The sequence below is a fragment of the Staphylococcus sp. GDY8P196P genome, assembly GCF_017891705.1.
GTDB classification, from domain to species: Bacteria; Bacillota; Bacilli; order Staphylococcales; family Staphylococcaceae; genus Staphylococcus; species Staphylococcus ureilyticus.
The window spans coordinates 1-168,245 of sequence record NZ_JAESJS010000017.1 but is presented as its reverse complement, the minus strand read 5'-3'; the positions used below and the strand labels follow the sequence as shown (position 1 = coordinate 168,245).

At 31.6% G+C, this 168,245-nt stretch carries 138 protein-coding genes and 8 pseudogenes; 62 read left to right on the top strand and 84 right to left on the bottom strand.

What is annotated here, in order from left to right; all coding sequences use genetic code 11:
• Positions 1-78, bottom strand: a pseudogene (locus KA814_RS09950) (transglycosylase); the annotation flags it as partial.
• A gap of 441 nt (positions 79-519) precedes the next feature.
• Between KA814_RS09950 and KA814_RS09945 the strand changes: the two are divergent.
• Positions 520-1,188 carry an RluA family pseudouridine synthase gene (locus KA814_RS09945; protein ID WP_064209903.1) on the top strand — a complete coding sequence of 223 codons (669 nt, stop codon included), beginning with the start codon at positions 520-522 and terminating at the stop codon, positions 1,186-1,188.
• Between the two features lie 129 nt (positions 1,189-1,317).
• Here the strand turns inward: KA814_RS09945 and KA814_RS09940 are convergent, their stop codons facing one another.
• Both KA814_RS09940 and KA814_RS09935 read right to left on the bottom strand, forming a co-directional pair.
• The gene (locus KA814_RS09940; RefSeq protein ID WP_064209904.1) at positions 1,318-1,980 is read right to left on the bottom strand and encodes a transglycosylase family protein; all 663 of its coding nucleotides are present in this window, start codon (positions 1,978-1,980) and stop codon (positions 1,318-1,320) included.
• A 385-nt stretch (positions 1,981-2,365) separates the two neighbouring features.
• Positions 2,366-2,872: a YfiT family bacillithiol transferase gene (locus KA814_RS09935; protein ID WP_064209905.1), complete on the bottom strand. Its 507-nt coding sequence runs from the start codon at positions 2,870-2,872 to the stop codon at positions 2,366-2,368.
• Between the two features lie 297 nt (positions 2,873-3,169).
• Between KA814_RS09935 and KA814_RS09930 the strand changes: the two genes are divergently transcribed.
• Positions 3,170-4,696 carry an SLC13 family permease gene (locus KA814_RS09930; protein WP_064209906.1) on the top strand — a complete coding sequence of 509 codons (1,527 nt, stop codon included), beginning with the start codon at positions 3,170-3,172 and terminating at the stop codon, positions 4,694-4,696.
• A gap of 131 nt (positions 4,697-4,827) precedes the next feature.
• On the opposite strand, the gene fadH is transcribed toward KA814_RS09930, so the two are convergent.
• Positions 4,828-5,592 (bottom strand): 2,4-dienoyl-CoA reductase, encoded by a 765-nt coding sequence (gene fadH / locus KA814_RS09925; protein WP_064209907.1) that lies wholly within the window; start codon positions 5,590-5,592, stop codon positions 4,828-4,830.
• Positions 5,593-6,109: 517 nt separating this feature from the next.
• Here fadH and lqo point away from each other — a divergent pair.
• The 4 genes from lqo to KA814_RS09905 all read left to right on the top strand — a co-directional run bounded on the left by lqo (position 6,110) and on the right by KA814_RS09905 (position 9,121).
• Positions 6,110-7,600, top strand: coding sequence for an L-lactate dehydrogenase (quinone) (gene lqo, locus KA814_RS09920; protein WP_046206933.1), 1,491 nt, complete (start codon positions 6,110-6,112; stop codon positions 7,598-7,600).
• Positions 7,601-7,827: 227 nt separating this feature from the next.
• A complete protein-coding gene (locus tag KA814_RS09915; protein WP_064499651.1) occupies positions 7,828-7,929 on the top strand; it encodes an SE2200 family small protein in 102 nt (33 codons plus the stop codon).
• 325 nt (positions 7,930-8,254) lie between these two features.
• Positions 8,255-8,899 (top strand): DUF2975 domain-containing protein, encoded by a 645-nt coding sequence (locus KA814_RS09910; protein WP_064209908.1) that lies wholly within the window; start codon positions 8,255-8,257, stop codon positions 8,897-8,899.
• A gap of 12 nt (positions 8,900-8,911) precedes the next feature.
• Positions 8,912-9,121 carry a helix-turn-helix domain-containing protein gene (locus tag KA814_RS09905; protein ID WP_046206931.1) on the top strand — a complete coding sequence of 70 codons (210 nt, stop codon included), beginning with the start codon at positions 8,912-8,914 and terminating at the stop codon, positions 9,119-9,121.
• Positions 9,122-9,344: 223 nt separating this feature from the next.
• Here KA814_RS09905 and KA814_RS09900 read toward each other — a convergent pair whose 3' ends face one another.
• The 3 genes from KA814_RS09900 to melB form a co-directional block, all read right to left on the bottom strand.
• Complete coding sequence (locus KA814_RS09900; RefSeq protein ID WP_046206930.1) at positions 9,345-11,054, bottom strand: ABC-ATPase domain-containing protein; 1,710 nt, start codon at positions 11,052-11,054, stop codon at positions 9,345-9,347.
• Positions 11,055-11,236: 182 nt separating this feature from the next.
• Positions 11,237-14,215: a glycoside hydrolase family 2 TIM barrel-domain containing protein gene (locus tag KA814_RS09895; RefSeq protein ID WP_064209909.1), complete on the bottom strand. Its 2,979-nt coding sequence runs from the start codon at positions 14,213-14,215 to the stop codon at positions 11,237-11,239.
• Between the two features lie 13 nt (positions 14,216-14,228).
• Positions 14,229-15,620 carry a melibiose:sodium transporter MelB gene (gene melB / locus KA814_RS09890; RefSeq protein ID WP_064209910.1) on the bottom strand — a complete coding sequence of 464 codons (1,392 nt, stop codon included), beginning with the start codon at positions 15,618-15,620 and terminating at the stop codon, positions 14,229-14,231.
• A gap of 180 nt (positions 15,621-15,800) precedes the next feature.
• Here melB and KA814_RS09885 point away from each other — a divergent pair, with 180 nt between their 5' ends.
• Complete coding sequence (locus KA814_RS09885) at positions 15,801-16,631, top strand: AraC family transcriptional regulator (RefSeq protein WP_064209911.1); 831 nt, start codon at positions 15,801-15,803, stop codon at positions 16,629-16,631.
• Positions 16,632-16,840: 209 nt separating this feature from the next.
• On the opposite strand, the gene KA814_RS09880 is transcribed toward KA814_RS09885, so the two are convergent.
• The gene (locus KA814_RS09880) at positions 16,841-18,130 is read right to left on the bottom strand and encodes a YhgE/Pip domain-containing protein (RefSeq protein WP_064209912.1); all 1,290 of its coding nucleotides are present in this window, start codon (positions 18,128-18,130) and stop codon (positions 16,841-16,843) included.
• 160 nt (positions 18,131-18,290) lie between these two features.
• On the opposite strand from KA814_RS09880, the gene KA814_RS09875 reads away from it, so the two are divergent.
• The 3 genes from KA814_RS09875 (at position 18,291) to KA814_RS09865 (ending at position 22,052) form a co-directional block, all read left to right on the top strand.
• Positions 18,291-18,908 carry a TetR/AcrR family transcriptional regulator gene (locus KA814_RS09875; protein WP_064209913.1) on the top strand — a complete coding sequence of 206 codons (618 nt, stop codon included), beginning with the start codon at positions 18,291-18,293 and terminating at the stop codon, positions 18,906-18,908.
• Positions 18,909-19,306: 398 nt separating this feature from the next.
• Complete coding sequence (locus KA814_RS09870; protein WP_046206924.1) at positions 19,307-19,651, top strand: ArsR/SmtB family transcription factor; 345 nt, start codon at positions 19,307-19,309, stop codon at positions 19,649-19,651.
• Positions 19,644-22,052 carry a heavy metal translocating P-type ATPase gene (locus KA814_RS09865; RefSeq protein WP_064209914.1) on the top strand — a complete coding sequence of 803 codons (2,409 nt, stop codon included), beginning with the start codon at positions 19,644-19,646 and terminating at the stop codon, positions 22,050-22,052. Before KA814_RS09870 ends, KA814_RS09865 begins: the two co-directional genes overlap by 8 nt.
• Positions 22,053-22,251: 199 nt before the next feature.
• Here the strand turns inward: KA814_RS09865 and KA814_RS09860 are convergent, their stop codons facing one another.
• The 4 genes from KA814_RS09860 to KA814_RS09845 all read right to left on the bottom strand — a co-directional run bounded on the left by KA814_RS09860 (position 22,252) and on the right by KA814_RS09845 (position 27,454).
• The gene (locus tag KA814_RS09860; protein ID WP_064209915.1) at positions 22,252-23,523 is read right to left on the bottom strand and encodes an amidohydrolase family protein; all 1,272 of its coding nucleotides are present in this window, start codon (positions 23,521-23,523) and stop codon (positions 22,252-22,254) included.
• Positions 23,524-23,715: 192 nt separating this feature from the next.
• Entirely contained in the window at positions 23,716-24,915 is a 1,200-nt protein-coding gene (pbp4, locus tag KA814_RS09855) for a penicillin-binding protein PBP4 (RefSeq protein WP_040030581.1), read from the bottom strand.
• A 60-nt stretch (positions 24,916-24,975) separates the two neighbouring features.
• Positions 24,976-25,656, bottom strand: a complete 681-nt coding sequence (locus KA814_RS09850; protein ID WP_064209916.1) for a M15 family metallopeptidase — start codon at positions 25,654-25,656, stop codon at positions 24,976-24,978.
• Between the two features lie 301 nt (positions 25,657-25,957).
• Positions 25,958-27,454, bottom strand: coding sequence for a glycosyltransferase (locus KA814_RS09845; RefSeq protein ID WP_064209917.1), 1,497 nt, complete (start codon positions 27,452-27,454; stop codon positions 25,958-25,960).
• A gap of 290 nt (positions 27,455-27,744) precedes the next feature.
• On the opposite strand from KA814_RS09845, the gene panB reads away from it, so the two are divergent.
• Positions 27,745-28,557, top strand: a complete 813-nt coding sequence (gene panB / locus KA814_RS09840; protein WP_064209918.1) for a 3-methyl-2-oxobutanoate hydroxymethyltransferase — start codon at positions 27,745-27,747, stop codon at positions 28,555-28,557.
• Entirely contained in the window at positions 28,554-29,402 is an 849-nt protein-coding gene (gene panC, locus KA814_RS09835; protein WP_064209919.1) for a pantoate--beta-alanine ligase, read from the top strand. The genes panB and panC overlap by 4 nt, the downstream gene beginning before the upstream one ends.
• A gap of 85 nt (positions 29,403-29,487) precedes the next feature.
• Here panC and ptsG read toward each other — a convergent pair whose 3' ends face one another.
• The 3 genes from ptsG to KA814_RS09820 all read right to left on the bottom strand — a co-directional run bounded on the left by ptsG (position 29,488) and on the right by KA814_RS09820 (position 33,693).
• The gene (gene ptsG, locus KA814_RS09830; RefSeq protein ID WP_064209920.1) at positions 29,488-31,503 is read right to left on the bottom strand and encodes a glucose-specific PTS transporter subunit IIBC; all 2,016 of its coding nucleotides are present in this window, start codon (positions 31,501-31,503) and stop codon (positions 29,488-29,490) included.
• A gap of 180 nt (positions 31,504-31,683) precedes the next feature.
• Positions 31,684-32,520 carry a glucose PTS transporter transcription antiterminator GlcT gene (gene glcT / locus KA814_RS09825; protein ID WP_064209921.1) on the bottom strand — a complete coding sequence of 279 codons (837 nt, stop codon included), beginning with the start codon at positions 32,518-32,520 and terminating at the stop codon, positions 31,684-31,686.
• A gap of 213 nt (positions 32,521-32,733) precedes the next feature.
• The gene (locus tag KA814_RS09820) at positions 32,734-33,693 is read right to left on the bottom strand and encodes a cation diffusion facilitator family transporter (RefSeq protein ID WP_064209922.1); all 960 of its coding nucleotides are present in this window, start codon (positions 33,691-33,693) and stop codon (positions 32,734-32,736) included.
• 200 nt (positions 33,694-33,893) lie between these two features.
• Here KA814_RS09820 and KA814_RS09815 point away from each other — a divergent pair, with 200 nt between their 5' ends.
• Entirely contained in the window at positions 33,894-34,670 is a 777-nt protein-coding gene (locus KA814_RS09815; protein WP_064209923.1) for a 3-hydroxybutyrate dehydrogenase, read from the top strand.
• A gap of 341 nt (positions 34,671-35,011) precedes the next feature.
• Complete coding sequence (locus KA814_RS09810) at positions 35,012-36,430, top strand: anion permease (RefSeq protein WP_064209924.1); 1,419 nt, start codon at positions 35,012-35,014, stop codon at positions 36,428-36,430.
• A gap of 96 nt (positions 36,431-36,526) precedes the next feature.
• Here the strand turns inward: KA814_RS09810 and KA814_RS09805 are convergent, their stop codons facing one another.
• Together KA814_RS09805 and ahlS are read right to left on the bottom strand one after the other, a co-directional pair.
• Positions 36,527-37,654, bottom strand: coding sequence for a zinc-dependent alcohol dehydrogenase family protein (locus KA814_RS09805; RefSeq protein WP_064209925.1), 1,128 nt, complete (start codon positions 37,652-37,654; stop codon positions 36,527-36,529).
• 15 nt (positions 37,655-37,669) lie between these two features.
• Positions 37,670-38,518, bottom strand: a complete 849-nt coding sequence (gene ahlS, locus KA814_RS09800; RefSeq protein WP_046206906.1) for an AhlS family quorum-quenching N-acyl homoserine lactonase — start codon at positions 38,516-38,518, stop codon at positions 37,670-37,672.
• A 277-nt stretch (positions 38,519-38,795) separates the two neighbouring features.
• On the opposite strand from ahlS, the gene KA814_RS09795 reads away from it, so the two are divergent.
• From KA814_RS09795 to KA814_RS09775, 5 genes are all read left to right on the top strand, one after another.
• Positions 38,796-39,749 (top strand): NAD(P)-dependent oxidoreductase, encoded by a 954-nt coding sequence (locus KA814_RS09795; protein ID WP_064209926.1) that lies wholly within the window; start codon positions 38,796-38,798, stop codon positions 39,747-39,749.
• Positions 39,750-39,763: 14 nt separating this feature from the next.
• The gene (locus KA814_RS09790) at positions 39,764-40,129 is read left to right on the top strand and encodes a cupin domain-containing protein (RefSeq protein ID WP_064209927.1); all 366 of its coding nucleotides are present in this window, start codon (positions 39,764-39,766) and stop codon (positions 40,127-40,129) included.
• A 306-nt stretch (positions 40,130-40,435) separates the two neighbouring features.
• Positions 40,436-40,546: a type I toxin-antitoxin system Fst family toxin gene (locus KA814_RS13800; RefSeq protein WP_107365522.1), complete on the top strand. Its 111-nt coding sequence runs from the start codon at positions 40,436-40,438 to the stop codon at positions 40,544-40,546.
• Between the two features lie 566 nt (positions 40,547-41,112).
• Positions 41,113-42,084: a chitosanase gene (locus tag KA814_RS09780; RefSeq protein WP_064209928.1), complete on the top strand. Its 972-nt coding sequence runs from the start codon at positions 41,113-41,115 to the stop codon at positions 42,082-42,084.
• A 30-nt stretch (positions 42,085-42,114) separates the two neighbouring features.
• Positions 42,115-43,434 carry a glycoside hydrolase family 5 protein gene (locus KA814_RS09775; RefSeq protein ID WP_064209929.1) on the top strand — a complete coding sequence of 440 codons (1,320 nt, stop codon included), beginning with the start codon at positions 42,115-42,117 and terminating at the stop codon, positions 43,432-43,434.
• A 591-nt stretch (positions 43,435-44,025) separates the two neighbouring features.
• On the opposite strand, the gene KA814_RS09770 is transcribed toward KA814_RS09775, so the two are convergent.
• Entirely contained in the window at positions 44,026-44,610 is a 585-nt protein-coding gene (locus tag KA814_RS09770) for a hypothetical protein (RefSeq protein ID WP_133170590.1), read from the bottom strand.
• Positions 44,611-44,876: 266 nt separating this feature from the next.
• Entirely contained in the window at positions 44,877-46,028 is a 1,152-nt protein-coding gene (locus KA814_RS09765) for an MFS transporter (protein ID WP_064209931.1), read from the bottom strand.
• A gap of 118 nt (positions 46,029-46,146) precedes the next feature.
• Here KA814_RS09765 and KA814_RS09760 point away from each other — a divergent pair, with 118 nt between their 5' ends.
• Both KA814_RS09760 and KA814_RS09755 read left to right on the top strand, forming a co-directional pair.
• The gene (locus tag KA814_RS09760; protein WP_064209932.1) at positions 46,147-46,980 is read left to right on the top strand and encodes a LysR family transcriptional regulator; all 834 of its coding nucleotides are present in this window, start codon (positions 46,147-46,149) and stop codon (positions 46,978-46,980) included.
• A gap of 188 nt (positions 46,981-47,168) precedes the next feature.
• Entirely contained in the window at positions 47,169-47,264 is a 96-nt protein-coding gene (locus tag KA814_RS09755) for a type I toxin-antitoxin system Fst family toxin (protein ID WP_014287283.1), read from the top strand.
• Between the two features lie 520 nt (positions 47,265-47,784).
• On the opposite strand, the gene abc-f is transcribed toward KA814_RS09755, so the two are convergent.
• On the bottom strand, positions 47,785-49,401 hold the full coding sequence (gene abc-f, locus KA814_RS09750; protein ID WP_064209933.1) for a ribosomal protection-like ABC-F family protein: 1,617 nt from the start codon (positions 49,399-49,401) through the stop codon (positions 47,785-47,787).
• Positions 49,402-49,790: 389 nt separating this feature from the next.
• On the opposite strand from abc-f, the pseudogene KA814_RS09745 reads away from it, so the two are divergent.
• Positions 49,791-49,997: pseudogene (locus tag KA814_RS09745) on the top strand (recombinase family protein); the annotation flags it as partial.
• Between the two features lie 169 nt (positions 49,998-50,166).
• Here KA814_RS09745 and KA814_RS09740 read toward each other — a convergent pair.
• The 13 genes from KA814_RS09740 to KA814_RS09680 form a co-directional block, all read right to left on the bottom strand.
• Positions 50,167-50,772, bottom strand: a complete 606-nt coding sequence (locus KA814_RS09740) for a nitroreductase family protein (protein ID WP_226955457.1) — start codon at positions 50,770-50,772, stop codon at positions 50,167-50,169.
• A complete protein-coding gene (locus tag KA814_RS09735) occupies positions 50,769-51,062 on the bottom strand; it encodes an LlsX family protein (protein ID WP_064209934.1) in 294 nt (97 codons plus the stop codon). The genes KA814_RS09740 and KA814_RS09735 overlap by 4 nt, the downstream gene beginning before the upstream one ends.
• An 11-nt stretch (positions 51,063-51,073) precedes the next feature.
• Positions 51,074-51,808, bottom strand: a complete 735-nt coding sequence (locus KA814_RS09730) for an ABC transporter permease (protein WP_064209935.1) — start codon at positions 51,806-51,808, stop codon at positions 51,074-51,076.
• Positions 51,805-52,668, bottom strand: a complete 864-nt coding sequence (locus KA814_RS09725) for an ATP-binding cassette domain-containing protein (protein WP_064209936.1) — start codon at positions 52,666-52,668, stop codon at positions 51,805-51,807. The genes KA814_RS09730 and KA814_RS09725 overlap by 4 nt, the downstream gene beginning before the upstream one ends.
• Before the next feature lie 62 nt (positions 52,669-52,730).
• A complete protein-coding gene (stsA, locus tag KA814_RS09720) occupies positions 52,731-52,880 on the bottom strand; it encodes a stapholysin S (protein WP_107365368.1) in 150 nt (49 codons plus the stop codon).
• A gap of 667 nt (positions 52,881-53,547) precedes the next feature.
• Positions 53,548-54,636 carry a DUF871 domain-containing protein gene (locus KA814_RS09715; RefSeq protein WP_064209937.1) on the bottom strand — a complete coding sequence of 363 codons (1,089 nt, stop codon included), beginning with the start codon at positions 54,634-54,636 and terminating at the stop codon, positions 53,548-53,550.
• A gap of 6 nt (positions 54,637-54,642) precedes the next feature.
• A complete protein-coding gene (locus KA814_RS09710; RefSeq protein WP_080937846.1) occupies positions 54,643-54,930 on the bottom strand; it encodes a hypothetical protein in 288 nt (95 codons plus the stop codon).
• A 1-nt stretch (position 54,931) separates the two neighbouring features.
• A complete protein-coding gene (locus KA814_RS09705) occupies positions 54,932-55,252 on the bottom strand; it encodes a PTS lactose/cellobiose transporter subunit IIA (RefSeq protein ID WP_046206888.1) in 321 nt (106 codons plus the stop codon).
• Between the two features lie 18 nt (positions 55,253-55,270).
• On the bottom strand, positions 55,271-56,566 hold the full coding sequence (locus tag KA814_RS09700) for a PTS sugar transporter subunit IIC (protein WP_064209938.1): 1,296 nt from the start codon (positions 56,564-56,566) through the stop codon (positions 55,271-55,273).
• Positions 56,567-56,602: 36 nt separating this feature from the next.
• Positions 56,603-56,902 carry a PTS sugar transporter subunit IIB gene (locus KA814_RS09695; RefSeq protein ID WP_064209939.1) on the bottom strand — a complete coding sequence of 100 codons (300 nt, stop codon included), beginning with the start codon at positions 56,900-56,902 and terminating at the stop codon, positions 56,603-56,605.
• A 14-nt stretch (positions 56,903-56,916) separates the two neighbouring features.
• Positions 56,917-57,780, bottom strand: coding sequence for a MurR/RpiR family transcriptional regulator (locus KA814_RS13795; protein ID WP_046206885.1), 864 nt, complete (start codon positions 57,778-57,780; stop codon positions 56,917-56,919).
• Between the two features lie 218 nt (positions 57,781-57,998).
• Positions 57,999-59,147, bottom strand: a complete 1,149-nt coding sequence (locus KA814_RS09685; protein ID WP_064209940.1) for an FAD-dependent oxidoreductase — start codon at positions 59,145-59,147, stop codon at positions 57,999-58,001.
• A 22-nt stretch (positions 59,148-59,169) separates the two neighbouring features.
• On the bottom strand, positions 59,170-59,736 hold the full coding sequence (locus tag KA814_RS09680) for a PadR family transcriptional regulator (protein ID WP_052722081.1): 567 nt from the start codon (positions 59,734-59,736) through the stop codon (positions 59,170-59,172).
• A 213-nt stretch (positions 59,737-59,949) separates the two neighbouring features.
• Here KA814_RS09680 and KA814_RS09675 point away from each other — a divergent pair, with 213 nt between their 5' ends.
• Complete coding sequence (locus tag KA814_RS09675; protein WP_046206883.1) at positions 59,950-60,684, top strand: NAD-dependent protein deacylase; 735 nt, start codon at positions 59,950-59,952, stop codon at positions 60,682-60,684.
• 102 nt (positions 60,685-60,786) lie between these two features.
• On the opposite strand, the gene KA814_RS09670 is transcribed toward KA814_RS09675, so the two are convergent.
• Positions 60,787-61,668 (bottom strand): mechanosensitive ion channel family protein, encoded by an 882-nt coding sequence (locus KA814_RS09670; protein WP_046206882.1) that lies wholly within the window; start codon positions 61,666-61,668, stop codon positions 60,787-60,789.
• 439 nt (positions 61,669-62,107) lie between these two features.
• Between KA814_RS09670 and KA814_RS09665 the strand changes: the two genes are divergently transcribed.
• On the top strand, positions 62,108-63,940 hold the full coding sequence (locus KA814_RS09665) for a YSIRK-type signal peptide-containing protein (protein ID WP_210122736.1): 1,833 nt from the start codon (positions 62,108-62,110) through the stop codon (positions 63,938-63,940).
• 175 nt (positions 63,941-64,115) lie between these two features.
• Here the strand turns inward: KA814_RS09665 and KA814_RS09660 are convergent, their stop codons facing one another.
• Both KA814_RS09660 and KA814_RS09655 read right to left on the bottom strand, forming a co-directional pair.
• A complete protein-coding gene (locus KA814_RS09660) occupies positions 64,116-65,297 on the bottom strand; it encodes an MFS transporter (protein ID WP_081254302.1) in 1,182 nt (393 codons plus the stop codon).
• Positions 65,298-65,404: 107 nt separating this feature from the next.
• Positions 65,405-66,223 (bottom strand): NAD(P)-dependent oxidoreductase, encoded by an 819-nt coding sequence (locus tag KA814_RS09655; RefSeq protein WP_064210022.1) that lies wholly within the window; start codon positions 66,221-66,223, stop codon positions 65,405-65,407.
• A gap of 134 nt (positions 66,224-66,357) precedes the next feature.
• Here KA814_RS09655 and KA814_RS09650 point away from each other — a divergent pair, with 134 nt between their 5' ends.
• Both KA814_RS09650 and KA814_RS09645 read left to right on the top strand, forming a co-directional pair.
• Positions 66,358-67,248 carry a LysR family transcriptional regulator gene (locus tag KA814_RS09650; RefSeq protein ID WP_064210021.1) on the top strand — a complete coding sequence of 297 codons (891 nt, stop codon included), beginning with the start codon at positions 66,358-66,360 and terminating at the stop codon, positions 67,246-67,248.
• A 90-nt stretch (positions 67,249-67,338) separates the two neighbouring features.
• Positions 67,339-67,746: a carboxymuconolactone decarboxylase family protein gene (locus tag KA814_RS09645; RefSeq protein WP_064210020.1), complete on the top strand. Its 408-nt coding sequence runs from the start codon at positions 67,339-67,341 to the stop codon at positions 67,744-67,746.
• Between the two features lie 114 nt (positions 67,747-67,860).
• Here the strand turns inward: KA814_RS09645 and KA814_RS09640 are convergent, their stop codons facing one another.
• A complete protein-coding gene (locus KA814_RS09640) occupies positions 67,861-68,016 on the bottom strand; it encodes a hypothetical protein (RefSeq protein ID WP_157947935.1) in 156 nt (51 codons plus the stop codon).
• Between the two features lie 58 nt (positions 68,017-68,074).
• Here KA814_RS09640 and KA814_RS09635 point away from each other — a divergent pair, with 58 nt between their 5' ends.
• Positions 68,075-69,160 (top strand): acyltransferase family protein, encoded by a 1,086-nt coding sequence (locus KA814_RS09635; RefSeq protein WP_064210019.1) that lies wholly within the window; start codon positions 68,075-68,077, stop codon positions 69,158-69,160.
• 98 nt (positions 69,161-69,258) lie between these two features.
• Here the strand turns inward: KA814_RS09635 and KA814_RS09630 are convergent, their stop codons facing one another.
• The 3 genes from KA814_RS09630 to KA814_RS13660 form a co-directional block, all read right to left on the bottom strand.
• Entirely contained in the window at positions 69,259-71,136 is a 1,878-nt protein-coding gene (locus KA814_RS09630; RefSeq protein WP_064210018.1) for a glycosyltransferase family 2 protein, read from the bottom strand.
• Between the two features lie 15 nt (positions 71,137-71,151).
• The gene (locus tag KA814_RS09625; RefSeq protein ID WP_064210017.1) at positions 71,152-72,219 is read right to left on the bottom strand and encodes an acyltransferase family protein; all 1,068 of its coding nucleotides are present in this window, start codon (positions 72,217-72,219) and stop codon (positions 71,152-71,154) included.
• A 398-nt stretch (positions 72,220-72,617) separates the two neighbouring features.
• Entirely contained in the window at positions 72,618-73,235 is a 618-nt protein-coding gene (locus tag KA814_RS13660) for a poly-gamma-glutamate hydrolase family protein (RefSeq protein WP_245335670.1), read from the bottom strand.
• Between the two features lie 130 nt (positions 73,236-73,365).
• On the opposite strand from KA814_RS13660, the gene KA814_RS13745 reads away from it, so the two are divergent.
• Positions 73,366-73,500 carry a hypothetical protein gene (locus tag KA814_RS13745; protein ID WP_275113193.1) on the top strand — a complete coding sequence of 45 codons (135 nt, stop codon included), beginning with the start codon at positions 73,366-73,368 and terminating at the stop codon, positions 73,498-73,500.
• A gap of 17 nt (positions 73,501-73,517) precedes the next feature.
• Here KA814_RS13745 and KA814_RS13655 read toward each other — a convergent pair whose 3' ends face one another.
• Positions 73,518-74,243, bottom strand: a complete 726-nt coding sequence (locus KA814_RS13655) for a hypothetical protein (protein ID WP_241956366.1) — start codon at positions 74,241-74,243, stop codon at positions 73,518-73,520.
• A gap of 292 nt (positions 74,244-74,535) precedes the next feature.
• Between KA814_RS13655 and KA814_RS09615 the strand changes: the two genes are divergently transcribed.
• Positions 74,536-76,137 carry a trypsin-like peptidase domain-containing protein gene (locus KA814_RS09615; RefSeq protein ID WP_064209772.1) on the top strand — a complete coding sequence of 534 codons (1,602 nt, stop codon included), beginning with the start codon at positions 74,536-74,538 and terminating at the stop codon, positions 76,135-76,137.
• Between the two features lie 490 nt (positions 76,138-76,627).
• On the opposite strand, the gene KA814_RS09610 is transcribed toward KA814_RS09615, so the two are convergent.
• Positions 76,628-79,477: a YhgE/Pip domain-containing protein gene (locus KA814_RS09610; protein ID WP_064209773.1), complete on the bottom strand. Its 2,850-nt coding sequence runs from the start codon at positions 79,475-79,477 to the stop codon at positions 76,628-76,630.
• Between the two features lie 217 nt (positions 79,478-79,694).
• Between KA814_RS09610 and KA814_RS09605 the strand changes: the two genes are divergently transcribed.
• Positions 79,695-81,890: an amidase domain-containing protein gene (locus KA814_RS09605; protein ID WP_064209774.1), complete on the top strand. Its 2,196-nt coding sequence runs from the start codon at positions 79,695-79,697 to the stop codon at positions 81,888-81,890.
• Positions 81,891-82,052: 162 nt separating this feature from the next.
• On the opposite strand, the gene KA814_RS09600 is transcribed toward KA814_RS09605, so the two are convergent.
• Positions 82,053-84,062 (bottom strand): hypothetical protein, encoded by a 2,010-nt coding sequence (locus KA814_RS09600; protein WP_210122733.1) that lies wholly within the window; start codon positions 84,060-84,062, stop codon positions 82,053-82,055.
• Positions 84,063-84,486: 424 nt separating this feature from the next.
• A complete protein-coding gene (locus tag KA814_RS13740; protein WP_256633951.1) occupies positions 84,487-84,612 on the bottom strand; it encodes a hypothetical protein in 126 nt (41 codons plus the stop codon).
• Positions 84,613-84,632: 20 nt separating this feature from the next.
• Between KA814_RS13740 and KA814_RS09595 the strand changes: the two genes are divergently transcribed.
• A complete protein-coding gene (locus KA814_RS09595) occupies positions 84,633-85,259 on the top strand; it encodes an MFS transporter (protein WP_107391406.1) in 627 nt (208 codons plus the stop codon).
• Between the two features lie 534 nt (positions 85,260-85,793).
• Here KA814_RS09595 and KA814_RS09590 read toward each other — a convergent pair.
• From KA814_RS09590 to isaB (KA814_RS09575), 4 genes are all read right to left on the bottom strand, one after another.
• Positions 85,794-89,174, bottom strand: coding sequence for a MucBP domain-containing protein (locus KA814_RS09590; RefSeq protein WP_133170595.1), 3,381 nt, complete (start codon positions 89,172-89,174; stop codon positions 85,794-85,796).
• Between the two features lie 612 nt (positions 89,175-89,786).
• Positions 89,787-90,425, bottom strand: coding sequence for an NAD(P)-dependent oxidoreductase (locus KA814_RS09585; RefSeq protein WP_064209778.1), 639 nt, complete (start codon positions 90,423-90,425; stop codon positions 89,787-89,789).
• Positions 90,426-90,859: 434 nt separating this feature from the next.
• Positions 90,860-91,288 carry an Rrf2 family transcriptional regulator gene (locus KA814_RS09580; protein WP_064209779.1) on the bottom strand — a complete coding sequence of 143 codons (429 nt, stop codon included), beginning with the start codon at positions 91,286-91,288 and terminating at the stop codon, positions 90,860-90,862.
• Between the two features lie 405 nt (positions 91,289-91,693).
• On the bottom strand, positions 91,694-92,290 hold the full coding sequence (gene isaB, locus KA814_RS09575) for an immunodominant staphylococcal antigen IsaB family protein (RefSeq protein ID WP_064209780.1): 597 nt from the start codon (positions 92,288-92,290) through the stop codon (positions 91,694-91,696).
• Between the two features lie 555 nt (positions 92,291-92,845).
• Between isaB (KA814_RS09575) and KA814_RS09570 the strand changes: the two genes are divergently transcribed.
• Entirely contained in the window at positions 92,846-93,778 is a 933-nt protein-coding gene (locus KA814_RS09570; protein WP_064209781.1) for a ketopantoate reductase family protein, read from the top strand.
• Positions 93,779-94,149: 371 nt separating this feature from the next.
• On the opposite strand, the gene KA814_RS09565 is transcribed toward KA814_RS09570, so the two are convergent.
• The 15 genes and pseudogenes from KA814_RS09565 to KA814_RS09495 all read right to left on the bottom strand — a co-directional run bounded on the left by KA814_RS09565 (position 94,150) and on the right by KA814_RS09495 (position 117,077).
• Positions 94,150-96,099 carry a metallophosphoesterase gene (locus KA814_RS09565; RefSeq protein ID WP_191905104.1) on the bottom strand — a complete coding sequence of 650 codons (1,950 nt, stop codon included), beginning with the start codon at positions 96,097-96,099 and terminating at the stop codon, positions 94,150-94,152.
• Between the two features lie 253 nt (positions 96,100-96,352).
• Positions 96,353-96,568, bottom strand: coding sequence for a zinc ribbon domain-containing protein (locus tag KA814_RS09560; RefSeq protein ID WP_064209783.1), 216 nt, complete (start codon positions 96,566-96,568; stop codon positions 96,353-96,355).
• Between the two features lie 321 nt (positions 96,569-96,889).
• A complete protein-coding gene (locus KA814_RS09555; RefSeq protein WP_210122732.1) occupies positions 96,890-97,339 on the bottom strand; it encodes a GNAT family N-acetyltransferase in 450 nt (149 codons plus the stop codon).
• Between the two features lie 71 nt (positions 97,340-97,410).
• A complete protein-coding gene (locus KA814_RS09550) occupies positions 97,411-100,563 on the bottom strand; it encodes a DEAD/DEAH box helicase (protein ID WP_064209785.1) in 3,153 nt (1,050 codons plus the stop codon).
• Between the two features lie 250 nt (positions 100,564-100,813).
• A complete protein-coding gene (gene dcm / locus KA814_RS09545; protein ID WP_064209786.1) occupies positions 100,814-102,052 on the bottom strand; it encodes a DNA (cytosine-5-)-methyltransferase in 1,239 nt (412 codons plus the stop codon).
• Positions 102,053-102,155: 103 nt separating this feature from the next.
• Positions 102,156-103,625, bottom strand: coding sequence for a Sau3AI family type II restriction endonuclease (locus tag KA814_RS09540; RefSeq protein WP_064209787.1), 1,470 nt, complete (start codon positions 103,623-103,625; stop codon positions 102,156-102,158).
• 58 nt (positions 103,626-103,683) lie between these two features.
• On the bottom strand, positions 103,684-104,718 hold the full coding sequence (gene mcrC, locus KA814_RS09535; protein ID WP_064209788.1) for a 5-methylcytosine-specific restriction endonuclease system specificity protein McrC: 1,035 nt from the start codon (positions 104,716-104,718) through the stop codon (positions 103,684-103,686).
• Entirely contained in the window at positions 104,715-106,853 is a 2,139-nt protein-coding gene (locus KA814_RS09530) for an AAA family ATPase (RefSeq protein WP_064209789.1), read from the bottom strand. Before KA814_RS09530 ends, mcrC begins: the two co-directional genes overlap by 4 nt.
• A gap of 245 nt (positions 106,854-107,098) precedes the next feature.
• Positions 107,099-108,964 (bottom strand): DEAD/DEAH box helicase, encoded by a 1,866-nt coding sequence (locus KA814_RS09525; protein WP_064209790.1) that lies wholly within the window; start codon positions 108,962-108,964, stop codon positions 107,099-107,101.
• Entirely contained in the window at positions 108,957-110,162 is a 1,206-nt protein-coding gene (locus tag KA814_RS09520) for a ParB N-terminal domain-containing protein (RefSeq protein WP_064209791.1), read from the bottom strand. Before KA814_RS09520 ends, KA814_RS09525 begins: the two co-directional genes overlap by 8 nt.
• The gene (locus KA814_RS09515; protein WP_064209792.1) at positions 110,163-113,267 is read right to left on the bottom strand and encodes a DNA-directed RNA polymerase subunit alpha C-terminal domain-containing protein; all 3,105 of its coding nucleotides are present in this window, start codon (positions 113,265-113,267) and stop codon (positions 110,163-110,165) included. It abuts the gene before it with no gap.
• A gap of 199 nt (positions 113,268-113,466) precedes the next feature.
• Complete coding sequence (locus tag KA814_RS09510) at positions 113,467-113,745, bottom strand: hypothetical protein (protein WP_064209793.1); 279 nt, start codon at positions 113,743-113,745, stop codon at positions 113,467-113,469.
• A gap of 214 nt (positions 113,746-113,959) precedes the next feature.
• On the bottom strand, positions 113,960-114,271 hold the full coding sequence (locus KA814_RS09505; RefSeq protein ID WP_064209794.1) for a hypothetical protein: 312 nt from the start codon (positions 114,269-114,271) through the stop codon (positions 113,960-113,962).
• Between the two features lie 109 nt (positions 114,272-114,380).
• Positions 114,381-115,553: a DUF418 domain-containing protein gene (locus tag KA814_RS09500; RefSeq protein ID WP_064209795.1), complete on the bottom strand. Its 1,173-nt coding sequence runs from the start codon at positions 115,551-115,553 to the stop codon at positions 114,381-114,383.
• Between the two features lie 144 nt (positions 115,554-115,697).
• Positions 115,698-117,077: pseudogene (locus KA814_RS09495) on the bottom strand (aminotransferase-like domain-containing protein).
• A 128-nt stretch (positions 117,078-117,205) separates the two neighbouring features.
• On the opposite strand from KA814_RS09495, the gene KA814_RS09490 reads away from it, so the two are divergent.
• A complete protein-coding gene (locus tag KA814_RS09490) occupies positions 117,206-118,099 on the top strand; it encodes a DMT family transporter (RefSeq protein ID WP_210122731.1) in 894 nt (297 codons plus the stop codon).
• Between the two features lie 484 nt (positions 118,100-118,583).
• The gene (locus KA814_RS13640) at positions 118,584-118,766 is read left to right on the top strand and encodes a hypothetical protein (protein ID WP_245335669.1); all 183 of its coding nucleotides are present in this window, start codon (positions 118,584-118,586) and stop codon (positions 118,764-118,766) included.
• A 452-nt stretch (positions 118,767-119,218) separates the two neighbouring features.
• Here the strand turns inward: KA814_RS13640 and KA814_RS09480 are convergent, their stop codons facing one another.
• From KA814_RS09480 to KA814_RS09465, 4 genes are all read right to left on the bottom strand, one after another.
• Positions 119,219-119,863, bottom strand: a complete 645-nt coding sequence (locus tag KA814_RS09480; RefSeq protein WP_210122730.1) for a hypothetical protein — start codon at positions 119,861-119,863, stop codon at positions 119,219-119,221.
• Positions 119,864-120,254: 391 nt separating this feature from the next.
• On the bottom strand, positions 120,255-121,946 hold the full coding sequence (locus tag KA814_RS09475; protein WP_348633952.1) for an AbiA family abortive infection protein: 1,692 nt from the start codon (positions 121,944-121,946) through the stop codon (positions 120,255-120,257).
• A gap of 1,282 nt (positions 121,947-123,228) precedes the next feature.
• Positions 123,229-125,154 carry a heavy metal translocating P-type ATPase gene (locus KA814_RS09470; RefSeq protein ID WP_204170644.1) on the bottom strand — a complete coding sequence of 642 codons (1,926 nt, stop codon included), beginning with the start codon at positions 125,152-125,154 and terminating at the stop codon, positions 123,229-123,231.
• A gap of 329 nt (positions 125,155-125,483) precedes the next feature.
• Positions 125,484-125,810 carry an ArsR/SmtB family transcription factor gene (locus tag KA814_RS09465; protein ID WP_031920602.1) on the bottom strand — a complete coding sequence of 109 codons (327 nt, stop codon included), beginning with the start codon at positions 125,808-125,810 and terminating at the stop codon, positions 125,484-125,486.
• A 206-nt stretch (positions 125,811-126,016) separates the two neighbouring features.
• On the opposite strand from KA814_RS09465, the gene KA814_RS09460 reads away from it, so the two are divergent.
• Positions 126,017-126,376 (top strand): ZIP family metal transporter, encoded by a 360-nt coding sequence (locus KA814_RS09460; RefSeq protein ID WP_001631039.1) that lies wholly within the window; start codon positions 126,017-126,019, stop codon positions 126,374-126,376.
• 111 nt (positions 126,377-126,487) lie between these two features.
• Here the strand turns inward: KA814_RS09460 and KA814_RS09455 are convergent.
• Positions 126,488-126,826: pseudogene (locus KA814_RS09455) on the bottom strand (cassette chromosome recombinase CcrA); the annotation flags it as partial.
• A gap of 8 nt (positions 126,827-126,834) precedes the next feature.
• Between KA814_RS09455 and KA814_RS09450 the strand changes: the two are divergent.
• From KA814_RS09450 to KA814_RS09400, 11 genes and pseudogenes are all read left to right on the top strand, one after another.
• A pseudogene (locus KA814_RS09450) lies at positions 126,835-127,473 on the top strand (cassette chromosome replicative helicase); the annotation flags it as partial.
• A gap of 199 nt (positions 127,474-127,672) precedes the next feature.
• Complete coding sequence (ccrA, locus tag KA814_RS09445; RefSeq protein ID WP_204170648.1) at positions 127,673-129,034, top strand: cassette chromosome recombinase CcrA; 1,362 nt, start codon at positions 127,673-127,675, stop codon at positions 129,032-129,034.
• Complete coding sequence (gene ccrB, locus KA814_RS09440; RefSeq protein WP_204173244.1) at positions 129,031-130,659, top strand: cassette chromosome recombinase CcrB; 1,629 nt, start codon at positions 129,031-129,033, stop codon at positions 130,657-130,659. The genes ccrA (KA814_RS09445) and ccrB (KA814_RS09440) overlap by 4 nt, the downstream gene beginning before the upstream one ends.
• A gap of 123 nt (positions 130,660-130,782) precedes the next feature.
• Entirely contained in the window at positions 130,783-131,400 is a 618-nt protein-coding gene (locus KA814_RS09435; RefSeq protein WP_107639586.1) for a hypothetical protein, read from the top strand.
• Positions 131,401-131,943: 543 nt separating this feature from the next.
• Positions 131,944-132,294, top strand: a complete 351-nt coding sequence (locus KA814_RS09430) for an SAUGI family uracil-DNA glycosylase inhibitor (protein ID WP_204170652.1) — start codon at positions 131,944-131,946, stop codon at positions 132,292-132,294.
• Positions 132,295-132,380: 86 nt separating this feature from the next.
• Positions 132,381-132,692, top strand: a complete 312-nt coding sequence (locus tag KA814_RS09425; protein ID WP_204170654.1) for a DUF960 family protein — start codon at positions 132,381-132,383, stop codon at positions 132,690-132,692.
• A 17-nt stretch (positions 132,693-132,709) separates the two neighbouring features.
• Positions 132,710-133,213 (top strand): DUF1643 domain-containing protein, encoded by a 504-nt coding sequence (locus KA814_RS09420; protein WP_204170656.1) that lies wholly within the window; start codon positions 132,710-132,712, stop codon positions 133,211-133,213.
• A gap of 13 nt (positions 133,214-133,226) precedes the next feature.
• A complete protein-coding gene (locus KA814_RS09415) occupies positions 133,227-133,448 on the top strand; it encodes a hypothetical protein (protein ID WP_204170658.1) in 222 nt (73 codons plus the stop codon).
• Between the two features lie 142 nt (positions 133,449-133,590).
• Positions 133,591-135,378 carry a type I restriction-modification system subunit M gene (locus KA814_RS09410; protein ID WP_204170660.1) on the top strand — a complete coding sequence of 596 codons (1,788 nt, stop codon included), beginning with the start codon at positions 133,591-133,593 and terminating at the stop codon, positions 135,376-135,378.
• Complete coding sequence (locus KA814_RS09405) at positions 135,371-136,666, top strand: restriction endonuclease subunit S (RefSeq protein ID WP_204170662.1); 1,296 nt, start codon at positions 135,371-135,373, stop codon at positions 136,664-136,666. Before KA814_RS09410 ends, KA814_RS09405 begins: the two co-directional genes overlap by 8 nt.
• A gap of 12 nt (positions 136,667-136,678) precedes the next feature.
• Complete coding sequence (locus tag KA814_RS09400; RefSeq protein WP_204173245.1) at positions 136,679-139,708, top strand: type I restriction endonuclease; 3,030 nt, start codon at positions 136,679-136,681, stop codon at positions 139,706-139,708.
• 419 nt (positions 139,709-140,127) lie between these two features.
• On the opposite strand, the gene KA814_RS09395 is transcribed toward KA814_RS09400, so the two are convergent.
• On the bottom strand, positions 140,128-141,006 hold the full coding sequence (locus tag KA814_RS09395) for a LysR family transcriptional regulator (protein ID WP_210122729.1): 879 nt from the start codon (positions 141,004-141,006) through the stop codon (positions 140,128-140,130).
• A gap of 123 nt (positions 141,007-141,129) precedes the next feature.
• Here KA814_RS09395 and KA814_RS13635 point away from each other — a divergent pair, with 123 nt between their 5' ends.
• From KA814_RS13635 to KA814_RS09380, 3 genes are all read left to right on the top strand, one after another.
• Positions 141,130-141,693 carry a sugar O-acetyltransferase gene (locus KA814_RS13635; protein ID WP_245335668.1) on the top strand — a complete coding sequence of 188 codons (564 nt, stop codon included), beginning with the start codon at positions 141,130-141,132 and terminating at the stop codon, positions 141,691-141,693.
• A gap of 108 nt (positions 141,694-141,801) precedes the next feature.
• Complete coding sequence (locus tag KA814_RS09385) at positions 141,802-142,548, top strand: SDR family oxidoreductase (RefSeq protein ID WP_210122728.1); 747 nt, start codon at positions 141,802-141,804, stop codon at positions 142,546-142,548.
• Between the two features lie 18 nt (positions 142,549-142,566).
• A complete protein-coding gene (locus KA814_RS09380) occupies positions 142,567-142,848 on the top strand; it encodes a cyclophilin-like fold protein (protein WP_210122727.1) in 282 nt (93 codons plus the stop codon).
• 244 nt (positions 142,849-143,092) lie between these two features.
• Here KA814_RS09380 and KA814_RS09370 read toward each other — a convergent pair whose 3' ends face one another.
• On the bottom strand, positions 143,093-143,533 hold the full coding sequence (locus tag KA814_RS09370) for an antibiotic biosynthesis monooxygenase family protein (RefSeq protein WP_232160188.1): 441 nt from the start codon (positions 143,531-143,533) through the stop codon (positions 143,093-143,095).
• Positions 143,534-143,554: 21 nt separating this feature from the next.
• Positions 143,555-144,928 carry a cryptochrome/photolyase family protein gene (locus KA814_RS09365; protein ID WP_075100238.1) on the bottom strand — a complete coding sequence of 458 codons (1,374 nt, stop codon included), beginning with the start codon at positions 144,926-144,928 and terminating at the stop codon, positions 143,555-143,557.
• Positions 144,929-145,111: 183 nt separating this feature from the next.
• Between KA814_RS09365 and KA814_RS09360 the strand changes: the two genes are divergently transcribed.
• A complete protein-coding gene (locus tag KA814_RS09360; protein ID WP_041080228.1) occupies positions 145,112-145,537 on the top strand; it encodes a pyridoxamine 5'-phosphate oxidase family protein in 426 nt (141 codons plus the stop codon).
• Positions 145,538-145,713: 176 nt separating this feature from the next.
• Here the strand turns inward: KA814_RS09360 and KA814_RS09355 are convergent, their stop codons facing one another.
• The 12 genes and pseudogenes from KA814_RS09355 to KA814_RS09300 form a co-directional block, all read right to left on the bottom strand.
• The gene (locus tag KA814_RS09355; RefSeq protein WP_069821804.1) at positions 145,714-147,219 is read right to left on the bottom strand and encodes a phytoene desaturase family protein; all 1,506 of its coding nucleotides are present in this window, start codon (positions 147,217-147,219) and stop codon (positions 145,714-145,716) included.
• The gene (locus KA814_RS09350; RefSeq protein ID WP_075100237.1) at positions 147,216-148,097 is read right to left on the bottom strand and encodes a phytoene/squalene synthase family protein; all 882 of its coding nucleotides are present in this window, start codon (positions 148,095-148,097) and stop codon (positions 147,216-147,218) included. Before KA814_RS09350 ends, KA814_RS09355 begins: the two co-directional genes overlap by 4 nt.
• A gap of 55 nt (positions 148,098-148,152) precedes the next feature.
• Positions 148,153-149,196: a glycosyltransferase family 2 protein gene (locus tag KA814_RS09345; protein ID WP_075100236.1), complete on the bottom strand. Its 1,044-nt coding sequence runs from the start codon at positions 149,194-149,196 to the stop codon at positions 148,153-148,155.
• A gap of 66 nt (positions 149,197-149,262) precedes the next feature.
• Entirely contained in the window at positions 149,263-150,753 is a 1,491-nt protein-coding gene (locus KA814_RS09340; protein ID WP_210122726.1) for a phytoene desaturase family protein, read from the bottom strand.
• On the bottom strand, positions 150,754-151,227 hold the full coding sequence (locus tag KA814_RS09335) for a glycosyl-4,4'-diaponeurosporenoate acyltransferase CrtO family protein (protein WP_075100234.1): 474 nt from the start codon (positions 151,225-151,227) through the stop codon (positions 150,754-150,756).
• A gap of 4 nt (positions 151,228-151,231) precedes the next feature.
• The gene (locus KA814_RS09330) at positions 151,232-151,732 is read right to left on the bottom strand and encodes a TspO/MBR family protein (RefSeq protein ID WP_002467556.1); all 501 of its coding nucleotides are present in this window, start codon (positions 151,730-151,732) and stop codon (positions 151,232-151,234) included.
• Between the two features lie 48 nt (positions 151,733-151,780).
• The gene (locus KA814_RS09325; RefSeq protein ID WP_075100233.1) at positions 151,781-153,280 is read right to left on the bottom strand and encodes an NAD-dependent epimerase/dehydratase family protein; all 1,500 of its coding nucleotides are present in this window, start codon (positions 153,278-153,280) and stop codon (positions 151,781-151,783) included.
• A gap of 446 nt (positions 153,281-153,726) precedes the next feature.
• Positions 153,727-154,112: pseudogene (gene isaB, locus KA814_RS09320) on the bottom strand (immunodominant staphylococcal antigen IsaB family protein); the annotation flags it as partial.
• Between the two features lie 313 nt (positions 154,113-154,425).
• Positions 154,426-154,782 carry a DoxX family protein gene (locus KA814_RS09315; RefSeq protein ID WP_075100232.1) on the bottom strand — a complete coding sequence of 119 codons (357 nt, stop codon included), beginning with the start codon at positions 154,780-154,782 and terminating at the stop codon, positions 154,426-154,428.
• Between the two features lie 9 nt (positions 154,783-154,791).
• Positions 154,792-155,796, bottom strand: a complete 1,005-nt coding sequence (locus tag KA814_RS09310) for an NADP-dependent oxidoreductase (RefSeq protein WP_069832366.1) — start codon at positions 155,794-155,796, stop codon at positions 154,792-154,794.
• A gap of 3 nt (positions 155,797-155,799) precedes the next feature.
• A complete protein-coding gene (locus KA814_RS09305) occupies positions 155,800-156,465 on the bottom strand; it encodes an SDR family oxidoreductase (protein WP_046207804.1) in 666 nt (221 codons plus the stop codon).
• A 21-nt stretch (positions 156,466-156,486) separates the two neighbouring features.
• On the bottom strand, positions 156,487-157,170 hold the full coding sequence (locus tag KA814_RS09300; RefSeq protein ID WP_046207803.1) for a type 1 glutamine amidotransferase domain-containing protein: 684 nt from the start codon (positions 157,168-157,170) through the stop codon (positions 156,487-156,489).
• 77 nt (positions 157,171-157,247) lie between these two features.
• Between KA814_RS09300 and KA814_RS09295 the strand changes: the two genes are divergently transcribed.
• Positions 157,248-157,595, top strand: coding sequence for a MerR family transcriptional regulator (locus KA814_RS09295; protein WP_046207802.1), 348 nt, complete (start codon positions 157,248-157,250; stop codon positions 157,593-157,595).
• Between the two features lie 128 nt (positions 157,596-157,723).
• On the opposite strand, the pseudogene KA814_RS13630 reads toward KA814_RS09295, so the two are convergent.
• Positions 157,724-158,026, bottom strand: a pseudogene (locus tag KA814_RS13630) (poly(glycerol-phosphate) alpha-glucosyltransferase); the annotation flags it as partial.
• A 269-nt stretch (positions 158,027-158,295) separates the two neighbouring features.
• Here KA814_RS13630 and KA814_RS09290 point away from each other — a divergent pair.
• The 11 genes and pseudogenes from KA814_RS09290 (at position 158,296) to KA814_RS09240 (ending at position 168,243) form a co-directional block, all read left to right on the top strand.
• A complete protein-coding gene (locus tag KA814_RS09290; protein WP_230623012.1) occupies positions 158,296-158,805 on the top strand; it encodes a Cthe_2314 family HEPN domain-containing protein in 510 nt (169 codons plus the stop codon).
• Positions 158,806-158,866: 61 nt separating this feature from the next.
• Positions 158,867-160,378 carry a hypothetical protein gene (locus tag KA814_RS09285; protein WP_046207801.1) on the top strand — a complete coding sequence of 504 codons (1,512 nt, stop codon included), beginning with the start codon at positions 158,867-158,869 and terminating at the stop codon, positions 160,376-160,378.
• 171 nt (positions 160,379-160,549) lie between these two features.
• Complete coding sequence (ssb, locus tag KA814_RS09280) at positions 160,550-160,843, top strand: cassette chromosome ssDNA-binding protein (protein ID WP_031863540.1); 294 nt, start codon at positions 160,550-160,552, stop codon at positions 160,841-160,843.
• On the top strand, positions 160,843-162,630 hold the full coding sequence (gene cch1 / locus KA814_RS09275) for a cassette chromosome replicative helicase (protein WP_203265326.1): 1,788 nt from the start codon (positions 160,843-160,845) through the stop codon (positions 162,628-162,630). The genes ssb and cch1 overlap by 1 nt, the downstream gene beginning before the upstream one ends.
• Before the next feature lie 68 nt (positions 162,631-162,698).
• A complete protein-coding gene (locus tag KA814_RS09270; RefSeq protein ID WP_046207799.1) occupies positions 162,699-162,974 on the top strand; it encodes a recombinase family protein in 276 nt (91 codons plus the stop codon).
• Positions 162,975-163,165: 191 nt separating this feature from the next.
• A complete protein-coding gene (gene ccrA / locus KA814_RS09265; protein WP_046207798.1) occupies positions 163,166-164,503 on the top strand; it encodes a cassette chromosome recombinase CcrA in 1,338 nt (445 codons plus the stop codon).
• A gap of 33 nt (positions 164,504-164,536) precedes the next feature.
• On the top strand, positions 164,537-166,162 hold the full coding sequence (gene ccrB, locus KA814_RS09260; RefSeq protein WP_046207797.1) for a cassette chromosome recombinase CcrB: 1,626 nt from the start codon (positions 164,537-164,539) through the stop codon (positions 166,160-166,162).
• 472 nt (positions 166,163-166,634) lie between these two features.
• Entirely contained in the window at positions 166,635-166,973 is a 339-nt protein-coding gene (locus KA814_RS09255; RefSeq protein ID WP_046207796.1) for an SAUGI family uracil-DNA glycosylase inhibitor, read from the top strand.
• Positions 166,974-167,068: 95 nt separating this feature from the next.
• A complete protein-coding gene (locus KA814_RS09250) occupies positions 167,069-167,380 on the top strand; it encodes a DUF960 family protein (RefSeq protein WP_046207795.1) in 312 nt (103 codons plus the stop codon).
• A 15-nt stretch (positions 167,381-167,395) separates the two neighbouring features.
• The gene (locus tag KA814_RS09245) at positions 167,396-167,902 is read left to right on the top strand and encodes a DUF1643 domain-containing protein (protein WP_046207794.1); all 507 of its coding nucleotides are present in this window, start codon (positions 167,396-167,398) and stop codon (positions 167,900-167,902) included.
• Between the two features lie 50 nt (positions 167,903-167,952).
• Positions 167,953-168,243 (top strand): annotated as a pseudogene (locus KA814_RS09240) (JAB domain-containing protein).
• Positions 168,244-168,245: the final 2 nt, after the last annotated feature.

The following is a 168,245-nucleotide window of genomic DNA, read 5'->3' as shown; positions in this document are numbered from 1 at the left end:
ATCTGCTGAATTTCCTGCTGCGATCCCTGTTACGCCAAGTCCTACTGCTAACGTTGAAGCTAATACTGTTTTTTTCATTATTAATAAATCCTCCTAAGAGATAATACTTTTAAATTTGTGTTTAAATTTGTGTTTTCGATTTTGCAAAATTACTTTTATCAAATTTGCTAATCCCTACTGTAACATCTAGAAAAAGCTTGTGGGTTACAGTGAAGTTAAAAAATATCTAGAATTTTTACGCCTCAATTACATTGATCACGTACCTCAATTCCATTCAAAAAACCAACACATCAATCAGGAACTATTATTCTACTTTTACAAATATGTAATGACAATGTAATTAGTGTGAAAATAATATTCACTTTCACCTTAATAAATAATTACTTTTTATGATTTTTAAATATAAGGAAGATTGAATTTATATCTAACTACTGATAATATCTTAATTTGGTTTAATTTTAATAATTTTATTTTAAAATTTACGAAAACTAATAATTTATATTATGTTGGAGGAATTAAATGTTCGACAATATTCTTTATGAAGATAACCATTTATTAATGGTAGAGAAACCTATCAATGTTCCTGTACAAGAAGATAACTCAAGAGATCAAGATTTGTTGTCTATTTTAAAAAATTACATAAAAGTCCAATACAATAAACCAGGAAATGTATATCTTGGTCTCGTACATCGCCTTGATCGGCCTGTTGGAGGCGCAATCGTATTCGCTAAAACATCCAAAGCGGCCTCTAGGTTATCTAATGAACTTAGAAAACAAAAATTATATAGAACATATCTAGCGATTATTCACGGTGTACCTTCAAAAAAAGAAGGTGAACTTCGTGATTATTTATGGAAAGATAGAAATAAAAACATTGTATATGTGGTTAATTCCAAGAAAAAAGAAGCTAAAGAGGCAATTTTGAATTATAAAGTTATCAAAACCATTAATCGTAAAACTTTGGTTCAAATCCAATTAAAAACAGGTCGTTCACATCAGATTAGAGTTCAATTCGCAAATCAAAACTTACCCTTATACGGAGATCAAAAATACGGCCAAAAATTTAATAAACCCGGTCAACAAATCGCACTTTGGGCATATAAACTCAGTGTCAAACATCCAACTAAAGATGAAATTATTTCTGTAACTTCTACTCCAAATGAAGGTGTTTGGAATGACTTTTTATAACTTTATGCTTAAATACACGTAACTTTATCCAATTGTTAAATAAAAAAGCTATGAAAGCTTCTCTACTGAAAGATGCTTTCATAGCTTTTATTAGTATTTTTTGATTTTAATTAAGAATTATAATTCAGATTATGCAGTAACCCATTGTGAAGCGCCAACTTCATTGTAAAGTTTTACAGCTGCAGCATCTTGTACTGATTCTGGTGCTTCTGTTGGAGATACACCTTTATATTGTGCTGGTGCTACTGAATCCCAAGTGCTTTGTAAGAATTGGTATTTACCTGCTGCACCTGAAGATGGGTTAACAGCTTTTAAGTCGCCGCCTGATTCACGTTGCGCGATTGCTTGTAAATGTGAATTAACGTTTACTGAAGAACCACTTGAAGCTTCATTTGAGCTTGATGATTGAGTTGAAGCTTTTGTAGTTGCTTCTTGTTGAGGTTGTTGTGTTTGTTCAGTTTGTGGTGCAGTTTGTTGAGCTGGTTGCTCAGTTTGTGCTTGTTGTGGTTGTTCTACAGTTGAAGCGTTAGCGCTTGAACCTTCACCATAACTCCATGACCAAGTTTGTCCATTTGATTCAAAGTTATAGTTTAAACCATTATAATTAAAGTTATAGCTATATGAGCCTTCTTGTACTGGTGATGCATTTAATTGTTCTGGGTTAGATTGTGCTAAGTTTGCTAATTCTGCTTTGTCAATACCTTGTTCAGCCGCGTCAGCTGAATTTCCTGCTGCAAATCCTGTTACACCTAATCCTACTGCTAATGTTGAAGCTAATACTGTTTTTTTCATTTTTGAGTAAATCCTCCTACAAGTTTGTTTTTATATTTTTAAGAATTAATTTTATCTGTGATATTGAAACCAATTGTTATTTTTGAAAAATCCAATGCTGTTTCAACCAATTTCCAGTAAATACTATAACATCCATAAAAACCTTGTAGGTTACAGCGAAATTAAAAAAATCCTGTGCATTTTACATAATAATTACATTAAATCGAATATAAATTCGAAGATAATTTGTAAAAAAACCTATTCCTAAAGTATATAAACTAATTTTCAAACTAATTTTTCTGTAACACAATTGTAATTAGTGTGACAACTATCGTAGTTAGTTTGTTATTTATACATGAAAAAAACCGTTCAATGATTAAAATTGAACGGTCTCAACATATATTTATTATGATAATGCAATTTTAATATGCGCTAAATGATGTTCTTCATGCCAAGCTAATTTAGCAACTTTAGTAGCAACAGATATTTCTCCGCTTCCTCTTAATGTAAATGTACGATTCAAATCATTTTCTGTTAAATGATTACCAATTGCTATAATACGTTCATTTATACCTTCTAACATTTTAAGGGAACATTCTATAGGAAGTTGACTATCAGCAAGTTTAGCCCACTCATCTTGAATAAAAGGATCAACAACTGGATTCGTATCTGTTAATGCCAATTTTAAGCGTTGAAACATATTTAATTGAGAATCTGCTATATGATGAACAAGTTGTCGTACATTCCAACTTTTCTCCCGATATTGTTTATTTAACGCTTCTTCATTTAAATGATCTACAGTTTGTCTTAATCTATATGCATACGTCTCAATTTCACTAAGCCATCGTTGGATATCTTTTAGTGTCACATGATCTGGTACTTCTAATTCACCAATTGGAAATCTAACATCCATATTAATCACCTTTTTTATTTATTAAATGTTTAATGGCATTCTTATATTTTCCATTAGTATTGCTATTACCTATTTATTATTAATTAAACTTGCAAACGATTTAATGTCGCAGTGTTGAACGCCTCTCCCATATTCATATCAAAAGTATCTTCTCATAATTACTATAAAATTTTTAAAATTAACGATTTATCATATACATAATTAGTAACTTTTTATGAACTTTCTTAAATTATAATGATACAACTTAATAAAATTTGTAATATTATTGTGAAAGATATAACAAGGGAGTGGAAATATATGCGCAAAGATTCATCTACTAAATCTACATCTCATTTTAAACCATTTTGGTTACTCACAAGCATCACCGTCTTAATCGCTTTGTTGTTATTGCCTACACCAGAAAGTTTCCCGCTTATGGCTAAAAGCGCATTAGCAATATTATTATTTGCAGTCATATTATGGGTTACTGAAGCAGTGACTTATCCAGTTTCTGCGGTCATGATTGTTGGACTCATTATTTTATTGATAGGGTTCAGTCCAGTACAAAATTTATCTGAATCACTAGGGGATCCTCAGTCAAATGGTGAAATATTGAAGGGAAATTCACTTTTCGGAACAGGTAATGCTTTAAAACTTGCTTTTAGTGGGTTTTCTACGAGTGCATTAGCTTTAGTTGCGGCTGCTCTTTTTTTAGCAACCGCAATGCAAATCACACAACTTCATAAAAGGCTTGCACTCATTGTACTATCTGTAGCAGGCAATAAGACAAGTCGCATCGTCATAGGTACAATATTAGTAGCAATATTTTTAGCATTCTTCGTTCCATCAGCAACTGCACGAGCAGGTGCTGTGATTCCTATATTATTAGGAATGATTACAGCATTCGGTGTTGCTAAACAAAGTAAATTAGCTGGACTTTTAGTTATCACAGCTGTACAAGCAGTTTCTATTTGGAATATTGGTATAAAAACTGCAGCTGCACAAAACATTGTCGCAATTAACTTTATAAATGATCAATTGAATACTGATATATCATGGGGGCAGTGGTTATTATATGCAGGACCTTGGTCTGTATTGATGTCAATTGCGCTTTATTTTATCATGCTTAAAGTAATGCCTCCTGAAGAAAAAGAACTTTCAGGCGGTAAATCTTTAATTCAACAACAGTTAAAAGCGATGGGGCCCGTAACTTCTAAAGAGTGGCGTCTTATTGGAATATCTATCATTTTATTAATACTTTGGTCTACCGAAAAAATATTACATCCTATTGATTCATCTTCAATCATTTTATTAGCACTGGCTGTCATGCTAACTCCTAAAATTGGCGTCATGTCTTGGAAAGAAGCTGAAAGTCGTATACCTTGGGGAACTATTGTTGTTTTTGGCGTTGGTATATCTTTAGGAAATGTACTTTTAAAAACAACAGCTGCGCAATGGTTGAGTGATCAAACGTTTGGCATCATGGGTTTAAATCATTATCCTCTTGTAGTAACCATTGCATTAATTGCACTTTTCAATATTTTAATACATTTAGGTTTTGCAAGTGCAACAAGTTTAGCATCAGCGTTAATTCCTGTATTTATTTCACTAACCACTACCTTGGATTTAGGCAATCAGTCTGTGGGATTTGTGCTTATACAACAATTCGTTATCAGCTTTGGTTTCTTACTACCTGTAAGCTCACCACAATCAATGTTGGCCTATGGCACAGAAACATTTACTGTTAAAGATTTTTTAAAAACAGGGATTCCTATAACGGTTATTGGTTATTTACTTATGATTTTATTTAGCGCCACTTATTGGCATTGGCTCGGTTTAATTTAATGTGAAAATTATCCTTATCCATAACAAAATCGACTTGCTAAAAAACCATTATCATCAATAACAGGCTGTAACAATTAGTGTGTCACAGCCTGTTATTATTTCTGTTATCTTCATAAAGTTACGCTATGATGTTAAAAAGCGTTTTGGTTAAGCCATTGACCACCATCCATTGTCATACAAGCACCATTAATGTAATTTGCCTCTTCAGAAAATAAAAACCTAGCTAATCCTGCAATTTCTTCTGGTTGGCCCATGCGTCCTAAAGGCACACTGTCCAATGTTTGTTGACGTGCGTCTTCCGATAAACTAAGTTTTCCAGAGCCTCCTGTATGATCTATAGGGCCTGGCGCAATTGCATTTACGGTAATGCCATACTTTGAACCCCACTCTACAGCGAGCGTTCTGGTCATGGCTAACACACCCGCTTTTGCACTAGCAGAGTGTACAACACCTGGCCCTGAACGCCATGCATAAGTTGCCACCATATTGATAATACGTCCACGATGTCCTTGTTCAATCCATTTTTTTCCAACAGCTTGTGTACAATGCCAAGTTCCATTTAAGACAATATCTACGACAGAATTCCAACCATTAGTTGTTAGTTCTTCAGCAGCACATATAAAGTTACCAGCTGCGTTATTAACCAAACCATCTATTTTACCAAAAGTATTAATGGCTTCATCCACTGTATATTGTACGCGTTCCGTATCACGAACATCCATATCAACACATAAAATTTGTCCTTCTCGGTGTTCAATTTCCTTTTTCGTTGCTTCTAACCGTTCTAACGATCTACCTGTTATAACGACATTCGCACCTTCTTCAGCAAAACGTTTCGCCATTGCTTTTCCCATACCACTACTTCCACCAGTAACCATTATCACTTTATCTTTCATATAGAGTCTCCTTTATCAATTAAATTAGTAAGCGCTTACATTTTATAAATCAGTATAACAAAGTTTTGCCAATTTTTCTCATTAAAAGATAACTCTCAATTATTGAGAAACATCATTATATATCCATGTTTCATATGAAACATTTTGCTTATTTAATCGTTATGTATTTAATAAGTGGTTGATAAAACCAATTGCTTAAATACAAATTCACACGTCTAAATTTTTACTTCTATACCCTTTATAATTAATTAAGACATATATAATTGAAATTTATAGATACTATAATGTAATATTACTATGTAGCAGTTATTGTCACTTATTTTAATGATTTATACTTGAAATATAGGGTAAATTATTATAAGTATGGTCACATATTCCAAATAGGAATGTGTTATATGATTAATATGTATTTTCACATGTGTGAATCGCGTAATATAATAGTAAATAAAGACATAAGATGAGTGACAATGTATGACAATTTGTTACTGATGTTATTAAGAATGAAAGGTGAGGAACTATGGCTAAAACTGAGTCAAAAGACGTCATTCTTATTGGCGCCGGTGTATTAAGTACTACTTTTGGTTCTATGCTTAATGAACTTGAACCAAATTGGAACATTAAATTATACGAACGTTTAGATCGTCCTGGTGACGAAAGCTCAAACGAACGTCATAACGCAGGTACAGGACATGCTGCACTTTGTGAATTGAACTATACAGTGCAACAACCTGATGGTTCAATTGATATTGAAAAAGCAAAAGAGATTAATGAGCAGTTTGAAATCTCTAAACAATTCTGGGGATATTTAGTTAAAAATAACTATATCGAAAACCCTAGAGAATTCATTCATCCTTTACCACACATTAGTTTCGTAAGAGGTAAAAATAACGTTAAGTTTTTAAAAGACCGTTATGAAGCAATGAAAAACTTCCCTATGTTCGATAATATCGAATATACTGAAGATATCGAAGAGATGAGAAAATGGATTCCATTAATGATGCAAGGTCATAGCGCAAACGACATTATGGCTGCCAGCAAAATTAATGAAGGTACTGACGTAAACTTTGGTGAATTAACTCGTAAAATGGCGAGAAACCTTGAAAAAAGCCCACAAGTAGAAGTTCAATACCATCATGAAGTACTTGATTTCAATCAACGTAACGATGGTAAATGGGAAGTTCAAATCCGCAATGTAAATACTGGTGAAACACAAACACAATTAGCTGATTATGTATTTATCGGTGCTGGCGGTGCTGCTATTCCATTACTACAAAAAACAGGCATCCCTGAAAGTAAACATTTAGGTGGATTCCCTATTACAGGCCAATTCTTAACATGTACAAATCCAAATGTGATTGAAGAACATGATGCCAAAGTGTATGGTAAAGAACCACCAGGCACACCACCAATGACTGTGCCACATTTAGACACACGTTTCATTAATGGTCAAAAAACATTATTATTTGGACCGTTTGCAAGTATTGGTCCTAAATTCTTAAAATATGGTTCAAACTTAGATTTATTTAAATCTGTTAAACCAAGTAACATCACAACATTATTATCAGCGGCAGCGAAAAACTTACCGCTACTTAAATATTCATTTGACCAAATTTTAATGACAAAAGAAGGTTGCATGAACCACTTACGTACTTTCTATCCAGAAGCACGCGATGAAGATTGGCAATTATATACTGCCGGCAAACGTGTTCAAGTGATTAAAGATACTGAAGAATATGGTAAAGGCTTCATCCAATTCGGAACAGAAGTTGTAAACTCAGAAGACCATTCTGTCATTGCATTACTTGGTGAATCACCAGGAGCATCAACTTCTGTATCTGTAGCATTAGAAGTATTAGAGAAAAACTTCTCTGAATACAAAAATGATTGGGAGCCTAAAATCCAAAAAATGATTCCTTCTTATGGCAAATCATTAATTGAAGATGTTGATTTAATGAGAAAAACACGTCAACAAACTTCAAAAGATCTTGAATTAAATTATTACGAATAAATTTTTGATTGCTTAAGTGTAAAAACTAAAATGAACTGAGATTAAGATTGTGTGAAACACCTATTTATGAACCTACAACCGTATATTATTTTCTGCTCGCATCTTAAGAGATGTGTCTCGATAGATTTTATCGTTACTGAATGCCTGTTGGTTCCTTAATCTTTGTTGTTCATTGGTATTTTTAAAAATACTTTGTTATCAATGATTCACTTAAAGGAGCGAAATGTATGAAAAAATTATTAGTAGTTGTGGCTATAGGCGCATTAGCATTTGTAGGCCTTAAACGTTACCAACAACATGTAAACAAAGCACCAAACATTGAATATTAATAAATGACAAAATCGACCATTGGTAAGATTTACCAATGGTCGATTTTTGTTTTTGTTATATAAAACGCAAGTATAAAGCATTGATCATCCTGAGATATTTATACTTATATCTCTTTGTATAAACTGTTGTATTAATGGCTGCACTATATCTCCATTTACTCAACCCACTCATGTTCATTGTATAATAGCATTATTATATTTCCTTTTTGTATTATCTAATGATTCAATTCGTCCTCCGATTATTTTATCGTTATTCGATAAAAAAGTATTGATTATCGATATATTTAAGTTATAATGAAATTAATCAATTAAACGGAGCGTCAATATGTCTACAATTAAAAGCAAACGTTTTAATATTTTAATCAAAACACTAACTATTTTAGCAACCATCGCTTTAGTTTTAACTTCTCTTAGTATATTACCAATTATTATCGCAATTATAGCATTGTTAATCATTCCTTCTTCTTTTATTAACACCCAATTAGACAAAGCCAATAAACCTTTTTGGGTTGATTCATTAGGACTAAAATCACATGATATTACAAAGCATGACCTAAATAGTATTACTTTTCCTAAACCATCTGTTATATTAATACTATTATTAATAATTGTATTAATTGCAATTTATATTCTGGTTATTGCCTATGTCAGAAAATGGCTTAAAAATGTTAGCAAAGGGCAAGTTTTTACAAATAAAAACGCAAGCATCATAATTTTAATTTCTTACTGCTTTATTGGATTGGGTGTATTTGAAGCATTTTTTGAATTGGCAAATAATTTTATGATTTATAATTTTTTAGGACAAAATGCTAAATTGTATGCACTAATGGACAAAGATATCGAAACCTTTGCAGATTTCTTTTTTAATTTTAATTTCACACTTATTTTAGCGGGTATCGTTATTTGGATTATAGGAAATGTTTTTAAATATGGTGCATTCTTACAAGATGAGTTTGATTATACCGTTTAGGAGATTATATAAATGATTGTAGTTAGATTAGATCGAATATTAGCAGACAGAAAAATGAAACTCAGTGAATTAGCTAATGAAATTGATATTACTGTAGCAAATTTATCAAATTTGAAAACAGGCAAAGCAAAGGCGATACGTTTTTCAACATTAGATGCCATATGTAAAGCACTTGATTGTCAGCCTGCAGATATTATAGAATACACAGAATCTGAAGATTAAATCTTCATCTTTACTAATAACTTTTCTAGTTCAACAACGCTACATTAAAATTCATAGACTAGCTTATATTTATCATAGCTATACTTTTGCCTTAACTCCTGCTTAGTGGTTAGGCTCACGCTTGTGTTAGCTCAGACTAACCGGATGTCTAAAACTTTATTTAAATAGAAAACAGGAGTGGAACAAAGTAATACGTAAGTTCCACTCCCGTTTTTTGTATGTTTTAATATGTTTTAATATTCAAACCTCTATAGCGATTGAGTGCGCCACAGAATTCTTGTTTTCTCGGCAATGCAAGATTACCAGGGTGTCCTTGATGCGGTGAAATAATATCTAACCCTTTATCACTAATCAAATTAAAAATTTTATCAGCTGCTTGTGATATCGTATCTTGTTCATTTAACAAATGACTTTGATAATAATCTATCATGGTAGCTATACAGTTCGTTTGGCTAGCATCAACAAGTTGTTCTAATCCCGAAATATTTATTCGTTCTTTACCGTATAAAATTGTCTGCATGCCTTTTACTTTAAAACGTTGATCTTTGCCTTTATGTGAAAAACTAGATTTCAATGGTATTCTTTGCGAAATTTTTCCAAAGTGGCATTGTGATGCTTCATCTTTCAAGTGACTATCTTCACTAGCAATTGCTTTTGCTTTATGAGTGACGTCTTTTAATACATATTCATCCATCATTAATACTTGATCAGCCACTTCAAAGTAATCGCCAGAACCTCCTACGATGAGAATTGTTGAAACATGATAATCTTGGTATAAAGACTTTACTTTCATAGCAAAAGGTGTGATTGGTTCTTTTTCGGGTGCGATTAATTTTTGCATTCTCCCGTCTCTAATCATAAAATTTGTTGCAGATGTATCTTCATCTATTAATAATAACGACGTTTGAGATTCTAAGGCTTCCATAACATTTGCTGCTTGTGATGTACTACCGCTCGCATTTTCAGTAGAAAATTGAGTAGTATCTTTTTTACCTGGTAAATTATTTATAAATGGTTCAATATTTACTTTTTCGATACTTCTTCCATCTTCCGCACGGATTTTCATCGCATCTTCACAGGTAATAATAAGTTCACGTCCATCACCCGGAATATGGTGATATACACCACGCTCTAAAGCTTCTAGTAGTGTTGATTTACCGTGGAATCCACCACCAACAATGAGCGTAATCCCCTTCGGAATACCCATACCACTAACTGTCTTGCCACTAGGTAAATTCAATTGAATTTCAAATTCCTGTGGACTTTGGAATGTTACAGCACCAGCTAAAGGCATATCAGACACACCACTTTTTCTAGGCAATATAGAACCATTCGCAACAAATGCAACTAAATTTTGTCGTGACAGTGCCTCGCGTATAAATACCTGATCTATCATCGTAGTCACTTGATCATTTAATGCAGTTCTATTGATATGTTTATACATTAATGATTTTTCTACTATTTCAGGTAATAAATCTATAAAAATATGATGAGCAACTTTTCCTAAAATTTTTCTTCCTGCTGCTGGTAAACCTACCTCAAAGCGAACCTCAATTTCACTTTGATTAATCACTACAGAAGTACGTTGTAATATTTCTTGGCCACAGCGATCTATAAAAATATCAGGTCTCTTTTTAGAGGTTTTATCAGCTTTAAGTACATCACTAATACGCTTACTAAATGACCTTGCTAAAAAATCAGATACAGCAATCTTTTTATCTTCTGAATCTAATAATTCATCTGGTATATTGGCAATATGACGCTGCATTTTAGCACGCACTTTAGATGGTGGTGCGTAAGGATCTGCTTGTATATGATCTATAATTAAGTGAAATTTATCAAAAGCATATTCACCTTTAAGTCGTTTATATGCACCATATTTTTGTCCGTCTAATGATTTTAATAACTTCCCGAATTCCAATGTATTTTTCAAACGGAACACTCCTTCAAAATAGGTTAATACTCTTTTATTTCATACCCAAACTCCCGAACCTGTGAAACTCACTCTAATAATAAATGTTAGTTCCCTGATAAAAAGACCAAATTCCAACGAAAAGAGCCCACAAAAAGTTAGTTTTTAATCACTACTTTTTGTGGGCATTTTTAAAAATTTAATTATTCAAAATTTAACTTAAATTGAAATTGGATATGCTTGTCGTTTAATTGGTATATTTCACTTAATTCTGGTCCACAACTATTGGATCCTATACCACTTTGACCATAATCGATATACATATAAGTCTCTTCTTCTACTAATTGGTCTTCATGCATCGTGTGTGTAAGTTGTTCCAATGAGTAATGTGTCGTATTAAAACTGAATGGTTGATCACTGGTTACTGTAATTTGATGTTCATCATTAGAAACCTTCGCATATGTGGTCCCATTATGGCTACCTGATTCTTGTGGCTTAATATGATTACCACCATTTTGTGTGACTGTTGTATCGAAGTAGTCTAAATACGTTGCTACACCTTTATCAGAATAACTACTGAATGGGCCATTGCCATAGTATTTCACCGCTTCAAATGTATGTGGTAATGTTATCTCTAAGCCAAATCTAGGCAGAAACGGCCCTGCAATATCTTTCTCCAAATCATATGTTATATTTATTGAACCATCGCTTTGAACAGTCCACGTCATTTCTCCTTGTAAAATAGGAGGAACCACATCATGAACAATCACTATTTCGAAATTAATACTGACTGCAGTGTTATTTTCTTCAACTTTATAATTTTGTACACGTGTATAAGCTTCCGCATAACCCATATATTCCCAATCTTTTCTAACATTAATATCATTATCTATAGGTGCACGCCAAATCTTATTTTTTGTAGGATGATTGACTATGGTATGGCCTTCGTAAACAACAGAAATCAAACTACCATTTTCTTTATTAAAGGTATAAGCATAACCGTTTGCTAACACTATTAGAGAATGACTATTTTCTTTATAACTGACTGGCCCTTCCTGTACGTCTAATTCGTGTTGGTTAGTAGATTGACGTTGATAGACGATTTGATCTTGTCCTAATTCAAAATTAATGTGACGTAAAGGCTCTTCATTTTTCAATTTATAGCGTAATAGTATATCGCTTAATTCAGCTATTTTAATATGATTGCTTAAATCTATATCTTGTGTACTATGTGGTTCAAAATTATCAACCGTAATATCAAACGATGTTTTATCACCGTTTAAAAATGTTGCTGTCGCTTCGATAGTTAAATAATTTTCTACATGACTGAAATCTAGTTGATTACGTAATTTTAATATACCGTTCGCTTCTTCTACTACTCTAACAGGTCTGTGTTCATGTTTAAATTCATAGTAACCTTCATGTGGTGTACGATCAGGGAAAACGATGCCATCCACACAGAAATTCCCATCATGAAGTTCTTCTCCAAAGTCCCCACCATATCTAAAAATAGGCTTACCATTTTGTTGACCAACTTGAATACCATGGTCACACCATTCCCATACAAAACCACCAATAAAACTATCATATTGTTCCACTAGCATTTGATATGCATGTAAATCACCTGGTGAATTTCCCATAGCATGTGCATATTCACAAAGTATAAATGGTTTATCTAAATCAGGGTCTGTAAGATACTTTTGTTCAACTTCTTCTGGTGATGCATACATTCTACTTATCATTTCCACATTGGATAAATCATATGATTTTGATTTATCTCTATGGAATGTTCCCTCATAATGAATAGGACGTGTGTCATCTAATGTTTTTACTCGTGACATAGCTGTTACAATATTCACACCAAATCCTGACTCATTTCCCATAGACCAGGAAACAATAGAGCTGTAATTTTTAAATGGAATGATGGACGCTTCAATACGTTCTACAATTGGTTTTTCATATTGCGGATTATCTGTAATAAGATTAAAATAATCTGTATTTTCTTCGCCATAAAGCCTCACTACACCATGCGTTTCTAAATCTGCTTCACTCATTACATAAAATCCATATTGATCAGCAAGTTCATAAAACAAAGGCGACTTAGGATAATGTGCTGTACGAATAGCGTTAAAGTTACCTTGCTTCATTAGTGTTAAATCTTTCATAAATTGTGCTTCACTCATTACATATCCTGTTTGAGGATCGCTATCATGATAATTGGTTCCACGAAATTTAATTGATTGACCATTGATATAAAACTGATTATCTTGTATACGTATTTCTCTAATTCCTACTTTTTGAGTAATTACCTCTGATTTCGTAGTAAGCGTAATAGTATAAAGTGTTGGTTTTTCTGTTGACCACAATTGTGGTGTTTCAATTATAAAACGATGGCGGTTTGAAATTTCCGCTTCCTGCAACAACGCACCATCAGGACCATATAATTGTGCCTGTACACTATCCAAGCCCTGTTTATCTTCTAATTTTACGTCGACTATCCCTTGGTTTTGCAATTCATTAACACGTGTTTCAATTCTAAAATCATTAATTCGTGATTTCGCACGTTTTAAAATATAAACATCTCTGAAAATACCTGAATGGCGAAACATGTCTTGATCTTCAAAATAAGTACCATCCGAATATTTTAAAACAAGTACTTGAATCGTATTAGTTCCTGAATGTACATAGCTAGTGATATCAAATTCAGAAATTGAATGTGATATCTGACTATAACCAACAAATTGATTATTAATCCATAGATAAAAGGCACTATCGACACCTTCAAAATTTAAATGATAATCACTTTTTTCGTCGTATTCAGTCACTTCAAATGAACGGATATAACGTCCACAGGGATTAGATTTGGGTACATACGGTGGATCAAATGGAATTGGATATTGTGTGTTTAAATATTGTATTTGGTCATATCCATGTATATTCCAAACTGATGGTACTGGAATGATCTGTGACTTATCTATTTCAAGACTACTTAAGTAATCTTCTATTGAATTAAAATATTTAAAATACCAGTTTCCATTTAATAATGTGACATTATTAGTCTGATATCGCGTTTCTAGGCGGTAAGCAGACTCCTTTAGTTGATAAGGAATATAAAATGCACGTCGTGGCAAAGTGTTTACATGTTGAATATCTATATTTTCGTGAAATTGTTGTTCTAACATAAAAAGTTCCCCCTTATTTACTCATACCTTCTCTATGCTCTTTTTGACGTTTGTATTGTAGTGTTTTTTCAATATCTGTTAAAAAATCACCTTTTAAATGGAAGGCTTTGTGATATAAAAATGCTGCTAAGATGACGAAAATAATTGGCAACACAATAATAAGTATGCGTAATCCATTGATGGTTAGTGCTGTTTGTTCTTCATTGGGTGTGTAGCCAAATATTGATAAACCTACACCTACAATTAATGCAGCTACTGCTTGTGAAGTTTTCGTTAAAAATGTGTTCGTAGAAGTAATAACACTTTCGTTACGTTGGCCAAATTTTACTTCTCCATAATCAATAACATCTGCCAAAGATACTGTTGTAATACCAATCATAAATCCAGAACCAATGCGTAATAACCCTGCACCCACAATAACGGTAATAACACTTTGTGGTACGATAAAACCTGAAATTAAAATAAATAGTAAACCAATAATTATAAGTGAAATTGCTGTATTAAAAGCCTTTGTTCTACCTACCCACTTGATAAAACGTGGCAAAGTAAGTAAACCAATCATCTCGCAAAGAATCATTGCATTAAAAATAGCAAATAAATGTTCTGCATTAACTACATATTTAAAGTAATAAATGATTGAGCCATTTAGCGTTTGTAAGCAAAGGTTAAAGGTAAGTAATACTCCCATAATTGCTAAGAGCTCTTTATTTTTAAATAAAATTCTACCAATATCTTTAAATTGTACTTTAATGCCTGTTTGTTGTTCCATTTCTTTATCTTCAGGTACTTTCCATACAGTGACACCTATTGTAAAAATAAAAACCATACTGCAAATAACCGCAAAAACAAAAATACCTACTGAATCACTACCTTTACCAAAAATATCCCCTAGTTTATGTATAAAAAATAAACCAAATGTACCTACTGTAAAGGCAGCTAAACTTGCAAAAAATCTCGGTATTACTGATACTTCTTCACGTTCTCTTGGATTATGTGTTAAATTTGGAAGCCAAGACCAATACGGAATATCCATCATCGTATAAGTCATACCCCAAGCAATATAAATAATCGATACATAGATATACATTGCCGTTTGTGGTAAATCTAAATTTGTGAATAATAAAATCGTTACAATTGCATTTATGATTGTCCCAATCACTAACCAAGTTTTAAATTTACCAAAGTTATTTCTTGTATTATCAACGATGACTCCCATGATAGGATCATTTATCGCATCCCAAATTCGTGCAACAAATAACATTACACCGACAAACGCTGGACTCAAACCAACAATATCAGTAATGTAAAACATCAAAAATACGCCAACAATATTAAATATGGCATCCTTTCCAATAGCACCAAATCCAAATGAAAATTTTTGTATACCGGTCAAATGTCTGTCCATTTTCTTCACCTCTGAATTTATACAATTTAAAACGCTTTCATAATTGTTACTACTATTTTATCAACAGCGTATGCCAACTATGAATAGCATAATGATGATGATATATGGCAAAATGTTGCATTTCATAATTAAATTGTGTTTATATAAATTAAAGATTATTTATTTTAAGAGGTATGTTGGATGCAAATATTATGGAAAAAATTTCAAAAAAAGCATATTGATGCTAATTTAATAGAATGTGGTATTGAAATTGGTGTACCAAATGTTGGCTATAGATATACAGTAATAAGGGACGCTGTTTTGCATATTGTGACGAATGGAGAGGGCGTATTTATGTATAATGGTAAAGCACATACTTTAAAAGAAGGTGACATGTTTTTATTAGAGAAAGGTATGGATGTAGAATATAAACCTTCTTTTTCTAACCCATGGACGTATTACTGGATTGGCATAAGCGGAAAACAGATTTTAGATTACTTACAACGTTGCTACATTGTAGATCAACATGTTATTACAAATAAAGAAACATCTAGCATAAGACATATTATTCAACAAATATGCGACTTTTCTAAATCCATTGAAACAAATAATTCCAAAGATATTTTAATTATGCAGCACTTATATAGTTTAGTTTATCAATTACAAGAACAATTTCCTAAAGCATTTTCTGTTAATGTTGATATCATTAATGTAGATATTCAAAGAGCGGTTGCTTACATCAACTCAAACTATCAAAAAGACATTATGATTGTAGATGTAGCAAATCACGTCAATGTGACACGAAGTCATCTATTTAGACTATTCAAGAAAAACTTAAATTGTTCTCCAAAAGCATATTTAACTTATATCCGAATGTATCATGCTTCTCAATTATTAATCCATAGTAATACTTTAATAAATGAAATAGCACTTCAAGTTGGTTATAAAGACCCGCTTCTATTTTCTAAAACTTTTACAAAACATTTTAAAGTTAGCGCTACTGAATATCGTAACCAATTTTCTAACAGATAAATCTTAGCTCAACCACAAAAATGATCACTTTAACACATTCATTTCAACAGAAAAGCACAGCCACATATCGATGAAATAACTGATCACATATTTTTATTCCACGTTTTATAAATTCAACCATTACCTATTAAAAAAGCTCTAAAACGATTCATTAAAAATCGTTTTAGAGCGATGGTGTATTATATTTTATAAACTTCTGTTTTAAAAATTTAAGACGGAACTTCTGTACGTTTTGTACTGTGTTTTCTAATTATAGCTGCAATCAGTGCAGAAATAGCACCAAAAATCATGAATCCGATAAACATCCACATCGTTGTATCTAATTGAATGCTGCCATGTAAATATAAAATTTCTCTTAATGAGTTTGCATAATGTGCAAATGGATTCCAATCGACAATATATTTTTGATAAAAATCAGGCAACATTTGTTTTGGCAATGTTACTAATTGCATGCTGAAAAACATTAATAAGAAAAAGATTGGAACAGACTTCAAGCCTAACCAAGTCATCGTACCTAGAATAAGTCCGACAAACCCCATGATTGCTAATGCGATAAATGTAGCAGTTGTATTAGGCGCATTGAAATTAAAGTCTAATACTAGTTTCATAAAATACACATACGTGAAAGCTCCTACAAATGCTGTAACAATTGTCATGGCAATTTGTCCTAATGATGCAATAATACGATGTTGTATCGCTATGTTATTACTTGTTCTAAATGCAAAGAATAGTAATACAGAAATAATAATAGAACCCATCCAAACAGGCATAAACATTAAGAATGGACCATTGCCACCTGCTTGATGACTACCGATTTTATTTACTTTTTCACTATCCACTTTAACTGGGTGCGTTAAACTTTGAATATCTGATGCTTTTAAATCAATGTTTTGTTTCTCTAAAATATCTAAGCTTTGTTTAGTAATTTGTTGGTTCATGTTATCACCCATGCCTTTTAAAACTTGGGAAGACATTTGTGAAACTTGCGCACCTGCACCATCATTAATAAATGTTTTAAAGCTTGCTTTTTGAGGTTTTATTTGTTGATTCTCGCCAGATTGTGACATTTTTTCTTGCATCATTTTAGCTTGTGCTGCTGGTATTTCTCCAGATTGAACTTTATCTTGCATTTCTTCTTTTTTAGAATCCATCACAACTTTTTGTGTTTTGCTTAAAGCATTTTTTGAAAAATCTTTTTCTATAACAGCTGCTCCAAAATATTTTTGTTCTTGCATCCCTTGTTTTAAATCTTTTTCATTATCAACTTGAATCCATTTTATTTTATTTGAATTACTATCTAGCAATTTATCTTCTAAATTTTTACCTATATTAATATTTTTACCTTGCATATCAACACCTTTATCGTTGTTAACAATTGCAATTGGAATATCTTTGGGTTTAGGGTTAAATGCTGGATAAAAAGCGACTGAAAATATTACAAATATTAGAATAGCTGCAATCGGTGCAAGCCATAATAATTTATTTTTAAAAATATTCATTTTTAATTCCCTCCTATTTAACGAACACAGTGTTGAATATTTATCACATTGTCTATTATAATAATTAGTAAGTAATATACAATATGCAATTATGTTCAAGACGTTCTTTAATGAACACTTTTAAGATAAATGTCTATTAAATAAAAAGGAGATTCAATATATGGCTGAAGACAGACGTGTTAGAAAAACACAAAATGCTATTAAACATGCATTTATACAATTATTAAATGAAAAAGACCTAGATAAAATAACGATTAGTGATATTACACACAAAGCTGATATTAATCGCGGTACTTTTTATCTCCATTATGAAGATAAATATATGCTATTAAATAAAATGGAAAATGATTATATTGAAGACTTGTCTAATACATTAAGCACAAAAGATAAATTTTATGTAGGCATGGATGCAGAAGCATTTGCTCGTATTTTTACTGAAGAAAAATTAAAAAAAATCATCCTCCATATCGATACAAACTTTGAATTCTATAAAACCATATTTATGTTAGAAAGAAGAAGCCAGTTAGAAACAAAAATAAATCAAGTCATGTATGAAAATATGAAAAAACATTTAGTTACAAAAGATACGGTTGATGGCATTCCACTAGACTATTTTCACAGTTATGTAGCAGGTGCATCTATTTCTTTCATTAAATATTGGGTGAAAGATAATCGGAAAATTGATCCACAAACTTTAGTAGAAAGTTTATTTAAAATTGTATTTTATGGACCACTGCGTTTAATGGCAAAAGAACAATATAATATAAGCGAACAATAATATCTTTAATCTTGCAGTGTGGACAAGAATAACATTTTTCTATCAGTGTAATGTCCACTACTGCAAAATGAGTTGAATGTCTATATTTCACAATATCAAGCAAAAACATCAGCTTAAAAGTAAGAAATATATTCAATCCAACTCTTTTTTCATGTTTCTTTTTGTCGTTGCATGTTAACACATGATTATTGAACGCTCTTCTATATGTAATAATGGCATTATTGTATCCAAACCCATGCTTTTCTTAAAGTCAACAATATTTACTACTTTCACTTATTCCCTTCTAAAATCCAACAAATTTATATCATTTTCTTATTTTTAACGATATTCTCTTCTATAACATATTAGATAATGCTAATATGTTATATATTAAGTTTTACTAATATGAGGTGTTCAAAATGAATAGTAATGATTTTACATTACAGGCACGTTTTTTACGTGGGCTTTCTAATAAAGTTAGATTAACTATTTTAGAATTATTAAAGGTCTCCGAAATGACTGTTAACGAAATTGTTTCAAGCTCAAAAATGAGCCAATCTAGTATTTCTCAACACTTATCTTGTCTAAAAGAATGTGGCTTAGTGACTGCTAGACAAGACGGTAAATATATTTATTATCAAATTAAAAATCCATATATTTTAGAATTATTGAGTTTGGTAGATCATATTGTAGAAGAAACAAAAGATGATATTATCACTTGTAAATACCATAATAACTTAAGAATGGATGATGCTGATGAATAAATCATCTGATGTTTGTTGCACTAACACTTGTCAAAATGCGAACAATGAAAAAGTGTCAAAAGATATAAAAAACGCTACTGACACATTACAGAAAGTTACTTTTCAAGTTAATGGTATCGATTGTAGTTCTTGTGCCACAACGATAGAAAAAGCACTCGTACCCTTAGATGCTGTTTACAATCCAAAAGTTAACTTCGCTACTGGTAAATTAACAGCCGAAGTGAGTACTGCAAATACGACAAACCAAATTATAAAAACTGTGGAAAAACTAGGTTATGATATTCAAAACACTCAACCACAATCAACACAAAACACAATATTTATGATTAAAGGCATGGACTGTGGAAATTGTGCTAAAACCGTTGAAAAACATGTTTTGAACCTTCCCTATGTAAAAGATGCACAAGTTAACTTTTCTACAGGTAAACTTCAAGCCAATATCGATGGCCAAAATGAAAAAAATATTATAAAAGAAGTCGCTAAGATTGGCTATACTGCCACTTTACAAAACAATAAAAAAAATGATGAGCAGAAATTAAGATTATTTACTAAACCAATCATTTCTGCCATATTCATAATACTCGGGCTATTAATGTCAATAACATCACTACCAATTGGATTTTCTTACATTTTATATACAATTGCCATATTGGTTAGCGGCATGAAAGCATTTAAAAGTGCGTTTTATTCATTAAAATCCAAAAGTCTGGATATGAACGTCTTAATGACAGTTGCAGTTATTGGCGCTATGCTGATCGGCGAGTTTTTCGAAGGTGCTATTGTTATTTTCCTATTCACAATTGGTACTTTGTTACAAACAATTTCGATAGACAAAACAAGAAATTCCATTCAATCACTTATGGAATTAACGCCCAAAACAGCCAACTTATATACTAAAGAAGGTATTATATCTAAAGATTTACATGAGATTCACGTTGGCGATATTATTCTTGTAAAGCCTGGAGAACGCATACCATTAGACGGCACTATTACTGAGGGAACATCTAGCTTAAATCAATCACCTATTACCGGAGAATCTATACCTGTTGATAAAACAACGAATGATGACGTTTATGCTGGTTCTATTAATGAAAATGGTACATTGAAAATCAAAGTTACTACATTAGTAGCAGATACTACACTTTCAAAAATCATTAATATGGTAGAAGCAGCACAAGCAAACAAAGCACCTGCACAAGCATTTATAGACAAGTTTTCAGAAATTTATACACCTGTTGCTTTTGTATTAGCACTATTAGTAATGGCCATACCACCTATGTTTACATTAGGTTCCTGGGGTGAATGGTTCTATAAAGGACTAGAATTACTTGTTATCGCTTGTCCATGTGCGTTGGTCATTTCAACGCCTGTTGCTATAGTGACAGCGATTGGCAATGCGGCAAAAAATGGTGTACTTATTAAAGGTGGTAATTACTTAGAAGCATTAGGTTCTTTAAATGCATTAGCATTTGATAAAACAGGTACACTCACTGAAGGAAAACCTAAGGTAACAGCTGTTAAACATATGGAAAGTGATGAACAAACACTATTACAGCTTGCACTTAGCTTGGAAGCTTATTCAACACATCCTATAAGTAAAGCTATTGTGGACCACACCGCTAAATTAAATATTTCACCCAAACATGTTAAAGATTTTGAAAATATAACTGGTAAAGGCATCAAAGGTAAAATAGATAATCAAATCGTTTATGCAGGAAATCAAAGTTTGATTGAGTCCATTAATCCTAAAATAAAATCACATGCATCACTGTTTAGTCATTATGAAAAACAAGGTTACACAATCATTATCATATCCTCAACGACAACATTATATGGTTTGATCACGATTGAAGATCCATTAAGAGAAAATATAAAATCAACTATTCAACAGTTGCAGAAATACAACATTAAAAATACAGTTATGTTAACTGGCGATAATCAAGAGACCGCAAACAAAATTGCAACTCTTGCAGGTATTCGTGAAACTTATGCAAAATTAATGCCTAAAGATAAATTATCAGCAATTGAAGATTTACAAAAACGTGGTTATCGTGTTGGTATGATTGGTGATGGAATCAATGATGCACCTGCACTTGCCCAAAGTGATGTAGGAATTGCAATGGGCGGTGTCGGATCTGATACTGCAATGCAAACAGCAAATATTGTTTTGATGTCAGATAACTTGCAGCAACTTCCAAAATCTATCTCTATTAGTAAAAAAGCCAAAACAATTATCAAGCAAAATATTTACTTCTCAGTGATTATTAAACTGATTGCTTTCATATTAGTATTTCCTGGGTTATTAACTTTATGGTTAGCTGTCCTCAGCGATACTGGCGCTGCTATCCTAGTTATTTTAAATTCATTGAGATTATTAAATTTAAAAAAAGATAAACAATAAGCGAGCACAGTTCAAGTGCTCGCTTTTTATAATTTTTATATTTATATAAACTTTTTTACTACTAAAATATTATCTCAACGAATGGAGCGTCATTATAGTTTCATAAAATACACACTTCAATACACGCCATGAATACACAAAAAATGCTGGGACTTTCTATCGTCTCAGCATTTTATCTTATACGATGCAACTACACGTATTATTTTGTTTGGCGATCAATATCTAATGCAGTTGTATATTTCGGCTTTTCTTTTCTAAATAGATATTCACCATTACGTATCGAAGCAAGACAGTCAACACGTCGACGTTGTGCTTCAAATACATTTGGTGCGTCCAACACGATAAAGTTCGCTGGCTTACCTTCCGATAATCCATAATCCTCATCTAAATGCATTAATTTTGCACCGTTATAAGTAATTAAGTCGAAATTGCGTGGGAAATCTTCTTCTCGCATTAATTGTGTGGCATGCAAGCCATTATCTAAGATATTCATTAAATTACCCGACCCTGCTGGGTACCATAAATCGACGATTGAGTCTTGACCAAAAGCAACATTAATATCATTATCTACAAACTCTTTAACACGTGTTAAACCTCTTCTTTTTGGATAACTATCTTGCCTACCTTGTAAATATAAATTTTCGGTTGGACAAGAGACAAAGTTTAAACCTGATTGACGAAATAGACCCATCATTCGAAATGCATAAGCATCATCTGCTGAACCAAATGAGCAAGTATGTGAAGCTGTCGTAGCATTTCCATAACCTTGTTTCATCACTTCAGCATTTAATATTTCTAAGAAACGTGCTTGTACATCATCTGTTTCATCACAGTGTACATCAATTAATTTATTATATTGGATCGCAAGTCTAACGATTTCTTTAATTGATTTCGTTCCTTCTTCTAGGCTCCATTCGTTATGTGGAATACCACCGACACAATCTGCACCTAATTTTAAGGCTTCTTCAGTTAAATCACGACCCGTTTTACCTTGCGCTTCAAAAGCGTACATACCATTTTGAGGAAACGCCACGACCTGAATTGTAATATTATCTTTCAATTCATCCCTTACTTCAAGTGCTGCTTTGATGCCCGTTAAATTGGGGTCAGTACAATCCGTCTGAGCACGTATATATTGTGTACCATAGCTTGCAACGTCTTTGACTGCTTGACGCATACGTGATTTCATCTCTTCTTTTGTAGTGCCTTTTTTATAATCATTCCATAAATCAATTGCTTCAAATAACGTCCCAGATGTGTTTTTGATTTGAGTGTCTTGTCCTGTAAAATAATAATCTAGATGAAGATGCGCATCTACATATGGTGGCAAGACCAAAGCGCCTCCTAAATCAATTACTTCATCCGCTTCACCAAGGTTCTTTCCAAATGTTTTAAACTTACCGTTTTCCACTAAAATTTCTGAAGCTTCATCATACTTATAAATTGATGCATTAATGAATTTTTTACGCATTCATAAAACCTCCTATACACTTCTACCATAAGCCTTAATACATGTATAAGCAATGATTACCCAGTGAATATGTTTGCAATGAATACCAACTTAATAGATTGAACTTAATTAACAACAAAAAATCTGCTGACACACGTCACACAATCGTGGTATCAGCAGATAAATTGAATGATTTAATTAGAAATATACAGATTATATTTGTGACATTTTATGCGCATCTTTGCTAAACAAATTTTTGAAAAATGCAGTAAATTTATTGTCTTCTTTTTTAACTGTAGCATCTACTTGGGGGGCATGCGAACCTTTCATAAATTGACGCTTATATGCCACATATACCTTGCCTTCTTTATTCACATTAAACTTTAAATGATCCATTTTTTTAGGAACTACATCATATAAATCCTGCTTAACTTGGTACGTTTTTCCGTTAATTTCGTGTTCGCCTTCACTTAATACTTTTCGGTATTCATATTTTTTAAATTGTTTATTAATAAGCGCATTGGCAATTTTATGGCGTTCATTTTTAGCTTTCATACTTGGATATGGCTTCACGTTGAGAATCGCTTCATTGAGACGTAAACCATTGCGTTTACCTGTTAACGCTAAACTATAACCTTCATCGCTTGTTCCAGTTTTCAATCCATCTGCACCTTTTAATTCAAATCGTTGTCCCTTTAAAGAAAGATTTTTTGTTTTTAAATTTGTTCCAAATTGTTTATCTGTCGTTTTAGAACTATATTTTAATATTTTAGGATGATCTTTTAATAAATGTTGCATTAGAATGGTCATATCATCTGCAGTAGTTTGTGTTTTACGTTCTTTTTGATATTGCTTGGGTGCATATTGTTGCAAAAGATGGTTGTCAGCACCTGTAGGATTCACAAAACGCGTATGATTCATACCGAGTTTTTTTGCCTTGTGGTTCATTTCATCTGTAAATTTTGATGTTGAACCACTCACCTTTTCCCCTAGAATTAGTGTCGCTGCATTGCTCGACTCTAAAGTAATTTGTCTAAGAAATTGATTAATAGAGTATGACTTTCCTCTCTCTAAAGGAACACTAGCCAAATCAGGTAATACAGACATTTTTTCATAATCAGAAGTGATTTTTATTTTGTCTGTAGGTTTTATATCTCCGTTTTCGATTGCATCCAATGTCAAATACATCGTCATCATTTTAGTCAACGAAGCCGGATCCGTTACTTTTTCAGCTTTATCTTGATATAAAATTTGACCTGTTTGTGCTGTCACACTAACACTTTCTGGTTTATATTGTGTACTTTGCTTAGAACTCGGTGATTTTTCTGTTTCAGCAGTTATTGTCGTTGTTGGTGCAATAACAGTTAAAGTGAGCAACCAACTTAGCATCACCACACTTAATTTCTTAAACAATGATGACCATTCCTCTCTAAAAATTTATATTAACTAATCAAGCACATTTCGAATTTGATCTTATTTTTTTGGATATAGATCTAAGTACTCTTCTAATGTTTCATTACTTTTATATAATTTTTTAGCTGTATCTTTTCCAACATACCTGATATGCCACGGTTCATATTGGTATCCCGTAATATGTGTTTTATTCTTGGGATATCTGATGATAAAACCGTACTTGTAAGCATTGTCTTTGAGCCACTGACCTTCCTCGGTATTACCAAAAGAAGTTTTAAAGTTGGTGTCTGTATTCTCAGAAACAATGTCGTATGTCAGTCCAGTTTGATGTTCAGAATGTCCTGGTTTCGCACTATATTTATTGGCTGCTTTTTCTCCATCTCTTTGAACATATTGGTCAAATAACTGCTCTTGACTTTGATAACTTCTGAAACCACTAGCGTTTGATAATTGAAATCCTTGTTTATTACCATCATTTAAAAGTTTCTGTAATGCATGACGTGCTTTTTTATTTTCTCCAGGGTTAAAATGTTCTGGTAACGAAATATCTTTGTTCACAATTAAAATATCATCAATATACGTTACACCATGCTTCACTTCTTTGTGATGCTTATTTTCACTATTGCTACTTTGCTGTTTTTCATGATTTTTACTGTCTTTATGTTCAGCTTCATTTTCTTGAGCAGAACATCCAACTAAGACTAAACACAACATGATAATCAATAATTTAAATTTATTCATTGTTACTCCTTTTTAAAAAGTATAATCAAAACAAATATTGACGAACAATAAAATAGTTTAAAAAACAATTGCAATTAACATTAATATAACACGCTGTATATAAGAGACAAGTATTTTATTCAATTTATTAATATTTTAAATCACAACGACCAACCTTCAAATGGATAATAACAAAATAAAAACAGTGACACTGCTTTGATTAAGCAATGACAACTGTTTTTTCGTATATGTTTTATTTTGTAAAATATGCAGCAGAAACATACTGATTAATATATGATAAAGAGAGACGGAAAAAATTTTATTATTTAGTATACCCGATGTCTTGAAATAGTTTTTTATAATTTTCTACAGCTTTATCATGACTAAGTTCGGGTCTAGTCTGTACGTTATTAAATGGCTCATCGATGATTTTAGCCATACAGTCAGCAAACGCTTTAATATTATCTGGCTCAACGAGATAACCATTCACACCATGATTTATAATCTCTGACGGTCCATATCTCACATCATAAGCAATTACTGGACAACCCACTTCGATACTCTCCATGACAGTTAAACCAAATCCTTCAAATTTACTTGTTAAAAGTGAGGCTTTTGATTGTTGAAATTCTCTCAAAGGATTATTCGTAAAAGCGTTGATTTCTACTTGATCCTGAATGCCAAATTGCTCAATTAAATCCAACAACACTTTTTTCTGTCCATCTTCATCCATACCAAATATGGATAATTTCGTATCATAGCCATAATCTAAAAATTGCTTATACGCTTTAATTAAATGGTCTACTTGTTTTTGAAAACCTAATCTACCTATAAAAACAAAGCGATCTAACTTATTTTCGTTTGCAAGTGATTTATAAGTTTTAATCGAATGTGGTATTACTGATAATTGTCTTTCATCTAGTGGTACTTGGCTAAAAATATCTTCTTTTTGCTTTTCAGTTAATATTAAATATTTTTCTACTTTTTCAGAATGATTGAGCGCAAATTTATATGAACCTTTCATTTGTTGTCCATTCAAATGACTATTATGAAAAACTAAAATATTTTTAGTCGCATGTTTTTGATTTAATAATGGTTCATCTAAAAGTCTGGCATCATTAAATACTACATCATCTTCACTGAACTGATGGTCGAAATAATATTTAAATAATGCTTTTTCACTATTAAAGGATAAGTAAGGTCTATCATCTTTATAAAGTTGGATATAATCTAAACTTTCTCTCTCTGTATTAAAAAATTTTTTACAGTATATAGCTCCGTATGTATCAAAATAAACTTCACATAATTTCGAAAAAGGTTTATGCGTGTAATAAATTTTTCTATGCAATTGACCAAATTCATTATATTCCCAACGTTCTAACCGTTTTTTACTAATAGATGACATAAAATCTTCAAGTTGAACTATATTGCTATTGTCATAATATTTTCTGTACAATACATAATTATTATTTTTGTAATATCTCATAACATTTCCATCTTTAAAACTTTTACTTTCCAACCCTTCGAGTTCACGGTCCATCGTTTGATACTTTGGTTGCTTTTTAAATTTAGTCTTTGGCGTTTCTAATAGTTTGAAACCACTCAGCCAATCATATAAATTTTCAAATTCTGTATGTTCTGTCACCTTTCCTTCATTTATAAACTTTTCATAAACAGATGGATAATTGGCATTATAATTCGTTGTTAAAATTTTACTTTTGATTCCCAATTCACTATCTATTAATTTTATTCGGCTTAGCAATGCTTTAGTTCTGCCTCCATGTACTGGTGGTAATGTGCTCGTTATTGTATAAATCATGATTTCCCCTCATTCTCATCCCTGAAGTCTATTATTGATATCATTTGCTTTAATAAATTTTAAAACTAATAATTTATATTGTGTATTTTACTTATTATTTACTATTTATTATAAACTAATATGTATTACACACCTAATATTATTTGCAATTTAGTCGATTTTGCTCGTAGAAAACATTTTAATTTATTTATCAAGTATAAAAAGTTGTATTAAATTAATTTTATTTTTTGAATACATTCGTTAATATATGATTAAATATAAAAATATTGAGACAACGGAGTTGAGTTTAATTGTTAACATTAAAACATTTAATTGATATGAAACAGCACGCAAATAAAATTTCAATGGTTACAGCTTATGACTATCCTAGTGCAAAACAAGCAGAATCTGCACAAATCGATACCCTTTTAGTTGGTGATTCTTTAGGTATGACTGTCTTAGGTTATGAAAGTACAGTTCAAGTAACAATGTCAGATATGATCCATCACGCGAAAGCTGTGCGACGTGGTGCCCCTAATACATTTATGGTTGTTGATGTTCCTTTTGGCGCTGTTGGCATCAGCGAACACTCTGATTTAGAAAATGCTATAGATTTATACAAACAAACTAACGCAAATGCAATCAAAGTTGAAGGTGCACATTTAATTGATTTTATAAAAAATTGTAATCACATTGGTCTACCAGTCGTTTCACATTTAGGACTTACACCACAAAGCGTTGGTATTACTGGGTACAAGATGCAAGCCAACACAAAAGAAACAGCACAGCAACTCATAAATGATGCTTACGCTGTACAACAAGCTGGCGCCATTATGCTCGTTTTAGAAGCTGTTCCGAGTGATTTAGCTGCACAAATCACCAAAAATTTAGACATCCCAGTGATTGGTATAGGAGCAGGTAAGGATACTGATGGACAAGTATTGGTTTATCATGATGTGCTGAACTATGAAGTGCCACACCAAGCTAAATTCGTCAAGCAATATGGAGACTTTTCCAGCGGCATCACAGCTTTAATGCAGTATCATCAAGAAGTCAAAAACGAAATATTTCCTGATGAATCACATACGTATAAAAAACAAATTATGGATGAGGTATCAGAATGACAACATTAATTACATCTATTCAAGAAATGAGTAAACTAAGTGCAAATTTAATAGAAAATAATCAGTCCATCGGCTTTGTTCCAACCATGGGTGCTTTACACGAAGGCCATTTGGAAATGATGTCACAATCCGTAATGGAAAATGATGTTACAATCATCAGCATTTTTGTAAATCCACTACAGTTTGGACCAAATGAAGATTTTGATGCATATCCTAGGAATATAGACCAAGATAAAATTAAAGCAGCATCGGTTGGTGTAGACTATATCTTTTATCCTGAAGCAGAAGAGATGTACCCAGAAGAACCTACGATAAAGTTAAATGCTGGTAAGCTCGCCACTGTTTTAGAAGGTGCACAACGTCCTGGCCATTTCAATGGTGTCATCACAGTTGTTAACAAGTTATTTAACATTATTCGCCCACAACGTGCGTATTTCGGCAAAAAAGATGCACAGCAACTAGCTATCGTCGAAAAGATGGTCATGGATTTTAATCATCCAATAGACATCATTGGTGTTAATACAGTACGCGAATCTGATGGTCTCGCTAAAAGTTCACGCAACGTTTATTTGACGCATACAGAACGACAAGAAGCGCCTGCACTATATAAAAGCTTACAGTTAGCAAACGAACAATATCTTCAAGGAGAGCGTAATAGTGCCAAATTAATAGACACAGCTAAAACATATATTGAACAGCATACATCCGGTAACATAGAAACGGTAGCTATATATAGTTATCCAGAATTAGAAGCAATCACACGCATTAAAGGAAAAATTTTCATTTCACTAGCTGTAAAATTCAGCAAAGCACGTTTAATAGATAATATGATTATCGGAGATTAATTGATTGAATGATAAGATTAATACTGTTTTTCTACAAAAAACCTCTTAATTACACGATATTGTGAATTAAGAGGTTTTATATATATTATAATTTAATTAACACTTCTCCTGTGTCGACTGCACCGTCATGTGTTGTTTTAATCTCGTGTTCTCCAGAATTAGTTACGATAATCGGCGTAATGTCACTTTTTGCATGTGTTTTAATATAGTCTAAATCTACAGTCATAAGTAATTGACCTTTTACAATCGTGTCTCCAGAATCTACATGTACTGTAAAACCTTCTCCTTGCAATCCAACAGTTTCTAAACCAAAGTGTATTAACACTTCTACACCTGATTCAGATTTTAAACCTATCGCATGTTTGGTAGGGAAGACTAACTCTACTGTGCCATCAAACGGTGCCACAACCTCTCCATTATCTGGATAAATCGCAAGACCATCACCCATTAATTTATCACTAAATACTTGGTCTGGTACTTCATCCAACGGTACTGTACGACCTTTAAGTGGTGCATAAATCGTTTCACCTTCAACTGTAACTGATTCATTCATCGCTTCACTTTCAATCGTTGTCTCTTCTGGTTTTGTGATATTACCAGCGATAATTTGTGCCATATCATGCTTAATTTGATCTGATTTCGGCCCAAAAATCGCCTGCATATTATTGCCTACTTCTAGTACGCCTGAAGCACCTAGTTGTTTCAAACTTTCAACATCTACTTGAGATTTTTCATTAACTTCTACTCTTAAACGTGTAATACATGCGTCAAGATGTTTAATATTTTCTTTTCCACCCATTGCATCTAAAACTTTAAATGGTAACTCACTTACTGATACAGAATTATTTTGCATTTCTTTATCTTCTCTACCAGGCGTTTTATAATTTAATTTTTTGATAATAAATCTAAATATAAAGTAATAAAGTATTGCATAGACTATGCCTACTGGAATAACAAGCCACCAAGCTGTCTTATTAGGTAAGATGTTCAACAGTAAGAAATCAATAAATCCACCTGAGAAAGTATAGCCTAAATGTACATTCAATAAGTACATAATTAAGAAGCCAAAGCCGTCTAGCACTGCATGAATAAAGAACAAGAGCGGTGCTACAAATAAGAACGAAAATTCTAACGGTTCTGTTATACCTGTAAGAAATGATGTTAAGGCACCTGATAACATCAAACCACCAACCACTTTACGATTTTCTTTCTTTGCCGAATGATAAATTGCTAGAGCAGCAGCAGGTAGTCCAAACATCATTACCGGAAATTCCCCACCCATAAATTTACCAGCTGTCAGTGGTACGTTTTCAGTGATTTGAGCAATAAAAATTCGCTGGTCTCCATGAATAATTTGTCCAGCCGCATTTTTAAAACTTCCAAATTCAAACCAGAACGGTGCATGAAAAATATGATGTAAACCAAATGGTATTAACAAACGTTTAATAAAGCCAAATAAGAATACGGCTATACCTGTATTAGATTCTAAGAGACCTTCACTGAATGCATTTAAACCATATTGAATGGTTGGCCAAATCCACGCCATCGGAAATGCAAGAATGAAAGAACACGTTGCCATCATAATCGGTACAAAGCGTTTACCAGCGAAAAACCCTAAATAACTTGGCAATGAAATATTATAGAATTTGTTATAACACCATGCAGCCAACGCCCCAATGATAATCCCTCCAAACACACCTGTCTGTAAGGTAGGTATGCCTAGTACATTTGCATAACCACTAGCAGCATCACTGACATTATCTGATGTAATACCTAAAAATGCACCCATGGTTTTATTCATAATCATAAACCCTACAAATGCAGCAATCGCAGCAACACCATCTCCGCCAGCTAAACCGATAGCCACGCCTAATGCAAAAATCATAGGTAAATTATCGAAAATAACAACCCCTGCGCCTTCCATCATTTGAGCAACATGTTGAAATCCATCTGCTTTAATAAATGGGAGATAAGATTGTAAAACGTCTCCTTGTAAAACTGTCCCAAAAGCTAATAACAAACCGGCTGCTGGTAGAATGGCCACAGGTAACATCAAAGCCTTACCTATACGTTGAAGCTGACCAAAAAATTTCTTCCACATAATATATCCTCCATTTTCAAGAAACTATGTAACGTTCATGTACAAAACATAATATATTATAAGTCCCTTTATTTTTCGTCAAAACAAGATCAAAGGCACAAAAAAAGGCATGAGTAAATAAACTGAGCTTTTGCTCTGTCTAAGTACTCATGCCTGATCGAATCAGTTACACGTGCTTATTTATTGTTGTGTTAAGTGGTTGATATGTAATGTTAAATAAATAACTTCTGCTTCATATACCGTGACACCTAACTGTTTTTGCATCATTTTCATTATTTTGACAGCAACATTATAGCACAGCGGATAATGCGCTTTCAACATCTTTTCAAATTCAGTTTGCGACTTGATCGTTTCCCCTATACTCAGTCTTCTAATTAAAAATTGAATATGTCTAATAAATCTTTGATATTGTACAGACGTCGTATCAATAGATTGGTGTAAATCATGCTCCACAATTTGAATACATTTACTGATTAAATCATTAATTTTATTCATTTCGCTCATTGTTAGCTTTTCCATATTAGACGCAATATGTAATGCTATAAACCCAACCTCATCTTCTGGAAATTGAAGTGACAATACTGAATTGAGTTTATAGATAACTGAAGCAGCTATTTTATAAGCTTCAGGGTATAGATGTCTCGTTTCGATTGCAAAAGGGTTATTAATATATTGATTTTGCATGAGTCGTTTATATGCAAATATAATGTGATCCGTTAACGCTACAATTAAGCGATTATCATCAATTTCTAAATCTGTATTAGTAATCATATTAATCGCTTCAATAATCGCTTGAATGACAGAATCATCGGCATGTTCAATAAGTGCTTTATAATGTTCTTGTTGCTTTTTCTGTTCTAGCGCATAAACTTTTTCTATCATTGTCTCATCATCTACAACCATCCCTGGTCTCTTATTGAACCCGATTCCTTTGCCAATAAGTACCACTTCACGCTCTTGATGCATACAAATAATAACATTATTGTTTAATGGTTTTGTAATTTGATATTGACCCATCATATACACCTTTCTAAGTTATTGCTTAAAATTATATAGCGTATTTTAATAAATTAAAACTAAGAAGATGTAGCTCTTTCAAATTAATCATATTTTATAAAAAAGATGGTGTTTTTCTCTATCGTGATAATGAAAGCTTATTTAAATTTTATATTTCTCTCTGTCTATATAATCATACATTCAACAAATTAAATTTCTACAAACACTGAATAGTTATGATTTCAAATTTTCATAATATATCTTAGAATGACTATTGATGCTAAGGTTTTCAATTTGTAACGTTGTGTGCTTGATATTGTATTTATTTTCCAATAATTTAGAAACATTATTTATGGCATTAAATGATTCATCCTCAGATGGAGCACTTAGTACAACATGGGCACTTAAAGAAAAGTGTTCCGTGGTTATACTCCACAAATGAAATTCATGAACATCATCAATCCCTTTTATACTTTTCATATCAGCAATTAATTTATCTATATCGAACTTTTCAGGCACAGCTTCCATCAATACAAACCAAGCATTTTTAGCAATTTTCCATCCACCACGTAATATAATTAAGGAAATGATGATACTGATGATTGGATCTATCATCTGCCATCCTGTTATGTGGATTAACACGACAGCAACGATAACACCGATTGAGTTTAATAAATCCCCCATAAAGTGCCATAATGCGCTTTGAACATTGATATTGTCTTCCTGTTTTAAAGAACGTACAAGCACGATTGTCAAAACGATATTAACGAATAAACCAATCGTGGCTATGATAACCATAACACCACTTTCAATTGGTTGTTGATAAATCATACGCTTAACTGCTTCATACAGTATCCATAATGAAATAATCATTAATGCTAAACCATTTAAAAAAGCAGCTAATATTTCTAATCTCAGATAACCAAATGTAAAACGTGACGTAGGCTTTTTCGTTGCAAAATATATCGCAACCATAGACAAACTTAATGCGATAACATCACTTAACATATGAAACGAATCAGATAACAATGCTAAAGAATTTGAAAGTATGGCACCGACAAACTCTACTATGGTAAATATCAGTGTAATAATAAATGTTATCCACAGTGTTAATTTAGAGTTTTGTTGCTTTTTCCGATGATCAACGTGATGAAAATATTCTCTCCTACTCAATAACTTTAGCCTCCTATTCATTTTAACTACACTAAATTATACCTTCTTTCTAAAATGAATTATACTATTATTTTATATTAAAATATAAATATTATTTAATTGTTCGACTTTCTATAATCAAACTCCCCCAAAAAAGAACATATATAGCACAATTAAACCCTTTATTTTACTAATCCATTGAACAAATGTAAGCTAAATATGATAAAAAGGGAGGCAAACATATGTTAAAAGACAAAATCGCAATTATTTCAGGTGCAGCGAGTGGCATTGGGTTGGAAATTGCTCAGGTGTTTTTAAATGAAGGTGCAAAAGTTGTATTTACCGATATTAATCAAGATGCATTAAATCGTGCAGTTGAATCATTTAAATCAAACGGCTTTGATTGTATTGGTGTTACCGCGGATGTTTCTAATGAAAAAGATGTAGAAGCATTAGTAGATAAAACCGTAAAACAGTATGGACAGATTGATATTTTAATTAACAACGCAGGTCTTCAAAACGTGGCAAATATTGAAGATTTTCCAACTGATAAATTCAAACAAATGATAGATATTATGCTAGTTGGTACTTTTATTATGACAAAGCATGTACTTCCGCTAATGAAGCAACAACAATACGGACGAATTTTAAACATGTCTTCTATCAACGGACTTGTAGGATTTTCTGGCAAATCTGCTTATAACAGTGCCAAACACGGCATCATTGGTCTAACAAAAGTTACAGCTTTAGAGGCAGCCGAAGATGGTGTGACAGTCAATGCGATCTGTCCTGGATACATTGATACACCACTCGTTCGAGGCCAAATGAATGACCTTGCCAAAACAAGAAATGTGAGTGTTGAACAAGTATTAGAAGACGTACTATTCCCACTCATTCCACAAAAACAACTTATAAATATTCAAGAAGTTGCTGATTATGCTGTATTCATTGCTAGCGATAAAGCTCAAAGTGTCACTGGACAAGCAATCGTAATTGACGGCGGCTATACAGCACAATAATTTTTAACAATTACAAAGACGATTGCTTTATTTAAAATTTGTAAAGCAGTCGTCTTTTTATAATATATATGAGCATGAGCGCACAGTACGCGCAGACAAACCGAAGACTTCCTGAGTGTGTAAACCCCATATTAGCTCTGTTCCCATGATCAATTTTCGTATAATTACATAAACTGATTTCTAGTTTTTCTAATATACCTCAAAACTTCGAATAATTTGATTCACAAAATGAATCATTCAGTATTTAATTGTCTATAACCTTTTTTCTTTACATCTCTTTTTTATAAGTATAAATTGATAACTGTAGTAAGTAACCTGTATGGAAAGAAGGAAATTGTAGTATGCAAAACTCAATAAAGTACCGTAAATTCATTTTACCTTTAGTGATCGGTATACTTATTTGGCTGCTCACCCCTTTCAAACCAGATTCACTTAGTATACAAGCTTGGTATATGTTTGCTATTTTTGTGGCAACGATCATTGCTTGTATCACACAACCAATGCCTATTGGAGCTGTATCTATACTAGGTTTTACTGTCATGGTAATTACAGGCGTCTCTGATATAAAAAATGCCGTACAAGGTTTTGGCAATAATAGTATTTGGCTCATTGTCATAGCTTTTTTTATTTCAAGAGGCTTTGTGAAGACAGGCTTAGGACGACGTATCGCATTACAATTCGTTAATCTTTTTGGTAAAAAGACCTTGGGACTCGCGTACTCACTCGTAGGCGTAGATCTTATATTAGCACCGGCAACACCGAGTAATACTGCACGTGCAGGTGGTATTATGTTCCCAATTATTAAATCTTTATCTGAATCATTTGGCTCAGACCCAAAAAAAGGTACAGAAAGAAAAATGGGTGCTTTTCTAATTTTCACTGAATTTCAAGGTAATTTAATTACTGCTGCAATGTTTTTAACTGCGATGGCTGGTAATCCGCTCGCACAAAACCTTGCAGAAAGCACTGCGAATATACATATAACATGGATGAACTGGTTCTTAGCTGCACTTGTGCCAGGCTTGATTTCTTTGATCATAGTACCGTTCATTATTTATAAAATATATCCACCCAGTATTAAAAAAACACCAAATGCTAAAAACTGGGCACATAAAGAATTAATGAAAATGGGTAAAATATCCATTCCAGAAAAATTTATGATTGCTATTTTTATCATAGCACTCGCTTTATGGATTACTGGAAGTGTCATTCAAATAGATGCTACATTAACAGCATTTATTGCACTTTCACTCTTACTCATTACAGGCGTTTTAAATTGGAAAGATATTTTAAATGAAACTGGCGCCTGGAACACATTAATTTGGTTTTCAGTGCTTGTATTAATGGCTGATCAACTTAATAAACTGGGCTTTATCCCTTGGTTAAGTAAGTTAATTGCATCCAGCTTAGGTAATTTTAGTTGGCCAATCGTGCTCATATTATTAATTGTTTTCTATTTTTATTCACACTATCTTTTTGCAAGCGCAACGGCACATGTTAGTGCGATGTATGCTGCACTATTAGGAGTCGCTGTCGCCGCTGGTGCACCGCCATTACTCAGCGCTTTAATATTAGGTTTCTTCGGTAACCTATTAGCTTCAACAACACATTATAGTAGCGGTCCTGCACCGATACTATTTTCTGCTGATTATATAAGCCAAAAACGTTGGTGGACAATGAATTTTATTCTCGGTATTGTTTACTTTATCGTTTGGATTGGCATAGGATCAATTTGGATGAAAATGATTGGTATCATGTAATATGAACTCACAACGTTTTTCTATTATAAAAAGGTTAAGTTGTTTGTTGGTTTTACGCGCAACTTAACCTTTGTTTTATATATTTTGAATTATTAATTAAGACATTTTGATAATAATTCTACCGGCATCGCCATTTGCTAACTGATCAAAACCTTTATTAATCTGATCTAATGAGATGACATCACTGATTAATGGATCAATATTAAGTCTGTTTTGACGATATAAGCTCACAAATCTTGGTATATCACGGTCAGGAACACAACTTCCCACATATGAACCTTTAATCGTCCTCTCTTCAGCAGCTAACGTTACTTGTGGAAATGAAAATTCTGCTTTTGGATCAGGTAAACCTGTGGTCACTGTTGAACCACCTCGTTTTGTTATCGCGTATGCTACTTGCATTGCAGGTACTACACCTGCTGTTTCAAACACGTATTCAGCGCCACCTGTTACATATGTTTTAACATCATCAATCACATTTTCATCACTTGAGTTAAACACTGCTGTTGCACCTAAAGTTTTAGCAATTTCAAATTTATCTTCGTTAATATCTAAAGCAATAATCTCATTAGCACCAGCCAGTCTCGCACCTATTATAGCATTGAGTCCAATGCCACCAAGACCCACTACCGCTACGTTACTCCCCGGTCTAATCTGAGCTGTATTTATAACAGCACCTATGCCTGTAATGACAGCACAACCAAACACTGCTGCTCTTTCATAAGGAATTTCTGGATCTATTTTAACTATTGAATTTTCTGAGACAACAGCATATTCTGAAAATCCAGAAACACCTAAATGATGATGTATGACATCTTTTTCTTTAGATAGTCGGAACCCACCTTCTATCATCTCACCTTTCTCATTGGAAGCTGCACCATTTTCACATAATGCAGGTCTTCCTTCACGACATGGTATACATTTACCGCAACTAGGGATAAAAGTACAGACAACGTGATCTCCAACTTCAAAATCACTAACACCTTCACCTAGTTCTATAATTTCACCTGCAGCTTCATGGCCAAGCGCCATAGGCATTGGTCTTGGACGACTACCATTAATCACTGACAAATCAGAGTGACATAAACCCGCGACATGAATTTTAATTAGCACTTCATTTTGTTTAGGGGCGTCAAGATTTAAAGTTTCTATTTTTAAAGGCTTCATTTTTTCATATGGCCCTTCAACACCCATTTCATATAATACTGCAGCTTTTGTTTTCATTGCTTCACACATCCTTTACTCATAATAACCATCCGTAGACTTTCTAAAAGATTCAAATTGATTACCATCATGGCCAAACCAAATCTCTGCGTTCTTTTCTTGAGCAAGGCGCTTAATATATTCCACTGAATTTGCCCAACCAACCGAATCATAAAGAATACCAGGTGGTTGTAATTTAGGTTCCATACTTTCTTGTGTATAAATAGCATCAGAGGCTAAGATGAGTGTTCCTAACTCTTCAGTTTCAATTTCCAAACCAATCATTCCCCAGGCATGTCCACTACCAAAGTTAAGTACTTTCACACCATCTACAAGGTTTAGATGTGCTTGATCTCGCGCTATAGTTTGCCAAGTCAAATCACTTTTAATCCAAGCATCGATATCACTCCAAATGTACGCACCTTCTTGTTGATTACGCGCATAGCACTTCATTGCACCACTGAATTCATCATCGTGAACAATTACAGTTGCGTTTGTAAAATATTCTAAACAACCAGCATGATCAAGATGTAAATGGGAAGCTACTACTATATCCACATCTTTAGGATCGACACCTAATTGTTCTAGTCTATTTGGTAAGTGGCATGATTCATCAGAAAAATAAGGGAAAGCTTTTTGTGTTGCATTAATCCATCGTCCTTCTTCGCCCATTGAATTCGGATTACAAGCAGTATCAAATAATATCTTAGCATCAGGATGATCTATAAAAACGGTATAAATAGGAAATTCATGTAGTTCATTTTCTTTATTTGGATTATCTAATGTCGCTTGGTTTGAATTTGCAATCATTAAATTTTTATCCATTTTCATTCGCCCATTATCCAACACATATATTTTCATACGGTCTTTTTTTATATTCACCATACCAATCACCTCTTAGTATAATATTACACTAAAATGTAAGGGTTTTCCATAAATATACTAATACTTGCACTCAACACTTATATAAAAATGAATTATTATATTTTCACTTGAAATTCAATCAACTTTCGACACTTTTCTACGTACAAATGCAGTTTGTCCATATCACACAAAACACACAATACACTTTGGCACTTTTTACATACCCAAAACACCAAATAGTGTTAAACTTAAATTAAGTATTGTGAATATTTTCACATAATAGGAGGAGACGATTTTTATGAAGAAGATTTTTATCGCAGGTGCTATCCCAGAAGCTGGGCTTAATCAACTTGAACAACATTTTGACGTTGATATGTATACTGGTGAAACGCTAATTTCCGAAGCATTATTAATAGAAAAAATTAAAGACGTTGATGCATTAATCACTTTATTATCTACTAACGTGAGCCGAAAAGTTATTGAAACTGCACCAAAATTAAAAATCATAGCTAACTACGGTGCTGGTTTTAATAATATTGATATTGAAGCTGCGCGTGAACACGATATCAATGTGACAAACACACCCATTGCTTCAACCAATTCAACTGCAGAGTTAACAATGGGTATTTTACTTGCTGTTGCAAGACGAATTCCTGAAGGAGATCAACTTTGCCGTAATAAAGGATTTAACGGTTGGTCACCGTTATTCTTTAGAGGACGTGAAGTATCTGGTAAAACAATTGGTATTATAGGATTAGGCGAAATTGGTACTGCCGTTGCAAGACGTGCTAAAGGTTTTGATATGAATGTGCTTTATTCAGGTCCTAAACGTTATGAAGATAAAGAAGCTGAATTAAATGCAGAATATGTTTCACAAGACGAACTTTTAAAACGTTCAGACTTTGTAACTTTGAACTGTGCATATAATGAAAAGTTAAAGCACATGATTGACTATAATGCGATCAAAAAAATGAAACCAACTTCATATTTAATCAACGCATCAAGAGGTCCAATTGTTTATGAAGAAGAATTAGTAAAAGCCCTAGAAGAAGGTATTATTGAAGGTGCAGCACTTGATGTGTTTGAGTTTGAACCGAAAATTACTGAAGCACTGAAATCAATGAAAAACGTAGTTATCACACCACATATTGGCAATGCGACATTCGAGGCAAGAGACATGATGGCTGATATTACAGCATCTAACGTAGTTAAGCAACTGAGCGGTGAACAACCAAACTATATTGTAAACTGACAGGAGTGAGAAATATGTCACAAACATCCAATCGCTTTTTTAAAATAAATGAGTTACAACATTTTTCTGACGATGCAGCGAAAAAAACCATATTTTATGAAACGCGACATTCAGCTGGTGCGGTTTGGTGTCTTAAACCAGGACAATCATTACCTTGTCACACACATAAAGATGCAGATGATGTTTGGATTGTACTACAAGGCGAAGGCACATTTTTCACAAATGATAATGAACAAAAACCCATTAAAGCCGGAGATATATTCGTTTCATTCCCAGGAGATGCGCACGGCATGACCAACACTGGCGATGAAGACTTTGTCATGTTAGGTTTTGCTACACCAATGCCATTGGACTTCAATCCATATAACTGTGCACAATAAGTGCGACATATTTTAAATATTATAAAACCAAAACCACCTGCTTGCGGGTGGTTTTCTTTTGGGCTATGAGCCTGATTTAGTTGTTAGACTCTTAAGTGGTATTGGATTAATTTTAATAACCTTTATATTCTTTAACATGTTTTTCTTGATCTTGTATATATTTCTATTGTTGTTTCATTTATCCCTTACTTTACTAGCATCATTCAACTTGTGGGAAGTAGATGTGCTTACATAGTTACCAATGATATAAAAATGAAGTCGCCTATCTCTCAGGCGTCAATTGACGTAGGGAGGAGGTGCGTATCAATGTTCGAAGCTTTTGTTCACATCACGACCACAGTCATCAGTGGTTGTATCGTTACTTTATTTGCGTATTGGCTGCGTATTGGCTGCGTAATCGTAACGATAAGTAAATAGGCGACTAGTCACACCAAAAAATCCCTTCACTACTGGCATAGTGAGGGGATTTGGTGCATACATGCACGACATCTTTGTTAATTGCATTATAACACCATAGTGGGTAGGAGTGGAAAATATTGATAATCATTCATTGACTTACTGAAAGGTTATTGTTTTTCAAACAACTCATTAGGGCGATATATGTTGACATGTTGTTCTTTTTTATATTTCTATTAAATTTACTACAATAATGTAATATAATAATAAGATAAAAATACCAAACAAAAGTTTTTCGTATGCACTTACAAAATATTATATTCCGAAAAAGTTTTATTAATTATTTATGTATTAAATGTTAATTAAATTTATATATAATAAAATTTCTATTAAGTCTCTTTGGAAAACGTTTTCTTTAGTTGTACAAAACAGAAAGAAAAGTTACCATGTTTTTTGTTAGTAAAGCTAACCATTTTTGAGGGAGGGAGGAAGAAGGCTTGCTTATACATACATATTATTGATTTGGTATTTTCAATATTTATAGCCATTTTTTGAATTCGATTTAAAACTAGAAAAGGAGTATTGAAATGAAAAGCACTATGAAAATTGCATTATCTGGAGCTATCGCACTATCGACTCTAACACCATTGACAAATGGAGCACTTGCAGAGGAACAACAAGGAAAAAACTTAACAAAGCATACTTCGCAAAAAGTACAAAAATTGAATGCCAATAATTATATGGATAAAAATTATGATTTAAGAAAGCGTGTATTTGCTTTAATGAGTGCATCAGAGGATGCTAGCTATGATTATTCAAAACAGTATAGATCATGGACTGGAGACTATGAAGATGGAAGAGGCTATACAGCTGGACTAGTTGGATTTACTAGTGCAACTGGTGATATGTATGATGTAGTTAAATATTATAATGAAATTAATCCTAATAATCCTTTGGCAAAGTATACAGACCAATTAAAAGAAAAGAAAGATAATCACAGTGGTAATGTATCTGGTTTGGAAGGCATGGAACAGGATTGGTATGAAGCATTTGATACTGACAAAGATAATTTTGTTAAAGCACAAAATAAAGTAATTAAAGAAGAATACTATCAACCAGCTATTGATGCTGCAAAACAAGATGGATTATCTCAATTAGGACAATATATATACTTTGATGCATTAGTTAAACATGGACCTGGGGAAGATAAAAACGCTGAGATACAAGATGCTAGTTTTGGTGATTTAAGAAGATACGCACAAGAAAATGGAGTTAAAACACCTGCAAATCGAGGGGATGAAAAAACGTATCTTTCTAATTTTGTAGGTAAAAACTATGATGCTACAAATGCTGAAAAAGATGCATATGGCGAAGATGACGATGTTACAGATCGCTTAGATTTCCAAAAAGAACAAATTGATAAAGCTAATTTTGACTTAAACTTACCACTTGCCCCAAAAATTAATGGAATGAATGACAATGGTGAAAAAAATATTTTAAGTCAAGAAGTCATTGACGATTTAAATGACAACGATATAGATTTTGATAATGTTGATTAACAAGTAAAAAATGAAAGGGATAATATACCAATGAAAAAAGCAATTTTCAGTTCAATATTAACAGCTGTAACGATAACATCATTTGGTATGCCAAATGATTCAGTACATGCCGAAGATATGAGTCAACTCCAGACACAGGGTCAAGATATAGTTCAAAAAGATGAAGATAATAGCAAATACCCAATTAAAGGTGTGAATGCAGGGAATGTGTTTACGACTGAAGCCTGGTTAGGTGGTTACGCCAATACAGTAAAGAAAAACGGTGATGATAAAGGATATCAAGAGGTATTTGATCAAACTCAGGATAAAATGGGAGGCGATGCCAATAAAGCTCATAAAGCTTTAGAAAAATATGCAGATAATAGATGGAAAGATAATGATTTCAAACGAGTTAAAGATATGGGAGTTAATACCATTCGCCTACCTATTAATTATATTAACGTAACTAACTATGACAAGAACATGGAAGTAGGTGATGATAAAGAAATAGATCCTACAAAGTTACAAATAAGACAAGAAGGTATCGATACAATTAAACGATTTGTTGACAAAGCTAAAAAGCATGGTCTATACGTTATTTTAGATATGCATGGGACTCCAAATGGTCAAAATGGTGAAGCACATTCTACTTATGCCCATGGCGGTCAAGGAACATTCTGGGATGATGAACATTCTAAAGAAAAAATAAAGCAAATATGGCATCATCTTTCAAATGAATTTAAAGATAATGATGCTATAGCTGGTTACGATATTTTAAATGAACCTAAAGGACCAGAAGGAACAAAAGGTAATCAAGATGAGATTAATGAACTTCAAAAATTCTATAAAGATACATTAAAAACTATAAGAGATAATAACGATGACCATATCGCTTTTCTAGAAGCAACATGGGACCCTCAAGATATGAAAGACCCTAGTTATTTTGGTGAAAATAATAAAAATCTTGTTTATGAATATCACAATTATCCATGGGGAGAACAAGCTAAATCTCATGACGGTATAAAAGAAAATTTTGATAATAAAATAAAAGGCATTAAAGATGCTAATTATGATGTTCCTTCATATATGGGAGAATTTAATGGCCACCTTGCAGGAGAAGGAGATCACATCGCACCAAATACTAATGACTTCAAACATATTATTAAGAAAATGAATGCTAATAATTTGTCCTGGACGCTTTGGAATTATGATAAAGAAGGAAAGAATCAAGATGACTCATCTTGGGGCACAGTAAACTTCACTGGAATTGAAACTAATCTTAATTCCAACGATTTTGGCAAGAAAAAAGAAGCAGAAACAAATGAGGTATATGATGCTGTTAAAGATTCAGCAAATGAACATAAAACATAATTAATGAAGAGCCCAAATCATGATTGTGGTGTCCCCACTTTTTGGCATAAAATAAAAACACTTCCGTTGAATTCATTTAAAATGAAAAATACGGAGGTGTTTTTTATGAAGAGAAGTACTTATTCTTTATAATAAACTGATGTGAACTATTATAGACTTTGTTTATATAACTTAATGTAATAAGAGAAAATACAAAAGTAAAATCATTATGATATTTTCAGATGAAGATAATAGAAAAGAAATGGTTTCGTCATCATCTTTTTGATAATTTTTCAAATTACCCTACCTTATAATGTTAGCTTTATCTCTAGTATACTACCTCTCATTTCAAGGGTTTTAAAGTATCTATAAATACACTTTGTTAAATATATATTTTTCTTGATTATTCATTTCTCCATAATGAAATCAATTTTTTCCAATAACCCATTAAAAATTTCATTATTTTTAATCTTACAGTTATATACTAATTTGTTTTTTGAGAAAAAATTTCCCATAGCTAAATTTACTTAGCTATACTCATTAATAAAGATGATTTTCCTTCAGAATTATTTCTACATATAATTCCATAAAATCCCCACATTAATTTTCAAGTTAAAAATTCCTTATATTCAATGCAGTTATGTAAAGAGTTAAAAACAATTCCTTTTTTTCTGTAGTAAGATTTGAATCTACATTAATTATATGCTTTTCACTCCTTCTTCCATTTTTTTCATTTTTAGAAAAGAAATTGAAATATGTTCTCTTTCCTGACAATAAGATAGTTTCTTCTTTTATATACACAGTTAAATCTAAATAATCATTTGTTAATTCATATGCCTTGTTATCGATTTGAATGAGAAAATTGATATATTTTTTTATTCCCTCTTTCTTTAATAGACTTTTAGCATTAAAAGTACCTTTATAACAATCATTAATATATATATCATATTTATATTTGAGCCATCCTTTACTTTTCAAACAAATTTGATTTTCTTCAGAAATTAACAGTAAACCCGGTATAGAAAAAAGGTCAAATATAAATAAGAACTTATGAAAAATGTTATTAAAGTATAATTGAAAAGTAATATTTGATTTCCCATTAACTCTTATTGGCATGTCGTCTGTTAATTGCACAATAGGTAATTGATAGAAAAATTCATTTTCATTGGCTATACTAGTTATATTTTCATTTACCATTTTACTATACTTATTTTGTATATATTTTCTAAAAAGTAAGTTAGCAACAGCAACAACTATACAAAATATATATAGCAACCATGTGTAACGTAAATTTGCTCCGAAATAAGTTTCTCCATTATTTATAAAATAAATACTTTCAAAAGTATTTAAAAAAGTTTATAAGACAATTATCGCAAAAATTATATGCATAACTACTCTCCTTCTATTAATATGTATAATCATCGATATGAAATAGTCCCTTCAATAACAATATCAGAAATATTTTATTCTTCTCCATTTTTTCTATCAATATTGATGTTTATTAATTGAATAATAATTCCTAAAATAATCACAGTAAATGCACCATAAATTAAAGTCTTCAATGATCCTCCTTGTGCAAGTAATAAACCACCTAATGCAGCACCAATAGCACTGCCTAAATAATTTAATGAACTATTTAAAGCTACAGATGCACTTCCATGTTCAGCATGCTTTTTTAATAATATATGCTGTTGAGGTGCTTGTGTCGCCCATCCCATAGCTCCCCATAGTAAGAAAGGCAAAAGTCCTAAAATAGGTATTTTAATTAAAGTAGGAATTAACGCTATACTTATACTTAAAACAACTAAAATAATAAGCATTAAAATTTGAGTGTTTTTAAATTTATCCATGACTAAACCTACACCAAAACTTCCTAATAATCCCCCTATTCCCCAAGTCGTTAAAAAAAGTGAAATATAGTGTGGTGAAACAGCTGCGCTTATTACCTGAGAGAGGTAGGTATATAATCCTAAGCTGGCAATTGCAGCACATACAGTTACAGATACCACCCTTAATACATGTATATCTATAAAAAGTGAGAATCTATCTTTCAAGTTAGGTGCTGCAGGCATATTAAAATTAGGAAGTAAAATAGATATACTAATAAACGCAACTATACTTACAATTACAATTAACCCTATGGCAAACCTCCAATTAATTAAATCAGCTAATTGTAATCCTAAAGGGACGCCAACTACAGTTCCTACACTCATACCTCCAACTATAAAAGCTAATGCTTTGCCTTTATTTTTTTGGCTTACTAAATACCCCCCCGAACTAACTGCCATAGGTGAGAATAATCCTGCCCCTAATCCAGCTACACATCTAGATAAGATATATGTTGAATAGTTATAAGATAACATCGTAATTAAATTAGCTACCCCAAAGGTCAGTAGTGCGATTAAAAGTATGTTTTTAACAGAATACTTAGCCAATATTGTTGAAAATATGGGTGCAGATAAAGCAAAAAACAATGTAAAAACAGTAACGCCTTGTCCTATTTCAGCACTGCTTTTATTAAAGCTTTTTCCCATATCAGGTAATAGTCCTGCCACAATATAAGTATCCATACCTAAAGCAAACATGCCTAACGTTAAAATCCAAATTTTCTTCATGATTTAACCCTTTCTTACAAATATTTGATGTCATTTAGCGTAGTATAATATTGTAATTAATGGAATAATGAATATATTAAGGGTGGTATTAAAGAAAAGTTAACAGGGAGCGTAATATATGAATATTGAATATATAGAGGATTTTATCAAAGTTGCTGAATATCAAAGTCTTAATCAAGCATCTAAAATACTTAATATCAGTACTCCAGCACTTAGTAAAAGAATCAAAAGTATTGAAGAATATTTTGAAAGTGACTTGTTCTATAGAACTTCTCGAGGTATATTTCTAACTGAAAACGGGGAGATAGTATTAGAAAAGTTACTTATAGTAAGGCAAAATTTGAAAAATTTAAAGTTACAAATTTTTGAATCAATTAATTCGAACATAAGACTAGGTTTACTTCCTAGTTTCTCTTTATATAAGTTAGAAAATAGTCAGAAAAAAATGTTGAATAATAATATAGAAATTAAAATTGAAAATAACACACAGATATTGCTAGAACATCTATATAGTGGAGATATAGATGTGATAATTGGAGATATTACATCTAATGAGAGTCAAAAATTGTTTTATAAATATGTGTATTCTGAAGATTACATGATTGTTTATTCAAGAAATTTCGGATTAATTAATAACGAAAGTATAGCTGTAGACACACTTAAAAACTATAAAATTTTTGTTTTGACTCCCCCTTGTGACACTTTGACCTTTATAAGAAAAAATTTTTCTGAAATGAAATTGGAAATTGAATACAAAGATAATTTAGAGTCCATATTTGCGAGTGTGAAAACGGGGCAAGGTATTACAATAATACCTAAATCTTTAACAACTAGAGTTGAAAGCATGAATCTTCAAATTTCTAAATTGGGAAATTATTCAAGACATGTAGGTTTAATAGCATACAATAAAAAAACGTTGGATACTGTGTTTGAAATGTTACCTGAGGTGTAATTAGATTAAGCACGAACCAAATTATTTTATTATCTTCTGTATAAAATATTGGCGTGATAATTCCTATCATTTTAAGTACATAATTCAACTTATCGGAGTGCATATGCTTGCGTGTTTACAGATGATATAATAATGTAGTCGCCTATCTCTCAGGCGTCAATTTGACGTAGAGAGGAGGTGCATACGCGATGTCTGAAATCTTTGTAAACATCATGACCACAGCAGCAAGTGGTTGTCTCGTTGCGCTATTTGCGCATTGGCTACGCAAGCGTAATGACGAATAGGCGACTAGTCACACCAAAAATCCCCTTACTACTGCCATAGTAAGGGGATTTGGTGCATACATGCCTGATAATCTTTGTTAAAGATATTATAACACCATAGTGATTAGGAATGCAATCAGTGTATATACAGGAGGATGAAATAATATAGAGAGTTTGTAGGACTTTTAACAATAATTTTCTTTGCTGCAATGATTATCACTTTTTCTTTTACAGCTATACTATATATAATAAAAGGACTTTATAATGAGCGTGCAACAAGCGCTTTATTAGCTGGATCATTATTCATGATTCTATTTATTTTTTCTGCTTTCTTTTATTTATATTTAGTGAAAAGTTAAAAACAAATTAATAGGCATATTTTTATATAATTTTTATTATAGGCACACCCTAAACATACAAATCAGATTGTTGAAATTACAGCAATTTGTCACTTTACTGGATATATGAGAATTACTTTACTTAATAAATGAGAAAAAGGATAGCTAAGAGCTATCCTTTTAAATCTTAAAGTATCAATTACTTATAAAAATTCTTTTTCTTTAATATAATCATAGTTACCTTCAAACTTCTCTAATGTTTTATCTTTTAACAAGTAAGTAGTATTAAATAGTTTGTTAAGAAAATATCTATCATGTGAAACTGCAATTATAGATCCTTCATAATCTAATAAAGCATCTTCTATGGTTTCCTTGGCATCTATATCTAAATGGTTTGTAGGCTCGTCTAAAACAAGTAAATTATAATCAGTGTTTACAATTTGTGCCCATCTTAACCTTATTTTTTCTCCTCCACTTAGATCATTAACCTTTTTAAACACGTCTTTACCATAAAACATAAAATTAGCTAAAATATGTCTAGCTTGACCTTCTGATACATTGACTTTTTCACGAATTGTATTCAACAAAGTATCATTGTTATCACTTTCAAATTCATGTTGTGAAAGATAGCCAATTTTTAAATTGTTTGCAGTTTTAATTGAACCTTCATCTACTGAAGTAATTCCTAAAATCATTTTTAACAATGTTGATTTACCAGTACCATTATCTCCTATAATAGCGACATGTTCGCCTCTTCTAATTAAGATACTTACATTTTCAAATAATGAATAGTCATATCCTTTAGCAACATTTTCCATTTCAACAACTCTATTAGAAACGCGCTTACCTTCTTCTAGTTCCATATTCATTTTTTTTGAATTTAAAGTTGGTCTTTCTAACCGTTTAATACGATTCAAAGCTTTTTCCATACTTTTAGCTCGACGATACATTGCAGCATTTGGTGGTTTGGCTTGGCTTGCCCATGTCCTTAATTGCTTTATAGACTCTTTCATTTTTTTAATTTTCTTTTGTTGTGTTTTATAGGTTTCGAATTCAGCTAATAGTCTTTTTTCTCTTTCTTCAACAAAATATGAATAATTTCCATTATAAGTATGAAGTACTTTTTGATCTATTTCCATAATTTGATTGACTGTTTCATCTAAAAAGTAACGATCGTGTGAAACAATTACAGCAGCACCTTCATAACTTTCTATATAGTTAGCCAACCATTCTATAGATTTAAAATCAAGATGATTTGTTGGTTCATCTAAAAGTAGCAAGTCTGTAGGCTTAATTAACATTTGAGCAAGGCCTACTTTTGTACGTTCTCCCCCTGATAAATCTCCCCACTCTGTTTCAAGTAAATGAGCGATATTTAAACCATGAGTCACTTTACGTATTTTAGCGTCTATCTCATAACCACCATTTTCTTCATAATATGTCTGTAACTCACCATAACGTGACATTAGTATACTTATATCTTCTGTATCTTCGCTCATTTTATTTTCTATAATTTCAAGCTGTTTTGATATAGTATTTAACTCTTGAAATACAGATTTCAAACATTGATAAACACTTGTACTTTTTTCATAATCAGGTATTTGGTTTAAATAACCTATCCTCACATTTTTCTTCCAACTAATAACACCTTTGGAAAGTGTTTCTAACCCAGCTAGTAACTTTAGTAAAGTGGTTTTCCCTTCACCATTACGTCCTACTAATCCTATAGTTTCACCAGAATTAAGGGTCATCTTAATATTATCGAATAAAGTTTCCTCTACATAACTTTTAGAAACATTCGAGGCATTTAGTATATTCATTTTTCTTCCTCCATGTTATCTATAAGGAAGAAGTATATAGTGTCAGTTCCTTATAGACCGATTAATAATTTCAAAAAAGACAGACTTCACCAATTTTGAAATTAAAATCGAAAATTTGTTGCGTATGATTTGTAAATATCTGCAACAATAAGCTATAAGAAACATTTAGACACCTCCTCAAATATAATTTATACATATTTTACAATAAAAAATTGGTAACTTAAAGAGTGTGCAGAAAATAACCATTTTCTGTACACTCTTGTTTTATGTCAAAATAAGTAAGTATTACATAGAATTATGTGTTCAAAAACCCAACAAAAATCTATGTTCACAAAAGACCTTGTAATTAAGTTATGGTACACTGAATGTGTATATAGGAGGTTTGTATTTTGAAAATAGGTTATGCAAGAGTTTCAACTGGATTACAAAATTAAAATTTACAGGAGGATCGATTAAATACATATGGTTGTGAAAAGATATTTAATGACCATATGAGTGGTTCAAAAAGTAAGCGACCTGGTTTAGATAAAGCAATTGAATTTGCGAGGTCAGGGGATACGATTGTCGTTTGGAGACTAGATAGACTAGGACGTAACCCTGTATATCCTAAGGATGTAATGACTAAACCAAAATTATGAGACATACAACCGATCTCTATCAAACTATTTAATAACGCTAATTCTCCGTATTTCAAAAAACTAGAATTAAAATTATAGCCAAAAAAGACTAAAAAATTACAATTTCCTATATCTATATTATTGCCTTCTAATAAATCATCTTTTTTATGTCCTTTTGATCCACAATTTTTAATAATGAGTGACTTATCGGTTGGTATAAATAAATGCCCTTGTCATAGTCCTCTACGTTGTTGATATAAAGATATATATCAATAGGATATAACCCTCCTGCCGATGCATAAAATCGAGTACTTGTTTTTATATCCTCATAATCCACTTTTCTAGACGCTATTTCAAAAGAAAATTTAAGTATTGTTGATAGTTCTTTACTAGCCATTTCAAAAGATGTGAATTCTCTTGTGCTTTTTCTATGATTTAAAACATTATAAAAAGATTCTTTTATTTTTTTATCACTTTTAGGAAGCAATCTTGTATCTTCATCATTAATCTCATTCAAAATTTGATGTTCGCTAACTAAAGCTGCATAATTCGATTCATTATAAGCTAACATACTTTTAAAATCACTGAGCCTCTGATGATTTACATTTAGTAAGTACTTTAAAGATTCTGATTCTTGATTCCCTAAAATAATTTGAGCAAAGTTATTTCGATTATCATTATTTGCAATATTATCCTCGTTTAATTTAAATAGTGAATGCTGGTTAAACATTCCCTTTAATTGATAATTAATCATTGCTTTTTACCTCTTTTTTTACTTGCTACAATTAATTCAATAATGATGACTAACAATATGGATAGGGCTACACCTAAAAACATAATATTCGTTATAATTGGTTCTCCACTGTTGCCATGATTATGTATTTTGTATAAATTTACTCCTAATAAATTTACATCAAAATGCGCATAACCATTTTTATTGATAATAAAATAACCTATTGAAATCGAAATAGCCGTTATGATAGCAGATAAAACGATACCCGCTAAAATTTCAATAATCACTCGTATTTCTTGTTTCTTCAACATAATTATTATCCTCATTTCTTAAACTTATAAATAAATAAACTTAAAGCACCCGTTACTAAAATATACAGTGAGTTTATTTTCAAAAAGGATAAATCCCACATATATTCATTTGTCCAAATTGAATAAAAATCATTTGTAGCATATTTTATTGGAATCCAGTTCCCTATTTCTTTTAAAACATTGGGTAGTTCCCCATACTGTACAAAAACGCCAATAATCATATAAGTAAGAAAGAGCAATATCATTCCAAAAGGTAATAAAATTTTACTCTTTTTTATTAACAAAGCTAAGAAAGTTCCTACCATTAACAAGGCTATGATGTTATAAAAAATTTGTAAAAAAAAGGTTATAAAATATTGTGCGCTAGGTAAAATTAACGAAAAAAATACTTTACCAATAATGATATTTAAAACAACACTAAAAATCGCTAAAAAACAGTATGAAATAATATTAGAAATAATTAGACTGCTAATATTTACGTCAAAATATTTTAATCTTTTCAGTGTATCATTCTCAATGCTTTCACTTAACCAAATTGGAAAGCTAATAAAAGCAATAGGTAGTAGTCCGATACTTGTACTAATTAAAAAATATTTATCTATAAAATGTCTCCCATTTCCTATATTGAAGTTTCCATAAGACATAATAATAACTAACATCATGATTATTGGGAAAATTAATGAAAAAAATACAGATATAGGAACTCTAAATTGCATTTTTATACTTAACAAAATTTTATTTATCATATTTCCTCCAAAGTTGAGATTAAATATGTTGAATATATATTTTGCATGTTTATTTTAAATTCTATTTTTCGTTCATTTAATATATTAATAACTTCGTTCATTTGCTCTTTATTGTAGGTGAAAACCTTAACATTAAAATATACATCAGCATTTATTTTTTTAATAACTTCTCTAACTAAATAATCTAATTCTTGATTAACTATTTCAATCAGCGCATAATGATAAAATTTTGAAAAAAATTGATCTATACTTCCGTAATACAATAATTCTCCTTTATCTAATATGATTAATTTATTCGCCCAGTTTTCAACTTCATCAAAGTAATGCGTGACTTTAATTACAGCTTTATTTTGGGTAATTTCTTTAGTTTTATGTAATAAATTTTGTCTTTTTTCATAATCTAATCCAGATGTTAATTCATCAAATATGTATAGTTTTTTTTGTTTACTTAAGACTAATCCTACAGTTAAACGCTTTTGTTCTCCTAAGGATAAATCATTAACAAATTTATTTATGAGATTTTCTAAAGAGAAAGCTTTCGTAAATTCTTTAAATTGTTTACTTCGTTTGCTATAAGTTGTTGCTAAATAAATTAATTCGTGTACTTTTATTAAATCTCCATACTTATTTTCTTGAAAAACAATCCCTATATCTTTAGTACCTATCTTTCTATCAATGACACCACTGTGATTCATCTCATTTAATAAACAATTAATTAAAGTAGTTTTACCCGCACCGTTTTTTCCAATTAGAGCTATTTTATCTTCAATATAAATATCTATAGTACGATTATTAAGGTTTAAAATTTTTTTATTATTTAAATCAACATTTAAATCTTTAACTGTCATTAAAATTTTCATATACTCACCTTTAAGATTTAGAAAAGCTTGATCTATATAGACCAAGCCTAGACTTTGATTTATTACGCTGCTGTTGAGGCACATGTACAAGAGCATGAACAGCTACAAGAACATGAACAACTACAAGAACAACATCCTCCTGCATATTTCATCGCTTCAGAACTATTAATGTCTGAATATCCATTAATTGAATGATTATTAATTTTCATCATCATCCCATCCTTTATTTTGAGAATACATGATGTAAATTTACTATTAAAATCACTTAAAATGTATCACGCAACAGAAAGACAGTCAATCGTTTACAGAAAAATGTAAATTTTCTGTAAAATATTATTGCTTTGATTCCAATGCGAGATTAAAAGTGTATTATAATTTCAACAACCCAGAATAATATTTATATAAAGCTGTCTAATTTACATAACCAATGATTATCAGAAGTTTTAATGTTATGAATCAAGATCACTCTTAAAATGAGTGGTTTTCTTTTGAGATATAAGACCGATTTATCGGCTAGACTCTAAAATGGAAATTGAATAATTTTAATATCCCATAAAAGTTTCTTATATGCTTTAACACTAATTTATTTGGCACAATATCCTTCATTTTCATTGGATTAAAAACGCTGTACATAGAAAAACACCTCCGTACGATTCATTTATAATGAATTTAACGAAAGTGCCTTTATTTTAGTCCTACTGATTGGGTTTAAATTCAAAATTTTTCTATTGCTTAGTCTCTTATGGTAAATACATATCATGCTTTTTGTGAGAAACAACTACTTTTCACACTTATCGATTACTGCATAATCAATTTATTTTTTATAATCTTTCCACTTATACTTAAATAACCAAGCAGTCACGCACTATAAAACAAAGATTATGATATCACTTTTAATTCAAAAGACTGCCAAGGTTTTAATAAATTTAATAAGAAATGTTCTTCTTTTTTTACATGTCCGATAACATTTTTATAACCATGATTTTCCATATCTTGTAATGCGATTTGCAGCTCCCCTTTGTAGTGACCATATTGTTCATTACAAATCACAATATCACCTTTTTTAATTTGTTTTGTGTTATTTGGCGGGAATGGCTCATCCTTATAATGAACGCGACTCATTGTTGACCGTATAACATAATCTGAAATATCCCCCCGATTGAAATGAAATTCCTCTGTCACAATAGTTTCATCTAATCCAGTAATATCGTTATTTAAATAAACATCAAAACTAGGCATTGCTAAATTAATTTCTGAAAGTGATTGTAACTCAGATTCAGAAGCAAATGCATTACCAATAATAAAATCATCTACTAAATTCGTCATTAATAAATGCTTAACTTGTACTGTTATAGGCAATTTCCTATGACTTTCTAATGTCGGTAAGCCTTCCATAATTATCCAAGGCCCTACTGTTGCTTCTTGTGAAGTAACAAAAGCTGCAGTGTGAACATTATTTCTTTTATAAACTTCACTCGTATTTACAAAATGTTGATATGATAAACCAGTATAGGTTTGAGGATAAAAATTGTGACAACCTATAAGTTTGTCTAAATTAGGTTGATAACTTAACACATCTTCAATAAATGTATCACTTACACTGATGTTTAACTCTACATACATATGCTGTTTGTTATAACTCAGCTGCGCTATTTCTTGAGCTGAAAATCCTGCATCTACACGTATTCCTGATACGCCTAGTGTTTTAAAAAAGGACAAATCATCACGCTTTAAATTCAATGCTTCAAAAACTTTATGGTTAATATCCGCAATCACTGTCATATCATTCTCTTTAGCAACGCTTACCACTGACTTAAATTTATTAAAAACCGCTTCTTCATCACTTTTAACCGAAAGTAAATTTGTGAAGATGCGCTTAAATCCGAATTTTGCACTCATTTTAATATAGTCACACATTTCTCTTAAATCTGATTGTGTCGGATAAACTGATATTCCTAAATTATGCATATATATTTACTCCTTATTTGATTTATATATAATGCCACGCATTTGACGTTGCTCAATCAATACACGAGATTTTTCAAAAAAGAGGATACTCGTAAATATTAATAAAAGTAATATTATTCCCCATCCAAACAAATTAATATTTTCAAATATAACTACAGGGACAACGACGATAAATGGTATACCTATCAGTAATAACCATCTATTAAAATGAAATTTATTGACTATAAAATGGGCTATTTTATAAAAGCAAAATATGAGTAAAAATAATACTATTAAATAAATCAATCGCATCATATTAACACTTCTCTTCTAATTTTTGATATAACTCAATCATTTTTTCAATTAAATTTTTCTCACTAATCGCTGTCATTAAATGGTCTTGTGCATGTATCATCAATAAAGATGTTTGTACTTTGTCACCATTTATTTCAGACTGTATTAATTCTGTTTGTATATTATGTGCTTTACTCATTTCTTGCTTCGACTCTGCCATCAGTTCATTCGCTTGTTCAAAATTAAATGCGGTAGCCGCATCCAAAGCTTCATATGCTAAACTTTTCGCATTACCACCATGTGAAATAATTTCAAAAATAATTTGTTCGTTTTGTTCACTCATCAAATCTCCCCATCTCAATTAATCGTCGGTATAATCATCATTCGTAGCGCCTTGTTCTTGTTCTAACATTTTACGCTCATACATTTTAAAGAACGGATAGTATATGATTACTGCTACTAAAAGATTAAATACGACTAACACCAGTGCTCTCCAGTCACCATTCGTTGCAAATAATGCCCCTAAAGGCCCCGGTAATGTCCATGGCGCAAGTATCGTGATTTTAGCTATCAAACCTAACTTAAATACAAAATAAGTAATCGTCGTTAAAATAAGTGGAATCCCTATAAACGGTAACGCAAGAATCGGATTCATAACTAACGGCGCACCAAATATAAGTGGTTCATTGATATTAAATATGCTCGGTATAATGGAAAAACGTCCTACTTTCTTCAAATATTCAGATTTTGAGAATATCATCAATATACACAAACTCAGTGTCGCTCCTGCACCGCCTATCCATACAAACCACTGGAAAAATGGTTCGACAATAATATGTGGTAATGGTTCCCCAGCAGCCTTAGCATCTATGTTTTGATCTAATAATGAAAACCAAATAGGTTGGAAGACTGCCCCCATTACTGCCACACCATGTATACCTGCTGACCATAAAAGTACAATGAAAAACACAGGAATCAAAGCACCTAATAAACTATCACCAGCAAAATTACCTAAAGGTTCAAAGATTTTATTAATAATGGCATTTAAATCTATGTTTAATATCACTCTTACAAACCAAGAAATAACGATAATGACAATTGCAGGTACCAAAGATTCAAACGAACGTGCAACAGATCCCGGAACTTGATCCGGCATTTTAATCGTAAACCCTGACTTCACTACGAGTCTCATCATCTCAACAGCAAATATCATTGAAATGATTGCTACAAATAAACCAGAACCACCTAAATCTGCCATAGGCAACACATAACCCACAGCATCGCTTTTAGGTAATTTATCATCTAAGTTGAGCGGTAACGTCATCATTAAAAATGTTGCTAGTGAAAGTAATCCACCTGCTTGGCCATCCATTTTATATGATTTTGCTAAACTATATCCCATTGAAAATGCAGCGTAAACTGCCATCAGTCCCAACGTCATTCTATTAGCGATCATTATCTTCTCAGCATGCGGTTCTACTAATTTTTCTAAAGCTGGTATGGGAGGAGACGCAAATAAAGTAAAGAACGATCCAACTATGATAAGTGGTAGTGTTGCAATAATACCATCACGAATAGAAGTTAAATGTCGTTGCTCAGAAGCTTTGGCCATGGGTGGCATTAATACCTTTTCAATCCATTTCAAAAATTTCTGCATAACATACACCCTCTGTTTACTTATTTAATTTAGTACTTATACATACGTTTTTATTTGCTTTAAAATTTTAGGTGCGCCAATCGGTGTATAGCCCATTGGATCTATGACATCTACAGGTTTATTAACTGCTTCACCGACTTTTTTAAATTTATCTAATCGATGTCTCACTTGAGGTGCTACTAAACCTAAGTCATAATCACCAATTTCATTTTCAAATGCTTCGGTACCAACTGCTACGATTTCCAAATCAAAATTTTCTTTTGCCGCCTCTTTCTTCACAGCATCAACAATCATAGAACTAGACATGCCACCTGAACAAACCATTATTACTTTCATAAAACAACACCCTTTCAATATTTTCTTTTTTTAACTTTAACTGCTTGCCGTGTACGCTCTAATAATTTCGTATGTCGTTCATAATCTCTACTGGCTAATGATACAAATAAAATATCTATGACATTGAGCATAGCTATACGTGAACTCATTGCTGCACTTCTCACTGGCTTTTCTGAAGAGCTATAAAACAAGTTAATATGTGCTAAGTCTGCTACATCATTATTGCTATATTTAGTTATGGAAATAATTTGAGCCCCCGCTTTATGTGCTAATGCTAATGACTGCAAAATATCTTCTGTTTGGCCAGTATTCGAAATAGCAATAATAACATCATTTTTTGTCACATTGGCACTCAATGTCGCTTGTTCATCATAGCTCTTGCCAACCTCACACCACTTATCAATGCGTGTGAGCTTTTGCTTTAAATCTTCTGCAATAATTGCTGAAGCACCAATACCAAACACACAAATTTTCCTAGCCTGATGTATCATTAAAGCCGCTTTTTCTAACGCTACTGGTGATAAAATTTGAGCTGTATTCCTTATCGCTTTAGCATTACTTTGAGAAATACTGTTAATCACGCTTTCATTGGAATCAGTAATATTGAGTTCTTCATAATCATCTTCAATTTCATTATGTCTATTTAACGCCATAGCAATTTCCATCTTTAAATCTTGAAAGCCCTTACATTTTATTTTTTTAGATAACCTAACAATCGTCGCTTCACTGACATTTGTTAGGTCTGCTAAATGTTGTATTGAACTGTTGATCGTTCTATGCGGATAATCGATGATATACTGTGCTACTCTATATTCCGAGGGATTCAATGTCGCTAATGATGATTCCAATAATATTAAAATATTACGAATAACTATCACCCCTTTTTAAATATTGTTTCACCTTAGCTACAATTTACAAAATATTATTTCGTGTGTCAAATTATTTTTTATTTGTAAAATGACACTTTTGAAAATATTGCTTTTCACAAGCTGAATTTAGATCTATGTATGTTTAAAGGTTTACCTCCATTTTGATTTAGAGATAAACCTTTGATATTACGCAACTGATATTAAGTTAAATATATGATATGAATAATTTATGATTCACTGAGTTGTGCTTCCATATCTATAAAGAAGTTTGCCATCTTTTCTGCGCCATCGTTTGAAAACATTAGCTCTAAATTATCTTGAGACGCTTGAGCATGAACTTCTGTAACTTCAAACATTTTCTTTTCATAAGCCTTCAATATATCAATAACATTTTCTTTATTTTTGAATGATTGTGCTAACAAATATGCATCATATAATGCCATATTGACACCTTCTCCTGCAAACGGACTCATTAAGTGTGCAGCGTCACCAATAAGTGTGATATTAGGCTGTGTTATCCATTTCAAACCAATTGGCAACTGATAGATACGACGAAATTTAATATCATCATAACTATATGCAATATATTTTTTTAATTCTGTACCCCAATCACTAAATTCAACTAATAGTCTTTCTTTTAATTTTTCTAGTGATAACGCACGATATTCATCTAGCATTTCATATGTTGTCTTAAGACTTACATAGGCCATAATACGACCATCGCCATTACGTTGTCCTAGTATCGCTTGATCTCCTCCTAGTCCCATAACCTTTCCATTTTTATTAAATGCCAAAAGGTCTGGATGTTCTTTTTCATTCGAGTTCATTTCTATCATAGATATACCAGTGTACGTTGGTTTAGCATCTGTTAAATACGGGCGAATTTTAGAAAAGGCTCCATCTGCCCCTATTACTAATCCTGTCATCACTGTCTTCCCATTTTCAAAAACGAGTTCAATTTCCCTATTATCATGTTGTATTAACTTTTCGTATTTATAACCATATTTAATATTTGTAGGGTTAATTTGTGCAATGATGATATCGCATAACTTACCTCTATCAATTTCGGGTCTACTACCTTCTTTTCCTGCGTCTTCGTCGAACAAAATCGTGCCATCTTTACGCACAATTCGTGTATCCTCTCCTTCAAAGCGCGCATGCATCAGAAAATCTTCAAAAATATTAGCTTCTTTCAATGGTAACTGACCACTGTCTTCATGAATATCTAATGAACCACCTCGGTCAGCATGCATATTAGGGTAACCACGTTCATAGATTGTAAATGGTAAGCCTTGTTGTTGTAGAAGTAATCCTAACATTAAGCCTCCTGGCCCCCCACCAATAATCGCAATATGATTTAAATTTTCTTTTTTCATTTTTACACCTTTTTCATTATTTTTATTTTTCTTCAATAAAATTCATTAGCTTTGTTTCAGTTTCTTTGATTAATTGTTGAAACTGCTCATATTTCTCTTCATTTTTCATTGCACTTTGTCCTGCTAACATAAATGATTGGAAAAGTGCTTGTAACTCATCACGTGATTTTTTCATCTTGTCAATATCCATATTTTTGAATTGTTCCATACGTTTTGTAAATTCATCATTATCAATATTGTCCTCTAAAAATGCCTTACCTTCTTTTGTTACTGTATAGATTTTTTTCTTTCCTTCTTTTGATACAGAAACAAATCCACGATCTTCTAACATTTGAAGAATAGGATAAACACTGCCTGGACTTGGCGAATAAAATCCTTTAAATTGTGCCTCAAGATCTTTAATAATTTGATAACCGTGTTTGGGTTCGGTTAACAATAATCGTAAAATGCTATATTGCAAATTTCCTTTTTTAAAAAAGCGGTCCCTGCCGCGTGCGGCTGCAAACATCTTTTCAAACCCTTGTCCAAATCCACCTTCTCCGTGTTGCATCATGATATGTCTTCTATTGTGAAATGATCTATTAAACATTTATTATCATCCTTCCATTTCGATATATCGAAATATTAAACGATATATCGTTACCCGTCAAGAGATATATCGAAAAATAATAACCGTTGCTAGTTAGATATATTCATAATCCTAAATTTGCTAAAATCAATACTTCATTTTAAAATTGGTTTGAATGTAATATTGAAATTTCAAAATTACAATAAGTGCTAAATATTTTAATGGAGTGATCTTATGAATCATAATATTGAATCATTAAAAAATATCATCGATACTTCTAATAGCATTACATTTTTTACAGGAGCAGGTATATCTGTCGCAAGTGGTATTCCTGACTTTCGTTCTATTGGCGGTTTATATGAAGAAATTTCAAAAAATGGTTACTCACCTGAGTATTTACTAAGTGAAACCTATTTCCAAAATGACCCTGAGGGCTTTATTAATTTTTGTCATGATTATTTACTGTTTGCTGATAAAAAACCAAATATCGTTCATCAGTGGATTGCACAACTTGAAAAGCATCAACAATCCCTTGGTGTCATTACTCAAAACATTGACGGTCTACATTCAGATGCTGGGAGTTCACACACAGATGAACTACATGGTACACTAAACCGATTTTATTGTATTAACTGCGACCAAAAATATTCTAAACAATACGTGATTCACCACAACTTACGTTATTGTGAAACTTGTGGCAGTCCCATCAGACCCGATATCGTACTTTATGGAGAAATGCTAAACCAAGACACGATCTTTGACGCCTTGCATAAAATCAAATCTGCTGACACGCTCGTTGTTTTAGGTTCTTCACTGGTCGTTCAGCCTGCCGCCGGTCTTATCTCAAACTTTGAGGGTCAAAACTTAGTTATTATTAACAGAGACCCTACACCTTATGATAGTGATGCAAATTTAGTAATTCACGATGATATGGTCTCAGTCATTAATGAACTGTTTGCGATATCGTAAAATTCCAAATAAATTAGTGTGCTCGCATAGTTTAAAAAATAAAAAGCGTACCTACATGCACGATTAACATGTAGATACGCTTCTTTATTTATAATTACATTATTATTCAACTTCGGGTTCTTCAAATTTTGCCAGCGTTGGTTTTGGTGTAGAAATACCTTCTTCATTAAAGTAATGTAAAACTTCTTTACGCAACAATCTTTGACCCGGAAAATGCATGCCTGGCTTCACATGAGCTAATAATTTAATAATCATTTGATTGCCATCGATGCTGTCTAATCCTAATAAATCAGGTGCTGCGACAAACATATCATATTTATCTTTTAATGTTGGTAAAAAGTCTAATAATTTTTTCTCAATCATTTCATAATCCTCTGATGGCGAAACGGGTATCATCACAAGTGGTGATACATCTGTTGCAGAATAATTGACGATTTCACTTATTGTTCCATTGGGTAAAGTATATATTTCACCTGTATCTGATTGTATACGTGTGGATCTTAAACCAATCGTTTTAACTGTACCTTCCGCAATCGTTACACCAGAAGCATTAATTTGCACATAATCACTTACATCAAATTGTCCTTCAAATATAATAAAGAAACCAGTGATAATATCTTTGACAATTGTTTGTGCACCGAAGCCGACCGCTAGACCGACTACACCGGCACCGGCTAAAATCGCCGATACACTTATCCCAAAGCGTGATAATATTGAGGTGAGCACGATAAACCATACAACATAGCTAACTAAATTTTGAACTAGTGTAGATAATGTCTCACTTCGCTTAATTTTATAATGTGTTTTTTTCTTTGCATTCGCTTTGAAGAATTTCGTCACTAATTTCTTCGCAATGGCAATCACTATAATCCCCATCAAAATATATGCCGCGATAATTAATATATTGACTAAGAGTGATTGATAAAATTCTACCTGTGTAAGTGGTTCAATCAACTTCATAAAAAATTGCTTCAATTGATTCATATTGTATTTCCTCCATTCTCAGCTCGTTATACGGTTGTGTTACAATACATCAAATAGTAGTGATTTATTAAGAAATTGCTTTTCCCATTACAAAAGTTATCATACTTTAATAGTTATCTAAACCCTTTACGGTTTCGGACAACTTGCTTTAACATAAAGTGACACTTTTATTTCAATATGAAGTCTAAAAGCAGGATAGATATTCACTATCCTGCTTTATTTTGTGTAAATATAAATTATAAAAAATCTTTAATGATTGATTACTTTATCTGTCATTCTTAATAAAAAATAACATTATAGCAGTCTTTAATATTTAGACGTTTAACAACTTTTGTATTTTTTTAATAAACTTTGTAAAATTATATTGCTTTATAATAGATTGTACTGTATAAATAGTAAAGAATGATGTAATTTTATAAATTGGGATGGGAATGATTTTATGAAAAATGGTAGTTTTCAACGATTTTCTTTAAGAAAGTTTAAAATTGGTACTGGATCCATATTACTGGGTACATTTTTAATGGTAGGTATGCACAATGAAGCAAATGCTAGCGAACTAGATTCAACACAAACAGCTCATCAAACATTCGTCGAGGATAACAATAAGATAACCACTAAACCTAATGAATCAACTAATCAAAATGATAATAAAACAGAAATAACAGAATCAGAGTCCTCAGCAAGTACGAATGATATGACTGAATCTACAAATAAGACAGAAGAAGTCACAACACTAAACACTAATGAAAATACATCCGATGTAAATCAACCCGAAGTAACAAACAATACGCCAACTTCTTATGCTGAAAATCAATATCCTACCCAAGAAACGACTTCAAAGACAGTTGAAACTACGTCAGATATAAATAAAGATGCTGATAAAGATGGCAATTTAACATATTTCCAAGAACAAAACGGCTATATACCACAACGTATTCAAACTGTTCAAAATGGTGTCAAAACAGGTGAAAATTGTACTGCGGACGAAGTAACTACGTCATATACAAATAATGTTGATTTAAATGCAAAAAGTATCATGGATACAAATTTAGATGACTATTCGAATAATGGATACCAAGAAAAAGTTAAAAATCCAAATAATCATCCAAATGCGGTAGATACAGAAAATTATGGTCCTGGTAATTTAGAAATTCAACATTGGCAAGATGGTCCAAATGAAGCTACTAAAACACAGTATTGGAGAGCCGTTTTCGCTACTGATTATGCAATAGACAACGCCGAGATGAGAGTTACACTACCATATGAAAATGTAACCACAACAGACGTATCAAACTGGGTAGTAAATCGATATTACCCTGCAGTTTCAACTAACGGTATGAGTAAGTATCAACATATACTAACTCCGGTAAGCGTAACATTTAATGGTAATGTAGCAATTATCAATTTTGGTAACATCGAAGCCAATAGTGCTTATGGCATAATGTTTACTAAACAATTTGATACACCGCAAAATTTGAGTAATGGATTACTTTCTACAAGTGCAAATGTAGGTGGAACGTGGAACGAAGATGACCTCCAAAGACAGTTAGAATTAAAAAAAGAAAACATGCGAACGCAAGGTTTTACCGAAGATGAAATTAATAATGCGCAATTAGATTATCTAAAAAGTAACCTAAGTCCGAAGCAAATTGAGTATATAAACGAGGTCTGCGAAATCCCGGAGAATCCTAGTAACCCAGATAATCCTAGCAACCCGGAGAATCCTAGCAACCCGGATAACCCTAGCAACCCGGAGAATCCTAGCAACCCGGAGAATCCTAGTAACCCGGATAACCCTAGCAACCCGGATAACCCGGAAAATACTCACAACCCAGACAACTCAGATAATCCGGACAATCCTAGCAATCTGGATAACCTAAACAATTCGGATAACCCAGGTAACCTAGATTATTTAAATAATACAGATAGATCTGAATTAATGAATAACTCAAACATTTCCAATAATACAAAAGGCTTAGCCACTTTCAACAACAGTGATTTAATAGGTAATCCGGAAAAATTCCATAATTCGAACTACAATTCTATTTCAAATATGGTTTATAACTCAAATAATCACGTAACATCTAAATTTATGTATCCCACTTTAGAAACAGATGTGACTAAAAAAAGTACCGATTATTCTGATAAAAATCAACTACCAAATACTGGACAATTACAAGATAAAGCAAATCCATTATTTGGCGCAGTCGCAGCAATTTTTGGTGTTATATTCATCCTATTCAGACGTAAAAGCATACGAAAAGAACGCTAACTTTAATCCATAAAACAAAACCTAATCTAACATGCTAACCTTCAGAAAATTATAAGTGAAAAATTTCTATTATAGTAAAAACGAATTAAAAAGCAACGTACAATGTCTTATTGTACGTTGCTTTTTATAAATAGTAATTCAATTAACAAAAAAGTTATACTTTAAAAATGTTTGACTAAAAGTATTTATAATCATAGCGTCCATAAAATAAATAGTATGGAATGATTAATAATAACATCAATATGCCCAATGCAATATATAAACCTGCATAATTTAAAAATGGCACGATTAATCCTAAGAAATAAGGACCAAATCCGAGGCCTAAATCAAAGAAAATAAAGAATGTTGAGGTTGCTAAACCTATATTTTGAGGCTCTGCAACTTTAACAGCAATCGTTTGATGTGCTGAAAATAAATTACCATAACCTAAGCCAATAAATACCGCAGCAATTAATAAAAGATATCCTGATGCTGAAAAACCAAGTAAAACCATACCGATAAAATATAAAATAATGCATGGGTATACAATGATATTTGCACTTTTATAGTCCATTGCTTTTCCTGTAATTGGTCTAGTTATCAGAACAACGATTGAATACATAATGAAAAATACACTTGCATAGCTTACAATATCTCGTTGCTCTGCAAAGAAACTTAGAAAAGAAATCAAACTACTATAACCTAAAGCAAACAGTAAAATTAAAATACCAATAGGTAGCGTTTTTAAATCAATAAAATTTGAAATATGCCATTTATTTAATTTAGTTGATTCTGGCCCTGAATTTTTTTGATTTGGGATAGATGTCATACTTGCAATTAAAAGGGAAATAACAGCTAAAATAAAACATAAAATGAAGATTACAGAATAGGAGAAATTTTGATTTAAAATTAATCCTAAAAAGGGACCGATGGCTGTGGCAATTGATAAACTCATACTAAAGTAACCAATGCCCTCACTTTTACGTGAATTGGGTGTGATTTGTGCAACGATTGTTCCTACAGCGTTTGCTGCAATACCCACCGCAAAACCATTTACAAATCTACTAAATAGTAATAATCCGATATTTAAACTTACAAAATACAATAACGTAGTCAGCACAAATGCGATTAAACCGATAATTAATATTTTTTTCGAGCCTACTTTATTGATGATATTACCTGTTAATAATCTACCACCCACAGTTCCTATAATATAAATACCTGAAACTAAACCAGCAATTGATGCTGAAGCATTAAATTTTTCTGCAGCAAATGATGCCATGGTAACTATCAATAAATAAAAAATTGACATTAGTAAAAAATTGACGCACAACATCATAGTATAGTCCTTCGACCATATTCGTTCTTTTGTTTTCATTATTTATTTGACTCCTTACTTTTAACTACTTAACTTTGTTATTGTTTTCACATGAAGCATTAAAAAATAAAGACTATTGAATTTAGTCTTTATTTTGAAATACAATATTAATTTTCATTATCCATAGAATTGTGCAATACATTTAGTACAAGTCCACTTACTGGTACAAAAGTTTTACGTTTAGTCGATTCTGAAATCACAGAAGTTAAATCTTTATAAATTGCATCTAAAGTACCGTTATTTTTGTATTCTTTTATTTCACCCCAGTTGTTAGCCGCCCAACTGTTGCCTGTACTAACTTCTACTATTTTAAGAATATCGGACTCTTCTAAACCATAACTATCACCAAATTTAACCGCTTCAGAAATACCCACCATATTAATACCTAATAAAAGGTTGTTCGCAAGTTTAGCAGCCTGACCTGCACCAATTTCTTCTCCTAAATCAAAAATATGTTTACCCATAGCTTCAAAATATGGATGTAATGTTTTTCTAAGTTCATTTTTACCTGAAGCAAATATGGCTAAACTACCATTGTCTGCTCCTGATAAACTACCACTTACTGGAGCATCGATAATATTGAACCCTGCGTCTAATACATCTTTTTCAAGTTCAGACATAATCGTTGGATTTAAAGTACTCATAACTACGACAGTAATACCTTTTTTATTTGCAGAAGTTACGCCATCTTCACCAAATATTACACTTTCTGTCTGTTCTCTATTTCTTACCATAGTTATAATTGCATCATCTACTTGATCTACTACTTCTTTGATTGAATCACAACCAACAATACCTTCGTTTTCTAGTTCTTTTATTTTGTCTTTATTTAAATCATAAGCTAATACTTGATAACCAGCTTTTTGTAAGTTGATTGCCATTCCAGTCCCCATATTACCTAAACCAACAAAACCTATTCTTTTCATAAAAAATGCCTCCGCTTTATTTATTGATCTTTAGTATACTTCTATTGTAATATGACCACCGTTATGCGTAAAATATATAAAAGGAATTATATATATGAATAAAATTCATAACTTTGTGTGAAGGAGTGATGTTTTTGGATATAAGACAACTCAAATATTTTATAGCTGTCATTGATCATCAAGGGTTTTCTCGAGCTGCAGAATCACTATATTTATCTCAGTCAACGTTAAGTAAAGTGGTGAAAAATTTAGAAGATGAGTTAAACACAACGCTAATTGATCGTTCTAATCAAAAAATAGAGCTTACAGAATCAGGAAAAGTTGTATATCAACAAGGTTTACAAGTGTTATTATCTTTAGAAAATATATCTAATGAACTATTTGATATTGAAAATTTAAAAAAGGGGCATATCAATATTGGTATACCACCGATTACAGGTACGTTATATTTTCCTAAAATAATCAAATCTTTTAATAGTTTGTATCCTAATATTGAAATCAACATTACAGAAGCTGGTGCACATAAAATTAAAAATGAGTTACTTGATGGTTCAATCGATATAGCAGTATCTATGAAATTAGATAATGACGAAAATTTAGAAATACTGCCTTTAGTTAGCGATCCTTTAGTACTTTATGTAAACGACCAACATCCATTTGCGCAAAAGGAATCAGTTGAAATATCTGAGCTTAGAAACGAAAAAATAATTTCACTAGATTCTGATTTTGAACTACGCAAAATGTTCATATACGAATGTTACAAAAGCGATTTTAAACCAAATATTATTTTTGAAAGCGCACAATGGGATTTTATGCTGTCTATGGTTAATGAAGATTTAGGTGTAGCAATCATGCCCTATTCTCTTTTGAAATTATTGAATTTAAAGCATATTCAAACTATACCTATCATAAATGATGCATTGACTATGGATGTGAATTTCTTAATTAAAAAGCAAAAGCCCATATCACCACCATTGCAAGCATTTATAGAATTTAGCCAATCACAACTTAACGACATGAATTAAAGCAATAGTCATTATTCATATTATGAACTTAACGAATAGAACGTACGTCCTTATAATAAAGATATAAATAATTATTGGAGGTCGTATCAATTGGAACAAAATCGTAATGAAATTGGTCAAAAAATTATGGATGATTTAACAGCAACAGATAACGCTAATATACCAACGCATGCAAATATTGAAGAAGAATTAGGAGATGTAGCCCCAGGTTTAGGGAAATATGTTACTGAATTTGCGTTTGGAGATATTTATTCTCGAGAAGGATTAGATTATAGACAACGTGCAATTAGTACAATATCCGCACTTGTTACGCTAGGTACAGAACCACAACTGGAACTGCACATTAATGTAGCACTAACAGTTGGTTTAACACCTCAAGAAATTTCAGAAACTATTATGCATTTATTACCATATGTAGGTTTTCCAAAAGTGTTAAACGCCTTGAAAATTGTTAAACGTGTATATAAAGAACGCGGCGTTTCATATAGTTCAAAATAAAATTTTAATTTAATGATTACTCCAAAAAGTAAACCGCTCTGTTATAAGGTGGTTTACTTTTTATTTTTAGCGTTACTAACTATAGCTATATACTCATATAATTTGAGTCCATTTTCAATAGTTTGCTTTAAAGTTAAATAATCCATTTTCTCTTACGCTAATCATTCTTACTTCATCATAAATTGCTTTAGCTTTCAACCCATATTTCGTTTTATATGATACGTCATAACCTAGTGATAATCTTTCGTATACACCTTCTAGATTAAACAAACAGTATGCTATATAATAAATGGATGTGTGTATTTTTATTTTTTGAGGGGGGAGCATTTTGAAGTATATTGAAGAAATACCTATTATTAGGTCTATTGCAACGCTATTTATTGTATTTGTTCATCTATCTATTTCGTACATAAATAACGAAAACAGTCAGATTATGGCAATTACTGCAGGATACATTAGTCAAATTGGTCGACTCGGCACTCCTGTTTTCGCAGTTGTTAGTGCTTTTTTACTAACACACTCTGTCTTGAAACGTGGTTTTGATTTAAACTATTTTGTAAAATCACGATTCACTAAAATATTTGTACCATACATAATTTGGACAACTGTTTATTTATATTACTTAGGAGTTGTTGAAGTAAACTTAGATAGCAATAAAAACTTTATAGGATATTATTTATTTGGAACTGGAAATTACCATTTATATTTTATACTTACCGTTCTTCAGTTTTATGTTTTATTTCCAGTCTTACAAAAAATTAAAAAAGGCTTACCATTATTACTAACATACGCTTTCTCTACAATACTCACTGTATTCTGGCAGTTAAACTACGAACAATTTTCAATTGATATACCAGTTATAGGTACTTTTGTTATGAGTAGAGCGTTTATTTTCAATTGGATTTCTTATTTTATTTTAGGAATCATTTTCGCTAAATACTATGAAGAGATAAATATGGGAATTAGAAAGTATAAAACCTTATTATTACCTTCTATTTTAGTCATTTTTATTTCATTTTTAATCTTTATTGATTTAGATCATTTTGTGACATCATCCCATCCAATGTTTTTATTATATACTCCATTTTTCTTAGCATTTTTAATTTATTTTTACCTTATTGTCAGAAAAAGTAAATTAATCATGCAGATACTAACATTAATCGGTAATTACTCTATGGGGATTTATTTAGTTCATCCTTTAGTAAAATGGGTCGTAATGAAAATACCTGTTTTTGATAATAGAGACAGCCTATTACTATACAGTTTTTCATTTATTATTATAGTTGCTATATCCGTGATAATTATTAATTTACTTATTAAAATTCCTAATGGAAACTACATTGTCCCAGTACCTAAAAAATCAAAATTTGTAAGTAATCACACTCATTACTTGAATCGTGAAGCAACGCATTAACTTGACCAACGCCTATACTTTTTCTTAACAAAAAAGGCTACTAAAACCAGTACTTCCGGTTATTTAGCAGCCTTTTAAATATATTCATGATTTAAATATTATTTTATAACTTCAACAAAATCTTTATTTGCTGTTAAGTAATTTCCTTCTTGTGTAACTAATCGTGGTGTTGATTTATTCGTATAAGCAATATTAGCGATACTAATCGTGTCTCCAACTTTAAGTGTTTCCAATGGCTCACTTTTGAATATTCTAGAATGATATAATTTACAAACTTTTTTAATTTTAACCTCATTAGGAACATCTGTAATATATTTATGATGGTTATCCATGTGAATCTGTGCCACAAAATCTTTATTTGCTGTGATCACACTACCGTCTTCAAGGATTAATCTAGGTGTACCATTCGATGTGAACTGAACATCTTTTGGCACTACTTTCATACCTGGATTTAAACTCATGAGCTTCGTTTCAAACTCAATATCACGATATACATTTGTTTTTTTAAGCGTCATCAATGGTTGTTCTGATGCCGTTAGGAAATATTTTCCTTGGTATTTTTCCCTCAACTTATTGACGAACTCTAACTTGAAGCTTTGTCGTTTCATTTTATAAATGTCATTATTACTCGGGTAAGAAGCGTAAACTAAGGCGATATCATTCGTTTCACCAAATTCGACACCGAGGTTAACATCTATCTCTTTCGATTGCTTAAATTGTTCCTGGGGTATATAAATGCTTTTATCTTTATACACATAATCAACATGATACACGTTCATTGCGTTATTAATTTCAATTAATTTCACACCATTGATTTGAACGTTTTCTGGTTTCAATACTTTAATCACTTCATATAATTCACCATTTAGCATTTGTGTACCTTCATACACTGGATAACAACGCACTGGTGTTGGTTCTAAAATAGCACAATCACTGTCAATTTCCATGTAAATTGCATCTTTTTTCATATAATAACGCCAATAACCATAAACAAGTGCTTCTGTAAAATTTAAAAAAGCTTCCTTATCTTCTTGATGATAAAGTGTATACATAGCTATAAATTTTTTGTTACTAATAAATTCCTTCATATCATAACCATATTCATTTAGCATCTGTTCTACATCATCAAAAATAGCATAGAACGTTTGCTTATTATCAGACTTTAAAAACGTCTTTGTATGCAACAACCTTCTAAAGAAGTCTACTTCCACCATTCTTGATAACATCATTTTTTTCAGAGACTCGGATATATCCATCTTACAAATACGTTTGGTTATATCCACATTCAAATAAGCTTTATCTACCACTGAGGTCTCTTTCACAAGTGATTGATTTTCATCGTATCTGTTCACATGATAAACAGGTATCGTAGACATCGTAATGTTTTGAATCTTAGAAATAAGATCGATGAAAAATAATTTATCTTCACCAAATTTCATATGTTCAAATTGAATCTGATTATTAATTACAATATCACGTTTAAATACTTTACCCGGTGGCCCTACTGCTCTAAAAATCTTTTCAATATCTTGTGGCATCAAATTTGATGCATCTTTATAGGATGTGAATTTAGCATGATACGTAATACTTTTATTCGTATGTTTGTAGCTTTGTCCTAAGCCTAACTCTGCATCATCACTATTAACTTTTTCCATAAATCTTGGAAATCCTTCAGTATCTAACCAATCATCGGCATCCAATAAGGCAATATATTTCCCTTTTGCAGCTTTAATACCTATATTTCTTGGTTCTGACGGACTACCTGTATTCGTTGATAACTGAATTAATCGGATAAAATCATACTGGTTAGCATAACTATCAATCATTGCTACTGAGTTATCTGTAGAACAATCATCAACAAATATTGCCTCTAATTTTGATTGTTCCATATTTAAATTGATTAAAGATTCAATACATTTTTTTAAGAATGGTTCTTTATTATAGACAGATATAATAACCGAGACTAATTTATCCATTCAATTCTCCCCTTTTTAATCTACTAGGTTATTTTTACAACTTTGATAAAACGTATCATACTTAACGTTCCCAATGCCTCCTACTACATACTTACCTAGTTTAAACTGGTTAAACACATAAGCAATGCATATTGAGAACGTAATCGTTAATGTAAATGTAAATACGATATTGAATATAGGATGTTCATGTAATGTCCCTAACCTATGTACAATAAAGTAATGAATTAAGTATATTGAAAAAGAATAATTACTGATTAAGATGAAAAATTTTGGTACATATTTAACATAAGACGATATTAGAAAGAATATTAAGATTATCATAGTAACATAGATTGGTGTATCAATACGCTTAGAGTCCACTAGCGTTAACCAGCCCGACAAGTAATTGATCAGCGTTATGGCCGTCACTATAACAGTTCCTAACACAATGTATTTCGTATACTTTTGTATGTTGGCCATCAACGTTTCATAATAATAACCCATATAAAAACCTAGTAAGAAATAACTAAGCCAACCTATGAATATCATCCAGCCCTCTCGTTGCCATAACCAATTTAAATACCAAGCCTCTGGTGCATCAACAAAAGTTCTCATAGCCCAAAATAGCATCGTGATAACTAATGAATATACGATTAATTTTAATGGATTAAGTTTTACTAAGTGCTTCGCAAATAATATATGTAAAGCATAAAATTGAAAAATAATAACAATAAAATATGTCAGCGTGCCGCCATGAAACATCATAAATTGTACAGAATCTAAATATTCCATTAAATTATTAGGCTGCCCGTAGACATACGCTAAACCTAAGTTAATGATGATATATGGAATCCCTAATGTCAGCAACTTCTGTTTTACAAATCCTTCTTTAACCTGTGTCTTATATTGTTTCGCTAATAAAAACTCAGAAATAAAAACAAACATTGGTGTCGCGTATAATAACAGTAATTGAAAAACTCTTAATAAATAGCCATCATTCGGCATTTCAAATTTATAAAATGTTGTAGTAATTGTATGAATCATCACAATACTTAGACAAGCAATTGCTCTCATCCAAAAAATAATAGATGTATATACCTTCATCATTGTGCTCCTCTTTAGATTAATCTATGTATGTTCAAATTTTCGCAAATGTGAATTTATCATTTTGCATGAAATAACGTGAATTATATTACAATGTTTTTTTGAATTCAAACATTTCTTTGTTTTTGAAATCTATACTTAGAGATTTATTTATTAACGCTACATGCTATGTCTTTATACAATTTTATAAATATATGCGCAATTACAATTTTTGTTTTTCTACAGAAAATCGGAAGATTTAGACTTCCCTTAGACTACCCGAATATGAATCTCACTAAAATATATAAAAACCCCAACACGTATATACATACGCATTGAGGTCATTAGCTTATTAAAAGAAATCTACTTATTAAAATTAAAAACTTGAAACGTGCTACTTTAGCAATAAATTCAATAAATTACCCTTGATTTTCTGGATAGACTTGCTTGATTGCACCATTAAGTGCTTCAGCAAAATCATACATCGTGGTAGCCCAATTCTCTATTTTTTTACGTGATGCTGTGCTAGTGTCTTCATCTTTGAAAAACGCTTTTCTTAAAGCGGTCGTTAGTTCTAATTGAACACCTGTGCTTTCCTCTACTTTATTAATAAAATTAGCATTACTCAGCCCACCAAGGTATTCTGGCGGTATCTTCACTACAAATCCTTTAAGTTCAAGTTGACTTTGAATGGCGTCTCTAAGCGGTGATTGATAACCACCTAAGTATACGAGTTGTTCTTCACCTTGAGCACCATGTATTGAAATGGTAGCTGTTCGATCTTGAATCATCTCATGCAAAGTTGCATCATCATAATTTGTAGATGTTACATGTAATTGTGTGTTGTTGGATGGACGTATCGCTTCAAATGAAAAATAATCAAAATCACCATTATTCGCCACTAGTTTTGTTAATTCTGAAGTCCCTTGTTCAATGTTCCCACCATGTGGTGCCACTATCAACACTGATTTCCCGACATTTCGTGTATCTTTCTTCCAGTCGATACCTTCTGTCGTATCTTTGTATAATTCTGTCATAGACTTATAATAATCTTGTTTACGCGTTGCACTAGCTGTCTTTGTTTCCGTTTCTGGAGTTGCTTTTATTGTTTCTTGTGACTGTAATGTCTTATCTTGAATGTTCGTATTTTCGAGTTTAGGAGATACTGTGTTTTGGGATGCTTCATTTGTCTTGACTGGTGCGTTTGCTATTGTACTGGGTTGTACTGGCGCAGATGGTGTAGGTACTGTCGATGGTGTGTTTGATTTTGTAGTCTGCGGCGTTGTTTTACTTGAAGCCTGAGTCTTTGTCGGTGTGCTCTATGTCTTTACTGGAGTTGTTTGCGTTTTTGTCGATGATATTGTCGTGCTTTTTATCGGTGTACTCGGTTTTTTTGCTGTTGTCGTCGGTGCTTTTGTTGTTGTACTTGCTTTCTTCGCTGTTGTCTCCGGTACTTTTGTTGCTATGCTTGGTTTCTTCGCCGTTGTCGTCGGTACTTTTGTTGTTGTGCTTGGTTTCTTCGCCGTTGTCGTCGATACTTTTGTTGTTGTGCTTGGTTTCTTCGTTGTTGTCGTCGGTACTTTTGTTATTGTACTCGGTTTCTTCGCTGTTGTCGTCGGTACTTTTGTTGTTGTACTTGGTTTCTTCGCTGTTGTCGTCGGTACTTTGGGCGTAACAGGTGCTTTAATCGTCGTTGTTGAAATAGCTTTACTAACAGGTTTTTTTACAGGTACTGACTGCTTCGTCACTGGTGCTTTTTGCGCTATAGGTTTTACTGTTGCTCGTGGTTTTTTAGTCGTTACATTTGTAGCAGCTTTTGTTGTCGTTGCTTTTACCACTGCAGGCTTTACTGTTTTCACCGTTGTAGTTGGTTTAGTTGTCAAAGTCGTAGTTTTAGTTTTTTTTGTTACTGTTTGTGATTTTACTGTTGAAGTACTCGCATGTGCATTTTCACTTACTAAAGCAATCGTGCTAATCCCAATAGCAGTCGTTACAAGCCCTAGCACTAACTTCTTGCTAGAAAAAGTACGTATATTCGTATTCATTTTCATTCTTTTCCCCTTAATGTTTTCTATAATTTTAATAATACACAATGTTTTTTAAAATGCAATAATTAAATTATTGTTTAACTTAAGATTAATAGCTTATGACATTAGTAAAAAAATCTGAAATAAAGAAAAAGTTAGTTATCACAAGTATATTTTGCCAAACAAATGTCTATTTCATTATATTATTCCTATTCTCAAAAATATATTGCCATACACAAAAGAAAAAGTATATAATATTAAAGAAATAATCTTATTTACTTTTTACACAAAAACAGAGGGGACAGATTAAGTGAATAAACCGTCGTGGGCAATAAAATATATTTCTGCAATCATCGCCATATCTATGATAATTTGTTTGGTGATAATATTTCATGTTGATACAATGGAGGCTGCTGAAAACACTACTGATATCAACTATCCAACTAACCATAAAGTAACTAAAAAATATCCGATAACAACAAAAGCAACAAAAAAGATCAATACTACAAATGAAGTAAAAAATACTAAAATAGTTAGTAATAGCCATTTAAAATCAAAACAAAATGGAGTTCAATTTCCCAAGCAAAACACTAAATTGAAATACAATAATAAAGACATAGAATTTAAAAATCCAGTTATAAAAGGGGCTCCAAAAAATACTCCGAAAGTAATTTTGGGTAAAAATGTGCAACCACCATCAAAAACTATAAAAGTACAATCGCACTCACCAATAACCCCAAAGAAAAAACTAGCAAAACAACCAATAATTCAAAATAAAAATAAAGCTATTATGCCCACTAACAAAAATCAAAAAACAAATGCATCTATTAAACAAAAACAAAGTGGGTCATCAAAAACCAAAGTTCGAGTAGCTCAACATACTTCTTCTAAGCGTACACCAAAATCTATAAAACCACAGTTACTATCAAGTTCAACTAAAACAACAAAAAAACAAACGAATACGACTAAAATAAATAAAAATATAAAACCACAAACCTTATCTTCAACAACAAAAAAACAACAAACAAAACCATTAGCTAAGCAAGCAAAAGCATCTAAAAGTGTAAAGGTTATTCCAAAAACAAGTAAGCAAACTTCAAAAAACAGCAACTACTATAATCAAGCACCTAAAACTTGGTCATCAAAGATACCAGGCAGCGATAATGTGCGGGATTTTGGTCAAACGACTGAAGCATCCGGCATCAATGATGCATTAAAAATCATGAAAAATTCCGGCAATAAAGGAGTTACTTTAGAACATACGACTGCAAAAGCAGCCAATATTGCAACCGTATTTAATTGGAATCCTATTAAAAAAGCTCTGACATATGGCACTGGAACTGCAATTGGTAAACATACAATATTAACAGCTAATCACGTCGTCAATAATCCAGAAGCACATAAACCAATGTCACCATCTTCATTACAAAATCTTAGAGTGAACCTGCTACAAGAAGGTTCAACCTACACACGTTCTCTCAATGTGATTGGTGTAAAAATGATGCAATTTGGTGATGTCGCATTATTATATACAAAAGAAGATATTTCAAAGTATATGAAAATACGTAAAATTGCTCCAGAAAAATCGATTACTAATATCAAGGCTAATACACCTATTCATATGTACCATTATGGATTACCAACTGGTAAATTCAAGAATGATCCTATGGGTACGATGTATCATTCTAAGGGGAAATATTCCCTTATGGCTCGCAACATCAATCCAATGGGCTATTATCAAATGATGGCTGAACCTGGTTCTTCAGGAGGTGCCATTTTAAATAGTAAAAATGAAGTTTTAGGTATACACGCTTTTAGAATTGATTCAGGTGATTATAAAAAATACCACTTAAATACGATGGCAGAATTAAGAAGTAAATTACGCAAAGAAGTTATTCAAAATATTATCTAAGCTATTTAATAAGCATCTTCGATTGTTATCGAGGATGTTTTTTATTGTTGCAATAATTCGAAACCCTTAAAGTGTCTTTTTTATATTAAAATGCATACCTTTAATCATTTTTAACAGCTCACAACAGGATTATATTATAGAAAAGCAACTACGAATTAGATCTATTTTCTAAACAAGTATGCATATACATTCAAAATCTAAACTGATTCAAAAAATAAAAGTCCCACTTCTCAATTGATTGAGTTAGTGGGACTTATGCATGAATTACAGTTCTAGGTAATGATTTTATACTTTTCTCAATTCTAATTACCCAAGCAAGAGGAGATAACAAAATCTTTTAAATAAAATTAGATTTCTGTCCTACTCCCTTATTTGAAGTGAAATTCATCGCTCATTATATTTTTAAGTTTCTGTTTTAGACCAAAACTGTTTTTCACTATCATCATTCAAACTGATAAACATCATTTTGACGTTTAACTTGTTAGCAACTTTACTCCATTACATCGCTTTCTTCAGCTTTTTCAGTTACTTTTCTCATCAGTGGATCTGTAATTGGTTTGAATATTACACCAATTAATAAGAATCCTATACCAAATAATGAAAGTATTACTAATTTTTGAGTTAGAATTTCAGGAACAGGTCCACCAACCGCTTCTCTTAATGCATCGATTGCATAAGAGAATGGTAAGTAAGGATGAATCGTTTGGAAAAATTCTGGTGTAACTTGGATAGGAAATGTTCCCCCACCACCTGCAATTTGTAGCACAAGAAAGATGATGGCAATGGCTTTCCCTGGATTTCCTAACAGTGATACCAAAGTATAAACAATGGTAACAAATACGATTGATGCGAATACTGCGATACCAATAAACCAACCAATTGATTCTACTTGTGCTTTCAGTATTACGATATCACCAATAGATACAATAAGCGCTTGAACGATACCTAATAAGTAGAATAATCCACTTTTACCTAAATATATTTCTCTTGTTGATAGGTATGGTGCTAATGATTTGTGTTTATTATCTGTCGTTAATAAGCTCACCATCAATAACGCACCTACCCAAATGGCTAAGGCTGTATAGAATGGCGTGCTTGCTGAACCATAGTCTTTCACAGGAAATACATCCTTTTGATCAATATCTATTGGATTCGCAATCACATTCGCTTGTTTTTTCAAATCGTTCTTCAATAAATCTACCATTTTGTCTACCGCATCATCTTTTTCAATCTCATCAAATAGTTTGTTCGCTTTAGCAAGATCTTTTTCAACATTTGGTAATTGGTTACGTGCGAAATTTGCTAAATTATGCAATCCTTCTTTGGCACGTGGTTGATTGGCATCCAAAATATCAACTAAACGATCGTAACGATTGAATAAGGTCGGTATCGTGCTATTTACTGTTGCTGTCGTATCAGACAATTGTTGCTCTAACCCTGGTAAATCATTTTCAATAAAGGATGCTGCGTTCGCAACGCCTTGTTTAAATTGTGGATAATAATTTTGTGCAGTAGCCATTGCATCCATATATCTTTGCTCAATGGTTGGCAATGCACTTTGAATCGCTTCGATTCTATCTTTGCCTGTTGTCAAAATACTTTGTCCAGAGTTTATAACCTGTTCTATCGTATTTAATTTCGATTGAAGCGTTGAAAGTCTAGCATCGCCTTCATTTAATACAGACATTACTTCGTTTGATATGTCGAACAAATTCTGATTTAGTTCTGTTTTAATATAATTTCTTAAATCATCCAAGCTACGATTTACGCGAGGTAGGTCTTTAAGTAATGCTACTGCTTCTGCCTTACCAGAACTTCCGTTTGACAGTGCATCACTAAGTTGATTCTGCTGCTTAATTAAGTCATTTATTTTATTATTTGTCGATTCTAATTCTTTGATTTCATTCGATAAATCGACATTTTCTCTCTCTTCTAGTTCTGTTAATATATCGATAAATTGCTGATTAAATTTACTAGTCATTTCCAGTCTGGATTTAATATGATCCAGTGTTTTTTGAAAATCTTTAGGTTTGTCTGTAGATAAAATACCATATGTGACATTTTCCAACGCTTTGATATCTTCCTGACTACTTTCGGCTTGTTTGTCAGCATAATTAGAAAGTGATAACAATGACTCTGATAATGAAGATTGCATAGCATTAACATCTTTACTACTTACTGTAGAATCATGTTGTTCATTGTCATCATCATCGCTTTGATTATTACTTATTTGCGATGTTTGAATATTTGAATATCGACCTGAACGCTTAGCACTTTGCTGCTCAGTTTGTATATTATCTTCTAGGCGTTGATTAACATTTTGATTTGCATCTTGTGCGCGATCAACGACTTCTTGGTAACTTTCTACGCGTTGTTGAATCGCAGGCAAGTAACCTTGTGCATCGTTCAATCCTTGTAAGCCAGCGTCTACCCCAGTGCTTGCAATATCAACACCTCGATTGATTTTAGGAAAGGCTTCTGGCACATCGTTAGAAGCAACATTAAGCGCATTTTCAATATTTGGCATGTAGTCATTTAATGCCAGTATTAGTTTAGCACGCTCGTGCAATGCAGGTATTGCAGCATTAACTTGATTTAACTTATCTGCTGCATCGATAACTTCACCTTTATAATCACCTAATCCTCTAAATCGATCCGCATAATTGTCAATTTGATCTTGGTTTTCATCTAAATAAATAAGTGTATCTGCAAAATCGTTAATTTTTGGCATAGCTTTATTCGCTTCGGATACAGCATCTTCAATTTTATTGATGGTTGGAATCTCTTCTTCAAGTTTTACACCTAGACGATTCGCTTCATCTAAAAGTGCTTGTGTCACTGTTTCATTAAACTGTTCATTCGCTTTTTGAACGATAGCACTTGTTCCAGCATCAGTCATTTTAGGCGCAATTGCATTAAGTTTTTGGTTCACTTTATATTCAACGTTTGCTTGTTGTGGGTCTTTTCGCAACGTACCAGTAATTTGGTGTGTAAATTTATCTGGTATATAAATAGCTGCATAATATTCTCCCATTTTCAAATCATGATCTGCTTTTTTTCTACTTACAAACTGCCAATCAAAGTTATCATCTTTTTTAAGATTATCAGTAATTTGATCCCCAACATTAATTTTTTTACCTTTGACTTTATCCCCATTATCTTCATTCACAACTGCAATTTTAATATTTTTAGTATTACCATATGGATCCCATGTCGCATCCAAGTTAAACCAAGCATAAAACGAAGGAAGCAAGGCTAAACCACCTAAAATCACTAATACACTAGGCGCTTTAGCAATCTTTTTTAAATCCATAAAAAATAATTTTATTACGTTTTTCATTTATACACCTCAAAAACTAGATCTGTGATTTCTTCTTATATAAAATTCAAATTACTATTTGTTTATTGCATATAAATTGATATACTGAATTCATTAATAACGTTTAACCTTTTCATAGTTGATAGACATCAACTAAAAGCAAGACTATTAACAGTTTACCAAGATAAACAATACTTTGTATATAGTAAATAATATATTTTAGGAAAGAGGTATTTTCATGAGGCAACAAAAATTATTAGTCTGCTTACTTTCAACTTCTTTACTTATGCCATCATTTCCTATCAATGATGCCAAAGCCGAAACCTCAAAAGAAGATACAATGACTACTCAGTCAACTGAGACACAGAAAGACAAAGACAAAGAAAAATCTGATTCATCGCTATCATCATCCCAAAATCATAAAACTAATAACGAGAAATCTGATGATGTAAAAGAGAAATCTAGCGATAATAAGCATAGTAGTGAACGGGGAGATCAACAAAATCGTAAAAATGATGGCCCCACTAAAACAAGTGAGCAGAACAACAGCCAAGAAAACGATAATTCTAAGACTTCTGACAAAACGTCGACAAATGTAACTAAAAATACATGGGATACATCAACAGACGATGATCGTTCAAACATATTTGATATGTTTAAACCAACACCTTTGAAACAAAATCAAGACAATAACAGTTTATCTAAATTACTGGATCAATTACTTTCTAATAATGAAGCAACACAACCCCCTTCCACATTAAAACAAAACGATGATTCAAACGAAGACAATAACAAACAAAATAATTCATTAACAGACCACACTGATTCAGAAGATTCAAATGCGACAGCTTTCATTGATGATAATGAGATAAATGATGATTCAAATGAAGATAGTGAAGAATCTGTACAAGAACAAAGTCGTACAGATTATGACAACGATGCTAATGACACAGCGCGTGAATCAAAAAACAGTCAATATGAGTCAAATCAATATACAAATGAGCATGATGCGCAACAAGATGATACCGAATCCAATTCGGATTCACACCAAAATCAATCTCGTGAAAACACAACGCAGGATGGGCATAGTCAGAATAAACAAGATGATGAAACAACGACAAGTAATAATGATACAGGTGAGCAGGATGATGACGCAGACACTCGTGACAATGACAGCACAACAGACAATCAATCCGGTTCATCGTCGGAAGATAGAGTATTAGAATCAATTTTAGACGAGTATAGTGAAGACGCTAAAAATAACCAAAAGCAATATGAATCTCAAAAAGCACATTCATCAAATAAGGATTCTGAAAATAAGAAAAGTGACTCAGATGAACAACCATCAAGTAACCATGCTAATCCGCAGTTACCTTCTCAATCACAATTAGCCAAAAAAGAAAAACCGGCCCAATCCTTTGAAAATGATACCAAGCAGTCTAACATACGCACTACTGCTATTTTTCAACAATTACCAAACTTGTCGGACGATAATAACACTACAAATCAACTGACAATAACTGAAAATAAAAATACACGTGACTTCATTAAAACAATCGCACAAGATGCACATGACATAGGCCAAGATGAAGACATTTACGCATCCGTGATGATTGCACAAGCCATATTAGAATCAGATTCTGGCATGAGTGCACTTGCACAAGCACCTCATTATAACTTATTCGGTATCAAGGGAACTTACCAAGGAAAATCCACTACTTTCAATACTCTTGAAGACAATGGAAACAACATGTTCCAAATCTCAGCCGATTTCCGTAGTTATCCGAGTGAAAAAGAATCATTAGAGGATTATGCTAAATTAATCAAACAAGGTATTGATGGCAATCCAAATATTTATAAACCAACGTGGAAGCGCGAAGCACATAACTATCGGTCAGCAACTGCACATCTGGCTACCACATATGCAACTGATTCTCAATACGCTGACAAACTTAACAGCATTATTGAGCACTACGACTTAACACAATTTGACCGTAAACAAATGCCAGATTTAGACGATTATAAATTGAAGAACGATGACGATAATAGCGATTTCAAGCCATTTTCAGAAACCACAAATCACTCGCCTTACCCACATGGCCAGTGTACGTGGTATGTCTATCACCGTATGTCGCAATTCGATCAATATGTCGGTGGAGATCTAGGTGACGCCAGAAATTGGAACAATCGCGCAGAAAGAAAAGGTTATACGGTTTCTTCAACACCTAAGACACATACTGCCGTTGTATTTGAGGCAGGTCAGCATGGTGCAGATTCAATATACGGTCATGTAGCTTTTGTAGAAAAAGTGAACGATGACGGTTCTATCGTTATTTCAGAATCAAATGTTAAGGGACTTGGCATCGTTTCTCACAGAACCATTGATGCAGATGTCGCTACTGATTTAAGTTATATTACAGGTAAACAAAACTAACTTTATATAGACACATGATAGAATTCAATCAATATTTTAAAATTCTCATTTTCTGCAAAATAAAAGTGCACCATTTCAAAAGTCTCACTTATGTGACTAACTTTGAATGGTGCATTTTTTATATGATAACAAGTAGCCTTAGCACCTGTTTAAATTGATAAACTATAATTTTTTCGACTGTTTACGTTTAGCAAACCATATCAGTCCGCCACCAACGATTAACAACACGATACCTACTGGAATCGTTGATTTTTTCATTACTGTACCAGCATCAGGTAACGAGAAATTACCTTCATCATCGAACAAACCACTCAAGAAACCGTCTGATTCACCTATAGATAAAGCACGTCCAGGTGATGGGTTCGGTATATCTCGCACACCATCTAATAAACCATCACCACTGAATAAGCCACTCAACAGACTTGGTTTTTGAAGTCGTTGTGTCTCTGCATCCAATAATGTCGATATCTTGTCACCTTTATTTAATGATCTTTTATCCAATGTATCAGCAATGCTTGGTGTATTTTTCAAAGGTTCAAAGATACCATGGATATCATCTCTAAAGTTACTTATATCTTTATCAACTTTTAATAAGTCATTCAACTGTTGATCAAGACCTGATTTCATTAAATCAACAATATTATGCTTAGCAATATTATGCTTAGCATCTTCTTTTTTAGCAATAACATCAGCAAGTGCTTGTGCTTTCGCATCATTTAATTTGCTAGCCAACATCGTTTCCAAGGCTTGGCGTTTATCTTCAGATTGATCCAATAGCGTTTCTAAAATATCATCACTTGTTACATTGTCCCCAAAATTTTGTTTTAGTAACGCTACAATTTGTTCGTTATCAGGATTGTCTCGCATAATTTTTTCAGCAATATGAGATGCATCCACATCGTTCAAATGCGTTGACAATATCGTTTTAACCAACGCTTGCTTATCGCCTGTCTTATCAAACATCGCTTGTAAAATATCGTCACTTGAAGTTGTAGACAAACCGTCTAATTGACTGATTACCTGATTGGCAATTTGTTGATTTGTTTTACCTTCTGTGTCTATACGTTCTAAGATAGATTGAGCATGTCTGTCATCAAAAGTACGATTAATGATATCTTTAACTGCTCGGTCTTTATTGTCTACAGATTTCAATTGATCCAGCACAATATCATGTTGTTCATTTAAATTTTGTTCAACTTGCTTAATTTCTTTTGCCATTTTACTTTTATTCTCTTTAGATATTGAATCACGCTCTGAAAGCATTGATGTTAATGTTTGTAACTTTGCTTCTTTAGTTGCTACATAGTCATCTAAGTTGTCATTGTTTTTAGCTTGTTTTGTCGTTACTTTATCAATTTCTTTTTCAAATTTTTCTAATGGTTGGGGAGCATCATGATCTGAACGAGACGTTTTTTCAGGTGTGTTTTTTTCTGCCTGATTTTTTTCACCTGTACTGTTAGTGCTTTTCGCAACCTCATTTTGTTGTTCTTGATTGTCTCCAGTATCTCTTAACGCTTTATTATCGTTTTTTAGTTTACCCCCATCAACTTCATTTGATAATGCATCAATTTTATCAAGCAATTGATCTAAGTTCTGTTGTGAATTTTCACTAGTTATGCGATCATGAGCGTTTTGCGTTTGATTATTTTCTTGCTCAGGTAAGTTACTTGAGTCTGTTTTCTCACTAGGAACAGTTTTTTCTTGATGATCAGTTACATGTTTTTGATTATCTGAAATATCTTTTTTGTCTTCATACGATTCATGATTATCTTCAGTAATATTGCTATCTTCTATTTGGGTGTTAGCAGATACGCTTTGTTGTTCACTGAGGCGATTGTCATCATTCTCAGCTTTTCCCAATATTACTTTGGCCTCTTCAATGCTTTTAGCCTTCTCCATTTTTTGAATTGCATCACGCTTTTCACTACGCTTTATATTTTTCAATTTCTTTATTTTTTCTTTAGCTTGTTGAATTTGCTTTTCTAACGCTTGTTCGCTAGTCAAATGTGTATCAGCTTTCACATCAGCACTTTCTTTCGCCATTACAGATGATGTTGGATTTATACCATATCCTATTAAAGTCGTAGTCATAATCAGTGCGATACCAGACAATTTAAATTGATGATTCAAACTTTTTTTATGATTTAAATGATGAGTTTTTATCTGTTTCATTAAATTCACCTTTTCCTAGTTATTCACACCCATTATATCGGTTATATCACTTTATTCAAAGACCAATTTCAAATAACTACAATTTTATTAATTCAATATCAAACGGAACGCTATACCATTTGACGATGTAATTAATATCGTGCCAATTAAAATTGGTTGTTAAGCGTAAAATATGATGAACTTAACAATTAATCTGAATTAAACGAATATAAATCCAAATTGCTGTAAACAATTTTTATATCTAAATATTTATCATTTCAAAGTTACTAGGTTTCTTCATTATTAAATACAAAGGTTGTTGAGAAGTAATGGCTAATTCTCAACAACTAAAATTATAGTATATTCAAATACTCTCAAAATTTCTCTACATAAATTTTATGTTTGTATCTTCACACATATAAAAACTACATACTATATTATTTTATCAAGAATCCATTAACCGCGCGAAAGTTGCTTTATCAATAGAAGCACCTTGTTGTAGTTGTAAATCTAATCGTTCATCAAATTTCATTGTGTCACGTGAAACATTTTTTAATGTATTGCTTAACATCGTCGGTTCATTAATGTCAAATAAATTTTCATATAATATTTTTTAAATATCATCTCTCAGGCTATTTTTTACGTTTTTTATTTTTATGTACGAGTTTTAGTTTTTGGTATTATATGAGTATTTATCTTCAAAGTGTATTTCATTTATCACCGATAACTACAGGATCATTACTCATTTTCACAACCGGCTTTAATTTTATTACTGCGCTAAATATATATAAATTGTTAGAGAGCAAAACCAATATCTCACTCCTCATACAAGGTATCATTATTTCAATTATAGGTATGGTCACGTTAGCACTATGTATCTATTATCATTCTCAAATTATTTTATTTATCCCTTCTCTCATTTTAATCGGTATAGGTCAGGGATTTATATTCACCCCATTAACGAATTTAGGCATGCACAACGTATCAACAGACCAATCAGGCATTGCTTCTGGATTCGTTAACTTTTCACATCAGATAGGATCTTCTACAGGTGTAGTACTTGAGCTAGTTTTAGCAACTTTTATACTAAGCTATACAGGAAAAACACACGATAATTTGACATTTTATACAATAGTGATTGGTACTGTTATACAATTTTTAATGTTAGCGTATATTATCATTGTATTTAAAAAAAGTAAAAATAAATATGAATTTTAAATTTAGCTTTTGTATACCTTTGATAGCCTAAACTTAATAAACATGAAAAGGAACCAAAGTTAGAGCAACTTTTTTTATATTTAGATGAAAGTTGCTCATTTATCTTATATCAGTTTCCAAATTCACAGGTGACAGTAAGTAACTATTATTAGAAATGGAAAAGCGGAGAACAAGATGCTATAGATATGTTTGGTAACCAAGAAAGTGACTTAATCTCATTTGGAAAATCTCGACTAGCCACCCATATTTCGCCAAAAAAATGAAATACAAATAAGGATAGTATGAAAATCTTTAATTGCTTTATTCAGTATATTTTTGACTTAGCAAATCATAATTTTTTAAATAGATTGCAACAGAATATCTCTAAAAAGTTCCACTGTTTTGATTTACTATCAATGATGTAACGAGGTTTTATCGTAGAATTATTATGATATACAAAGCAAAAAAGGATTAAGCAACCCATGATTGCTTAATCCTCAAAGATTATATTAGTGCGATTTAACAAAGTATTCGTAACACTTTAATCCAAAGACTTTAGTTTTTCTTTCTTCTAAACACAGTAAGTAGTATACCGCCAATTAACGCTAGTACACTCGCAAAAAATCCAGTATTATTCGTTTCTCCTGTTTTTGGCAATTGTTTCTTTTTAATTGTATTAGATGTTGCTGAAACATTTGATGTATTTTCCGAACTTGATACATTTGATGTATTTAGTGTATCTGGTGTATCTGGCATACTTGGTGTATTCGGCGTACTTGGCGTATTCGGTGTGCTTGGTGTACCCGGTGTGCTTGGTGTATCCGGCGTGCTTGGCGTATTCGGTGTACTTGGCGTATCCGGCGTACTTGATGTACTTGGCGTATCCGGCGTACTTGGTGTGTTCGGCGTACTTGGTGTACCCGGTGTGCTTGGTGTGTTCGGCGTACTTGGTGTACCCGGTGTACTTGGTGGTGTTGAGTCTTTCTCGTACGGCACTGGCGTATCCTTTGATGGGTCCTTTGGATCTGTTATAGATGGTGGAATGTATCCTTTTTCTGGATGGTCTGGATCTACTGGAACCAATGGATTACCACTTGGATCCTTCGGTGTATAACCTGGAATGTATGGTAATGGTGGATTATCTGTCGGTTCTTCTGGCGTCTCATCATACAATACTGGTGGCCTATTTGTACCTGGTTTACTTGGGTCATACGCATCTCCTGGATTTTCTGGAATAAACGGAATATATCTGCCTAATACTTTATAGATGTATGTCACTGACGTTGTTCCTTCTACAACTTTTCCTTTTTCATGATCTCCTTCTTTTACTTTTGAGAATAAATATAATTTCCCATCTTTTCCAATGATTTTCGGTTTGTGATCCGTCGTATCATACGCCGTATCTACGTTTGATTCCGGTGTATCCTCTATAGATTTTTTAATCGGATTTCCTGTTTCATCGACATAATTTACCACGACATTACCTTGTTTCACTTCTGGTGTCGGATCTTTCTCATACGGCACCGGTGTATCCTTCGATGAATCCTTTGGATCTGTTATCGATGGTGGGATGTATCCTTTTTCTGGATGGTTTGGATCTACTGGAACCAATGGATTACCACTTGGGTCCTTCGGTGTATAACCTGGAATGTATGGTAATGGTGGATTATCTGTCGGTTCTTCTGGCGTCTCATCATACAATACTGGTGGCCTATTTGTACCTGGTTTACTTGGGTCATACGCATCTCCTGGATTTTCTGGAATAAACGGAATATATCTGCCTAATACTTTATAGATGTATGTCACTGACGTTGTTCCTTCTACAACTTTTCCTGTTTCATGGTCTCCTTCTTTTACTTTTGAGAATAAATATAATTTCCCATCTTTTCCAATGATTTTCGGTTTGTGATCCGTCGTATCATACGCCGTATCTACGTTTGATTCCGGTGTATCCTCTACAGATTTTTTAATCGGATTTCCTGCTTCATCAACATAATTTACCACGACATTACCTTGTTTCAGTTCTTCGTAAACATAAGTAACCGTCTTCTTCCCTACCGCTATTTTACCTATCGGTGCATCCGATGTAGTTAAATGACCCTGGTCATCAACTTTACCTATCGTATAATTACCTGCTGAAACGAGTTTATAAGTTTTTCCATCTTTTTCAATTGTCACTGGACGATGGTCTACTACAGTATCATAATCTGTGCCTGCAAACCCACCTTTCACATCTTCAACAAGGCCTTTTAATTCATTGCCTTCCGTATCAACATAACTAACAACTACATCCCCTTTTTGGCTAATATAATAGTACTCAACAGTATCTGGATACTCAAAGTTATTCGAAATATCAAATGTTCTTCCATTATCATATCGGGAATTAGTCACTTCACCTTTTTTTAGTCTCACAACTGAGCTAGACGTTGCATCGCCCCCATCATAATCTGAAACAGATATTGCTACATTTGAAGGTAATCCATTTTTATGGAAACGGAATTTTTGAAATATCACTTTCCCCTCCAAACCGAGTTGTTGATATTTCCCTTCAGATGCGCCATCTACAATTTTTTCTCTAAATTCATAACCATTAGTATTTTTTTCAAAATCATAATTTATATCTGGCAGATTATTCGATGCTATTCTTCCTCTATCTGCACTACTGCCATTCACTGGATCAAATGTATCCGGTGCTTTAGCATAAGTAAACCATACTTCACTTTCTACAGTGCTTTTATCGTCAAGAATTTTATCTTTACGATACATTGTGCCACGACTCGTTGTCGCTTTACTATATCGAACATTACCAATTATTTTAGAAGATTGTTTGTTAATTTTTCCATTTTGATTAAGTGGCGCTCTTGTACTATCAAATGCGTATCCAGCAATTTCTGGAGGTTCTGTTGTATAAGTACTCTTAGTCCATCCATATTGAGTGAATGGTGGTACAATTTCTCTACCTTGTTCATCATAATAATATGTTGTCTGACCTTTCCAATGTGGTAACACAATTGAATAACTCACAACTTCACCCGTTACCAATTGTGCAGAATTTCCATAGATGGGAAGGAAATTTGATGGTTCATTTACATCGATTTTATTTAACCTGAATGAAAACCCATTCTTTTTTGCAACTATATTTAAAAAAGTCATTTCATCGAGCTGAATATCACTAGGTGTAATGGTCTTGATATCAATCTCTTTTACTAATGTATTTTTATCTTTATTAAATACCGTAATGAAAAATTTTGTGGGTGCCCCTACATGATCAACATCCTCTTTTCTAACAGAAAAGACATATTGTCTGTCTCCACTTTCACCTCTTCTAGCTACTTCGAATGTATATTGTTTCGGATCAGCCGCTTTATGAATTTTATATGTCACCTTATTATTAGTTGGGAGTTCAGAGTTAACACTATAACCATCCGCAGGGGGTTGAGTTAAACTTGCATTCGCGCTTCTAAGCATGCTGTTTGAATCATATGCATCTGGAATGTCACGTTTTTTTATAGATTTAGGTGTTTCACTTGCTGTTACGTTCTCTGATTTTGAAGTATTTATTTTGTTTTCTAGTGTTGCTGATACTTCTTTTGCAGCATCTGCTTGGTTTTCTGTAGCTTCTGATGTTTCTTTTACAACTGTACTCTCATATTTCGATGCATCTGCTTGATTCTCTGATGTCATCGCCACTTCTTTCGAGAGTACGTTTTCAGCTTTTGAAGCGTCTGTTGAGTTTTTTGATATTTCTGGTGCTACTTTTGAATCTATGGTTCCACTATCTACAGTCAAAGAAGGTTTTTCATCCAATTCAGCAGCAGACGCATCATTTGTTGTACCAACAAATAATATAGCGCCTATTAAAACACTAGCCGCACCAAAATGGTATTTTTTGATTGAAAAACGCTGTTTTTGTTCGTGTTGTTTGAAAATCTTCATTTTCTTTTCTCCTTCCTTATATAAAACTTACTTATATCTTAATATCACCTAACTCAATTGTCCACAATGAGTTTGTTTTATTTTTTAAAAAATTATAAAACTTATTATTTGTTTAAAATAAAATTTATAAAACATATTTTCATGGCGTGATATACCTAAATGAATTAATTTTAATGACTGCTCTACTTTCGAATAGTAATTAAATGTATAAAATCGCGGATTTAAAATTTCATGAATTCGTCAAAATTAGGAATGACTTTGATGATTATTATCAATCCATTAATACTGGTAATTGTATATAAAAAGGTCCCTTCAAAGTTTACATTTTTAAGTGTCTACTTTGAAGGGAGCATATCCTTACGGATTCGTTCTTTTTAAAATACATATTTATTTTTCGCTTTAAATTCTAATAAGTGCAGTAGTTTACTGAAATGAAAATGTATACTACTTATACATAGGTATCAATTCATCTGAATTTTTTCATTATTATACTAGAGTAGGTGCAAGATATTTTTCAATAAATCTAATCACTGCTCATCTCTATTTTGTAAATTTTCTAAGATACTGAGTTTCTACCTCTGCCACAATAAAAATTAAATTATCTACTAATATTTATGCTTCTTCTCCAACAACTGTGAAGCGATCGTTTTTATGCTGTGGATTTTCAATTTCGTCTAAAATGGCAATGGCAAAGTCAGCATAACTAATATAGCTATTACCATTTGAATTCACTAATAAATTATCTTTTCCTGATTGATAACTTCCTGTTCTGACACCTTCTGCATTAAAATCTGCAGATGGGCTAAGGAAGGTCCAAGTTATACCTTGTGTAGCTTCTAAATCTTGTAAATTTCTACCTTGACCTTTTGCAGTAGGTACAAATATTTCTGGGAATTCTGGCGTATCTATTAACTTAGTCGTTTGTGCTTTATCAACATATAAACTACCAGCACCGCCTACAATAATCGCTCTTGTATCTGTTCCTTTTAATGCTTCAATTAATGCGCGCCCAGCAGTTACATGTGCTTCTTCCTCACCAAGTGGTGCACCAAAAGCATTCACAACTACATCTAAATCTTTTAAGTCTTCCGCTGTAATGTCGTATATTTCTTTTTCTAATACATTTATATTACTATTAGATAATTTTGAAGCATTTCTAACGATGGCTGTGACGTCATGTCCTCTTTCTATTGCTTCTTCTAATACCAAATTTCCAACTTTTCCAGTTGCTCCAATAATTCCAATTCTCATAATAAATTCCTCCAATTTTCAATTAATAAAATATGTTTAAAATGACTACTAATAACGATAAAATGCTAATAATAAAAGGGTAAACTGCTTTTATTGTTACAATGACAATTGTTGACAAAATGCTATTTTTGACGAGTCACTAACAGATCTAATTGTGCTAACAGTTACGGTTTTGGTCTTAACTCAAACGTTTGCCCTTCTATAGATACATCTGCACCAGTTTCTTAGATTACTTTTTATGTTGATCTTTACCTATAAAACAAAATAGACACACACAGAATAAATACTTATTTTCAGTGAACAACCAGCCCTCCTTTCAATTTAATAAGGTTTGTGATAATCGTTTAGGTTGCTTTAAAATAATTTATTAAATGCTTTTCAATTACGGTTGTAATTGTAATAGTTACAGTTACAAGTTGGTCATACGGATAGATTTATCCGTTATTTACGAGTATTTTATTGACGATACTGTCTAATGTGACACCTTTTAATACCGCTTCCATTGCGTCTTGCGCACTTTCTAAAATAACTTCCAACACACTTTGAATATTGGCACCAACTGTACAATTGATATTCGTATCTTCATGTATTTGGAATAAATGTCCTTTTTCAACCACTTCCACAGCTTTATAGACATCAAATAATGTAATTTCATCCAAAGATTTCAAAAGCTTAGCACCTGAATTGCCTCGAGATACATCAATAAAACCAGCTTCTTTAAGTCTTCCCATCAATCTTCGAATAACCACGGGATTCGTATTCACACTATCTGCGATTTGAGTCGATGTTAAAGTATATTCTTTTTCAATCTTAATTAAAGCTAATATATGAACAGCTACCGTAAAACGACTGCTTATTTTCATACCAACCACCTCGTGTAACCATTATAGTTACACCTATTGTTAATGTCAACGTAATCGTATTATTCAATTTTGGTAACTGTTAGAAAGGTGGCATCTTTTTATATTAAATTATATTTATGAAGAAACTGGATAAACAGTGCTAAGTTTATTGAAATAGCCAAAAAACTTAAATATTATATTAGCAATGCTTAACACGCATTTTCTAAAAAACTGTAAAAGCAGAAGAGAATCAGGTTTAAATCTGATTTTCTCCTGCTCTTGAGGGGTTGAAATATCAGGCTTCCATACGCTTTGTGTTAACTACACGCGCATGATATATAGCCAACTTCATATTTTCTGAATTTTTATCAATAATCAATGCGTTCTATAACTGATAACAATGATTTTGTAAAATACGACATTGAATTATTGCCCAATAATTATTTTAGTTAAATAACCATCTTCATCAAAGAATCCCTTATATGAACCACCATTATTTGTATAAAACGGAATCATTGTCTCATCTTTTAATTCTGAAGCATCATCGTCTTTATCCATGTTAGATTCATGTGCTTTTATAAATTCTGATTTAGTTACAGATTTGGGTTTCGTTTTAAAGCTCATTTGGATAACTTCGTCTTTATCGTTAAAATCTATCGTTGTATCATAAATTGTTTTACTATAAGCATGATCTTTATACGCTTTAGGATCTACTTTATATCCATTGATAGTTACATTGTCATATTTCATAGCTCTAACGAAATTATAATCTAACGTAAATGTTGGGTCGTATGTCGTATAGCCTTCATACTTATACCATGGTGTTTGTGATTGTAATTTTGAAACGTTTTGACTATTCATACTTTCTCCACCACTTGAACCACCTTCACCACTACCCCATTTTTGAACTTGTTCCGCTGCTTGTACGTCATTAGTTATCGTCGAAAAATACGTTACTGAGGATCCTACTACAAGTGTTGATACAACGGCCGTCGTCGATAATAATTTAGTTACTTTACGCATAATCAATCACTCCTTTAGTATTGAATACCGCTTGGCTTTAGTTATTTAAACTTCATTCAAGTGGAACAATCCCTAAATTAGTAACGATTTCTCAAATTCCTATCAAATGATTGTGATTGACAACCACGCTCATACTTCTATTTACGATGTTTGAACCAAATAATAATGAAAAGTCGCTATATCATGACAATCATTTAACAGTCGTTTGAAGTTATCACTCCTACGATTTGACATACGTTAAATGCATAGTGTAATTATTCACTTTCATCATACATCATATTTTTTTAAATGCAAGTATATATAGTATTTTGATTGAAGATGCTTAACAATGAATAGCCACTGTTTGGGGGTTTTTATCTTCTCTTAATTTTCACGTAAACATTCATATATTTAAATTTTAAAAGTTATTAACGATTCAATTACCTCTTTACAACCCTCACATAAACATTCAAATAGTTATAAATTGCACAATATTGTTGTCGATATATGTAAATGATATAGTTAAATTGTATTTTAATATTTTTCAAACTGAAAATAACGAAGGAGCGTGATTCGATGTATAAGATAGGCATAGCGGGAGCTGGTGCGATGGGCGGACGAATAGGTATATCCATAAAAGAAGCTGGCTATAATGTTACACTTATAGATAATTGGGAAGCACACGTCAAATGTATTAATACAGATGGTATGAACATTAAAACAGAAACGGATAACTATTCAGTCAACATCCCAGCAGTTTTAACCAAAGATGTTTCAACTGAGTTTGACCTTATCATTATCTTGACTAAGGCTATGCACTCGGAAGCAATGTTACAGCAATTACAAGAAGCTGGTTGCATCCATCAAAATACAGCTATAATGAGTATGATGAATGGTTTAGGTCATGAAGAACGATTATCACAAATCGTCCCTTTATCTCAAATTTATCTAGCAGTAACGATGTGGACTGCAGGTCTACGTGGACCAGGACAACTATTATTAGAGGGTGAAGGATCTATATATTTACAAAGCGCAGATGGTGAGACCGATGACCATACGCATGCTATACTTCAAATTCTTAATGATGCAAATTTGAATGCTCAAATTAGTAATAATGTATTCGAAGCAATATGGTCTAAAGCTACATTAAATAGTGTTTTAAATCCTTTATGTACGATATTAAACAAAACGATTTATGAATTTGGTAATCATCCGGATTCAGCTGAAATGGTTATGCCTATCATTGAAGAAATTGTCGCAGTTGCCAAAGCAAAAAGTATTCATTTAGATAGTCATGCACTATTAAAAAAAGTTGAAGCAGCTTATCCAAAAGAAGCTCAAGGCCTTCATTATCCATCAATGCATCAAGATTATACAAACGGACGTTTAACAGAAATAGATTACCTTAATGGGCAAATAGCTGCTTATGGAAAAACATTCAACATACCTACGCCTATTAATGCTATGCTCACCCATCTTGTACATCAATTAGAGTCAAAATTACAATAACTACAAAAGACAAATTTAATTATTATTATGCTATCGACGAAGTGTTTATCAGCACTTCGTCTTTATTTTGTGTTTAATACTGAAACAGGTAAGGATTTAAATAAAAATAGAGTTGCAGGTCTACTATATTATTAGTTTCTGCAACTCTGACTATTCTTCATTCATGTGGTTGTTAAATATCGTATTTCTCTAAAATTGCAGTGTAAGTAAAAATGAATACTTGCGATATATCACACGGTAAAGCTCAACATAAAAATTTCAATACACACTTAATATACACGGTAGCGTATAGTGACGTCACACAACCCGATGACTTACCGCTCTATATTTTGATAAAATGATCACTTGTCATATCATAACTGAAAACATGTTTAATTATCATCTTTATTAATGCGGACACGATCAATCGGGTCACCAAGTTTTTCATTACCTTGTGGTACATGGTATGTTAATACTTCAATATAATCCTTCGTGATATTCACTTTCGTATAAGCAGGTTGGTTATCCTGTATTGATTTAACTGCATAATCTTTTTTTCCATCTAATTCATAGAATTTGCTACCACTAGCAGAGTTTAATGTTACATAAATTGTACCGTTTGGGTTCGAGTATGTTTGTGGTGCTGCGCCATTTTCATCCCATTTTACTTGAGCATCTTTACCATTCATAACATGTGAACGACTATAAGAATGGTCGTGTCCACCTAATACTAAATCAACATTGTACTTTTTCATCAACGGCGCAAATTTATCACGTCTTATTTTTGTTGCTAACTTATCAGAATGTTTACCTGCTGAATATGGATTTCTGTGAGTGAGTGCGACAATCCACTTGGGATTTTGATCTTTAGTATCTGCAATCGCACGCTTCATCGTCTCTTCGTGCCCTTTATAATCTAAACTTTCAGAGTTCAAGCTGACAAAAAGTGTATCATTGTGCGTAAAATAAAAATCAGAACTCGCAAGGTTTTTACCACCATTTTGCAAATTAGGAATATTAAAATGTTCAGAATAAGCTTTATTGGCACGATCATGATTACCTAAAGTAGGTACAACTGTGAAATTTTCCATCCCTTTGGCTTCTATAAAACCACTATATGCCTTTTCATCCCAAGGCAAATTGACTTGATCTCCCAAGCTCATTAAGAAATCTGGATTTTTATTTAACTGTGCCATTTGATTCACAGTATTTTGCCATCCTGCATTATCCTCCACTAAATCTCCCGAAGCACCTAGTTGTGGATCAGCGACTGCGATAAAATTCGTTTCTCCATTATTATTCGTATCAAAACGACGTATCGGTGATTTTTCTCCATTAACACCATTAAAAAAGCGATACATGTAAGTTGTATTTTCTTCTAAATGAGGCAGCGTTGCATGAGTATAATTCATTTTTGGTATATCTTTATTTAACAAACGTTTAGTGTTGCTACCCTTATGTGTTTCCCCTTCAAGACGTCTTGCATTAGAAAAATCACCCTGCTCGTTTGCTTTTGCAATTTCCACATAACCTTGCTCGTCTGATTCATGGTACCAAGTTAAATTCTTTTCTGTGTTATCTTTACCAATCGTCATGATCGCATAACGATGGTCATTTGATTGTGTTTGTTTTGCAGTTGTTTTTTTATTATTTGATCCCTGATTAGTAAGCTCATTGTTATTTTGTTGAGGTGGATGATTTTGCTGATTTGTATTTTTTGTTGTAGCTGTTTCATCTGATGTTAACGATTTGTTCGACTTATGATTATCTTCTGTTGTTCCTTTATCTAATTGTTCCTCTTTGTACTGTTGCTCTAAAGTAGCATCATCAGTTTTATCCGCTTCATTTTCCCACTGTTGATTATTTCCTGGGTTATACTGATTGGACGTCGATTGACTTGGTAACTTTGGTTGTTCTTTCGCTGCTGTATATGATTCTTTTTGTTGTTGATTATCAGATGGTTGTATTTGTTTATTACTTTCATCTTGTTGCTTATATGTAATTTGTGTATTTTGGTCTACTTCCTCATCGGCATTTTTAGATGAAGTTAAATTATCTTCACTTAAATTTTGATTATTATTTGCTTTTGACTGTGCCTTTGTATCATTTGCTGCATCTTCCTGATCATTACCCTCAATGTTAGCTACTTTATTAGCAAGTGATTCTGTTTCTAACGCTTTATCTGAAGTTTGTGTGATTGTATCATCGTTTTGATTCGTTTCATTGATTTCTTCTGTTTTTTTCTGTTGATCCCCTACTTCCGATGCACTAGCATCTTGTGTCCCTACAAAAATTCCTGCCGCAGACATCGTAAATATGATACTCGAGGTGCTTTTTTTCATAAAATAACGCCACTCCTATCTATTTTTTAAGTTACCAATTCATATTGATTACCACGAACGTAACAAAATAGTATTAAGTTCAAATTAACTAGAAGTAAATGTTAAATTAAAAAAGTGAACTAGCAATCTAATTAAAAAGAGTTCGTAGTCCACCTCATAATGTTGACTAGTTTTAAAATACGATAAAATTCCATCTGTATTTATACAGTTATCGTAAAACAGTATTTTATGCACCGTCATATTTTTATAATTTCTATCCTCCAAAAAACAAATCGACAATATCTGTTGTTCTATTTTTATCCACTTTATAAAATTCTGTATAGCCACAATTTTTACATGTTATTGTTGTAAAATTATTATGTTGCAAGTCAAATATTTTAGAAAAACCTGAACCTGTCGCTGAAAGTGTTCCTTCTTCAACTTCTGTATGTCCACACTTAACACAACCTTTATGTGTTTCTGCTGCCATTATTTTCCACCCCTTTGTCATAAGCGTTATTATGTACATATCACTGATATAGTCACTTTAAACTTGATTCGGTGTTATAAGCATTGTGTATTCTCATCTGTTTGGTTACATCATTAGTTTATCGCAAGTGAATAATTTAGGTTTCTCAATATTTTCTGTCCCTAAAGTGAGTTTGAAAAATCATACATCTTATCTATTAATAATTTACGTCTTATAAAATCAACTAGAATCACAAATTTTTACAGTAGATATAAAAAACACTTTCAAGGTATTAATCTTGAAAGTGCATATAATCTGTTTCTTTATTTAATATAATTATCGTTAATTGTGTGGATTTCGGTTATTATTCCATTCCATAAGATATTCATGTTCTTGAGTTTCTTTTTCAAACTCTTTAGATATTATTTCAAATTGGTGCTTTGAGTTAAAACGAATAGCTCTTTCATTTTTCTCATATACGTGTAACTTAAGCACATTATAATCACTTTTTAATCTTTGCAAAAACAATCTTCCTATACCTTTATTACGGTAACTATCTTTAATAAAAATACCTGCAATATAGTTCGCATATAATCCAGCGAATCCTACAATTTGATTATTAGCATAATACACGTAAATTGTTGAATCTGGAAACATCTTTTTTACTTTTTCAAGGTTAGCAATCCAATAATCACGATTCACAAAATAATGTGTATCTAAATTAGAGTTCAACCAAATATTTGAAATATTATCTATTTCTTCAGAATCAGGGGATTCTAACTTTTTCAACATTATAATATTCCTCCAATTATATTATTTGTTTGCTTAAATATCACAAAATTTTACAGTTCTAAATTATGTTATTAATCAACGTTTTTTTCTTTAAATATAATTTCATAAAATGGCTTCGTCTGTATTCTTCGAAGGTCACCTATAACATAGAATTCTTTTTTAGCCCTTGTAACTGCTACATTTAATAAGTTTGGTTTCTCACACGACCAATTCACAGCACCATCTTGAGTGTTGTCTGTACCTACTACAAAGTATACTTTATGTGCTTCTTTTCCTTGGAAAGTATGAACTGTCCCTATAGATTTATTAACCCAACTATTGATCTTATCACGTTCAACATTAATTTTATTTGGTAATTGTGATTTCACTATACGCTTAATTTGTTGTTGTACTGCTGAAAATGGAGATATTACAAAAGAGCTCGGTTCTATCTGATTAGCTTTTAACGCTTCATTCCAATCATTAACGAGTAACTCAAATACTTTTTCACCGTGTTCCTTCACATATTGTTTTTGAACTGAAGTCCCACTTACATTATGCCATCCTATCTTCCCTATTTGTTTAATATCATTAGGTAGTACCATTTTATTATTATAGGCAATTTGATTAGCTACTGTGAACATAGGTTTTAAACAACGTCTATGTACCCAAAGCGGAATACCTATCCAAGTTTTTTGCCTTTCTCCTGTAGAGTCCTTTTTCCAGAATCCATAATAATTAGCATGGTCTGCAACAGATTGGACGGATGCTCCTTTTGATAGTAAGCGTTCTGAAATATTATAATTTTTACGGATGTTATCTATTAAATGGCTTTCTAATGTAACAACAGGCTCTATTTGAATAGGGTCACCTACTGCTATTACTTTTTTAGAACGATATAAAGCACCTACAGCTGCTTGAGGAACAGCTTGTCCCGCTTCGTCTATGAATAAATAATCGATAAAGTCTTTAGGTATACCTTTATACATAGATTTAAAGCTCGCAAATGTCGTACTTACAATTGGAAATATCAGATGTATCACATTCCATGCGTTATATACTAGTTCAGGCTTTGTATCTAACAATTTGCGTCTGTCTTTAAAATCTTTGATGGCATAATAAACTGATGTATTATTAGCAATTAATAATAGTTTATGTAATATCATTGCTCTTAAAAATAACATTGCTCGTCTATACTGCAACTCATCACTCGTCCATAAATTAGAAATTTGTCGCTCATCATAATTAGCGTTACTCCAAAAGTCTTTGCAAGGAATTGTAATATTTGATTCTTTACGAAATGCTTCGAATTCCTGCACTTTAAACTCAACATTTTCTAATTCATTTTGAATTTTTAATGACGTGTTTTTTAATAGTTCTTGTTTATTAGTATTGTTAGTAATATCATCTTGTTTAGCCTTTTTGACTTTCTCTAAGTTCAACTTCTGTGCTAATAGCTGTTGTCTTTCTAGATTATATTTCTGAAATTGTTCATCTTCTTCTGTGCTAAACATAGCTTTTAATTTATTGACTAAACCTTTGTTACTATCTTTTATTGACTGTATTAAGTCATTGATAACATCTAATTGTTTATCATAATGATTGATTTGCTTATCTAAATCAACTAATTTTTTTTTGTCTTTCTCTATTTCAATTTCTATTTTTTTTATATTATTTTTTACTGATTGTTCTTCAATTTTAAGTGAATTTTCTTTATTTATAGATTTTTCATAACCTTTATAAACTTCGAATGCTTTAATAGATTCCCTTTTCAATTTTTCTACATTTTTGAGTTCATCTGAAAATAATTGTTGCTGTGTTTTCCATTCTTTCTTTAATTCTTGAGTACTAAAATTATTATTCTCATTTTGTAGCAATTTAGCAAAACCAATCGTGTCTTTCTCTTGTTTTAGGAGATGATTTAGAACTTCATTAATATTTTTACTGTTACCCAATACACCCGAAAACATTCCCCATGCTTTTTCACCGATTAAACCTTCAGCTATTTCAGCAAAATCGTCCAACTCTTGCGCTAACACTGCATAGGCTCTTTCATATTCAGGAAATTTACTGTTTTCAGGTTTTCTAATAATCTCTTCTAATTTTGGTAAGTCTTTAGAAATATTTTCAACTGCTCCATTATTACTAGAAGCAACGACCATCTTATATTGTGAAATAGCATCTTTTAAAAGATATACATCCTTTTCATCAGTTTCATGTAGCTTTAATTTTTTAAATGCATTTTTAGGATTATCAAGCTTAGCTAATTCTTTTCCTCTTTCAACTACAAAATGTGCAAATACATCTTTTAATAACGTTGTCTTACCCGTACCAGGTGGGCCATTGACTGAACTAATTTTTTTATCACTACTCGTTATCTGATTTACAGCAACTTGTTGCATTAGGGATAGTCTAAATTCCGTCTTGGAAGGCCAACGTCCATCAGGTAGTTGTGACGGATGTAGAAATTGTTCGATAAGTTCTTTATTCTCGTCAACTTCTGTTCGTTGACCCTCCTCTAATCCTTCTATATAGTCTACTAATGTTTGGTTCGGACTTTTCTTTGCCATTTCAATATCACTTATAAAGAAACTATTGAATTCTGGTTGAGGTAACTCATTCTTTTTCACAAATTCTATAGCTACATAATGTGGAAACAAGCCATCTTTTTTTAAATTTAATACTGAAAAATACTTATCGTAGGCTTTATCCATTTTTTCCAATTTTTGTTCGTTAATAGGTTCATCTGCTAAAATTTCATTAACTTTCTGTAAAAATTTTTCAACTGAATCATTAAATTGTTCTTCAATATTTGCATTTCTATCTTTTTCGATTTCTTTTAATGCGCTCATAATCATTGGAATATGTATCGAATCGCTTTTAACTTTCCCATTTTCATCAATATTGAAAGTATATCCATAGCAATTTGCTAGATTAGGATTATGAATTTCTGAATGACTATCAAAAATATCTTGAATTTTCAGATTAATTTCATTATAACGAAAACAATGTCTATAAAACTTAAAAATTCTTTCACCTTTTACTTTCTTTTCATCTGAAATGATAAAACGATGGTCCTTCCATATATCAAAGTATTTATTAAAACTTTGAAGTTGCTTTTGCTTGCATTCATTTTTAAAATGATCAGCCAACAATGTATCTTCAGATGTATAACGCACTTTTCCAGGACTTAAAGATTCTATTAACAACCATGCTGACAATGTATCCTTTACCAAATCTCCCATCATAACCCACCTTGATTATTTAAAATTTTTGACTTAACACTATTTTAACAAACAAAATAATAAAATTAATGGATTTTCAAAAAATTTCGAAAATTGATTTTTACTAATATTATTGAAATTATCATAAATCACAAAATTTTTTAGTGATTATATAATAAGTAGCTTTATTATATCTACGTGACAGTTAATTAAAAAATTCAGTAGCGTATTAATCGCTACTGAATAGTATTAAAATCATTGTATTATTACTTTAAAACAGTTTTAACTGACTAAAAGAATCTCTAGTCATCTGTTCAATTTTTTCTATCTGATTACCTATTCTAGTTATAATAGGAACAACTAAGGCATTGCCCATACAAAAAAATCTCATTCTATCTGGCATTGTGTCTGTCCAATTATCAGGAAAACCGTTTAATCTTTCCGCTTCAATTGGTGTTAATGTACGATAAGTGTTATTAATATTCAAAAAGTGTGTGCTTCTATTTACTGAAGCTTCACTTGTTAACATTGTTCTAGCGGGTAAATCGAGCGCATCAGTATCTGACATTCCGCCTTCTGAAAAATAGTATTCATGACCTTCTTTGGTAGTACGCTTAATCTTCTTAGGTCCACGTAAATACTTGAATTTATCAATTTGATCAGAATTTAATGAATAACTTTCATCAACATCATCTTCTATAATATCGTTTAATGTTAATGACTTTTCATATTTCGGTATGGTATCAATAGTCAAAACTTTGCCATCTCTCATAATACCACTATTATAAAATTGAAATTTAAAATTATCCGAAACTTCAACAATATCATTTAAAAGTGTTGTTTCTGCTACTCTGTTTTTATTAGGCTCATTTTCAATAGGAAACGCTTGCGCAAACATTCCATTTTTATAAATGATATCTTCAAGATTTTCTTTACTCATCTCATTACTGTAATCTAAATCATACTTATACCCAAAAATAAATACTCTTCTTCGTCTTTGTGCATTGCCGTAATCAGCAGCATTTATTACTCTCCATTCAACCACATATCCTAACTCACTTAGAGTTGATAACATGACCGCAAAGTCTCTGCCTCTTTGATTTGATGGTGATTTAAGTAAGCGATCTACATTCTCTAACAATAAATATTTAGGATAAGTATTCTGAACAAATCGTATAATTTGCCAAAATAATACACCTTTCTTTCCTTGAATTCCAAGTTCACCGTTTAAGGTTCGAGCAACAGAATAGTCTTGACATGGAAAACCTCCAACAATCATATCAGCATTGGTTTCAGCCATCTCTTTATCTGATATTTCTCCTATATCTCTATTCACATGTTCTCCAGTGTCAAACCGCTTATTATAACAGTCAAAAGCATGTTGCACTTTACGTGAAGGCTCCCACTGATTTGCCCAAGTGACATCAAAAATTCTATTTTTTGTTTGTTCTAAACCTAAACGAAACCCGCCAACTCCAGCAAATAGCTCTACTACTTTAATATCATCCATTAGGCGACCTCCTAAAATTACTTATTAACCATTATACCACAAAAGCGAACGATCGTTCTACTTTATATCATAATTAAATATTTTAAATTATAACATACATTGGCTAAAGTAATTCTTCAACTTGCTTTTTAATATAATCATTATTAATCCAAAAACTCTGCTTAGTCATCCATTCATTTGAATAATCATCACTTTCTGGTTTATTAATCCATTTAGCTGGATGCGGTAATTTGTCTGCACATAGCCCATTTTTACGGTAATCTCTCTTTTGTTCATGTGGTCTTACATGACATATTAATTTATCAGACTTACTTATAAAATTATTATTAATTCTCCAACCATCTTTTGTCCCTTTATCCGGAACAGCTTCTAGAGTAACACCTGTTTTAATTTTATCTACTGTATCTAACCACATTTTTTTAATAGGTCCTTCAATATCTTCTTCTGGCATACTAAAGAACTTAATGCCTTTAAAAACATCCATTTCATTTTCAGTCTTTACTACGAAAAATAAGAATCTGCTTTCTAATAAAAAATTATGCCACTGTGCACTTGGTAATCCATCTTCATCAATCCATTGTTCATTAGCTAATTCTTCAAATTTAAAAGCTCCAAATGACATACTTTCTTTGTTACGATTATTTTCATCAAATTTAACAGTTTTCACAACTATTGAAGACTTTTCAAACTCTTCCACCTCGGGAAAAGGATTGTTTTTAGTTATTTTCCCTTTCAAATTTAAAATGGCAGATGCTAGTCTATAGTTTAAATTATACGCACCTTTTTTAATATTAAAATGTTCACACAATTCATCAATAGTCCAACCAATGTAAGGTTGAAACTTTTCTATTACGATATCTTCTATTGATTTTGCTTTTATTTCAAATTTGTCTTTAATGATAGAATCTATTTGCTCATCACCTAATACATACTTTCTCAGTAATGAAGTCATATAACCTGATTTAAATGAAAATGCTCGTTGTTTTGCTTTTATATCAGAAAAAGGCTGTGTCCTTACAGATTTTGAAGACGCACCTTTTGTACATGGTGACAAATAATTTGTTAAACCTTCACTTAATTCATGCGCCTTGCCATTTTGTATGTATTCATGTATTATTTCCCAATCTTGCTTAATAACCTCATAATCCACAGGATTATGCTTCATTTCATATAAAATTGCTTCTTTTATAAGCCATTCATCCTGTTTAAGTTCTTTATCATGTTCATAAAAAGCTAGTTCAATCGTGCCATTTTTATTTAAAAAACTACTTTCTTCAAAATTTTCTTTTACAACTTTGTCATAATTTATGATATTTAATACTAATCTTTCCTTTGAACTATATTGTCCATTTTTTAATTTTTTTATAGGTGTTGCTTTTAATTCAACCCCAGCTTCTTCCATATCTGGTCTACTATCACTATCTTTTTGTTTACCAAACCATGTCTCAAAAGCATCCCCTGCAGAACTTTTCGTCCCAGAAATTGGTATGCCATCATTGAGTTCCATTAGTGTTTTCCCAACTGCTTCCTTAGCTCTATTATGAACTTGTTGCTTTGTTTTATATTCAGTCATAATACCTACACCACCATACAATTATTTAATTCTATTTAAATTCTGCTACTTTTCTATATTAAATTCCGAAGAAATCAAACACTATTTGGTTTAATTGTTTTGAAATTTCCGCAAAATCACAATTAAGATTTAAAGTCGTGACCCTTATTTGATTACCACTCATTTGGAAAGTATTATCTGGAACTAATTTTTCATCTGTTTTTGCGTATAATAACATGCCTGAAACTTTTGATGAAAATTCTCTTAAATTCATATCTTGATTTTTGACATAAGTAAATATCTGATATAAATTACCAGAATGAATTTTATGTACATCATAATAATTTTGTAGTGTTTTAGCATAATATTTTGCATCGATAATTAAATAATCATTGTTATAAGAAAGTATAACATCACTTTTCATATTAGGTAACATTGATGTTATACCATCGTCCACCGACCATGGTATATTAGCGGCTGTAACCGATAGTTGTGGAAATTCTCTTTTAAAATATTCAAATATGAATTTTTCATATAAACGCGACATTCGTTGCTCATCTATAAAATCCATAAATTGTTTACTTCCATCACTGTTTGTTTGAATCAATCCTTCATTAATTAAATAGCAAACTGAGATTAGCATTTTATATAACTGATTATTACGGGTAAATCGTATATTCCAATTAATTTTTCTATTATCTAATAAATCTACTTGATCAAAAAATAATAAGATTTTTTTTATTTTCTTTTTTCTTTCTATTGAAATATCTGCTTTAAGTAAACGAGTCAGTGTTGTTTTGATTACCTGATTCATGTATGTGTTTACCATAAAATCATCATATGAACAATGTAGTTTTTTATTAATTATATCTAAATTTTTAATCGAATCAGTAACATCAATTTTTCCACGAATCATAGTTAATGCTTCTTTTTGTTCAATATATTCATGTTGTAAGCCTCTATTAATTTGACTTGATAAACCTTTAATTAGAATGGCTGCATACAAATCAGCTGCATTTTCAAAGTCTTCCGCTTCTAATTTTCGATAACCTTTTTTGTTCAGGACTGTAAATGCGTAAGATAGCATATAGTATATATTTTTAATTGCTATCATTTAATACTACTCCTTAACATTTCTGACCATATATCGACTTTAGCCTCTTCATCAAACCAATATTCTTTTATCAATGGGATAATTTCAAATTCTACAATATTAGTTAGAATAGAATCTGTTATTTCTTGTAGGTTACAAAAGTAGCTATGACCAATAACAAAGCCTTCACCAAGCATTTCATCATTTTTAATTTCTTTATTTAAATTTTGTACACATCTAATCAATTCATCAAATTTCGGACTCTGCAAATTTTCTTGATACTCTCTAAATCCAATTGTATTAAAACTAGTGTCCATATCATAAAAAGCAAAACGTCTTCGCAAAGCATAATCAAGAATAGCTAGACTACGGTCAGCTGTATTCATCATTCCAATAATATAAACATTTTTTGGTACAGAGAATTTTTCATCCGCATATAATAATTCTAATTCTATGCCACGCTTGTCATTCTCAATTAACATAAATAGTTCCCCAAATATTTTACTTAAATTCCCACGATTAATCTCATCAATAATAAAGAAGTATTCGTTTTCACTATCTTCTTCTGCTTGTTTACAAAAATTATAAAAAGTTCCTTTATGAAGCTTAAAGCCAGTTTCTGTTGGTCTAAACCCCATAATAAAATCTTCATATGAATAACTTTGATGGAACTGTATCATTTTAACGCGGCTTTTAGCTTTTTCTCCTATTATAGAATATGCTAAACGTTTTGCTGCAAATGTTTTTCCAACACCAGGAGGACCTTGCAAAATTACATTTTTTTTAATTTTTATTAACTGTACTAACCTATGGTAATTTTCCTCATTCATAAATACTTCTTTTAAAAATTGATTACTATTATATTTAGGGAAGCTAATATCTGAATTAATTACAGTATCAAACTTTTCAGTTTCAAATAACATATTTAGTTTTCGAACAGACTCACTATAAGGAGTAATTTTAGTTAATATTTTATTTGATGGTTTAATAGGTGTTATCCATTCACCTTTCTGTTTCCAATCGATTTGTCTTGAATTTGAAAATTCAAGATTGATATTATAATTATGTCGAGAAGAAACTATACCCCATCCAATTAATTTAGACTGACCTTTTTTAACATATACAATATCGCCTATTTTCATTTCATTAGTAAACTGCCATATAGCATTTGTACTATTGTTATAATTATTATTACTTCCCTTTATTTCTTGTAACTTTTGTTTTATTTGCTTTTTTTCAGTATATGTTGAGAAATCTCCTAATTCATTTAGCCCAATAGATAACAAACTATTATCATAGAAAAAACCCCAATATTTAGCATCAGGTCCTGGAGAAAATGTCCAATAATTTACTGTCTCAACATCTTTATCTGCATCCGTTGTCTCTATTTCTTCAGTTTTTTTCTTGTTCACCTGTTCAGAATAACACCAAGCTTCATAGCTAAAATCAATAAAGTCAGACATTGATGTTTTTGTACTTGAAAGATAAGTTTTTAAATTATAAATAATAGTTAAATATTCTTCTGCTGTTATCTTTTCATTCCTCATATCCATTAAATTAGTAATTTCAAATGGTACTTTTTCGGATTCAATTATATACCGTTTTGAACAAGAATCAAGATTTGCATATGTTTCTGGAGAAATCCAATACAATCCACTTGTCAATTTACTATTACCGATACCTCTTTTTGACATTACTAAATCAAAGTATTTAATAAACTGATTTTTATATTCAAATGTTTTTTCATTAGCATATGTCAATGCAACTGAAAATAATGTCCATAAATCATCTATATCATTTTCATTACGATAACCTTCAAAGTCATAATAAGTTGCTCCCATATTATTAATTGTTGGTATACTCTCAAAACTAGATGGCACTTTTGATTCAACATTAAATACTCTTGATACAGCATCTAAAATCTTTATTTTGTTAGATTCTTTCAGTGAACTTTTATTAAACAAACCAAATATGGTAAATGGATCAATATCTGTCAATTTATTATCTTTTTCTAGAGTCGGCAATTTTATTCCTGCTAACTCATATACTTTTCGAATTTTTATTATTAATTCATTACGCTTTTCACGAAAATCAAGCAATCTTTCAGCAAGTTCCTTATAAAAATCAACCCATGTTCTATCAATTGCTTTATTCATTTAGTATCCCCCGTTTATCTATTTTCGTGTCATCCTATTTTCAAATTACAAAATCATCTATATATTATTGCTTTTTAATGACCGTACACTTTATCAATTTTCTTATAATCACTAAATTTATAAACTGTTTTTTAGCTTGTTAAGGCAGAATATATCTTTTAATAAAATACACTTAACAAAAATTCGTTAAGTGTATTTAGACCATATTTTAATAAGTATCTTTAATATAATGTGCTTTTTCTTATCTAATGGAATACATTTTTGAAAAAGAAGTCTAAATCTTCATCATCTGTAGGTAATATTTCTAATTTATCATTATCAATTGCTTCTAACATAAGTTGTTCCTTTTCAGATAATCGTTCATAAACCTTTTCTCCTAATGAATAATCCCCTTGATCAAACTCATAATGTTGTTGAAGATAATAATATTGTGTATAATCGTTTTCTCTCAGACCTAAACGATGAATTCTATCTTTAGATTGTAATAAATGAACTAAATTAAAACTATATTCAAAATAAATAGCATCATGACACGTTTGGTGAAGCGATACAGATTCTGCAAGCGTATGAGGATTTGTTATCAATACCTCAATTTCTTTATTTTTAAAGTCGTTTATAATTTTATTTCTACTTTGCTGATCTACATCACCAGAAATAATTGCTGCATTAATACCCATTTTATCTAGGTACCTTTTAATTGTAGTCATACTTTTAATGAAAATACACCAAACTATCATTGTCTTACCTTCATTATTTATAGAATCTACTAATTTTAATAATGCTTTTACTTTACTGGAAATTTCAATTTGATTAGCTAATCTTTTAATCTCTTCACTATTATCTATGCTATCAACTAAATCAATGTTATTTTCGTAAAAGTCAAACATACTACTAAAATCTTTAAGGTCAGTAGTTTGCAATAGCATGTCTGGAACACTTTCCATTTGTGATATTTTTGCGAAAAGAGCAAGTTGGTTTTTGTTATAAGTACTAAATAATAATTTAAATAATTCTCTTTCTTCATCACTAGCCTTAACCTTTATAAATTTATCTTCGTTAACTTTTGGAACATTAAGTTGATGCTTTGTTGTACGGGTGAAAAAAGGTCTAATTCTATCATTAATCATTTCTATCTCTTCATCATTAGGTTTTTTCAGCATTGATAAGTCAAATTTGAAGAAGTGTTTGTAATCATACGGGTATAGTAAATTTAATAAATTATAAATATCTTGATATCCATTTGGTATAGGCGTTCCTGTTAATGTCACTACATATTTAGCGTTTTCTATAATATTTAATGCGAAATATGCTCTCTTTCCTTCTGGATTTTTAATTCTATGTACTTCATCAAAAACCACCATTGTATTCTCATCAATAATACTTTTAATTTCTTCCTGAATACTTTCTAAAGCTTCGTAATTTAAAAGTATTAAATTTTTTCCACCACTGTCATACTTTATTTTCTTACGTTTTTCATTAGAATCTGACATTTCTTTTATATTAAGGTAATTGAGTACTTCTCTTGTACCAAAGCAAGATTCAAATTCATCTATCCATGAACCAAATGAATTTAACGGACCAACCATAATAATTTTATTTACATTACGAACTTTTTTTAAATAAGCAAACATACCATAAACCGTTGAAGTCTTTCCAGACCCAGGAACAGAAAAATTACCTGCTTTTTGCATCATCGTCATATAAAATGCATCTAACATTTGTTTCTCTCTTAATTGACGCTCCATTGAACCATTGACAATTTCTTTGAATATTTCATACTCTTCTAGGTACCTTTTGTCCCTTTTTTTAATATCGTTGCCTATAGAATATTTTAAGTTTATATAAGTTTGTATATCTTCTATATATTCATTAATATTAGTAGAAATTTCTATTTCAATATTCTTTTGCTTACATATTTGTGAAATTGAACTTACAATAGTCTTTAAGTCCCCATAATATACCGTATCTTTGAATTCAATTTTATTATTCAAAATATTTTCAACATGCTTTTTAATCCTCATTTTGTACTTCGGAGTTTTAATAAATTGGGTAATTTCATCGGATTCACCTGCTAAAATTAGATGACTATTACTCATTTCAACCTTAATCATACTTACCAACCTCATTTTTGATGAGTTTAATTTCTTCTTCAAGTTGCCCTAATGATTCAGTAAACTCTTCTATTTTTTCATCGTTTAATGAGATTAATATCATTTTATCAATATTTTGAATTGCTTCAATTGCTTTTTCCAATTGTTTTTTAGGTGCACTTTTGGTCTCACTTTTTTTAATTCTCTCTTGATACTTATCATAGCTTTCACTTATTTCTTCAACTAATTCTATGTCCCCACGAATTTCCTCATTTAAAAATTTTAAGTCAACAACTTTATCTTCTTCTTCAATCTTTTCTTGGACTTTTTCAGCGTGATTCAATTGCTCCTCTAAAAATGGTTCAAATTGTCGTGTATTGATCAATTGCTTAATATTACGAATATATCTTGTCATATCTCCACCGGGTTTTACCATTATAAAGTTAAAAATTACATTTTTTAGGTCTTCTTTTTGTTCTTCATCTTTTACTTTATTTAGCACCATGTTAATCTCACTAAGTGGCCCATCTAAATCAAGTTCTCTCGCAATATAAAAATGTTTAGGCATGTTTATAAACTCCAAAAATTCTACCATTAACACTGCCCGACTAACTAATTTTTTAACTTCTGTCTCAGTTTGTTCTGTATTTCTAGCATATTCCTTTATAGTAATTAGTTCATTTTCAATAATGTCATTATATATGCCAACAAGTCTATCTATTGGATTATATCCTACTCTTTCTTCACGACCGTGTTGTAAATATAATTCTAAAAGTTTAATTTCTTTCTTACTTTCTTCGATATCTTTATCGATTAAAACTCCTTCAATATAATTGAATTTTTCATCATGATTTGCAAGCTCACGTATACAAGTGAATCTTCTATTGCCGTCAATTACACGACCATCATTAAGTATAATTATTGGTTCTTGTTGGCCAATAGCCTTAATATTATTCATCGTTTTCTTAAATGCATTTTCATCACTCTTCTTAATAAATTCAGCAATAATATCATTGTAAGATTCAGTTTCAGAATTATCAATGGAGCTTACGTTATTATCAGCTTTATATTTACTAATCCACGTCGCAATTCTATCGTTTTGGTCATTATAATATAATTCACTTATTCTAATTTTATAAACTGGATGTATTTCTGTTAATCCATCAATAGTAAGTTTTTTAGTTTCTTCTGTTTTGTTAATATTTGCTTTATTTATCATTTATAAAAACTCCTCATAATAATAATCTATGTCAAAATATATTTTTTCCATTATCTCATCGTAGTACATACCTAATTTTTTTGTTGCTTCTATAATTTTGTATTTTTCAACATTTAATTCATATACTAACTTTATTTCAGATATCAAGTTATATACATCTATTATCTTTTTACTATTAATTAAATAGAATAAAAAAGTATTCAAACTAACTGGTTCATTGAATTTAAATAAATAATTATTACTTATTCTCTGGCTGTATAGATTGTTGGCGCCTCTTAACAATGAACTAAAAAATATATCATTGAATCCAAATTCATCAATTCTTTGTTTATCTACAACTTCTAGGATATTTGTTAAAGACCAAAATCGATTATCTTTTAATAATAAAATTGTTTCTTTCCGAAATTGATTAAAAATCGCTTTGGACAATCCTATCTCGTTTAGTTTATTGATAGTAATGAATTTATTTTTATCAAACTCGACTATATCCATTGAATAAATTTTCTTATACATAAGATTAGTAAATGAACTTAATCCCAAAATTCTTGAATCTATTTTTTCTGTATCTATGATTTCATATTTATTAAATAACTCATTTTCAAATAGTTCGGTTGTATTTTTATAATTATCAGTAATATAATAATTAGCGTATTTTTTAAAACCTAATTGATTTAAATACAGAGTCACCGTGCTTGTCTCCATGTTAATTATTTTTTGTATATCTTCAAGAAATACTAAATTCTTATCGTCTACAACTTCTATTAATTTATCTAATATAGATTCATTAATCTCAATATCTTTAGCAACATATGTGTCGCCTATTTGATATTCTTTAATAGTATCAAAATAATTAGCCATAATAGATGCTTTATTTACTCCATATGTTTGACAATATAATTCTGCTAAATCGTCTTTTTTGATTGGTGAATTTTCAAACAACAAGTTCTTTACTTGTGCTTCTCTATCTCCATCTCCTATTACAAGATGCGGAGTGCGACTGAATTTTATATTTATACCATCCCATTGATTTTGTGTACGTTTCATAATATTATGTAACTCATACTTATTTAGTATATTATAATCTTCCATTAAACTTTTCTTTGCGTTAAAAATTATTTCCGTAGACAAGTCCATATCTCGCCATTCTAAGAGGCCTAACTCTTTATAAAACAATGCCCAATCGTATTCCTCATAATCATAGAATCTAAATTTTTTACCTGGCCTTTCTACGACAATATCTTGACCACTAATACGCGTTTCTAGATATCTATCATTTAACTCCAAATTCTCTTGATTACTTATATGCTCTTCTAAAAATAATGAATATAACTCTTCTATTTCTTGATATGAAGTAACTTCTTCACAAAAAGTTTGAATTAAATATCTAATTATGGAAGTTTTGTTTTTAGTAATTGCCACTTCATCTAAGACAACCATATCTTTTTGGCTTTTATCAAATACTTTTCTTTTTAACTCTTCATCTGCCATTTCATCATTTATAATAGCAGACCAATTTTCTTCGCCTTCTGAATACACAAGTACCAGATAATTATAAGCATCATCTTCGAAAAGATAGTTATATATCGATTGATTTAATTTGTAATTTTCAAACCAATAGGCATTTTTGATTTCTCTTACATTTCTTGGTAAGTTGTTTAATGACTGCTTTATTAATTGTCTTGCCCTTTCACGTGTTAGTCCTATTCTGTCCCCTATTTCTTGTAATGTATAATTTTTCAACCTATATTTTAATGCTTCATATTGTTTTTCTGATTTTAAACGCTTAGCGTAATATAAGACAGGCTTTTTTAAGGTTAATATTTTTTCATCTTCTAAAATAACTAGCCCCTCATCTATTAAGTTGTTGACATTATCAGAAAAATTTATTTTATTATTTACTTTTCCAAACTTTTCTTCTAAGTATTTGTAATTCATTTTATAAGAATGATTTTTTAAATAACTATATACAAGCTCATTTGCTTCCTCTTTGTTTAACACTAAACTTTCAATGTCTTTAATTATTTCAGCATTATGAGAAATAAAATAAGATAATTCTTTAAAACTATGATAATTAACATTTACATAATTTTTAATTATACTATCAACTTTACATGCCAAAGAATTCAAGGTATCAACTTCGATATTTAACCAAAAACTATAATAATGGTTCCTGAAAAAATTATAAGGTAACTCTTCTAGCACAATTTCATTTTTATAAGTTATTACCAATTTACTTAATAATAACTTTAAAATACGCTCAGTACTTTTTTCATTCATACCATTTAATTGTTCAATATTACTAGGTGTTATTTTAATTAAATTATCTATCTTATTGATTTCTAATTTTTTAATTTTTTTAATATCACTATCTTTTGCTTCATTACATGTAATCTCGATTGATTTTTTTAATTTTAAACCATTTCTAAAATAAAACTCTACATCTTTAAAAGGCAAAGTATTAATGATAGCCTCTTTAACTTGAAGTTGTGGATTTAAAAAAGGGATTTCAACCACGCCTTGATAATTCAGATTCAATTCATCTCTTATATCATTTATGATAGCTTTCAATCCAAGCACTTGATTTTCATTTACACCCCTGAATTTCTTAAGATCACTTTTTTTTAGTTCTAATAAAACTTCTATGGTTTGAACATTATTATTTTTTAATATTATATTGAACTCATTATCTAGCTTAAGCATTTCAATGCTTTCATTTTTAATTTTATAGTAATTTAATACTTTTAGCTCATATGATTTATTTATATAATTTTTTTGCTTTTTTAAATTTAATATTTCCTTTATTGACTTTTCTCCCAAATTTCTTATATTTCTTAATTCTCTTTCAGTTAGAGTTTTTATTTCTTCAATAGAATAATATCCTGCAGTAGCTAAAGCATTTTGAGAGCGAATAGATAATTTAGATGTATTAGTCACTAATGGTAATTTTAAAAAATCAGCTATTTCTTCTCTTGATTTTTCACCTATATTTGATAGATTAATCAAATCATCTCTAGTCAGCTTTTTTAATTCATCTATTCTTTTATACCCAGCTTTTTTTAATGCATTCTTTGATCTAACAGATAGATTAGTTTCGCTAATTAGCAAAGCCTCTTCCCCTCTCAATAAAAAGTTTTAATTTTCAAACAACTAAAAAGTTACAAAATCCCCATTTATTTACTTTGCATAATTTTAATATTTACATTTATAACATATATCATTAAATATACAACTATATTTCAATTTACACAACTGTGTTCAATATGTATTTAAGTTGTTCAAAAGTTACATGCTCTTAAATTATATTTTAAATAAAGAATTTTTGAAATAATTGACGAATTTGAAAATTTTCATATGACTGCATTTCACCTTTTAAACGGTTATTTTTTGCTAGTGAAATGCTTACTTTACCCGCGTTATTTTCAAGATTAATATGACGAATCCTATTTAATAAAGTTGAAATTTCTTTTCTAAATACTAAAATTACAATCAATAAAAGCAATGGTAAACTAAAATTTTTATACAAATACGCTGAATACTTTAACAATTGCTCTAAAATAAAAATGATAAAATTTAATATTTCCACAAATATACCTCTTTTATGTAAAGTTATATAATGTTAAAGAAGAATTAATAACTCCTTAAACAATCAAAAATATAAAAATGCCTAAAATAATGTCAATATAGTCTTTACCAAGATACTAAATTAAATAGCATCACTTATGATAACTCTCCCCTTGCTAGTTAATTTGCTAAAAAAGACTAACTGTCTATTATTTTCAGTTAGTCTTTTCTATAATTCATCCAATTTCATTAGGAGTATATTTATCAATCAAAGTATTTAGTGTTTCTGCTTCTTCAAACGCAATTCCTTCTAAATTAAGTGGTTGATTACGATAATTATAGGATGCCTTATTGATAACCGTTATTGAATCATCAGGGTTCAACTTTAATCTGATATCTGTTTCATTTAGTTGTTCATAGCTTGAAAAATTTATTTGATAATAACATTGATAGAGAGTATATGAAATTTGCTTTGCAGTAATCTTTTTGTCAGAACTAAGCATCCAAAGTGTTGCTAATAAATTATCTAATTTAGCTATAGGGATCACCTCTTTTATGTGAATAATGTGACACTAAAAAACTAGGGAATGTATTAAATTGGTGTATGACACTGATTAAAACAGTTTTCTTCTTAATTTAACACTTGTACTGTACAAATTAATGTTTTCCTGTTTTAAATTTCAAATATGTAAATACTCTTAATATATACTCAAGTGGTCCGTACTTGAAGTATTTTTGATACCAAAACGCAATAATCACTTGAATAAAATACAATGTTATAAATGTAATGAAACTAAATGATAATGTGTCTTTACCAAAATAGCCTAAACCAAAACTATAGAAAATGCTCACACCCATTACACTTTGTAATATATAAAACGTTAATGACATTTTCCCTAAACTTTCAAGTCCTCTAAAAATCAGATGATTATCAAACTTTTGATATAAATATTTAAATAATGCAACATATCCCATTGCAAGTAGAAATCCAAATATATAAGTTAAATTTTCTGCTAAACCTTTATCTTCTATCCATAAATATGATGATTTTAAGATAAGTGAAATTGGTATTAAATAAATAAATAATTTAGACGACCAAAAGTCTTTAGCATCTTTTTCAAACCATTTACTTTTTGAAAGATAAATGCCTATTCCAAAGAAGGTCGCTTCCATTATAAACACAGCTAAAATTATAAAAGCAATCGATTCTCCAAGCATACCTTTTAATTGTTTGAAAAGCGGATCCTTTAGTTCTCCAGCTGCATTATTTATTTCGTTGTAACTTCCGTTTTGGTAAATATCTTTCACTTTTTCAACATAATTTTCTTGTTTGTGTTTATTTTCTGGTATTTCACTTTTATCAAAGAAAGTCGATAACAACAAAGCACCAAATAATAAAACCGCTATAATTGTAACGTATTTAAAGAAACCTTTATTTAACGATATAAACGGTAATACAAGTAACATAGAAATCGCGTAACCACTTAATATATCGCCCTCCCAAATGAAAGCAGCATGTAAAATACCGATAGTTAATATAAATACTGCTCGTCTAAAAAGTTTAATTCTTGGTCGCTTAATATTTTTACTTTTCATAGATTGATATAACTTATCTAATGAAAAGCCAAATAGTAGTGCAAAAATAGGCATAAAGCTAGCTTCAATAAATATTTTTATAAAATGAAAGATACCTAAATTAAATGTATTTAAATCATAATATTCTATGTATGATTTAGCCGACAGTCCGTATTGAAAAATAAGTAAGTTTGCTAAAAAAATCCCTAATAAACTGAATCCTCTTAAAGAATCTGCTACCCTTATTCTCTCCATTCTCTCACCTCGAAGCAAATGATAACACATTAAATAATTGTATAATACTTAAGTTTCAAAGATGAACACTTTATATTTTTAGTTTTATTTGTGATACGCTTCTGCTTGTTACTGATATTGCTAAAAATCAAATGACCTTTAACTTTAGACGCAAGCGTATTGACATATCTTATCCAACGCATACTTAATGTTCTCTCTACTTTCAAATGCATATGAGAGGCGTATCGTGTTTTCTTCACTTCCATAAATAAAGCCGGGGTTTATCAATATCTTTTCTTTATCAATTAGTTCTGAAAAGAGCTTTTTAACATTTATATTTTCATTAAAGTTAACCCATATGAAAAAACCACCTTCAGGTATTTCTCATTGGGCAATTTCTGAAAATCTTTCATTTAAAATACTTAACATATAATCTCGTTTTTCTTTTAATACATTTCTAAGTTTAGCCACATGTTTATCGTAATCTCCACTCTTCAATAATTCATAAACTACCATTTGAGAAAGTATGCTCGAACCATAGTCAATTTGCATTCTTATATCAGCTAATTGTTCAATCACTTTTTCAGAGGCAATGGCCCAACCAATTCTAATAGCAGGCGCAATTGATTTCGAAAAACTACTTATATGGATAACATTATTATTTGTATCTATTGACTTAAGTGATTTTATCGGTTGTTTATCAAACCATATATCCCTATAAATATCATCTTCTATAATTGGCATATTATGAGCCCTACTATAATTAACCATATCTACTCTAATTTTTTCTGATATGGATTGTCCAGTTGGATTATTGAATGAAGGCTCTATGTATATGGCTTTTTCTTTAATACTGGGCAGCTTATTAATAATATTTTGAAAATCGTTCAGTCCATTATATGGAATCTTCACTTTTTTCATATTTAAGTAGTCAAATACATGTGTAGAATCTATATAAGATGGCGTATTTGAAAATATAACCGTATTCTGACTTAAAAATCCAGTAACTAGAAGTTGAATTGCATGTAATGCTCCAGAAGTTATTAATACATTATCTTTATTAATGTTTATACCTTCTTTATTTAAGCGTTCAGCTATTAGTTCTCTCAACTTTGTATAGCCATATCCATTATTATATCCAAATGATAACTCTCCAATATAATTTGAGACATTAGTCATTGCATTTTTTAACTCTAGATGTGGAATTAAGTCTCTACCTAGTTCTCCTTTGCTTATATGAATATAGTCAGTGTCTGTCTCTAATTTATTTATTAATTCTACTGTGTATTGACTTCTACTTCTAAATGACCACGTCATCATTTCTGACCATTTATTTAATATGAATTTTTCATCTAAATAGTCATTAACGTAAGTTCCGCTTCCCTGTTTTGTATAAATAAATCCCTCTGCTTCCAGTACTTCTATACTTTTCACAATAGTCACTCTATTTACTTCAAATTGATCAGCTAACTTTCTATGGGACGGCATTTTCATACCATAGTACCAGTCTCCGTCCATTATCTTGTTTCTTATGTATGTAGCAATAGCCTTATATTTAATAAATACTCACCCTTTTTATAATTGGTTGTGAAAATTATTCTATCACTGGTTGCACTCATTATAATGCAGAACTTCTAATATGAACATATGCGATTAGAAAGGAAGTATCAATAATGAGAAAATCAAATAATAGCATGTTAGTTTACTTCGCATTTGGCATCACTATTTTTCTTTGGTCATCCGCATTCCCAGTAATTAAAATAGCACTGATTGATTTTAAAGCAGAACATTTATCTACTTTAAGGTTACTCATTGCAGCGATAATATTATTAATTCTAGGGACTATAAAAAGAATACCTCTCCCTAATATAAAAGACATACCGTTTATTCTATTATTAGGGTTTTGTGGTTTTACAGTTTATCACACTGCATTAAGTATTGGAGAGTACTATGTAAGTGCTGGTGTAGCAAGTTTAATTGTTTCAACAACACCTATTTTTTCGGCATTACTTGCCACTTATTTTTTAAAAGAAAGATTTTCAAAATTAGCTTGGCTTGGTTCACTTGTTGCATTTTTAGGTGTGGCCTTAATCTCACTAGGTAACGGAGATAAACTTAATGTTTTTATAATAGGTATTGTATTAGTCCTATTAGCTTCATTTGGCGAAAGTGTTTATTTTGCATTTCAAAAAAAATATTTAGAGAAATATGGTTTTATTCCATTGACGATTTATACAATTATTGCAGGCGCATTATTTATGTTTATACTTTTACCAGGAAGTTTTAATGAATTACAGACGGCAAATATGACATCGATATTATCTGTCATTTATTTAGGTGCATTTCCAACGGTTATACCCTATATTGCCTTAGCCTATACAATACAAAAAGTAGGAGTAGCAGATGCGACAATTTCATTATATTTAACACCTGTCGTTTCTCTAATATTAGCTTATTTTATGTTAGGTGAAACACCCACTTTATTTGCTATTATTGGCGGTGTTATTACATTAATTGGCGTAACTATTACATCATCAAACGCTAAGGAAAGTGTAGATTTGAAATAGGAAATTAGATACTTATAAAATCAAAAATTTTATAAGTATAAGTTTCTACATGCCATTTTTAATAATTATGGAGATTGTACGTATGGAAAAAGATATAATTAATATAATTGAAAGACACAGAAAAGATATACAACTTGATAACAATCAGCTAACTATCAAATTGTAATGTACTCCAATCAACAAAAAGGGTAAAGAGTTATTTGAGGTTTTAAATTATGTAATACAAGAAAATTATATTTTAACTTTTGGAAGCAATGAATATGAATGCTACAAATGGCAAGCATATTACAGTGGAGAAAATATTATAGAAAAATATCTAAATAAGTATCTTGATAACGAAATTGAATTGTATGCTGTACCAATATCAAAAACAAATGTTGATATAAAAACCAATTCAGTTGATATAAAAAAAGCTAATCAAGTTAATATATTCGCTGAAAGTATAAATTCAATCAACGCAAAGAAATTTATTTATAATGAAGAATTGACAGATACAAGTAATACTGATTTATTAGTTGTTATCAATAACATAGAAAATCCACTTAATAATTATGAGGCGCCTAATTATAATGATATGTCTGTAGTTAAACAATTCGCTAAATCATCATCTAATATCGCAAGCTTTGCTGCAGATGTTATTACCATTCTAGGGTTATTTATAGAATAGTACATTTTGCAAATAAGAATTTTATGTAGCTAAAATTTTTATTATAGTTTGCCCAATATCATCAAAATATAGTTAAGATATTAACAATTGATGAACTATAAATAAAAAGTGACCCTCAAATAAGAATAGAGGGTCACCTATTTTTTGCATAAACCTAAAATAATTTCTATTAACAACGTGTAAAACCATTATACTTAAGTAGTAATGCAAAAGCACTTTTATATTCATCATAAATTTTATTATAATGTAGTTACAAGCGCTCCACCTATAACATATAATTAAGATTTTACTAAAGCGAAGCTAAACTATTTAAAATATTCATCGCTTTAATGTGACTTTTAATTCTTCAAGTTTTCAATCATCAGACTATAGCAGATTTAAATAGTTTATGTCATTTATATATAATAATAAAATTTTGAGATTACTCTTATGTTATCCATTCGTACATAAAATTATTTACCGTTTTTTAATTTCTTCCATTCTGAATTGTTGAACTGCTTTATTTTATGTAAAAACACAGCTATTTGTACACTATGCTCAGTATTTAATAAATTGTTTATCTGTTCTTGAATTTCTAAGGATTGACTTACATCCCACTTTTCAAAGCCACCATAACTCCTTAATATTTTATACATTTTCTCTACTGAAGAAATAATTTTATGTAATTCATTATTAATTTCTGTATTGAATTCATCATCTTCAAAAAGTAATGCATCTAATTTAAATTGTTGTAAAATAATTTGCATTCTGACCTCATCAAATTCCTTTGTTAACTTAAAAGGCTGTTCATACCAATCAGCAACTTTAGGATCTGCTAAATTTTTACGAGCATTTACAAAATTCTTTCCATCCTCACCAATTAAATTGACGATAGTCTTTGTAATATTGCTAATTTTATATACGTTAGTTAAAAGTTCCGCTGTAATTAAAGTAATATCATCGATTTTTTTCTTTCGTCCATTATTTGTTAAATCTGCTTTATTTTTTTTAATAACCACTATTAGAGTAATAATAGAAACTATTGAAGTGATTAAATTAAAATTGAAAGTTCCTGATTTATTAAAAAATAGATGATTTAAAATAAAAATGTTGCTCACTCCTTTCATACCATTAAGTATTACATATTATATGCATAATGAAACACAAAGAATAGATTTAAGTCTACATTATTTCTATAGATAATACAAAATTCATTTGAAATCATAAGTTAACTATTCGTTTCTTTTATTAATATTCACTTTATAAGACACATAATATATCAAAAGCAATACCATTGAAACTATAGGCTGCTCTTTTACTTTCACCAGAATTTTTTTGAAATTTCTTCATATCAAGCTTATATATCAACTAATTTATCAATCCTTTTCTGCAATTGAGCTTTATTTTTAAGACCTAAAGCTTTCTCAAAATCTTTCTTTGTATATGTTTTTTAATTATTACTTTGAAATTAGATTTACTCAAACTATTCACCTCTTCGATTTATTACGATTAATATCGAAAGCTATTAATTAATAAAGTTTCTGATTGCTTTATTAATTTAATTATTTGAGATTCTTTCAACATTTGATCTTCAATTATTTCAGCCGAAGAATGATTGATTGGATTATATTGGCGTAATCTATATAATTCACTCAAAAAATTATCAATATTTTGGTTTTTATAATATTTTGGATTTAGTGCTTCAAAATCCTTTTTGACGTTACTTACTTTATAATGTCTATGATAATCTGGTAACTTCCTTTTGGTATATGAAATACCTTTATAACACATTAGTAATGAAACTATTCTATCAAAATAAGTTTTATAATAAGCAAACGCTTCTAGTGTATCACCATTTTTTTCATGAAATTTATATAAAAAGTAAAGATACCATACTTTAAAGCTATTATCTGAAAATTCATTTTTTAAATTTAAGTTTAAAATATAGTTATATTCTTTATCTAGCTCTATTAAAAAATCTTGTTTACAATATCTATCAATGTAATCAATAATATCTGAATCTACATCTCTAACTTTGCTCATTAAGTCATTATGTTGAAAATTTCTCAACAATAAGTAATTGATACTTATTGCTACATCAAAGGAATTAAATTTATCCTTATTAAATAACTCATTTAATAAAAATCTAATTAACTCACCATTATTCGTCTTTAATATAATTCTTAAAAATATATTTATTTTGTAATTTATAAAATTGTAATCAGTTAAAATAAGTCGTTTTATTTTACATATAATTACTTCATCTTGAAATAACTCATCTTCATAATATGCTAAATATCTAAGTACTTCATCTGAAGAGTATGTAATACCTTCTTTAGTAAAATATTTATCTAATATTTTTTTAAAATTTTCATGGTTATGAGAATACGCTAAGTTATATAAATCATCTAAAAAATGACCTATATTATATTTATCATAGAAATAAGCAATGTCAATTTCTTCTTTATTAACGTAATGATTATACAATGCAGCATTCAATGTCTCATTTACTTCGTTAGATTTTCCTAGTTTTGTTTTATTTTCATTTAAATTTAGTTTAACTTTTCTATATGCATCAATTACTGCATTCTTAATCCCTGATGATACTAAATTTAATTCATTTTCCATAGAGTTAAAAAAGATATACAAATCATCTACATAACGAATAATTTGAAAACTTTCTATTTGAGATTCATTTTGTAATACTGTCTCTAATTCATAATCAACTTTATCCAAATATATATAGGTTGCTAAATAAGATAAACTTGCACTATTTTCTACAGTAGGAAATTTGTTCCCACCGATTTGCTGTAATAATCTTTTATAAATCAAACTACTACGAGTATCAAGTATTTCTTCTCGTTCGTTTATTAATTTAAATAATAAGTTCATGTCAATTGCATCAAAAAAATTACTAATATCAAATTTATAAAAATTATCATATACACTTGAAAGTGCGTTTATATCTGCAAAAAATTTATCATAACTATTCTTATAAGAAAAATGATTTTCATTTAAATCACCTGAATAATAACAACGAACATTTTTCGACTTACGAATGTATTCTTGATTGATATGATATCCCATTGCTTCTATGTAAAGATATACAAACGGAGAAACAAGTGACATATTTCTAAAAGACGCACTTGTCTTTTGAGAGTAATGAGATGGAAAATTAAAAGTGTTAAATTCCTTAAAAATAGCTCCATTTTTAATAAAATTTAAAAAAATTTTTCACTTGATATTATATTCTTACTATTTTCTGTTAACTTCGAAAATGGGTACCACTGTAAGTAACTTTCTAGTTTTGACTCATTTAAATTAAAGAATGATTTACAGACTTTTTCCCAATCATTGAAATTTATATTAATCATTATTTAAATCCTTCCAATTAAATTACAAATTTATAATTGTAATCTATCTTTATTTTTTGGCTTTTAATTTGAAAATAAGTTGTTCAAAATCTATTTTATATCTTTACTTGTGATACGCTTCAGCGTATCGTTTTATACTAGGGTTTTTATAATAATAATGGTCCTTACATTTTCAAAGACTAAATTCACGTGTAGACATGTTGAATGCGTCTTATTAGGGTCTAATCTAATCAAACAAAAATTTAAGAGAGAAATCATATCTACAGGTTTTTTAACCAGAAGATTATTTTGATCTATTTCAAAAATTTTCAAACCGTTCTTAAAAGTGTATTTTTATAAACGTATGATAAAAGAGAAATTTTAGTCGCTTACTTCGTTTCAAGATATTACTGATACAATAAGGTTAAAAAATCGGTACGTTTAACAGAACAAGTGTAGGTATTATAATAAACGTTTTTGATTTTGATGAAAAATAAGCTGTTCAATTTTTGATTGAACAGCTTTACCTAGTTATCCTTACTTTTATTCTTTTACCCTCAAAAGGCGGAGAGCATTCAGTATTACAATAATAGCAGCTCCTGTATCACTTAATACGGCCATTCATAGTGTAAGTATTCCCAAGAATATCAGAACAAATGCCGCCAACTTTATTGTGATGGAAAACCAGGTGCGGTTGGGAAAATCCCCTTCCTGCGATTACCGTTCACAAACGCCCAAAAAGAGCAACTGGCCCTTTTAGCTCTGGGACTGTCTTGGCCTAGAGAAGGTAAAACCTTTCCCACTTAAAAGAACGGAAAAAGACGCTCTGTCCTGGCATTATCTTTGGCTCGACGCTTGCCCCCATACGGATATTAATCGTTTCGAAACTTTTAATACAGTCAATTTAACTTTTGAATGTAAACTGGCTGCCTTAAGTCACTGTTTATGATTTTATGCTTCCCATGCTCTTTAATTGCTTATTTGACCGCCCGTATGATAAAAACGGTATGCAAGGCATTGTTTTTACTCATAACATCTTTATTAGATTGCTCTGTTTTTTAGTGTCCAATGTTATGGGAGCATTGTAGAATCCACACTTCAAAGTTCATTCATGTCAATCGATTCGTTCATTATTTAGATCTTAATAATCGAAGTCCATTTAGTATAACAACTAAAGTACTTCCTTCATGAACAATTACACTGATTGTAATATCAGTTAATCCTAACAAACTAACGACAACTAAAAAGGCAACAACTGCCATTGAAAAAATAATATTTTGCCTAATAACACGACCCATATTTGAGGAAATTTTATGAGACTGTACTAATTTAGATAAATTGTTCTGCATTAAAACCAAATCAGATACTTCTACTGCCACATCAGTACCGCCCCCCATAGCTATACCAACATCAGCATTAACAAGGGCCGGTGCATCGTTCACACCATCTCCGACCATGGCAGTAACTCCAAATTTTTCTTTTTGTTCTTCTATAATTCTGGATTTATCTTCAGGCATTACATTAGCGATAACTTCGTCTATTCCCAATTGTTCGCCTACAGCTTTTCCCGTCATTTCCGAATCACCAGTAATTAAAGTCGTGTGGATACCAAGTTTCTTAAAGTAATTAACTGTTTCTTTAGCATGCTCATTCGGAATATCCATTAGAGCTATAATCCCAATAACTTCTTCATTTTCTGCTACGTATACAACCGTCTTTCCTTCTGATGCCCAATCATGATTGAACTGGGTATACTCTTCAGAAGCACTTTCAAAAGAAGTAGGCTTACCAATACGATAATTTTTTCCATTATAATCTCCTGTCAGACCTTTTCCAATTTGATTAGTAACTTCGATGTCTATTTTATTTTTAACTTCAAATTTTTCTAAAATAGCATTAGCGAGTGGGTGATTGGATTCCTTTTCAAGGGCGACTATAATATCAATAATATTTTCTTCGTTCACAGAATGAGTGAAATAGTAATTTGTTACTTTAGGTTCTCCGTTCGTAAGGGTTCCTGTTTTATCGAAGGCAATTGCATCTATATCCGCTAATTGTGATAGGTAAGTACTTCCTTTTGAAAGCACGCCTTTTTTAGCTAGGTTAGATGTTGTAGACAATGTTACAGATACAGTAGCTGCTGCCAAAGCACACGGTGAAGCTGCGACTAAAAGCACTAATCCCCTGTAAACACTTTGCGACCATGTCCAATCAAATAGAAAAGGAGCAAGTAACATTACTAATGGTATTGCGATTAAAACTATATTAACATATTTAGGCTCGAATTTTTGAATGATACTGGCAGCTTTTGTTTGATTACCTTGGTTTTGACTAACTAATTGTAAAATTTTAGAGAATACAGTATCCTTGTTTTCCTTAGTGACTTCCATAGTAAAAGTACCTGTTCCATTAATCGTACTTCCAAAAACTTCGTCACCCTTAGACTTCTCTTTCGGTATACTTTCTCCATTAATAGAAGATTCATCAATTGAGGTAGTACCGGATAAAATAATCCCATCAATTGGAACTTGATCACCGTTCAGCACTTGGAGTTGATCTCCAACTTTTAATTCACTGACATCAACAATTTTTGTGTTTCCATCAGGTAGAATTAATTTAGCTGTCGTTGGGTTCATTTCGAGTAGCTTAGTAATTTCTCTTTTACTTCTTCCTTCAGCGTAATCTTCAAGAAAATGAGCGCCGGAAAAAATAAGTATCAAAAGGGTTCCTTCCCAAAAACTCCCTATCAGAGAAGCCCCGATTGCAGCTAATCCCATTAGAATATGAGAATTAGGAGTGAATTTTCCCTTTAATTTAGTATTTTCAACTGTCTCTCCAATTCCTTCGAGAATAATTACATGGTAGCCGGCTGTGATTGTGGCAATTGAAAATAAGATGTTTTGTATTAATAAATTTGCATCACTTAAAAAAAGCCCAATTATAGCCAACACTAAGCCAATAAAATATGAAATAATTGGCATTTTTCCGTGATCATGATCATGACTATGATCGTGGCTATGACTTTCGTGTGCTTGTTGCTCTTGAATATTTTTCATTTCTATCACCTTTCTAAATAAATATGATATATCGGGTTCCAATATATTCGCAGTAAGCTTTACTAAACCAGGACGTTAATTGACCACATCCAAACTTTTTGTATCCAATAATACATCCTATGAATTTATCAACCGTATTCACTAACCCTCTCTGCTACACCCATCTCACTTTCCTTCGAGATATCATACAACGCTTTCCATTCTGTTTTTTTGTTTTCCATATCCATTGCAAAATCCCCTTTTCATATGCCTATAATATTGTTATATGATCATATAACAATATTAATGACGTGAATTATTATTAACACTCATTACTGGTTTACGGAATACTAGTGATGACAGGCGTGATCGATCGCCTGTTTTAGCATATTCATAGTATGTTCATCATCATGGGAATAAAACAATATTGTGCCTTCCCTTCGGAATTTTACTAACCGTAAATTTTTCAAGAACCGCAATTGATGGGAAACTGTTGATTGTCTAAGATGTAGCGTTTCAGCAATACCGTTTACCGAATACTCCTTATAAAAGAGCAAATGGAGAATCCGGATTCTCGTAGGATCACCTAACGCTTTAAATGTTTGCGATACGACAAATAATGTTTCATCATCTAAGTCCTTATTATTTACTTCCTCTAATTCCTTTTTTTCTTCCATTATCCTTCCCTCACTTTAGGTTTCAATTCAAAACCTTATATATAATAATCACTATTTATCTACATATATTAATATATGTTCATATATATGATATAACGATCTGAATAAAGAATCAAATAATATTTAATATGAATTCATATATTTTGTTTTGATTTTTTAGAGTAAAATAAACAAAGCCTTTTTAAGAATAGTGGGATGAGTGCAGTATGGATGATCGGGCGTTAGCTTCCGCACTTGGAATTGGTGTTGGCGGTGGACTCGCTTGGATAATGGAAGGTTTTCAAAGTGGTCATGGCTTTATTTATTCATTATGTGCAGGCCTTATAATTGGCTTATTATTTTTTGAAATGATTCCGGAAAGTATTGAATTAGGCGGGTGGGTAATTTTACTCGGTGGAATAGCAATAGGCTTAGTATTATTCCAATCCATTCATCTATTAATGGATAAAATTACAATTATCACTAATAGTCATCAAAAAGATATTTTCGTTCGATCGGGGGTACTTTTAATTATCAGTATAGCAATTCATAATTTCCCTGTTGGCAATATTCCTTTATTTGTGTAATTTGACCATTAATACTAAATTTATCAATGTCTTGAGAAATTGTTGAAACTCTAACATAACATCCTACAGATTTTCTTTTCATTTCTTTCATATTTTTCATCCTTTCATTAATTAAGCAATCGATGATTGCGTAGCTTGGTTTACAATGTTTAGCGGTTCATTTTTGAAATAGTTTCCCACAAGGCTTTTGTTTTTAGAAATATGAATTTCATCAATATATCGGTATAACATGCTTAACGTGAAGTGTTGTTGAATTACATTTTCAAAAGACCTTTGAATTTGTTGCTCATTTATTGATAGTGTTGGTTTTGATTGTTGAAGTAACGATTGAGATTGTTTTCTGAACGTTTCTGCATCGATGGCTCCTTTAGCTAATTTATCTATCAATTGTTCTTGTGTAAGTGTGCTCCTAGTTTCTAGGGCCCTTTGTTTTTTGATCCGTTTTTGAATTACATCATTGGTTTAAAGATAAATTGAAGGATGAAATAAATAATACTGGTATTCGTATGTTTAAGCGCTATGCAGCTATCACTACTTCGGCCAAGATTCTCAGTCATGTTTTACCTACAGATATTGATATCGCTAAAATAAGAGACTACTTTATTGATTATCATGCTCATACAGTCTCTGAACGATCACTGGCAGATAAAGCAATCGAAGTCATTACGCAATTTGTAGCACAAAACCGTGGTAAGTTTTCTGATGACAAAGCGTTAAAGAATATGATGGAGAACCATGGACTAATTGCCTTAAAAGATGAGTATATCGAAGTCAAAATCATTGCATCTGTATTTAAAAATATGTTGATAGAGAATCATTTCCAAGATGTCAACAATGTCGTGAATGCACTAAGGGATAAAGGATATATCGAATCTGACCGTGATCGAATAACTACGAAAAGAGCAGTCAAAGATGACTATGGCAAGAAACAGTCACTTGTCTTTTATCATTTAAAGTTAGATTCAGAGTATGCATCAATTCTTGGACTAAACAAAGAAAATGGAAGAGTTCAAAATAAGACTAAACAAGAGTTCGAAGAATCAATACCAGATGTAGAGTTCATCAAGTCTAATGTCATAGATTATTCTGATTTTTAATTAAATAAAGTATTAACATAAATCGATATGAGTACTGGAGTAGATAAAATGGATGAATTGATTGAATTACTAGCTGATTTAGTCGTTGAAGAGCTACAGAACGATAATTACTCATTACGGTCCAACGTGTTAAAAGCACGTTGGACCTTTCATTCTAATTTGCTCACAAATATATATTATCTTTTTGGAGGTGTATAACATGGAAGAAGCCATTGGTTATGTACGTCAAAGTACACTCAAACAACAAAGCTTAGCTACTCAGAAATCGCTCATTATGGATACCGCTAAGCAATATGGATGGTCTAATGTGACGTTTTATGATGATAAGAAAACAGGTCGACATACAAAACGTTCGGGTTATCAAAGGATGGTAGAAGCGATTCGTTCTGGAAAATGTAAAGTATTATGTTGCTATCGCCTAAATCGACTCCATCGTAATTTGAAAAACGCTATACAATTCTTTGAAATTTGTAAAAAGCATCACGTCACAATCATCAGCGTGAATGATGGCTATTTTGACTTATCTAAAGAATTTGATCGCTTTCGCCTAAACATACTTATGAGTCTAGCTGAAATGGAATCTAATAATATCAGTGAACAGACACGAAATGGGATAAGAGAAAAAGCCAAACAAGGTAAGTTGATTACAACACATGCCCCTTTTGGCTATCGTTATAGAAAAGGCCGCTTTATTGTACACAAAGAAGAAGCGTATACAGTTAACATAGTTTATCGTTGGTATTTACAAGGTCTAGGTTATAAGAAAATTTCTCAAAAGCTGGATAAAGATATGAATTTTATTCCTCGTGAGCCCTATCAAGTTAGAAATATTCTCTTGAACCCTAACTATTGTGGTCGTGTCATCAATAAGTATGGAACGTTTAATAATATCGTTCCGCCTATTATTGATGTTGATACATTTGAAGAAGCACAAGAGCGTCGTATTCATAAACAACACAATCGATCCAATTCTAGAAATAAGCTACAGCGACGAATCAAATGTCCTTACTGTCAATCAACATTAACAAACTTAACGATAAAAAAAGAGAACTATTCTCTACGTTACTATGTTTGCCCTAAAAATATGAATGACGCTTATCGTACATGCCCATTTAAAAGTATAAATGCACCAGAACTTGAAAGTGAAGTGCTCGACACTTGTAAAAAGTATTTTGAAGAACAATGGTTTCATAACCGATTGAATGACACAATACTCAAAGTCCTAAAACAGCAACAAATGAAGCATAAAGAAACCCATCTAACACAAGCACAATTGATTGAAAAGCTAGCTCAAAATCGTATTGATGTAAAAACGTTCAAACGTTTATCTGCTAGTTGTAAAAGTGAAGAGAATTACTCTACTTATTCAACCTACCAAATCGATGACAAATTAAAATATGTCATAAAAAATAAAATAACTTTACAGGATATAGCACCTTTTATCGATTGCATCAACATAACTCAAACTAAACAATTACAAGGAATCTACTTGAAACATAGTCCAGTGAATATCGTTGAACAATCGCATTTAATAACTCCTGAAAGGAATGAAGTCATATGAAACAACTCAAAAAGAAACGTATTGGATTATATGCACGTGTATCGACTGAAATGCAAACGGATGGTTACAGTATTCATGGTCAATTAAATCAACTTACAGAGTATTGTCAATTTCAAGGTTATGAAGTCGTTGGTGAATACACAGATCGAGGTATATCGGGTAAAACAATGCAACGTCCAGAATTACAGCGTATGTTAAAAGATGCCAACGAAGGTAAATTAGATTGTATTATGGTCTACAAAACCAATCGTTTAGCTAGAAATACCTCAGATTTGTTAAATATTGTCGAGGAATTGTATAAGATTAATGTCGAATTTTTTAGTCTAACTGAAAAAATAGAAATTGCCAGCTCAACAGGTAAATTGATGCTCCAAATTTTAGCCAGCTTCGCAGAATTTGAAAGAAATACGATTGTAGAGAATGTCTACAATGGCCAAAGACAACGAGCGATTGAAGGATATTATCAAGGCAATTTACCTCTAGGCTATGACAAAATACCTGATAGTAAAAAAGAACTGATGATTAATCAACATGAAGCGAATATTGTTAAATATATTTTTGAGTCATACGCCAAAGGTCATGGTTATCGTAAGATTGCGAACGCATTGAATCATAAAGGTTATGTGACTAAGAAAGGTAAACCGTTTAGTATTTCGTCCATTACCTACATCATCTCAAACCCTTTTTACATTGGAAAAATACAGTTTGCGAAGTATAGACACTGGAGCGATAAGAGACGAAAAGGACTCAATGAGGAACCTATTATCGCTGACGGTAAGCATGCACCTATTATTGATAGAAACTTATGGGATAAAGTACAGTTTAAACGCCAGGAGAGTCGCAAGAAACCACAAGTCCATGGTAAAGGGACAAACCTACTGACTGGCATTGTAAAATGTCCGAAATGTGGTGCAGCAATGGCGGCAAGTAATACAACCAATACATTAAAAGATGGCACTAAGAAAAGAATCAGATATTACTCATGTAGTAATTTTAGAAACAAAGGTTCTAAAGTTTGTTCAGCCAATAGTGTTAGAGCAGATGTATTGGAAAAATATGTTATGGATCAGATATTGGAGATTATCAAAAGTAAAAAGGTACTGAAACAATTGGTTGAAAAAGTAAATGAACAAAGCCAAATAGATAAATCCTCTTTGAATCATGACATCGCTTATAAACAGTCACAATGTGAAGAAATCAAAGCCAAAATGCATACACTAACGAAAACAATCGAAGACTCACCTGATTTAGATAGCGTATTGAAACCAACAATACTTGGCTACCAAGATGAATTGAATCAAATAAATAATCAAATCCATCAACTAGAACGAGATAAACAAGCGGAAGCTCCACATTATGATGCTGATATGATTGCCAATATACTACAAACAATATTCAAAGATATAGATAAATTAGAGAAATCTCAATTGAAATCACTATATCTAACAGTCATCGATCGCATTGACATAAGAAAAGATGAGCATTGTAAGAAGCAATTTTACGTTACACTCAAACTGAATAATGAGATTATCAAACAACTATTTGATAATCATCCACTTGACGAAGTGCTCCTCAGCACTTCGTCTTTATTTTTGCCACAAACACTATATCTTACTATTTATTAAAAGAAGTAAGTATAAAAGTAAACTGAAATAATAAATAATTAAAAATATAGTAGATATAATTATAAAAATTAGATAAAATTAATTTGTTAAATTTTAAATATTAAAAATACAGGGGAAAAATGAATGAAAAAAATTATTAATATTTTATTAATTGCGATACTATCCATCACATTTATTGGTTTAGCACTATTTGTAGTAAATTTTGCTAAAGATACGTTCATCAATGACAACACAAAAGCTGATACTGTAAGTAAAAAATCGAGTAAAGATAAAAAAGAAAAACAAAGTTCTGAACCAAATACAGAAGAGGTACAAACGTCTCAAGAAAATTCAAGTAACACTACTATAGAAAATAGTACAAGCGAACAAATACCTAATAACAATAATAATTCTGAATACCCTTCGAGCAAACAAGCAAATACAGAAAATGTACGAACTAATGAGTTTGGTCAAGTAATACATAAAACCAAGCGATATGGTATAGATTATATTGATGAATTTTCTTCTCCTGCTGAGGAAAGAGAGTATGAAGATCAAGTTATGTCACAAAGTGGAGGAGGCCCTACAGAACCAAAAGATAAAGTTGACGATGACGGAATGAGCCAAGATGAATTAGATAGTCTATCAGAAGATGAACAAGCAGGCATAGGATATAATCCAAATAATCCACGCGGTGACGTAGGTAGCCCTAGACCTATATATTCTGATGATGATACCGAAAGTTCTAGTGAAGATGAATAATATTTTTTATTAATAATACAATTGTAATACTAACGAAGTGCCTTGTAGCACTTCGTTTTTTCTTTCTTTAAAGTTTCTAACTAAGTTTAAGAATTCTCTTTATCAATTTCAATAACACTTATCTAATGAAACAGTCATTGTCGTAATTATTTTCATAACTACACGAAGCTTATATTGAAATTGCTAAAGAACATCCCACGATGATTTTTTACCGGGAAAGGAATGGGATTTGCAGATTCAAAGAAGCAGAAGGATTGTGCAAGCACAATCCCAAAATCCCGTTATTCTTTATAAATAAATAATATATATAAGGAAGCAGAGAGACCTACACATATCATCAATACTTATAAATAATGAGTTGATTGTTCGTCAAAATGAGTGGGATTCCGGGATTTCCTTGTTACACCAACGTTTGTAGCGGGTTTTTATATGGAATTTTCTCTTATTCTTACCGGGATTCGTAATAAACGACAAATCAAATATATATTATCCCAATGATGTATATCAACTACATCACTATCACACTATATAGGAGGCAATGATATGAAAACAATCACTCAAGAACTCAAACAATATATAACTCGTCTATTCCAACTATCTAACAATGAAACATGGGAATGTGAAGCGTTAGAAGATGCAGCAGAAAATATACTTCCTACTCGCTTTGTAGACCATACCCCACTTGCACATCTCACACTTGAAACCTATACCTACTATAACGATGAACTACATGAGCTAAGTATCTATCCATTTCTAATGTATGCCAATAACCAACTCATCAGCATTGGTTATCTGGATCATTTTGATATGGACTTTCTGTACCTTACAGATACTAAAAATACGATTATTGATGAACGTCATTTACTAAAACAAGGAGAGAATCACCATGAATAATTGGATCAAAGTGGCACAAATATCTGTTATAGTCATTAACGAAGTGATTGACATCATGAAAGAAAAGCAAAATGGAGGAAAATAGTATGCAAATCAATCGATATATCACAAGAGGCATTAGTGAACACTTATCTCTAGACCTTCAAATATTACTTTGGAACATGGTAAAAGAAAGAGATTATCCAAGTCATACAGATTACCTACACATTTTTAAACTACAAGAAGATAATAATATACTCTCTATTACGCATGAACAAGAACAACCCTCGTACAAATTGGAATATCACTATACAAACTATGTAAAAAATCAAAACGCATTACCTAAGAAAGTCTACGTCATCCGAGAAGATGACGTAGACGCTTTTTATTATGTGATGCTTTTGCCCGAAGAATACTAAAGGAAGTGATTATATATATGAATACAATCAAAAGTACGATACACACAGAAGCAATTTTTAGCGATAATGAACAACACCGATACTTACTCAAAAAGACGTGGGATGAAAAGAAGCCCGCATGTACAGTCATAACAATGTATCCCCATCTAGATGGTGTATTATCACTCGATCTTACCACTGTTCTTATTCTTAACCAATTAGCTAATTCTGAACAATATGGCGCTGTATATCTAGTTAATCTATTCTCTAATATTAAAACACCCGAAAACCTCAAACATATCAAAAATCCATATGATGAGCACACTGATATTCACTTGATGAAAGCGATAAGTGAAAGTGACACAGTGATTCTTGCTTATGGTGCCTATGCGAAGCGTCCTGTTGTCGTTGAACGTGTTGAGCAAGTGATGGAAATGTTGAAGCCTCATAAAAAGAAAGTCAAAAAGCTCATAAACCCAGCAACAAATGAAATCATGCATCCGCTCAATCCTAAAGCGAGACAAAAATGGACATTAAAATAAAGGAGGATTATCTATGAACCATGAAACCATACAGTCAGAATGGCGAACGGTTGCTAATTGTTTAGCATCACATGATTACATTTCAATAGTAAAAGGACTAGTACATCATTTCGCAGCAATTGAAGATGAAGAAATATTGGATAACATCTATGATGATTTTATGAATGACGATACTATAACAACGGTATTTAATAATGATTTAGAGACAATTATTAACCATTATCTATCAAAATGAAAACTATATTCTAATAAAACTAGAGCATCCTTCACTTTTACGGTGAGGGATGCTCTTATTACTATTTTTTTCTATTTTCAATCTCTGATAATATAGAAGTAGAGAATTTTAACTTTTTTGTCTATTAAAGGAGATATACATAATGAACGAACACAAAAGACATCAGCAAACATCAATTAATGTTCAAAAACAAGCAAACCTTATTTGGAACGTTGCAGACATTTTAAGAGGATTGTATAAACCTCATGAGTATGGGAAGGTCATCTTACCAATGACAGTCATTAAACGTCTTCATGATACGTTACTAAAAACGCGAGACGAAGTTCTTAAGACCGCAGAAAATACTCAATCAATAAATAACGTGATGCGAGAACGCCTTTTGAAGAACGCTTCAGGGTATTCATTTTATAATACAAGTTTATATACTTTTGAAACATTACTCGCAGACCCAGCAAATATTGAATCAAACTTTAGAGCTTATCTCAATGGTTTCTCTGAAAACATGCAAAATATTCTCGATAACTTTAAGTTCGACGTTGAAATTACAACAATGGCAGATAATGACGCGCTATTTTATGTGATTCAAGAATTTAACAAAGCAGATGCATATCTAGGTCCAGACAAGATGACAAGCACAGATATGGGATACGTGTTCGAGGAACTTGTACGAAAATTTTCGGAAAGCTATAACGAGGAAGCAGGTGCACACTTCACGAGTCGAGATATCATTTATCTCATGACTGATTTATTGCTTATCGAAGATAAAGATACTTTGTTTAAAGAACATGTATTCAAAACTGTTTACGACCAAACAATGGGAACTTCTCAAATGCTCTCAGCAATGACAGAACGTATTCACGATATGAATGATACTGCAGAGGTAGCCACATTTGGTCAAGAGCTAAACCCCGAAACTTATGCGATTGCGAAAGCAGATACAATGATTCGTGGTGGAGAGCCTGAAAACATGGCGCTTGGAAGTACATTAACGAGCGACCAGTTTGAAGGATTTATGTTTGATTACTGTATCTCCAACCCACCATTTGGTGTCGATTGGAAAAAGGACCAAAAAGCAGTAAGAGCAGAGCACGAACTCGGTGAACTTGGTCGTTTTGGCGTTGGATTGCCCCGAGTTAGTGACGGACAGTTGCTGTTCCAACTCAATGGCTTATCAAAGTTAAAGGAAACAGGGCGTATGGTAATTATTCATAATGGATCTGCTTTATTTTCTGGAAATCCAGGTGCAGGTGAGAGTTTAATTCGTCAGTACGTAATTGAGAATGACTGGTTAGAAGGTATCATTCAACTCCCCAACGATTTATTCTACAATACAGGAATTGCGACATATATCTGGATTATTACTAAAGATAAATCACTAGAACGTCAAGGAAAAGTACAACTCGTTGACGCGTCTAATATGTATGAAAAGCGCCATAAGAATATTGGTGAAAAACGAGTAGATATTTCCGAAGCATGTCGAGAAATGATTGTGCAAGCGTATGGAGAATTTGATAATAAAGAATACCATCTTGACGATAGAATAGTGGAATCAAAAATATTTGAGAATGATACATTCGGATTTACTCGAGTAACGATTGAACGACCTGAACGAAATGAAAATGGAGATATCGTTTATAAGAAGAATGGAAACATGAGTGTAGACACGAGCCTTAGAGATACAGAAGATATTCCGTTAACAGAAGATATTAATGAATATTTTCAACGTGAGGTGATACCATTCAGTCCAGACGCAAAGATGGACCGTAAAAAAGATAAAATTGGGTATGAAATTCCATTTACTCGATTGTTTTACAAATATACACCACCAGAACCTTCTGAAACTATTTCAGAACGTATTAAACAACTCGAAGAGTCTATTGTTAAAAACTTCCAAGTATTATCTGGAAAGGAAGTAGACACAGATGAATAGAGTGATGAAAGACAGTGGAATTGAGTGGATAGGGAATATACCACAAGAATGGGAAATCATTAAAAATAAATATGTTTTCAAAAGAAGAAATAACAAGGTTGCTGAAAATTATATTAATTATCAACTGTTATCGTTAACTAAAAAAGGAATTGTTGAGAAAAATCTAAATGAAACTGGAGGAAAACTTCCTGCTTCGTTTTCAACTTATCAGGAGGTACAGAAAGACGATATCGTCTTGTGTTTATTTGATTTAGATGTTTCTGCTGTTTTTTCTGGTATTTCGAAATATCATGGTATGATCTCTTCTGCTTATGATATTTTTAAAACTAACCAAGACTCTATACCAGATTATTATGATTATTTATTTCAAATTATAGGTTTTGATAGATTGTATCTACCTTTCTCAAAAAGCTTAAGAAAAACAATTAACAAAGAAAATTTCAATTCTATTTATACTATAAAACCTCCATACAATGAGCAGATTAAAATAGTAGATTTCCTTAATAAATCCACTATGAATATAAATAATATAATTACACAAACTCATCAATCTATTGAAGAACTTAAAAAGTACAAACAATCACTTATCGCAGAATCGGTAACAAAAGGCCTCGACTCAACTGTCGAGATGAAAGATAGTGGTATTGAACCAATGGTAAATGTACCTAAGCATTGGAAAATAAATAAAATTAAATATCTTTTTGAATTATATAGAGGTTTAAACATTACTAAAAAAAATTTAATAGATACAGGTATTCCCGTAATCAATTATGGTGAAATTCATTCAAAATACGGTTTTCATTTTGATTTACGATATGATGTCGTACAAAAAGTAGACTCTTACTACCTTGAATATAAAAATTCACTTATTAATCAAGGCGATTTTATATTTGCTGATACTTCAGAAGATATTGAAGGTTCAGGTAATTTCACATGTTATCTTAATGAAGAAATGTGTTTTGCAGGATCTCATACTATAATCTTAAACCCAAAAAAATTTATAAATTATTTTTATTTCTCTTATTTATTTGAGTCTCTACTGTTTCGCTCTCAAATCCAGAAAAAAGTAGAGGGAATTAAGGTTTATAGCATTACACAAAGAATATTAAAATCTTTGATTCTATTTGAACCACCAGCAGAAGAACAAGAACAAATCGTCCAATATTTAGATAATAAAATTTCTACTATCGATAGACTCATTGAAGATAAAACAAAGGTTATTGAAGAATTAGAGAATTATAAAAAATCATTAATTTATGAATATGTTACAGGTAAAAAAGAAGTGTAAGGAGTGATATCAGTGATAAAAAATAGAGAAATTAATTTTGAACAAGATATAGAAGCAAGTCTAGTTCAGCACGGAGGATGGACGTCTATACGATTTCAAGATACTTATTACGATGCAAATATCGCACTTGACCCAACAGTATTATTAGAATTTGTAAAACAAACTCAGCCTAAAAATTGGAAAAGATATATTTCTATTTACCGTACAGATGCAGAACAGAAGTTTCTAAAACGCTTAAATGAGGAAATTACAACACACGGAATATTACATGTCCTCCGCAAAGGAATCAGAGATCGAGGAGTCGCTTTTAAAGTTGTTTACTTTCAACCTGCATCATCTTTAAACACAGAAAATATTAAAAAATATAAAGCCAATCGTTTCCAATGTGTGCGTCAATTTCAGTATAGTAACCAGCATAGAAACACTATTGATATGGTTCTAATGATTAATGGAATCCCTCTTGTTGCGTTAGAACTTAAGAATCAATACACAGGTCAAAATGTAGAACATGCGAAATTGCAGTTTGAACAAGATAGAAATCCACGGGAATTAATTTTTCAATTTAACACTCGTTTTCTAGTATATTTCGCGGTAGATCATTTTAATGTGTTAATGACAACAAAACTCGCAAAAAGTAAAACTTACTTTCTCCCATTTGACCAAGGATCTAACGGTCCTGGTCATGTTGGCGGTGCAGGAAACCCACCAAATCCTGATGGATATCCGACTTCTTATTTATGGGAAAATGTACTCACAAGTCATCAGTTATTGGATATTATTGAACGGTTTATGAAGTTAGAAGAGAAGAAGAAACTACTGATTTTCCCGCGTTATCATCAACTGGATGTTGTGAAAAAATTAATATCAGATACTCATCATCATGGTCCTGGAAAGAATTATCTCATTCAACACTCTGCTGGTTCGGGTAAGTCTAATAGTATTGCTTGGTTGGCATACCATCTCGCTTCCTTGCATAATGATGAGAATCAACCGATCTATTCATCGGTCATTATTGTTACAGACCGTACTGTTTTAGATCGCCAACTTCAAAATACATTAATGAGTTTCGAGCACACCACTGGGCAAGTCGAAACTATTGGAGATAATAAAACTTCTCAAGATTTAAAAACAGCTATAAATGACCAAAAGAAAATTATTATTACTACATTACAGAAGTTCCCGGTAATTTATGAAGAAATAGATAATACAGCAGGTAGAAATTTTGCGATTTTGGTCGATGAAGCACATTCTTCTCAAACAGGAAGCAGTGCACAAAAACTAAAACATGCGTTAGCAGACAAAGAAGCTGCTTTAAAGGAATACCAAGAATTTGAAGAAAGCGTTGCAAATCAATCGCTAGATGAGCAAGATCAAATTGTTCAAACGCTACTATCTCAAGGTCAACATGATAACTTAAGTTTTTTTGCTTTTACAGCTACACCAAAAGAAAAAACCATTGAAATGTTTGGAACAAAACAAGCAGATGGTTCTTATCATCCATTCCATATTTATAGCATGAGACAAGCCATAGAAGAAGGATTTATTCTAAACGTTTTACAAAATTACATGACATATAGCACTTCCTATAAAATTGCGAAGTCGATTGAAGAAGACCCAGAATTGCCAAAGACAGAAGCTGTTCGAGCTATCGCTAAATATCAATCTCTTCATCCTTGGGTACTTAGACAAAAAGCCGAGATTATGATTGAACAATTTAGATCAGTGACACAAAAAGCAATTCAAGGTAGAGGAAAGGCAATGATTGTGACAGCTTCTCGACTCCACGCCGTACGGTATATGCAAGAGTTCAAAAAGTACATCAAAGAAAAAGGATACACAGATATGGATGTGTTAATCGCTTTTTCAGGTACAGTAGAAGATGATGGAATTGAATATACAGAGCCAAAGATGAACTTAACACAGTCTGGAGAACGTATCCAAGAAAATCAACTGAAAGAAGCATTTCATAGTGAAGACTTTAATTTATTAATTGTCGCAGAAAAATACCAAACGGGATTTGACGAACCTTTACTTCATACAATGTTTGTCGATAAGAGATTACGCGGAATAAAGGCAGTCCAAACATTGTCTCGCCTCAATCGTACTATGCCTGGAAAAACAGATACTTTTGTTCTTGATTTTGTAAATACAGAAGAAGAAATATATGAAGCATTCCAACCTTTTTACGAAGCAACTTCTCTAAAAGAAGAAATTAATATTAATTTAATTTATGATACACAGAGTAAACTCCGTAAATTCCATATATACAATGATGATGACATTCAAACAGTCATGAAATTAAATCGTCAGGCAAAACAAAAACAAAATGATCAATTACTTGGTCGATTGAGTAGCATGTTACGTCCCGTTATCAGTAGATACAATGATCTTCCAGAAGATGTTCAATACGATTTCAGAGTTACACTAAGAAACTTCAACAAATGGTATAATTATATCGCTCAAATTGATCGTACTTTTGACAAAGAGTTACTAGAAGAAAGTATTTTTACTGGTTTTTTATTAAAATTCATTCCTAAAAAACAACGCAATTATATCGATATAGAAGACAAAGTAAAGTTAGAATACTATAAATTGCAAGAAGATTTCAGAGGAAATATAGAACTCGTCAATGAAGATATAGAAAGTGGGCAATTGGCTCATCCTTCAGAAGTAAGTGCAACTGTTGGACCTGAAGAAGAGTACGATTCTTTAAATGAAATTATACACAAAATCAATGAACGTTTCCCAGATGATTTTACTCAAGGCGATAGAGTACTCGTTAAAAATATGCGAGAAACATTGATAAACAATACAAATGCGAAACTTGTAAACATGGCTCAAAACAACAGCGAAGAAATGTTTGCGAATAGTTTATTCCAACAACAATTCCAAGACTTCTTGATTGATCAATATAATCAAGGAGAAGCTGCATACTCTAAAATGTTTGGCAATAATAGAGATTTTTATGACACTGTTTATCAACTACTAGCAAAAGATTATTATAGATGGCTGCGATCCCAAAAAGCAGATAATTTTGCTTAAATTAATTATTTTTAAACTAACTTAAAGATTGTTCACAGTCTTTAAGTTAGTTTTTGCTAAATTTTTAATTTAGCTATAGTCTCTCATCCCAAGTTCACTTTCATACGATATGTTTTTTAATATTTAGTTATTCTAAAATTTCTAAATTCTTATAGGATTTTTAAAAGGTCATATTTACTTGCATGGAGAAGCAAATCACCTACATGCTCTAATTATAATCTACTCAATAAATGCCTCGCATCTTCATATGTCTCAATAAATTCCTATAACTCCAATTATTTCACTAACTATTTCACTTGCCCTTGTTACTCACTTCTGATTTTCAAATAAATTAAAGGATTCTAATATCTGATTAAATTTTTCAAGAAAAAACCGCATCATTTATGATATGCTTCTGCTTATCGGGTAGTGATGCGGTTTTATTTTTCACCTTTTAAAATTTCTTTTAGTTGATTTAAAAATAACTGTGCTGATATAGATAAAGGCTTCTCTTTTTTCCAAACTACACTTAAACTTGATTTGATATTTTGTTGAAATGGTACAAATCTAAGTGATGTATTATGAGTATTTACAATACCTCCGAGGCATAAAGCATGACCTACACCTTCTTCCACCATAATGGAAGCATTATAAAGTAAATTGTATTTAGCTACTACATTTAATTGTACATCTTCAAGATCCAATTCATTTAAAATCATTTTTTTTACACCTTGTTGCCTTGATATAATTAATGGTTTGTTAATGATTGATTCTGCACTTATTTTATCCATATCTTTAAATTCTGAATCATGCTTTGTCAGTACCCCCCAGACATCTGTCCTATTTAATGCTATTGAATCATAATCAACTTTATTGATTGGCTCTATAATTACACCGAAATCTATGATTCCATCATTAATTTTTTCTAAAATTTGTTCAGCATTTCCACTAAACGTATCAAAAATAATTTGGTTATACTCTTTTTTCAATGCTTTTATCGCTCTTGCAATCGGCTTGATACTACTTGATTCCGCCATACCTATATGAACTTCCCCAAAAACCTCTTTATGCGTAATATTTGAAGTAGTTTTATCTACTAAATTAATAATGTCTCGTGCTTTACTTGCTAAATAATGTCCTTCCCTTGTTAATTCTAAATATTTACCTTTTCTATTAAATAATGTTACAGATAGCTCTTCTTCTAAATCCTTAATTTGTCTCGACAGTGTCGGTTGTGTTATGTGTAATAACTTTGCAGCAGCACTTATATTCCCCTCTGCTACAACTGCTAAAAAATAACGCAATACTCTATTTTCCATATCCAGCCTCCTATGCTTAAAAAGTATAAAAAAGCATCCAATATAGGTATTTGTAATATTCATAGTAGCATTATACCATTATAAGTGTAATCATTCTTAAAACTTTAATTGGAGGAAATTTTGTTGTTTAATCATGTACTAATCGAAAATATTTGGGATAGAGTTGTCGAAGAAGACGAACCCGTCTTCAAACAAATTCATGAAATTGTTGATACAAATGCTAAATTAGTATTAAAACTCAATACTTCATATCATAATCACACTGACACGCTAACATTATTGTCCCAAATTATCGGACAAGAAATTGATTCAAGTGTAGGCATCAACTTACCTTTATATACGGATTTTGGAAAGCATATTTCTCTTGGAAAGCATGTTTTTATTAATAGTAATGCTATGTTTACTGATTTAGGAGGCATCACTTTAGAAGATCATGTGTTAATTGGACCACGTGCTAACTTGCTAACTGTGAACCATCCCCAAGATCCTAAACAAAGAAGAAGCCTTATCGTCAAACCAATCACAATTAAAAGAAATGCTTGGATAGGTGCCGCTGCTACAATACTACCTGGTGTTACAGTAGGAGAAAATGCCATCGTTGGTGCAAATGCTTTAGTCACTAAAGATGTTCCTGCTAACACAGTAGTTGGCGGTAACCCAGCCAAAGTTATAAAGGAAATTAAATAACTTACAAGCAATTTATGCAACTATGCTTTAAACCAATAAATAACGTGTGAAAAATTAAGTTTAGGTGTTATTAATTTATAAAATTTTTCAAGATAGGGGAATTATCAAATGGCAATTAAAAATAAAGTAGTCGTTATTACTGGAGCTTCAAGTGGTATTGGTGAAGCTACCGCTAAACTTTTAGCACAAAAGGGCGCAAAACTCGTACTTTGTGCTAGAAGAGAAGATAAATTGAAAACAATCGTAGATGAAATTAAAAAATCTGGTGGGGAGGCAATTTATGCCGTAACCAATGTAACAAACATCGAAGATAACAAAAACCTAGTCAATAAAGCTAAAGCACAATATGGAAGCATTGACGTTATATTTTTAAATGCTGGTTTGATGCCTAATTCTCCACTTTCAAAATTAAAATCTGATGAATGGCATGACATGGTTGTTGTAAATATTAAAGGTGTTTTAAATGGAATTGAAGCTGCTTTACCTGAATTTATAAAACAACAGTCAGGACATGTTATTGCTACTTCATCTGTGGCAGGATTAAAAGCTTATCCAGGTGGTGCTGTCTATGGTGCCACAAAATGGGCAGTTCGTGATTTAATGGAAGTATTACGTATGGAATCTGCTCAAGAAAAAAATAATATCAGAACAGCTACGATTTACCCAGCTGCAATTAAAACAGAATTATTAAATACCATTACAGATCAATCTACTGCTTCTAGTACTGAAGCAATGTATGATGAATACCAAATATCTCCTGACAGTATCGCAGAAATTGTAGCATTTGCTATAAATCAACCTGAAAACACGAATATCAATGAATTTACTGTTGGACCAACTAATCAACCATGGTAAAAGAAGGGAGTTAATACATTGAACACAGTTAAAATGACTATTGAAGATACAACATTTACTGCAAATTTTTTTGATAACCCAACTGCAATTGAAATCGAAAACCTTTTTCCAATGGAACTAACGATGAAAGAAATAAATAATAATGAAAAATATCATAATTTTTCTCAAAATTTTTCAACAAATCCTCAGTTTATGGAACAAATTAACAAGGGGACATCATGTTATACCAAGATAACTAGACAGTTATCTTTTATAAAGATTTTAAAACTAATATCAAATATACACCTATTGGTAAAATAAATAATATGGAAAATTTAGGAATCATAAATCATTCCTCTGAGATTAAAGTATCTTTTATGATTTAACATAAAAAATCGTCCAATTTAAATATTTAAATTGGACGATTTTTTTAGTTTATTTATTATAGGGCTCTGCTTATCAGTGATTTTGCTAAAATTTTTATATCGCTTAAAAAATAGGCAAGTTAGTATTTAAATAACTCGCCTATATGTTTGCAGAAATATCATTTAATTCAAAAATTATGTTATTTAAATTCTAAACTAATATTAAATGATAGGTTTCTGTTTACAATAGATTTATCAGCACCTTGCTTGGTTCCTCTATTTTTATGGGATGCTTTATATTCCTGAGACTCTTGCCAATGTTTGTAAGCTGCTTCGTCTTGCCAAAACGTAATGATAACATGATGTTCATGTGTACTATGTGGCTTTAGAAATAATAGATTTTCAAACCCTTCAGTATTCTCTAGATGTTTATCTCTATTTAAGAACACACGCTCGAAGTCTGCCTCTAAACCAGGATTAGCATATAAATGGTTTAAAACTGCATAACCATATTGTGGCAAATCATTAATTTGTTCTAATATAGTATAGTGATATGTCACATTAAATCTATTAATAGTTACCTCATTATTATTTTTTTCTAAATAAATACGATGTATTTCATTTTTCAACAAATGAATCACTCCTTTTTATTGGATGATATGTCAAAATTGCTTAAATTTATCCATAACATAATCTCTACTATTTTTATGATTCACGATAGTCTGTGGATAATCTTTTCCAATTTCAATATGATAAATTTCTTGTAACTTGTCTTTATATTTAGTTGGATCATGAATGTATTTACTGCTCACATCATTAAATATTTCTAGCTGTGTTTTAATAAAATACCCTTGCGCATCAAAACGCTCACTTTGACGTATAGGATTAAACATTCTGAAATAAGGCACTGCATCTGTTCCAGTTGATGCTGACCACTGCCATCCATGTACATTAGATGCATTATCATAATCTATCAAATACTGTCTAAAGTACTCCTCCCCCCAAGTCCAATCAATAAATAAATTTTTCGTTAAAAATTGTGATACGACCATTCGTAAGCGATTATGCATATATCCTGTACGATTCAGCTTCTTCATTGCAGCATCAACGATTGGGTAACCAGTTTGACCTTTTTTCCATACTTCAAAATGTGTTTTATTATACGACCATTGCATGTTTCGATATTTTTCAGAAAAAGATTTAGTTGCCGTTTCTGAATACTGTGTCATTAACACATAATAAAATTCACGGAATAGAACCTCTCTTATAAAAGCTTCAAAATTTTTTTCATCGCTCTCATAATCTTCAAGTAAATCATTTATAATTTCACGAATATCGAGTAGTCCATATGCTAAATATTTACCTAATCCACTTACAAAATCCTGCGACACATCGTCAGTCAATTTATCATAATGAGCTATGTCACCATTTAAAAAATCATCCCAAGCTTTACGCGCTAACTTTTCTATATCTTTATTATTTTCAAATTTTAAGTCACTTTGATTTGAACCCTTTTCCGCAATTTGAGACAACTGCTTAAATTGATAACTTTTTTTAGGGGTGTGTACTAAGTCCTGACGATTTGCTTTATAAAAACTAGTAAATACTTTATAAGGCTGTTGCTGTTTATTAAAAGTCTTTGTTGGCTCAAAATAATGATTCACGCGCTGTCCAATTACTGTAACTTGGTGATTTTCAAAAGCCTTTTTTACATGAGGATAGTCATATATTTCTTTGTGATAACTCATAATATCTTTTGCTACTAATACGTGAGATAACGCCAATGTTTCTGCTAATTCACCTAGCTTTTCGTATGTGACAATATAAGGTTGTAAATCATGCTTATCTAAAGCATTTACAAATCCTTTTACAACTTTATAGTAATAGTCACGTTTTACTTCTGATGCGTCAGTTAAATCTTCTAAAGGTAAGATAAAATACAATTTATTTATCTCATTTTGATGCTTCACTATATATTGAAAAAGTGGATTATCTTTCGTTCTAAAAACTCTGTTAAGTATGACTCCTAAATGCATTTTATTGCCTCCCAGCTTGTTTCATACAAATTCACTTTATAATTGTCCTTTAACTTAAGATTGTGTTTTCAATCATATACCCGTTTTAACTTTTGTATAATTCACTAAAAAATAAAATAAATTTTAATACCTTACATATTATAGGCAACTTCAGGGTATATTATTATCAGAGGTGATTAAATTATGAATAACAAACAATTACAAAATGAAATTGAAAATATATTAAATACATCAAAAATAGGTGTCCTATCTACTGCACATAACAATACACCTAATAGTAGATACATGGTATTTTATAATGATGGACACACACTTTATACTAAGACAAGCATTGAGTCTAAAAAAATTGCTGAATTTAAAGATAATCCCAAAGCTCACGTACTTATAGGTTACGATGAAACGAATAATCGTAGTTTTCTAGAAATTGATGCTAATGTTGAAATACTGAAAGATCAAGAGACTATTGATTGGATTTGGAACAAACAAGATAAGTCCTTTTTTGACTCTAAGGATGATCCAAACTTGTGTGTAATTAAAGTAATACCAAAATCCATAAAAATTATGAACGATAAAAAATTAGACGCACCACAAACCATTACGTTCGATTAGTTAAAAAGGCGAGCCTAGGACATAAATAGATGTCTCAGGCTCGTTTTCAATTTGGCAGTAGGTGACTGAATTGAAAATGCGATTATATCAAGCTTTTTTCAATCCTAGTCACCCTTGCCGGGGTGGGACTACGAAATCTATATTAGAAAATTTGATTTCTGTCCCACTCCCGTTTTTTATATACCATTATTAATATCTTCTAACATAGCATCAACTGTAATTTTAGCACTCGTCAGTACAATTGGCACTCCTGCCCCTGGATGAACACTAGCTCCAGCAAAATACAAATTTTTGTAATCTCTGCTCACATTAGGCGGTCTGTAATAGTTACTTTGCGCTAAAGTAGGCATTAAACCAAAGGCTGCTCCAAATTTAGCATTATAATCTCCTTCAAAATCCTTAGGCGTATAAATAATTTCTGTCACAACTTGCTTTTTCAAATCTTTTAACGCTTTAATCGTAGAAAGCTTATTGTAAATAATATCTTTCACTTGTATGATTGTTGACTCATCAGACCAATCCGTATCACCTGTTTTCAATTCTGAAACGGGCATCAGCACATAAATACCTGTTTGACCTTCTGGCGCTAACGACTGATCTTCCACACTAGGAGCGTATACATATATTGATGGATCTTGGGATATTTCCCCGGAAAATATTTCATTGATATTATTATCAAAATCCTTTGAAAATATAACATTATGTAACAAGATATCTTCAGATAAATCTTTATCAACCCCTATGTACATTAAAAAGGCTGAGCAAGAATAGTCCATATTATCAATTTTCTGTGTCGTATACTTCTTAGGATGATGTTCATTTTTAATTAAAGATGAAGTAGCATATGGAAAATCAGCAGTACAAATTATTTTGTCATACTTTTCTATATGTCCGTTTACTTTTAGTCCCTCCGCACGCTTATACCTACTATCAATGATAATTTCTTCAACGTTTGCGTTGGTATAAATTTGAGTACCTAATTCTTCATTTAGCGTTTGAAGCGCTCTGACAAAGCTATACATACCACCTTTTATAAAGTGAACGCCAAACATTAACTCTATCATGGGTATAATTGAATACAATGACGGGCTTCGTTTAGGGTCGATACCTATATATAATGTTTGAAACGCTAAAATCTTTTGGATTTTTTCATTATCAACATATTTTTCAATTAAATTATCTGCTTTATCAAATGTTTTGAGTTTCATACCCTGATATATAGTAAAAGGATTATAAAAATCCGTAGGTTTCCTAAACGTACGTTCTAGAAAATATTTTCGTGCTATTTCGTATCTTTCGTATATATCTGTTAAAAAGGACATAAAACCATATGTAGAGTTAGGTTCAATACCTTCAAGCATATTTCTTAATTGAGCAAGATCTGTAGGAACGCGAATTTGATCTGTTTCACTAAAATAAACATCATATATATGTGATAATTGTTTAATTTCCAAGTAATCATTCATATTTTTTTGAGCGTAATTAAAAACGTCTCGATAAATCTCAGGCATCATTACGATGGTTGGTCCCATATCAAATGTAAATCCATCTTGCTTGATCTGATTCATTCTGCCACCTATTTGTTGGTTCTTTTCATATAAATCTACTTGGTGACCGTTTGCTGCTAATCTTGAAGCTGCAGCTAAACCTGAAACACCGCCGCCTATAACTGCAATCTTCATAATGTTTCACTCCTATTATATTTCGCACTAAGTCCACGATAAATTTTCATTTTTTTCAATTTGCTTACATATACTTTCTTATGCAACGTATAGTTTGCCTTCCTTACTTCCACAAGTATTTCATGATAAGCTATCGCAGCTAATTCGATAATGTAACGTACCTCTTCGTCAAAATAATTAATACCGTTTAATGCAATATCATATAACCTAACTGACTCTGTAGCGTAACTTTCCCACAGTTCTATATAATTTGGCGTAACTCCTTCATAATATATAGAATGTAGATTAACTCGATATTGAGCTAATTTTTCTACACTTAGATAAATTCTTCCATTTTGAAAATCTTCGCCGACATCTCTTAAAATATTAGTTATTTGCATTGCCTTGCCTAAAGCAATCGCAGCTTCTTCAGCTTGCTCGAAATTATTTTCATTTGATGAAGTTAATATAGGAGTTAACAATTCACCGACAGTACCTGCCACACCATAGCAATACTCATATAAATCTGAATCAGTTTTCATTTCTTTTAAAACTAAATCTTCCTTCACATATTGAATTAAAGATTCAAAAGGTTTTTTAGGTATTGAATATGTATTCAATGTATTACTTAAAGCATTCATAATAGCTGCATCACTTTGATACGCTTGAATATAATCACAATCGCTATAAATCACATCTAAATCTCTAGCTATGCCGTTTAATTGCTCAAGGTCTTTGTATTTATCAATACTGTCATCTATAATTCTGCAAACTGCATAAATAGCCCAAATTGCTTTTTTCCTTTTTAAATCCAAAAAATCAAAGGCATATGAGAACGTTTTTGAATGTTCTTTCATTATATTGTGACAATGGTTATAATCTCTCTCTAATTGATTCATTTATTGGCCTCCTCAGTAAGCCTAGAACTTCTTGACATTTGTATAAAAAACTAAGCTATAAATCTATTCTACGGCCTTTCCAATATATACGTTTGAATACATTGATATCTAACCATGATTTAAAAAATATCACGACAAAGCATATGAAGAGCAGTGGATGACATAAACTCGCAACGATATTAAAATTTCCTGTTCTTCGAATAAATATATGAAATTGTATCGCATATATAAAATATAGAGTAATAGCTAATAATGTATATAACGAGCCTAAATTAATTGAAAAAATTATCGCTAAAACTGTTGTAAGTGAACCAAATAGCCATAAAAATACAAACGTAAGCGTAGACTTTTTAGTTACTTGAGAACCAAGTGCAAAGTGTTTACTCCAACCCTCTAATAGCGCTTTATATCCTTGAGAATACATTCTAAAATTCACTACGCCTTGGCCTTCATGCAAACTAACTGGCAAACCTTGCTGATTATATGCTTTACTTATTGCAAAGCCTTCAATGATTTGATTTTTAGCTTTCAAATGTCCTTGTGTCAATTTATAATCTTGCTTATTTGTCACAAGGACTGGTCCAAACGCGCCTTGCTCATTATTTGCTGATTTCGTGATTGAAAATTGATTCATACCTACGATTGTCATTAAATTAAAAATCGCCGATATATTTTCATATAGCTTTTTTATCTTGTGATAAGGTTGTATTGACAACAAACCTTTACCACCTTGTAAATCATATTGATTGGCTATATTTTGAATACTATCATCACAAGCAAACTGAACATCAGCATCAACAAACATTAATAAATCATGCGTTGCATATTTGCTACCTTGCCAACAAGCATGTGACTTACCTTGCCATGTAGTATCATTTTCAACAGTATATACGCTCGCACCATAATATCTAGCGACAACTTGTGTCTCATCAGTTGAACCATCATCCATAACAATTACTTCTATTTCTTGCTCTTTACTTATACTGTTAAGTAATTTAGGTAAGTTCTCCGCTTCATTTCTAGCAGGTACAATAACACTGACGGCTGTCTGACCTCTTCCTTTTTCGGAGTTATTTATAATCGCTCGACGCGCATACATACACATTCCACTTATTAGTGATAGTATCGTCAATACTATTGCTATTATATAAAGTATCATTCAGCCTCAACTACTTTCTCCATTAATAATAGCTTCTGCTACTTGCATACCACTCAAAGTAACCATAGGCATACCAGCGCCAGGATTTACAGAACCACCTACAAAGTACAAATTTTTGAAGTACTGACTTTTTTTAGGAAATTTAAAACCTTTATTTTTCTTCTTATTGGATACTACGCCATATATAGCTCCTTTATTAGAATTGTATGTATTTTCTATATCATGTGGTGTCCATACGTCTTCATATACAATGTGCTTTCTCAAATCTTTCAAGCCCATGGACTCTAATTTATCCAATATACGTTCTTGGAATTGCAGATATTCTGCTTCACTAAATGACTTACTCTGAATGTACGGTATGTGTGGCAATATTTTTATATTCTCGTGTCCCTCTGGCGCCTGTGTCTTATCTGTTTTATTTGTATTCACTACATAAATAGTCGGATCTTCAGGCAAAATATACTGGTGAAAAACTTGATCATAATTAACTTTAGAATTACTTGAAAAGAAAAAGTTATGATGTTGAAGCTCTGGATAACTTTTGTCCACACCAAGATGCATGACATAACCTGAACTAGCTGGCTCAAATTTACGTTCCAATTTGTTTATTTTGTTTTCATCAAAATTCAATAAATACTTATAAACAGGGATTACTTCCATATTAGATATAATGTAATCTGCATATATTTCCTTATTACTTTCTATTGTTATCCCTGTCACCTTATTTTGACTATTATAATTGATACGTTTTACAGGGGTGTTAAAATGTATGCCCACACCTAATTTTCTCGCTAATTGTTCCATCGCTTCCGCTAACTTATGAATGCCACCATCTACGTACCACAAACCTGCCTCATGTTGCATTTGAGGCAATAAACTCAATACAGCCGGAGCATCATAAGATGAGGAGCCGACATATTTTATGAAATAACCTAGCATTTCTCTTAAATAAGGGTTATCCACCCTTTTATTAATGGCTTGTTGCATTGTGTGAAAATAGTCGAATTGTTTTAAAGCTGAAAATGGACCATGATAACGAATGATTGCATACATCGTATCTAACCCCTTATCAAAGTAGCTTTTTTCAGCCACTTGATGTATCTTTTGTGCGTAACTAAAAAACGAAGAAAGTTGCTCTATATCCTTATTTGTTAACGATTCATTATTTGTTAACATATCTTCCATGGATTCATATAAATCTAAAATTTGGCCATCTGGATAAACGTTTCTAATCTGTAAACTTAACTTACGAATGCTAACATAATCTTCTAGCCTTTCATCACATCGTTGAAATAGGCGTTGAAATACTTTAGGCATGGTTAAAATTGATGGACCGAGATCAAATCCATAGTCATCTATGTCTAACCTATTTACCTTTCCACCGATATGCTTATTTTGTTCATATAAATCCACTTGATAGCCTGCTTGAGCCATACAAATTGCACTGGCAATCCCTCCCAAGCCACCTCCTATGACAACCACTTTCTTATTTCCCATTTAATCACCTTTTCTTTTTTGTAATTTATTATAAATACGTATTAACTTAGGGCGATTATAGCGCTGAACAATCATACAAGGCACATTAGCTATAATGACATATATAAAATTAATTATTTTAACGCTTTTTGACGCTTTAAAAAACGCAATAACAGGAAATATGGATAGCAGATGAACCACCTCTGCACGTCTAGTTTCTAATATAAATCGCTGTATATCATTCATATTTTTAGATAAATCGAAAGTCGCTTTACTATTGATATTAGGGTTAAGATTTTGACCGTCTGGCAAATAATCTTTCCAATATTGCACTTTAACTAATTGTTGCCATAATTGACCCTCTTGTTCAATATTCCAACTTCGAAAATACTTATTATCTTTTTCTAAGAACTTATATCTAATACGAGTACCAAGTTGAGCAATAATCATTTGAACTATAAACCAATATAGCGCAATATATATAATCTTTTTCATCAATTTAATGCTCAGATTTCGCTGTATAGCTTGGGTTATCTTTATTTAAATACCAATTACCAGCTGTTAAATAAGTAGCAAAAGCGCTCCAGAGCATATATGGAACTAGTAAAATGCCAGCAACTTTTTTTACATTGAAAAATTTTACAGTTGTTGTAACTACTGCGCCCAGTAATACAACACTCTCTATCAACGCACTAAAGCGTAATTTATATTTGAAGTATAATATCGACCATAGATAATTCAGGCTTAATTGTGAGTAATAAGCACCTTTCAAAGCCTTACTAGTAGATTTATTAGTCACTAATGCATAAGCTACGCCCATCGTTGTATAAAGTATTGGCCACACAATTGGAAAGACATAGCCGGGTGGTGAAAAAGGTGGTTTAACATTATTTTTATAATCTTTTCTCGCGTTTTTCACTGCAAATTTCCCTATAAATTTACCACCTGTAATTGGTGTTATAACTTTTATAATTGTTTTAATTATCTCGTTTGCTTTCATAGTTGATCCCCTCTTTTTTGTAAAAGTAACTAGCCTTTATTTTAGCCGTTACAATTCGGCATTGGACATGTTATTTTTTCTAGCTAAATACTTTTTCACTCCATATACTTTCAAAACAATTGCACCTGTAATAACAATTGGCAAAATAAACTTCTTCATATTAAAGTATTCTCCTTTATTAGTTTTTTGGCTATTAATCTTGAATTTAAAAAGATTCATTACACTTTTATGAACTTTTGCTTGGGTATACTTATATACCCACCAAGGTAACGTCGGTTCATATTCTTGTAACGCTATGATACATGCGTCACTATTAGGTAATCTTCTAAACTCTAATCTCGCATTACCACCATCTGAATCTAAAGCGAAATCTCCACCAACAATTCGATATAAAATTCTCTCATTATTAGAAGCTTTAAAATCTTTACTTAATAATAGTAAGTCCTTATTTAAACACGGCACACTAATCGTAAAGTTATCTTCGTTAAAATCACTATTAACGACATTTAATGTAATTCTATTTAAAAAATTTGCATATGATTCTGCCAATTGAATCATATTTACATCTTTAGGTAAGACTACCCTTGATATTGCTCTAACATCTTTAATATCGCCCTTACGTGATGACTTCCCTTTCTTTTGTGTCTTAGTTTCTTCTTCCAAGGCATTACGCACACTTTCCTTATAATCAATCTTGCCTATAGAAATGTCTTTCACAATATTTTCATCATTTCTAATCATATCATGAATTAAGCTATCCATTAACGGATAGACCATTTCTTTTGGAACACCTGAAATAAGTTTCACCCAATATTTACTTAGCCAAATGGGAATAATAGGCAAATCTATCGTAGGTAATCGTTTATCTAGTACCTCTGCAGTTTGCTTGAATAGATCTTTATAAGTCATATGACTAGGTCCACCAATATCTATCGATTCGTTCTCATTTGGATTACGCTCTACAATTTTATATAAACCGTCAATCACGTCGTCTATTGCAACTGGCAATGTTGTATTATAAGCCCATTTTGGCAGTAACAGGCCAGGTAATCTATCCACTAATTTTTTTAATATAGGGTAAGAACTTCCTTTAGAGCCTATAATCAAACCCGCTCTTAAAGTACTTACTGGTACACCATATGATCCTAAAATCTGTTCGCATTCTAAACGGCTTCTTAAATGTGGTGATAATTCATTTGTATTAGGTATCAAACCACTCATAAATACAATATGCTGAACTTTGTTATAACTTGCGGCTTTAGCAAAATTATCAGCTAATAATGCATCCATATCTTCAAAGCTCGCCTGCGTCAACTTAGCTGAAGGCATCATAGAATGGACAAGATATATAGCGATATCAATATCCTCCATTACCTCAGTGATTTCATTTAAATCAAACAAGTCAGCTGCCTTCCAAGTAACATTGTGTTCATTTGATTTATTTTCTATATTTCTAGAAATAGCTATAATTTCATAGTTATCTTTTAATTTATTCATTAAGTGACTACCGATATATCCCGAAGCGCCTGTTAATAATATTTTTTTCATATATTTAGCCTCCAAATAGAAAAAGATGAGCAGGTAAACTTTACCTCAGCTCATCTTTAACTTAACGAGCTCACTTGCTCATTATCTTAATTGACAAGAGCTCCAAGTCTCTTATTTAAAATTATACCCTTCTTAAAGCTTTTCAATCTTTATTTATAATAATTAATCAATAAATTTATCAAACCACAAGAATTTGACTAAAAAAGGAATAATCTTACTTGCTTTAATGATGTCACTAGTATAAAAAATTCTTTATCTTTTCCTGTATAATCTGGAATTAGTACCATATTTGCTTTGGTACTATATAATCACTTTCGATTTAATATATATCTTGATATTATTGAAAAGTATTTGAGCAATTTAAGTTTATTTTTACAATGTATCTACTACAACTTTATATTTTAAAAGTCATCATTTTCTATTTTATACATATATTCTTTGGCTCAGGCTGATGTAGATGTATACTTTGGTTCACCGTAATGATTCAATAATTTTTTTTGCTCACTGACTTACCGTCTAATAAGAAGAAAACACCATTCGTTTTATGATTAGAAACCTCGTAATATGTTGGATCGTGTAAATCTTTATTATTTTTAGCTAATGCATTTTTAATAATCTTGTGATTATTAATCTTGAAGTTATCAGCTTTTTGAGATGTTTTAAAATTCTTATCTAGAATAAAATTACTTTGATTTGCTGTATAACCACTGTAACTATAATAAGGTTTCACAGATTCTTGCGCATGTGCTTGAGTGATATTAAATAATTCGGGCGTTACGAAAAATCCCAAAACTAAACTACTAGCTAAAATAAAGTTAGAAACTTTTTTCATAAAAACCCTCCTTATATATGTCTTACAGGTCACGTTATTACATTAATGTTACAATGTTGCGATAGTACCACATGATAAAATACATTTTTTATTTCTTCTTACACTCATACACGCAAATTAACTTATGCTTTTCTTAATTTAGAAGCTTATCACTATAGAAAAATTGAAAAGTAAATGTCTGATATGAGCTTATTTAAACAAAGAGCACATAAGCGTTGTCAAGAGAATCATTTGATATACGTCGATTTTAAGTGTAAATATTAAAAATCGCCTGGAACAAAAAGTAATGTTCCAGGCGTGGCTATGATAAGTCTTATAATAGTTTCGCAAGTGCAACCATGACAAATTGTAATGGTAAACGAATGACATGCTGCTTAACACTATCTGTTTCATCTTTGTAAGAGATGTTCTTACGTGCAGCGTAAATATTTGCAGGAAATACGAGCCAAAGGAATCCTTGTACTACTTTTCTTACGCGTGATCTATTTTTAGCACCGAGTACATAAAAAGCAATTATAAATTCTAATATGCCCGAATACTTAACTATTGCGTGTTTGAAAGGTAAATAGGACGGCACGATTTTTAAAAACATATCTTTATTTTTAAAGTGTGCAACACCACTTTTATAAAACAGTAAACTAAATATGAATCTTACGATGATATTTTTCATAGCCTTTTCCTATTCTTCAGCGACTTTGACAACTTGTTTACCAAAATTCTCTCCTGTGAATAACTTTCTAAATGCAGAAGGTAAATTGTCAAAACCTTCATCTATCGTCACTTCAAATTTAATTTTACCTTCAGACACCCATTGTGCGAGTTGTTCGCTTGCTTCTTTAAAATGATCAGCGAATTGTGCTACTACAAAGCCTTGCATCAATGCTTGATTTTTAATCAACGTTCCTTGGATACGTGGTCCAATATCGTCTTTTTCATTATTATATGCTGAAATTGCACCACATACCGGAACGCGTGCAAATCGATTTAAGTGTTTAAACACTTCATCAGAAATTGCGCCGCCTACATTTTCAAAATACACATCAATACCATCTGGTACAGCCGCTTCGAGTTGCTGTGCGAAATCATCTTGTTTATAGTCAATGGCCGCATCAAATCCTAATTCATCTGTTAAATATGCTGTTTTCTGCTTACCACCAGCAATACCGACAACTTTTGCGCCTTTAATTTTAGCAATTTGTCCTACGACAGAGCCTACTGCACCTGATGCAGCTGACACGACAACCGTCTCGCCAGATTGTGGTTGACCAATTTGAAGCAATCCTGTATAGGCCGTCATTCCCGGCATGCCTAAAACACTCAAATATAAATGTAATGGTACATCTTTTGATGGCACAGGGGTCACATCGTCTCCATTCACTGTATTTATCTTTTTCCATGGTAATATGCCTGTGACATAATCGCCGACAGATAGACGTTCATCGTTCGATTGTGTGACTTTTCCAACAATATGACCTTGTAATGGCTCATTCACTTGGAAAGGTTGAACATAACTTTTTGTATCATTCATTCTGCCTCTCATGTAAGGATCTACAGATACATAAATGGATTCTACTTGAACCTCACCTGCATGTGGTTCTCGAGTTTCTATTGTTTCAAATCTAAATACATCGTCTTGAGGGATACTTTGTGGTCGTTTTGCAAGTACAACTTGTTGATTATTCATTTATTATTCCTCCAGATATTTAGTCGTAGCGTCTGATAATGACAAATCACCATTGATGATTTGGAATTCGTGACCTTTTAATGCTTCATCAGTTAACACAGAAACAAGCACTTCTGCTACATCTTCTCTTGTAATAGACGGATTTTGTACATTTTCAAATTGCGCACTCATATTGAATTGTTGCGTTTCATGATCGTTAGTTAATGCGCCTGGATGCACGATGGTATATTTTAAATTTGAATGTCTTAAGTAGTCATCCGCATAATGTTTTGCAATGGTATATGGTTTCAAGTCGCCTGACGCATCAAACGCTTCTCGACGTGAGTCGTACGTTGATACCATAACAAAGTGTTGACGACCGACGTGTTCACTTGCTTTAATTGCTTTCACTGCACCGTCTAAATCTACTATGATTGTTTGATCGTCACCTGTGCTTCCACCAGAACCGACGGAAAAAAGGATTTGATCATACGGTTTAAATAATTCTATTAATTCATCAATAGATTGTTTTGCAACATCAATGTAAGTTGCATCAATACCATCTGCTTTTAAAACTTCAACTTGTTCTTCTTTTCTAACACCGGCAGTAAAATCAACATCTCGTGCTTTCAGTTTACGTATAAGATGTTGACCGACGCCACCATTAGCGCCAATAATTAATGATTTCATGTGTATCGCTCCTTTATGAAATTATTGATTAGCTAAGATTTTTAAAGCACGTTCAGCAACAGCATGTCCTGATTGAGGATTTTGACCAGTCACAATGCGACCATCTACGACTGCGAAATTGCTCCAGTCATCCTCTTTTTTAAAATGTGCACCGTTACTAATAAATTCGTCTTCTAATAAATATGGCATGTATTCAGTTGTACCATTTGCTTGTTCTTCACTATTTGTAAAACCAGTCACGTCTTTATGACGAACGAGGTAATCGCCATTTTCTTTAATATCGAGTAGACCAGCCGCACCATGACATACAGAAGAGAGAACGCCTTGATTATTGTAAATACTTAACGCAATGTCGTTAAGTTCTTTGTTATTTCTAAAATCCCAAATCGCACCATGTCCACCTGCAAAGTAAATGGCTTGATAGTCGCTAGGATTAACCTCTTTTGGAGATAATGTTTGTCCAAATTTATTCATATAATCATGATCCGTGTAGTATTCCCAGTCCTCAGCTCCCATCATTTCAGGGCTAAGACTGATAGGATCAAGAGGCACATATCCACCGTTCGGACTTACGAAATCAACATCATAACCTGCGTCATAGAAATCTTTCGCAAAGTGCGTAACCTCTGAGAACCACGCACCCGTAGGTCTGTCTAAATTATCGTATTTCGCAATGTTTGTTACAACAATTAAAGCTTTTTTCATTGTATTTCCTCCTCATTCATGTTTATATAGAGTACAATATCAGTTAAACCTTGGTTTAAGAGAAAGGATATGCTTACATGAAACAATATTACATTGAATATGTCTCAGATTATTGCAATATACCTAAAAGCAAACTGCGTTATTACGAGAAAAAGAATATCTTGAAACACATCGACAGAGATAGCAATAACAAGCGTTTATACACAGACGACGATATCGAAATGATTAAATTTATCCAGTGCCTAAGCAATTTGAATATGCCATTAAAAGAAATCCGAAAAAACACAGATATGCTTTATCAAAACCAAATAGATGTCCCAAGCGTGTTACGCGCACACCTAAAATTCTTGAATGAACAACGGAATTTGATCAGTACACATATCGACTTAATTGAACAAAAATTACAAACTGCCATGACCGAGTGACGAGGGAAAAGGGGTGTGTGAATTAAAAGAACGATAAGAAGAGTGTGGAGGGATAGTGAATGAATAAGCATAAAGAAATTGTAGATTTTAAAGGTTGAGTGCGTAGATAAAGGCGATAGGTGAATAGGCAAAGCTGGAATGAGTTTTTCTTCATTTACATAAGTTTCAATAAGTTCAGCATAGCCTGTCTTTTTTGCTTTTTCTACTAAGTAATAAGTCGCCATTAACATTTCTAAAAATATTGGGAATGACGTTTCCCTTTGTTGCATATAATCTAAATAACTGGATACGGTCTGAATGCCAAATTTATAATATTTCTCTTGTGGGTCAATTTGTATCAATTCATTTGTACAATATCCTAACCAGTGATCATGATATTTCCAGTATTTTTTCTCTATAAACATTTCAAATAACATTTTGACAGTATTCAACAATTACATTCTTAGCTATCCCACAAACATTTTTTAAATATATAAAATTTTTGTTTTTCCCTATATAATGTGCTTTAGCTTTATCATTTGTTACTAAAGATGACTCATTACTAAAGTTAAAGATATCTATCTGTATGCTATTCTTTACAAAGTCCTCACTTAATTCCTATGAATATTTAGTGCTATCAAACAAAAATAGTAGGGTGTTTGAAATTCTTTTATGCTCTTCAGCTTTACCGTTATAATACATATTCGTCAAAAATGTAAGTATGGAAATCACCAAAGAAAATCCTGACATATACTTTGCTGATTCTGGCTTAATAAGCATGAAAACCATTAATAAGATTAAAAATATAATGACTTGGGTATTTTATTATCACAACATAGCCCTTCATTTTTTACATACTTTACACGATTTAATGTATACATTAGTAAGAGAATTAACCCATTCTTATGAAGTTAAATTAGAATTAGGTTTTAAAAGAGAACTAGTAGCTAAATTAAAGTCTTCTGACAATGAAACTTTTAACAAATTAGGGAATATACTTAATAAAAACAGTCCTATTCGTACCGTAAAGTATAGAGATGAATATACTCATAACATAACTCCATACCGATTAAATAGCCATCCCGAGAAAGATGATTATGGAAATGCTTTTTTTAAAGCTAATAAACCAATGATTAATGATATTGAGGAAGCTATAAAAGACATAGAGTCAGATTTGGAAAAACTGCAAAAAAAGGCTAAGCATATTAAAACAGCACTTACCATCTTATAGTAGTTATACCATTCTAAATTCACCCAAAAACATTAAAATTTTATAGAAATGGATGATTAGTATGATAAAGAACAAATGGAAAATAGAATTATGGTTTCAGAAATTCAACTATTTTATACATAAAATCAGCAATGAGTTTGAGCCAGAAAGCATCATATTTGATAAAAATAACTTAATTAAAGGAAGATCATTACCTAATGAAACAGTTTATATTAGTTACTTCGTAAATCAACCAGATCAAATTATTGAACAACATACAGTGAAATCAAATTCAAACGGTATCTTTACTGACAATGTCCCAAATATATATCAATCAGAAATTTTTAAAAATGATAAATTATCATTTTTTATAGATAGTCAAAGTAAAATCGATATTGATGATATATCACAAGAAATCGTTGAAGAAGGCTCTTCCGTTCTCCTATCCTTAGATTTAAAAACAATAGAATCATACTTTGATGAATTCTTACTTGCCATTTCAGACAAAACAGAATTTGCTAAACAAACTGCTGAAAATGTAAGAAGACAAATAATGGGTGAGATAAATCTTAAAAAATGGGATATTCAAATTAAAATGAATAAAAACAAAGATAAATTAAATTCATCTTCAGAATTCAACAAACTTAAAAATGAAATTATAAAGAACCATCAAGACTTAACTGCAGAATCATATAATGACATTTTAATAAGTGATTTCTTAACTAAATATCTTGTATATAAAGAAAAGCAGGACTCCTATCTGGAAAAAGGCATATTAAGTCAAAATAAGTCAAACTATTTTATAAAATTAATTAATAAAAACTTAATTAAACAACGAAAAAGCGCCTCCCAATATTTTGAGATTGCAAATAGTATTAAACCGTCAACTCATAAAAATGGTTCTTTAGAACAATCTGACAATATCGATCAATTCAGACAAGCTGCTATTGGTGTTTCACTTTATTTATACGATAAAAATGACCCTTACTTTAAATTTATTCGCAGCATTGCAAATGAAAGCTTGCGCAGAAAAACAATAACTGTTGATGACATTATACAGTCAAAAGAAAAAATTGATGAATTCATGGAGGAGGAAAATCTAATCAGTTATAATGAACTCTATTATAAGACAACTATTGAAGATACATTTCATTTTACCCTATTTACTGCTATTTCAGATTTATTAGACGAACTAGTTCAAACTGTGAGTACCATAATGCAAAAAGCAACAGAGCAAGACATACTAGTATCTTTACATATAATAAGTAATCTTAAACAGGACTTAAAAAGTTGGATTGAAAAATACGATCAAAAATCACAACATATAGAAAATTTAATTAATGGCTATGCTAGAAATTCAAATCTAAAATCGGTAATTGCTGAAACCATTCAAATGAATCGCAAGCTAACTTCAACTATTGAAAGTGAACTACTTTCAACACTTGCTGACTATGACATAAGCACATTTTATAGTAGATATGGTTTGACCTCTAATCCTAACGATTTTCGTGATACATTAATGACTCAACTTATTAGTAAATTTTATGAATCACGTTTTAAAAACAGTAAAAAGCATAGAAATATTTATTTTTAATAAATTAATTGCCTATCGAATACATGTATTCGATAGGTATTTTTTCTTTTAAATCCCTTTATATCAATGTCCTAAAATTCCCCTTGAAAATTTGAAACTAAGCCTACTTGTGAGGGATTAGTATGTAATTACATCAAATTTGATGATTTTAATTATTAGGAGGAATTTTATATGAGCAAAAAAAGTTATTGCTTTCTTTTGTTAAAAAGACGCGCTTGTGGTGTTGCTTTTAATTTAGCAATTGGTAAAGATTTTACGTTTAACGATTTAAATTTGGCGTCCAACGTTACATGTTCAACTGACGTACAACAAGATGTTGGTCGCTGGTTTGCATACTTTGTAAAGAACATGCCAAATGTCCCATTTGTCATTATTGGTAAGAATAGCAACGGGAACTTAGTTTATCGTAAGACAGGACCTAATCCAATGCTTCACAAACATAACTGGAAAGGTGGTAACAACTAATGACTAACAACATCTTCGAGCAATATCCATACTGGTTAGATTCAACTGCATGGTATGAACTTATTCGAGCAAAAAACAAAAATGACGAAGATAAGATAATTCGTTTATCTAGTCCAATCATCATAGAAAACAAATTTCTCGACCCTACTACAGGGGTTGAGAAATTGACTATCACGGATGGCAAAAATATTGAACGTATTGAAACGTCAGATATTCTAACGACACAAAAGTTACCTAGACTGGTTATGTTTGGGTTCAGCATCAATGAAAAGTACATTAAATCGCTAGGTAATGCACTACAATTAATGCGTCAATCACTGCCTATTTCTACATTGTATACAGGTGTAGGTGTCTTAAGTACTGATGAAGGTACTGTCATTTCACTAGATGAACCATATCTTTCAAAAGACATCGAGCAGTCTCAGGCTGATGAAATCATTTGTGAAACAAAGTATGACTTACAACCTAAAGGTACATTTGAAGGCTGGTGGCAAATGTATCTTGATGAAGTAAAAGGAAACTTGTTACTGGAGCTTGCTGTGATATTTGGTGTTTCTTCATTAGTGACTGCGTTCTTAAAAACAAAGCATGAAGTTGAATTCGCAGGTACCATTTTCTCATTTATGGGAAATTCCAGCACAGGTAAATCAACTGCCGCGGCATTAGGAGTCTCAATTGCAGGCAACCCATCTAAAGGTGACCAGACATTATTCAGAGGGTGGAACGGCACTCGTAATGCAATTGAAGGATACTTAAGTAACAACTTTGGTGTTCCTATTGTCTTAGACGAATTATCAGCAGCGACCTTTAAAGATACCAATGGTTTGCTTTATTCCCTAGCAGAGGGGCAAGGTCGTCTACGTGCTAATCGAGAGGGAAATGTAAAAAATCCTCACCACTTTGGATCTAGTGTGATCAGTACAGCAGAACACACTATTTTCAAAGATGCTAGTGCAAATGATGGTTTGAGAGCAAGATGCATCGAAATTTCTGATGTCTTTACAACAAGTGCTGACAATGCGGACGCCATTAAAAAAGGAACATCAAAAAACTACGGACACGTAATGCCGTTAGTAGCTGAATATCTTCTAAATCGTGAATATGAAGTAATCAAGTGGTTTCATAGAGAACACGATTGGTTCAAAACACAACTTAACAATGAAACAAACAATGTAGGCATACGTATGTTCAAGCGCTACGCCACCATTATGGCATCAGCAAGAATATTAGTACGTGTAATTGCGACACCCATAGATTTGGATGCAGTTAGAGAGTATCTAGTTAGTTATCATGTAGATTCCGTAAGTGAACGCAGTTTGGCAGCCAAGGCGATTGATAGTGTGGTTCAGTTCGTGGCACGCAATCGTAGTAAGTTTGCGGAAAATGAAAAACTCTCCACAATGATTGAAAATTATGGCCTTATTGAGCTGAAAGACGATCACATCCAAGTCAAGATGCTTAAAGATGTTTTTAAACATATGCTAGAAGAAAACCAATATCAAGATGTAAAAAATGTAATAGATAGTTTAAGATCAGAAGGATATATCCAGATGGATTCCGATCGGATAGCCATCAAACGTAGTGTCAAAGATACTCAAGGAAAACCTAGGAGTATTGTATTCTATCATCTTAAATTGGATAAAGAACTTGCCCCTATTTTCGGCTTAAGCTCAAATTCAGAACCATTCACACTACCGCACTTTGATGGGAATACAAATCCAAATTTGCTTAATGACTTTGTTAATCAAGCCAGAGAAAAAGAAGCAAGTGACGATTTAGAACTATAAATTTGAATGTTATACCGCTACAACGCTCTATGCGTTGTAGCTCATTAAATCAACCGGAGGAATTAACTATGAATGTAATTGTATTAGCACATAATATTACAGATGAAAGAGAAGCCTACTTAGACGAACCTATTGATACTGTAAGAGCATATTGTAAAGAACATGGTTATAAAATCATAAAAGATTATAACGACGATAACCAATTGATAAATGATATTAAACTGAAGCACGTCAAACCTAAACATATTGTCTTTTGGGGCATTTATGAAGATTATCCTAAATTGGTCAGACTCTGCTCAACACGAGGTATCGAACTCATTCCAACGTTTCCAATATTGGTATAACACTTTTACTACTATCAAAGTTAATTGGGAGGAATAATATGGACGAATTAATCACATTACTCGCTGATTTAGTGATTGAAGAAATCAATCACGCTGATGACTAATAATAACGCCCAACACCTGATTGGTGTTGGGCTTATGTGTAAATTCATTCATAAATATATATTATCACTGTGGAAGGAGGAAACAGGATGAAACAAGCAATGGGTTACTTACGTCAAAGTACAACAAAACAACAATCACTCCCGGCACAGAAACAAGCCATCAAGACATTAGCTGAAAAACACAATATTCAACACATCACCTTTTATAGCGATAAGCAATCAGGACGCACTGATAAGCGAAACGGTTACCAGCAAATTACTGAACTGATTCAACAAGGACAATGTGACGTACTATGTTGCTATCGTCTGAATCGACTTCATCGTAATCTAAAAAATGCATTAAAACTCATGAAATTGTGTCAAACGTATCATGTTCATATCTTAAGCGTTCATGATGGCTACTTCGACATGGATAAAGCATTCGATCGGCTCAAACTCAATATTTTCATCAGCTTGGCCGAACTAGAATCTGATAATATAGGCGAACAAGTCAAAAATGGAATCAAAGAAAAAGCGAAACAAGGTAAAATGATTACAACACATGCACCCTTTGGGTATCACTATCATAATGGTACTTTCACAATAGACACAGTAAAAGCACCAACAATAAAAGCTGTGTTCAATTATTACCTTCAAGGTTATGGTTATAAAAAAATTGCGCAATACTTAGAAGCTGATAATAAATTCATTAATCGCAAACCCTATCAAGTGCGTAATATTATCCTTAACCCTAATTACTGTGGCCGTGTTATCAATCAATACGGACAATATGAAAACATGTTCCCAGCTATTGTCAGTACAACGATATACGAAGAAGCTCAAGTTACCCGAACTCAGAAACAAGTAAAACGTAAGCCGTCAGAAAATCAACTCAAACAAAAAATCAAATGTCCTTATTGTCATTCGACACTCACAAACATGACTGTCCGAAAACCAGATCATTCATTGCGTTACTATGTCTGTCCGCAAAATATGAATAACGCTCGCTTTGTTTGTGAATTTAAAGGAATCAACGCACAAGAATTAGAAACCAGTGTTTTAGCGACTTGTCAGGACTTCTTTCAAAATCAACAGCTCTATTCAAAAATAAACCATACTATTCAACAACGACTCAAAAGACAAAGAGATGTAGAAACTAAAACTACACTCAATCACGAGCAGCTGATAGAAAAATTAGCCCAAGGCAAAATTGATGCAGAAACGTTCAGAGAACAAACGCAATCATTACATCAACAATCAAAACCTATATCATCAATCAGTGCGTATCAAATTCGAAAAGCTTTCCAAAACATCATTCAACAACGTTTCACACTAAACATGTTGTACCCCTATATTGATGAAATTAATATTTCTAAAAATAAAAGCCTCGCTGGCATCTATTTCAAAAACGAACCACTGAATATTGTAAAGCAGACTATGAAATGATCAATTGTATAATTAAAGAAAGGATAGATTATAATGGATAAAATGAAGAAAAAGCTTGTAGGAGGCTACATTCGCGTATCCACAGAGAGACAAGTAGAGGGTTATAGCATTGAGGGACAAATTACACAAATAGAGCAATATTGCAAATTTAACGGCTATGAACTCGTTGATATATATGCAGATCGGGGTATATCAGGAAAATCTATGAACCGTCCTGAATTACAGCGCATGTTAAATGATGCTAAAAATGGAAAATTAGACTGTGTTATGGTTTATAAAACAAATCGTTTGGCACGTAATACTTCCGATTTACTTACAATCGTCGAAGAACTTCATCGTCAAAATGTTGAATTTTTTAGCTTGTCTGAACGCATGGAAGTCAAAAATTCAACAGGTAAGTTAATGCTCCAGATACTTGCAAGTTTTTCCGAATTTGAAAGAAATACAATTTTAGAGAACATTTACACCGGACAACGTCAAAGAGCTTTAGAGGGCTATTATCAAGGCAATCTTCCATTAGGATATAATAACATACCTGATAATAAAAAAGAATTAATGATTAATCAACATGAAGCTAACATCGTTAAATATATCTTTGAATCTTATGCCAAAGGTCATGGTTATCGTAAAATAGCCAATGCACTCAATCACAAAGGCTATGTGACTAAAAAAGGCAATCCATTTAGTATTTCAGCTGTTACTTATATTCTCTCAAACCCATTCTATATTGGTAAAATTCAATTTGCGAAGTACAAAGATTGGAATGAAAAGCGTCGTAAAGGACTGAATGATAAACCTATTATAGCTGATGGTAAACACCCTCCTATTATTAGTCAAGAATTATGGGATAAAGTCCAATCACGCAAAAAACAGGTCAGTCAAAAACCTCAAGTTCATGGAAAAGGAACCAATCTATTAACAGGTATTATTCACTGCCCACAATGTGGTGCACCAATGGCAGCTAGTAACACAACGAACACATTGAAAGATGGTACTAAGAAGCGAATACGCTATTATTCTTGTAGTAACTTTCGAAACAAAGGCTCAAAAGTATGTTCTGCGAATAGCGTTAGAGCTGATGTGATTGAAAAATACGTCATGGATCAAATACTCGAAATTGTCAAAAGTGATAAAGTTCTCACACAAGTTGTCGAACGTGTTAATCAAGATAGTCAAATTGGTATGGATGCACTTAACCATGATATCGCATATAAGCAACAACAATTTGATGAAATAAACACTAAACTAAAAAATCTAATTCAAACCATCGAAGATAATCCAGACTTAACATCTGCACTCAAACCAACCATTCATCAATATGAAACACAACTCAATGACATTACAAATCAAATGAATCAACTCAAGCACCAACAAAATCAAGAGAAACCATCTTACGATACGAAACAAATCGCTGTCCTATTACAACGAATCTTTCAAAATATAGAATCCATGGATAAATCACAGCTCAAAGCTTTGTACCTAACGGTTATTGACCGTATTGACATTCGTAAAGATGAGAATCATAAAAAGCAATTCTACGTTACACTAAAACTTAATAATGAAATTATTAAACAACTTTTCAATAATAATAATCTAGACGAAGTGCTCCTCAGCACTTCGTCTTTATTTTTGCCTCAAACACTCTTTCTTCAAATCTAATATCTATGTACTGTCCTTTCGTCATTCAATAACACCTATCTAATAAACATCTTCAGCAACCTAAGCAGTCATAACTCAATGTGAAGCTTATATTGATATGACGAAAGAACATCCCAAAATAAAATGTAAGTGGGATAGTAACGGGATTGGCTAACTTCATGTAGGAGAAGGATTACGCAAGCGTAATCCCAAAATCCCGTTATTATTTATAAATAAATAATATAAAAAAAAAAGTAACTCGTAATAACACCACCAAATCCAAATGATATATAAATATATAGCTATATTTCCCGAGAAATGAGCGGGATAACGGGATTTCCTTGTCATATCAACAATTGTGACGACTTTCGATTGGGATCTTTTCTGTATTTCAGTGGGATTTCCTGGCGAAACAAATGGTATTTCAAACTTATATTATCAAAATGATGTATCACATGCATACATCCATCAAATACATTAGGAGGTCATAACAATGACACTAGAACAACAACTCAAGCACTATATAACCAACTTATTCAATCTGCCAAGGGATGAAAAATGGGAATGTGAATCCATCGAAGAAATCGCTGATGATATTCTACCTGAACAATACGTAAGACTTGGTCCACTTAGTAATAAAATACTACAGACTAATACCTACTACTCTGACACACTTCACGAAAGTAATATCTATCCCTTCATTCTCTATTATCAGAAACAACTCATAGCTATCGGTTATATTGATGAAAATCACGATATGGATTTCTTATATCTACACAACACTATCATGCCCCTTTTGGATCAACGATACTTACTAACAGGAGGACAATAATATGCATAAATACATCAAAATTACACAACTCGTCATTACAATTCTTAGTGAAATTATCATTTGGATGAAAGAATCAGAACGAAAGGAAAACGCTTATGAATAGATATATAACACGTGGTATCGCCAACAACTTACCTATTAACTTACAACACCAATTATGGCAACTCGTTTCTGAGCGAGAACAAGAACAAACCAAAGATAATACTTCAGTAGATTATTTTCATATATTCCAGTTTAATAAACATCGCAATCAATTATATATCAAACACAAACAAGAACGACCAGCGTATGTGAAAACTCAAAAGGCAAATATCAATCAACCTATCAATATCAATAAGGTCTACATTATTCGTGAAGATGATGTAGGCCTTTCTTATTATGTCATGTTATTACCAGAAGAATACTAGAGGAGTGAATATTACATGAAAACAATAAAAAATACATTAGAAACTGAAGCCATATTCAGTGATGACCAACAACATCGCTATCTACTTAAGAAAACATGGGACAGTGAAAAACAAACACTTACAATCATTACAATGTATCCAAATTTTATGGGCCTTCTTAGTATAGACTTAACAACTCAGCTCATTATGAACAAAGTTTCAGAAATGGATGCATTTGGCTCAATCAATTTTGTGAATCTATATTCCAATATTACAACACCCCTCAATCTCAAACATCTAGAAAACGCCTATGATAATCATACCGATATTCAAATTATGAAGGCAGTGAAAGAATCGGATGAAGTAATATTAGCCTGGGGTGCTTACGCTAAAAAGCCCGTTGTTGAAGCACGTGTCAATGAAGTATTAGAGATGTTGAAACCACATAAGACGAAAGTGAAACAACTCATGAACCCAGTAACCAATGAAATTATGCACCCCCTTAATCCAAAAGCAAGACAGAAATGGACTTTGAAAGCATAACCCATATATGGAGGTAAACGATGTAAGAAATCAATATTGTTTCACTACAAATGATAAAAACAGATACATTAAATTACCTAAAAAATCGTATTTCAAACCCTGGGGATGCGACAGAAATTATGCGTTCATTCATTGGAAACAGTGATCGAGAACATCTCATACTTATATGTATGAATAGTAAAAACGAAACTACACATATTCAAACACTATCGATAGGTTCTATTAACTAAACAGTGATTCACCCCAGAGAAACATTCAAAACAGCGATGCTCAGTAACGCCAACAGTATTATGCTAGGACATAACCATCCAAGTGGAGATGTATTAAACATAGTATCCTAAAC

What these genes read in the sequence shown, in the direction of transcription:
- ccrB (WP_204173244.1), top strand. Translation starts at nt 129,031, where the DNA reads ATGAAACAACTCAAAAAGAAACGTATTGGATTATATGCACGTGTATCG.
- KA814_RS09915 (WP_064499651.1), top strand. Translation starts at nt 7,828, where the DNA reads ATGAAAAAATTATTAGTAGTTGTGGCTATAGGCGCATTAGCATTTGTA.
- KA814_RS09300 (WP_046207803.1), bottom strand. Translation starts at nt 157,170, where the DNA reads ATGAAAAAAGCTTTAATTGTTGTAACAAACATTGCGAAATACGATAAT.
- KA814_RS09775 (WP_064209929.1), top strand. Translation starts at nt 42,115, where the DNA reads ATGAAAAAAGCAATTTTCAGTTCAATATTAACAGCTGTAACGATAACA.
- KA814_RS09460 (WP_001631039.1), top strand. Translation starts at nt 126,017, where the DNA reads ATGGATGATCGGGCGTTAGCTTCCGCACTTGGAATTGGTGTTGGCGGT.
- KA814_RS09465 (WP_031920602.1), bottom strand. Translation starts at nt 125,810, where the DNA reads ATGGAAGAAAAAAAGGAATTAGAGGAAGTAAATAATAAGGACTTAGAT.
- KA814_RS09610 (WP_064209773.1), bottom strand. Translation starts at nt 79,477, where the DNA reads ATGAAAAACGTAATAAAATTATTTTTTATGGATTTAAAAAAGATTGCT.
- KA814_RS09550 (WP_064209785.1), bottom strand. Translation starts at nt 100,563, where the DNA reads ATGGGAGATTTGGTAAAGGATACATTGTCAGCATGGTTGTTAATAGAA.
- KA814_RS09895 (WP_064209909.1), bottom strand. Translation starts at nt 14,215, where the DNA reads ATGTTAGAACAACAATTTCACGAAAATATAGATATTCAACATGTAAAC.
- KA814_RS09385 (WP_210122728.1), top strand. Translation starts at nt 141,802, where the DNA reads ATGGCAATTAAAAATAAAGTAGTCGTTATTACTGGAGCTTCAAGTGGT.
- KA814_RS09725 (WP_064209936.1), bottom strand. Translation starts at nt 52,668, where the DNA reads ATGAAAATTTTAATGACAGTTAAAGATTTAAATGTTGATTTAAATAAT.
- KA814_RS09255 (WP_046207796.1), top strand. Translation starts at nt 166,635, where the DNA reads ATGACACTAGAACAACAACTCAAGCACTATATAACCAACTTATTCAAT.
- KA814_RS09555 (WP_210122732.1), bottom strand. Translation starts at nt 97,339, where the DNA reads ATGTTGAAAAAGTTAGAATCCCCTGATTCTGAAGAAATAGATAATATT.
- KA814_RS13800 (WP_107365522.1), top strand. Translation starts at nt 40,436, where the DNA reads ATGTTCGAAGCTTTTGTTCACATCACGACCACAGTCATCAGTGGTTGT.
- isaB (WP_064209780.1), bottom strand. Translation starts at nt 92,290, where the DNA reads ATGCGTAAAGTAACTAAATTATTATCGACGACGGCCGTTGTATCAACA.
- ahlS (WP_046206906.1), bottom strand. Translation starts at nt 38,518, where the DNA reads ATGGTGAATATAAAAAAAGACCGTATGAAAATATATGTGTTGGATAAT.
- ccrA (WP_046207798.1), top strand. Translation starts at nt 163,166, where the DNA reads ATGAAACAAGCAATGGGTTACTTACGTCAAAGTACAACAAAACAACAA.
- KA814_RS09905 (WP_046206931.1), top strand. Translation starts at nt 8,912, where the DNA reads ATGATTGTAGTTAGATTAGATCGAATATTAGCAGACAGAAAAATGAAA.
- KA814_RS09410 (WP_204170660.1), top strand. Translation starts at nt 133,591, where the DNA reads ATGAACGAACACAAAAGACATCAGCAAACATCAATTAATGTTCAAAAA.
- KA814_RS09395 (WP_210122729.1), bottom strand. Translation starts at nt 141,006, where the DNA reads ATGGAAAATAGAGTATTGCGTTATTTTTTAGCAGTTGTAGCAGAGGGG.
- mcrC (WP_064209788.1), bottom strand. Translation starts at nt 104,718, where the DNA reads ATGATAGCAATTAAAAATATATACTATATGCTATCTTACGCATTTACA.
- glcT (WP_064209921.1), bottom strand. Translation starts at nt 32,520, where the DNA reads ATGGGTCAATATCAAATTACAAAACCATTAAACAATAATGTTATTATT.
- KA814_RS09815 (WP_064209923.1), top strand. Translation starts at nt 33,894, where the DNA reads ATGTTAAAAGACAAAATCGCAATTATTTCAGGTGCAGCGAGTGGCATT.
- KA814_RS13655 (WP_241956366.1), bottom strand. Translation starts at nt 74,243, where the DNA reads ATGAATACGAATATACGTACTTTTTCTAGCAAGAAGTTAGTGCTAGGG.
- KA814_RS09290 (WP_230623012.1), top strand. Translation starts at nt 158,296, where the DNA reads ATGGAAATCACCAAAGAAAATCCTGACATATACTTTGCTGATTCTGGC.
- KA814_RS09730 (WP_064209935.1), bottom strand. Translation starts at nt 51,808, where the DNA reads ATGATAAATAAAATTTTGTTAAGTATAAAAATGCAATTTAGAGTTCCT.
- KA814_RS09935 (WP_064209905.1), bottom strand. Translation starts at nt 2,872, where the DNA reads ATGGATGTTAGATTTCCAATTGGTGAATTAGAAGTACCAGATCATGTG.
- KA814_RS09810 (WP_064209924.1), top strand. Translation starts at nt 35,012, where the DNA reads ATGCAAAACTCAATAAAGTACCGTAAATTCATTTTACCTTTAGTGATC.
- KA814_RS09325 (WP_075100233.1), bottom strand. Translation starts at nt 153,280, where the DNA reads ATGAAAAAAATATTATTAACAGGCGCTTCGGGATATATCGGTAGTCAC.
- KA814_RS09945 (WP_064209903.1), top strand. Translation starts at nt 520, where the DNA reads ATGTTCGACAATATTCTTTATGAAGATAACCATTTATTAATGGTAGAG.
- KA814_RS09430 (WP_204170652.1), top strand. Translation starts at nt 131,944, where the DNA reads ATGAAAACAATCACTCAAGAACTCAAACAATATATAACTCGTCTATTC.
- KA814_RS09700 (WP_064209938.1), bottom strand. Translation starts at nt 56,566, where the DNA reads ATGCAGAAATTTTTGAAATGGATTGAAAAGGTATTAATGCCACCCATG.
- KA814_RS09560 (WP_064209783.1), bottom strand. Translation starts at nt 96,568, where the DNA reads ATGGCAGCAGAAACACATAAAGGTTGTGTTAAGTGTGGACATACAGAA.
- KA814_RS09870 (WP_046206924.1), top strand. Translation starts at nt 19,307, where the DNA reads ATGAATAGTAATGATTTTACATTACAGGCACGTTTTTTACGTGGGCTT.
- KA814_RS09795 (WP_064209926.1), top strand. Translation starts at nt 38,796, where the DNA reads ATGAAGAAGATTTTTATCGCAGGTGCTATCCCAGAAGCTGGGCTTAAT.
- KA814_RS09820 (WP_064209922.1), bottom strand. Translation starts at nt 33,693, where the DNA reads ATGAATAGGAGGCTAAAGTTATTGAGTAGGAGAGAATATTTTCATCAC.
- stsA (WP_107365368.1), bottom strand. Translation starts at nt 52,880, where the DNA reads ATGATGAAAATTAATAATCATTCAATTAATGGATATTCAGACATTAAT.
- KA814_RS09530 (WP_064209789.1), bottom strand. Translation starts at nt 106,853, where the DNA reads ATGAATAAAGCAATTGATAGAACATGGGTTGATTTTTATAAGGAACTT.
- KA814_RS09540 (WP_064209787.1), bottom strand. Translation starts at nt 103,625, where the DNA reads ATGACTGAATATAAAACAAAGCAACAAGTTCATAATAGAGCTAAGGAA.
- KA814_RS09850 (WP_064209916.1), bottom strand. Translation starts at nt 25,656, where the DNA reads ATGAATAAATTTAAATTATTGATTATCATGTTGTGTTTAGTCTTAGTT.
- KA814_RS09930 (WP_064209906.1), top strand. Translation starts at nt 3,170, where the DNA reads ATGCGCAAAGATTCATCTACTAAATCTACATCTCATTTTAAACCATTT.
- KA814_RS09735 (WP_064209934.1), bottom strand. Translation starts at nt 51,062, where the DNA reads ATGTTGAAGAAACAAGAAATACGAGTGATTATTGAAATTTTAGCGGGT.
- KA814_RS09315 (WP_075100232.1), bottom strand. Translation starts at nt 154,782, where the DNA reads ATGAAAAATATCATCGTAAGATTCATATTTAGTTTACTGTTTTATAAA.
- KA814_RS09670 (WP_046206882.1), bottom strand. Translation starts at nt 61,668, where the DNA reads ATGAATCAATTGAAGCAATTTTTTATGAAGTTGATTGAACCACTTACA.
- KA814_RS09425 (WP_204170654.1), top strand. Translation starts at nt 132,381, where the DNA reads ATGCAAATCAATCGATATATCACAAGAGGCATTAGTGAACACTTATCT.
- KA814_RS09405 (WP_204170662.1), top strand. Translation starts at nt 135,371, where the DNA reads ATGAATAGAGTGATGAAAGACAGTGGAATTGAGTGGATAGGGAATATA.
- KA814_RS09740 (WP_226955457.1), bottom strand. Translation starts at nt 50,772, where the DNA reads ATGATTAATTATCAATTAAAGGGAATGTTTAACCAGCATTCACTATTT.
- KA814_RS09940 (WP_064209904.1), bottom strand. Translation starts at nt 1,980, where the DNA reads ATGAAAAAAACAGTATTAGCTTCAACATTAGCAGTAGGATTAGGTGTA.
- dcm (WP_064209786.1), bottom strand. Translation starts at nt 102,052, where the DNA reads ATGGATGATATTAAAGTAGTAGAGCTATTTGCTGGAGTTGGCGGGTTT.
- KA814_RS09490 (WP_210122731.1), top strand. Translation starts at nt 117,206, where the DNA reads ATGAGAAAATCAAATAATAGCATGTTAGTTTACTTCGCATTTGGCATC.
- KA814_RS09865 (WP_064209914.1), top strand. Translation starts at nt 19,644, where the DNA reads ATGAATAAATCATCTGATGTTTGTTGCACTAACACTTGTCAAAATGCG.
- KA814_RS09695 (WP_064209939.1), bottom strand. Translation starts at nt 56,902, where the DNA reads ATGAAAGTAATAATGGTTTGTTCAGGTGGCATGTCTAGTTCTATGATT.
- KA814_RS09350 (WP_075100237.1), bottom strand. Translation starts at nt 148,097, where the DNA reads ATGAATCAATTAGAGAGAGATTATAACCATTGTCACAATATAATGAAA.
- KA814_RS09580 (WP_064209779.1), bottom strand. Translation starts at nt 91,288, where the DNA reads ATGAAAATAAGCAGTCGTTTTACGGTAGCTGTTCATATATTAGCTTTA.
- KA814_RS09685 (WP_064209940.1), bottom strand. Translation starts at nt 59,147, where the DNA reads ATGAAAAAAGAAAATTTAAATCATATTGCGATTATTGGTGGGGGGCCA.
- KA814_RS09755 (WP_014287283.1), top strand. Translation starts at nt 47,169, where the DNA reads ATGTCTGAAATCTTTGTAAACATCATGACCACAGCAGCAAGTGGTTGT.
- KA814_RS09630 (WP_064210018.1), bottom strand. Translation starts at nt 71,136, where the DNA reads ATGGATAAATTAGTCTCGGTTATTATATCTGTCTATAATAAAGAACCA.
- KA814_RS09715 (WP_064209937.1), bottom strand. Translation starts at nt 54,636, where the DNA reads ATGCATAATTTAGGAATATCAGTTTATCCGACACAATCAGATTTAAGA.
- KA814_RS09345 (WP_075100236.1), bottom strand. Translation starts at nt 149,196, where the DNA reads ATGTATGCGCGTCGAGCGATTATAAATAACTCCGAAAAAGGAAGAGGT.
- abc-f (WP_064209933.1), bottom strand. Translation starts at nt 49,401, where the DNA reads ATGAATATACTAAATGCCTCGAATGTTTCTAAAAGTTATGTAGAGGAA.
- KA814_RS09270 (WP_046207799.1), top strand. Translation starts at nt 162,699, where the DNA reads ATGAATGTAATTGTATTAGCACATAATATTACAGATGAAAGAGAAGCC.
- KA814_RS09605 (WP_064209774.1), top strand. Translation starts at nt 79,695, where the DNA reads ATGAGGCAACAAAAATTATTAGTCTGCTTACTTTCAACTTCTTTACTT.
- ptsG (WP_064209920.1), bottom strand. Translation starts at nt 31,503, where the DNA reads ATGTGGAAGAAATTTTTTGGTCAGCTTCAACGTATAGGTAAGGCTTTG.
- KA814_RS09245 (WP_046207794.1), top strand. Translation starts at nt 167,396, where the DNA reads ATGAAAACAATAAAAAATACATTAGAAACTGAAGCCATATTCAGTGAT.
- KA814_RS09680 (WP_052722081.1), bottom strand. Translation starts at nt 59,736, where the DNA reads ATGTTTAATAGATCATTTCACAATAGAAGACATATCATGATGCAACAC.
- KA814_RS09765 (WP_064209931.1), bottom strand. Translation starts at nt 46,028, where the DNA reads ATGAAGAAAATTTGGATTTTAACGTTAGGCATGTTTGCTTTAGGTATG.
- ssb (WP_031863540.1), top strand. Translation starts at nt 160,550, where the DNA reads ATGAGCAAAAAAAGTTATTGCTTTCTTTTGTTAAAAAGACGCGCTTGT.
- lqo (WP_046206933.1), top strand. Translation starts at nt 6,110, where the DNA reads ATGGCTAAAACTGAGTCAAAAGACGTCATTCTTATTGGCGCCGGTGTA.
- KA814_RS09470 (WP_204170644.1), bottom strand. Translation starts at nt 125,154, where the DNA reads ATGAAAAATATTCAAGAGCAACAAGCACACGAAAGTCATAGCCACGAT.
- KA814_RS09660 (WP_081254302.1), bottom strand. Translation starts at nt 65,297, where the DNA reads ATGAAAACAAAAGAACGAATATGGTCGAAGGACTATACTATGATGTTG.
- KA814_RS09285 (WP_046207801.1), top strand. Translation starts at nt 158,867, where the DNA reads ATGATAAAGAACAAATGGAAAATAGAATTATGGTTTCAGAAATTCAAC.
- ccrB (WP_046207797.1), top strand. Translation starts at nt 164,537, where the DNA reads ATGGATAAAATGAAGAAAAAGCTTGTAGGAGGCTACATTCGCGTATCC.
- KA814_RS13660 (WP_245335670.1), bottom strand. Translation starts at nt 73,235, where the DNA reads ATGACAGAATTATACAAAGATACGACAGAAGGTATCGACTGGAAGAAA.
- KA814_RS09655 (WP_064210022.1), bottom strand. Translation starts at nt 66,223, where the DNA reads ATGAAAAGAATAGGTTTTGTTGGTTTAGGTAATATGGGGACTGGAATG.
- KA814_RS09675 (WP_046206883.1), top strand. Translation starts at nt 59,950, where the DNA reads ATGAATCATAATATTGAATCATTAAAAAATATCATCGATACTTCTAAT.
- KA814_RS09360 (WP_041080228.1), top strand. Translation starts at nt 145,112, where the DNA reads ATGAATAACAAACAATTACAAAATGAAATTGAAAATATATTAAATACA.
- KA814_RS09500 (WP_064209795.1), bottom strand. Translation starts at nt 115,553, where the DNA reads ATGGAGAGAATAAGGGTAGCAGATTCTTTAAGAGGATTCAGTTTATTA.
- KA814_RS09885 (WP_064209911.1), top strand. Translation starts at nt 15,801, where the DNA reads ATGCAAATATTATGGAAAAAATTTCAAAAAAAGCATATTGATGCTAAT.
- KA814_RS09340 (WP_210122726.1), bottom strand. Translation starts at nt 150,753, where the DNA reads ATGGGAAATAAGAAAGTGGTTGTCATAGGAGGTGGCTTGGGAGGGATT.
- KA814_RS09910 (WP_064209908.1), top strand. Translation starts at nt 8,255, where the DNA reads ATGTCTACAATTAAAAGCAAACGTTTTAATATTTTAATCAAAACACTA.
- KA814_RS09565 (WP_191905104.1), bottom strand. Translation starts at nt 96,099, where the DNA reads ATGAAAAAAAGCACCTCGAGTATCATATTTACGATGTCTGCGGCAGGA.
- KA814_RS09305 (WP_046207804.1), bottom strand. Translation starts at nt 156,465, where the DNA reads ATGAAATCATTAATTATTGGCGCTAATGGTGGCGTCGGTCAACATCTT.
- KA814_RS09590 (WP_133170595.1), bottom strand. Translation starts at nt 89,174, where the DNA reads ATGAAGATTTTCAAACAACACGAACAAAAACAGCGTTTTTCAATCAAA.
- KA814_RS09770 (WP_133170590.1), bottom strand. Translation starts at nt 44,610, where the DNA reads ATGGTAAATGAAAATATAACTAGTATAGCCAATGAAAATGAATTTTTC.
- KA814_RS09250 (WP_046207795.1), top strand. Translation starts at nt 167,069, where the DNA reads ATGAATAGATATATAACACGTGGTATCGCCAACAACTTACCTATTAAC.
- KA814_RS09365 (WP_075100238.1), bottom strand. Translation starts at nt 144,928, where the DNA reads ATGCATTTAGGAGTCATACTTAACAGAGTTTTTAGAACGAAAGATAAT.
- KA814_RS09710 (WP_080937846.1), bottom strand. Translation starts at nt 54,930, where the DNA reads ATGATGCGATTGATTTATTTAATAGTATTATTTTTACTCATATTTTGC.
- KA814_RS13740 (WP_256633951.1), bottom strand. Translation starts at nt 84,612, where the DNA reads ATGTTAAGCAATACATTAAAAAATGTTTCACGTGACACAATGAAATTT.
- KA814_RS09330 (WP_002467556.1), bottom strand. Translation starts at nt 151,732, where the DNA reads ATGAAAGCAAACGAGATAATTAAAACAATTATAAAAGTTATAACACCA.
- ccrA (WP_204170648.1), top strand. Translation starts at nt 127,673, where the DNA reads ATGGAAGAAGCCATTGGTTATGTACGTCAAAGTACACTCAAACAACAA.
- KA814_RS09525 (WP_064209790.1), bottom strand. Translation starts at nt 108,964, where the DNA reads ATGATTAAGGTTGAAATGAGTAATAGTCATCTAATTTTAGCAGGTGAA.
- KA814_RS09665 (WP_210122736.1), top strand. Translation starts at nt 62,108, where the DNA reads ATGAAAAATGGTAGTTTTCAACGATTTTCTTTAAGAAAGTTTAAAATT.
- KA814_RS09790 (WP_064209927.1), top strand. Translation starts at nt 39,764, where the DNA reads ATGTCACAAACATCCAATCGCTTTTTTAAAATAAATGAGTTACAACAT.
- KA814_RS09860 (WP_064209915.1), bottom strand. Translation starts at nt 23,523, where the DNA reads ATGCGTAAAAAATTCATTAATGCATCAATTTATAAGTATGATGAAGCT.
- KA814_RS09585 (WP_064209778.1), bottom strand. Translation starts at nt 90,425, where the DNA reads ATGAGAATTGGAATTATTGGAGCAACTGGAAAAGTTGGAAATTTGGTA.
- KA814_RS09570 (WP_064209781.1), top strand. Translation starts at nt 92,846, where the DNA reads ATGTATAAGATAGGCATAGCGGGAGCTGGTGCGATGGGCGGACGAATA.
- fadH (WP_064209907.1), bottom strand. Translation starts at nt 5,592, where the DNA reads ATGAAAGATAAAGTGATAATGGTTACTGGTGGAAGTAGTGGTATGGGA.
- KA814_RS09295 (WP_046207802.1), top strand. Translation starts at nt 157,248, where the DNA reads ATGAAACAATATTACATTGAATATGTCTCAGATTATTGCAATATACCT.
- KA814_RS09875 (WP_064209913.1), top strand. Translation starts at nt 18,291, where the DNA reads ATGGCTGAAGACAGACGTGTTAGAAAAACACAAAATGCTATTAAACAT.
- melB (WP_064209910.1), bottom strand. Translation starts at nt 15,620, where the DNA reads ATGGACAGACATTTGACCGGTATACAAAAATTTTCATTTGGATTTGGT.
- KA814_RS09520 (WP_064209791.1), bottom strand. Translation starts at nt 110,162, where the DNA reads ATGATAAATAAAGCAAATATTAACAAAACAGAAGAAACTAAAAAACTT.
- KA814_RS09335 (WP_075100234.1), bottom strand. Translation starts at nt 151,227, where the DNA reads ATGAAAAAGATTATATATATTGCGCTATATTGGTTTATAGTTCAAATG.
- KA814_RS09310 (WP_069832366.1), bottom strand. Translation starts at nt 155,796, where the DNA reads ATGAATAATCAACAAGTTGTACTTGCAAAACGACCACAAAGTATCCCT.
- KA814_RS09435 (WP_107639586.1), top strand. Translation starts at nt 130,783, where the DNA reads ATGAAAAAAATTATTAATATTTTATTAATTGCGATACTATCCATCACA.
- KA814_RS09780 (WP_064209928.1), top strand. Translation starts at nt 41,113, where the DNA reads ATGAAAAGCACTATGAAAATTGCATTATCTGGAGCTATCGCACTATCG.
- KA814_RS09600 (WP_210122733.1), bottom strand. Translation starts at nt 84,062, where the DNA reads ATGAAACAGATAAAAACTCATCATTTAAATCATAAAAAAAGTTTGAAT.
- KA814_RS09705 (WP_046206888.1), bottom strand. Translation starts at nt 55,252, where the DNA reads ATGAGTGAACAAAACGAACAAATTATTTTTGAAATTATTTCACATGGT.
- cch1 (WP_203265326.1), top strand. Translation starts at nt 160,843, where the DNA reads ATGACTAACAACATCTTCGAGCAATATCCATACTGGTTAGATTCAACT.
- KA814_RS09760 (WP_064209932.1), top strand. Translation starts at nt 46,147, where the DNA reads ATGAATATTGAATATATAGAGGATTTTATCAAAGTTGCTGAATATCAA.
- panC (WP_064209919.1), top strand. Translation starts at nt 28,554, where the DNA reads ATGACAACATTAATTACATCTATTCAAGAAATGAGTAAACTAAGTGCA.
- KA814_RS09420 (WP_204170656.1), top strand. Translation starts at nt 132,710, where the DNA reads ATGAATACAATCAAAAGTACGATACACACAGAAGCAATTTTTAGCGAT.
- KA814_RS09845 (WP_064209917.1), bottom strand. Translation starts at nt 27,454, where the DNA reads ATGATTTATACAATAACGAGCACATTACCACCAGTACATGGAGGCAGA.
- KA814_RS09415 (WP_204170658.1), top strand. Translation starts at nt 133,227, where the DNA reads ATGAACCATGAAACCATACAGTCAGAATGGCGAACGGTTGCTAATTGT.
- KA814_RS09880 (WP_064209912.1), bottom strand. Translation starts at nt 18,130, where the DNA reads ATGAATATTTTTAAAAATAAATTATTATGGCTTGCACCGATTGCAGCT.
- KA814_RS09355 (WP_069821804.1), bottom strand. Translation starts at nt 147,219, where the DNA reads ATGAAGATTGCAGTTATAGGCGGCGGTGTTTCAGGTTTAGCTGCAGCT.
- KA814_RS09625 (WP_064210017.1), bottom strand. Translation starts at nt 72,219, where the DNA reads ATGAAGGTATATACATCTATTATTTTTTGGATGAGAGCAATTGCTTGT.
- KA814_RS09805 (WP_064209925.1), bottom strand. Translation starts at nt 37,654, where the DNA reads ATGAAAACAAAAGCTGCAGTATTATATGAAATGGGTGTTGAAGGGCCA.